This window comes from Pseudomonas sp. 86_A (assembly GCF_017491705.1).
Classification (GTDB): Bacteria; Pseudomonadota; Gammaproteobacteria; order Pseudomonadales; family Pseudomonadaceae; genus Aquipseudomonas; species Aquipseudomonas koreensis.
Genome location: NZ_JAFGYS010000001.1, coordinates 474,321 through 673,098, shown reverse-complemented (window position 1 = coordinate 673,098; position 198,778 = coordinate 474,321). Strand labels below are relative to the sequence as shown.

195 protein-coding genes, 9 tRNA genes, 1 rRNA gene and 2 pseudogenes (1 of these 207 running past the window's edge) are annotated in these 198,778 nt (G+C 59.5%); 140 read left to right on the top strand and 67 right to left on the bottom strand.

The features are described from left to right. Nucleotides 1–143 precede the first annotated feature (143 nt). Nucleotides 144–259, top strand: a 5S ribosomal RNA gene (gene rrf, locus J5M57_RS03360). Nucleotides 260–505: 246 nt separating this feature from the next. Further along, nucleotides 506–2,398 (top strand): penicillin-binding protein 2, encoded by a 1,893-nt coding sequence (mrdA, locus tag J5M57_RS03355; RefSeq protein WP_064588455.1) that lies wholly within the window; start codon nt 506–508, stop codon nt 2,396–2,398. A 56-nt stretch (nt 2,399–2,454) separates the two neighbouring features. Here mrdA and J5M57_RS03350 read toward each other — a convergent pair whose 3' ends face one another. The 3 genes from J5M57_RS03350 to J5M57_RS03340 all read right to left on the bottom strand — a co-directional run bounded on the left by J5M57_RS03350 (nt 2,455) and on the right by J5M57_RS03340 (nt 4,029). Further along, nucleotides 2,455–3,126 (bottom strand): hypothetical protein, encoded by a 672-nt coding sequence (locus tag J5M57_RS03350; RefSeq protein ID WP_207848722.1) that lies wholly within the window; start codon nt 3,124–3,126, stop codon nt 2,455–2,457. 81 nt (nt 3,127–3,207) lie between these two features. After that, nucleotides 3,208–3,414, bottom strand: a complete 207-nt coding sequence (locus J5M57_RS03345) for a helix-turn-helix transcriptional regulator (protein WP_003226632.1) — start codon at nt 3,412–3,414, stop codon at nt 3,208–3,210. 9 nt (nt 3,415–3,423) lie between these two features. Then, entirely contained in the window at nt 3,424–4,029 is a 606-nt protein-coding gene (locus J5M57_RS03340) for a DUF2975 domain-containing protein (protein WP_064588453.1), read from the bottom strand. 124 nt (nt 4,030–4,153) lie between these two features. On the opposite strand from J5M57_RS03340, the pseudogene J5M57_RS03335 reads away from it, so the two are divergent. Beyond that, nucleotides 4,154–4,336 (top strand): annotated as a pseudogene (locus tag J5M57_RS03335) (hypothetical protein); the annotation flags it as partial. 37 nt (nt 4,337–4,373) lie between these two features. On the opposite strand, the gene J5M57_RS03330 reads toward J5M57_RS03335, so the two are convergent. Both J5M57_RS03330 and J5M57_RS03325 read right to left on the bottom strand, forming a co-directional pair. Then, nucleotides 4,374–4,778, bottom strand: a complete 405-nt coding sequence (locus J5M57_RS03330; protein WP_207848724.1) for a lysozyme inhibitor LprI family protein — start codon at nt 4,776–4,778, stop codon at nt 4,374–4,376. A gap of 56 nt (nt 4,779–4,834) precedes the next feature. Further along, entirely contained in the window at nt 4,835–5,755 is a 921-nt protein-coding gene (locus tag J5M57_RS03325) for an ADP-ribosylglycohydrolase family protein (RefSeq protein WP_207848725.1), read from the bottom strand. A gap of 185 nt (nt 5,756–5,940) precedes the next feature. Here J5M57_RS03325 and J5M57_RS03320 point away from each other — a divergent pair, with 185 nt between their 5' ends. Then, nucleotides 5,941–6,429, top strand: a complete 489-nt coding sequence (locus J5M57_RS03320) for an SRPBCC family protein (protein WP_064588449.1) — start codon at nt 5,941–5,943, stop codon at nt 6,427–6,429. Continuing rightward, nucleotides 6,422–6,649 (top strand): annotated as a pseudogene (locus tag J5M57_RS03315) (aminoglycoside phosphotransferase family protein); the annotation flags it as partial. The gene J5M57_RS03320 and the pseudogene J5M57_RS03315, both read left to right, overlap by 8 nt. 324 nt (nt 6,650–6,973) lie before the next feature. Here the strand turns inward: J5M57_RS03315 and acnA are convergent. After that, nucleotides 6,974–9,715, bottom strand: a complete 2,742-nt coding sequence (acnA, locus tag J5M57_RS03310; RefSeq protein ID WP_207848726.1) for an aconitate hydratase AcnA — start codon at nt 9,713–9,715, stop codon at nt 6,974–6,976. Between the two features lie 222 nt (nt 9,716–9,937). On the opposite strand from acnA, the gene rlmM reads away from it, so the two are divergent. After that, the gene (gene rlmM / locus J5M57_RS03305; RefSeq protein ID WP_169843528.1) at nt 9,938–11,011 is read left to right on the top strand and encodes a 23S rRNA (cytidine(2498)-2'-O)-methyltransferase RlmM; all 1,074 of its coding nucleotides are present in this window, start codon (nt 9,938–9,940) and stop codon (nt 11,009–11,011) included. 195 nt (nt 11,012–11,206) lie between these two features. Then, entirely contained in the window at nt 11,207–11,458 is a 252-nt protein-coding gene (gene tusA / locus J5M57_RS03300) for a sulfurtransferase TusA (protein WP_169843529.1), read from the top strand. A gap of 58 nt (nt 11,459–11,516) precedes the next feature. Here tusA and J5M57_RS03295 read toward each other — a convergent pair whose 3' ends face one another. Next, nucleotides 11,517–12,917 carry an MATE family efflux transporter gene (locus J5M57_RS03295; RefSeq protein ID WP_207848727.1) on the bottom strand — a complete coding sequence of 467 codons (1,401 nt, stop codon included), beginning with the start codon at nt 12,915–12,917 and terminating at the stop codon, nt 11,517–11,519. Nucleotides 12,918–13,226: 309 nt separating this feature from the next. Between J5M57_RS03295 and pdxB the strand changes: the two genes are divergently transcribed. Continuing rightward, complete coding sequence (pdxB, locus tag J5M57_RS03290) at nt 13,227–14,369, top strand: 4-phosphoerythronate dehydrogenase PdxB (protein ID WP_207848728.1); 1,143 nt, start codon at nt 13,227–13,229, stop codon at nt 14,367–14,369. 173 nt (nt 14,370–14,542) lie between these two features. On the opposite strand, the gene J5M57_RS03285 is transcribed toward pdxB, so the two are convergent. After that, nucleotides 14,543–14,722, bottom strand: a complete 180-nt coding sequence (locus tag J5M57_RS03285; protein WP_064588443.1) for a PA1571 family protein — start codon at nt 14,720–14,722, stop codon at nt 14,543–14,545. Nucleotides 14,723–14,978: 256 nt separating this feature from the next. Here J5M57_RS03285 and J5M57_RS03280 point away from each other — a divergent pair, with 256 nt between their 5' ends. Then, a complete protein-coding gene (locus J5M57_RS03280; protein WP_207848729.1) occupies nt 14,979–16,757 on the top strand; it encodes an ABC transporter transmembrane domain-containing protein in 1,779 nt (592 codons plus the stop codon). A gap of 113 nt (nt 16,758–16,870) precedes the next feature. Here the strand turns inward: J5M57_RS03280 and J5M57_RS03275 are convergent, their stop codons facing one another. Next, nucleotides 16,871–18,799 carry a transglycosylase SLT domain-containing protein gene (locus tag J5M57_RS03275; protein ID WP_207848730.1) on the bottom strand — a complete coding sequence of 643 codons (1,929 nt, stop codon included), beginning with the start codon at nt 18,797–18,799 and terminating at the stop codon, nt 16,871–16,873. Nucleotides 18,800–19,013: 214 nt separating this feature from the next. Here J5M57_RS03275 and J5M57_RS03270 point away from each other — a divergent pair, with 214 nt between their 5' ends. Then, entirely contained in the window at nt 19,014–20,936 is a 1,923-nt protein-coding gene (locus J5M57_RS03270) for an ATP-binding cassette domain-containing protein (protein ID WP_083368380.1), read from the top strand. Nucleotides 20,937–21,006: 70 nt separating this feature from the next. On the opposite strand, the gene J5M57_RS03265 is transcribed toward J5M57_RS03270, so the two are convergent. Then, nucleotides 21,007–21,444: a universal stress protein gene (locus J5M57_RS03265; RefSeq protein ID WP_207848731.1), complete on the bottom strand. Its 438-nt coding sequence runs from the start codon at nt 21,442–21,444 to the stop codon at nt 21,007–21,009. Nucleotides 21,445–21,547: 103 nt separating this feature from the next. On the opposite strand from J5M57_RS03265, the gene J5M57_RS03260 reads away from it, so the two are divergent. From J5M57_RS03260 to J5M57_RS03230, 7 genes are all read left to right on the top strand, one after another. Next, the gene (locus tag J5M57_RS03260) at nt 21,548–21,985 is read left to right on the top strand and encodes a hypothetical protein (protein ID WP_025111052.1); all 438 of its coding nucleotides are present in this window, start codon (nt 21,548–21,550) and stop codon (nt 21,983–21,985) included. A gap of 527 nt (nt 21,986–22,512) precedes the next feature. Continuing rightward, complete coding sequence (gene fadB / locus J5M57_RS03255; RefSeq protein WP_064588438.1) at nt 22,513–24,660, top strand: fatty acid oxidation complex subunit alpha FadB; 2,148 nt, start codon at nt 22,513–22,515, stop codon at nt 24,658–24,660. Between the two features lie 29 nt (nt 24,661–24,689). Beyond that, entirely contained in the window at nt 24,690–25,865 is a 1,176-nt protein-coding gene (fadA, locus tag J5M57_RS03250) for an acetyl-CoA C-acyltransferase FadA (protein WP_064588437.1), read from the top strand. Nucleotides 25,866–25,964: 99 nt separating this feature from the next. Further along, on the top strand, nt 25,965–26,201 hold the full coding sequence (locus J5M57_RS03245; protein ID WP_007961814.1) for a DUF1653 domain-containing protein: 237 nt from the start codon (nt 25,965–25,967) through the stop codon (nt 26,199–26,201). A gap of 114 nt (nt 26,202–26,315) precedes the next feature. Continuing rightward, nucleotides 26,316–28,946 (top strand): type I DNA topoisomerase, encoded by a 2,631-nt coding sequence (gene topA, locus J5M57_RS03240; protein ID WP_207848732.1) that lies wholly within the window; start codon nt 26,316–26,318, stop codon nt 28,944–28,946. Between the two features lie 144 nt (nt 28,947–29,090). Then, complete coding sequence (locus J5M57_RS03235) at nt 29,091–29,615, top strand: DUF6586 family protein (RefSeq protein WP_169843537.1); 525 nt, start codon at nt 29,091–29,093, stop codon at nt 29,613–29,615. Nucleotides 29,616–29,721: 106 nt separating this feature from the next. Beyond that, complete coding sequence (locus J5M57_RS03230; protein ID WP_003226592.1) at nt 29,722–29,955, top strand: hypothetical protein; 234 nt, start codon at nt 29,722–29,724, stop codon at nt 29,953–29,955. A gap of 96 nt (nt 29,956–30,051) precedes the next feature. Here the strand turns inward: J5M57_RS03230 and sulA are convergent, their stop codons facing one another. Both sulA and lexA read right to left on the bottom strand, forming a co-directional pair. Further along, complete coding sequence (sulA, locus tag J5M57_RS03225) at nt 30,052–30,525, bottom strand: SOS-induced cell division inhibitor SulA (protein ID WP_169843538.1); 474 nt, start codon at nt 30,523–30,525, stop codon at nt 30,052–30,054. A gap of 10 nt (nt 30,526–30,535) precedes the next feature. Next, on the bottom strand, nt 30,536–31,144 hold the full coding sequence (gene lexA, locus J5M57_RS03220; RefSeq protein WP_064588433.1) for a transcriptional repressor LexA: 609 nt from the start codon (nt 31,142–31,144) through the stop codon (nt 30,536–30,538). A 229-nt stretch (nt 31,145–31,373) separates the two neighbouring features. On the opposite strand from lexA, the gene J5M57_RS03215 reads away from it, so the two are divergent. From J5M57_RS03215 to J5M57_RS03205, 3 genes are all read left to right on the top strand, one after another. After that, complete coding sequence (locus J5M57_RS03215; protein WP_064588432.1) at nt 31,374–32,081, top strand: TetR/AcrR family transcriptional regulator; 708 nt, start codon at nt 31,374–31,376, stop codon at nt 32,079–32,081. A 158-nt stretch (nt 32,082–32,239) separates the two neighbouring features. Then, entirely contained in the window at nt 32,240–33,250 is a 1,011-nt protein-coding gene (gene nagZ / locus J5M57_RS03210) for a beta-N-acetylhexosaminidase (RefSeq protein ID WP_207848733.1), read from the top strand. 13 nt (nt 33,251–33,263) lie between these two features. After that, complete coding sequence (locus J5M57_RS03205; RefSeq protein WP_047600129.1) at nt 33,264–34,001, top strand: S-methyl-5'-thioinosine phosphorylase; 738 nt, start codon at nt 33,264–33,266, stop codon at nt 33,999–34,001. Between the two features lie 140 nt (nt 34,002–34,141). Here J5M57_RS03205 and J5M57_RS03200 read toward each other — a convergent pair whose 3' ends face one another. The 3 genes from J5M57_RS03200 to mfd are packed head-to-tail and all read right to left on the bottom strand — an operon-like array spanning nt 34,142 to nt 40,870. Then, nucleotides 34,142–36,832 (bottom strand): DEAD/DEAH box helicase, encoded by a 2,691-nt coding sequence (locus J5M57_RS03200; RefSeq protein ID WP_207848734.1) that lies wholly within the window; start codon nt 36,830–36,832, stop codon nt 34,142–34,144. A gap of 11 nt (nt 36,833–36,843) precedes the next feature. Then, complete coding sequence (locus J5M57_RS03195; protein ID WP_064588429.1) at nt 36,844–37,410, bottom strand: CsiV family protein; 567 nt, start codon at nt 37,408–37,410, stop codon at nt 36,844–36,846. A 10-nt stretch (nt 37,411–37,420) separates the two neighbouring features. Further along, on the bottom strand, nt 37,421–40,870 hold the full coding sequence (mfd, locus tag J5M57_RS03190) for a transcription-repair coupling factor (protein ID WP_207848735.1): 3,450 nt from the start codon (nt 40,868–40,870) through the stop codon (nt 37,421–37,423). A gap of 354 nt (nt 40,871–41,224) precedes the next feature. Between mfd and J5M57_RS03185 the strand changes: the two genes are divergently transcribed. Further along, nucleotides 41,225–42,688 (top strand): glyceraldehyde-3-phosphate dehydrogenase, encoded by a 1,464-nt coding sequence (locus tag J5M57_RS03185; RefSeq protein ID WP_064588427.1) that lies wholly within the window; start codon nt 41,225–41,227, stop codon nt 42,686–42,688. A gap of 169 nt (nt 42,689–42,857) precedes the next feature. On the opposite strand, the gene J5M57_RS03180 is transcribed toward J5M57_RS03185, so the two are convergent. Both J5M57_RS03180 and J5M57_RS03175 read right to left on the bottom strand, forming a co-directional pair. Then, a complete protein-coding gene (locus J5M57_RS03180) occupies nt 42,858–44,159 on the bottom strand; it encodes an MFS transporter (protein ID WP_064588426.1) in 1,302 nt (433 codons plus the stop codon). A 73-nt stretch (nt 44,160–44,232) separates the two neighbouring features. Then, a complete protein-coding gene (locus J5M57_RS03175) occupies nt 44,233–44,472 on the bottom strand; it encodes a hypothetical protein (RefSeq protein WP_207848736.1) in 240 nt (79 codons plus the stop codon). 61 nt (nt 44,473–44,533) lie between these two features. Between J5M57_RS03175 and J5M57_RS03170 the strand changes: the two genes are divergently transcribed. After that, the gene (locus tag J5M57_RS03170; protein WP_207848737.1) at nt 44,534–45,520 is read left to right on the top strand and encodes an FAD:protein FMN transferase; all 987 of its coding nucleotides are present in this window, start codon (nt 44,534–44,536) and stop codon (nt 45,518–45,520) included. Between the two features lie 197 nt (nt 45,521–45,717). After that, nucleotides 45,718–47,112, top strand: coding sequence for a Si-specific NAD(P)(+) transhydrogenase (gene sthA / locus J5M57_RS03165; RefSeq protein WP_064117858.1), 1,395 nt, complete (start codon nt 45,718–45,720; stop codon nt 47,110–47,112). 42 nt (nt 47,113–47,154) lie between these two features. On the opposite strand, the gene J5M57_RS03160 is transcribed toward sthA, so the two are convergent. Continuing rightward, nucleotides 47,155–47,877, bottom strand: coding sequence for a glycerophosphodiester phosphodiesterase family protein (locus J5M57_RS03160; protein ID WP_064588424.1), 723 nt, complete (start codon nt 47,875–47,877; stop codon nt 47,155–47,157). A 14-nt stretch (nt 47,878–47,891) separates the two neighbouring features. After that, nucleotides 47,892–48,473 (bottom strand): PilZ domain-containing protein, encoded by a 582-nt coding sequence (locus J5M57_RS03155; RefSeq protein WP_064588423.1) that lies wholly within the window; start codon nt 48,471–48,473, stop codon nt 47,892–47,894. A gap of 94 nt (nt 48,474–48,567) precedes the next feature. On the opposite strand from J5M57_RS03155, the gene J5M57_RS03150 reads away from it, so the two are divergent. From J5M57_RS03150 to J5M57_RS03140, 3 genes are all read left to right on the top strand, one after another. Next, the gene (locus tag J5M57_RS03150; protein ID WP_207848738.1) at nt 48,568–49,818 is read left to right on the top strand and encodes a lipoprotein-releasing ABC transporter permease subunit; all 1,251 of its coding nucleotides are present in this window, start codon (nt 48,568–48,570) and stop codon (nt 49,816–49,818) included. Between the two features lie 7 nt (nt 49,819–49,825). After that, on the top strand, nt 49,826–50,509 hold the full coding sequence (gene lolD / locus J5M57_RS03145) for a lipoprotein-releasing ABC transporter ATP-binding protein LolD (RefSeq protein ID WP_169844077.1): 684 nt from the start codon (nt 49,826–49,828) through the stop codon (nt 50,507–50,509). Between the two features lie 63 nt (nt 50,510–50,572). After that, nucleotides 50,573–51,817, top strand: a complete 1,245-nt coding sequence (locus J5M57_RS03140; RefSeq protein ID WP_207848739.1) for a lipoprotein-releasing ABC transporter permease subunit — start codon at nt 50,573–50,575, stop codon at nt 51,815–51,817. A gap of 122 nt (nt 51,818–51,939) precedes the next feature. Here J5M57_RS03140 and J5M57_RS03135 read toward each other — a convergent pair whose 3' ends face one another. Continuing rightward, a complete protein-coding gene (locus J5M57_RS03135) occupies nt 51,940–53,289 on the bottom strand; it encodes a heavy metal sensor histidine kinase (protein ID WP_207848740.1) in 1,350 nt (449 codons plus the stop codon). Beyond that, nucleotides 53,289–53,969: a heavy metal response regulator transcription factor gene (locus tag J5M57_RS03130; protein ID WP_064588418.1), complete on the bottom strand. Its 681-nt coding sequence runs from the start codon at nt 53,967–53,969 to the stop codon at nt 53,289–53,291. Before J5M57_RS03130 ends, J5M57_RS03135 begins: the two co-directional genes overlap by 1 nt. A 164-nt stretch (nt 53,970–54,133) precedes the next feature. Here J5M57_RS03130 and J5M57_RS03125 point away from each other — a divergent pair, with 164 nt between their 5' ends. Together J5M57_RS03125 and queF are read left to right on the top strand one after the other, a co-directional pair. Then, on the top strand, nt 54,134–54,667 hold the full coding sequence (locus J5M57_RS03125) for a cupredoxin family protein (protein ID WP_207848741.1): 534 nt from the start codon (nt 54,134–54,136) through the stop codon (nt 54,665–54,667). A 61-nt stretch (nt 54,668–54,728) separates the two neighbouring features. Next, the gene (queF, locus tag J5M57_RS03120; RefSeq protein ID WP_207848742.1) at nt 54,729–55,559 is read left to right on the top strand and encodes an NADPH-dependent 7-cyano-7-deazaguanine reductase QueF; all 831 of its coding nucleotides are present in this window, start codon (nt 54,729–54,731) and stop codon (nt 55,557–55,559) included. Nucleotides 55,560–55,737: 178 nt separating this feature from the next. On the opposite strand, the gene J5M57_RS03115 is transcribed toward queF, so the two are convergent. Together J5M57_RS03115 and J5M57_RS03110 are read right to left on the bottom strand one after the other, a co-directional pair. Beyond that, nucleotides 55,738–56,001: a DUF4404 family protein gene (locus tag J5M57_RS03115; RefSeq protein WP_064588415.1), complete on the bottom strand. Its 264-nt coding sequence runs from the start codon at nt 55,999–56,001 to the stop codon at nt 55,738–55,740. Nucleotides 56,002–56,110: 109 nt separating this feature from the next. Continuing rightward, on the bottom strand, nt 56,111–56,731 hold the full coding sequence (locus J5M57_RS03110) for an HAD family phosphatase (RefSeq protein ID WP_207848743.1): 621 nt from the start codon (nt 56,729–56,731) through the stop codon (nt 56,111–56,113). Nucleotides 56,732–56,930: 199 nt separating this feature from the next. On the opposite strand from J5M57_RS03110, the gene J5M57_RS03105 reads away from it, so the two are divergent. Continuing rightward, nucleotides 56,931–57,620, top strand: a complete 690-nt coding sequence (locus J5M57_RS03105) for a VacJ family lipoprotein (RefSeq protein ID WP_064588413.1) — start codon at nt 56,931–56,933, stop codon at nt 57,618–57,620. 53 nt (nt 57,621–57,673) lie between these two features. Here J5M57_RS03105 and J5M57_RS03100 read toward each other — a convergent pair whose 3' ends face one another. Beyond that, nucleotides 57,674–57,973 (bottom strand): PilZ domain-containing protein, encoded by a 300-nt coding sequence (locus J5M57_RS03100; RefSeq protein ID WP_064588412.1) that lies wholly within the window; start codon nt 57,971–57,973, stop codon nt 57,674–57,676. A 274-nt stretch (nt 57,974–58,247) separates the two neighbouring features. Here J5M57_RS03100 and rssB point away from each other — a divergent pair, with 274 nt between their 5' ends. Together rssB and rssC are read left to right on the top strand one after the other, a co-directional pair. Beyond that, on the top strand, nt 58,248–59,432 hold the full coding sequence (gene rssB, locus J5M57_RS03095) for a two-component system response regulator RssB (RefSeq protein ID WP_083368392.1): 1,185 nt from the start codon (nt 58,248–58,250) through the stop codon (nt 59,430–59,432). Then, nucleotides 59,429–59,911 carry an anti-sigma factor antagonist RssC gene (gene rssC / locus J5M57_RS03090; protein WP_003226553.1) on the top strand — a complete coding sequence of 161 codons (483 nt, stop codon included), beginning with the start codon at nt 59,429–59,431 and terminating at the stop codon, nt 59,909–59,911. Before rssB ends, rssC begins: the two co-directional genes overlap by 4 nt. Before the next feature lie 248 nt (nt 59,912–60,159). Here the strand turns inward: rssC and tal are convergent, their stop codons facing one another. Next, nucleotides 60,160–61,086, bottom strand: a complete 927-nt coding sequence (gene tal, locus J5M57_RS03085) for a transaldolase (RefSeq protein WP_169843550.1) — start codon at nt 61,084–61,086, stop codon at nt 60,160–60,162. Between the two features lie 206 nt (nt 61,087–61,292). Then, on the bottom strand, nt 61,293–62,243 hold the full coding sequence (locus J5M57_RS03080) for a glycosyl hydrolase family 5 (protein ID WP_207848744.1): 951 nt from the start codon (nt 62,241–62,243) through the stop codon (nt 61,293–61,295). Between the two features lie 291 nt (nt 62,244–62,534). Here J5M57_RS03080 and J5M57_RS03075 point away from each other — a divergent pair, with 291 nt between their 5' ends. The 8 genes from J5M57_RS03075 to J5M57_RS03040 all read left to right on the top strand — a co-directional run bounded on the left by J5M57_RS03075 (nt 62,535) and on the right by J5M57_RS03040 (nt 72,223). Further along, on the top strand, nt 62,535–62,975 hold the full coding sequence (locus J5M57_RS03075; RefSeq protein ID WP_169843552.1) for a low molecular weight protein-tyrosine-phosphatase: 441 nt from the start codon (nt 62,535–62,537) through the stop codon (nt 62,973–62,975). Nucleotides 62,976–63,014: 39 nt separating this feature from the next. After that, a complete protein-coding gene (locus tag J5M57_RS03070; protein WP_169843553.1) occupies nt 63,015–65,243 on the top strand; it encodes a polysaccharide biosynthesis tyrosine autokinase in 2,229 nt (742 codons plus the stop codon). A gap of 40 nt (nt 65,244–65,283) precedes the next feature. Next, nucleotides 65,284–66,366 carry a glycosyltransferase gene (locus J5M57_RS03065; protein WP_169843554.1) on the top strand — a complete coding sequence of 361 codons (1,083 nt, stop codon included), beginning with the start codon at nt 65,284–65,286 and terminating at the stop codon, nt 66,364–66,366. Between the two features lie 14 nt (nt 66,367–66,380). Next, entirely contained in the window at nt 66,381–67,493 is a 1,113-nt protein-coding gene (locus tag J5M57_RS03060) for a polysaccharide pyruvyl transferase family protein (protein WP_064588403.1), read from the top strand. After that, nucleotides 67,490–68,719: a phosphoribosylaminoimidazole carboxylase gene (locus J5M57_RS03055; protein ID WP_207848745.1), complete on the top strand. Its 1,230-nt coding sequence runs from the start codon at nt 67,490–67,492 to the stop codon at nt 68,717–68,719. The genes J5M57_RS03060 and J5M57_RS03055 overlap by 4 nt, the downstream gene beginning before the upstream one ends. Further along, nucleotides 68,710–69,813 (top strand): hypothetical protein, encoded by a 1,104-nt coding sequence (locus J5M57_RS03050; protein WP_064588401.1) that lies wholly within the window; start codon nt 68,710–68,712, stop codon nt 69,811–69,813. The genes J5M57_RS03055 and J5M57_RS03050 overlap by 10 nt, the downstream gene beginning before the upstream one ends. A 12-nt stretch (nt 69,814–69,825) precedes the next feature. Then, nucleotides 69,826–70,869: an acyltransferase gene (locus J5M57_RS03045; RefSeq protein WP_207848746.1), complete on the top strand. Its 1,044-nt coding sequence runs from the start codon at nt 69,826–69,828 to the stop codon at nt 70,867–70,869. A gap of 214 nt (nt 70,870–71,083) precedes the next feature. Continuing rightward, on the top strand, nt 71,084–72,223 hold the full coding sequence (locus J5M57_RS03040; RefSeq protein WP_207848747.1) for a GDSL-type esterase/lipase family protein: 1,140 nt from the start codon (nt 71,084–71,086) through the stop codon (nt 72,221–72,223). Between the two features lie 86 nt (nt 72,224–72,309). On the opposite strand, the gene J5M57_RS03035 is transcribed toward J5M57_RS03040, so the two are convergent. Together J5M57_RS03035 and galU are read right to left on the bottom strand one after the other, a co-directional pair. Then, nucleotides 72,310–72,714 carry a mannose-1-phosphate guanylyltransferase gene (locus tag J5M57_RS03035; RefSeq protein WP_169843559.1) on the bottom strand — a complete coding sequence of 135 codons (405 nt, stop codon included), beginning with the start codon at nt 72,712–72,714 and terminating at the stop codon, nt 72,310–72,312. Between the two features lie 38 nt (nt 72,715–72,752). Further along, the gene (gene galU / locus J5M57_RS03030) at nt 72,753–73,586 is read right to left on the bottom strand and encodes a UTP--glucose-1-phosphate uridylyltransferase GalU (RefSeq protein ID WP_064588397.1); all 834 of its coding nucleotides are present in this window, start codon (nt 73,584–73,586) and stop codon (nt 72,753–72,755) included. Nucleotides 73,587–73,975: 389 nt separating this feature from the next. On the opposite strand from galU, the gene galE reads away from it, so the two are divergent. The 6 genes from galE to J5M57_RS03000 all read left to right on the top strand — a co-directional run bounded on the left by galE (nt 73,976) and on the right by J5M57_RS03000 (nt 80,172). Further along, nucleotides 73,976–74,992 carry a UDP-glucose 4-epimerase GalE gene (galE, locus tag J5M57_RS03025; RefSeq protein WP_169843560.1) on the top strand — a complete coding sequence of 339 codons (1,017 nt, stop codon included), beginning with the start codon at nt 73,976–73,978 and terminating at the stop codon, nt 74,990–74,992. Nucleotides 74,993–75,223: 231 nt separating this feature from the next. After that, nucleotides 75,224–75,460, top strand: a complete 237-nt coding sequence (locus J5M57_RS03020; RefSeq protein ID WP_003226528.1) for a hypothetical protein — start codon at nt 75,224–75,226, stop codon at nt 75,458–75,460. 89 nt (nt 75,461–75,549) lie between these two features. After that, complete coding sequence (locus tag J5M57_RS03015; protein WP_173667101.1) at nt 75,550–76,665, top strand: polysaccharide biosynthesis/export family protein; 1,116 nt, start codon at nt 75,550–75,552, stop codon at nt 76,663–76,665. Nucleotides 76,666–76,673: 8 nt separating this feature from the next. Then, nucleotides 76,674–77,339, top strand: a complete 666-nt coding sequence (locus J5M57_RS03010) for a YjbF family lipoprotein (protein WP_207848748.1) — start codon at nt 76,674–76,676, stop codon at nt 77,337–77,339. Further along, complete coding sequence (locus tag J5M57_RS03005) at nt 77,336–78,097, top strand: capsule biosynthesis GfcC family protein (RefSeq protein ID WP_207848749.1); 762 nt, start codon at nt 77,336–77,338, stop codon at nt 78,095–78,097. The genes J5M57_RS03010 and J5M57_RS03005 overlap by 4 nt, the downstream gene beginning before the upstream one ends. Continuing rightward, the gene (locus tag J5M57_RS03000; protein ID WP_207848750.1) at nt 78,094–80,172 is read left to right on the top strand and encodes a YjbH domain-containing protein; all 2,079 of its coding nucleotides are present in this window, start codon (nt 78,094–78,096) and stop codon (nt 80,170–80,172) included. The genes J5M57_RS03005 and J5M57_RS03000 overlap by 4 nt, the downstream gene beginning before the upstream one ends. 462 nt (nt 80,173–80,634) lie before the next feature. Here J5M57_RS03000 and J5M57_RS02995 read toward each other — a convergent pair whose 3' ends face one another. The 3 genes from J5M57_RS02995 to J5M57_RS02985 form a co-directional block, all read right to left on the bottom strand. Beyond that, complete coding sequence (locus J5M57_RS02995) at nt 80,635–82,029, bottom strand: undecaprenyl-phosphate glucose phosphotransferase (RefSeq protein ID WP_083368406.1); 1,395 nt, start codon at nt 82,027–82,029, stop codon at nt 80,635–80,637. A gap of 390 nt (nt 82,030–82,419) precedes the next feature. Further along, nucleotides 82,420–83,079, bottom strand: coding sequence for a helix-turn-helix domain-containing protein (locus tag J5M57_RS02990; protein ID WP_207848751.1), 660 nt, complete (start codon nt 83,077–83,079; stop codon nt 82,420–82,422). A gap of 279 nt (nt 83,080–83,358) precedes the next feature. Continuing rightward, nucleotides 83,359–84,102: a winged helix-turn-helix domain-containing protein gene (locus J5M57_RS02985; RefSeq protein WP_207848752.1), complete on the bottom strand. Its 744-nt coding sequence runs from the start codon at nt 84,100–84,102 to the stop codon at nt 83,359–83,361. A 507-nt stretch (nt 84,103–84,609) separates the two neighbouring features. On the opposite strand from J5M57_RS02985, the gene J5M57_RS02980 reads away from it, so the two are divergent. Further along, on the top strand, nt 84,610–85,443 hold the full coding sequence (locus J5M57_RS02980) for an undecaprenyl-diphosphate phosphatase (protein WP_207848753.1): 834 nt from the start codon (nt 84,610–84,612) through the stop codon (nt 85,441–85,443). A gap of 52 nt (nt 85,444–85,495) precedes the next feature. On the opposite strand, the gene dusA is transcribed toward J5M57_RS02980, so the two are convergent. Continuing rightward, a complete protein-coding gene (gene dusA / locus J5M57_RS02975) occupies nt 85,496–86,506 on the bottom strand; it encodes a tRNA dihydrouridine(20/20a) synthase DusA (protein ID WP_207848754.1) in 1,011 nt (336 codons plus the stop codon). Nucleotides 86,507–86,608: 102 nt separating this feature from the next. On the opposite strand from dusA, the gene J5M57_RS02970 reads away from it, so the two are divergent. Next, nucleotides 86,609–87,733 (top strand): tyrosine-type recombinase/integrase, encoded by a 1,125-nt coding sequence (locus J5M57_RS02970; protein WP_207848942.1) that lies wholly within the window; start codon nt 86,609–86,611, stop codon nt 87,731–87,733. A gap of 1 nt (nt 87,734) precedes the next feature. On the opposite strand, the gene J5M57_RS02965 is transcribed toward J5M57_RS02970, so the two are convergent. The 8 genes from J5M57_RS02965 to J5M57_RS02930 form a co-directional block, all read right to left on the bottom strand. Next, complete coding sequence (locus J5M57_RS02965) at nt 87,735–88,010, bottom strand: pyocin activator PrtN family protein (RefSeq protein WP_025111104.1); 276 nt, start codon at nt 88,008–88,010, stop codon at nt 87,735–87,737. Further along, nucleotides 88,007–88,300, bottom strand: coding sequence for a hypothetical protein (locus J5M57_RS02960; protein ID WP_207848755.1), 294 nt, complete (start codon nt 88,298–88,300; stop codon nt 88,007–88,009). The genes J5M57_RS02965 and J5M57_RS02960 overlap by 4 nt, the downstream gene beginning before the upstream one ends. Before the next feature lie 64 nt (nt 88,301–88,364). After that, nucleotides 88,365–88,658 (bottom strand): hypothetical protein, encoded by a 294-nt coding sequence (locus J5M57_RS02955; RefSeq protein ID WP_207848756.1) that lies wholly within the window; start codon nt 88,656–88,658, stop codon nt 88,365–88,367. 16 nt (nt 88,659–88,674) lie between these two features. Continuing rightward, nucleotides 88,675–91,470, bottom strand: coding sequence for a toprim domain-containing protein (locus J5M57_RS02950; RefSeq protein ID WP_207848757.1), 2,796 nt, complete (start codon nt 91,468–91,470; stop codon nt 88,675–88,677). A 2-nt stretch (nt 91,471–91,472) separates the two neighbouring features. Continuing rightward, a complete protein-coding gene (locus J5M57_RS02945) occupies nt 91,473–91,706 on the bottom strand; it encodes a hypothetical protein (protein WP_207848758.1) in 234 nt (77 codons plus the stop codon). A gap of 74 nt (nt 91,707–91,780) precedes the next feature. Beyond that, nucleotides 91,781–92,146 (bottom strand): hypothetical protein, encoded by a 366-nt coding sequence (locus tag J5M57_RS02940; protein WP_207848759.1) that lies wholly within the window; start codon nt 92,144–92,146, stop codon nt 91,781–91,783. After that, nucleotides 92,143–92,616, bottom strand: coding sequence for a YmfL family putative regulatory protein (locus J5M57_RS02935; protein WP_207848760.1), 474 nt, complete (start codon nt 92,614–92,616; stop codon nt 92,143–92,145). Before J5M57_RS02935 ends, J5M57_RS02940 begins: the two co-directional genes overlap by 4 nt. A gap of 29 nt (nt 92,617–92,645) precedes the next feature. After that, the gene (locus J5M57_RS02930) at nt 92,646–92,846 is read right to left on the bottom strand and encodes a DNA-binding protein (protein WP_041074619.1); all 201 of its coding nucleotides are present in this window, start codon (nt 92,844–92,846) and stop codon (nt 92,646–92,648) included. A 92-nt stretch (nt 92,847–92,938) separates the two neighbouring features. On the opposite strand from J5M57_RS02930, the gene J5M57_RS02925 reads away from it, so the two are divergent. Next, the gene (locus J5M57_RS02925; RefSeq protein ID WP_041074636.1) at nt 92,939–93,286 is read left to right on the top strand and encodes a helix-turn-helix domain-containing protein; all 348 of its coding nucleotides are present in this window, start codon (nt 92,939–92,941) and stop codon (nt 93,284–93,286) included. A 100-nt stretch (nt 93,287–93,386) separates the two neighbouring features. Next, on the top strand, nt 93,387–93,572 hold the full coding sequence (locus J5M57_RS02920; protein WP_041074617.1) for a hypothetical protein: 186 nt from the start codon (nt 93,387–93,389) through the stop codon (nt 93,570–93,572). 55 nt (nt 93,573–93,627) lie between these two features. On the opposite strand, the gene J5M57_RS02915 is transcribed toward J5M57_RS02920, so the two are convergent. From J5M57_RS02915 to J5M57_RS02905, 3 genes are all read right to left on the bottom strand, one after another. Continuing rightward, nucleotides 93,628–93,885 (bottom strand): ogr/Delta-like zinc finger family protein, encoded by a 258-nt coding sequence (locus J5M57_RS02915; protein ID WP_207848761.1) that lies wholly within the window; start codon nt 93,883–93,885, stop codon nt 93,628–93,630. Nucleotides 93,886–93,960: 75 nt separating this feature from the next. After that, on the bottom strand, nt 93,961–94,803 hold the full coding sequence (locus tag J5M57_RS02910) for a phage portal protein (protein ID WP_243435178.1): 843 nt from the start codon (nt 94,801–94,803) through the stop codon (nt 93,961–93,963). Next, complete coding sequence (locus J5M57_RS02905; RefSeq protein ID WP_207848762.1) at nt 94,742–96,784, bottom strand: terminase family protein; 2,043 nt, start codon at nt 96,782–96,784, stop codon at nt 94,742–94,744. The genes J5M57_RS02910 and J5M57_RS02905 overlap by 62 nt, the downstream gene beginning before the upstream one ends. Before the next feature lie 161 nt (nt 96,785–96,945). On the opposite strand from J5M57_RS02905, the gene J5M57_RS02900 reads away from it, so the two are divergent. The 23 genes from J5M57_RS02900 to J5M57_RS02790 all read left to right on the top strand — a co-directional run bounded on the left by J5M57_RS02900 (nt 96,946) and on the right by J5M57_RS02790 (nt 114,392). After that, nucleotides 96,946–97,869: a GPO family capsid scaffolding protein gene (locus J5M57_RS02900; protein WP_207848763.1), complete on the top strand. Its 924-nt coding sequence runs from the start codon at nt 96,946–96,948 to the stop codon at nt 97,867–97,869. 2 nt (nt 97,870–97,871) lie between these two features. Next, complete coding sequence (locus J5M57_RS02895) at nt 97,872–98,891, top strand: phage major capsid protein, P2 family (protein ID WP_207848764.1); 1,020 nt, start codon at nt 97,872–97,874, stop codon at nt 98,889–98,891. Further along, nucleotides 98,888–99,610 (top strand): phage terminase small subunit, encoded by a 723-nt coding sequence (gene gpM, locus J5M57_RS02890; RefSeq protein WP_207848765.1) that lies wholly within the window; start codon nt 98,888–98,890, stop codon nt 99,608–99,610. Before J5M57_RS02895 ends, gpM begins: the two co-directional genes overlap by 4 nt. A 98-nt stretch (nt 99,611–99,708) precedes the next feature. Further along, nucleotides 99,709–100,170 carry a head completion/stabilization protein gene (locus J5M57_RS02885; protein WP_207848766.1) on the top strand — a complete coding sequence of 154 codons (462 nt, stop codon included), beginning with the start codon at nt 99,709–99,711 and terminating at the stop codon, nt 100,168–100,170. Beyond that, nucleotides 100,167–100,619, top strand: a complete 453-nt coding sequence (locus tag J5M57_RS02880) for a phage tail protein (protein WP_207848767.1) — start codon at nt 100,167–100,169, stop codon at nt 100,617–100,619. The genes J5M57_RS02885 and J5M57_RS02880 overlap by 4 nt, the downstream gene beginning before the upstream one ends. After that, the gene (locus J5M57_RS02875; RefSeq protein ID WP_207848768.1) at nt 100,606–101,289 is read left to right on the top strand and encodes a phage virion morphogenesis protein; all 684 of its coding nucleotides are present in this window, start codon (nt 100,606–100,608) and stop codon (nt 101,287–101,289) included. The genes J5M57_RS02880 and J5M57_RS02875 overlap by 14 nt, the downstream gene beginning before the upstream one ends. A gap of 11 nt (nt 101,290–101,300) precedes the next feature. Beyond that, a complete protein-coding gene (locus J5M57_RS02870; RefSeq protein WP_207848769.1) occupies nt 101,301–102,416 on the top strand; it encodes a DUF2586 domain-containing protein in 1,116 nt (371 codons plus the stop codon). Between the two features lie 6 nt (nt 102,417–102,422). Beyond that, nucleotides 102,423–102,875 (top strand): phage protein, encoded by a 453-nt coding sequence (locus tag J5M57_RS02865; protein WP_207848770.1) that lies wholly within the window; start codon nt 102,423–102,425, stop codon nt 102,873–102,875. Continuing rightward, nucleotides 102,875–103,084: a TraR/DksA C4-type zinc finger protein gene (locus J5M57_RS02860; protein ID WP_207848771.1), complete on the top strand. Its 210-nt coding sequence runs from the start codon at nt 102,875–102,877 to the stop codon at nt 103,082–103,084. Before J5M57_RS02865 ends, J5M57_RS02860 begins: the two co-directional genes overlap by 1 nt. Next, on the top strand, nt 103,084–103,380 hold the full coding sequence (locus J5M57_RS02855) for a hypothetical protein (RefSeq protein ID WP_083368429.1): 297 nt from the start codon (nt 103,084–103,086) through the stop codon (nt 103,378–103,380). Before J5M57_RS02860 ends, J5M57_RS02855 begins: the two co-directional genes overlap by 1 nt. Then, the gene (locus J5M57_RS02850; protein ID WP_207848772.1) at nt 103,377–103,904 is read left to right on the top strand and encodes a lysozyme; all 528 of its coding nucleotides are present in this window, start codon (nt 103,377–103,379) and stop codon (nt 103,902–103,904) included. The genes J5M57_RS02855 and J5M57_RS02850 overlap by 4 nt, the downstream gene beginning before the upstream one ends. Next, complete coding sequence (locus J5M57_RS02845; RefSeq protein WP_207848944.1) at nt 103,901–104,431, top strand: lysis protein; 531 nt, start codon at nt 103,901–103,903, stop codon at nt 104,429–104,431. Before J5M57_RS02850 ends, J5M57_RS02845 begins: the two co-directional genes overlap by 4 nt. Beyond that, the gene (locus J5M57_RS02840; protein WP_207848773.1) at nt 104,428–104,718 is read left to right on the top strand and encodes a putative phage tail assembly chaperone; all 291 of its coding nucleotides are present in this window, start codon (nt 104,428–104,430) and stop codon (nt 104,716–104,718) included. Before J5M57_RS02845 ends, J5M57_RS02840 begins: the two co-directional genes overlap by 4 nt. Nucleotides 104,719–104,887: 169 nt before the next feature. Then, nucleotides 104,888–106,873: a phage tail tape measure protein gene (locus J5M57_RS02835; protein WP_207848774.1), complete on the top strand. Its 1,986-nt coding sequence runs from the start codon at nt 104,888–104,890 to the stop codon at nt 106,871–106,873. Continuing rightward, the gene (locus J5M57_RS02830; protein WP_086794776.1) at nt 106,870–107,187 is read left to right on the top strand and encodes a DUF2590 family protein; all 318 of its coding nucleotides are present in this window, start codon (nt 106,870–106,872) and stop codon (nt 107,185–107,187) included. Before J5M57_RS02835 ends, J5M57_RS02830 begins: the two co-directional genes overlap by 4 nt. Then, the gene (locus J5M57_RS02825) at nt 107,184–108,359 is read left to right on the top strand and encodes a baseplate J/gp47 family protein (RefSeq protein WP_207848775.1); all 1,176 of its coding nucleotides are present in this window, start codon (nt 107,184–107,186) and stop codon (nt 108,357–108,359) included. Before J5M57_RS02830 ends, J5M57_RS02825 begins: the two co-directional genes overlap by 4 nt. Further along, nucleotides 108,356–108,880, top strand: a complete 525-nt coding sequence (locus J5M57_RS02820) for a phage tail protein (RefSeq protein ID WP_207848776.1) — start codon at nt 108,356–108,358, stop codon at nt 108,878–108,880. Before J5M57_RS02825 ends, J5M57_RS02820 begins: the two co-directional genes overlap by 4 nt. Nucleotides 108,881–108,889: 9 nt before the next feature. Next, nucleotides 108,890–110,566 (top strand): phage tail protein, encoded by a 1,677-nt coding sequence (locus J5M57_RS02815; RefSeq protein WP_207848777.1) that lies wholly within the window; start codon nt 108,890–108,892, stop codon nt 110,564–110,566. An 8-nt stretch (nt 110,567–110,574) separates the two neighbouring features. Then, nucleotides 110,575–111,282 carry a hypothetical protein gene (locus J5M57_RS02810; RefSeq protein WP_207848778.1) on the top strand — a complete coding sequence of 236 codons (708 nt, stop codon included), beginning with the start codon at nt 110,575–110,577 and terminating at the stop codon, nt 111,280–111,282. Further along, on the top strand, nt 111,279–112,202 hold the full coding sequence (locus tag J5M57_RS02805) for a hypothetical protein (protein WP_207848779.1): 924 nt from the start codon (nt 111,279–111,281) through the stop codon (nt 112,200–112,202). Before J5M57_RS02810 ends, J5M57_RS02805 begins: the two co-directional genes overlap by 4 nt. After that, the gene (locus J5M57_RS02800; RefSeq protein WP_207848780.1) at nt 112,199–112,741 is read left to right on the top strand and encodes a DNA-binding protein; all 543 of its coding nucleotides are present in this window, start codon (nt 112,199–112,201) and stop codon (nt 112,739–112,741) included. The genes J5M57_RS02805 and J5M57_RS02800 overlap by 4 nt, the downstream gene beginning before the upstream one ends. After that, the gene (locus tag J5M57_RS02795) at nt 112,738–113,442 is read left to right on the top strand and encodes a hypothetical protein (protein WP_207848781.1); all 705 of its coding nucleotides are present in this window, start codon (nt 112,738–112,740) and stop codon (nt 113,440–113,442) included. The genes J5M57_RS02800 and J5M57_RS02795 overlap by 4 nt, the downstream gene beginning before the upstream one ends. Beyond that, nucleotides 113,415–114,392 (top strand): hypothetical protein, encoded by a 978-nt coding sequence (locus J5M57_RS02790; RefSeq protein WP_207848782.1) that lies wholly within the window; start codon nt 113,415–113,417, stop codon nt 114,390–114,392. The genes J5M57_RS02795 and J5M57_RS02790 overlap by 28 nt, the downstream gene beginning before the upstream one ends. On the opposite strand, the gene J5M57_RS02785 is transcribed toward J5M57_RS02790, so the two are convergent. The 6 genes from J5M57_RS02785 to J5M57_RS02760 form a co-directional block, all read right to left on the bottom strand. Further along, the gene (locus J5M57_RS02785; RefSeq protein WP_207848783.1) at nt 114,381–115,037 is read right to left on the bottom strand and encodes a hypothetical protein; all 657 of its coding nucleotides are present in this window, start codon (nt 115,035–115,037) and stop codon (nt 114,381–114,383) included. The two genes, J5M57_RS02790 and J5M57_RS02785, sit on opposite strands and share 12 nt — an antisense overlap. A gap of 93 nt (nt 115,038–115,130) precedes the next feature. Then, nucleotides 115,131–115,427 (bottom strand): hypothetical protein, encoded by a 297-nt coding sequence (locus tag J5M57_RS02780; RefSeq protein WP_207848784.1) that lies wholly within the window; start codon nt 115,425–115,427, stop codon nt 115,131–115,133. Between the two features lie 8 nt (nt 115,428–115,435). Further along, nucleotides 115,436–115,687, bottom strand: a complete 252-nt coding sequence (locus tag J5M57_RS02775) for a hypothetical protein (protein WP_243435180.1) — start codon at nt 115,685–115,687, stop codon at nt 115,436–115,438. Between the two features lie 549 nt (nt 115,688–116,236). Next, on the bottom strand, nt 116,237–117,037 hold the full coding sequence (locus tag J5M57_RS02770; protein WP_207848785.1) for a hypothetical protein: 801 nt from the start codon (nt 117,035–117,037) through the stop codon (nt 116,237–116,239). A gap of 334 nt (nt 117,038–117,371) precedes the next feature. Then, nucleotides 117,372–117,638, bottom strand: coding sequence for a hypothetical protein (locus tag J5M57_RS02765; protein ID WP_207848786.1), 267 nt, complete (start codon nt 117,636–117,638; stop codon nt 117,372–117,374). Nucleotides 117,639–117,708: 70 nt separating this feature from the next. Further along, nucleotides 117,709–118,770, bottom strand: a complete 1,062-nt coding sequence (locus J5M57_RS02760) for a hypothetical protein (RefSeq protein WP_207848787.1) — start codon at nt 118,768–118,770, stop codon at nt 117,709–117,711. Nucleotides 118,771–119,620: 850 nt separating this feature from the next. Between J5M57_RS02760 and J5M57_RS02755 the strand changes: the two genes are divergently transcribed. The 4 genes from J5M57_RS02755 (at nt 119,621) to J5M57_RS02740 (ending at nt 123,614) form a co-directional block, all read left to right on the top strand. Then, nucleotides 119,621–119,983: a DUF6124 family protein gene (locus J5M57_RS02755; protein WP_083368448.1), complete on the top strand. Its 363-nt coding sequence runs from the start codon at nt 119,621–119,623 to the stop codon at nt 119,981–119,983. A gap of 449 nt (nt 119,984–120,432) precedes the next feature. Continuing rightward, on the top strand, nt 120,433–122,367 hold the full coding sequence (locus J5M57_RS02750) for a methyl-accepting chemotaxis protein (protein WP_207848788.1): 1,935 nt from the start codon (nt 120,433–120,435) through the stop codon (nt 122,365–122,367). A 206-nt stretch (nt 122,368–122,573) separates the two neighbouring features. Next, nucleotides 122,574–123,281 carry an EAL domain-containing protein gene (locus tag J5M57_RS02745; RefSeq protein ID WP_243435181.1) on the top strand — a complete coding sequence of 236 codons (708 nt, stop codon included), beginning with the start codon at nt 122,574–122,576 and terminating at the stop codon, nt 123,279–123,281. A gap of 117 nt (nt 123,282–123,398) precedes the next feature. Further along, nucleotides 123,399–123,614: a hypothetical protein gene (locus J5M57_RS02740; protein ID WP_064588382.1), complete on the top strand. Its 216-nt coding sequence runs from the start codon at nt 123,399–123,401 to the stop codon at nt 123,612–123,614. A gap of 190 nt (nt 123,615–123,804) precedes the next feature. Here the strand turns inward: J5M57_RS02740 and J5M57_RS02735 are convergent, their stop codons facing one another. Then, the gene (locus J5M57_RS02735; protein WP_207848790.1) at nt 123,805–124,590 is read right to left on the bottom strand and encodes a transporter substrate-binding domain-containing protein; all 786 of its coding nucleotides are present in this window, start codon (nt 124,588–124,590) and stop codon (nt 123,805–123,807) included. A 76-nt stretch (nt 124,591–124,666) separates the two neighbouring features. Continuing rightward, nucleotides 124,667–125,137, bottom strand: coding sequence for a hypothetical protein (locus tag J5M57_RS02730; RefSeq protein WP_207848791.1), 471 nt, complete (start codon nt 125,135–125,137; stop codon nt 124,667–124,669). A gap of 165 nt (nt 125,138–125,302) precedes the next feature. Here J5M57_RS02730 and J5M57_RS02725 point away from each other — a divergent pair, with 165 nt between their 5' ends. The 5 genes from J5M57_RS02725 (at nt 125,303) to J5M57_RS02705 (ending at nt 129,651) form a co-directional block, all read left to right on the top strand. Beyond that, nucleotides 125,303–125,968: a ribonuclease T2 gene (locus tag J5M57_RS02725; protein WP_064588379.1), complete on the top strand. Its 666-nt coding sequence runs from the start codon at nt 125,303–125,305 to the stop codon at nt 125,966–125,968. Nucleotides 125,969–126,104: 136 nt separating this feature from the next. After that, nucleotides 126,105–126,602: a PAAR domain-containing protein gene (locus J5M57_RS02720; RefSeq protein WP_207848792.1), complete on the top strand. Its 498-nt coding sequence runs from the start codon at nt 126,105–126,107 to the stop codon at nt 126,600–126,602. 3 nt (nt 126,603–126,605) lie between these two features. Further along, nucleotides 126,606–127,334, top strand: coding sequence for an alpha/beta hydrolase (locus tag J5M57_RS02715; protein WP_207848793.1), 729 nt, complete (start codon nt 126,606–126,608; stop codon nt 127,332–127,334). Further along, on the top strand, nt 127,331–127,855 hold the full coding sequence (locus tag J5M57_RS02710; RefSeq protein WP_207848794.1) for a hypothetical protein: 525 nt from the start codon (nt 127,331–127,333) through the stop codon (nt 127,853–127,855). Before J5M57_RS02715 ends, J5M57_RS02710 begins: the two co-directional genes overlap by 4 nt. A 227-nt stretch (nt 127,856–128,082) precedes the next feature. Continuing rightward, nucleotides 128,083–129,651, top strand: coding sequence for a sensor domain-containing diguanylate cyclase (locus tag J5M57_RS02705; protein WP_207848795.1), 1,569 nt, complete (start codon nt 128,083–128,085; stop codon nt 129,649–129,651). Nucleotides 129,652–129,720: 69 nt separating this feature from the next. Here J5M57_RS02705 and J5M57_RS02700 read toward each other — a convergent pair whose 3' ends face one another. Then, nucleotides 129,721–130,026, bottom strand: a complete 306-nt coding sequence (locus tag J5M57_RS02700) for a hypothetical protein (protein ID WP_169843640.1) — start codon at nt 130,024–130,026, stop codon at nt 129,721–129,723. Nucleotides 130,027–130,186: 160 nt separating this feature from the next. Between J5M57_RS02700 and xth the strand changes: the two genes are divergently transcribed. From xth to J5M57_RS02685, 3 genes are all read left to right on the top strand, one after another. Continuing rightward, on the top strand, nt 130,187–130,981 hold the full coding sequence (gene xth, locus J5M57_RS02695) for an exodeoxyribonuclease III (protein ID WP_064588373.1): 795 nt from the start codon (nt 130,187–130,189) through the stop codon (nt 130,979–130,981). A gap of 100 nt (nt 130,982–131,081) precedes the next feature. Further along, nucleotides 131,082–131,909, top strand: a complete 828-nt coding sequence (locus J5M57_RS02690; RefSeq protein ID WP_207848796.1) for an arylamine N-acetyltransferase — start codon at nt 131,082–131,084, stop codon at nt 131,907–131,909. Between the two features lie 249 nt (nt 131,910–132,158). Next, nucleotides 132,159–133,682 carry a nucleobase:cation symporter-2 family protein gene (locus J5M57_RS02685; protein WP_207848797.1) on the top strand — a complete coding sequence of 508 codons (1,524 nt, stop codon included), beginning with the start codon at nt 132,159–132,161 and terminating at the stop codon, nt 133,680–133,682. A gap of 225 nt (nt 133,683–133,907) precedes the next feature. Here J5M57_RS02685 and J5M57_RS02680 read toward each other — a convergent pair. Then, nucleotides 133,908–133,983, bottom strand: a tRNA-Asn gene (locus tag J5M57_RS02680). Between the two features lie 228 nt (nt 133,984–134,211). Here J5M57_RS02680 and J5M57_RS02675 point away from each other — a divergent pair. Next, on the top strand, nt 134,212–134,442 hold the full coding sequence (locus J5M57_RS02675; RefSeq protein ID WP_007943502.1) for a hypothetical protein: 231 nt from the start codon (nt 134,212–134,214) through the stop codon (nt 134,440–134,442). Here J5M57_RS02675 and J5M57_RS02670 read toward each other — a convergent pair. Both J5M57_RS02670 and J5M57_RS02665 read right to left on the bottom strand, forming a co-directional pair. Further along, on the bottom strand, nt 134,439–134,639 hold the full coding sequence (locus tag J5M57_RS02670; protein ID WP_064588370.1) for a hypothetical protein: 201 nt from the start codon (nt 134,637–134,639) through the stop codon (nt 134,439–134,441). The genes J5M57_RS02675 and J5M57_RS02670 overlap by 4 nt on opposite strands. A gap of 226 nt (nt 134,640–134,865) precedes the next feature. Next, nucleotides 134,866–136,062 (bottom strand): amino acid aminotransferase, encoded by a 1,197-nt coding sequence (locus tag J5M57_RS02665; protein WP_169843649.1) that lies wholly within the window; start codon nt 136,060–136,062, stop codon nt 134,866–134,868. 336 nt (nt 136,063–136,398) lie between these two features. On the opposite strand from J5M57_RS02665, the gene uvrB reads away from it, so the two are divergent. Then, entirely contained in the window at nt 136,399–138,414 is a 2,016-nt protein-coding gene (uvrB, locus tag J5M57_RS02660; RefSeq protein ID WP_007969222.1) for an excinuclease ABC subunit UvrB, read from the top strand. Nucleotides 138,415–138,523: 109 nt separating this feature from the next. On the opposite strand, the gene J5M57_RS02655 is transcribed toward uvrB, so the two are convergent. Then, nucleotides 138,524–140,074: an MDR family MFS transporter gene (locus tag J5M57_RS02655; protein ID WP_207848798.1), complete on the bottom strand. Its 1,551-nt coding sequence runs from the start codon at nt 140,072–140,074 to the stop codon at nt 138,524–138,526. Beyond that, nucleotides 140,064–141,113, bottom strand: coding sequence for an HlyD family secretion protein (locus J5M57_RS02650; RefSeq protein WP_207848799.1), 1,050 nt, complete (start codon nt 141,111–141,113; stop codon nt 140,064–140,066). The genes J5M57_RS02655 and J5M57_RS02650 overlap by 11 nt, the downstream gene beginning before the upstream one ends. 229 nt (nt 141,114–141,342) lie before the next feature. On the opposite strand from J5M57_RS02650, the gene gltX reads away from it, so the two are divergent. The 10 genes from gltX to J5M57_RS02600 all read left to right on the top strand — a co-directional run bounded on the left by gltX (nt 141,343) and on the right by J5M57_RS02600 (nt 147,379). Next, complete coding sequence (gene gltX / locus J5M57_RS02645; protein ID WP_064588366.1) at nt 141,343–142,824, top strand: glutamate--tRNA ligase; 1,482 nt, start codon at nt 141,343–141,345, stop codon at nt 142,822–142,824. 258 nt (nt 142,825–143,082) lie between these two features. Continuing rightward, nucleotides 143,083–143,158, top strand: a tRNA-Ala gene (locus J5M57_RS02640). An 80-nt stretch (nt 143,159–143,238) separates the two neighbouring features. Then, a tRNA-Glu gene (locus tag J5M57_RS02635) sits at nt 143,239–143,314 on the top strand. Nucleotides 143,315–143,367: 53 nt separating this feature from the next. Next, nucleotides 143,368–143,443, top strand: a tRNA-Ala gene (locus J5M57_RS02630). An 81-nt stretch (nt 143,444–143,524) separates the two neighbouring features. Then, a tRNA-Glu gene (locus J5M57_RS02625) sits at nt 143,525–143,600 on the top strand. A gap of 181 nt (nt 143,601–143,781) precedes the next feature. Further along, the gene (locus J5M57_RS02620; protein ID WP_064588365.1) at nt 143,782–144,321 is read left to right on the top strand and encodes a TetR/AcrR family transcriptional regulator; all 540 of its coding nucleotides are present in this window, start codon (nt 143,782–143,784) and stop codon (nt 144,319–144,321) included. A gap of 30 nt (nt 144,322–144,351) precedes the next feature. Then, entirely contained in the window at nt 144,352–145,185 is an 834-nt protein-coding gene (locus J5M57_RS02615; RefSeq protein WP_207848800.1) for an alpha/beta fold hydrolase, read from the top strand. A 48-nt stretch (nt 145,186–145,233) separates the two neighbouring features. After that, nucleotides 145,234–145,671 (top strand): thioesterase family protein, encoded by a 438-nt coding sequence (locus tag J5M57_RS02610; protein ID WP_207848801.1) that lies wholly within the window; start codon nt 145,234–145,236, stop codon nt 145,669–145,671. 181 nt (nt 145,672–145,852) lie between these two features. Beyond that, nucleotides 145,853–146,812: a tRNA-dihydrouridine synthase gene (locus J5M57_RS02605; RefSeq protein ID WP_207848802.1), complete on the top strand. Its 960-nt coding sequence runs from the start codon at nt 145,853–145,855 to the stop codon at nt 146,810–146,812. A 120-nt stretch (nt 146,813–146,932) separates the two neighbouring features. Continuing rightward, a complete protein-coding gene (locus J5M57_RS02600) occupies nt 146,933–147,379 on the top strand; it encodes an Hsp20 family protein (RefSeq protein WP_083368464.1) in 447 nt (148 codons plus the stop codon). Between the two features lie 49 nt (nt 147,380–147,428). Here the strand turns inward: J5M57_RS02600 and J5M57_RS02595 are convergent, their stop codons facing one another. After that, nucleotides 147,429–150,707, bottom strand: a complete 3,279-nt coding sequence (locus J5M57_RS02595) for a PAS domain S-box protein (RefSeq protein ID WP_207848803.1) — start codon at nt 150,705–150,707, stop codon at nt 147,429–147,431. 68 nt (nt 150,708–150,775) lie between these two features. Continuing rightward, the gene (locus J5M57_RS02590) at nt 150,776–151,666 is read right to left on the bottom strand and encodes a LysR family transcriptional regulator (RefSeq protein ID WP_169843657.1); all 891 of its coding nucleotides are present in this window, start codon (nt 151,664–151,666) and stop codon (nt 150,776–150,778) included. A 141-nt stretch (nt 151,667–151,807) separates the two neighbouring features. On the opposite strand from J5M57_RS02590, the gene leuC reads away from it, so the two are divergent. From leuC to J5M57_RS02475, 23 genes are all read left to right on the top strand, one after another. Further along, entirely contained in the window at nt 151,808–153,226 is a 1,419-nt protein-coding gene (gene leuC / locus J5M57_RS02585; protein WP_207848804.1) for a 3-isopropylmalate dehydratase large subunit, read from the top strand. Between the two features lie 13 nt (nt 153,227–153,239). After that, complete coding sequence (leuD, locus tag J5M57_RS02580) at nt 153,240–153,884, top strand: 3-isopropylmalate dehydratase small subunit (protein WP_083368468.1); 645 nt, start codon at nt 153,240–153,242, stop codon at nt 153,882–153,884. Between the two features lie 136 nt (nt 153,885–154,020). Further along, nucleotides 154,021–154,788: a class I SAM-dependent methyltransferase gene (locus J5M57_RS02575; RefSeq protein ID WP_207848805.1), complete on the top strand. Its 768-nt coding sequence runs from the start codon at nt 154,021–154,023 to the stop codon at nt 154,786–154,788. A gap of 54 nt (nt 154,789–154,842) precedes the next feature. Beyond that, nucleotides 154,843–155,925, top strand: a complete 1,083-nt coding sequence (gene leuB, locus J5M57_RS02570) for a 3-isopropylmalate dehydrogenase (protein ID WP_064588354.1) — start codon at nt 154,843–154,845, stop codon at nt 155,923–155,925. A gap of 66 nt (nt 155,926–155,991) precedes the next feature. Next, complete coding sequence (gene asd / locus J5M57_RS02565) at nt 155,992–157,104, top strand: aspartate-semialdehyde dehydrogenase (RefSeq protein WP_003226428.1); 1,113 nt, start codon at nt 155,992–155,994, stop codon at nt 157,102–157,104. Nucleotides 157,105–157,374: 270 nt separating this feature from the next. After that, entirely contained in the window at nt 157,375–158,385 is a 1,011-nt protein-coding gene (locus tag J5M57_RS02560) for an aspartate-semialdehyde dehydrogenase (RefSeq protein ID WP_207848806.1), read from the top strand. Between the two features lie 209 nt (nt 158,386–158,594). Beyond that, nucleotides 158,595–161,234 (top strand): FimV/HubP family polar landmark protein, encoded by a 2,640-nt coding sequence (locus J5M57_RS02555; protein ID WP_207848807.1) that lies wholly within the window; start codon nt 158,595–158,597, stop codon nt 161,232–161,234. Between the two features lie 249 nt (nt 161,235–161,483). Then, nucleotides 161,484–162,308 carry a tRNA pseudouridine(38-40) synthase TruA gene (truA, locus tag J5M57_RS02550; RefSeq protein ID WP_064588347.1) on the top strand — a complete coding sequence of 275 codons (825 nt, stop codon included), beginning with the start codon at nt 161,484–161,486 and terminating at the stop codon, nt 162,306–162,308. Nucleotides 162,309–162,373: 65 nt separating this feature from the next. Further along, a complete protein-coding gene (locus tag J5M57_RS02545) occupies nt 162,374–163,018 on the top strand; it encodes a phosphoribosylanthranilate isomerase (RefSeq protein ID WP_064588345.1) in 645 nt (214 codons plus the stop codon). Between the two features lie 200 nt (nt 163,019–163,218). Beyond that, a complete protein-coding gene (accD, locus tag J5M57_RS02540) occupies nt 163,219–164,139 on the top strand; it encodes an acetyl-CoA carboxylase, carboxyltransferase subunit beta (protein ID WP_027611535.1) in 921 nt (306 codons plus the stop codon). Further along, nucleotides 164,136–165,443, top strand: a complete 1,308-nt coding sequence (gene folC / locus J5M57_RS02535; protein WP_207848808.1) for a bifunctional tetrahydrofolate synthase/dihydrofolate synthase — start codon at nt 164,136–164,138, stop codon at nt 165,441–165,443. The genes accD and folC overlap by 4 nt, the downstream gene beginning before the upstream one ends. Next, nucleotides 165,427–166,086, top strand: a complete 660-nt coding sequence (locus tag J5M57_RS02530; protein WP_064588341.1) for an SPOR domain-containing protein — start codon at nt 165,427–165,429, stop codon at nt 166,084–166,086. Before folC ends, J5M57_RS02530 begins: the two co-directional genes overlap by 17 nt. Nucleotides 166,087–166,184: 98 nt before the next feature. Further along, the gene (locus J5M57_RS02525) at nt 166,185–166,745 is read left to right on the top strand and encodes a CvpA family protein (protein WP_045122548.1); all 561 of its coding nucleotides are present in this window, start codon (nt 166,185–166,187) and stop codon (nt 166,743–166,745) included. A gap of 41 nt (nt 166,746–166,786) precedes the next feature. After that, the gene (gene purF, locus J5M57_RS02520) at nt 166,787–168,292 is read left to right on the top strand and encodes an amidophosphoribosyltransferase (RefSeq protein ID WP_207848809.1); all 1,506 of its coding nucleotides are present in this window, start codon (nt 166,787–166,789) and stop codon (nt 168,290–168,292) included. Between the two features lie 80 nt (nt 168,293–168,372). Then, a complete protein-coding gene (locus tag J5M57_RS02515; protein WP_207848810.1) occupies nt 168,373–169,584 on the top strand; it encodes an O-succinylhomoserine sulfhydrylase in 1,212 nt (403 codons plus the stop codon). After that, entirely contained in the window at nt 169,581–170,357 is a 777-nt protein-coding gene (locus J5M57_RS02510; RefSeq protein WP_169843665.1) for an SDR family oxidoreductase, read from the top strand. The genes J5M57_RS02515 and J5M57_RS02510 overlap by 4 nt, the downstream gene beginning before the upstream one ends. A gap of 168 nt (nt 170,358–170,525) precedes the next feature. Further along, nucleotides 170,526–170,601, top strand: a tRNA-Val gene (locus J5M57_RS02505). Between the two features lie 55 nt (nt 170,602–170,656). Beyond that, nucleotides 170,657–170,733 (top strand) — tRNA-Asp (locus J5M57_RS02500). A 94-nt stretch (nt 170,734–170,827) separates the two neighbouring features. Continuing rightward, nucleotides 170,828–170,904: transfer RNA gene (locus tag J5M57_RS02495), tRNA-Asp, on the top strand. 484 nt (nt 170,905–171,388) lie between these two features. Further along, on the top strand, nt 171,389–174,220 hold the full coding sequence (locus J5M57_RS02490) for a xanthine dehydrogenase family protein molybdopterin-binding subunit (protein WP_207848811.1): 2,832 nt from the start codon (nt 171,389–171,391) through the stop codon (nt 174,218–174,220). Next, the gene (locus J5M57_RS02485; RefSeq protein ID WP_207848812.1) at nt 174,213–174,752 is read left to right on the top strand and encodes a (2Fe-2S)-binding protein; all 540 of its coding nucleotides are present in this window, start codon (nt 174,213–174,215) and stop codon (nt 174,750–174,752) included. Before J5M57_RS02490 ends, J5M57_RS02485 begins: the two co-directional genes overlap by 8 nt. Before the next feature lie 2 nt (nt 174,753–174,754). Then, nucleotides 174,755–175,990, top strand: coding sequence for a cytochrome c (locus J5M57_RS02480; protein WP_207848813.1), 1,236 nt, complete (start codon nt 174,755–174,757; stop codon nt 175,988–175,990). A gap of 1 nt (nt 175,991) precedes the next feature. Beyond that, nucleotides 175,992–176,963 (top strand): XdhC family protein, encoded by a 972-nt coding sequence (locus J5M57_RS02475; RefSeq protein WP_207848814.1) that lies wholly within the window; start codon nt 175,992–175,994, stop codon nt 176,961–176,963. Nucleotides 176,964–177,010: 47 nt separating this feature from the next. On the opposite strand, the gene J5M57_RS02470 is transcribed toward J5M57_RS02475, so the two are convergent. Beyond that, entirely contained in the window at nt 177,011–178,294 is a 1,284-nt protein-coding gene (locus tag J5M57_RS02470; RefSeq protein ID WP_207848815.1) for an FAD-binding oxidoreductase, read from the bottom strand. A gap of 184 nt (nt 178,295–178,478) precedes the next feature. Here J5M57_RS02470 and J5M57_RS02465 point away from each other — a divergent pair. The 3 genes from J5M57_RS02465 to J5M57_RS02455 all read left to right on the top strand — a co-directional run bounded on the left by J5M57_RS02465 (nt 178,479) and on the right by J5M57_RS02455 (nt 179,515). After that, nucleotides 178,479–178,555 (top strand) — tRNA-Val (locus J5M57_RS02465). A gap of 230 nt (nt 178,556–178,785) precedes the next feature. Beyond that, nucleotides 178,786–179,022: a hypothetical protein gene (locus J5M57_RS02460; RefSeq protein WP_169843670.1), complete on the top strand. Its 237-nt coding sequence runs from the start codon at nt 178,786–178,788 to the stop codon at nt 179,020–179,022. Between the two features lie 37 nt (nt 179,023–179,059). Continuing rightward, complete coding sequence (locus tag J5M57_RS02455; RefSeq protein WP_207848816.1) at nt 179,060–179,515, top strand: DUF2214 family protein; 456 nt, start codon at nt 179,060–179,062, stop codon at nt 179,513–179,515. A 222-nt stretch (nt 179,516–179,737) separates the two neighbouring features. Here J5M57_RS02455 and csrA read toward each other — a convergent pair whose 3' ends face one another. Next, entirely contained in the window at nt 179,738–179,932 is a 195-nt protein-coding gene (gene csrA / locus J5M57_RS02450) for a carbon storage regulator CsrA (RefSeq protein ID WP_003179932.1), read from the bottom strand. Nucleotides 179,933–180,182: 250 nt separating this feature from the next. Between csrA and J5M57_RS02445 the strand changes: the two genes are divergently transcribed. Next, a complete protein-coding gene (locus J5M57_RS02445; RefSeq protein ID WP_083368485.1) occupies nt 180,183–180,551 on the top strand; it encodes a penicillin-binding protein activator LpoB in 369 nt (122 codons plus the stop codon). 85 nt (nt 180,552–180,636) lie between these two features. Further along, entirely contained in the window at nt 180,637–181,548 is a 912-nt protein-coding gene (locus J5M57_RS02440) for a siderophore-interacting protein (RefSeq protein WP_207848817.1), read from the top strand. A 57-nt stretch (nt 181,549–181,605) separates the two neighbouring features. On the opposite strand, the gene J5M57_RS02435 is transcribed toward J5M57_RS02440, so the two are convergent. The 3 genes from J5M57_RS02435 to J5M57_RS02425 all read right to left on the bottom strand — a co-directional run bounded on the left by J5M57_RS02435 (nt 181,606) and on the right by J5M57_RS02425 (nt 183,856). Continuing rightward, a complete protein-coding gene (locus J5M57_RS02435) occupies nt 181,606–182,295 on the bottom strand; it encodes an endonuclease I family protein (protein WP_083368487.1) in 690 nt (229 codons plus the stop codon). A 4-nt stretch (nt 182,296–182,299) separates the two neighbouring features. Then, entirely contained in the window at nt 182,300–182,590 is a 291-nt protein-coding gene (locus J5M57_RS02430) for a DUF1654 domain-containing protein (protein ID WP_083368488.1), read from the bottom strand. Nucleotides 182,591–182,767: 177 nt separating this feature from the next. Further along, nucleotides 182,768–183,856: an asparaginase gene (locus J5M57_RS02425; protein WP_207848818.1), complete on the bottom strand. Its 1,089-nt coding sequence runs from the start codon at nt 183,854–183,856 to the stop codon at nt 182,768–182,770. 351 nt (nt 183,857–184,207) lie between these two features. Between J5M57_RS02425 and J5M57_RS02420 the strand changes: the two genes are divergently transcribed. The 8 genes from J5M57_RS02420 (at nt 184,208) to J5M57_RS02385 (ending at nt 191,843) form a co-directional block, all read left to right on the top strand. Continuing rightward, nucleotides 184,208–184,663: a hypothetical protein gene (locus J5M57_RS02420; RefSeq protein WP_207848819.1), complete on the top strand. Its 456-nt coding sequence runs from the start codon at nt 184,208–184,210 to the stop codon at nt 184,661–184,663. Between the two features lie 199 nt (nt 184,664–184,862). Then, nucleotides 184,863–185,819, top strand: a complete 957-nt coding sequence (locus J5M57_RS02415) for a sugar ABC transporter substrate-binding protein (protein WP_207848820.1) — start codon at nt 184,863–184,865, stop codon at nt 185,817–185,819. Nucleotides 185,820–185,876: 57 nt separating this feature from the next. Further along, nucleotides 185,877–187,430, top strand: a complete 1,554-nt coding sequence (locus J5M57_RS02410; protein ID WP_064588310.1) for a sugar ABC transporter ATP-binding protein — start codon at nt 185,877–185,879, stop codon at nt 187,428–187,430. After that, nucleotides 187,427–188,404: an ABC transporter permease gene (locus tag J5M57_RS02405; protein ID WP_064588308.1), complete on the top strand. Its 978-nt coding sequence runs from the start codon at nt 187,427–187,429 to the stop codon at nt 188,402–188,404. Before J5M57_RS02410 ends, J5M57_RS02405 begins: the two co-directional genes overlap by 4 nt. Nucleotides 188,405–188,407: 3 nt before the next feature. After that, a complete protein-coding gene (locus J5M57_RS02400) occupies nt 188,408–189,427 on the top strand; it encodes a LacI family DNA-binding transcriptional regulator (protein ID WP_064588307.1) in 1,020 nt (339 codons plus the stop codon). Between the two features lie 24 nt (nt 189,428–189,451). After that, nucleotides 189,452–190,369 carry a ribokinase gene (gene rbsK, locus J5M57_RS02395; RefSeq protein WP_207848821.1) on the top strand — a complete coding sequence of 306 codons (918 nt, stop codon included), beginning with the start codon at nt 189,452–189,454 and terminating at the stop codon, nt 190,367–190,369. Then, entirely contained in the window at nt 190,366–190,770 is a 405-nt protein-coding gene (rbsD, locus tag J5M57_RS02390) for a D-ribose pyranase (protein WP_064588303.1), read from the top strand. Before rbsK ends, rbsD begins: the two co-directional genes overlap by 4 nt. 44 nt (nt 190,771–190,814) lie before the next feature. Then, nucleotides 190,815–191,843, top strand: a complete 1,029-nt coding sequence (locus J5M57_RS02385; protein ID WP_064588300.1) for a nucleoside hydrolase — start codon at nt 190,815–190,817, stop codon at nt 191,841–191,843. 33 nt (nt 191,844–191,876) lie between these two features. On the opposite strand, the gene J5M57_RS02380 is transcribed toward J5M57_RS02385, so the two are convergent. Then, on the bottom strand, nt 191,877–192,089 hold the full coding sequence (locus J5M57_RS02380; protein WP_169843678.1) for a hypothetical protein: 213 nt from the start codon (nt 192,087–192,089) through the stop codon (nt 191,877–191,879). Between the two features lie 132 nt (nt 192,090–192,221). On the opposite strand from J5M57_RS02380, the gene J5M57_RS02375 reads away from it, so the two are divergent. Together J5M57_RS02375 and J5M57_RS02370 are read left to right on the top strand one after the other, a co-directional pair. Next, nucleotides 192,222–192,527, top strand: coding sequence for a hypothetical protein (locus J5M57_RS02375; RefSeq protein WP_064588298.1), 306 nt, complete (start codon nt 192,222–192,224; stop codon nt 192,525–192,527). Between the two features lie 168 nt (nt 192,528–192,695). Beyond that, a complete protein-coding gene (locus J5M57_RS02370; protein WP_064588296.1) occupies nt 192,696–193,013 on the top strand; it encodes an I78 family peptidase inhibitor in 318 nt (105 codons plus the stop codon). Nucleotides 193,014–193,085: 72 nt separating this feature from the next. Here the strand turns inward: J5M57_RS02370 and J5M57_RS02365 are convergent, their stop codons facing one another. Together J5M57_RS02365 and J5M57_RS02360 are read right to left on the bottom strand one after the other, a co-directional pair. Beyond that, complete coding sequence (locus J5M57_RS02365; RefSeq protein WP_003179963.1) at nt 193,086–193,298, bottom strand: cold-shock protein; 213 nt, start codon at nt 193,296–193,298, stop codon at nt 193,086–193,088. A 292-nt stretch (nt 193,299–193,590) separates the two neighbouring features. Beyond that, nucleotides 193,591–193,890 (bottom strand): hypothetical protein, encoded by a 300-nt coding sequence (locus tag J5M57_RS02360; protein WP_135296196.1) that lies wholly within the window; start codon nt 193,888–193,890, stop codon nt 193,591–193,593. Between the two features lie 381 nt (nt 193,891–194,271). Between J5M57_RS02360 and thrS the strand changes: the two genes are divergently transcribed. The 6 genes from thrS to pheT all read left to right on the top strand — a co-directional run. Continuing rightward, complete coding sequence (thrS, locus tag J5M57_RS02355) at nt 194,272–196,194, top strand: threonine--tRNA ligase (protein WP_169843680.1); 1,923 nt, start codon at nt 194,272–194,274, stop codon at nt 196,192–196,194. Next, complete coding sequence (gene infC, locus J5M57_RS02350; RefSeq protein ID WP_169843736.1) at nt 196,194–196,745, top strand: translation initiation factor IF-3; 552 nt, start codon at nt 196,194–196,196, stop codon at nt 196,743–196,745. The genes thrS and infC overlap by 1 nt, the downstream gene beginning before the upstream one ends. A 60-nt stretch (nt 196,746–196,805) precedes the next feature. Next, the gene (gene rpmI, locus J5M57_RS02345) at nt 196,806–197,000 is read left to right on the top strand and encodes a 50S ribosomal protein L35 (RefSeq protein ID WP_002553160.1); all 195 of its coding nucleotides are present in this window, start codon (nt 196,806–196,808) and stop codon (nt 196,998–197,000) included. Nucleotides 197,001–197,028: 28 nt separating this feature from the next. Continuing rightward, nucleotides 197,029–197,385, top strand: a complete 357-nt coding sequence (gene rplT, locus J5M57_RS02340) for a 50S ribosomal protein L20 (protein ID WP_007913489.1) — start codon at nt 197,029–197,031, stop codon at nt 197,383–197,385. Between the two features lie 109 nt (nt 197,386–197,494). Continuing rightward, nucleotides 197,495–198,511, top strand: coding sequence for a phenylalanine--tRNA ligase subunit alpha (gene pheS, locus J5M57_RS02335; protein ID WP_003226365.1), 1,017 nt, complete (start codon nt 197,495–197,497; stop codon nt 198,509–198,511). Between the two features lie 26 nt (nt 198,512–198,537). Continuing rightward, a protein-coding gene (pheT, locus tag J5M57_RS02330; protein ID WP_207848822.1) for a phenylalanine--tRNA ligase subunit beta crosses the window boundary here: on the top strand, nt 198,538–198,778 show its beginning. The gene runs 2,138 nt beyond the window's last position; the window shows 241 of its 2,379 coding nt (coding positions 1–241); the start codon lies at nt 198,538–198,540; the stop codon falls past the right edge of the window.

The window sequence follows — 198,778 nt, the reverse complement described above, 5'->3', positions numbered from 1 at the left end:
AAGCAATTTGACTACTCGAAAGAGCATCAGATTGCGGTGTGTGAAGACGAAACGAACCGAAAGTTCGAGATTCACAAACACCTGTATCACATACCCAATTTGCTGAAGCGAGGCCAGTGTGCCGCGACTCAGTACCCGAATTTCTTGACGACCATAGAGCGTTGGAACCACCTGATCCCATCCCGAACTCAGAAGTGAAACGACGCATCGCCGATGGTAGTGTGGGGTTTCCCCATGTGAGAGTAGGTCATCGTCAAGATTAAATTCCGAAACCCCAATTGCGAAAGCAGTTGGGGTTTTGTTTTGCCTGCAGGAAAGTGGGTTGCTAGCCAAACAAGGCGATTCGGGCGAGGTACGGGGGTTCCAACCATCGCCAGGACTGCCGTTGGGGAAAAACCTTCTGAAGTGACCACTCGGTTTTTGGTATGGTGCAGCTCGTTTTTTAACGGACTGATGTCATGCCCACGGATCGGCACTCAATTTTTGTCAAAGAGTTGCTGTAGAAATGCCTGAACCTATCCCGATCAAGGATCACGAAAAAGAGACACGGCTGGTCAATAAACGATTGATCGCCTGTGCCTTGTTCGTTTTCGCCATCAGCTGCGCGTTGGTGGTTCGCCTTTATATCCTGCAAGTGGTGGAATACGACTACCACTCGACCATCTCTGAAAACAACCGCGTCCACGTTTTGCCGATCCCGCCGACTCGCGGCCTGATCTATGATCGCAACGGTGTGCTGCTCGCCGATAACCGCCCCAGTTACAACCTGGTCATCACCCGCGAACGTGCCACTGACGTCAATCAGGAGCTGGACGAGGTCATCAATCTCCTGCACCTGCCTGCCGAAGACCGCACGGTTTTCGATAAGGCCATGAAGCAGTCCCGGCATCCATTTACCCCGGTGACGCTGTTCTACGAACTGACGGAAGAGCAGATTGCCGTGTTGGCAGTCAATGAATTCCGCTTGCCGGGCCTGGATGTCGAACCGCAGTTCGTTCGGCATTACCCATTAGGGCCGCACTTCGCGCATTCGATCGGCTACGTTGGCCGGATCAACGAGAAAGAGTCCAAGACGCTGGACTCGGTTGAATACCGCGGCACGCAATCTATTGGCAAAACCGGCATCGAGCGCTTTTACGAGGCGCAGCTGCACGGCCATGTTGGCTATGAAGAAGTAGAAACCAACGCCCAGGGCCGCGTGCTGCGGGTGCTCAAGCACACCGATCCGGTGCCAGGCAAAAACATCGTACTGAGCCTCGACGTCAAACTACAGGAGGCTGCCGAAGCTGCATTGGGGGATCGTCGTGGTTCGGTGGTGGCACTGGATCCGTCCACGGGCGAAGTGCTGGCCATGGTCAGTAATCCGAGTTTCGACCCGAACCTGTTCGTCACCGGTATCAGCTCCAAGGAATATTCGGCGCTGCGCGACTCCATTGACCGACCGCTGTTCAACCGTGTGTTGCGCGGCTTGTACGCGCCAGGTTCGACCATCAAGCCAGAGGTGGCGATTGCCGGTCTGGATGCCGGCGTTGTTACCCCGCAGACCCGGGTCTTCGATCCGGGCTACTACCAACTCCCGGATTTCGACCACAAGTACCGCAACTGGAACCACAGCGGCGACGGCTGGGTGGACATGGACGCAGCGATCATGCGTTCCAACGACACCTACTTCTATGACCTGGCGCACAAGCTCGGCATTGATCGCCTGCATGACTACATGGCGATGTTCGGCCTCGGCGAGAAAGTCTCGCTGGACATGTTCGAAGAGTCGCCCGGTTTGATGCCATCGCAGGCCTGGAAGCGCGCCACGCGCCGTCAGGCGTGGTTCCCTGGGGAAACAGTCATCCTCGGCATCGGTCAGGGTTACATGCAGGTCACGCCGCTGCAGTTGGCTCAGGCCACTGCGTTGATTGCCAACAAGGGTGTATGGAACCGTCCGCACCTGGCCAAGACGGTCGATGGTGTGGCACCGGTCGACGAACATCCAATGCCGAATATTCTGCTGAAGAACCCGCGTGACTGGGATCAGGTCAACCACGGCATGCAGATGGTGATGCACGATGCGCGAGGGATTGCTCGCGCCGCTGCAGCCGGTGCGCAGTACCGCATTGCCGGCAAGAGTGGTACCGCACAGGTGGTGGCGATCAAGCAGGGCGAGCGCTACAACCGCGAGAAAACCCTCGAACGCCACCGCGACAACGCGCTGTTTGTCGGCTTTGCCCCGGCGGAGCACCCGAAGATTGCCATTTCGGTAATGATTGAAAACGGTGAGGCCGGTGGTCGTGTAGCCGGCCCTGTGGTGCGGCAGATCATGGACGCCTGGCTTCTGGACCAGGACGGTCACCTCAAGCCGCAATACGCCGCGCCTGCCAAGCCGCCGGGTGATCCGCACGTTTAACCGGGATCCGCTTCACAGCACAGGCTCAAGCGGGCGGAGCCTGTGCTGCAAGTAAACTATTTGCAGCTGTAGCCCTCGGGCATCGTGACGCTGTAGTTGCGTTGCACACGGTCCTCGAAGTTCAGCTGCTGCAGGCCTTGCTCCACCAGAAAGGCTTCGACCTTGGCAGCCTGACAGTCCTCGTTATAGGACGATGCCCGCAGCAGATACACCGTGCGCTTGCTGACTTCGTCCCGGGCAGTGGCAACGAAGGTGCTGAGGGTGGTATAGCCGATTCGCTCGGAAGTGCCCACCGGGCCATAGGTCGTATTAGGCTTGCTGGTGCAGGTCAGTCGGTCATCTTTCTTTTTGCTGTTCTTGCACACGGTCGTAGTGCTGGTGGGCACTTGCCCATAGTCGGTGGCGGTATAGCGGTAAGACACTTGGCGGCTGCCGATATCGAGACTGATGGTCATTTTGATCGGCGCGTGATTTCTGGGCAGGCTGGCGTCGGTGTAAACCTCCTGGAATCCCCTGTCTTTCAGTGCATTGACCATGTCGCGAAGATAGTAGCGGGCATTCAGTGCGTTTTCATCGGCACTCTTGGCCGAGGTCACCAACACAGTTGCCTTTCGGTCGAACGGATAGTCGGGATCTGGTATTGCGTTGAGTGCTACGTCTATTTGCGTGGCGCAGCCGCCAAGCAACGCGGTCAGCATTAACAGGACGCAGGACAAATAACGGGACATGACAAAGTCGCCTTACAACTAAGGATTGAATAAAAGTTATACGGATGAGGCGCGCGATAAATAACTCGCCGTCAGAAGAGATCAGTCTTTCTGGTATTCCAGAAGATCGCCAGGCTGGCAATCGAGCGCCGCACAGAGTTTATCGAGGGTGGCCATCTTCACGCCCTTGACCTTGCCATTCTTCAGCAATGACAGGTTGGCCTCGGTGATACCCAGTAGGGCGGCCAGTTCTTTCGAGCGAATTTTTTGCGTGGCCATGACAACGTCAAGGCGGACGATAATGGTCATTATGTTGTTCTATATGTATTGACTTTGCTCATCGCTGAGTACTTTTGCGTCACGCATGATAATTGAAAATATGCACAGCAATACGCCTTTGATTATCTCGTAGGCGGAAGCGGAAGACAGGCCGATCGAGAACTGAAAAATCCGATCTCCCGGCGGCAGATCTATCGACAACGCCAGACCCTGCAAGGTTTCTACCAGCGGGTAGGTTGCCGGAGAAACGATGCACAGTACGCCCACGCGCCACAGGACCCTGATATTGCGATCAGTCCAGGTTTCGCCGCGCGACAAGCGCAGGAAAAACAGCCCGGTCAGCCATAACGCGTAGGCCGACAGGACCACGGGCAGAAAATCCAGAAAAACGATCAGCGCTGTGACCACTGGCGACAGCCAGGTATCAGGATCGAGCAGCGCGCCTTCGACAAACGGATCAAGCAATTGCGGTGAGCCTTCGGCAAAGGCATAGAGCAGGCCCGCCAGCATTTCATCCTTTTTGAAGAACCAGATCGTCGCATTGCCGCCGACCTCCGTCACACCCAGAACCCAGACAAGAATCGCGGCCAGCAGCCCGATCCAATGCATGCGCTGCAGCGCCAATCCGTTGATGTGAGTACTCATGAAAATTCCTGGTTGTTTCAATTGGGTAGCGAATTCTCGATGAAAAATTATCGAATAACAATAATTAATTTTGAAATTGTTGCGTTGCGATATCGACTTCACCGAACAGTGGCGTGCAGCGATGCAGCGAGTCGTTCTGCAAGCTGCCCACCCTGGAACATTCCTGCTACTGCATTTCGTGCGACAAGGATGGCGGCAGATCTATCTGGCCGGGACGTTCAATGACTTGGCGTTTTTTGATGTCGAGAAGATGAAGCAGGCAGGCAGAATCATGTTTGCCTTGGGGATATGGTGGCGTCTGTTCTGACGCCTTCGCGAGCAAGCCCCTCTAAACCGCTACAAAATCAGGCCCCCGGCACCGGACAACTCAAATCACCTTCCTCACACTTCAGATACTGCTTCAACGCCTCCACCCGTACCTTGGTCACCCCGGTCAGGCAGTTGCTGTAAACCAACGGATATACACTCCCGCCATCCACCCCGGACGCCGAAAACTTGCACTCGGCGTCACGAAAGCCGATCCACGCCCGCTGCGCACTCACCAGCAGCTTTTTGGCGTCAGCGTTGTCCTTCAAACGACCGGTGATCTGCTGATACACCGCGTTCAACTCCTTGTCCGCCGCCTTGAATTCCTGTCCGGCACATTGGTTCATGGTGGCCTGATCGCTGGCATTGGCGCAGTCGACGGCAGCGTGGGCGAGCGGCGTGAACAGGAAGGGTGTCAGGGCCAGGAGCAGGCGTGGGGACATGTGGAATCTCACTGTGTCGGATGAAGGTGCAGAGCAGTTTAGCGGCTCTGGTGCTTCTATTCAGGAACGCGTAGCCGGGAGGCGTCGAGCAGGCGATCTGCGGTGGCTGTAATCTCCTCGCCTTCATGGAGCATTTCCAGCCAGGAGGCGGGAATCGCCCGTATGCCGTAATAGGCCCCGGCCAATTGGCCGACGATTGCGGCAGTGGTGTCGGCATCATCGCCCAGGTTGGCGGCTTGCAGAATCGCTGCGGCGAAACTGTCAGTGTGATGAAAACACCACAGCGCTGCTTCCAATGACTCGACACTGTAGCCGCTGCCACGAATGTCGCTGACTGACTTGGCCAGGTAGTCCCCGCGAGCAAGCGCGGTGACTTTAGATTGAGTGAAGGTTGAAAGTGGCAGTCTGTGCAATTCGGTTTTTGAGGCGCCAAGCAGCGCCTTGGTGATCAGTTCGGCAAACAATTGACAGCATTCGATGGCCTCTGGGGCTGCGTGGGTCGTTCGCGAACTGGCGATGGCGAACTGGCGGATCTGCTGGACGTCAGGAAAGTAAAACAGCACCACCGGCACCAGGCGCATCAGCGAACCGTTGCCAGCGGTAAACGGGTCGGTAGATCCCGCAAAGGGCTGACCGGTTTGCTGGTACTGCGACAGCGCCTGGCTGACCGTCATGCCGATATCGAAACACTCACCGGTCGAGCTGAGATAGCCCCATTTCCACCAGTTGAGATAGCGCCCCATCTGGTCTGCCGCATCGAATGTATTTTTGCTCAGCAGACTTTCTGCCAGACACAGCGCCATCGAGGTGTCGTCTGTCCATTGCCCTGGCTTCAAGTCAAAGGGGCCGCCACCGACCATGTCCGTCAGCGGCTGGAATGAACCCCGTGACTTGAACTCCACCGTGGTGCCTACGGCATCGCCACAGGCAAGGCCGAGCAGGGCGCCGCGATAACGTTCGGAGAGAGATGGCTGCATGCTTCGTCCTTGTCTGTTTGCATTTCGCAGGAAAAGGTAACAGGTTCATCGGATGGGGGGCTCGATTCAACGAACGGAAATGCCGCCGAATGTTTCCCTTGTGCTGCACAGGTGCATGGCTTTGATACAACTTCAGGTTGGACATGTGGTCATACAAGCCTAGTGTTCAGAACAGGAGGTGACTTATGAAACCCGTACCCAATAGTTTCGAACGCAAAATCACGCTCAAGGCGCCGCGTTCTTATGTCTGGCGCGCGTTGGTCGATGCCGAGGCGTTTGGTCAGTGGTTTGGTGTGGCGTTGGAGGGCAGGCGGTTCATTGCCGGCGAATGGACGCAAGGGCAGGTCACGTATCCAGGTTATGAACACGTGTTGTGGAATGTGCTGGTCGAGCGGGTCGAGCCGCAGCAGCTGTTCTCGTTTCGCTGGCATCCCTACGCCGTCAACCCGAAAATCGATTACTCCCAGGAGCCAACGACACTGGTGAAGTTCGAGCTGCAGGATTACGAAGACGGCACTTTACTCAAGGTGTCCGAATCCGGTTTTGCGCATATTCCCGATGTGCGGCAGAAAGAAGCGTATTACATGGACAGCCGTGGCTGGGAAGAACAACTGAGTCGACTGGAACAGTTTCTCGCCGAAAGTGCCAAGACCCGCGTGCGTGAGAGTGACTGACACCGCAACGTTTGGACCGTGGCTGCAACGCTGGGCACTGGTGCCGGACGGAGAGCCGGTCATTACCCCCGGCAGCCGCCTGTTACCGGTGCGTTTTGGTGGTGCGCCGGCCATGCTCAAGATCGCGCTGGATGCCGACGAACAGTGCGGCAATCGGCTGATGGCCTGGTGGGACGGTGACGGCGCCGCGCAGGTGCTGGCCCATCATGACGACGGCTTGCATGCTGGGTGCCTGAGTGGCGTAAGGGTTTTCGGAAGGACTTCTATAGCGAATGTCTTACACGCGCTGGTAGCTTTTTCGACTATTGCCGATTGGATCCACCGCGTAATCTACACCCATCAACTGAGACACAGGGAGTGTTTCAGGATCACGGATGATCGACCATAGCAAGGATCGCTGCCGACAGGGAGTCGATAATGGTCTTGGGAAAAACCCGCTTCGGCGGGTTTTTTTTCGCCTCCAGAAAAGTACAGGGATTATTGTGGCGGGTGAACGTGTGGCGAGGGCGCTTGCTCCCTCACCACAGTGGGTTGAAGTCCCGGCTTATGAAGCAATCAACTGCCGCAACACGTAATGCAGAATCCCGCCCGACTTGAAGTACTCCACTTCATTTAACGTATCGATGCGGCACAACACATCGATTTTCTCTTGGCGGCCGTCTTCACGGGTAATCACCAGGTTCAGGTTCATTCGCGGCGTCAGCTCCACGCCGGTCAGGCCCTGAATCTCCAGGGTTTCCTTGCCGGTAAGGTTGAGGCTCTTGCGGTTCTGATCGAGCTTGAATTGCAGCGGCAATACGCCCATGCCCACCAGGTTGGAACGGTGGATGCGCTCGAAGCTTTCAGCGATCACCGCTTTGACTCCCAGCAGGTTGGTGCCTTTGGCCGCCCAGTCACGGCTGGAGCCGGTGCCGTATTCCTGACCGGCGATCACCACCAGCGGCGTGCCGTCGGCCTGATAACGCATGGCGGCGTCATAGATTGCCATTTTCTCGCCGCTCGGGATGTAGATCGTGTTGCCACCTTCTTCGCCACCGAGCATTTCGTTGCGGATACGGATGTTGGCGAACGTGCCACGCATCATCACTTCATGATTGCCCCGGCGTGAGCCATAGGAGTTGAAGTCTCGCGGTTCCACGCCTTTTTCTCGAAGATAGCGCCCGGCCGGACTGTCGGCCTTGATGTTGCCGGCAGGGGAGATGTGGTCGGTGGTCACCGAATCGCCGAGCAGCGCCAGCACACGTGCGCCTTTGACGTCGGTGATCACCGGCAATGGTCCGGAAATGTCGTCGAAGAACGGTGGGTGCTGGATGTAGGTCGAGTCATCCTGCCACACATAGGTGGCGGCTTGCGGCACCTGGATCGCTTGCCATTGCTCATCGCCGGCAAACACCTCGGCATATTCCTTGTGGAACATCGCGGTATTGACCTGGCTGACCGCGTCGGCGATCTCCTTGCTGCTCGGCCAGATATCGCGCAGGTATACCGGATTGCCTTGCTGGTCGTTGCCCAGGGGTTCCGTACTGATGTCGGTACGCACGCTGCCGGCCAGGGCATAAGCAACCACCAGCGGCGGCGAGGCCAGCCAGTTGGTTTTCACCAATGGATGCACCCGACCTTCGAAGTTGCGGTTGCCGGACAGCACCGACGCCACGGTGAGGTCGGCTTTCTGAATGGCTTTCTCGATCGGCTCCGGCAATGGCCCGGAGTTGCCGATACAAGTCGTGCAGCCGTAACCCACCAGTGAAAAGCCGAGTTGATCGAGGTACTGCGTCAGCCCCGCAGCCTTGTAGTAGTCGGTGACCACTTTCGAGCCGGGTGCCAGCGAACTCTTGACCCACGGCTTGCGCGTCAGGCCTTTTTCCACGGCTTTTTTCGCCAGCAGACCGGCGGCCATCATCACGCTCGGGTTCGAGGTGTTGGTGCAGGAAGTGATCGCGGCGATCACCACCGCGCCGTTTTTCAGGCGATAGGTGTGGCCTTCGTATTCGTACTCGGTTTCGCCGATCAGGTCGGCGTTGCCCACCGCCACGCCGCCACCGCCTTCGCTTTCCAGGCGACCTTCTTCCTTGCTGGTGGGTTTGAATTGCAGGTCCATGAAATCACTGAAGGCCTGCGCGACATTCGGCAGCGAGACGCGGTCTTGAGGGCGTTTCGGCCCGGCCAGGCTGGCTTCGACGCTGCCCATGTCCAGCGCCAGGCTGTCGGTGAACACCGGTTCCTGACCCGGCAGGCGCCACAGGCCTTGAGCCTTGGTATAGGCCTCGACCAGTTTCACCACTTCCGGCGGGCGTCCGGACAAGCGCAGGTATTCCAGGGTCACGTCATCGACCGGGAAGAAACCGCAAGTCGCGCCATATTCCGGGGCCATGTTGGCGATGGTCGCGCGGTCGGCCAGCGGCAGGTCGGCGAGGCCGTCACCGTAGAACTCGACAAATTTGCCGACCACGCCTTTCTTGCGCAGCATCTGTGTGACAGTCAGCACCAGGTCGGTGGCGGTGATGCCTTCCTTGAGCTTGCCGGTGAGTTTGAAGCCGATCACTTCCGGAATCAGCATCGACACCGGTTGCCCGAGCATCGCCGCTTCCGCCTCAATCCCGCCGACGCCCCAGCCGAGTACGCCGAGGCCGTTGATCATGGTGGTGTGGGAGTCGGTGCCGACCAGAGTGTCGGGGAACGCGTAGGTGCGGCCGTCCTCATCCTTGGTCCACACCGTGCGCCCGAGGTATTCGAGGTTGACCTGGTGGCAGATCCCGGTGCCCGGTGGCACCACGCTGAAGTTGTCGAAGGCACTCTGGCCCCAGCGCAGAAACGCATAACGTTCGCCGTTGCGCTGCATCTCGATGTCGACGTTCTGTTCGAAAGCGCTCGGGGTGGCAAATTTGTCGACCATCACCGAGTGGTCGATCACCAGATCCACCGGCGACAACGGGTTGATTCGCTGCGGATCACCGCCGGCCTTGGCCATCGCCGCGCGCATGGCGGCGAGGTCGACCACGGCGGGTACGCCGGTAAAGTCTTGCATCAATACGCGGGCCGGGCGGTACTGGATTTCCCGGTCGGAGCGACGCTCCTTGAGCCAGGCGGCGATCGCCCTGAGGTCGGCACCGGTGACTGTTTTTTCATCTTCCCAGCGCAACAGGTTTTCCAGCAGGACTTTCAGCGACATCGGCAACTGGTCGATATTGCCAAGGCTCCTGGCGGCATCGGGCAGACTGAAATAGTGGTAGGTCTTGGCGTCGATTTGTAAGGTTTTCAGCGTCTTCAGACTATCGAGGGACGGCATTACGATCACTCCTTTGAGTCCGCACGGCTACGGACTGAGGGGACGGGCAGAGCTATCAACGTAGCCCTGTTTTCAGTAGCTGGCTAATAACTGGACTCTATGAAGAGAACCAAGGTTCCGACATCGGCTATCATGCGCCCGTTTTCGTGACAGGCTTTGCTTCACCGCAAGGCTTGAGCAGCGTGCAGGGGCCGAATGTCCGCCCTCTGCCCAGGAGTAAGAATGAACACCCTATTCATGCATTGCCGGCCAGGCTTCGAAGGCGAAGTCTGTTCGGAGATTTCCGACCTCGCGGCCCAGTTGAACGTCGCCGGTTACGCCAAGGCCAAAGCGGCCACGGCGTACGCCGAGTTTGTCTGCACCGAAGCCGATGGCGCCGAGCGCCTGATGCGCGGCCAGCGCTTCGCCGAACTGATTTTTCCGCGGCAATGGGCGCGTGGGATCTTCATCGATCTGCCGGAAAACGACCGCATCAGCGTGATCCTCGCGCACATGGTCGATTTCCCGGTGTTCGGCAGCCTGTGGCTGGAAGTGGTCGACACCAACGATGGCAAGGAACTGTCGAACTTCTGCAAGAAATTCGAAGGCCCGCTGCGCAAGGCGCTGACCGCTGCCGGAAAACTGGTGGAGGACGCCAGCAAGCCGCGTCTGCTGCTGACGTTCAAAAGCGGTCGCGAAGTGTTCCTCGGCATGGCTGATGCCGGTAACTCGGCGATGTGGCCGATGGGCATTCCGCGCCTGAAGTTTCCGCGCGAGGCGCCCAGCCGTTCGACCTTGAAACTGGAAGAGGCCTGGCACCACTTCATCCCGCGTGATCAATGGGACGAGCGCCTGCACAGTGACATGACGGGGGTCGACCTCGGCGCGGCACCGGGCGGCTGGACCTGGCAACTGGTCAACCGCGGCATGCTGGTGACCGCCATCGACAACGGTCCTATGGCTGAAAGCCTGATGGACACCGGCCTGGTGCAGCACTTGATGGCCGACGGCTTCACCTTCAAGCCCAAGCAGCCGGTGGACTGGATGGTCTGCGACATCGTCGAGAAGCCGGCGCGCAACGCGGCAATGCTCGAAGAGTGGATCGGCGAGGGCCATTGCCGCGAAGCGGTGGTCAACCTCAAGTTGCCGATGAAGCAGCGCTATGCCGAAGTGAAGCGCTTGCTCGAACGCATCGCCGATGGCTTCAAGGCTCGCGGGATCAAGGTCGATATTGGCTGCAAGCAGCTGTATCACGACCGTGAGGAAGTGACGTGCCACCTGCGTCGGCATGACGTCAAGAAAGCCAAATCCCGCTGAATTATGTCATTGGCAGTTGTGGCGAGGGAGCTTGCTCCCGCTGGGCAGCGAAGCGGCCCCGAGATATGCGATCTCGTACTTTCAGGCGTATTGGGTCCAGCGGTTTTACGACAGCTGCGCCGCCGAGCGGGAGCAAGCTCCCTCGCCACAAACCCGGCAATGCGCGACAATGCCGGCCAGTTTCAGGAGTGAATCATGAGTGAAATGATCGATACCCCGGTTGACGGCACCCTCGACGCCACCGGCCTCAATTGCCCGGAGCCAGTGATGATGCTGCACCAGCACATCCGTGATCTGGTCCCCGGCGGCCTGCTCAAGGTGATCGCTACCGATCCGTCGACCCGTCGCGACATTCCCAAGTTCTGCGTGTTTCTCGACCACGAACTGGTGGGACAGCACGAAGAGGCCGGTACTTATCTGTACTGGATCCGCAAGAAGGCCAATTGAAACCGGGCAAAAAAAAGACCTGCATGTGCAGGTCTTTTTTTATGGCTGATCAACCCACCTAACGGCTGATCCGAATGCGCTTGCGCGCACTGCGGGTCAGTCGGATCGACAGCATCAGCGCCGCACAGCTCAGGCCGACGATCAGACCCTGCCACAAGCCGCTCGGGCCACGGGGCTCACCGAGCCAGTCGGTCAGGCCGAGGGCGTAGCCCACCGGCAGGCCGATGCCCCAGTAAGCGAACAGAGTCAGGATCATCGTCACCCGAGTGTCCTGATAACCGCGCAAAGCGCCTGCGGCAGTGACCTGGATCGCGTCGGAAAACTGGAACAGCGCCGAGTACACAATCAGCATCGCCGCGATGTGGATCACCGTCGGGTCGGCGGTGTAGATCGAGGCAATCGGCTCACGCAGCAACAGCATCATGCTCGCCGACAGGCAGGCGTAGGCCAGCGCGGTGCCCATGCCGACACCCGCGGCGAAACGCGCTTCACGCGGCTCTTCACGGCCCAGGGCCTGGCCGACACGCACGGTCACCGCCATGCCCAGCGAATATGGAATCATGAACACCAGCGAACTGACGTTCAGCGCGATCTGATGCCCGGCCACCACGGTGGCGCCGAGGCTGCCGATCAGCAGGGCGATCACGGCGAAGATGCTCGACTCGGCAAACACCGCGATGCCAATCGGCAGACCAATCGCCAGCAGACGCTTGATCACCGCCCATTGCGGCCAGTCAAAGCGGCTGAAGATTTCACTCGAACGATAGGCCGGCGCCCAGCGTTCATAACCGGCCAGCCCCAATGCCATCACCCACATCACGATGGCGGTGGCCCAGCCACAACCGACGCCGCCCATGGCCGGCACGCCGAAGTGGCCATAAATGAAGATGTAGTTCAGCGGAATGTTCAGCGCCAGACCGCACAGGCCCAGTACCATCGCCGGACGGGTGCGGCCGATGCCGTCACTGGTGCAGCGCAGCACGTGATAGAACGCCACTGCCGGCAGGCCACTGGCAATGCCGTGCAGGTATTGCATGCACGGGCCGATCAGCTCCGGATCGACTTTCATCAGGTGCAGCACCGGCTCGGCGGCCACCAGCATCGCCGTCGCGATCAGTCCGACCACCAGCGCCAGCCACAACGCCTGCCGCACGAGCGGGCCGATCTCGCTGTGTGTGCCGGCGCCAAACCGCTGGGCGACTTTCGGCGTGGTGGCCAGCAGGGTGCCGGTCATCAGCAGGAACACCGGGACCCAGATCGAGTTGCCCAGAGCCACCGCCGCCAGATCCTTGGGTCCGACGCGGCCGGCCATCACCGCATCGACGAAGCCCATGGCCGTGGTCGCCAGTTGCGCGATGATGATCGGCAACGCCAGGGCGAGCAGGTTCTTGAACTCCAGGCGAATCCGCGCGGGGCGGGTGAGGGTGACGGCGACAGTTTGTTCAGTTACAGAATTCACAGGCAAAGCGTCCACAGGTGTTGATGCGCAAGGCGCCGCATTCTACGCCGCTGACGTGACAGTCAGGAAAAATCCTCTGTTGCGGATTTGTAATCATCAATGCCATCCACTGTGGTGAGGGTGCTTGCTTGCGCTGGGGTGCGAAGCGGCCCCAAAACCATCCGGCGTGGTGGATGAGGAAAATCCCGAATGCAGACTTTGCGCCTGCTGTGCAATCGAGCGGGAGCAAACTCGCTCGCCACAGTGCAGTCTGCGCTGGCTCAACGGTGGATCTGCACCTAAACTGCCGATCCCTTCAAGGAGCCCGCCATGCTGATTGTTGCCGACGAAAATATCCCGCTGCTCGATGCCTTTTTTGCCGGTTTCGGCGAGATCCGCCGGGTGCCAGGCCGTTCCATCGACCGCGCGACGGTCGAACAGGCCGATGTGTTGCTGGTGCGCTCGGTGACCAACGTCAACCGGGCGTTGCTGGAAGGCAGCCAGGTGCGTTTCGTGGGCACGTGCACCATCGGCACCGATCACCTGGATCTGGATTATTTCGCCGAAGCAGGGATCACCTGGTCCAGCGCGCCCGGTTGCAATGCGCGGGGCGTGGTCGATTACGTGCTCGGCAGCCTGATGACCCTCGCCGAAATCGAAGGCGTCGATCTGACGCAACGTACCTATGGCGTGGTCGGTGCCGGTGAAGTCGGTGGTCGGCTGATCAAGGTGCTCAAGGGGCTGGGCTGGAACGTCAAAGTCTGCGACCCGCCGCGTCAGGCGGCCGAAGGCAGCGACTATGTCAGCCTCGAGCAGATCATCGAGCAGTGCGACGTGATCAGCCTGCACACACCGCTGACCCGCAGCGGTGAAGACGCAACCTGGCATCTGTTCGATCAACCGCGTTTGCAGCAGCTCAAGCACGGCACGTGGCTGATCAACGCCGCGCGTGGCCCGGTGGTGGATAACGCCGCGCTGCGCAAAGTGCTGCTGCAGCGTGAAGACCTGCAAGCGGTGCTCGACGTCTGGGAGGCAGAGCCCGAGGTCGACGTGGCACTGGCCGAACTCTGCGTCCTGGCGACCCCGCACATTGCCGGCTACAGCCTCGATGGCAAACAACGCGGAACCGCGCAGATCTATCAGGCGTACTGCGAGTTCATTGGCCAACCGGCGAGCATCCAGCTCAGTCAGCTGTTGCCGGCACCGTGGCTGTCCCAAGTGACCCTGCACGCTGACAGCGATCCGGCCTGGGCGCTGGCAATGTTGTGCCGTGGTGTGTACGACCCACGCCGCGACGATGCGGATTTTCGCCGCAGTCTTGTAGGCACTGTCGCCGAGCAACGTGCGGCATTTGATGTGTTGCGCAAGCAGTATCCGGTGCGGCGCGAGATCGAAGGGTTGAAGGTGCGGATCGAAGGGGATTCGCCGGTGTTGCAGCAGATTGTGGCGGCGCTGGGGGCGGTGGCTGTCTAGGAACCGAGTCGGCTTTATCGCTGGCAAGCCAGCTCCCACAGGTTCTCACCATTTGAATTCGCCACAGCCCCTGTGGCAGCGGGCTTGCCCGCGATGGCCGCATCACGATTGCCAATTTTCGGGCAGAAAAAACCCGGCCAAAAAGGGGCCGGGTCAGGAAGACGGTGGCTATATCACTTTTGTTCGGCAGGCTTGACCAATCGCTTCTCCAGTTCGCGGCATGCGTCCTGGATCATGTCTTCAGTGATCGGTACTTCACGCCCGTCCTTGTCAATAATCGAGCAACCCAGAGGTTGGCCGGGCTTGGTGCGGATCACTTCAATCTTGTCTTCGCTGCTGTGTTGCAAGGACATGGCCTGTCTCCTCATCAGGTTGTGCACGTAGATTAAAACCGCCACGTGACCAGGCTGTGACATCTCCCTGGGGACTGTCAAAAGCGGCATCTCCACTCCAACAGAAATGACCGCTCGTCTCAACCGGGACATTAGACCAATAGCAACTATGGCCTAGTCTTTGGGGGCATATTTAACCTGACTCATTGTGATTTGCAGAGTTCCGCCCCATAGAAGGTTTAGGCTAGCCCTTTCATCAACACGGATGTGTACCTGAATGACCCCGAAGCTTACTTCACGACACCGTCGCGCTTTGCGTCTGACCCGTCGATTTCTGGCCCCTTACCGCTGGCAAGTCATCGGTGCGCTGCTGGCGTTGATCGTCACCGCCGCCGTCACGTTGTCGATGGGGCAGGGGATCAAGTTGCTGGTTGATCGGGGCTTCATGACCCAGTCGCCGCACCAGCTGAACCAGAGCATCGGCATCTTCATGCTGATGGTGCTCGGCCTGGCGGTCGGCACGTTTGCGCGGTTTTACTGGGTATCCTGGATCGGTGAGCGCTGCGTGGCGGATATCCGGCGCGAGGTGTTCAATCATCTGGTCTATCTGCACCCCGGGTTCTACGAGAACAACCGCAGTTCCGAGATTCAGTCACGGCTGACCGCTGACACGACATTGCTGCAATCGGTGATCGGTTCGTCGCTGTCGATGTTTCTGCGCAACCTGTTGATGGTCATCGGTGGCGTTGTGCTGCTGTTCGTGACCAATGCAAAACTCACCAGTATCGTGGTGATTGCCCTGCCGTTCGTGGTCGCTCCGATCCTGATATTTGGTCGGCGCGTACGCAATCTGTCGCGGTTGAGTCAGGACCGGGTGGCCGATATCGGCAGCTACGTGTCCGAAACCCTCGGCCAGATCAAGACCGTGCAGGCCTACAACCATCAGGTGCAGGATGAGCGGCGTTTCGCGACAACGGTCGAAGACGCCTTCGACACCGCACGCAAGCGCATCTTCCAGCGTTCCTGGATGATCACCATGGTGATCGTGCTGGTGCTGGGCGCGGTGGCGGTGATGTTGTGGGTGGGCGGCATGGACGTGATTGCCGGGCGCATCACCGGTGGCGAACTGGCGGCGTTCGTGTTCTACAGCCTGATCGTCGGCAGTGCTATCGGCACGTTGAGCGAGGTGATCGGTGAACTGCAGCGGGCGGCGGGCGCCGCCGAGCGGATCGCCGAACTCCTGAGTTCGCAGAACATCATCCAGCCCCCGACCACCGGGCTGGTGACCTTGCCGGAGCGGATCAGGGGCGAACTGCAATTGCAGGATGTGCGCTTTTCCTACCCGTCGCGTCCTGAAAGCTACGCCGTCAATGGCTTGAGTCTGACCATTCGCAGTGGCGAGACTCTGGCGCTGGTCGGGCCATCCGGTGCCGGCAAGTCCACGGTGTACGATTTGCTGTTGCGCTTCTACGATCCGCTCGAAGGGCAGATCCTGATCGACGGAGTGCCGCTGACCCGCCTCGATCCGCTGGACCTGCGCCGCAACTTCGCCCTGGTCTCGCAATCGCCCGCGCTGTTTTTTGGCAGCGTCGAAGAAAATATTCGTTACGGTAATGCCGGCGCGACGCTGGAGCAGGTCAAGGAGGCGGCGCGAATCGCCCACGCCCATGACTTCATCGAGAAAATGCCCAACGGTTACCAGACGCATCTGGGCGATGGCGGCCTCGGTCTTTCTGGTGGTCAGCGTCAGCGTCTGGCGATTGCCCGCGCGTTGCTGGTGGACGCACCGATCCTGCTACTGGACGAAGCCACCAGTGCCCTCGATGCGCAGAGCGAGCACTTGATCCAGGAAGCCTTGCCCAGCCTGATGCAAAACCGCACCACGCTGGTGATCGCGCATCGCCTGGCCACGGTGAAAAACGCCGACCGGATTGCGGTCATGGATCAGGGCAAACTGGTGGCGATCGGCACCCATCAAGAGCTTATCGTGAGCAACCCGCTGTATGCGCGGCTGGCGTCGTTGCAGTTCAATGATGGTCACGCAGTCGCCGTGTAGGCACTGCCGCAGGCTGTGATCTTTTGAGGTAAAAAAATGCCCGCCTTTCGATGCGGGCATTTTTTTCAAGCGAGATCAAAAGATCACATCGCCTGTGTAACCGGCGTTACCGGTTACTGATCATCAAAATACCGCTCATGCCAATCCACCAGCGGTTGTGGCGAGTTGAGCTTCTGGCCGTAAATCACCGAGTACGACAGCACGTTCTGCACGTACTGGCGAGTTTCGTCGAACGGGATGCTTTCCACCCACACGTCGAAGCTCAGGTGATCGGCACCGCGCAGCCACTGGCGCACGCGGCCGGGGCCGGCGTTGTAGGCGGCGGAGGCAAGGACGCGGTTGCCGTTGAACTGACTGTGCACCTGGCTCAGGTAAGCGGCGCCGAGCTGGATGTTCTTGTCCGGATCGAGCACTTGCTGTGGCGAGGCCAGCGGGATGCTGAACTTGCGCGCGGTTTCCTTGGCGGTGCCCGGCATCAGCTGCATCAGACCGCTGGCGCCGACGCCGGAGCGGGCGTCGTCCATGAACGCACTTTCCTGGCGGGTGATGGCGAACACCCAGCTCGAATGCAGGCCACGGGTCTTGGCTTCACGCACGAGCGTGTCGCGGTGGGCCATCGGGAAGCGGATGTCCAGGTCGTCCCAGTATTGCGCCTGACTGATGGTGCGGATCGCCGGGAAATACCACTTCAGGTCGTAGGCCAGTTTGGCCTGGGCGACCATTTCGTCGCGGTTGAAATGACGGCTGACGTGATACCACTCGCGGCGACCGTCGACGATCTGCCCGCGGGCATGGAATTCCAGAGCACGGCGTATGCCCGGTGTATTGCGCACCTTGTTGATGGTGGCCTGGCTGAGCACAAGCGGCTTGTTCACCAGCGAATACGGCGATTGCGAACGGTCGGCGGCGAGGAAACCGTAGAAGTCGCGTTCCTTCGCCAGATTCTTGTACAGCGTCTGCGCTTCCGGGTTCTGTGGCTGCGCCAGTTCCAGGCTGCGGGCCTGCCAGTAACGCCAGCGGTTGGTGGTCGCCAGATCCTGCGGCAGACGGCGGGTCAACTGGTAGGCATCGTCCCAGCGGGCCAGACGCAACAGCAGGCGCAAGCGCCATTCGGACACAGTGTTATCACGCAGTTCCGGGTCGTATTTAGTCATCACGTCCAGCGCGCGGCTGTCGAAACGCCGGGCCAGAGTCAGGCCGATTTCCCGGGCAATCGCGACTTTCTCGTCCCGGGAGAAATGCATGCTGCTGGCGTAACCGTCGAGCAGGGCCATGGCCTTGTCCGGATCCTGACGGGCGAGGCGGCGCAGGCCGAGGCTGACCACGTCGGACATCGGTTCGTCGGCCGGAGTGAAGCGCGATGGCTGGTTGAGCAGCTCGGGTTTCTGCGCCACATCCACCAGCAGGCGACCGCGCGGGGCGAGGGTGGTCAGGCCGTTGACCAGGCTGTTGGCCAGTGGGTAGTTACGCGCCTGGGCAGCGAGTTTGGTCCGCTCCCAGCGTTTCTGTTCAGTCAATTGACCGTCGGCGGCCCAGATGCCGAACAGCCCGTCACAGGCCGCCGGTTGCGATTTGCCGGTCAGCCACAGTTTGTCGGCGTTGGCGTAACCCTCGGCCTTGTGACCGCTGCTGATCTGATACTGCGCATTCAGGCAGTCCAGTTCGGTGAAGTTGAGTTTCGGGTCGTAATACTGGGTGAAGGTGGCCCAGTCGCCACGGTCGGCGAGCCAGCGCAACCAGCGCAGCTTCATCCAGTTGGCCTGGGGCAGGTCACCGTGCTCGGCGAGAAACTTCTCGATCTCGGCGTTGCTCGCGGTCTTCAGACGCGCGGTCAGTTCGTCGTAGGCCAGGTACGGTTCCAGCGGATAATCGGCCAGGGCCTGGCTGTAACGGAAGTACGGGCCGCTATCGCCCTTGGCCAGGGCGCGCTTGGCTTCATCGTAATACTGGCGTTGGGTGGACAGGTCCACCGCCTGGGCGGATTGAGCGGCAGCGGCGGTAAGTAGCAAACAGGACAAGACACTGAAAAGGCGACTGCGCATGAGACATCCGGGCAGAGAAATCATGACAAGCACCGGCCGCGGCCAGCACTGAATTGTCTGTAGCTTAGCCTTTTGCCAGCAACGGGCGAAAGCTTTGCCGGTCTTGCAGCACAAGTTCGCAACAAATGTTGTGCAGAGTGCTTCGGCGGACAAATTGCCGGCCTTTTGAGGGCCTAACTCAGGTAGAATGCGCGCCCGGTTTTTGGAGAAGCTCATGACCCTGCTCAAATTCAGCGATGTGTCCCTTGCGTTCGGCGCTATGCCGTTGTTGGACAAGGTGTCCTGGCAGATCGCCCGTGGTGAGCGGGTGTGCATCATCGGCCGCAACGGCACTGGCAAGTCCAGCATGATGAAACTGGTCAAGGGCGACCAGAAGCCCGATGACGGCTCGGTGTGGCGTGCCCCCGGTCTGAAAATCGGCGAATTGCCGCAAGAATTGCCGGTGGCCGACGGGCGGACCGTGTTCGACGTGGTTGCCGAAGGCCTGGACGGTGTGGGCGCGTTGCTCGCCGAATACCATCACCTGAGCCAGAACATCGTCACCGACGCTGATCTGGACAAACTGATGCACGTCCAGCACGACCTCGAAGCCCGTGATGGCTGGCGCTTGCAGACCCTGGTCGACAGCACCCTGAGCCGCCTGCAACTGCCGGCCGACAAGACCCTCGCCGAGTTGTCCGGCGGCTGGCGTCGTCGCGTGCTGCTGGCGCAGGCGCTGGTGTCCGAACCGGATCTGCTGCTGCTCGACGAACCGACCAACCACCTCGACATCGGTGCAATTGCCTGGCTCGAAGAAGCGCTGAAAGATTTCCAGGGCGCCGTGTTGTTCATCACGCACGACCGTTCTTTCCTGCAAAACCTCGCCACGCGCATCCTCGAGCTGGATCGCGGCGGCCTGATCGACTGGAACGGCGACTACGCCAGCTTCCTGGTGCATAAAGAGGCAGCGTTGGCCGCTGAAGAAACCGCCAACGCGCTGTTCGACAAGCGTCTGGCCCAGGAAGAAGTGTGGATCCGTCAGGGCATCAAGGCCCGTCGTACCCGTAACGAAGGCCGTGTGCGCGCCCTTAAAGCCCTGCGTGTTGAACGCAGCGAGCGTCGCGAACGCACCGGCAAGGCCAACATCCAGCTGGAAACCGCCGACAAGTCCGGCAAGCAAGTGATGGTGCTGGAAAATGTCAGCTTCCATCACCCAGACGGTCCGTTCCTGATCAAGGACTTCTCGATGGTCCTGCAGCGCGGCGACCGTATCGGTCTGCTGGGCGCCAACGGTACCGGCAAGACCACCTTGCTCAAGCTGATGCTCAACGGTCTGCAACCGACCAGCGGCAAAGTGGAGGAGGGCACCCGGATCGACGTGGCTTACTTCGACCAGTTGCGCCATCAACTGGATCTGGAAAAGACCGTGATCGACAACGTCGCCGAAGGTCGCGACTTCATCGACATCGACGGCCAGAGCCGCCACGTGCTGAGCTATCTCGGCGACTTCCTGTTCAGCCCGCAGCGTGCACGCACGCCGGTCAAGGCGCTGTCCGGGGGCGAGCGTGCGCGCTTGCTGTTGGCGAAACTGTTCAGCAAGCCGGCGAACCTGCTGGTACTCGACGAACCAACCAACGACCTCGACGTGGAAACCCTCGAACTCCTCGAAGAAGTGTTGCTGACCTTCAACGGTACCGTGCTGATGGTCAGCCACGACCGGGCATTCCTCGACAACGTGGTCACCAGCACCCTGGTCTTCGAAGGTGAAGGCAAGGTGCGTGAATACGTCGGTGGCTATCAGGACTGGATCCGTCAGGGCGGCTCGCCGCGCCTGCTGGGCGTGACCGAGAGCAAATCGGGCAAGGCTGACCTGAATTCGGCGGTAGTCACCGCCGAGCCTGCTGTGGTTGCTCCCCCTGCAGCTGCTGCGCCAGCTGCCAAGAAGAAGCTGAGCTACAAGCTGCAGCGCGAGCTGGAAGCATTGCCGGGCGACATCGACGCCAAGGAACAGCAGATTGCGGCCGTCGAGGCTGAAATGGCCGAAGCCGGTTTCTATCAGCGTCCAGCGGCCGAGACAGCCAAGGTGATCGCTTCGCTGGAGCAGTTGCAGGCTGAGCTGGATGCACTGGTGGAGCGTTGGGCCGAGCTGGATGCCTGATTGATCCGGTAACAAAAAAGCCCGGCCTCATTTGCGTGAGGCCGGGCTTTTTGTAGCAGCTCCCGAAGGATTAATGCTTGATCAGGTGCACCGCCAGCACATCGCAAGGTGCGCCGTGCAGGACGTCATTGGCGGTCGAGCCGAGCAACAGCGCCAGGCCATGGCGGCCATGGCTGCCGACCACGATCAGATCGCAATGGTTTTCCTTGGCGAAATGATGGATCTCCTGACGTGGCTGGCCATAGGTCAGATGGCAGTTGGCGCCTTCGAGCTCGGCGTGTTTGGCTTTAAGGCGCTCAAGGCGCTCCTTGGACTGATCGAACTGCTGTTGTTGCAGTTGTGACAGATCCATCGGTACATCGCCGCCGAATGCCATCGCCATCGGCTCGACGATATGCACCAGCGACAGCTTGGCGCCATTGCTCGCCGACAGCTCTCGGGCGCGGTGAATCACAGGGTCGCACTCTTCGGTCAGATCTACGGCGACCAGGATATGGTTGTAGGGCATGAGGTGCTCCTCGTGGCGGTTCAATATTGTTAAGTATGGCTGGTTTCAAGCGCATTGGTTCCAAAGTGGCACAATGCGCTTACCTTAAGTCGGGAGTAGAGATATGACGGTCTGGTTGGTGGTGTCAATCCTGCTGGTGGTCCTGAGTCCACTGGCATGGTTGCGCCCATCGCGCGTGCAGAGCGGCCGAATGGCCCTGCGCATGGAAGCACGGCGTATCGGGCTGGCCATGCAGCTGGCGCCTCAGGAGTGGCCGCACTGGCTGTCTCAGGAGCCTCCCAGCCCCTGTGCGCAATACCATCGCCCGCGTCGTGGCAGTCAGCCCGCGTGCTGGACCTACTGGCAGAAGTCGCCGGGGGTATGGGTCAATCAATGGCAGGAGGTCTGCGAAGATCGGGCCCTGCTCAATCATTTCGAAAAATTGCCAGGCAACGTATTCAAGGTCGAGGCCGACAAGCAGATGATCGCCTTGTACTGGGGCGAGAAGGGCGAAGCCACGGTGTTGCAGGATATCGACGCCACACTGAAAGCGCTGGCGTGACTCGCGGATTTTTCCCACTGCAATGGTGGGGAGGGTCCGGCAGACGAGCAATAAAAAGCCCGACATGATTCATCGGGCGGGGTGGCCAGGCAGGCCGGTAACTGTTTTTATCGCTGACTCAACATCATGCAACCAGCGAATCTCCCTGTAGTCCAGCCAGCGTAGCCTGTTAAACAAGGCTCGCAGTGAATTAGGGCGACTTTTCTAACTATTGATTCTATGAATGGCTTTGCATGCTTCGCCGTGTTGCGGCTCTGCGTGCGATGTAAGTGACCGCAAGGTCGCATTTCAACCCGTATTTTGGGCGATTGACAATTGTTGGAAATTCCGTGAAGGTGACGTACCCAAATCAAACGGGCGTATGAATTGAGCGTTTGTCTTACAGACTGCTCCTACAGAATCCCGACTATCGCGTTGGCGGGTGTGCCGGGTGGATTGGCGTCAGCATCGACGAAAAAGCGTCCTGCCGAGCCATTTACCTGCGTCCGACGTGTACTGTTCAGCTTCCATATCGTGGAGATCAGTTGATGATTTACGAAGGTAAAGCCATCACGGTTAAAGCTCTTGAAAGTGGCATCGTCGAATTGAAATTCGACCTCAAGGGTGAGTCCGTCAACAAGTTCAACCGTCTTACCCTGAACGAACTGCGTCAGGCCGTGGACACCATCAAGGCAGATGCTTCGATCAAGGGCGTGATCGTCAGCAGTGGCAAGGACGTATTCATCGTCGGCGCCGACATCACCGAATTTGTCGACAACTTCAAGCTGCCGGATGCCGAGCTGGTTGCTGGCAATCTCGAAGCCAACAAGATCTTCAGCGATTTCGAAGACCTCAACGTTCCGACCGTGGTCGCGATCAATGGCATCGCCCTGGGCGGCGGCCTGGAAATGTGCCTGGCAGCGGACTACCGCGTCATGTCGACCAAGGCCAAGATCGGCCTGCCGGAAGTCAAACTGGGCATCTACCCAGGCTTCGGCGGTACCGTGCGTCTGCCGCGCCTGATCGGCGTCGATAACGCCATCGAGTGGATTGCCTCCGGCAAGGAAAACCGTCCTGAAGACGCACTGAAAGTCAGCGCCGTCGACGCCGTGGTTGCTCCGGAGAAGCTGCAGGAAGCCGCGCTTGAACTGATCAAACGCGCCATCTCCGGCGAGTTCGACTACAAGGCCAAGCGTCAGCCGAAGCTGGAAAAACTCAAGCTCAACGCCATTGAACAAATGATGGCTTTCGAAACCGCCAAAGGTTTCGTGGCCGGTCAGGCTGGCCCGAACTACCCGGCGCCGGTTGAAGCGATCAAGACCATCCAGAAAGCCGCGAACTTCGGTCGTGACAAGGCGCTGGAAGTCGAAGCCGCCGGTTTCGTCAAACTGGCCAAGACTTCTGCTGCGCAGAGCTTGATCGGTCTGTTCCTGAACGATCAGGAATTGAAGAAAAAGGCCAAGGCCTACGACGAAATCGCCAAAGACGTGAAGCAGGCTGCCGTACTGGGCGCCGGCATCATGGGTGGCGGTATCGCCTATCAGTCGGCCTCCAAAGGTACGCCGATCCTGATGAAGGACATCAACGAGCACGGTATCGAGCAGGGCCTGGCCGAAGCCGCCAAGCTGCTGGTTGGCCGCGTTGACAAAGGCCGCATGACTGCCGCGAAAATGGCTGAAGTGCTCAACGGCATTCGTCCGACCCTGTCCTACGGCGACTTCGGTCACGTCGATCTGGTCGTTGAAGCCGTGGTCGAGAACCCGAAGGTCAAGCAAGCGGTGCTGGCTGAAGTCGAAGACAAGGTCAAAGAGGACACCATCCTCGCGTCCAACACGTCGACCATTTCCATCAGCCTGCTGGCCAAGGCCCTCAAGCGTCCGGAAAACTTCGTCGGCATGCACTTCTTCAACCCGGTGCACATGATGCCGCTGGTGGAAGTGATCCGTGGCGAGAAGTCCAGCGAGCTGGCGATTGCCACCACCGTTGCCTACGCCAAGAAAATGGGCAAGAACCCGATCGTCGTCAACGACTGCCCGGGCTTCCTGGTCAACCGCGTTCTGTTCCCGTACTTCGGCGGTTTCGCCAAACTGGTCAGCGCCGGTGTGGACTTCGTCCGTATCGACAAGGTCATGGAAAAATTCGGCTGGCCGATGGGCCCGGCATACCTGATGGACGTGGTCGGCATCGACACCGGTCACCACGGTCGTGACGTGATGGCTGAAGGTTTCCCGGATCGCATGAAAGATGACCGTCGCTCGGCCATCGACGTGCTGTACGAAGCCAAGCGTCTGGGGCAGAAGAACGGCAAGGGCTTCTACGCCTACGAAGCCGACAAGAAAGGCAAGCAGAAGAAGGTTGCCGATCCGTCGGTGCTGGAAGTGCTCAAGCCGATCGTTTACGAGCAGCGCGAAGTCACTGACGAAGACATCATCAACTGGATGATGATCCCGCTGTGCCTGGAAACCGTGCGTTGCCTGGAAGACGGCATCGTTGAAACCGCCGCCGAAGCCGACATGGGTCTGGTCTACGGTATCGGTTTCCCTCCATTCCGTGGCGGTGCACTGCGCTACATCGATTCGATCGGTGTTGCCGAGTTCGTTGCCCTGGCTGACCAGTACGCTGATTTGGGCGCGCTGTACCACCCGACCGCGAAGCTGCGCGAAATGGCCAAGAACGGCCAGAGCTTCTTCGGTTAAGCGCCCCCAACTAGAGTGAGAGTGAACTTATGAGCTTGAATCCTAGAGACGTCGTGATTGTCGACTTCGGTCGTACTCCGATGGGCCGCTCCAAGGGCGGCATGCACCGCAACACCCGCGCCGAAGACATGTCGGCGTACCTGATCAGCAAATTGCTGGAACGCAACGCCAAGGTCGATCCTGCTGAAGTCGAGGACGTGATCTGGGGCTGTGTGAACCAGACCCTGGAGCAGGGCTGGAACATCGCGCGCATGGCGTCGCTGATGACCCAGATCCCGCACACCTCGGCCGGCCAGACCGTCAGCCGTCTGTGTGGCTCGTCGATGAGCGCGCTGCACACTGCTGCGCAAGCGATCATGACCGGTAACGGTGACGTGTTCGTGGTTGGCGGCGTCGAGCATATGGGTCACGTGAGCATGATGCACGGTGTCGATCCGAACCCGCACATGTCGCTGTACGCGGCGAAAGCCTCGGGCATGATGGGCCTGACCGCGGAAATGCTGGGCAAGATGCACGGCATCACTCGCGAGCAGCAGGACGCTTTCGGCGTTCGCTCCCACCAGTTGGCCCACAAGGCAACCGTGGAAGGCAAGTTCAAAGACGAAATCATCCCGATGCAGGGCTACGACGAAAACGGCTTCCTGAAGCTGTTCGACTACGACGAAACCATTCGTCCGGAAACCACCCTGGAAAGTCTGGCGGCCCTCAAGCCTGCCTTCAATCCAAAGGGCGGCACCGTGACTGCCGGTACTTCGTCGCAGATCACCGATGGTGCTTCGTGCATGATCGTGATGTCGGCGCAGCGTGCGCAGGACCTGGGGATCCAGCCGATGGCCGTGATCCGTTCGATGGCAGTGGCGGGTGTGGATCCGGCGATCATGGGCTATGGTCCAGTGCCGGCGACACAAAAAGCTCTGAAGCGTGCGGGCCTTGGCATCAACGATATCGACTTCTTCGAGCTCAACGAAGCTTTCGCTGCACAGGCCCTGCCAGTGCTGAAAGATTTGAAAGTACTCGACAAGATGAACGAGAAGGTTAACCTGCACGGCGGCGCGATCGCCCTGGGTCACCCGTTCGGTTGCTCCGGTGCCCGTATCTCCGGCACTTTGCTGAACGTGATGAAGCAGAATAGCGGCACCTTCGGGGTGGCCACTATGTGCATTGGTCTCGGCCAAGGCATCTCCACCGTCTTCGAACGCGTTTAAGCGTCTCGTCGATGGAAGCCGGGGCCAAGTGCCCCGGTTTTTGTTTTTGTGGATTTATTTTTGTATTTATTTTGAAAAAATTTGAGTGAGGGCCGAAGCATGCCGATACAACCTGGGCTCTACCAACATTACAAAGGTCCGCAGTACCGCGTATTCAGTGTTGCGCGGCATTCCGAGACCGAAGAAGAAGTGGTCTTTTACCAAGCCCTGTATGGCGATTACGGCTTCTGGGTACGCCCTTTGAGCATGTTCGTCGAGTCGGTCGAGGTTGACGGCGAGCAGGTGCCACGCTTTGCTTTGGTGCAAGCCGAACCGAGCCTTTTTTCCAAGGCATGAGGCGAGTGCGCACAGAACCCTGTGCTTGACCTCACCTTGTATCAACTATATATAGCGGTGCCGCGTCAGGCGCCAACCGCCTTTCACTTCTAGAATTCAGGAATTTTCTGATCCATGGGCAAATCGCTGGTCATTGTGGAATCCCCGGCTAAGGCCAAGACCATCAACAAGTATCTGGGCAACCAATACGTGGTGAAGTCGAGTATCGGCCATATCCGAGACCTGCCCACCAGCGGTTCGGCTAGCGCCAGCAAAGAGCCGGCCGCCAAGCGCGGCAAGGCTGCCGCGGGCGAAGGGCCGGTGCTCACGCCGAAAGAGAAAGCGCGCAAGCAGCTGGTCTCGCGTATGGGTGTCGATCCCGATCATGGCTGGAAAGCCCAGTACGAGATCCTCCCGGGCAAAGAGAAGGTCATCGAAGAGCTGCGCCGGCTCGCCAAGGATGCTGACACCATCTATCTCGCAACCGACTTGGATCGCGAGGGGGAAGCCATTGCCTGGCACCTGCGCGAAGCCATCGGTGGTGACGACAGCCGCTACAAGCGCGTGGTGTTCAACGAAATCACCAAGAAGGCGATTCAGGAAGCCTTCTCCGAGCCGGGCGAGCTGGACATTGATCGTGTGAATGCCCAGCAGGCGCGTCGTTTCCTCGACCGCGTCGTGGGCTACATGGTCTCGCCGCTGCTGTGGGCCAAGATCGCCCGTGGGCTGTCGGCCGGCCGGGTGCAATCGGTTGCCGTGAAACTGGTGGTCGAGCGTGAGCGCGAGATTCGTGCGTTCAACCCGGAAGAATACTGGGAAGTGCACGCCGACCTCGGCACCGCCAAAGGCTCGACCGTGCGTTTCGAAGTGGCACGCGAGAAGGGCGAAGTCTTCAAGCCGCTGAACGAAGCCCAGGCAACGGCAGCGCTGGAGAAGCTCAAGTCTTCCAGCTACAGCATCGTCAAGCGCGAAGACAAGCCGACCAGCAGTAAGCCGTCGGCACCGTTCATCACGTCCACCCTGCAACAGGCCGCGAGCAACCGCCTGGGCTTCGGCGTGAAGAAAACCATGATGATGGCCCAGCGTCTGTACGAAGCCGGCTACATCACTTATATGCGTACCGACTCGACCAACCTCTCGGCTGACGCCGTGACGATGGCGCGCACTTACATCGAAGACGAGTTCGGCAAGAAGTACCTGCCGGAAACGCCAAACGTCTACAGCAGCAAAGAAGGCGCACAAGAGGCTCACGAAGCGATTCGTCCGTCCGACGCCAACACTACGCCGAGCAAGCTGGCTGGCATGGAGCGTGACGCTGAGCGCCTCTACGAGCTGATCTGGCGCCAGTTCCTCGCTTGCCAGATGCTGCCGGCGCAATACCTGTCGACCACCGTCAGTGTCGCCGCTGGTGACTTCGAGCTGCGTGCCAAGGGCCGTATCCTCAAGTTCGACGGCTACACCCGTGTTATGCCGCAGATCGCCAAGCCTGGTGATGACGATGTTCTGCCGGACATGGCACAGGGCGACGTGATGAAGCTGATCAAGCTTGATCCGTCCCAGCACTTCACCAAGCCGCCGGCGCGTTACTCCGAAGCCAGCCTGGTCAAGGAAATGGAAAAACGCGGCATCGGTCGTCCTTCGACCTACGCCGCGATCATTTCGACCATCCAGGATCGCGGCTACGTGACCCTGCACAACCGTCGTTTCTACTCGGAAAAGATGGGCGACATTGTCACCGAGCGTCTGTCGGAGAGTTTCTCGAACCTCATGGACTACGGCTTCACCGCCGGCATGGAAGAGAACCTCGATGACGTAGCCCAAGGCGAGCGCGACTGGAAAAACGTGCTGGACGAGTTCTACGGCGACTTCAAGAAGAAACTCGAAGTGGCGGAGAATCCGGACAACGGCATGCGTGCCAACCAGCCGGTCATGACCGACATTCCGTGCACCACGTGCGGCCGTCCGATGCAGATTCGTACTGCGTCGACCGGCGTATTCCTTGGCTGCTCGGGCTACAGCCTGCCACCGAAAGAACGCTGCAAGGCCACCGTCAACCTGGTGCCGGGCGACGAGATCGCTGCGGACGACGAGGGTGAGTCGGAATCGCTGGTCCTGCGCGGCAAGCATCGCTGCCCGATTTGCAGCACGGCGATGGATGCCTACCTGCTCGACGAGAAGCGCAAGCTGCACATCTGCGGTAACAACCCGGATTGCGCCGGCTACGAAATCGAAGAGGGCAACTATCGCATCAAGGGCTACGAAGGCCCGAGCCTGGAGTGCGACAAGTGCGGCAGCGAAATGCAGCTCAAGACTGGCCGTTTCGGCAAATTCTTCGGTTGCACCAATCCGACCTGCAAGAACACCCGCAAGCTGCTGAAGAGCGGTGATGCGGCGCCGCCGAAGATGGACCCGGTGAAGATGCCTGAGCTCAAGTGCGAGAAGGTCAACGACACCTACATCCTGCGCGACGGTGCTTCCGGTCTGTTCCTGGCGGCCAGCCAATTCCCGAAAAACCGCGAGACCCGCGCGCCGCTGGTGATCGAGATTCTGCCGCACAAGGACGAGATCGATCCGAAGTACCACTTCCTGTGCGAAGCGCCGCAGAAGGATCCTGATGGTCTGCCAGCAGTGATCCGCTACAGCCGCAAGACCAAGGAGCAATACGTGCAGACCGAGGTCGACGGTAAGCCTACCGGCTGGAAAGCGTTCTACGACGGTGGCAAGTGGACCGTTGAAGACAAACGCACAAAGGCCAAGGCTGAGTAAGCGTTAGTCCGATACACAAAAGGCCGCATGAAGACCCTCGGGTTTTCATGCGGCCTTTTGGTTTTTTGCTTGCGGTGGGATCGGCTGTTCCATGACACTGTCCGGCCTGTGTGACGCAATTATTTCGCTGTGGAGACTGCCGGCATGGCGCACGAACTCTATACCCGCACCAATCAGAAGATCTATTTCGCCGGCCTGTCGCTGGAAGCTCTGGCTCGAGCCGAAGAAGGGCGGGCGATGAACGCGTTGGCGTTGATTCAGGCTGGACGTGAATCGGCGTTATTCCACCTCTACGGCGCGCTTCTGGGGCTGTGCCATGAGATCGCCGGTTTCTACCGTCTGCCTCAGGCCAATGCGTCGCGGGCAGAAGCGCTGCTGACTCGCGAAGCTCTGGAATCGATTGCGATCCCCGAGTTGGCCGAGATGATCGAACTGGCCGGCAATCCTGAAACCTGGCTGGCCAAACTGCTGGCGGCGCATTCGGCGATGTTCCAGCCGCCACGGGTGCCACACAAGCCTAAGGGCGATGTGACGCAGCCGTTGATTCAGGCCGTTAATCTGGATGAAGAGCAGGCGCCGCAGGAGCTGACTCGCGAAGAGCTGGAGAGCTGGCGGCAGAACCTCAAAGGTCTGGCTATCCGTTTTCGCGAAGGCTTGAATGAATGCTGAGGACAATTGATACGGTGGCAATCTGAAACATGCTGCTGGTCAAGATCCCGAGCGAAGCCCGAATGATGTCTATATAATCCCTGCCTTTCGTGGAGAACAGACCTATATGCCAACGTCCTTTCTAGAAATTGTCGAGTTACCAGACGGCCGAATCGAACTGCGCAGGGCTGAGGACGAGGGTTCTCTGGTGACGCTGGATTTCTCCGAGGATGCCAAAGCGTTCCTGCAAGGCCAGCACGTGGAAATCGCCAAGGCGATGTTGAGCGTCGGCGTGCAGATGGCCGGTCGTATGGTTGAAGGCGAATTTGATAAGGAAGAGGGGCCGCGGGTTCTTCACTGATTCCCGCTGCTTTCTGCGTTTGCCGATACCGCCTCAAGTCGGCTTCTCTGTCCCTGGAGAAGCCCTGCACTTCACACAGCGCGCGTTACAAGTGAATCAACCCAATCGAATGTTCAGGCTCTGAGCGTCGCCCGTGCGGGCAGCGCTGATCAGCTGTTGCCGTGAGCCGCTGGTCAGCGGGTTGAGCCAGGTCACGACGGTGTGGCTGCGACCCAGGCGCAGTGCTTCGCAGGCCAGTTGTTGAGCGCTTTGCGTGCCCCGTGGCTGCAGCAGCAGGATGCGCTCACGGTTCAGGCCGGCCTCGCGCAGCCAGGTCTGGGTCAGGCTGGCAGGAGGGGCAATCAGTGTGAGCCAGCGCGCGTCCTGATCCTCGCTCAGTTCGCGAAGGATCGGAGCAAGCAGGTTCAGGCAGTTCCCCGCCGCACCGCGCAGAGACAGCTCACTGAATACTTCCGGTTCGGCATTCCAGGGGCGCTCGACCACTTCCTTCAGGATCGGCGCCATCGGTTGTGCCAGAAACGCTTCGAATAAAGGCAGTTGTGTTTGCTGAGGTGCGTGTGGGAACTGCATAAAGCCTCCTTTAGCGGCGGATTACGCCGACACTCAAGCCTTCGATCACCAGTTCCTGATCTTTCAGGTCGACTTCGATAGGGGCGAACTCAGGGTTTTCGGCAATCAGCCAGACCTTGCTGCCTTCGCGCTTGAAGCGCTTGACGGTCACTTCGTCGCCAATACGTGCAACCACGACCTGGCCATTGCGGGCCTCGCGGGTGGTATGCACCGCCAGCAGGTCGCCGTCGAAAATGCCGATATCCTTCATGCTCATGCCGTGTACGCGCAGCAGGTAATCGGCGCGCGGATGGAAGAAGGTCGGGTTGATGTTGCAGGATTCTTCGATGTGCTGCTGGGCGAGGATTGGCGCGCCGGCAGCAACCCGGCCAATGATCGGCAGGGTAGAGTCGTCGGGCTTGGCTTCGAAGCCGGGGATGCGGATGCCGCGAGAGGCGCCCGGGGTCATCTCGATGGCGCCTTTGCGGGCGAGGGCCTTGAGGTGTTCTTCAGCCGCGTTGGGCGACTTGAAACCCAGCTCCTGAGCGATTTCCGCGCGGGTTGGCGGGTAGCCGTTGTCTTCGAGGCAGCGTTTGATAAAGGCCAGAATCTCGGCTTGGCGTGGCGTCAGCTTTAGCATATTGATCGCTCTGTCTTTTTATACAGTGACTGGGATTATATACAGTGAAGCGGTCTTGGCAATGCCCGTTTTTTTGCAGGCCGCCGGACGGTCGGCAGCGGTGCTTATTAATGCGTCGGGCGAGTGTGGTTAAATAGCTGACCGACCATTCCCAAAACGAACTGGCAGGCTTGACAAGGCAAAGGCTGAAACGTATGTTTCAAACAAGTGTTTGTCAGGCGGAGTAGCCATGGCCCAGTCGGAAACCGTTGAACGCATTCTTGATGCTGCCGAGCAGTTGTTCGCGGAGAAAGGTTTCGCCGAAACCTCGTTGCGTTTGATCACCAGCAAGGCCGGCGTCAACCTGGCGGCGGTGAACTATCATTTCGGCTCCAAGAAAGCTTTGATCCAGGCGGTTTTCTCGCGCTTCCTCGGGCCGTTCTGCATCAGCCTCGACAAAGAGCTGGAGCGGCGTCAGGCCAAGCCGGAAAACAAGCCGACGCTCGAAGAGCTGCTGGAAATCCTCGTTGAGCAGGCGCTGGTGGTCCAGCCGCGCAGCGGCAACGACCTGTCAATCTTCATGCGCTTGCTCGGCCTGGCGTTCAGCCAGAGTCAGGGTCACCTGCGTCGCTATCTGGAAGACATGTACGGCAAGGTGTTCCGCCGCTACATGCTGCTGGTCAATGAGGCGGCACCGCGGATTCCACCGATCGAGCTGTTCTGGCGCGTGCATTTCATGCTCGGCGCTGCGGCGTTCAGCATGTCGGGCATCAAGGCCTTGCGCGCAATTGCCGAGACCGATTTCGGCGTCAACACCTCGATCGAGCAGGTGATGCGCCTGATGGTGCCTTTCCTTGCAGCCGGCATGCGTGCCGAAACCGGTGTTACCGATTCAGCCATGGCGACTGCGCAACTGCGTCCGCGCAGCAAGTCGACCCCGGTGGCCGCCAAGGTTTAACCGCACACGGGTGGGCGCGGCAGTTTACATCCGCTAAGCTAGCCGCCCATGCCGACTCTCGTTCTGAACCCGTTCCCCATGACCATCGCCAACCTGCCGGGCATCGCCCTCGGTGGTGATGCCGTGCGGAGCGGGTTTTTCGTTTTCAAGGAATTTCTATGACTGCTGGCCTGCAAGGCTCGTTGATGGTGGACGTCGCCGGTACCTGGCTGACGGCCGAGGATCGCCAATTGTTGCGCCAGCCCGAAGTGGGTGGCCTGATCATTTTTGCCCGCAACATCGAGCATCCGCGCCAGGTGCGGGAACTGAGCGCCGCGATCCGCGTGATTCGCCCAGATCTGTTGCTCGCGGTGGATCAGGAGGGCGGTCGTGTGCAGCGCTTGCGCCAGGGCTTCGTGCGCCTGCCGGCAATGCGTGCCATCGCTGACAATCCGAATGCCGAATACCTCGCCGAGCAGTGCGGCTGGATCATGGCCACCGAAGTGCTGGCGGTCGGCCTCGACCTGAGTTTCGCCCCGGTGCTGGACCTGGATTACCAGCGCAGCGCCGTGGTTGGCACCCGTTCGTTCGAGGGGGACCCCGAGCGCGCCGCATTGCTCGCCGGGGCGTTCATTCGCGGCATGAACAGCGCCGGCATGGCTGCCACCGGCAAGCATTTTCCCGGTCACGGTTGGGCCGAAGCCGACTCTCACGTCGCGATCCCGAACGATGAGCGCAGCCTGGACGAGATCCGCGCCAACGACCTCGTGCCCTTCGCCAGACTCAGCAAACAGCTCGCTGCGGTCATGCCGGCGCACGTTATCTACCCGCAAGTCGATTCGCAGCCGGCCGGGTTCTCCCGTCGCTGGTTGCAGGACATCCTGCGCGGCGAGTTGCAGTTTGACGGCGTGATCTTCAGCGACGACCTGTCGATGGCCGGCGCCCACGTGGTCGGCGATGCCGCCAGCCGTATCGAGGCCGCGCTCAGTGCCGGTTGCGACATGGGCCTGGTGTGCAACGACCGTGCGGCGGCGGAACTGGCCCTGAGCGCGGCGCAGCGGATGAAGGTCAAGCCGTCCGCGCGTATTGCGCGGATGCGCGGACAGGCCTTCGCCAGCACCGACTACCGTCAGGATCCGCGTTGGCTCACCGCCATCGGCGCGCTCAAAGACGCTCAATTGATCGATTAAGGACTCATTCGTTATGACGGTTTACGCAATCATCGGTGGCACCGGCCTGACCCAGCTCGAAGGCTTGAGCATTCGCCAGTCCCTGGCGGTGGATACGCCTTATGGTGCGCCGTCGGCCGAAGTGCAGATTGGCGAGTACGCCGGCAAGGAAGTGCTGTTCCTCGCCCGTCACGGCCATCCGCACCGCTTCCCGCCGCACAAGGTCAACTACCGCGCCAACCTGTGGGCGCTGAAGCAGGCCGGCGCCGAGGCGATCATCGCGGTCAACGCGGTGGGTGGGATTCACCCGGCCATGGGCACGGGACATTTCTGTGTGCCGCATCAGATCGTCGACTACACCAGCGGTCGCGAACACACGTTTTTCGCCGATGATCTGGAGCATGTCACCCACATCGACTTCAGCTTCCCCTACAGCGAGCCGCTGCGTCAGCAGTTGATCGCCGCGCTGGCTGCCGAAGGCTGCGAATACAGCGATCAAGGCGTGTATGCCTGCACCCAGGGCCCGCGTCTGGAAACCGTGGCGGAGATTGTGCGTCTGGAACGTGACGGCTGCGACATCGTTGGCATGACCGGCATGCCGGAAGCAGCACTGGCTCGCGAGCTGGATCTGGATTATGCGTGTCTGTCGCTGGTGGTGAACCCGGCAGCGGGCAAGACCACGGCGGTGATCACCATGGCCGAGATCGAGCAGGCGCTGCATGACGGGATGGGCAAGGTGAAGTCGACCTTGGCGCGGGTGCTCAAGGGCTGAGCTTGGCTTAAGGCCGCGTCGACTGCATCGCTGGCGAGCTCGCTCCCACAGGTTTTGTACTGTTCACCAAACAGTGCTCAGCCTGAATCTCTGTGGGAGCCGGCTTGCCAGCGATGGCGACTTATCTGGAAAAACAGATCTCAACGCTTCTCGAGCTTGTCCGGCAACGGCGCAAACAGCGCTTCAATGTCATCGTTCTGCAGTTTCCAGTCGCCGGCCTTGCGCCCATCCAGCACGCCCGCTGCCAAGTCGGACTTTTCCTTCTGCAGGTGCTGAATCTTCTCTTCCACCGTGCCCCGGGCAATCATCTTGTAGACGAACACCGGTTTCTCCTGGCCGATCCGATACGCGCGGTCGGTTGCCTGATTCTCGGTCGCCGGGTTCCACCACGGGTCGTAATGAATCACCGTGTCTGCTTCGGTCAGGTTCAAGCCGACACCGCCGGCCTTCAGGCTGATGAGAAAGATCTGACGCTTGCCGCTCTGGAATTCCTTCACTGGCGTGCGTCGATCGCGGGTCTGGCCGGTCAGCAGTGCGTAGGCCACGTTGCGTTTTTTCAGTTCATCTTCGATCAGCGACAGCATCGAGGTGAACTGCGAGAACAGCAGAATCCGCCGACCTTCCTCGAACAGCTCCTCGAGCATTTCCATCAGGCTGTCGAGCTTGCCCGAGGTGCTGCCGCGAGCGGGCAGGGTGGCGTCGTTGACCAGACGCAGGTCGCAGCAGACCTGCCGCAACTTGAGCAAGGCTTCAAGAATGATGATCTGACTGCGCGCCACACCCTTGCGGGTAATCTCGTCGCGAACTTTCTTGTCCATCGCCAGACGCATGGTTTCGTACACGTCGCGCTGAGCTTCATTGAGCTCGACCCAGTGAATGATCTCGGTCTTCGGTGGCAGTTCGGTTGCCACCTGTTCCTTGGTGCGGCGCAACAGAAACGGTTTTATCCGGCCATTGAGGTGCTGCAGTCTGACTTCGCTGGCGCGTTTTTCGATGGGCACGCGGTAGTCGGCATTGAAGCTTTTGACATCGCCGAGCCAACCGGGCAGCAGGAAGTGGAACAGCGACCACAGCTCACCGAGGTGGTTTTCCAGCGGCGTACCGCTCAGGCACAGGCGTTGGCGCGCGTTGAGTTCACGGGCGGCCTGCGCTGCTTTGCTATTGGGGTTCTTGATGTACTGGGCTTCGTCCAGCACCAGTACATGCATGGGCTGCTGTGCCAGACGTTCGACGTCCTTGGGCAGCAGCGCGTAGGTGGTCAGGATCAGGTCGAAGTCGGCCAGATGGTCGAAATGCTTTTTACGGCCGGCCCCGTACAGTGCGACCACTTTCAGTTGCGGGGTGAAATGCGCGGCTTCGTCGAGCCAGTTCGGGATCAGGCTGGTGGGCATCACCACCATGCACGGTCGATCCAGACGACCGGCGTCTTTCTCGCTGAGAATATGCGCCAGGGTCTGTAGGGTTTTACCCAGGCCCATGTCGTCCGCGAGAATCCCGCCGACCTCAAGCTGACGCAAGGACTGCATCCAGCTCAGACCCTCGAGCTGATAAGGACGCAGCGTCGCGTTCAAGCCTTTCGGTGCCTTGGCCGTGAAATCACGGATGTCGCGCAGGCGTTGGGCGAAGCTGCGGATCTGTTCGCCGCCCTCCCACAGCAGTGGAATGCCTTCCAGCGAGTTGAGCCGTGTGGCGTCAGCCTTGCTCAGGCGCAGGGTGGTTTCGCCCGGCTCCTGCAAGTAGAACTCGCCCAGCGTCGCGAGGACCGGTTTCAATCGGCCCAGGGGCAGGGCCACTTGCAGCGGGCCGTGCTCGCTGTTGCGTTGCGGGATGTTGACCAGAATCAGCTCGTCATCGCGTCGGCGCGCCAGGCGTTCCGGGTTGAGGATTTCCGTGTGCGAACGCATCAGGTTGAGCAGGATCGGCAGCAGGCTGAGGCGTTCGCCGTGGACGATGATCCCCAGTTCCAGATCGAACCAGTCGCGCTCCGGCGCCTGTTCGACGGTGGCGTACCAGTCGTCGACGGCGGTCAGATCGAAGCCGAACTCCTCGTCGATCTGCAATTCCCAGCCTTGGGTGCGCAGCTTCGGCAGTTCGTTGAGGGTGAACGTCAGCCAGGCGCTGTCGTTGACCATCTCATACAGCTCGCCGGCGCTTTCCGGCAGGGCTTTGCTCTGACGGGTGGCGATGCGGAAGCCGAGGATGCGTAACTGTTCGCGGTAGGACTGTTCCACATCGGGGTGGCGTTTTATCCGCAGGGTCTGGGTATCCTGGCGGATCAGGATGTCGCTGTTTTTCTGCCCGCTGACGTATTCATCCAGGTAGCTGAACGACAGCGCCGCCCGATGCTGGATGTAGCGCTGCATTTTGCCGTTGCGCGGTTCGAACGCACTGAACTCGACGCTCGCCAGCCACAGGCGCGGCAGCGGTTGCACGTTGTCCACCAGCACTTGCGGCGGGGCCTTGGGACTGCGGTTCTCGAGGACGGCCTGGAGCTTTTCCAGCAGTTCGGCGTCTTTGGCGGCGGCAGGGTATTCGAGGGTTTCCTGCACTTGCAGCAGCACCGCTGCGCAGTGTTTGCAGTTGTTGCGCACCGGGCAGGTGCAAGCCGCGTCCACCAGCAGCAGGGTGCCTTTGGCTGACTCGCGCAGATGAATGGTCTGACGGTAGACGTTACCGCCAGAGCCTTCGCAACTGGCGGTGATGGTGGCGTCGCCGACTTGGGCAATGCGTACTCGATTTTCCAGGGCGTAGCGGCGGCCACGCTCCAGGCTCTGTTCCTTGAATCGGCTGACCCAGGAGGGTGCCAACGGTTTACTCAGGGGCGGGGACATAAGGACTTCGATCAGTCCGGAATCGCTTCAGGGGCTTGCCGTGGGGCGGGCGCCGTCAAGGAGGTAATCTTGATCAGCAGCGCCAGGTGGCCGTTGTCGAGATAGTTGAGTTGGCCGTTCTTGGTGTGGCTGTCCTGCTTCAGGCGCTCGCTGGCGGTAACCATGCCGTTGCTGTCGATCTGATTGACCCAGAAGTCGGCGTTCACATCGGTGAAGCGTCCCAGTTTCATTTCCAGGGTGCCCTCGATCGGGAACTGGCCGAACTGTTCCTGGCCGTCGCTGACGGCGACCTTGGTCGGCGCTTCGCCGAGGGTCTGCTGCCAGGCCTTGTGCAGCAGCACGCTGTACTCGCCGCTGGCGGTAAGTTTGTTGGCGACGTCGTTCAGCGCCGGGGTACGCTGGCTGTCATCAGCCAGGTGCTGGGCGCCGGCGGCCCAGTCCTCCGGCGCAGCGCGGCTGACAATGGCCGGAACGGCGTTCTGGCGGACCAGAATCATTTCGACCTGATACAGGTCATCGGCAAACGCCATCGGTGCTACCAAGGTCAGTAGCAAAGTCAGTGAGCGAAACAGGCGCATGCGGCGTCCTTCAAACAGTTTTCGGGAGGAGGCGCTCGAACAACGCCTCTACAGTATTAAAGCGCTCTTCCGGGCGCTCCATCGGCACCTGGAACTTGAACATCGTGGCGCCTTCGAATTTGTAGCGTTTTGGCTGAGTCTGGATCAGTTTGATCAGCGTCATCGGGTCAACCGGCGTCTGCGCGGCGAACTCGATGCGGCCACCTTGCGGGCCGCCGTCGACCTTCTTGATGCCCAACTGCTCGGCCTGCAACTTGAGCGCGGTGATGCGCACCAGGTTCTTGGTCGGCTCCGGCAACAGGCCGAAACGGTCGATCATCTCCACTTGCAGATCCTTCAGGCCTTCCTCGTCGGTGGCCGACGCGATGCGCTTGTACAGGATCAGTCGCGCGTGCACATCCGGCAGGTAGTCTTCCGGAATCAGCGCCGGCACCCGCAGGTTGACCTCCGGGCCACCGCCGAGCGGTTGGTCGAGATTCGGCTGCTCGCCCTTGCGGATCGATTTCACCGCGCGCTCGAGCATTTCCATATACAGCGTGAAACCCACGGCCTGGATCTGACCGCTCTGACCGTCGCCGAGCAGTTCGCCGGCACCACGGATTTCCAGATCGTTGGTCGCCAGGACGAAACCGGCACCGAGGTCCTGGGTGTTGGCGATCGCTTCCAGACGCTTTTCCGCATCCGAAGTGATTTGCTGGCGCGGCGGCGTCAGCAGGTAGGCGTAGGCCTGGTGGTGGCTGCGGCCGACCCGCCCGCGCAACTGGTGGAGTTGCGCCAGGCCGAACTTGTCGGCGCGCTCGATGATGATGGTGTTGGCGCTCGGCACGTCGATGCCGGTCTCGATGATGGTCGAGGCGATCAGCACGTTGAAGCGCTTGTGATAAAAGTCGCTCATCACCTGTTCGAGTTCGCGTTCGCGCATCTGCCCGTGGCCGATGCCGATCCGCGCTTCCGGCACCAGTTCGGCGAGATCTGCCGCGCATTTCTCGATGGTCTTCACGTCGTTGTGCAGGTAGTAAACCTGACCACCGCGCAGCAGCTCACGCAGCAAGGCCTCTTTGACCGTGCTCTTGTTCTGCTCCATGACGAAAGTGCGCACCGACAGACGTCGCGCCGGCGGCGTGGCGATGATCGACAGGTCACGCATGCCCGACACCGCCATGTTCAGCGTGCGCGGAATCGGCGTGGCGGTCAGCGTGAGAATGTCGACTTCGCTGCGCAGAGCCTTGAGCTGTTCTTTCTGACGGACACCGAAGCGGTGTTCTTCGTCGATGATCACCAGCCCGAGGTTTTTGATCTTCACATCGTCGGACAGCAGTTTGTGCGTGCCGATGACGATGTCGATCTTGCCTTCCGCCAGGTCGGCGATCGCGGCGTTGACTTCCTTGGCCGACTTGAAGCGGCTCATCACTTCCACGGTCACCGGCCAATCGGCGAAGCGGTCGCGGAAGCTGTTGTAGTGCTGCTGGGCGAGCAGGGTGGTCGGCACCAGAATCGCCACCTGACGACCGCCGTGCACGGCGATGAAGGCGGCGCGCATGGCCACTTCGGTCTTGCCGAAACCGACGTCACCGCAGACCAGGCGGTCCATCGGTTTCGGTGCGAGCATGTCTTCGCGCACCGCTTCGATGGTCGATTGCTGGTCCGGGGTTTCTTCGAACGGGAAGCCGGCACTGAACGTGGCGTAATCGGCCTTCGGATCGGCGAACGCGTAGCCTTCGCGAGCGGCGCGACGGGCATAGATGTCGAGCAATTCGGCGGCGACATCGCGCACTTGTTCGGCGGCTTTGCGCTTGGCTTTCTGCCAGGTCTCGGAGCCGAGGCGGTGCAGTGGCGCCAGTGAGTCATCGCTGCCGGTGTAACGCGCGATCAGGTGCAGGTTGGCCACCGGCACATAGAGCTTGGCGTTCTCGGCATATTCCAGGGTGAGGAATTCGGCTGCCTGATTGTCGATTTCCAGAATCGTCAGGCCCAGATAGCGCCCGACCCCGTGGTCGATGTGCACCACCGGCGCGCCTTCGCGCAGCTCGGTAAGGTTCTTGATCACTGCATCGTTGTTGGCGTCGGCGCGTTTTTCCCGGCGGCGACGCTGCATGACCCGTTGGCCGAACAGCGGGCTCTCGGCCACCAGCGCCAGCGCCGGGTCGTCGAGCATCAAGCCTTCGTCGAGCGGGGCAATGGTGATCGCCAGGCGATCCTTGCTGCTGACGAAGTCCGGCCAACTGTCGACGGTTTTCGGCCGCAGCTTCAGGCGTTCCAGCAGCTCCAGCAGGACTTCGCGACGGCCCGCCGATTCGGCGGTGAACAGCACGCGCCCGGGGAATTCGTCGAGGAATGCCGAAAGTGCTGCCAGCGGTTGTGTGGCCTTGGCTTCGATCGCCAGATTCGGCAGCGTCTGCGCCGGGAAGCGCTCACGGCCGGCGCCGCTTTCCACGTCCTGCTGGCTGGCGACGACGCGCGGCCAGCTCTTGAGGCGGGCAAAACAGTCTTCTACCGGCAGGAACAATTCAGCGGGTGGCAATAAAGGACGCGATGGATCGACGCGGCGTTCTTCGTAGCGATTGCGCACGTCGTTCCAGAAGTTTTCCGCTGCTTGCTCGATGCCCGGCAACGAGAACACCTGAGTGTCCTGTGGCAGGTAATCGAACAGGGTCGAGGTTTCGTCGAAGAACAGCGGCAGGTAGTACTCGATACCGGCCGGGGTAATCCCGCTGCTCAGGTCCTGGAAGATCGGGCAGCGCCGGAAGTCGACATCGAAACGTTCGCGGAAACGCGCCTTGAAGCGGGTGACCGCATCTTTCTGCAGCGGGAACTCACGGGCCGGCAGCAGCTTGACCGAATCGACCTTGTCGATGGAGCGCTGGTTTTCCGGGTCGAAGGTGCGCAGGGTTTCGATTTCGTCGTCGAACAGGTCAATCCGATACGGCAGCTTGCTGCCCATCGGGAACAGGTCGATCAGTGCGCCGCGCACGGTGAACTCGCCATGTTCGTAGACCGTATCGACGTAGCGATAGCCGCTGGCCTCAAGCCGCGAGCGCATCTGCTCGACGTCGAGCTTCTGCCCGACATCCAGTACCAGACTGCTGCCGAGGAGGAATTTGGTCGGCGCCAGGCGGTGCAGGGCGGTGGTGATCGGCACCACCAGCACACCGTGCGCAAGTTCCGGCAGCCTGTATAAGCTGGCAATGCGCTGGGAAATGATGTCCTGGTGCGGCGAGAACAGATCGTAGGGCAGGGTTTCCCAGTCGGGAAAATGCAGAACGGGCAAATCCGGGGCGAAGAAACTCAGCTCCTGTTCCAGCCGTTCGGCACTCTGGCTGTCGGCGGTCAGTAGCAGGGTGAAGCGCTTGGCAGCGCTGGCAGCCTCGGCAATCGCGAGACTCAGGGCAGCACCGGGCAGGTTGCCCCAATGCTGTTTACCTGCCGCAGCAGGGAGAAGCGGTAGACGCAGAACGGGCACGGAAGGTTGAGCTCCAGGCTTTGCGACAAAGTCGGTAATTGTAGCGGCGTCCGGTGCCGCCTGTCAGTTGCAGACTGCGTCTATCTTCGCGGTTTGCGCGAAATGTAGTGGTAACCATAAAAACGAGCACTTTTTTTACGGTTATGTAGTGCCGAAATCGACTGGTGTTACGGAGGGTTACAGACATCGTCTAACAGTCGTCGAAAAATTGACTGCGCTGGAAGCCCCGGTTTTACTGGGCTGGCGCGAGGCGTAATTTTTTTGAACGGAATTTTGTTACCGATTGCGCGACAAGCGCGCATTGCTACAAGAGGTTCTCGGCGGCATAATGTAGCCCCTTTTTTCTGCCCCTACATGTGGAAGGTTCCCGTGACTCAGAAGCCCGACCAGTGTCTTGGTGAATGGATCGACCGTGAAGCACTCGCAGAAGCGATGATTCCGCTTATCGGTCAGCTCTACCGCAACAATAACGTGGTGAGCTCGATCTATGGCCGCAGCCTGATCAACCAGTCTGTCATCGCGATTCTCAAAGCGCACCGCTTTGCTCGCCATCGTTCCTCCGACGACAGCGAACTCTCCGTCCACGAAACATTCCCTCTGCTGAAAGCCATGAGCGAGCTCAAGCTCGGCGCGGCTTCGGTAGACCTGGGCAAGTTGGCGTTCAAATTCCGCAATGAAGGCAACGGCCGCAGCGCCGAGCAGTTCGTGCGTGAAGAAATGGCTGACGTGGTTGGCCAGCAAAACGCATCGGCCCGCAAAGGCACTGACGTTGTGCTGTACGGCTTCGGTCGTATCGGCCGTCTGCTGGCGCGCATCCTGATCGAGAAAACCGGTGGTGGCGACGGTCTGCGTCTGCGTGCCATCGTCGTGCGCAAAGGCGCCGAAAACGACCTGACCAAACGCGCCAGCCTGCTGCGTCGCGATTCGGTACACGGTTCGTTCAACGGCACCATTACCATCGACGAAGAAAACAACACCATCACCGCCAACGGTAACCTGATCCAGGTGATCTACGCGAAGAACCCGACCGAGGTGGATTACACCCAGTACGGCATCAAAGACGCGCTGCTGGTGGACAACACCGGTGTATGGCGTGACGCCGATGGCCTGGGTCAGCACCTGCAATGCCCGGGTGTCGCCCGCGTTGTTCTGACCGCGCCTGGCAAAGGCAAGCTGAAGAACATCGTTCACGGTATCAACCACAACGAAATCACCGCTGACGACAAGATCGTGTCCGCCGCTTCCTGCACCACCAACGCCATCGTGCCGGTGCTGAAGGCTGTGAATGACAAGTTCGGCATCATCAACGGTCACGTCGAAACCGTTCACTCGTACACCAACGACCAGAACCTGATCGACAACTTCCACAAGGGCGATCGCCGTGGCCGTTCGGCCGCGCTGAACATGGTCATTACCGAGACCGGTGCTGCCACCGCTGCTGCCAAGGCCCTGCCTGAGCTGGCCGGCAAGCTGACCGGTAACGCGATCCGCGTTCCGACGCCAAACGTGTCGATGGCCATTCTCAACCTGAACCTTGAGAAAGCCGCCACCCGTGAAGAGATGAACGAGTACCTGCGCTACATGGCGCTGCACTCCGATCTGCACAAGCAAATCGACTTCGTCAACTCGCAGGAAGTGGTGTCCACTGACTTCGTGGGTTCGCGTCACGCCGGTGTGGTCGACGCTGAAGCGACCATCGTTCAGGACAACCGCGTTGTTCTGTACGTCTGGTACGACAACGAGTTCGGCTACAGCTGCCAGGTTGTTCGCGTGATGGAAGACATGGCCGGTGTAAACCCGCCAGCATTCCCGCGCTAAGCACTCGCTGCAAATGAAAACGCCCCGACTTTGGTCGGGGCGTTTTTGTTTGTGTGGCTGGTCAATCTCTATTGCCTGTACCGGCTTCATCGCGAGCAGGCTCACTCGTACCGAAGGCGCGTGAACGCCACAAGTCCCCTGTAGGAGTGAGCCTGCTCGCGATAGCTATTCAGCGGGCGCCGCCAACTATCGAAGCCTGCGCAGTACGCAGCTCATGCTTGTTGCCACGGAACAGCACCAGCGTCGCAATCAACCCCAGCACCGCCGCACCGCTGAGCCAGATCCCCGGCGCAGCCTTGTTGTCCAGCACGTGGATCAAATACGTGCACGCCGCCGGCGTAAACCCGCCGAAGGTCGCGGTTGCCAGGCTGTAGGCCAGCGAGAACCCGGTGGTGCGCACTTCCACCGGCATGATTTCGGTCAGGGCCACGACCATCGCCCCGTTGTACGAACCGTACAGGAACGACAGCCACAGCTCGACGATCAGCAGATGACTGAAGCTCGGATTCGCCACCAGCCACGACAGTGCCGGGTAAGCGGTGAGGATTGCCAGAATGGTCGCTGCCAGCAGTAGGGGTTTACGCCCGATCTTGTCGGATACAGCGCCCATCACCGGCAGCCAGAAGAAGTTCGACAGGCCTATGCACACGGTCACCAGCAGCGCGTCGAAATCCGACAGATGCAGTTCAGCCTTGCCGAAGGTCGGGGTGTAGGCGGTGATCAGGTAGAACGAAACCGTGGTCATCACCACCAGCGCCATGCCGGCGATGACGATGCCAAAGTTCTGACCGATCGAACGGACGATTTCCCGCAGGGTAGGGCGATGTTTGCGCGCCTGGAATTCCGGAGTTTCCTCCAGCGAACGCCGAATGATGAAGATCACCGGAACGATCATGCAGCCGATCAGGAACGGCACGCGCCAGCCCCAGTCACCCATTTGTTCCGGGCTCAGCCAGTGATTGAGGCCGACGCCGAGCAGGCCGGCAAACACCACCGCCGCTTGCTGACTGGCAGACTGCCAACTGACGAAAAAGCCCTTGCGGCCCGGCGTGGCGATTTCCGCCAGATACACCGAAACCCCGCCCAGCTCGACGCCGGCCGAGAAGCCTTGGAGCAAGCGGCCGAACAGCACGATCAGCGGTGCAGCGACACCCAGCGTGGCGTAGCCCGGCACACAGGCGATGAGGATCGTGCCGGCCGCCATCAGCGCCAGGGTAATGATCAGACCTTTACGGCGACCATGCCGGTCAATGTAGGCGCCGAGGAAGATTGCCCCCAGCGGACGCATCAGGAAACCGGCACCGAACGTCGCCAGGGAAAGCATCAGGGAAGCGAAGGCGCTGTCGGCCGGGAAGAAGGTTTTGGCGATGGCCGTGGCGTAGAAGCCATAGACCATAAAGTCGAACATCTCGAGAAAATTGCCGCTGACAACGCGAAAAATCGCTTTGCCTTTGCCCGTGGTGGAGGACATTGGTCGTACTCTCTGTTGGCTGTCTTATTGGAAATCCCTGATCTAGACACGTCCTCGCCGTCACGCGGCAAACTCAGGCAGTACCCGTGAACAGTTTTGTAACCATATGTGTATAAAGATCGTTAGGCAACAACTGGTTAGGGCACTGCTTAAACGATATAGCCATTACGAAGGCCAGCACGTGGCTACGAAACGAATGAAAAACCTGAGCTGCGGCACGTGCGAACTCTTGATCCTGATCTTGATTTAAAAGATCAGGATCAAAAGATCGCAGCCTCGTTTCACTCGGCAGCTCCAACAGGTTCTGGCGCATAATCTTCAACTTTGTGTGGGGAGTAGGTGATTTGTCTGAAAGGAGGCTGATTGGCCTTTTGATGCTGATGGGTGTCTTGTCCGGCTGCGGCAACGGCGACGCCATGGAAAGCTTCGGCGGCCCGACCATGGGCAGCACCTATTCGATCAAGTACGTGCGCCATGCCGGTCTTCCCGAGGCTGCGCAGGTCCAGCTGGAAGTGGAAAAAATCCTCACCGATGTCGACCGGCAGCTGTCGACCTATCGCAGTAATTCCGACATCGAACGCTTCAATGCCTTGCCGGCGAATAGCTGTCAGACGATGCCTGCTGCCGTGCTCGAACTGGTTCGGGTTGGCGAACAACTTTCAGAGCAAAGCGAAGGCTCCTACGACCTGACCGTCGAGCCGCTGATGAACCTGTGGGGCTTCGGCCCGCAAGGCCGCGAAGAAAAAGTCCCCAGCCCCGCGGCACTGGCTGAAACCCTGCAACGGGTTGGCTACCGCCATTTGCATGTCGACGGTGATCGCTTGTGCAAGGACGCCGCTGTCGAAGTCGACTTCAACAGCATCGCCGCCGGTTACGCCGTCGACACCATTGCCGCCCGACTCGAAGCCATGGGCATCCATGACTACCTCGCCGAAGCCACGGGCGAGCTCAAGGCCAAGGGCAAAAAACTCGACGGCTCGGCATGGCGCATCGCGCTGGAGGAGCCGCGTGACGATCAACAGGTGGCCGAGCGTGTCATCAGTGTCGACGACTACGGTGTTTCCACCTCCGGTGATTACCGCAACTATTTCCTGCAGGACGGTCGGCGCTATTCCCACACCTTCGATGCACACAGCGGGGCGCCGGTCCTACACAACCTGGCGTCGGTCACGGTGATTCATCCTTCAGCGTTGATGGCCGATGGACTATCGACGCTGTTGCTGATTCTCGGGCCTGAAAGGGCCTGGGACTATGCGGAAAAACATGAGATTGGTGCATTCTTCGTGATTCGTGCCGATACGGGTTTCGTTGTCCGCACCAGTGCGGCTTTCGAGCGCCTCAGTGGCGCAAAAGTTGACTGAGAACAGTACGAAAGCTGGCGTTGTAGTGCAGGCAAAAGTAGCCTACGACGCGACCAAGGGTTAATGTGCGCGGCGTTGACGCTTCTATAGACTGTGTCCGGGTTCTTTACTGGCCCCCAATTGTTCCTTCGCGCCGCGATTCGGCGTGATTTAGCCGCCGGTGCTGCTGGCACCGCGGCCTGTTCTGAGGAGTACGCATGGCTGTCTACAACTACGACGTGGTGGTGTTGGGTTCCGGCCCGGCGGGAGAAGGCGCGGCAATGAACGCCGCCAAAGCAGGGCGCAAGGTCGCCATGGTCGACAGCCGTCGCCAGGTCGGCGGTAACTGCACCCACCTGGGCACCATCCCGTCCAAGGCCCTGCGTCACTCGGTCCGGCAGATCATGCAGTTCAACACCAACCCGATGTTCCGGGCGATCGGCGAGCCGCGCTGGTTCTCCTTCCCGGACGTGTTGAAAAGCGCCGAGAAAGTCATTTCCAAACAAGTCGCTTCGCGTACCGGCTACTACGCCCGTAACCGCGTCGACGTGTTCTTCGGCACCGGCAGCTTCGCTGACGAGCAAACCATCGAAGTGGTCTGCGCCAACGGTGTGGTCGAGAAGCTGGTGGCCAAGCACATCATCATCGCCACCGGTTCGCGCCCGTATCGCCCGGCGGACATCGATTTCCACCACCCGCGTATCTACGATAGCGACACCATCCTCAGCCTCGGCCACACCCCGCGCAAACTGATCGTTTACGGCGCCGGCGTGATCGGCTGCGAATACGCCTCGATCTTCAGCGGTCTGGGTGTGCTGGTCGAGCTGGTGGACAACCGCGGTCAGTTGCTGAGCTTCCTCGACTCGGAAATCTCCCAGGCGTTGAGCTACCACTTCAGCAACAACAACATCACTGTGCGCCACAACGAAGATTACGATCGTGTCGAAGGCGTGGACAACGGCGTGATCCTGCACCTCAAATCCGGCAAGAAGATCAAGGCCGACGCCTTGCTCTGGTGCAACGGCCGTACCGGCAACACCGACCAGCTCGGTCTGGAAAACATCGGGGTCAAGGTCAACAGCCGTGGTCAGATCGAAGTCGACGAGGCTTACCGTACCTGCGTGCCGAACATCTACGGTGCCGGCGACGTGATCGGCTGGCCGAGCCTGGCCAGTGCCGCCCACGACCAGGGTCGTTCGGCCGCCGGCAGCATTGTCGATAACGGTAGCTGGCGCTTTGTGAATGACGTGCCGACTGGCATCTACACCATTCCGGAGATCAGCTCGATCGGCAAGAACGAGCAGGAACTGACCCAGGCCAAAGTGCCGTACGAAGTGGGCAAGGCGTTCTTTAAGAGCATGGCGCGTGCACAGATCGCCGGCGAGCCGCAAGGCATGCTGAAGATCCTGTTCCACCGTGAAACCCTGGAAGTGCTGGGCGTTCACTGCTTCGGCTATCAGGCGTCGGAGATCGTGCACATCGGTCAGGCGATCATGAGCCAGCCGGGTGAGCTGAACACCCTGAAGTATTTCGTCAACACCACGTTCAACTACCCGACCATGGCCGAAGCCTATCGGGTAGCGGCGTACGACGGCCTCAACCGGCTTTTTTGACGGGCTCCGGCCGGTGGCCTGAGCCGGCCGGGGAGACCGATTTCAGCAATTCTCGAGCGTGGCAGTGGCCAAACCGGGAAAGTCTGTAATCAGGCTGTCAACGCCGAAGTCGGCGAGTCTGCGCATCAGCGCAGGCTCGTTGACGGTCCACACTGACACATGCAGCCCCTGACGCTGCGCCTTCTGCAGGCGTTCCGGCGTACACAGCGTCCAGTTCAACGCCAGAATCTCACAGCCATAGCTGGCCGCGACCTTCAACGGGTCGAGCCAGGCGTATTCGGCCACCAGTCCCCGCGACACGTCCGGCACCAGGTCCAGCGCCGCTTTCAGCACTTCCCGTGAACTCGAGGTGATGGTGATCTTGTCCAGCAGGCCATGACGCTGGGCCATTTCGCGAATTGCCAGCACGGTGGTTGCCGCGCGGGTGCGCGAGGCACTTTTGACTTCCAGCTGCCAGTGCTCGAAATCACACTTCTCGAACAATTCTTCCAGCGTTGGAATCGGGCACGGCTTGATCCAGCCCGGGCCGCCCTTGCGCGCATCGTAGGTCACCAGTTCGGCGGCGGTGTGCTCGACCACTTTGCCACGCCGGTCGGTGGTGCGCTTGAGGGTCGGGTCGTGGATCACCATCAGCTCGCCGTCCTTGGACAGGTGCAGATCCAGTTCACAACGGCGTACGCCGTGTTTGAGACATTCCTGAAAGCTGGTCAGGGTGTTTTCCGGTGCTTCGCCCTTGGCGCCGCGGTGGCCGTAGATGAGGGTCACGGTGCTTCCTTAATTTAAATGCCGGATTCGTTCTGTTCGCGGGCCAGGCGTCGTTCCTGGGCCTGCTTTTGCAAGATATAACGGGCGAGCAACTGGCGCTGGGCGTCGGTCAAGTGTTCGAACTCGGTGCCGACGTCGTAGCCGTCGCCCTTGCGGTCGCAATGGGTCACGCGGGCGCGCAGCAGCAGGCCCAGTGCCTGGGGCATCAGCACCAGTTTGACCGACAGGTGCGCGCCGGGGGCGAGCGCGGTCGGGTGCTGAAAATCTATTCCGCCTTCGGAGATGATCACCGGTTGCGGCTCGCCGATGTGGCCGAGCACGGTCAGGGCGACCACCTGGCTGAGCAGGTCGATGCGCTTGTTCTGGGATTTGAGGAACGCGGCGATGGCCCGGTCGCGCTCACTGATCTGGCGCAGCAGGTGCTGCGATTCGAATTCGCTCAGGTGCAGTTCGCTGAGCAGGTTGAACAGCGGGGAAGCATCCTGCAACACTTCCTGGCCTGCGGCTTCGGGAGCGGACAGGGGCCGAATTTCCAGTGCGATCGTGTCCTCGATACGGTAGTATTCGCGGCGATCTTCTTCATCTAATGTCGACATGGCGAACCCATGGTAGCGGCGGTGGTCTGAGTGTAAAGCTGGTTATCGACCCCCGCCACAAGGACGTTCCTTTTCCCTCCGAACAAGCCCCGACATGTTCAGACCTCTCTTCGTATTTATCGGCACGCGTTATACCCGTGCAAAACGTCGCAATCATTTTGTGTCATTCATTTCCCTGACTTCGATGATCGGGCTCGCCCTCGGCGTGATCGTGATGATCGTGGTGCTATCGGTGATGAACGGCTTCGATCATGAGATGCGCACCCGCGTGCTGGGCATGGTGCCCCACGCGACCCTTGAATCCGGCGAACCGATCAACGATTGGCAAAGCCTGGCCGCCAAGGTCAAACGCAACCCGGAGGTGACGGCCGTTGCGCCGTTCACCCAGATGCAGGGTTTGCTGACCAATAATGGCCAGGTGTCCAAGGTGTTGCTTAACGCCATCGACCCTGCGCTCGAACGCAACGTGTCGATCATCGACAACTTCATGAAGCAGGGCAAACTTGACGACCTGACGCCGGGCAGTTTCGGCATCGTCATCGGCGACAAGGCCGCGACCAAGCTTGGCGTCGGCCTCGGTGACAAGGTCACCTTCGTCGCGCCGGAAGTCAGCGTGACCCCGGCCGGGATGTTCCCGCGCATGAAGCGCTTTACCGTGGTCGGCATCTTCCATGTCGGCGCCGGTGAGCTGGACGGCTATCTGGGCGTCACCAACCTGCAGGATCTGGCGAAGATGCACCGCTGGAAGCCTGATCAGGTGCAGGGCATCCGGTTGAAGTTCGATGATCTGTTCCAGGCGCCGCGCGTGGCCTGGACCATCGCCCAGCAGCTTGGCGAAGACCACTACTACGCCCGCGACTGGACCCGCACCCACGGCAACCTGTATCAGGCGATCCGCATGGAAAAAGCCATGATCGGTCTGCTGTTGCTGCTGATCGTCGCGGTGGCTGCGTTCAACATCATTTCCACGCTGGTGATGGTGGTGAACGACAAGAAGAGCGACATCGCCATTCTGCGCACCCTCGGCGCCACGCCGGGAACGATCATGCGCACGTTCATGGTCCAGGGCACGGTGATCGGCGTGGTCGGTACGGCCATTGGCGCCGTGGTCGGGATATTCGCTGCGCTTAACGTCAGCGCCGCGATTTCGGCACTGGAAGGCCTGATCGGCCACAAATTCCTTAATGCTGACGTGTATTTCATTGATTATCTTCCGTCGCAGGTGCAGAGCAAGGATGTGATCATGGTCTGCGCCGCTGCGTTGGTCCTGAGTTTTCTCGCCACCCTGTATCCAGCCTGGCGTGCCGCGCGCACCCAGCCGGCGGAGGCGCTACGTTATGAGTGAGTCGGGCATGAGTGAAAAAGCAATCTTGAGCTGCCGCAACCTGGGCAAATCCTACGAGGAAGGCCCGGAATCGGTAGAAGTACTGGCCGGCCTGCAGCTGGAACTGCATCCAGGCGAGCGTGTGGCGATTGTCGGCACCTCGGGTTCGGGCAAAAGTACTTTGCTCAACCTGTTGGGCGGCCTTGATACGCCGACCAAGGGCAGCGTCTGGCTCGACGGCGAAGAACTCTCCGCCCTCAGCGAGAAGAAGCGCGGCCTGCTGCGTAACCGCTCACTGGGCTTCGTTTACCAGTTCCACCACTTGCTGCCGGAATTCACTGCGCTGGAGAACGTCTGCATGCCGCTGTTGATCGGCAAGACGCCGATCCCGGAAGCGCGTCAGCGCGCCACCGCGTTGCTGGAGCGAGTCGGCCTGGGCCATCGTCTGGAACACAAACCGGCCGAACTGTCCGGTGGTGAGCGTCAGCGTGTGGCCATCGCCCGTGCACTGGTCAACAAGCCTGGCCTGGTGATGCTCGACGAGCCGACCGGCAACCTCGACTCCCACACCGCCCAAGGCATTCAGGACTTGATGCTGGAACTCAGCACTTCGATGCGCACGGCGTTCCTGGTGGTGACTCACGACATGAACCTGGCTCGCCAGATGGACCGCGTCCTGCACCTGCAGGAAGGTTGCCTGACGCCTATCTGACGGCTTGAAACCCGATGCCTGAAAAAGCATCGGGTCTTTTATTTTTATACGGTGCCCCAGCGAATGTTCAGACCGTTATCGATCTTTATCGGCACGCGCTATACCCGTGCCAAGCGCCGCAATCGCTTTGTTTCGTTCATCTCGATGACCTCGATGATCGGGCTCGCCCTCGGCGTGCTGGCGATGATCGTGGTGCTGTCGGTAATGAACGGCTTCCAGCGCGAGATGAGCTCGCGCATTCTCGGCATGGTGCCGCACGCGACCATCGTTGGCGTAAAGCCGATTGATGACTGGCAGCCAGTGGCCGCCGCCGCGCTGAAAAATCCTGAAGTGACCGCCGCCGTGCCGTTCACCGAGATGGAAGGCATGCTCTCCTACAAGGGCTTGATGCAGCCTATCCAGATCAGTGGGGTCGACCCGGCTCAGGAAGGCAAGGTGTCGATCGTCGCCCAGCACATTGTGCAGGGCCGTCTCGATGACCTGAAACCGGGTGAGTTCGGCGTGGTGATCGGTGAAATCACCGCGCGCCGCTTCCGCCTCAACGTCGGCGACAAGATCACCCTGATCGTGCCGGAAGTCAGCACCGCACCGGGCGGCATCACTCCGCGCATGCAGCGTCTGAACGTGGTCGGTGTGTTCAAGGTCGGTGCCGAACTGGACGGTTCCATGGGCCTGATCCACGTGGCCGACGCGGCAACCATGCAGCACTGGCAGCCGAATCAGGTGCAGAGCGTGCGCCTGGCGGTCAAGGACCTGTACGCCGCACCGAAAGTCTCCTCGGACATCGCCGGAGGCCTGGGCGCCGAGTTCAAGGCTGACGACTGGACCCACACCCAGGGCAGCCTGTTCAGCGCAATGAAAATGGAAAAAACCATGATCGGCCTGCTGTTGCTGATGATCGTCGCGGTGGCGGCGTTCAACATCATCGCCACGTTGATCATGGTGGTGAACGACAAGGGCGCGGACATCGCGATCCTGCGCACCATCGGCGCGACGCCACGGCAGATCATGGCGATCTTCATGGTGCAGGGCACGGTGATCGGGATTGTCGGCACCATTGTCGGCGGCGTGCTCGGCGTGATCGCCGCGCTGAACGTCAGTGAAATGGTCGGCTGGGTCGAGCGCGTTACCGGGCAGCACATCTTCAGTTCCGACGTGTATTTCGTCAGCAACCTGCCCTCGGAGTTGCAGGGCGGGGACGTGCTGTTGATCTGCTCGGCGGGCTTTATCCTGAGCTTCCTGGCGACGGTGTACCCGGCATTGCGGGCGGCGAAGATCGAGCCGGCTCACGCGCTCAGATATTCGTAAACGCTGAAACGCCATCGCGGGCAAGCCCGCTCCCACAGGTATTGAGTTGAATCACAATTATGTGAACGACGCAAAGTACTGTGGGAGCGGGCTTGCCCGCGATGGGGCCGGACCTGCCGGCCTCATTTTCCTTTGGGCAACTCGATCACAAACCGCGTCCAGCCCCGATCCGATTCGCAACGAATCTCCCCACCATGGGCCCGGACGATCGACTGAGTAATCGCCAAGCCCAGTCCCGCATGCTCACTGCTGCCTTCCTGGCGTGCCGGATCCGCCCGATAAAACCGGTCGAACAACCTTGGCAACAGCTCCGCTGAAATTCCATCCCCAGTGTTCTCGATCGTCACCTGCACGGCCTGCGGTCGATCGACGATGGACAGCCGCACGCTGCCCGCCGCCGGGGTAAAGCGCAGCGCGTTATCCAGCAGATTCGACAAGGCCCGACGCAACATGCTGCGGTCACCCTCGATGCGCGCATGGCCTTCGCGACTCAGTGTCACCCCGGCGTCCTCGGCCAGCGGCGCGAAAAACTCCAGCAGCACATCGCTTTCATCCGCCAGTTCCAGCGCTTCACGCCTGGGCATCAGCAAACCATGATCCGCCTTGGCCAGGTACAGCATGTCGTTGACCAGTTGCGCCATCCATTGCAGTTCCTCGAGGTTGCTGTGCAGGGCCTCGCGATAGTCCTCGATCGGGCGCGGGCGGGTGAGGGTGACCTGGGTGTGGGTCAGCAGGTTCGACAGCGGTGTGCGCAGTTCATGGGCAATGTCGGCGGAGAACGCGGATAGCCGCTGAAACGAGTCGTCGAGGCGTCCGAGCATGGCGTTGAAGCTGTGGGCCATTTCCGCAAGCTCTGGCGGCATTTGCGCTTCCGGCAGTCGGGCATTTAGCGAATGCGCAGAAATCCCACGGGCGACCGCACTCATACGTCGCAGCGGACGCAAACCGCTGCGCGCGGCCCAGGCACCGAGCAGCGCAGTGGCCAGCGCCGACAGCCCTACAGTCAGCCAGATCAGATGCTGCATACGCTGCAGGAAGTGCTGGTGGTGAGTGATGTCCAGCAACAGCGTCAGTTGCGGCGAATCGGGTTTGTCCGGGTAGAGCGGGGCGTTGAGCACGCGATATTCAGTGCCTTCGTGGCTCACGGTCGTCAGGCCGGATTGTGGCGGCAAAACCTCGGGGATCTGCGTCGAACTGTCGTATTCGCGTTGGCCGTCACTGCCCGTGATGCGCAGTGCCAGATCGGCCTGGCGGCTCAGCTCATCGGCCAGTCGCGCCTCACGTTGACCGGGTTGAACATCTTGCAGGGCGCGACGCAGACCGATCAGTTGGCCGTCCAGTTGTTGCTGGTCGAGTTCGATGAAGTGCGCCTCGCTGGCGCGATTGAACAACACCCCGGCAAACAGCGAGACCACGGCGGTGCAAGCGGCAAACAGCAAGGCCAGACGAGAACTCAGGGACAGACGACGCATCAGGCCGGACGCTCTTCAAGCACGTAACCCATGCCGCGCACGGTGTGGATCAGTTTGTTGGGGAAGTCATCGTCGATTTTCAGGCGCAAACGGCGGATCGCCACTTCGATCACGTTGGTGTCGCTGTCGAAGTTCATGTCCCAGACCTGCGAGGCAATCAGCGATTTCGGCAACACTTCGCCCTGACGGCGCAGAAGCATCTCCAGCAGGGCGAATTCCTTGGCGGTCAGGTCGATGCGCTGGCCGCTGCGTTCGACCCGGCGGCGAATCAGGTCCAGACGCAGGTCGGCCAGTTGCAGGCTGGTTTCCTGTGGCATCGCGCTGCCCCGGCGCAGCAGGCTGCGCACCCGGGCCAGCAGTTCGGAGAAGGCGAACGGTTTGACCAGATAGTCGTCGGCGCCGAGTTCGAGGCCGTGCACCCGGTCTTCCACGGCATCCTTGGCGGTCAGAAACAGCACGGGCGTGTCGAGGCCGGCGCTGCGCACCGCGTGCAGGATCTGCCAGCCACTGCGCCCGGGCAACATCACATCGAGGATCAGCAGCGCATAATCACCGCTCAGGGCCAGTTGCTGACCGCTGTTACCGTCGGCCACCAGTTCGGTGTTGAAACCGGCCTCGGTCAGGCCCTGGCGCAGGTAGTGGCCGGTTTTCGGTTGGTCTTCGACGATCAGCAGTTTCATGGGCGGCTCGGGTTGATCCAGGTTGGGGAAACGAAAGCGTTATACCGTGAGCGCTGGCGACAGGCGCCAACCTGACAAAGTTGTAATCTGCCTGTCAGGTCGCTGCCAGCGCGGGCGGGCTAGAGTTTCCCACAGGCTGAACCCTGTCTTGTTGGAGTATGACTATGTTTTTGCGCAACCCTCTGGCCGTCGCCGCCTGTTTACTGGCACTGAGTTCATCTGCCTGGGCCGCGCCCGCGCACACGTATGATTTCGGCCAGCCGGCGCCGGCGGCCAAGGCCACCCGCAGCATTGAGGTGGTGCTGAACGACATGTCGTTCGACCCCAAGGCGATTCAGGTCAAGGCCGGTGAGACCGTGCGCTTTGTGCTGGTGAATAAAGGTCAGTTGCTGCACGAATTCAACCTCGGTGACGCGGCGATGCATGCCAGGCACCAGCAGGAAATGTTGCAGATGCAGCAAAGCGGCATGCTTACACCTACCGGCATGAAAGAAATGTCCCACGACATGGCGAGCATGGATCACGCGGCCATGGGCCACGGCATGAAGCACGACGACCCGAACAGCGTGCTGGTCGAGCCGGGCAAAACCGCAGAACTGACCTGGACCTTCAGCAAGGCCACCAGCCTCGAATTTGCCTGCAATATTCCCGGGCATTACCAGGCGGGCATGGTCGGCAAATTGACTGTCAGTCAGTAAGCACTCAAAGGCGCGAGCAAAGGCTGATAGAATCCGCTGATTCTTCAGTCAGGTTTCCGCCATGCATCCCGCAGCCGAACATTCGCCGCTGGGCAAATCCAGCGAATACATCGCCACGTACACGCCGTCCCTGTTGTTCCCGATCCCGCGCACCGCGAAGTGGGCTGAACTGGGACTGACCGCTGATACCCTGCCGTATAAAGGTGTGGATTTCTGGAACTGCTTCGAGTTGTCGTGGCTGCTGCCGTCGGGCAAGCCGGTGGTGGCGATTGGTGAATTCAGTATTCCGGCTGATTCGCCGAACATCATCGAATCCAAGTCGTTCAAGCTGTACCTGAACTCGCTGAACCAGACGCCGTTTGCCGACGTCCCCAGCCTGGAAGCAACGCTGGTCAAGGATTTGTCTGCCGCTGCCGGCAAACCGGTCGGCGTGCGGGTGCGCAGCCTGAAGGACGTCGAAGCCGAAGGCATCGTGGCATTGCCGGGCGTGTGCATTGACGACCTGGACATCAGCGTCAGCAACTATGAGCATCCGCGTCCGGAACTGCTGCGTTGCGATGACTCGAAGATTGTCGAAGAAAGCGTGCACAGTCATCTGCTCAAATCCAACTGCCCGGTGACCAGTCAGCCGGACTGGGGCAGCGTGGTGGTGGAATATCGCGGCGCGGCACTGGATCACGCCAGCCTGCTGGAATACATCGTCAGCTTCCGCCAGCATTCGGACTTCCATGAGCAGTGTGTGGAGCGGATTTTCCTTGATCTGCAGCGTCTGCTGAAGCCAGAAAAGCTCACCGTGTTTGCGCGGTATGTGCGTCGCGGTGGATTGGATATCAACCCGTACCGCAGCACTGAATCTGTGCAGTTGCCGAACCACCGACTGGTCCGTCAATAAGTCCCCCCTTGTAGGAGTGAGCCTGCTCGCGATAGCGCAATGACATGCACATTGATGTTGGCTGATACGCCGCTATCGCGAGCAGGTTCACTCCTACAAAGGGACTGCGTTTCAAATCGCGCCCATGAAAAAGCCCTGCCAGTGATGGCAGGGCTTTTTGCATTTCAGCGCAGGGCGGTCAGATGCCCATGCTGCCCAGCGCATTGACGATATTGCGCAAGGTGCCGGCAATGGCCGGGTGTTCGAGTTCGAAGCGGTCAACCGCCAGGTTCACGCCATCGGCGATGCTGGCGTCCTGCGTGGCGCTCTCCAGTTTGATTTCCGATTCGATCTGCGCCATCAGCGCATGCAGATCTTCACGCTCGGCTTCGGACAGTGGCGGATTCTGCTCCAGTTGCACGCGCAGGGTGTCGAGTTGTTTTTGCAGTTCTTGGGCGGGCATGGTGTGGTTCCTTTTATCAAGAGGCACTGGCATTGACCGCAGCCGCGCGCCAAAGGTCTATGGCTGACCTTTAGATTAATCCACTCTGCTGCAACCTGCATGATCCCGGTCAGGGCTTTTCGCCTTTGAGACGGCGCAGGCTGATGTCGGCCAGGCAGGTGTCGAGTTCGCCCAAATGATCGATCACCGAATGCACGCCCAGCCCGAACAACTGCATGGTGGCCTTGCCGCGTCGTTGTTCGCGTTCCTTCTGGCTCAGGGCTTGCCACTCGCTCGGCGACAGCCCGCACAGCGAGCCGCAGGACGCCAGACCAATGGTCCACAGCCCGGCATTGAGGCCCGATTGCAGCAGGCGCGGTTCACCGCTGACCAGCACGCAGCCGTCCAGACGGCTGACGTTCAAGGCCATCAGTGCTTGCCAGCAGGCATTGGGTGCGGGCCATGGATTGATTGTTGCTGAATATTGCGTCGGTTTGATCCACGCCGGCAGCACGGCCGCCAGCGGTTGCGCAAGGGCAGGGGGCAGCTCGTCGATCCAGGCACACGGAATCTGCTGGCGCTGCAGCCTGTGCAAGCTGTCGAGGGCGCCGGGGGTGGCTTCGGTGTGCTCGGGCAGCACGTTGGCGTGTTGAGGGGCGCGGGCGCCGAAATCCACCAGACAACCACTGAGTCCGAACAGCACGGCGGTCAGCCCGGGTGCGGTGACAGGCAAGGCTTCAGCGTGAGTCATGACAACGTCCCTGAAATAGTCATGAGGCTAGGGGACGCCGGTGACAGTTGGATGACAGGCGTGTGAAAAGGGGCGCCGGGAAACGTCCTGCACGACTCTTCACGGGTAGACTGCTCAAAATGGCTTTTGCGCTTATACTAGCGCTCTTAACGCCTGGGCCAACGGTGCCCGCGCCAGTAAAAATCCAAGGAGCTTTTCTATGCGCTGGAGCAATCCTCTCGCTCAGCTATGTGTATGTGCCGGCGTTTTGCTGGTTTCGTTCGCCGCTAACGCCGCGACGGAAGAAGACCCTTGGGAAAGCGTCAACCGCCCGATCTTCCAGTTCAACGACTTCGTCGACACCTACGCGCTCAAGCCGCTGGCACAGGGCTATGAATACGTGACGCCGCAGTTCCTCGAAGACGGCATCCACAATATGTTCCGCAACGTTGGTGACGTTACCAACCTGGCGAACAACATTCTGCAGGCCAAACCTGCGGCAGCCGGTGTCGACACCGCGCGGATCATCTTTAATACCACCTTCGGTCTGCTGGGTTTCTTCGACGTCGGCACCAAAATGGGCCTCAATCGCAGCGACGAAGACTTCGGTCAGACCCTCGGCTACTGGGGCGTCGGCAGCGGCCCTTACGTGATGCTGCCGTTGCTCGGCCCAAGCACCCTGCGTGATGCGCCGTCGAAGTATGTCGACAGCTACACGGGCCCGTACCGCTACATCAACGACATCCCGGTGCGTAACTCGACATTCGGTCTGAATATCGTCGACACCCGCGCCAGCCTGTTGTCGAGCGAGAAGCTGATCAGCGGCGACAAGTACACCTTCATCCGCAACGCCTACCTGCAGAACCGCGAGTTCAAGGTCAAGGACGGTAAGGTCGTAGACGATTTTTAATGTCGACCCGCAATGAAGAAGGCGGCCCTTGAGGCCGCCTTTTTTGTGTGCGCTTATTTCATCTTCAGAATGGTCAGGCCGAGTTTCTGGCTTTCGTTGTCCTGGGCCTTGACCCATACCACTTCGGTCTCGGCTTCCAGTCCGCTCAGCGCTGCATGCTCGGAATCGATGCGCACGCTCAACCGGTCACCCACCGCGAACTGACGTGGCGCTTCGACCTGCATGCCACTGCTGGAGAGGTCGATGCACACGCCCGACACCTCGTCCCCTTCATGAATCAACACGACATCGGCATCGACTCGCATACGGATGAAATCGCGCTTTTCGCTGTAGTCCCGACCGGTTTGACTCATGGCTTCGACCTTCCATTGGGTTACGGTTTGAGCTGTTCTTATAACTCTCGGTGATTTGACAAGTAAAGTCGTCAAGCGACCATCGGCGCATGCTTGAAACGCCCCGCGGATGGGAGTACCGTCTGCGCCTTAGAAGGGCACCTCTGGTGCAGTCGCGTTCCGGGCCAATGCTCGAAAGCGGTGCAGCAGAGAGGCTAGAAAGCGAATCCAGTAGTCTGAGCCGGGCCGATGCCCCGCCTGCTACGCCAACCTAATTCTGGCGCCGTTTGCCCACATGCCAAAAACCAGTGCCACGCTGCTGATAATCGATGATGACGAAGTAGTGCGCGCGAGCCTCGCGGCCTATTTGGAAGACAGTGGTTTCAGCGTCCTGCAGGCCAGCAACGGCCAACAGGGTCTTCAGGTATTCGAGCAAGACAAGCCCGACTTGGTCATCTGCGATCTGCGCATGCCGCAGATGGGCGGTCTCGAACTCATCCGCCAGGTCACCGAACGCTCACCGCAAACGCCGATGATCGTCGTTTCGGGTGCCGGCGTGATGAACGACGCGGTCGAGGCGCTGCGCCTGGGTGCGGCGGACTACCTGATCAAGCCTCTCGAAGACCTGGCCGTGCTCGAGCACTCCGTGCGCCGTGCGCTGGATCGTGCGCGTCTGCTGCTGGAGAACCAGCGCTACCGCGAGAAGCTGGAGAAGGCCAACCGCGAGCTCGAAGCCAGCCTGAATCTGCTCCAGGAAGACCAGAACGCCGGTCGCCAGGTGCAGATGAACATGCTGCCGGAAAGCCCGTGGCGCGTGGACGAGTTCCAGTTTGCGCACCAGATCATCCCGTCGCTGTACCTGTCGGGTGATTTTGTCGATTATTTCCGGGTCGACGAGCGCCGTGTGGCGTTTTACCTGGCCGACGTATCGGGCCATGGCGCGTCTTCCGCGTTCGTCACCGTGCTGCTGAAGTTCATGACCACGCGCTTGCTGTTCGAGTCCAAGCGCAATGGTACCTTGCCGGAATTCAAGCCTTCGGAAGTTCTTGGTCATATCAACCGGGGGCTGATCAGTTGTAAGCTGGGCAAACACGTCACAATGGTCGGTGGAGTCATCGACGAGGAGACCGGTTTGTTGACCTATAGCATCGGCGGCCATCTGCCGTTGCCTGTGTTGTACACGCCTGACAGTGTTCGTTACCTCGAAGGTCGCGGTTTGCCGGTGGGCCTTTTCAATGAGGCCACCTACGAAGATCACGTGCTTGAGCTGCCTCCGACATTCAGCCTGACGCTGATGTCCGACGGCATTCTGGATCTGTTGCCAGAACCTACGCTCAAGGAAAAAGAAGCCGCTTTGCCTCAACGGGTGAAGTCGGCGGGCGGCAGCCTGGATGGTCTGCGGCAAGTGTTTGGATTGGCCACGCTAGGGGAGATGCCGGATGATATCGCCCTGTTGGTGTTGAGCAGGAACCTTCAATGAGTACCGGTAGAATCCAGTTCGCCGAGCAGGACGGCACGTTCGTCCTGAAGTTCGTCGGTGAAGTTCGCCTGACCCTGTGTTCGGCGTTGGATGCGACTATTGAGAAAATCTTCACCGCGTTGAATTTCAACGCGATCGTGATCGATTTGACCGAAACCCGTAGCATCGACAGCACCACGTTGGGCCTGCTGGCCAAGCTGTCGATCCTGTCCCGGCAAAAGGTCGGCCTGCTGCCGACCGTCGTCACCACCCACGAAGACATCACGCGTCTGCTGCAGTCGATGGGCTTCGAGCAGGTGTTCAACATCGTCAACCACCCGGTGCCGTGCCCGGAGTGCCTGGACGACCTGCCGGATCAGGACCAGTCCGAAGAAGTGGTGCGGATCAAGGTGCTGGAAGCGCACAAGATCCTCATGGGACTGAATGACTCGAATCGTGAAGCCTTCCACGACCTGGTGAATGCCCTCGAAAGGCATTGATGGCCCTGTGGCGAGGGAGCTTGCTCCCGCCGGGCAGCGAAGCGGACCCAAGACTGGCTACAAGGTTTTTTCAGACAGATTGCATAGGCAGGGTTTATGACTGCTGCGCAGCCAAGCGGGAGCAAGCTCCCTCGCCACAGATCATCATCTGACTCAATTCATCACCTGCCACACCTGGCTGTTACCGAGCAGCACAAAAAAGGGCGAACCCAACCGGGTTCGCCCTTTTTGCATTCCTGCGACTCAGATCACAGCTTGGCCTGCAGCAGCGCCTCGAGCTTTTCCTGGTCGCGGGCAAACTGACGGATGCCCTCGGCCAGTTTCTCGGTGGCCATCGCGTCTTCGTTGGACAACCAGCGGAACTGCGCTTCGTTCAGGCTCAGGCGCGCTTCGCCAGCGTGGCCCGGGGCGAGTTTGCGCTCCAGTTTGCCGGTGTCTGCTGCCAGCTTGTCGATCAGGTCCGGGCTGATGGTCAGGCGGTCGCAGCCGGCCAGTTGCTCGATCTGGCTCAGGTTGCGGAAGCTGGCGCCCATGACCACGGTCTTGTAGTCATTGGCTTTGTAGTAGTTGTAGATGCGGGTGACCGACTGTACGCCCGGATCATCGGCGCCGATGTAGTCGTTGCCGTTGGCCTTTTTGTACCAGTCGTAGATGCGGCCCACGAACGGCGAGATCAGGAACACCCCGGCGTCAGCGCAAGCGGCGGCCTGAGCGAAGGAGAACAGCAGGGTCAGGTTGGTCTGGATGCCTTCTTTCTCGAGAATCTCGGCAGCGCGGATGCCTTCCCAGGTCGAAGCGATCTTGATCAGTACGCGGTCACGGCCGACGCCGGCCTTGTCGTACAGTTCGATCAGGCGGTGCGCACGCTTGAGCACGGCGTCCTGGTCGAACGACAGGCGCGCATCCACTTCGGTGGAGATACGGCCCGGGATCACTTTGAGAATTTCCTGGCCGACCGCGACGCCGAAACGGTCGCTGGCCAGGCCCACATCGCCCTTGCAGTCGCTGACGCAGGCGTTCAGCAGTTCGGCGTAGGCTGGAATGGCTGCGGCTTTAAGCAGCAGGGAAGGGTTGGTGGTGGCGTCGACCGGCTTGACCCGGGCGATCGCTTCGAAGTCGCCGGTGTCGGCAACCACGGTGGTCATCTGTTTGAGTTGTTCCAGTTTGGAAGTCATGAATGTGCTCTGTCCTGTGGGTTTGACGACATTACCCGAGCGCTGACAGTCACTCAAGGGTATCCGGGCGTATCGGAGGCCCCGCTGGCAACAACCTGAGAATGGTTGCTTGATGGGCGGGGCGCGGTATCGATGAATACGATGCCAAAATCGGCCGCAGGTTCAAAGCAACTGACGGCCAACGCCCCTTAAGCTGATTATTGGGGTTATTGCTGGCTCAACTGAGTCCTCACCGCCGTTTGCGCCGGTTTCGGCTGGCCGTCGGAGGTCAGCAGGCCGAAATTCTTTTCGCGATCATTGCTGCCCGTTTCGCTGTTTTTCCATTCGTAGATCGAGGTCAGCGCAATGTTGCGGGTTTTGATATCGGCGACGAACGCGCTGATTTTACTGGCCTGGCCCTCAGTCCCGCCGTTGGAGGCGAGTGCCGAGATGCCCCATTCGCTGATCACCCCCGGCAGATGGAAATTCTGCTGGATGAACGCCTGGGCGTTGCTGATCTGCGTGCCGGTCATGCCATAGGGATGGTAGGAGATCGCGCTGAGGCATTTGGGGTATTCGCTGACGATTCGGTTGAGCGCCACCGTGGACGCCGAGCCGGCGGTGGGTGGCCGGGCGAAGCCAAAGCCGATCACCGGGATGGTTTGGGGCTTGTCCTGCAACGTCTTGCAAGCGGCGCTCATGAACGGCACGAACGTCGTGTCGAAATTCCCGGTCGGCCAGTAGGTGCCCAGGTCCGGCTCATTCCACAACTCGATCGCCACCAGTTGCGAGCCGTAGGTCGCTGCCAGACTGGTCAGCGCATTGGCATACGCGACGCCCGCGTTCGGCAGGTCATTGGCCGGTAGCGGCTTGGTCGCGCGCAGGGTCATCAGCACCGGCAGGCCGGCGGCACGGGCCACGGCGAAGGCGTCGCTGATCTGCTTCTGGTAGGCGGCGCTGGCCAGGCTGTCCGTCCACACGCCAAAGCGCACGAAACTGAAGCCGGTGGCTTTGACATGCTCGGCGTCGGCAGCGGAAAAGGTCTGGACCTTGACCTGAACACCGATGGTTTTATTGGCCGGCAATGTCGGAAACAATTCATTGGCCTGACTCTGGCTGGTTGCTGCCAGCAGGAACAGGGTCAGGGCGCTCAGGCGTTTGAGATGGGCTGATTTCATGTCGGTTCTCCGGGTGAGAAGTGACAACGGCGAAAAAGTATCTCGAGATAACTGATTCGAAACTAACAATGGCACTAAGTGCGTCAATGTTATTTTTTGTCAGGAAAACAAAGCCTGAAAATCACAGTTATTTTTGGTCCGGTAATTCTGTTTGGGCGACTTTTAGTGCTGTGGTACTTAATACGCTGGTGTTAACAGGGCGAATCTATTTCTGAGTGCAGGATGATCTAGTGGGTTCATTAAGATCCGCTCTAGATGTTGGCAGTTTGATATTACACAGGAAAGTAAACCTTGTTCAGAAAGATCCTTGTCGTGTGCGTTGGCAATATCTGCCGAAGTCCGACAGCAGAACTTCTGCTGCGTAACGCGCTGACCCCCTCAACCATCTCGGTGACCTCCGCAGGCCTCGCGGCGCGGGTGGGCGAAGGCATGGAAGCGTCGGCGCGCCAGGTGCTTGAAGATCGCGGCCACAGCGCCGAGGGTTTCACCGCGCGGCAATTGACCGCCGATCTCGTCAATGAGTCGGACCTGATTCTGGTCATGGAAAAACAACACGTGAATCAGGTGCTGAAGATTGCCGCGCACGCCAGAGGCAAAGTGTTTCTTCTGGGCAAGTGGCAGAGCGAACGCGAAATACAGGATCCGTATCGTCAAGGTAAGGCCGCTTTTATTCATGCCCATGCATTGATTGAAGATGCTGTTAGCTCGTGGGCGCAGCGCCTCGGACATTGATGAATATTCTTCAGATCAGTGAATGGTAAGAACAGACTTATGCAGTTACCGTCAGTAATCGCCAAGCGCGATAACGATCAAGACAGTATTGATCTTCTCGGCATATTTGGCAGTTTGATCGACCAGAAGTGGCTGATCGGTGCATTCACCGGTGCCTTCATGGCCGCCGGCGTGGCCTATGCGGTATTGGCGACGCCGGTGTACCTGGCGAACGCGCTGGTGCAGGTCGAACCGAAAAAGAACGACATGCTCGGCTTTTCCGACCTCAGCAGCATGCTCGGCGGCCAATCGCCGTCGGTGACCGAGATCGGCATCATCAAGTCCCGCGCGGTGATCGGCAAAACCGTTGACGACCTGCGCCTGGATATCGACGTCACCCCCAATACGTTCCCGGTGATTGGCGGTTTTCTCGCCCGGCGTTATCGCGGCGAAAGCGAATTCAGCGTGGCGCCGCCGCGTTTTGGTTTCAACAGCTACGCCTGGGGTGGCGAGCGTCTGGAGTTCACCCGGCTCAATCTGCCCAAAGAATTGTTGGGCAAGAAACTCACCCTGGTGGTGGGCGAGCAACAGCGCTTCCAGTTGCTCGATGACAACGACAATCTGCTGGTCGAGGGCGTCGCCGGCGAAGCCTTTTCGCAGGACGGCGTCGAAGGTTTGATCGAGCGCCTGCAAGCCAACCCGGGCACCCGATTTGAAGTGGTGCGCAATCCGCGGATCGTGACCATCCAGGGTTACCAAGATGCGCTGGATATTTCCGAGCAAGGCAAGGAATCGGGGATTATCCGTCTGGCGCTGGCCAGCGCCGACGCCGCCGAAGCGGTGAAGATCCTCAACAAGATCGCTGCGTTGTATGTGGATCAGAACGTACGCCGCACCTCGGCGGAAGCGGCGCAAAGCCTGGCGTTCCTGCAGAGCCAGTTGCCTCAGGTCAAGCGTGATCTGGCCAAGGCCAGCGATGCGCTCAACGCCTACCAGACCCACGGCAAGACCGTGAATATCTCCCTGGAAACCCAGTCGGTGCTCGGCCAGTCCGTCGCCCTCGAAACACGGATTTCCGAGCTGAAAATGCAGCAGGCGGAACTCGATCGCAAGTTCACCAAGCAGCATCCGGCGTATCGCGCCTTGATGTCGCAGATTGGCGAATTGACCCAGCAACAGAAGGCGCTGGAAGGCAAGGTCGGCGATCTGCCGGCCACCCAACAAGAGCTGCTCAACCTGACCCGCGATGTGGAAGTAGCTTCGCAGATCTACACGCAGTTGCTGAACAAGTCCCAGGAGCTGGACATTGTCCGCGCCGGTGCGGTGGGCAACGTGCGCTTGATCGACCCGGCGGACGTCGACCTGACCAGCCCGGTCAAACCGAAAAAAGCCCTGATCGTGCTGATCGCCACCTTCCTCGGCGCCTTTCTCGGCGTGGCGCTGGTGCTGCTGCGCAAGTCCCTGAGCCGAGGCCTGGAAGGGCCGGAAGCCATTGAACAGCTGGGCCTGCCGGTGTACGCCTCGATTCCCTACAGCGCCTTGCAGCGCGAAGAGGACACCAAAAAGGGGCGGGCCAAAATCAGCGCAGAGACGCCGGCCTATCTGCTGGCCCTGCGCAACCCGACCGACCTGTCCATCGAATCGATCCGCAGCCTGCGCACCTGCCTGCATTTCGCCGCGCTGGACTCGACCAACAACCGGATCATGATCTCCGGCCCCAGCCCGCAGGTCGGCAAGACGTTCGTTTCCTCCAACCTCGCGGCGGTCATGGCGCAAAGCGGCCAGCGCGTGTTGCTGATCGATGCCGACATGCGCAAGGGCCACCTGCACAAGACGCTCAACGTGCCGATCGCCAATGGCCTGTCGGACTTGCTGGTCAAGCGCTGCAGCATCGAGCAGGCGGTCAACACGGTGGAAATCGACAACCTGCACTTCATCAGCCGAGGGCAGGTGCCGCCCAACCCTTCCGAGCTGTTGATGCACGCCAACTTCCGCGATTTGCTCGCCGAACTCAGTCAGCGCTACGACGTGGTGATCATCGATACGCCGCCGCTGCTGGCGGTGACCGATGCGGCGATTGTCGGGCGTGAAGCCGGCATCAGCCTGATCGTCACCCGTTTTGCGGTGAACCCGGCCAAAGAGATTGAAATGACCATTCGCCGCTTCGCCCAGAACGGCATCGAGCTCAAGGGCGCGGTGTTCAACGGCGTCGAGAAGCGCGCCGCCAGCTATTACGGTAATGGCAGCTACGGCTATTACAACTACGAATACGCGTCGGACAAATCCTGAGGTTCAGGGGCGTTCCAACAGGCATGAAAGTGGGTGGGTTGTGAAAAAAATACTGCACGTGGCTGAAACGATAAAAGGTGGGGTCGCCACCGTAATCCGCACCATCTCGGCTTCCCCCGACGACCACGACTCGAATTACGAGCTGGTCTATCTGGTGCCGCTCGACCAGAAAAAAGAGCTGCACGGTATCGATGAGCGACAGATTCGCACGTTCGAACGCAGCGGCCGCGATGTGCGCTCACTGCTGCGGTTTGCCTGGCAGTTGACCCGGGTAATGCTCAAGGAAAAACCCGATGTGGTGCATTTGCACAGCACTTTTTCCGGGGTCATCGGCCGGGTGGTCTGCGTGCTGCTGCGGCCGTGGCGCAAGCCGAAAATCGTCTACTGCCCGCATGCGTTTTCGTTCCTGATGGAAAGCTCGCCGACCAAGCAAAAGCTCTACGCGTGGATCGAGCGAGTCCTGCAGCGGGTCACCGACGTGATCATCTGCGTCAGCCGTTACGAGATGGACAAGGCCGCGCGGTTCGGCATTCAGCGCAAGCGCATGAAGCTGATCTACAACGGCATCCATCAGCGTGACGAAGCGCCGAAGGCCAAGGGGCCCGAGCCGATTCATCTGCTGTTCGTCGGCCGTCTCGACTACCAGAAAGGCTTCGACGTGTTGCTAAAGGCCTTCGCCAAGGTGCAGCGCAGCGATCTGAAGCTGACGGTGGTCGGCAGCGCGGTCAATGAGGACACGGTCGAGTGCCCGGAGATGGACGCCGTCGAGTACCTGCCGTGGGTCACGCCGGCCGAAGTGCACGCGCTGTATCAACAGGCCGACGCCTTGATCGTCCCCAGCCGCTGGGAGGGCTTCGCCATGGTGCCGCTCGAAGGCATGGCCATGGGCTTGCCGGTGATTGCCAGCAATTGCACGTCGCTGCCCGAACTGGTCACCCATGAAGTATCCGGCTACGTGTTCCCCACCGGTGACCACCAGGCGCTGGCCGATGTGCTGGCGCGAATCCAGAAGCCGCGGTTGCTCGACCTCGGCAGTGAAGGCCGGAACATCGTGCGCGAACGCTTCAGCGCCGCACGGATGATTCGCCAGACCTACGACGTGTATTGCGCCCCCACTTATTAAGTAGAACTCAGCTTATGAACGTAACGATTTTGCATGGCTACAGTGCGTCCAACTCCGGTGACGGTCTGCTCGTCGATCTGGCCATTGCGCTGGTGCAGCGCAACTTTGGCGAAGACACCTCGATCAACGTCGTGGCGTCCGACCCGCAGTCTTTCGCCTACTTGCCGCACCCGCGTTTCGACGCGCCGGTGATGGCAGCCAAGGGCCTGGGGCGGGTCAAGCAGGCGGTGTTCCTCAACCAGTCGTATGCCGGGCTGGCCGATCTGTTGAAAAAAACCGATCTGATCGTCGGCGTCGGTGGCGGCTACATGCGCTCGAAAAGCGCCTTCGAACACATCAAGCTGAAACTCGGCCACGCCAAGCAGCTGGAGACGGCGATTCTTAGCAAGGTGCCGTCGGTGTATCTGCCGCAAAGCATCGGGCCGTTTCATGGCGAGAGCCGTAAGATCGTCGAGCACTACGCCAGTGCCGACGCGGTGTTCGTGCGCGATAACCGCTCCTCGGCGATGTTCGATGCCTGCGCAAACGTCTACCGCGCGCCGGACCTTGCGGTGCAGTCGCTGGCCAGCAAGATCCTTCAACAACCCAAGTTCACCCGCTGCGCGGCATCGCCGGCCACCGTGTGCGTGGTGCTGCGCAAGCCGCCGGAGTGGAGCAAGGACAAGAAAGTCGCCTACGTCGCCAACCTGAAGCTGCTGCTGCAGCGCCTGAAGAACAAAAGCAAAGTGGTGTGCGCGGTGCAGAGTGCCGTGCGTGGCAACGATGACGGGGCGTTCTATCGCGAACTGGGCATCACCGAAGAGCTACTGTCGTTGAAGGCGACGATTGCCCATTATCAGCCGGACCTGGTGATCTCGGTGCGCCTGCACGGCGCCATCGAATCGCTGCTGTCCGGTGTCCCGGCGTACCACATCAGCTATGAGCGCAAGGGCTTTGGCGCCTATCAGGACATGGGCGTGGAAGACTGGGTGATCAACGGCGGCGACATCAATGTCGACACCATCATCGATACTGTTTACGCGCCGAACGCACTGTCGAATTTCGGCAAGCGCCTGACCGACACCTGCCGCGAAATCGAGGCAAAAACCGTGGCGATGGACGAGATCATCAAAGGGATCGTTCGATGATATTTCGCCTGCTGCTGCGCGGCGGAGCGTTAGGCGCGAAGTTTCTCCTGGTATTGGCCATCACCCATTACCTGGGCTACGAAGCCTTGGGGTTTTACGGGGTGGTGGTCGCGGCTTCGTTGATCGCTTCGAAGTTCTACAGCGTCGGTTTCAGTTCCGAGATCAACCGGCTGATCAGCGTCGGCGGCAGCTCGCGGCGGGTGGTCGACAAAGTCCTGCTGCTGTACCTGGCGGTGGGGCTGCTGCTGTCGCTGGTGACGGTGGGGATTTACTCGCTGTTCCAGCAGGTCGAGGCGGGCACTGCGCTGATCCTCTGCGTGACGCTGGTGCTGCTCACTGAACACCTGTCGTTCGAGATCAATTCGTTCGTGTTTTCCGCGCAGAAAGCCACGGCGGGCGCGTTGCTGTTTTTCATCAAGACCGGTTTGTGGGCGCTGCTGGCAGTGGGCGGGATGATGCTCGACTGGGTGTCCGGCATCGCCAGCGTGCTGTGGCTGTGGGTGGCCGCCAACGTGCTGGTGATCATCGCCGGTTACCTGATCGTGGTGAACGTGCACAAGGGCCGGGTCAGCGAAGCACTGACCACCGCGACCGTGTGGAAAGCCGGGTTGCCGTTCTATTTCGGCACCGGGTTGATCGCGCTGAGTCAGTACGCCGAGCGCTTCCTGATTGCCGACCTCGAACCCTACGCCAGCCTCGGTAAATACGTGTACGCGTGGTCAGCGGCGAACACTCTGCAGGCGCTGTCCTACGCAGTGGTGGCGGTGGTCGGCATTCCGGTGCTGGCCAAGCGGTTTCAGGCGGATCAGCAGGCGTTCACCGTCCGGCACTTGTTCGTCAACAAATGGGTGCTGCGTTCGCTGCTGGTGTCGGCGGCGGTGGCGGTGCTGATTTTCCTGTTCTTCAACGTGGTGCTCGATTACGTCGCCAGCAGCGTGCCGCGCCCGGATAACGCGATCCTCGGCGTGCTGATTTTCTCCTTTGCCCTGCGGGCCATCGGCGACATCGTCTGGGGCGGTCTGATTGCCTCGAAAAACAGTCGAGTGTCATTCGCCAGCGCGGCGATCTGCCTGGCGGTATCGGTGCCGGTCAGCTATGTGCTGATCAAGCACTATTCGATTTATGGCGCGGCGTGGGGCAATGTCTTTGCGATCGTCGTGCAGCTCGCTGTGATTGCGCTGTTGACCCGGGCGACCCGTGTCAAAGGGGCGCTGGCATGGGGTTGAAGTTGCCGTGCATCGAGTTTCGCGGGCGCAAACTCGACTCCTCGCTGTCGTTCCTCATTCTGTTCACCGGGCTGTTTCTGTCGGTGGCGATGCCGCTGTTGATCCCGCGCGCGCCAGGCCCGGATGCGATGACGTTGTGGTCGTCCTATGCGCGCGCCGACAACTGCAATTTCTGGAACCCGTTCTCGCCGGACCGTTCCTCCTACGAGTGTTCGGCGTTCCTGCTGCGGCCCACCGGGATCAACCTGACCAACGCCTGGGCCTACGGAATGTTCTGCAATTTCTTCCTCACGGCGATTCCGGTGGTGGTGTTCCGGCGCATGCCGCTGGCGATCTTCGGCACCCTGTGCCTGTGGGGTGTGGTGCGTTCGTTCTTTCTGGAAAACCTGACCAAGGAAATCATCGTGTCGGTGGCGGTGTTGAGCATTTTGCTCAGCTCGCTGACACGCAAATACCGTGGCGGGTTTTTCCTCTCGGCGGTGATCTATGGCGTGCTGATCCGGCCTTACTGGATTCTGTTTTCGCTGTCCTGGGTCGGCGTCTGCATGATGAAAAAGTACGTCTCGCGCTTCACCTTCTTCCTGATGCTGTTCCTGTTTTACCTGGCAGTGGCCATGGCGATCCAGGTGGCGCTGGGCTTTCCGGTGTCGTCGATTCGCGCGAGCAACAACGAGTTGCGCACGGCGGGCGAGGAGGGCTCCAAGTCGCTGATCGTCTCGTGGCTCAGTGGCAGTGACTTTGTCTCGCAGGCGCTGGACTCGATGATCATCTTCTTCCGGCTGTCGTTCCCGGTGGAGCTGATTCTGTTGTCGGGGCCGGGGCAGGTGATCTTCGTTGCGCTGATGATCATGACCGCGCTGCTGCTGTTCAAAGTCATCACCTCCACCGATTACAAAGGCGCGCCGATCGAAACCAAACCCAAGGAGCTGATCGCGATTCCGCTGGCGTTTCTGCTGGTTCAGGGCTTGTTCGAACCGGACTTCGGCTCCTTCGCCCGGCACTTTTCCATGGTGGTGCCGGTGCTGTTTGTCGGCCTGGGCCTGATGTTGCGCGCGAACAAACCGGTGCGGGTTGAATCAAGAGTCCTGAATTGAGGCGGGTGCTGTATGTCGAGCAAGAAAAAGTCCCTGGAGATCGAAACCCTGCGCGGCCTGGCGTGCCTGCTGCTGGTGCTCTATCACGTTATCGGCCCGCTGGGCGGGGGGCTGAAAATCGATCTCGGCTCGCCGTTCCGGGTCATCGCCGACTCCATGGTGTACGTGCGCATGCCGCTGTTCACCTTCATTTCCGGCTACATCTATTCGATCTACAAAATCCGTGGCAATGACTTTCCCGCGTTCTTCAGCGGCAAGGTGCGGCGGCTGATTGTGCCGCTGTTTTGCGTCGGCGTGCCGTTCTCGGTGTTGCAGGCGGTGGGGCCGGGGGTGAACAAGGACGTCGGCGTGATCGATGCGCTGTTGGCGTTCTGGGTGCCGGTCAATCACTTCTGGTTCTTGCAGGCGGTGTTCATCATTTTCATGTTCGTCGGCCTGCTGGAATGGCGCGGGATGCTGCGCTCGATGACGCGCTTGTACTTGCTGTTCGCGTTCGCGGCGGCGGTGTTTCTGCTGCCACCGTTCAAGCTCGATGCATTCGGCATCAATGGCGCGATTTACCTGCTGCCGTTTTTCGTGGCGGGGATGATCGGCCAGGAAAATGTCGAGGTGTTGAAGCAACGCTTCAAGGTGATCGGGCCGCTGCTGTTTGTGCTGATTTCGCTGACGCTGCTGTACGTGGCAGCGATTGATCGCGAGTTGATTGTCGATCGCCGCAGCCTGATCGGGTTGACCGTGGGGTGTGTGTCCTGCATCGCGTTGCTGTCGAGTGACATGCGCTCGAAGTGGCTGACCTGGCTGGGTGGCTACTCTTACGCGATCTTTCTGTTCCATGTGCTGTTCGCCGCGACGTCGCGCTTTGTCATGGGACGACTGGGGGTAAAAGACGAAAGCATTCTGGTGCTCAGCGGAGTGATGTTCGGCCTGTTGGGACCGGTGGTGCTGTCGATGATTTTCAGTCGCTTCAATGTCACTTCGGTGCTGTTTTTGGGCGAGCGTGCGGCGAAGAAGAAACCGGCGGCGAATATGGTTCCGGTGGTACCGGCCAATAGCTGAAAAGCTTCGCGAGCAGGCTCGCTCCCACAGGGTTCGGTGCTGAACACAGATTCAGCAGATGACCGCAATTTCTGTAGGAGTGAGCCTGCTCGCGATAGCGGTATGTCAGTCAAAGTTGCACCGTCTGAACCAACGACATCGCGAGCAGGCTCACTCCTACAATGGATTTGGTTCGTACTCCAGTCCCCTCAATCCAGAATGAAGGAAATAACGCATGTTGGCAGTGGATGACGCGCAACCCGTCGCAGCGTCGGTGGTTGAGGTGGGCGATGCCCGCGAGCGTTTTGCGCAGTGGCGTGAAGGCAAGGCCGGGAAGGTGCTGTCGGTCTCGGTGATTGGCGACAGTTACAGCGCCGGGCAGGATTTCTACCTGAACAAACTGGTGCAGCTTGTTGCCGGGGAGGTGGGTTTTGCCGGTCCCGGTTATGTCGGCTTCAACCATGGCGCAGCGCTGGGCGGTACGCATTTCAAATACACCCGCAGCAGCGACCAATATTTCGGCGGCGGCTGGCAGGTATCCGGCCTCGGTCAGGCCAGCCCCGACAGCCGCACGGTAACCGGCAAACCCGGCGCGTGGCTGCAGATCGACGCCCATCCGACGCCGGCGATCAACACCGCCGTGAGCCAGGCGAAATTGCTCTATCTGGGTAACGGCGAAGCCAGTGAACTGCGCTACCGCTGGACGCCCTCGCAAGACTGGAAACCGTTGAAACTCGAAGGTTCGGGCGTTCAGGAAGTGCCGCTGGCAGGTCTCTCTTCAGCAGCAGACTGGTCGTTGAAACTGGAAGTGCTGAAGGGCGCGCCGACGCTGTTTGGCCTGTGGATGAGCAACGATCAGAACGGCGTGCGCGTATCGAAACTGGCGGCATCGGGCGCGGCATCGGCGGACTTCTATCACCAGGATCGGCCATGGCAGGTGCAGTGGAAAACGGCGGTGTCGAAGATCCCCGCCGACGTTTATCTGATCATGCTCGGCGGCAATGACCAGGGCTTCGGCGTCAACCCCGAACAGTATCTGCACAACGTTCAGGGCCTGGTGGCGATGATCCGCGAGATTCAACCGGCGGCGAGTATCAACCTGATCATGCGTCAGGACACTACGCGCTCCAGTGCCTATCCGATGTCGGCGTATGCGCAGGTGCTGCAGCCGTGGGCGCATGAGCAGCATCTGGGTTACGCCAACCTGCAATGCGCTTTTGGCCCGGACGTCAAACGCTATGCTGCCGCGATGATCGGCCCGGACCAGATTCATCCAAAGCCGGCCACGGGCGGCAAGGTGATTGCTGATTACTTTTATCGCTGGATCGTCAGTGGCATCAACGCGGACAGTTGCGACACCACCAACCCCCTGTAGGAGCTGCCGAAGGCTGCGATCTTTTGATCTTGCTCTTAAAATCAAAAGATCGCAGCGTGCCGCAGCTCCTACAGGGTGCAGCTTTTCTATTCGAATTGTTCGATCTGGCTCAGTAGCTCTTTGAGCTTTTGTGGCATCAGTTGCGTCGCACACCGCGTCTCCACGTTGATGATGATCGCCGGCTCGTTGCAGCACAGGCGCACACGGAAGCGCCAGTCGCTGAAGATCACTTTCAGGCCATCACGGTCGTCCATTTCCAGCGCCTGCTCGGCATAGCGTTGTTTCAAGTGGGCGAGCAGGGGATAGGGATCCGCCAGCGTCCGGCGAATATCGCCGGACGAAGGAAACATGCCGATGCGCTCCACCAGCAGAATGCTGCCCAGCCACGCCTCGTTGGCGCTGGGCAACGGCTGATGGCGTGACAGCCAACTCACCGTTCCGAGGTTGCCCACCTCCCGTTCAATGTCCGCTGAATGTTGTGCCATGTTCATGCTGGTCTCCTGAATAGAGAAGTGGGCGAGGGACCGTCTCAGCGGCCCTTGAGGTACACGTTGTCGTAGCAGAAATTGGTCGCCTGCAAGTAACCCTCGGCGTCGCCGCAGTCGAAGCGCAGGCCCTTGAACTTGTAGGCCAGCACGCAGCCGTTCTGCGCCTGTTTCATCAGCGCGTCGGTGATCTGGATCTCGCCGCCCTTGCCCGGCTGGGTGTCGGCGATCAGGTCGAAAATGTCCGGGGTGAGGATGTAGCGGCCGATGATCGCCAGGTTCGATGGCGCGTCCTGCGGCGCCGGTTTTTCCACCATGTGATTAACCCGGTAGATGCCGTCGGAGATCAACTCGCCGGCGATCACCCCGTACTTGTGGGTCTGGTCGGCCGGGACTTCCTGGATGGCAACGATCGAGCAGCGGAATTTCTTGTACAGCTGGATCATCTGCGAGAGCACGCCGTCACCTTCCAGGTTCAGGCACAGGTCATCGGCCAGCACCACGGCGAAGGGTTCGTCGCCGATCAGCGGACGGCCGCTGAGAATCGCGTGGCCCAGGCCTTTCATTTCCACCTGGCGGGTGTAGGAGAAGGTGCAGGTGTCGATCAGTTCGCGGGTGCCGGCGAGGAATTTCTCTTTCTCGGTGCCGCGGATCTGGTGTTCGAGTTCGTAGCTGATGTCGAAGTGGTCTTCCAGCGCACGCTTGCCCCGACCGGTGACGATGGCCATGTGTTGCAGGCCGGCGTCCCGTGCTTCTTCGACGGCGTATTCGATCAACGGCTTGTTGACGATCGGCAGCATTTCTTTCGGCATGGCTTTGGTGGCCGGCAAGAAACGCGTGCCGTAACCGGCGGCGGGGAACAAACATTTACGAATCATAAAAGTATCCTGAACAGTCATGGAACACAGCCAACGGGTGCGCGCACTCACGCAGGTGTGCAAGTTTCAATGAATATTGAAGGACTGCTTTAATACCTGAGTCGAGTAGTTAATGGCAATTAGCAAGCGCGGTAAAACATGACAATGTTATGAGATGTCGGTAACAGCGTTATTAGTTATTTTTAGTCGGTATCTGTTGATAGTGATGTGTGTACTTGGAGTGCTAATAAGTACCAGGCAATACAGTTTGACCTGCAAAAGTATTTATTGCCAGAGGTTGAACTAATTTTGTTTGAGGCTGTTGTCGTCCTTGTTTGTGTGGTGCGCCACAGAATCAATAAAAGGGACTTGACACGCTACTGGTTACTTATCCAATGACGGACCGCGCTATGAAGATTCTGGTAACGGGTGGCGCCGGCTATATCGGCTCGCACACCACACTTGCGCTGCTTGAAGCAGGTTATGAAGTTGTTGTACTGGATAATCTTTGCAACAGCAGCGATGCGGCCCTGCACGCGATAGAAGGTATTTGCGGCAAAAGCGCGCTGATGATTCGCGGCGATGTCTGCGACCGCGCCTTGCTGGACCGGATTTTCCGCGAGCACGCCATCGACGCCGTGCTGCATTTTGCCGGGCTCAAAGCCGTCGGCGAGAGCGTGCGCAAACCGCTGGATTATTACGAGAACAACGTCGGCGGCAGCATCACGCTGTGCCAGGCGATGGCCGCGGCCGGGGTGTTCCGCCTGGTGTTCAGCTCGTCGGCCACGGTGTATGGCGAGCCTGAGCAGATGCCGATCCGCGAGGATTTCCCCACGGGCATTCCAACCAATCCTTATGGCCAATCCAAGCTGATCGTCGAGAACGTGCTGCGCGACCTGAGCCAGGCCGAGCCGCGCTGGAGCATCGCCTTGCTGCGCTACTTCAACCCGATCGGCGCGCATCACAGCGGGCACATGGGCGAAGACCCCAACGGCATTCCCAACAACCTGTTGCCCTATATCAGCCAGGTGGCGGTCGGCAGCTTGCAGGAACTGTCGATCTTCGGTGATGACTACCCGACGATCGACGGCACCGGCGTGCGCGATTACATCCACGTCGTCGACCTCGCGGACGGACACCTCAAGGCGTTGCAGGCGATTGCCGGGCGCCCGGGCATCCACACCTGGAACCTCGGCACCGGCGACGGCTACAGCGTGATGCAAGTGCTGCAAGCCTTCGAACAGGCCTGCGGGCGCCCGGTGCCGTACCGGGTCATGCCGCGTCGCAGCGGCGACATTGCCGAGAGCTGGGCCGACGCCTCGAAAGCGGCGAAAGAACTGGGTTGGAAAGCCACGCGCAATTTGCAGGACATGGTCACTGATACTTGGCGCTGGCAATCTAACCATCCGCGCGGTTATCTCGAATGATGTCGTTCTAATACTGAATGTTAGTTTCGGTCAGCTGTTAGATATCGTCGGGAAAATACGCTGGAAATGCCTTTTGCAAGTCCGTAGATATAAACCTGCCGTTCGACTTTTATCAGTTGGGTAAGACTGTGAAAGAACGACGGATCTTGTTCGCGGTTTTTGCGGACTTGAACGCTACCACCGCTAACACAGGCCGGTTTTTAACAGGCCGAATGTTAGAAAGGAGTTGATATGAAAAAAGTGATGGCGATTGCCCTGTTGACGATGTTGAGCAACTGGGCGTCCGCCGCTGAAGCGCCGCTTACTGCGGTGACCAATGTATCTGGCAGTGTCGCGGCTTCTACAGCGCCTGCTGCCAGTACGGCAATGGTTGCCAGTGCAGTTGCGGCGTCCAACAGCGGCGGAAGTGCCAACGGCGGTACCACGGGCACCACCGGTACTACCGGCACCACCGGCACGCACAACTAACAGGAACATTTGTTAGTGCAGTACAGGGTCGCCCGACGCAAGTCGGGTGACTTTATTTTTAGATTTGCCTTGAATAGCGTAGTGCCATTATGACTCGTAGTTTTTCTCTTTTGCTGTTGGCAAGTATCGCTTTGCAAGGTTGCATGTTTTCCCCCGGCCAGTACCTGAGCACCGGTGACATCACGCGCCAGGGCGCCAGTGAAAGCAGTCGGGTCGAGCTGATCCCGATCACGCCCAAGCTGATCTCGATGACGCGCGCCACGCAAAAGCGTGAAACGGTGCCGGCGGAATTGTTGGCCACGCCTGCCGAATATCGCATCGGCAGCAACGATGTCTTGTACATCACGGTCTGGGATCACCCGGAGCTGACCGCGCCATCGGGGGCACAACAGCAGATCGACGCCAACGGTCGTCTGGTGCGCTCCGATGGCACGCTGTACTACCCGTTCATCAAGGAAGTGCAGGCGGCCGGCAAAACCATCCAGCAACTGCGCTCGGACATCGAAACACGACTGTCGGCGTTCATCGCCGAGCCGCAGGTGGACGTCGCGGTGCTGCGTTTCGCCAGTCAGAAAGTGGTGGTCTCGGGGGCCGTGGCCAAGGCCGGTCCGCAGCCGATTTCCACCAATCCGCTGAGCGTGGTCGAAGCCCTCGGTTCGGCCGGCATCGACACCAACAATGCCGACTTGTCCGGCCTGCTGCTGACCCGCAATGGTCGGGTGTATCCGCTCAATCTCGATTCGCTCAACCAGCAGGATTCCGAGCTGCAGCATGTCTACCTCAAGGGTGGCGACCAGCTGTATCTGCCGTACAACGACAACAAGCGCATCTACGTCATGGGTGAGGTCAATCAGCCCCGTGCGCTGAGTTTCAAGACCGCGACCATGAACCTGTCGGATGTGCTCGGTTCGGTCGGCGGCTTGAGCCAGACCACCTCCAACGGCAACGCGGTGTACGTGATTCGCGGGGTGGAAAACCTCGATGTCGAGCCGGCGAAGATCTACCAGCTGGAAGCCCAGTCGCCGACCGCCATGGCACTCGCTTCGCACTTTCAGGTACGCCCGCAGGATGTGGTGTATGTCGGCCCGGCCAACGTGACGCGCTGGAACCGCTTCATCAGCCAACTGGTGCCGTCGGCATCGATTGTCGGGACCGGGGCTTCCGCTGCGAAGAACTGGAGCGAATTCAGTAACAACAGCAAATAAGGCCGCCTGTGAAAACCTTGAAAGTTGGCGTCTGCCTGATGGCGGCCTTGATGTTGTGTGGCTGTAACCCGCTGATGACCGCGTCGGTGCGCAACCTCAAGTCGGCGGTGCTCGGCCCGGACGAACTGGATGTGAGCGCGGCCCAAGTGGCCGAGGTCAAGTACCCGCAAATCAAACTGACCACACCGTCCGGCTCCGGGGTGCTGGCGCTGGTGCGCGAGCGGCAAGACCTGCAGTTCTGGGTCGCCTCCGGCAAGCAAGTGTTGCTGCTGCGTGACGGCCTCGCCGTGCGCACCATTGGCCTGGGCGTGGAAGGCGATCTGGACGGCACGCGGCTGGCCGATAACGCGCCGTTCAAACACGGCCTGCATCAAGTCGCCGATGGCTTCACCACTCAGCGCTGGATCGACCTCTACAAGGGCCAGCAAGTCGGCTTGATGGTCAACAGTCGTTTCTTGCGCCGATCCACGCAAACCCTGGACATTCTCGACAAGGAATACACCGTGCTGCGTGTCGATGAACAGATCGATGTCCCGGCCATCGGCCTGCGGGCGACCAATCATTATTGGGTCGACCCGGTGGACGGGTTCATTGTGCAGAGTGAGCAGCAACTGACCGCGCAACTGCGCGTGCGCATCGTGCAACTGACCCCTGATCGCAGGCATCTGCCATGAAGCGCTGGTGGATGTTCTCGGCGGGCTTGCTGTTGATCAGCGGCGCGAGTCAGGCAGCGGTCAACGTGAGCGGCGATGTCGCCAACCCGGGGCCGGTCGAATTGCCGCCGGGCGGGCGCTTGCTCGACGTGATCAGCGTGGCGGTGCCGAACGCCGAAGGCTACTGGCTGGCCGGTGAGTTGTTGCGCCAGTCGTTGCTGGAAGAGCAGGCGCGGCTGAAGGCCGGGGTGTTGTTCGATCTGGATGTGTTGCAGCGCATGGCCGCGTTGTTCGATCGCCCGAGCCGCGCCGCGCTGGCGTTGCGGCTGGCCGAGCAGGTGCGGCAGATGCCGGTCACCGGGCGCCAGGTCGCGGATCTGGACCCGGTCGCGGTGGAAGTCGGTTTTGCGCGCAACATTCGTCTCGACGATGGCGATCGCCTGATCTACCCGAAACGGGTCGACGAGGTGCAAGTGCTGGGCGCGGTCGCCGACACCTGCCACGTGCCTTATCAGCCGCTGCTGGAGGCGCGCGAATACCTGGAAATCTGCACGCCGCTGGACGACGCCGAGGCCGATTACCTGTGGCTGATCCAGCCCAACGGTGCGGTCCGGCGCGTGGGCATTGCGCACTGGAATCGCGAGAGCGGGCACTTCCCCGTGGCCGGCAGCAAGATTCTGGTGCCGGTGAAAAACGATGATCTGGATCCGCCTGTTCCTGAGCTGAATCAGCAGTTGGCCGAATTGATTGCCACGCAGCTGGCTGAGGTGGTTCGTTGAAGTTACGTGTTGCAGCTGTGTTGTTATTGCCGTGCGGCCTGGTGCATGCCGAGCCGCGCATTACTCAAAATGATTTCGGTGGCACCGGCCTGTTGCAGACGCCGACGGCGCGCATGGCCCCGGCCGGTGAACTGAGCGTCAACGCCAACCGCACCGAGCCTTACAGCCGCTACAGCGTGTCGTTGCAGCCGCTGGACTGGCTCGAAGGGTCGTTCCGCTACACCGCCATCACCAACCGGCCCTACGGCTCCGAGGCGCTGAGCGGCAGCCAGAGCTATAAGGACAAGGCGGTCGACGCCAAAGTCCGGCTGTGGCAGGAAACCCATTGGGCGCCGGAAGTGGCGCTGGGCTTCCGAGACATCGGCGGTACGGGCTTGTTCTCCAGTGAGTTTTTTGTCGCCAACAAGCGCTATGACAATTTCGATTTCAGTGCCGGCATTGCTTGGGGTTATCTGGGCAATCGCGGCGACATGGACAACCCGCTGGGCTACGTCAGTGATCGCTTTGACACCCGGCCGGCCCTCGAGGGGACCGGTGACGTCAACTCCGGCTCGTACTTTCGCGGCAAGCCGTCGTTCTTCGGTGGCGTGAGTTATCAGACACCGTGGGATCGGCTCAGCCTGAAACTCGAATACGAAGGCAACGACTACAAGCACGAACCGAAGGACAACGTGATCAAGCAAGACACGCCGATCAACGTCGGCGCAGTGTTCAAGGTGGCTGATTCGGTGGACGTCAGCGCGGCGTGGGAGCGTGGCAACACGGCAATGTTCGGCATCACGTTCCACACCAATTTCGTCAGCCGCAAGGCACCGGCCAAGACCTACGATCCAACGCCTGAACCGTTGCCGGCGAAGATGCCGACCACGTCGATGGAGCAGGTCGACTGGGCCAACGTTTCGCAGCGTTTGCAGCAGAATGCCGGCTACAAGGTCGAGCGCATCAGTCAGCGTGATTCCGAGTTGATCGTGTACGGCGAGCAGCAGCGTTACTTCCATTCGTCGAAGGCCGTTGGCCGCGCGAGCCGGATTCTCGACAACAGTGTGAACGACGACATCAACTGGTTCACCGTGGTCAACAAGCGCTACGACCTGCCGCTGGAGGAGACCAGCGTGCCACGCCAGACCTTCCGCGAAGTGATCAACAACGAGGAGCCGCTGGAGTCGTTGCACCGCACCACCGAGATCAACCCGGCGATGCCGCACAACGAGAAAACCCTCTACACCGAGGCGCCGCAGCATTTCAGCTACGGCGTGGGTTTGGGCTTCAAGCAAAACGTCGGCGGCCCGGATGGCTTGCTCTATCAATTCAGTGCCGACGCGGACGCTGAATACCGCTTCAACCGCAACACCTGGTGGAGCGGCTTGCTCAGTGCCAACCTGGTGAACAACTTCGACAAGTTCTCTTACGACGCACCCAGCGGCCTGCCGCGGGTGCGCACCGATTTGCGTCAATACCTGACCACCTCGGAAGTGACCATGCCGTTGTTCCAGGTCAGCCATGCCGAGCAGTTGGACAAGGACCTGTATGGCATGGTCTATGGCGGGTATCTGGAGTCGATGTTTGCCGGTGTCGGTGGCGAGGTGCTGTTCCGGCCGACCGGCGAGCGCTGGTCGGTGGGGGCGGATCTGAACTACGTGCGCCAGCGGGAATTCGACCAGGGTTTCGGCCTGCGCGACTACTCGGTCTGGACCGGCCACATCACCGGTTATACCGACTTGCCGTATGACACGTTGGCGGCGGTCAGTGTCGGTCGCTATTTGGCCGGCGACTGGGGCGGCACGCTCGACATCTCCCGCGAGTTCTTCAACGGTGTGCGCTTCGGCGCCTGGGCGACAATCACCACCGCTGGCAGTGCGGAATACGGCGAGGGTAGTTTCGACAAGGGCCTCTACCTGTCGATCCCGTTCGACGAAATGATGAGCATGTCGACCATGCGCCGCGCCAACCTCGTCTGGGCCCCACTGACCCGTGACGGCGGCGCCAGGCTCAATCGCAGCTTCCAGCTGCACTCGATGACCGATAGCCGCGAAGGCGATATGTTTTATCGCAACTTCTCGAAGATAACCGAGTAAACCCGGAAGGCTGGAAAACCTGTGGGGGCGGTGAACCCGGTATCTCAATCACACCCCCCCTGTAGGAGTGAGCCTGCTCGCGAAGGCGTCGACACATTCAACATCTCTGTCGTCTGACACACCGCTTTCGCTTGCAGGCAAGCTCCCACAATGGCCCTGTGGCAACTCACAAATCCCGATCCATACCGAGACCCCCTGTGGGAGCGAGCCTGCTCGCGAAGGGGGCGGCACATTCAACATCTCTATCGCTTGACACACCGCCATCGCGGGCAAACCACGCTCCCACAGTGGTGCGCGGTGAAGCCAGTATCTTGGTCACACCCCAATCCCCTGTGGGAGCGGGCTTGCCCGCGATGGCGTCGGCACTGCAACCACCGCCAAAGGCTGACCCCCCAAAAATCCCGCCCACAAAAAAGGGGACTTTCGTCCCCTTTTGGTATTGCCTGGTCGATTACCAGTCCATCAATAAATATCCTTCGACAACAGCGTAAACGGCGTCTTCACCAGGATCTTCAGATCCAGCCACAACGACCAGTTGTTGATGTAATGCAGGTCCATCTCCACGCGACGCTGCATCTTGTCGATGGTGTCGGTCTCGCCACGGCAGCCGCTGATTTGCGCCAGCCCGGTGATGCCCGGTTTGATTCGGTGGCGGGCCATGTACGCGAGGATTTTCCCCGAGTAGTAGTGGTTGTGCGCCACCGCGTGCGGGCGAGGGCCGACCAGGGCCATTTGCCCCTGCAGCACGTTGAACAACTGCGGCAGCTCATCCAGCGACGTGCGGCGGATGAAGCGTCCGACGGCGGTAATGCGCGAGTCATTGCGGCTGGCCTGAACCACCTCGCGGTCATCGTGCACGCGCATCGAGCGGAATTTCCAGACTTGAATCACCTTGCCGTTCCAGCCATGGCGATCCTGCTTGAAGAACACCGGACCCGGCGAGTTGATCTTCACCGCCAGCGCGATGAACAGCAGCACCGGGCTCAACAGAATGATCGCCAGCAGCGCGACGCCTTTTTCCACCAGGCTTTTGCTCAACGCAGCGGTCGGGCGGCTGGTCAGCGGGCTCTCGTTGAGGCAGATCGCTGGCAGACCGTCCACCACCTTCACCGAGTGATTGAGCAGGGTCAGACTGTTCAAGTCCGGCACCCAGACCACATCGACGTTGGCACCGAGCAAATCGACATACATCGCTTCGATTTTCGCCGCTTCCGCCAGCGGCAAGGTGATGTAAAGACGACGGATGTCATGGTCTTTGATCAGTTGCAGCAGATCTTCCTGATCGCCGACCACACGCGGTGCATCCGCATCCAGCTCCGCCGTCGCGCCATTGCTGACCAAACCTACCAGCGGCAGGTTTTCCACCAGACTGATCTTCTTCGCCAGGCCCAGCGCCAACTCACCCGTACCGACGATCAACGTCTTCTGCGCGCTGGTGCGGGAACGCTGGTAGTACTTGGAAAAGGCATGCAGCGGCGCATACAACAGCGCCTGACCGAGGAACCCGTACACCGCCCAGCTCAACGTCACTTCACGGGAAAACACCTCGTCGGCCTTGCACACGAACGCGATGCAGACCAGTGCGACCATGGTCATCGACCAACCCATGAACAGACGTCCGAGCCCGGTCAGGTAATTGTCCTGCTTGCGATACACGCCGCTGAACGTATACGCCGGCACCGAGGCCAATACCGCGAGTGTCGCGCACATGCGGTAATAGAACTCGACGGTGCCCGTATGCCGTTCGGCGAGTATGAACAACAGCGCAACAATGAATGCCTGCGCCAACGCCCATTGGCCCCAGAAGGTAAGTCCCTTGAGGCCGTTATTTCGATTGATCCGTAGAGAAAGTTCCATGAGATATCCCCAGAAATACGTCCATTCAGGTTTCGACAGTTAAAGTCCGAGTTGCTAGATAGGCTTGTTGTTGTTATTGGACGAGTGTCCTGAGGTAACAACGTCGATAGGCCGAACTGTCGTCAATCAATAGACTAAGTTATTGCTGAAGAGGGTGTCTGACGAGTTCTAACAAGATGGCACAGTGCCAACTTTTTAATAAGCACATACACTGCTGTTAAAAAAGGTCGTGGAGCAGGGGGTGAATTAATGATGTTGTGTTTGTTACTGTAGGAGGGGTGGAGGCAGGGAGCTTTATTTTACCAGGGAGGTGAAGTCAAACAGAGTGCTCTTGTTGTTTTTGTAATCGCACTGTTTTCTGTTTGTTTTGTCCGCGGATATCGGCGGTGTTTACGCCACGATGTCCTGGATGAGGCAATAACCGCGGTTTCTTACGGCACGAAACAGGCGCTCACCATTACTCGCGCTTTTGAACTTGTCCTGCAGGCGACTCAGGCACATCTCGAGACCACGATACTGCTCCGGCTCGCGGCCGATGCTGAGGATCAGGTCATCGCGACTGACCACGCGTTCTTCGTGATTGAGCATCTTTCTGACCAGTGCGGTTTCAAGCCCGGTCAGGCTGATCTCGACGCCTTCCTTGACCAGTGCGCCTTGATCGTTGTCCAGATGCCAGGTCTCGCTGCACGGAGCACCGTGTTCATTGGCTGACGTCGGGCGGGCGGTGTCCGCGTTCATTGTCGGGGATTGGTGAAACGGGTTGGCCGATTGTGCGGCGAGCCATTCCGATTCGAGGGTGGCCAGTATGCGCTGGGTGTCGTGTTCAATCGTACGGGCGACGTTTTTCCGAGTGCCGCTTGGGTAAGAAAACTCCATCAGCATCGGGGCGGAAGAGGGCGAAGTAGCACCTTCAATAAACATTTGTGCCTGAGACGTGCCAAACGAATTGAAGCGCTCGCTGGACAGAATGCTCTCAAGTTCACGCTGCGACGTTGTACTGTGAGTCACGACGACAAAATATTTTCTTGGGAGGGTTGTACTAGTTTCCATGTCTCTCTCCTAAAATGTGCACCAAAATGGGCGAAAAGATAAATCGGCAGGCGAGCAATGACTTCCTTGGAAGTAATCGACAGGCAGGGTCTGGGCCCAAAATGGCCCTCGATAAGTTCCACTCGTTCTGCTGCTATGTTGTGAAGTTTATTGTTATGGTTCGGTGTAGCCGCGCTCATTCAATTGCTTGATTATTAGTAGATTTGAAGTACAACTTGAGCTGTATGGTTGCATATGACGATCCTTCGTGATTATGCAAAGAGAATGGCTGCCCGAGACTCAGGCAGTCGATATCAGACCCCGCATCAGGCGATAGCCGTAGCCGCGGATGCTCTGAATCGCGTTAGTACCATACATGTCCTTGATTTTTCCACGCAAGCGGCTGATCGATTTTTCCAGCGCTCTCGGATCGTAGAAATGGGTATTGAGCCCCATGATGCTGGCGATTTCATCATGGCTGAGAATGTGGTTGCTGGTTTGCGCAAAGGCCTCCAGGATCTTCATCTCGGCAAACGAGATATCGAGTTTCTGGCTGCTGCCGCCGAGCAGGCAGATACGCGTCGGGTCCAGCGTCAGATTGATATCCCGCTGCCATTCTTCGCTGTTGAAGAACTCACCGAGCAACTCCGCGCCTTCGTCGGAAAGGGTATTGAGTTTGATACAGAAGTCGGCACCGGCCAGAAAATACTTGATCTTGTTGAAGGCGCCGCGCCCGGTGATGACCGCGCAAATGATCGGTTTCAAGTTGTCGGTGCGCAGGTTCTCGATCAGCGCAAGATTGTCTTCCAGCGCTTGCGGACTGTCGATAACGATGAAGATGGCGCGGTACGAACCAGAAAGTTCATTGTGCTTGGATGAACTAGTGTAGGAGCTGACATCAAGTGCCATATCAGTGCGTACGTGCTTTGCGATCAGCGCTCTAAAATGTTCGGCCACGCCACGGGTACGGCCCAGAGTGAGTACACCGGGATCGTCGTTTGTCGGGCGCGGACTTCTAGTCGCCAAGTTCCCTGAGAGCATCATGCATTGACTCGAATTAGGTGCTGACATCGGGATGTTAAAGCACCGGTTCTCATCTGTGACTGACAATTGGTAACATTCACGCGATTTTTAGACGTGGCTCCCGAGTTTTCTAACAATAATTAAGCATTTCAAGCTTTTAGTTGATTTTCTCGGGGCTGTGAACTAGTCGTTACATGGTGGCAATATGGAATTGTGCCACTATTTTGAATCTATGGCCACGGCTTTATTCATGTCCAATTGCCACTGTCTGCTGGCGAGAGATAATGTGAGCTGGATCACACTTTATTGATGGATCAAACTTTTTGCTACTAAAGGCCTAAATATTTTTCGAGTAGTTCGTAGGCGGACGTTTATTAACATGGCTTGAGTGTGTCTTTTGATAAGACATATTCTCCGTCGCCTGATCAGGCAATGGGTGTCGCGTTATACCGATTGTTTAACTTCAGATACTCAATTCCTGAATGCAGTTGACCGGTCGCTCATCAAGAGCGCTCTGACGGAGGATTAATGGATTTCTGGACCTTTATCCAGGTGTTGATTTTAGGCGCAGTGGAAGGCCTGACCGAGTTCTTGCCGATCTCCAGTACCGGCCACCAGATCATCGTCGCCGACCTGCTGGACTTCGGCGGCGAACGCGCCATGGCGTTCAACATCATTATCCAGCTGGGGGCGATTCTGGCCGTGGTCTGGGAGTTTCGCCCGAAGATCTTCGACATCATCAAAGGCCTGCCCAGCCAACGCAATGCACAACGTTTCACCCTCAATCTGTTGATTGCCTTTCTGCCAGCGGTGGTCCTCGGAGTGCTGTTCGCTGACAAAATCCATCAATACCTGTTTAACCCGATCACCGTGGCCATGGCCTTGGTGGTGGGCGGCATCGTCATGTTGTGGGCCGAACAGCGCAGCCATGTGGTGAGCGTCGATCACGTCGACGACATGCGCTGGTCAGACGCGTTGAAAATCGGCTTCGTGCAATGCCTGGCGATGATCCCCGGCACGTCGCGTTCCGGCTCGACCATCATCGGCGGTTTATTGTTCGGCTTGTCCCGGAAAGCCGCCACAGAGTTCTCGTTCTTCCTCGCCATGCCGACCATGGTCGGCGCCGCGGTGTACTCCGGCTATAAATACCGCGACCTGTTCCAGGCCAGTGACCTGCCCGTGTTCGCCCTCGGTTTCGTCATCGCCTTCATCTTCGCCATGATCGCCGTGCGCGGCCTGCTCAAATTCATCGCCAACCACAGCTATGCGGCGTTCGCCTGGTATCGGATCGCGTTTGGCTTGTTGATTCTGGCGACGTGGGTGTTTGGCTGGGTGAACTGGACGGAAGCGGCGGCGGGGTGATGCGCACGCCAGGCGGATCAACCCGCCTGGCGCGTTTTACGGAGGGGGGGGCTCAACGCCCTTGCAGTAACTCGCCAGCCTGATCCAGCAACGCCAGCGGATCCTTGGCCTTGTGAATATCCACCGACAACAACTGACGGAATTTACGTGCCCCCGGAAACCCGGTACCTAACCCCAGCACATGCCGCGTGATGTGATGCATCGCGCCGCCGGCCTGCAAATGCTCGGCAATATAAGGCCGCAACTGCGCCAGCGCCTTGGCACGGCTGATCACCGGCGCGGTGCTGCCGAACAACTGCTGATCCACCTCCGCCAGCAAATACGGATTGTGATAAGCCTCACGCCCGAGCATCACACCGTCAAAGGTCTGCAAATGCTCATGGCAGGCCTCCATCGTCTTGATCCCGCCGTTCAGCACAATTTCCAGCTCCGGGAAATCCGCCTTCAACTGCGCCGCCACGTCATACCGCAACGGCGGAATGTCGCGATTCTCCTTCGGCGACAACCCCTCCAGAATCGCAATCCGCGCATGCACGGTAAAACTGGTACACCCGGCATCCCGCACCATACCGACGAAATCACACAACTCGGCGTAACTGTCCCGCCCATTGATCCCGATCCGATGCTTCACCGTCACCGGAATCGACACCGCATCACGCATCGCCTTCACACAATCCGCCACCAACTGCGGATGCCCCATCAGGCATGCACCGATCATATTGTTCTGCACCCGATCACTCGGGCAGCCAACATTCAGATTCACCTCGTCGTAACCATGCGCCTGCGCCATGCGCGCGCAAGCGGCCAGATCCAGCGGAACACTGCCGCCCAACTGCAGCGCCAGTGGGTGCTCGGCTTCGTTGTGACGGAGGAAACGTTCGTGATCGCCGTTAAGGAGGGCGCCGGTGGTGACCATTTCGGTGTAGAGCAGGGCGTTCTTCGACAGGAGGCGTAGGAAGAAACGGCAATGACGGTCGGTCCAATCCATCATGGGCGCAACGGAGAACCTTCTAGATAGCGTAGAGCCGGTGTTTGTTGGGTATGTAGCTGATTTATGTACCATTTTGCTCTACGTGTTCTAGGCCGATTTCAGGGGGTAAATAGGCGTTTTCTGAGGTCGGTTGGTACAATGTACCAATCACTTTTCCAATTGTACCAGTTGACTATGGCCACGATCAGAGCACGGAAACGCACCGACGGCAGCACCAGTTACACGGCACAGATACGCCTGTTTCGCGATGGGGCGCAAGTTTACCAAGAGAGTCAGACCTTCGCCCGAAAACAGGCCGCACAGGCTTGGGTGCGTAAAAGAGAAACCGAGCTGGACGAACCAGGTGCGATCGAGCGGGCGAACCGACCTGGTGCGACGATCAAGGAGATGATCGATCGCTACTTGGCTGAGATGACCAAGGCGCGCCCTCTCGGGAAAACGAAACTCGGTACGTTGAAGGCGATCAGCGAGTGCTACCTGGGAAAGTTGAACGACAGAGATATAAGCAGCCAGCATCTGGTCGAGTATGCGTTATGGCGCATGGGGAAGGAGGGTGGTGGCGTTCAGCCTCAGACCGCTGGTAACGATCTCGCACACCTGGGCGCGGTACTCTCGATCGCTCGACCCGCTTGGGGTTATGAGCTGGATCCGCATGCAATGGTGGACGCGCGCCGAGTATTAAAAAAGCTCGGTTACAACATGAAAAGCCGCGAACGCGATCGCCGGCCCACCCTAGACGAACTCGACAACCTGCTTACACACTTCCTGGATATCCAAACCCGTCGTCCAACTTCTATCAACATGCTTAAGCTAACGGGTTTCGCGTTGTTTTCCACGCGTAGGCAAGAAGAGATCACTCGGATCCTGTGGGATGACTTGGACGAAGTTGGCCAGCGGGTACTGGTTCGTGACATGAAGAATCCAGGCCAGAAGATTGGTAACGACGTCTGGTGTCATTTGCCGCCAGAAGCATGGGCGATACTTCAGACCATGCCAAAAGTGTTGCCTGAGATTTTTCCTTACAGCGCTGAATCCGTGTCCACGTCCTGGACAAGGGCCTGCAAAATCCTGGGCATCGCAGATCTGCACTTTCACGATCTGCGCCACGAAGGAGTCAGCCGGCTTTTCGAAATGGACTGGGATATTCCGCGAGTGGCGAGTGTGTCGGGACATCGAGATTGGAACTCGATGCGCCGTTATACCCACCTGCGCGGGCGTGGGGATGTTTATGCAACTTGGGAGTGGTTCGAGCGCATCCTGCAGGCGCCCGTAAAGCTGGGCGCCAAAACGTTGAAGTGAGTTAGCTGCTGCGCGGCGCGCTATTCAGTTGGTTACTTTCTTTGACTGCTGCAGCGCGCTGTTCATCCAGGTAAGCCGACAGGTCTGCAATGTGAACACCTTTCGCACTTTTCTGGCTCGGCTCCATGCGAGTAATCGGCAGCTTTATCTGCCCGGCACCCACTTTGCGTTGAAACATATCCGTTGTCAGGTGCGTGAAGTAATCCTGGCAAACTCGATCCAGCGGAATTACCACTTGGCCATTGTATTGGGCCATCAGTACAAACAGCGTTTTCATAGTGCGATTCCTTCGAGTGAGTAAGTTCGATCAATTGGGGGAGTGGCTGTTGATTTGCCTGCCAGTAGTTGAGCAACAACTGCGAACTCTGCCGCATCGATGTCGCCCAGCTCCTTAGCGAAAGTGGTAAGGCATTCAAGCCGGATCCGCGCTGCTTCAGTTTTCCGTACTCGATAATCGAACAGTGCTGCACCTACGATTCTGATAGCCATCAGATGCCGAGCGTGGGGGTCACTGTTGTTGAGTGTGTTAGCCTTCGAATCACTGCCGCTTTGGTGCTGTACTTCCATGGTGTTGCCCTCGGTGGTGGTTGATGTCGGGGAGCTGCAACTCCTCGACATCGCTTCTATTCCGTCAGTCCCGACGGGCCAGGTGAATAACCAGGTCAGCGTAATTCGGGTCTTCCTCTGTACAGGATTGCCATTCCAGTACGCTCAAAATCTGCTGTGGGCTGCATGAGTCCACCAGGATTTCGCGCTGGCCACCTGCAGCACGAACTTCAAGAATCTGCAGCAGCCCGTCCTCGCCGTAAGCCCCGGCTTGAATCACCAGCTGTCTTTTCTCCAACTTATTCAGGCGTTCAATGACCTCCTGCAGCTTGTTCGTGTTGCCGTCGCCGGCGTTGCCCATAAAGACTTGAATTTGCATCGGTGTTGCCTCCTTTTCACGCTTTGAAAATCCAGCACTTGACTGTTGTGGGCCGGCCCGGCGCCAGTGGTGTTCTGCTGTTCATCGCTGCGCGGACTGCGCTGTGTACCGCTTTGTTTGCCTCCAAAAACTTGTGCGAGCGAGACTCTTTCAACAGGTCGCGCAGGGTGGCGACGTCGGCCAGCTTCTGTTTGTGTTCGGCAGCTCGTTCGCTGAACTCATTGAGGTTGATCGCAATCAAGTTCGGGTCGCTGCTGTGATCGACCAAGGGGTCATCGTTGAGCGATTCGAGGTAGTCGTAGACTTCCCAGAATTCGGCAACGGCCGGGTGGTCGGAGCTGATTGAGGCTTGTCGCTCGATCGCCATACGGACGATCTGCCGCTGGGTTGCGGCTACCTGAGGCTCGTCCAGTTTCAGAACCAGGCGCAGGGCATCGAGCAGCGAAAGCAGCTGCGCGTGGTTCTTGCTGATCCGCTCCACACGGATATATCCGCGCAGGTCGGATCCGCAGCTGCGGCAGTTACCTTGTTCGCTTGGGAACTCGGTTCCGCAGTCGAAGCAGTGGGTGTGCAGCCGGCGCAGCTTGGCCTCGTGTTCGGGCATGCGCTGGGCGAAAAGCTCGAGGACGGCCGACTCTTTACCAACGGCCCGAATCAGGAAGTGGCTGAGAGTGTCGCCGTCCAGGGCGTTCAGTTTGTCCGCTGCGGCGCGGCTTTGCGGCGTCACTGTCGGCCGGATGAAGTGCAGCTTCACGATCCGGGTCATGATCGCCTCATGGGCGACCACGGCCGCGTTCTGGCTGATGGCGATCGTGCCGCGAAACGGTGGTTCGTAGGTTTCGTTGCCAGCAGTCTTCACACCTTTGGTGGCCAAGGTGCCGCCGCCGTAGTAATCCTTTAGCTCGTCCCATTCGAAGGTTTTGGCGTGAGAGCGATCCTCGCTGTGCCGATCGGCTTCGAGGAATACGACTGGCATACCTGCGACTTGCCCCATCAACCGCGAACGACCAGCTTTCGTCGATTTCATCGGGTCGAAGCCTTCGTACCCCTCGCGGCCGAGCAGCTTCCACAGCAGGTTAAGCAAGGTGGTTTTCCCGGCGCCGGCCTCGCCGGTGGCTTCCAGAAAAGGGAAAGACTGATAGCGCGCCCGGATCTGCTCGCAGAATAGCGAACCGAAGAAGAACACCAGTGCGACCAGGCCCTGGGCGCCGAAGCATGTCCACAGCAACTGCAGCCACTGTTCGTTAAAGTCGTTCCCATCACGCTGCAGCTTGATCGGGACGCCTTTCTGCAGCGATTTCAGTCGCAGTTTTCCGAACTCGAAATAGTCCTCGCTGTTGATTTTGTAGATCGTGCCATCCTTGATTGCGAGATCCCCAAAAACGTAACAGCCGTATTCCTTGCTGTAGCCCACGTAGTCAATCGTGGATACGGTTTTGATGCCGAACAGTTGATCCTTCATCAACTTGTCGAGCTGCTGGCCGCTACCGGTGTACATGGCACCGGCAGCCATGCCGAGCAGGCGTTTTTTGAATTCGCTGGCGGCTGATAGCTGACCGCTGGTGAAGGTGTTCTTCACGCTTTCTGAGTCGTGAGGGAAGTCCACACGCACGTAGTACCAGGATTCATCGGTAACTTCGTTGCGTTGAAAGTACAGCGCCTGTGGGTAGCAGTTGGCGATCTCGACGACGCTGCCGGACTGCTGCAAAGCTTTCTCGCGCTGTTGGGATTGGTTGAGTAGTTGGTCGTCGTGGTTTTCGCTGTCCTCGATGTCCTGCATCGCCCGGTTGAATTTTTCCATGTCCAACTTGAACCAGTAGAGGCGGCTACCGAAGCCGAGGTGGAATTCCCCGCGCTTGTTCCAGTCGTACATCAGCAACGCTTTCTCGGCGGCGCTCTCGGCAAGCAACAGCGCGCCATGATGACGTGCCTGTTTCAGATCTGCGGCAATCTGGTCAGCTCGTTCGCTTTCGTCGTCAATGAAGCCCCAGCGTTGGTGCAGGTCGTTCCAGTCAGCCTTACGACCGTCACGCTGAGGGATCTGCGCAGCCTCACAGACGAACCCCAGCCCTCGCGCCTGCTTTGCCCAACGTTTGGTATAGGTATGTGCACCTGGTTCATTGTCCAGCGCCCAGACCAGCTTCGGCAGCTTCCCCTCACGGTCACAAGCAAGCGCGCGCAGGGATTCCTCCGGGAACGCATTCGAAGACATGGCGGATACGGCAGCTATTTCGTTATGCACCAGGGCAATCGCGTCGAAAATGCCTTCCACAATCCAGATTTCTTTGGCTTCCAGCAGATCCACGCAAGGTGGGCACCACCAGACGCCGCGGTAGCTGTCCTTCGATTTGAAGCGCGCTTTCATCTTTCCAAAGCGGTGTGGGCGGTCGATCAACCTTTCCCACCAGCCGCCTTTCTCCAGTGCAAAGCGGACGGTAGAGCTGCCGGCGTTGTGTTCGGCCGAGTAATAGCTTTCCTGGGTGAACCATCCCTGGATCAGCTCTAAGCGAAAACCTCGGGCAAACTCCAGATAGGCGCGGGCGGTGGCGTTGGGGTGTTGATCAGTAGCTGGCGCACGTTTGCTCCAGTCTTCAAACAGGTCGTCGTATAGCTCCTTAACGTGCATCGTGTGAGCGCATTTTTCAGGTCTGCCGCAGATCACTAACCACGGAGCATCAAAACGGGTGTACAGCGTCTTCTGCCGGCACTTCGGGCAAGTACCCCCTCGCATGTAGTCGGTGTTTGTCCTGTGCTTGAGGCCGTAATCGAATTTCAAGCGTTCGATCACGTCGCTACGCAGTTGCTCTTTCATGGTTACTTCACTTTCTTAAGGCAGAGGGAGAGGGCGCCGATCAGGTGTTTCTGGGCGGCCATCACAGGACAGTTAGCTAGGATCGATCCGTGACGCAGGCCTTCGGGGATAAAGCGATATTGATCTGCATACCAAAGGTCATTGAGGCTGAGACGGTACTGTTCACGCAGGTTTGCCAAGAGCGCTTCGGCCTGCGCTGGCGGCAGTTTTGCGTTGATGTTCAGGGTGTTTTCCATCGTCAAACCTCAATTTCGGGCGTAGCTCACCCAAACCCACGGATATGGGGGATTGGGAATTCGTGGGTTGGGGGTTAAGGAGTGGTGACGCGGAAACGCCCGTTGTCCGGCGCGTTCAGAATGCGTTCATAGATCAGGCTGACGGGGACGGCCCAAACCTTACCGGTGCGTGTGTCAGTGATAACGGTATGTGTCTTCGTGCTGGTCAGTACGTCCAGGCGCTGCCGATCGCTTGCGGCAGATAAATCGCTGTAGGCCAGGTGAACTATTTTTTCGGCTGTCGGAGTCAGTACGTCGAAGTCGGACACCAAATGTTGAACGGCGCGTTTGACCAATTGCTGGTCGTCGCTCAAGTGTTCGCACCGGTGCCGTTCGAGGAACAGCGACGCCGCGGCTTTGAGCATGTCTTGATATTCCTGTGCTGCAGATAGATTGTTCATTGGGCTTTTCCCGCACGGTATAGAGCGATGGCTGCAAGCACTTCGGAGTGTCGTGCAGCAACATGGAGGTTGTGGGCGTCTAGGATCAGCTCGGCTTCTTCTTCGCTGATCGAACCGTCTTCAAGCGCCTTGGCGATCGCCTGGTCAACACAACCGCGCTTTGCTGCTACCTGCACCGACCGAGCGTAAAGCTCGACGTTGTCCAAGGTCTCAGGATCAGCAACCGGCACAAACAGCCCGCCATACATCGACGCGACGTAGTTGGGGAAATGGTGGGTGCCGCAATCTTGCTCCAGCATGAAAACTTGCGCGTCACTAAGGGGGCTACAGCCGGCGTTTTCGTAGGCATGGTTGTCGAACTTTTTAAGCTTCAGTCCCAAGCGTGCGGCAGCGGCCTCACGTCCTCCGGTATAGCTGCGGATGATCTCGCTCATGACTTCTTTGCGAGTGTCTAGGATCGGGCTTTTCATCTTCTACTTTTCCCTGTTGAGCGCCGCTATTACTGTTCGATCACGCCGTCTTTAATCCCTAGCAGCACAGCGGCGCGATGTGCCTCCCCCCGGCGACCTTTGATCCGACCGTTCAATAGGTCGCTGACTAAATTTTTGTTCAGTCCGTGTTTGCGACTGAACTCCGCAATGCTGACTCCTTTTCGATCAAGCGCCGCCCGGGCTTGCTCGTGCGTAACGGTGGCGGGCATAGTGCTCCCCTTGTTTGTTTCTGTTTGTTTGCGTTTGTCTGTGGTGATTCTTGGTCAAAAAAATGATCAAGTCAATGGTGGTGAATAAAAAAATGCTCATAGCGGATCGAGTGGGTGAACGCCTCAGGGAAGAGCGCGAGCGCTTGGGGTTAAATCAAACTGATTTTGGTGTGCTGCTTGGCGTCAGCCGGGGCACACAAAAGAACTACGAATTGGGAGCGAATTCTCTCGATCTCCGATACGTCACGGCTCTTGAAGAACGTGGCGTTGATGCTGCTTATGTGCTGACCGGCCGGCGATCCACTCCTCTGGGTCAACTTTTTAGCGCAGCAGAAGAAGAGTTGATAAACCAGTTCAGAACCATCTCGGATGAGGATCAAAAAGCGATTCGTCGTTTCCTTGAGGCTATGGCTGACGACGCCGCCAGGCGTCGGTCTTAATTCACGAAAAGCCATACATCATTGGGAAAGCTCCCATTCCAATGACTTTTGCCACGCCCCATAAAGTCCGCTCAGCAATGCACTTTATGGAGTAGTTAGCATGTTGGATCGCAAGAAGAACGATCAAATCAACCTCGAGCACGTCGGGTCGGAAACAACCGTACTCACGGACATCGAGCGTCGACTGATCGATCTGTATCGTCGGCTGAGTCGCGTTGAACAGCAGCAGGTTCGTCGCGTGGCTGAGATACTGGCAATCAACCCAAAGGAGAAAGTAGGGGGCTGAACGTCATTCTTTGAATGATCCCGATCGCCGACGCTGTAGCGTTGGCGGTTTGTACCTATGCCACCGCCTGCGACCCCAACTGCTCGAACAGCTCCCGCTGCTTCGCCGTGGGCAACTCGCGAAATCGATCGATCAACATGCGTTCGAAGGTCTGCGAAGACGGGCTGAGCGTGTGTGAGAACGTCAGGTTCGACACCCATGTGTGCCCGCACTTTGCGTCCAGGCACTGGCAGTACAGTTTTACAAAGGCTCTGGTTACCTCTTCCCGCGAGGCAATCCGGCCCTTGTGTCCGCAATTGCATACAACTCTCATTGTGTCCCTCCCCAGGGGCAGCTGATCGCCACCATATTGCCATATTTTGTAGTTGTATTTGCTCCATTGACTGTTTCATGTAGAGACTTCCACTGCCTGTTGTGCAGGTTTCCAGCTAAAGCGCCTGTCTTCGCGTAGCCGGTCATTCAACTGATCAAACAGCTGGCAGATCGGGCGGATTTCGTTGCTCGTGTATACGCGATCGATCTTTTCGATGTCGCCGAATCCACCGGTATTTTCCGGGATGATGCCTGCCAGCGCCGGGTTCATCCGCCAGGCCGCGATGACATCGTTTCGAGTGATGTTCTTCACTTTCTCCAGCTCGTCTTTCGCCTGGAAGTCGCCCACCGGGATGATCTGGATGGCGTTTTCCTTACCGTTGGGGATGTTGACGAACATCGATCGGAAGTTGCCCACGCCCTTGCTCGCGCTGATTTGGGCGCGCAGCTCGTCTTCGTCCTCTTCGGTCAGGTCGGGGTCGTTGGTGTAGAAGATGTAGCCAGCGTGCGCACCGTTGCTGTAGTAGCGCCGGCGGAAGAGGGTAGCGGCCTCATTCAGCAGCAACGCCTGCAGACCTCCCAAGTAATCCGGAATCCCGTAAATGTTCTGTTCTACGTCGTAGTCCAGGACGTGGGAGATTTCGTGCGCCTCGAACTCCATTTCCTTGTTGTCGGGCAGCAGCATCACGAAACCGCCGTCGACCTTCACGCGCATGTTGATCGCCGGCAGGTGTTGCAGCTCCAGCACCTGGCCGAATGCGTTGGTGTCGTTGTAGAAGTACGCTTCGCCAAACACCATGTAGTCCAGTCCGGCACGCCCCATCGTCTCCGTGCTGCAGCCAGCCGAAGCGATGAACTCACGCAATAGCAGGTTGCGCTTGAACTTCGGAATGGCACCGTGGTGAGCGTTGGCGCGCAACAGCTTCGCCAGGCCGGCCCGCGATACTGGCGGCTTGTAGATCTTGCCGTCGTCGCTCGGAAACACGCCCACGTACTCGCCGATGTTGCCGGACAGCACCTGCTCCGGTTCCCCGAATGTAAACGAGCGCATTGGCTGCTGCTGTGGTTGGGCTACGTGGTGCTTTCTGCGTTTGCGGTTGGCCATGGCTGCTCTGGTTACTCGTGACGTAGCGGCTACGACGCCGCTTGTTGGTGTTCAAAGGTTCGTTGGACAGGGCGTGCATCACCGCCCAGGCAATGTCGGCGTGACCGGTGGCCTCGGTACGGGATGCGCTGTAGGTGATCTGGCCGCTGTTGGTGGCGCCGCGCTTGATGGTCAAGAACGCCTGGGCGATGTCCGTCCAGCCCGCGTCCCACTCGATGCGACTGCCTTGAATCGTGTCCTGGGCTTTCAGTACCAGGGCGTTTTTCGCTTCCAGGCTGTAGTGAATCGGTGTCGCCTTGGCGTAGAAGTCGCGCACCAGGTCGAACACGCCGTACCCCACGCCGGTGACATCGATGCCGATGTGCTGCACGTTGAAGCGCTCGGTTAGCTTCTTGACCTGCGCGGCCTGGTAAGTAAACGAATGGCCGCGCCAGCTGTGCTTCTCCAGAATCCGGAACTTCGCCCCGGGTTCGAGGGGGGGCGCGATGACCACACAGGTGGCGTCGTCGCGCGTGCGACTCGGGTCGTATCCCAGCCAGACTGGGCTGTTGCCGAACGGACGATCCAGATCCGGGTTGTAGTCCTCCCACAACGACAGATCCGAGTAGCAGCGCTCCAGATCCTTGAGACTGAACGCGCTTTGGGTGCTGTCGATGAACTTGCAGTAGAACAGCTGCTGAAACTTGTCCTCGTCGTACTCCAGCTGCAGCTGCTCCAGGTCGAACAAATCGCAGCCGCCGGCGATCGCATCGTCCAGGGTGATCGTCTTACGCCACTGGCCATCCGGACACAGTGCGCCCTGTGTGTAGGCCGCTTCACTCGGCCACACACCGCCGGCCTTCTTGCCGCGCTTGCTGTTACGGAACTCTTCGCCCGACCAGAACGGATACGCTTGGTGCGACACCGCGCTGGGCGTCGAGAAATAGGTTTTGCGCCACTTCTTGTGGGTGCCCATGGCGCTGGCCACGGTGCTGAGTTTTTCGAAGTCGCGAATCCAGAAATATTCGTCCACGTAGACGTGGCCGTGGTAGCCCTGGGCGGTGCTGCTGTTGGTGCTGAGAAAGCGCAGCTCGGCGCCGTTGCTCAGGGTAATCGGGTTACCGGTCAGCTCAATGCCGAACCACTGCTGGGCGAACTGGATGATGTAGCTGCGGAAGATCTCGGACTGCGATCGGCTGGCCGACAGAAACACCTGGTTGTCACCGCTCAGCACGGCGTCCATGAACGCTTCGCCGGCGAAGTAGTAGGTCAGGCCGACCTGTCGGCTTTTGAGGACGTTCCGGACGCGGCGTGTCAGCGGGTTTTGTTTCGCCTCAAACAGCTCTTTCTGGTAGCCGTACATTTTTGAGATGAACTTATCCAGGAAGTCCACTTCGGTCAGGCCGCTGATGTCGTTCTTTGTCTTCTTTTCGCGCTTCTTGCCGCCGCCCTCGCCACGCTCGCGGCGTTGACCAGGCTGACGTTCGCGAGGCTCGTCCTGACGATCTGTTGCCGCCGCCTGCGCAGGTTTGGCCGCAAGCTTTTTCAGTCGCTCAAGCAGGCTTGTCAGCCGCTCCAGTTCGTCCAGTTCGGCTTTCGTTAGCGGCTCGATCTTCTCCAGAATCAGGGTGATTCGTCGGTTGACGGCGCTCAACGGTTCTTCATCCGTAAGCATCTCGTCCCAGCCGCCTTGGCGGATCCAGTAGTAAACGATACGGATATTTGGCAGCTTCAAATGCGCCTGGATTTCCTTCACCGAGCAGCGGCGCAGGTAGAGGCGTTTTGCGGCTTCTTTGACTTCGGTCGGGTAGTTCATGGGCCGCAGTCTATGCGGCGAAAACGCCGGAAACGCGGGGTTAAATCCCATCATTCGCCTATATCCGGAAAATAGGAGAACGCCGAAAACCAACCGTTTGTTTGGGGCAAAACGGCTCCCTATCGTGGCGGCTCATTCAACGATTGAGCGCAGTCATTCACATGCCCCGTTCCCTTGTCTCCTACTGGAAACGTGTTGCCACCAGCGGCCCGACCGTTGATGGCCGCGAGATCGTGCCCCAGGAACTGCGCGACATCGCCGAGACCTACACACCTGCCAAGTACACGGCGGTGATCTGGTGCGACCACGAACGCTGGCCAGGCTCGCACGGCACCGTATTCGCCGTGCGTTTGGTTGAAGAGGGCGAGGATCTGGAGCCTGGCCAAATCGCGCTGGAAGCTCAGCTGAAACCGAATGATCGCCTTCTGTACCTCAACGACCAGGGCCAGAAGCTGTTCAGCAGCATTGAAATCACCCCGAATTTCGCCGGCAGCGGAAAGGCCTATCTGACTGGCTTGGCGGTGACTGATGCGCCGGCGAGTCTTGGCACGCAAGAGCTGTATTTCTCCAATCGCACCAGCCGCGCCGCGTACTACGCCGCCTCGCAAGAACTCGGCCCCCTGCGCGAAAGCGAGCCGCAGGGCGAGATCGGGCGTCTTGCCGCCATGTTCACCCGCCTGTTCAAGCGTTTCGGCATTGAAGACACGCCCACCGAAACCACCCCGCAAACCCTAACCGAGAGCAACCCCCCAATGGATGAAGCTACCGCAACGGCCTTGAAAGCCCTGCTGGCCCAGCTGCTGGTCGTCGCTGCCGGCATTCAGGCCGTGATCGAGCCTGCAGCCGAAGACGCACCGGAACCCGATCAAGCCCCGATCGATGACGTCAGCGCGGCTGTGGACGAGATTGTCACGACTGCCGAAGAAGAGCGCGAATTCAAACGCAACGGCGGCGGCAACAAGGCTGTGCTGGCTGCGTTGGCCGGCCTGCAGAAGCAATTCACTGCGCTGCAGAACACACCGACCGGACGTCAGTTGCCGCGTAATTCCGGCCCGACTGACAAAACCAAAGCGCGGGTGCTCTGACCATGGCCCGTTCCCTGAGCGCCTACGGCGCCAAGATGTACGCCGAAATGCAGCTGGCGATCGCCGAGACCTACGGTGTCGAGCTGGCCAGCAAGATGTTCTCCGTTGAACCGTCGATCGCCCAGGAGCTGAACGACGCCATTACCGCCAAAGCGGACTTCCTGCAACGCATCAACGTCATTCCGGTGACCGAGATCAAGGGCGAGAAAGTGTTTATTGGCGTGTCCGGCCCGGTGACTGGCCGCACCAACACCAAGACCACCGATCGCGTGGCGAAAGACGCCTCGGCGCTGGAGAACAGCACCTATGAGCTTTCGTCGACCGAATCGGACGTGGGTCTGCCCTACGCGAAGATTGATGCCTGGGCCAAGTTCCCGGACTTCCATCAACGCTACTCCGCCGCCGTGCAGAAACAGATCGCCCTGGACCGCATCATGGTCGGTTTCCACGGTGTGAAAGCGGCTGCGCAGACCGACATCGAAGCCTACCCGATGCTGCAGGACGTGAACAAAGGCTGGCTGCAGCAGCTGCGCGAGCAGGCGCCGCAGCAGGTACTCAAGGAAGGCAAGGCAACTGGCAAGGTCACCATGGGGCCGGGCGGTGATTACGAGAACCTGGACGGCCTGGTGCATGACACCAAGCAAATGGTGGACGAGCGTCTGCGCGACGGCGGCGACCTGGTGGCGATCATCGGCACCGACCTGCTGGCTGCTGACAAGGCGAAGCTGTACGCCAAACAGGGCGACACACCGACTGAAAAAGAGCGCATTGAGGACGCTCAGGTCATCGCCACCTACGGCGGTCTGCCGAGCTTCAGCGTTCCGTTCTTTCCGGTCAACGGCGTGCTGGTCACCAGTTGGGACAACCTGTCGATCTATTTCCAGGACTCCAGCTGGCGCAAGCAAACCGTGGATAACCCGAAGCGCTCCCGCGTCGAGGATTACAACAGCCGCAACGAAGGTTACGTGATCGAGCAGTTGGAAAAGATCGCGCTGACCGAAAACGTGGAGCTGGTGAAGTGAGCCTGGCTCTCGCACACAAGCGCCGCACGTTGGCCCTGGGAAGCGCTGCAGTGATCGCTGCCGCAGCGGCACCGCTGGCGTATTCGCCGGCGGAAGCCCTGAGCAGTCCGGCCAATGCCAAAAAACACCTGCTCCTGCAGGAAGCGGCAATGGCTCAAGACCTGGAGCGCCTGAGCGCGATCAAGGGGCTCGCCGGGCGTCAGGCACTCAAACGTGAGGAACTGCTGCCCAAGTACCAGGACTTCATTCAGCGCTACATGGATTCGGGCCTGGTGATGCCGAACCCCGTCCTTGTGCAGGTGATGGTCTGGCTGTTCGACACCGAGCAGTTCGAAGACGGCTTGGTGCTGGCGGACTTTGCGATTGAGCAGGGTCAGGAAATGCCGGAGCGCTTCAAGCGGCGCGACGTGCAGACCTTCGTCGCGGATGCAGTGATCGATTGGGCATACGCCGAATACAACGCCCAGCGTAGCCCGGAACCGTATCTGTCCAACCTGCTGCCGCGTGTCGACGGTGATTGGGATCTGATCGAGCAGATCCCGAGCAAGTACCACAAGTTGATCGGTATGCGCGCGATGGAGGCCGAGCAGTGGGAAACCGCGCTTACGCACCTGGAGCGCTCCACTGAGCTGTACGCCAAAGCCGGAAACGAAACGCGCATTGCGAAATGCCGCAAGGCGATCGCCAAACAAACACCCGCCAACAACGGCGCCCAATAACCGACTACCCCCCCAGCGGGGAACTGTGGACGTGTGTCTGCCATTTATGGACAGCCCCACGAAAAACAGTCTCCCCGCCCTAATTCGAGCGGTCAGCAATGAGCTTTTCCGGGAAACCCACCACCTTTGTGGAACAGATCATCGAGAACGACGGCTTTTGGCCGGATATCTCCGTGTCCGAATTCCAAAAGGGTTACCGCCTGCCGGCGGAATTCCTGGGCGACCTGCTGACCGACGCGCTGAGCATCGCCATGGCCGAGGTCAACGATGACTTGGCCAAGCTCAAAGCCAGCTGGCTGGCGGCGGGCATTGCAACCGTGGAAAAAGCCGATCCGATGCTGCTGCCTGAACGTGCGTTCAAGGCCAAGCTCTACAAGCGCGCTGTTTACTGCCGCGCCAAGGCCAGCGCCCTGCAGCAGTTCGCCACCGTGACCCGGCGCGAGAGTGCCGAGAACACCGGCAAGGAAGCGCCGGAGCGTGAAGACACGTTTCTGGCATTCAGTCAGCAGGCTGTGCGCGCCCTGCAGGGCCGTGGCCGCATCACGGCGAAGTTGCTATGACCAAGCTGCAGGCATTGACCGCCTACCTGATGCAGCGCCGCCTGGTCGCGCCTGAGCAGCTCGACAGCTTCACCGAGCAGGTAAAGCTTTCGCTGATCTGGAAACCCGACGTCGGCGGCATGCACTTCGCCGATATGCACTATCGCGCCGCGCTTGTGCTCGAGCGCTTCGCCGACCATCCGGCGCGCCTGATGGCCCTGGTCGGCAGCTGGCTGGAAAACCACGACGTAGATCGCGACCGCCATGAACTGCCTGCGCCGGAATTCGCCGTGGAGCCGTTGGACAACGATCTGTTCGACGTGGAAGTCACGCTGGAATTCGTCGAGCCGCAGTACCTGTCCGAAGACCTTGCAGGCGAGATCGAGGCCTTCGGCAAGACTTGGGCGTTTGTTCCCTTTGATCTGTGGATAGCCGAGCGCGGCGAGGTGGCCACCGATGGCCGGCCGTAGCACTTTCGAACTCGACGTGCGCGGTCGCCTTGGCGTGCGCGAGCAACTGGCCTTGTTGAGCCTGCCGCCGCTACTGCGCCGCCGGTTGTTGAACCAGGTTACCAAGCGCGTGCGGACGATGAGCCGCAAGCGTGTGCGTGAACAGCGAAACCTGGACGGCTCGCCGTTCGCCCCGCGCAAGAGCGACGGCAAGGGCAAAAAGAAAATGGAAGCCGGCCTGGCCAAGTTGATGGTGGTCACCCGCGTGACCCCTGACGAAGCGGAACTGGGCTGGAAAAACGCCCTGACCCGATGGGTTGCTGCCCAGCAACACAACGGTGCCAGCGAGCGCCGCACGGCCGCGCAGATGCGCCGCTGGAACAAGACCCCTCCGGGCCTGGCTGCGACCGACAAACAGGCAAAGCGTCTGCGCCGGTTGGGCTTCCGTGTGCGCCAGGCGGGGAAAAAGACGCTGACCCGGCCGTCTGTGGCGTGGATTCAAGAACACGTGAACTACGCCCAGGCGGGGCTGTTGATCCGCATTCTGGATGACCAGCGCGGGGAAACTTCCGGCGCGCAGAGCTGGGAAATCACCTTGCCGAAACGCCAGTTCATCGGCGCCGAAACTGAGCGTGAAACCAATCACCTGATTAACCAGGTGATGCAACAAATCCTAACTTCACCCCGCTAACGAGGCACTGCATGGCACTCGGTCAAGTCACCGTCGACAATCTCAATCTGGGCCAAGGTCCGGTGACTGAGATTGAGCGTTACTTTCTTTTCATCGGCCCGGCCGGCAAGAACGTCGGCCAGTTCGTCCCCCTGAACACTGACAGCGATCTGGACGCCACCCTGGGCGTGCCGGCCAGCGACCTGAAAACCCAAATCACCGCCGCCCGCCTCAACGGCGGTCAGCGCTGGGCGTGCGTGGTGGCTCCGATCGCCGCCGAGGGCGACTGGTCCAGCGCACTGGAGAAGGCCCAGCAACAGGGATTTTCCGTCGAGGCTGTGGTTATCACCAAACCTGTCACCGCACCGGCCGAAGTGTCGGCGATGCATGACGCCGCAATCTCGCTGAGTAACACCTATGGCCGTCGCGTCTTTGTGATGGCATGCGCTGCCGGCATCACGGCCGACCAGACCTGGGCGCAGTACGTGAGTGAGCGTAAAGCGCTGCTGGCCAACCTGGCGGCGCCGCGTGTCCTGGTCGTTCCGCAACTACACGGCAATGACCTGGGCGTTCTCGCTGGTCGCTTGGCAAACGCTTCCGTCAGCATCGCCGACAGTCCCATGCGTGTGGCCACCGGTGCTGTGCAAGGCCTTGGCCCGGTGCCGGTGGACGGCGACAAGATCCCGCTGCCCTCGGCCGTGCGTTCCGAACTGGATCGAGCGCGCTATTCGGTTTCGCAGACCTATCCCGATTATCAGGGCGTGTACTGGGGTGACGGCAACATGCTGGACACCCCCGGCAGTGACTTTCAGGTCGTGGAATATCTGCGCATCACCGACAAGGCCGCTCGCCAGATCCGGGCGCTGTTGATCCGCCGCGTGGCCGATCGCCGCTTGAACAACACGCCCAACAGCATGGCGGTGAACACCAACCAATTGATGGCGCCGCTGCGCGCCATGGCCAAGTCCGTCACGTTCGCTGGCCAGGTATTCCCCGGCGACATCGAGCCGCCGAAGGACGGCGACCTGGTGCTGACCTGGTTGAGCAAAACCAAGGTGGTCGCCTACTTCAAGCTCAAACCCCTCAACTGCCCGAAAGACCTGACGGCGAACATCGCCCTGGATCTTTCCACCGACAAAACGGAGTAACGCCCCATGGCAAAAATTGGCGGCAAGAACTTTGACGTGAGCCTGGGCGACATCGCACTGCACGTCGAGAACTGCACCCTGGACATCACCGACAACTCGGCCGTAGCCCAAACCCGGGGCGTGCCGGACGGCTATGTGGAAGGCGACGTCGCCGCCGCCGGCGAACTGGAGCTGGATAGCGCCAACTTTCAACTGCTGATCGACGCGGCGCGCTCGGCCGGTAGCTTTCGCGAACTCAAGCCGTTTGACGCGGTGTTCTTCGCCAAAGCAGGCGGTGATGAGGAACTGCGCGTGGAGGCTTTCGGCTGCAAGGTGAAGGTCTCCAGCCTACTGGCAATCGATCCGAAGGGCGGCGAAAAGACCAAGCACAAGGTGCCGTTCGACGTCACCAGTCCGGATTTCATCCACATCAACGGTGTGCCGTACCTCGCTGCCGCTGAGATTGAAGGTATTCGCTGATGGTGGACTGGTTCGACCGCGCCCAGGAGCTGGAGCAGCGCCAACGTGACCACGCGATCAAGGCCCAGCTGCTCAAGCCTTTGCCGGTCGGGCCAAGCCTGACCCATTGCCTGGAATGCGACAAAGAGATCCCGCCGGCGCGCCAGGCGCTGGGCGGCAAGACGCGGTGCGTCCCGTGCCAGACGGACTTTGAGAAGAGTAAACGCTGATGACCACTGACGCCGTGCGCCTTGGAGTGCTGGAGCAAAAGTTCGCTGTCTTCGAACACCGGCTGGGCGAGCTGGAAGACCGCCACGAAACCGTCCCGACCCGCGTCACCAAGCTGGAGCAGGGTTTCGAACACATGGCGGGCCAGCTGTCGGAACTCAACGCCGGGCAGCAAACCCTGACGGTCGCGGTGAACGACATCGGCGCCAAAGTCGGCCGCTTGCTGACCATCCTGACGCTGGTTGGCGCCGTGCTGCAGATGGTGGTGCCGGCGCTGCTGCGAGTGTGGTTTCCATGAGCCTGCGTGGTCGGATTCAGGCCGGCTTGATCGCGCTGGCCAGCGCTCCGCTGGTGGTCTTTTTGGGCACCTGGGAAGGCAACGGCCAGAACACCGTTTACGCGGACAAGCTCGCCGGTGGCCTGCCTACGGTTTGCAAAGGCATCACCTGGTTTACCAGCCCGTACCCGGTCGTGGTCGGCGACTACTGGCCGCCCGCCAAGTGCGCCGAGGTGGAGCAGTTGGTGATCCGCAAAACGCAGCTGGAGCTGGCCGATTGCATCACCAACCTGAACGTGGGCCAGAACCCCTTCGACGCACTGACCAGTCACGCCCACAACTTCGGCGTGACCAGCACCTGTGCCAGTCGAGCAGTCGCGCTTATCAACGCCGGTCACATTGCCGAGGGCTGTAAGGCCTTGGCCTGGGCGCCAGACGGCAAGACCCCCGTGTGGGCCTTTGTGACTGACGCCAATGGCCAGAAACGCTTTGTTCCAGGGCTGCACAACCGCCGCTTGGCCGAGATGGGAGTTTGTCTGAAGTGACCATTTCACCTTTCAAGGCCGCGCTGATCGCGATTCTGATTACCGCACTGGTGCCCATGTATTGGTTTATCCGCGTGGTGGATCAACGCGACGAAGCGCTGGAAGACGTGCGAGGCCTGAACGCTGAGGTGGTCGGCCTGCGCCAAGCGGCCCGCATCAGCGGCGAGATGCTTGCCGAGCGGAACGCGATCGACCAACGAAACACCGAGGAATTGACCGATGCACGCACTGAAAACGAACGCCTGCGCCTCGCTGTTGGCGATGGCACTGCCCGGTTGCACGTCCGCGCCACCTGTCCCGCCTCCGGATCTGTGTCCGCCACCGCCGGCACCGCCCGCGTGGCTGATGCAGGCACCGCCGAACTCGCAGCAGACGCTCGACCGGATTATTTCACCCTCCGAGATGAACTTGCCCTGACCCAGCAAATGGTTCTCGGACTCCAGCAATACGCCCTCGGCGTGTGCCGACGATCGCCGGCGCACCAGGGCACCACTTTTCCCAACCTCAACGAGAGAAAAAACCCATGAGCCAACAAAACACCGAAATCACCCTGGAAGTCGGCGAAGCGGAATTCACCTTCAACCTGACCCCGGCTGACGTCACCAAGTATTTCAACGCCCTGACCCAAACCAACAAGGTCGCCCCGGGCAACAACCTGCTGATGACCACCGTGCTACAGGAACAGAAAGCCGTCCTGAAACCGCTGCTGGCCAACCCGGTGATGGTGATGCAGATCGCCGGCGCGCTGCTGGAGGAATACGCGCCGAATGTTGAGGTGATCGTAAAAAAGCGCTCGAGCACGCTGAGCGCCTAAGCGAAAACGGCTTGGGCCAGTTGATGGCCCTGACAAACCGCTGGGTACCTGGTGCCGAACCCACGCCCGAGGCGATGGGGACGGCCAGGTGGCTGGAGGACGAATACTGGAGACGCATGGAGTTTGCCGTGGCTAACGGCATCGCCCTTGCGCTGAACGGGTAACGACATTGGCAGACCGTAGCGCCAGCCTGGCTTTCATTCTCAGCTTGCAGGACAAGGTCACCGCGCCCCTGGGCAAGGTGAAAATGGGTTTTGCAGAGCTTTCCGATCAAAGCGAAAAGCACATCAAGACGATCGGCTTGGGCTTGGGCGGTCTGACGGCGGGCGTGGTCGCCATTCGCGAATCCATGGAACCGGCGCTGGAGGTCAATCGTGCCCTGGGCGACGTGCGCTCGTTGGGCGTGGCTGAGGGCGCGCTGTCGGCGCTCAATGCCAAGTCGCTGGAATTCGCCGTGAACTACGGGGAGAACGCCAAGGACTTTGTGGCGTCCGCGTACCTGATCGAGGGCGCCATCAAGGGGCTTGCCGGCAACCAACTGGCCACGTTCACCAACACCAGCAACCTGTTGGCCAAGGCCACCAAAACCGACGCCGAAACGATGGGCGAGTATGTCGGCACGCTCTACAACCTGCAGAAGTCCCAAGCCGATGCGATGGGGAAGGGCGCGTGGGTGGAAAAGCTCGGCGGTCAGACGGCGCTGGCGGTACAGCTGTTCCGCACCAGCGGCGCTGCCATGAAAGACGCCTTCAAGGAAGCCGGAGCGATCGCCACGACGTCCGGCGTCGACCTGGCTGAACAGATGGCGGTGATCGGCACGCTCAGCAGCACCATGGAAGGCGGCGACGCCGGCGGACGCTACAAGGCGTTTTTCGAGAACATCGGTGCCGCCTCGGAAAAGCTCGGCATGAAGTTCACCGACCAGCAGGGCAAGGTGCTGCCGATGATGTCCATCCTGGACAAGCTCCAGGGCAAGTTCGGGGATCTGACCAGTGCTTCGGCGGGTGCCTGGCTGATGGAGGCTTTCGGCGGCGAAGGCGCCCAGGTGATCGGCGCGCTGGCCAAGGACACCGACCGGCTGCGCAACGGCATCGAGCAGTTGGGCAAGGTGCGCGGTCTGGAGAACGCTGAGCAGATGGCGCGGGCGATGGTTGACCCGTGGCAACAGTGGGCGTCCTTGGTCGAAGTCATGCGCGTGGTGTTCGGTCAGGTGCTGATTCCGGTGCTGTCGCCGTTCATGGCCAAGATGGTTGACATTGGCAAAACGCTGGTGCGCTGGTCACAGCTGTTCCCGAACATCACCCGCGTGATCGGCATCACTGCGCTGTCGATCATGGGCATCGTCGCCGCCATGTCCGCCTTGACCATGGTGGTGGGCATCGCGCGGATGACCTGGCTGGGCATGCTGACCGTCTGGAAACTCTTCCAATTGATGGGCCTGCGCACTGTCGCGATGTTCATCCTGCAGAAACTGGCAATCCTGGCTTACGTCGTGGTGATTCACACGCTGAGCGCCGTTCTGGCGGTCATTCGTGGCGCCATGTTGCTGTGGCAGGGTGCGATCTGGCTGGTCAACGCGGCGCTCTTGGCCAACCCGATTGTGTGGATCGTAGTCGGGATCGTCGCCCTGGTGGCGGTCATTGTCGCGGCCGTCTACTACTGGGACGAATGGACGGCGGCACTGATGAACACCGCCGCGTTCCAGTTCGTCGCCGACAAGCTGCAGAAACTGTCCGACTGGTTCAACTCCATGGGGGGCTGGTCGGGCATGGCCAAGGCCACTTGGGACAGCATCGTCGGCATTTTCACCAAGGCCGTTAACGGTGTGATCGAGCTGCTGAACAGCATCCCGGGCGTGAACATCGAGGCGCGTTTCGGCGGTATGCCCGAAGTGCCCGGCGTCGATGCTGCGACCAACGCCGCCGACACCGCCAACGCCGCGCAGAAAGCCCAGCAGACCATCAACGCGGCCATCCCCAGCCTTTCGCCGGCGCGCCCTTCAGCGGTACCGCCCGGTGGCTTGCTGACCAGCATCCAGAACAACAACAGCAGCCAGAACAAGGGCACGCACGTGGAAAACGTGAACATCCATACCGGTAAAACGATGACACCGCTGGAGATGGAAAACATGGTCGCCATGGCGGTGGGCGGGTGAGCGAGTACGTGGATCTGTGGATCGTCGACAACGACCTGGTGCTGGATCCGTCGCACCAGCCGCTGCTGATCGATGACCGCGCCTGCATCGCCCAGGACATCGCCCACATGATCCGCGACAGCGGGCTGCTGGTCGTGCTGGTGGCCGAGCGCGACCGCCTGCGGCAACGAGACTGCATCCAGCAGCTGGAACTGTTGGTGGAGAACGACGAACGCCTGGTACCGGGGACAGCGCGCATCACTCAACAGGAACCAGGCGTTTACCTGGTGACTGCCAAAACCATCAAATTCGGATCGATTGAGGTAAGTCTGTGAGTCAGGTCGATTTTAAAAAGGTGATCGCTGACGCCGGCATTCCGACCACCGAAGCGGGGCTGAAAGCCGCGTGGGAAAAGGAAGTGGAAGCCCAGGGCGCCAAGGTGGCCAACACCAGCAGCTATTCGCCGTTCTGGCGGGTGATGACCGCGCTGGTGACCAAACCGGTGTTGTGGCTGTTGGACTTTTTGTGTCTGACCGTGCTGCCGAACTTCTTTGTGAAAACGGCGGTAGACGCCTGGCTGGACATGCTCGCGTGGGCGGTCAACGTCGAGCGCAAGGGCGCCACCAAAGCCCGCGGTAAGTTGCTGTTCACCCGGGCGGTACCGGACGGTGTGCTGGAGCTGGAAAAGGGCATTGTGGTGCAGTCGGCCGCAATCAACGGCAATGTCTATCAACTGGTCACCACGGCGCCGGCGACGTTTCAACAGGGCCAACTCCAGCGAGACGTTCCGGTGGAAGCGATCGACGCCGGCAGCGGCTTCAACCTCGCCCCGGGTTACTACGCGATCCTGCCGGTGCCGATTCCCGGCATTGTCCAGGTGGTGAACAAAGACAGCTGGCTGGAATCACCAGGTGCGGACCCTGAGCCAAACGAGCAACTGCGTTTGCGCGTGCGCAACCAGTTCTCGGCGGTCAACCAGTGGCACACCGACGCCGTGTATCGCGCCATGATTTCCGCTTTCCCCGGCGTGCGTCCGGACGGCGTTTACTTTGAGCATGGCGCACCACGTGGGCCGGGCAGTGCCAACGCCTATGTGCTGTTTGACGCGGGCGTGCCGGCGGCGACTTACCTGGAGCAAATCAATTCGCACATCCGCGACCAGGGCAACCACGGCCACGGCGATGACCTGCTGGCCATGGTCATGCCGGAGGTGCCGGTGAGTGTGGTTATGTCCCTTTGGCCCCAACCGAACCTGAGTACGGAACAGATCAACACGCTGAAAATTGAGGTCGAGTTGTTCATCCGGGCAGCGTTTCGGGAAAGCACCCCGCGTGATTATCAGCCCACGCTGACTTATCCCCAGTCGCGTTTCAGCTTCAGCCGGCTGGCGGAGGAACTTCACCAGCAGTTTGCCGACATCGCATCGCTTCGGTTTGCCCCCGGGGTGGACATCATCAGCGGTCTGGACATCCCGCGCCTTTCCTCGGTGAAGGTGAATCTGCAATGACCAAACTCAAACTGCCGTTCTGGCTCGGCGGTACCGAGCTTTCGAAGCTGGTCGCCGCTGCACAGGCGTGGTGGGAAACCGTCAGCGGCTGGTTGCGCTGGCCTTACTCGCAGATCGATCCCGACACCTGCCACATGAGCATTCTTGAGTTGTGGGCCTGGCAACGTGACGTCACGCGCTTTCAGGGCGAACCGGAGTCCCTGTTTCGGCTGCGGGTGAAATACGCCTTTATCAACTCCGTAGATGCCGGCAGCACCGCCGGCCTGAAGCGCATTTTCGAGCGTCTCGGCGTGGGTTACGTCGAGATCGAGGAGCGTCAGCCCGATCGGGAGTGGGACGTGGTGTTGCTCAAATTCAGCAACGCCCAGCTATCGCTGAATCCCGAGCTGCTGCGCGTGCTGATCCAGCAATACGGCCGGACCTGTCGGCGCTATGACTTCGTGACCATCACCCCCGTGGGGCTTCAAATCGCCCTGATCGACTTCAACGACGACCAGCAAACGCTGGTTGCCAGCCTGTAGGAGCGCACCGTGAGCGCTAGTATTATCTTGGCCGGCGAAAGCCAAATCGCCCTGAAACAGAGCCAGAAAAAACCGCTGATCATCACTCGGTTCATTTTCGCCAACGTGCCCGACCTGAACCCGGAAACGCCAGTAGACCGCGCCGCCGGCAAACCACCTGCAGGCCAGATCGTTCAGGTCTATGACATCCCGGAGCAAAACGCCGGCTTCGTGAACCCCAACCAGGTGGTGTACAGCTGCCAACTGGGGTCGGATATCGGCGACTGGGACTTTAACTGGGTCGGTCTTGAGGACGCTGAAGGCGTGCTGTTCGCCGTGTCCTATGTTCCGCTGCAACAGAAGCGCAAGAACATCCCACCTCAGCAGATCGGCAACAACGTCACCCGCAACTTTCTGGTGGCCTTCGACGGTGCCATGCAACTGACCGGCGTGAAGATCGATGCCAGCACCTGGCAGCATGACTTCACGGTGCGCCTTACCGGCATCGATGAGCGCGAGCGTCTGAGCAATCGCGAGATGTACGGCCGCGCCTGTTTTTTTGGCAACGCGCTGGCATTCGCAAAGAGTGAAAACGGGTTCCAACTGAATGCCGGTACGGCCTACATCGAAGGCATTCGAGTGTTCATGTCAAAGCCGTGGGCATTCACCGGTGCGATTCCCGAAGGAGTAATCACGCTTGACGTCTGCCTGGAACGACAGTTGAACGATCGGGTGGCGACTTGGAAAGTCGTTTATGGAGAAAAGTCCGATTACACCGACGCAGCCGGCGTTCGCCATTACTGTGTGCCGATCGCCTTTTACACGTCCCCAACGGCCTTTTCGGACGCACGTAAACCTGAGTCAATCGCCGGGCCACTGATCGAGCACTTTGCAGCGCGTGATGGCGATTACGCGGGCTTACGCGCTCGGGGCACTACCAAAGAGGACGTGAAGCTGGGCAATCTGCCCAACGCCAAGAGCGATGACCCGAAAACCAACAGCAGCGACATTCTTGCCACCACGGCCGCGCTGAACAAACTGCAACAGTTGGTCGACAACTCGATGACCGGGATGGTCGCCGCGTTCGATATGACCAGCGCGCCACCGGGCTGGCTGAAGTGCAACGGCGCCGCCATTTCCCGAACCACCTACGCCAAGCTGTTCGCGGTGATTGGCACCCGCTACGGCGCCGGCGATGGCGTGAACACCTTCAACGTGCGCGACATGCGTGGCAAGTTCATCCGCGCCTGGAGCGACGGCGGCACCGTGGATGCCGGCCGTGCGCTGGGCAGTGACCAGGCCAACCAAAACCGCGCGCACGCCCACGCCGCGTCAACCGCCGGAGCAGGCGCCCACGGTCACGGCGGACATATCGACGCGGCCGGTTGGCACAATCACTCGGCCTGGGCAGAGGCAGGCGGTGGAGGAAACGCCCAAATTCTGATGGGCAACCAAGGCATCAACGTCGGCGGCAACCTCGCCGGGTCGGTGATGGGTTCCAGCTCCGGCGGAGCCTTCTGGCGAGAGTTCGGAAGCGCCCACGCTGCACACACCCACGCCGTCGGCATCAATGGTGACGGTGTACACACCCACGGCCTGAACATCTACGCCGACGGCCACCACGTTCACGGTGTCACGGTTGCTGCAGACGGGGGCAATGAGTCCCGTCCGGACAACGTGGCATTTCTTGTCTGCATCAAATATTGAGCGCCTGTATGAACCGAAAAGTCGTCTATCAAACCAATTCCTTCGGCCGCTACGTCGGCACGACCGAGGCAGAGGCCTGCCAGCTGGAACCCGACGTTTTTCTGATTCCAGCAGGCTGCGTGGAAATCCCGCCTCCGGAAGAACCTGAACACAAGGCCGCATGCTGGATTGATGGAAAGTGGCAACTGCTGGACTTTTTCCAGGGCGTGACCGCGTACAACATCAAGACCGGGGAACCGCTGACGCTCGACGGCTTCGCCCCAGTGCCCAGCGGTTACACCCTCAAGCAGCCACAGCCGCACCAGGTCTGGAAAGAAGACCACTGGACCGACGACACGGCCGCGATATTGGCAGCGCTGCACGAGCAGAAAAAACGGGAAATCAACCAGGCGTGCGCCCAGTACACCGAATCCGGGTTCATCTCCCACGCGCTTGGCTGGCCGTTTCGTTATGACAGTGAGCTGGTCGATCAAATCAATTTGACCGGTTCCATCCTCTCGGGACTGTCCGCCGATATCGCCTGCACGGACATGGAGCAGCACAAGGCTTTCAGGACCCATACCCCCGACCAGCTCCGCGACGTCGGCCAAGACTTGTTCCATTTCAAACAAGCAGCCCAACTGCGCGCTGAAACTCTGCGCCAGGCGCTGGCTAAGGCCTTCAACGAACAAGATAGCAAGGCGATGGACGCGATCAACTGGACGCCGCCAGCATGACCTGGGCACCGGTGACGATGCGCTGGCCGGAGCAGGCCACGCAGTGGATGGGCGCACTGTCAGCCGCCAAGGATCTGGCCGGCGGCGAGCTGGCCAGCACCAACCAGCGTCTGGCTGGCTTGAATGGGCTGGTCAGCACCAACCCGGGACCAGTCGGTGATGCGGCAAAGGGCGCGATTGCAGCGGGTCGGGAGGCCATCGCCGAACAATTGGGCCAAGCCCCGGCGTGCCTGGTGGTGACGCCATTTCAGAGCGGCATTGGCCAGGGAAAGGGGTATCAGCGCTTTCTGTCCGCACCCAACGCGCTCGAGCACCTGGCCAACAAGCTGGAGGACGCCACCGACGCGGGACGCCCCGCCGGCCCGCAATACGCCCTATCGATTCTGTTCCTGGGCACGCGCCTAGAACAGCTGGCCAGCGCACTGTCGCGGTTCAACGCGCTACTGCCGATTCCCGACCTGGTCCGCACCGAACGCCGGGCACAGCACTTGATGAAACTGGACAGCGAAAAGTGGGAGATCCCCGCCGCCGGGCCACTGCCGCGCTGGCAAGGCCTGCCGCTGGAACGCTGCACAGTGGTCAAGGCTGCCAAGCAGTCCATGGCCGGCCAACTGGCCGTGTTGGAGGGCTACGTCGCCGACAGTTCGCCGCTGGGCGATCTGGCCGCGCTGGCCGCTCGCAAGGGCGCTCAACAGAAAGGCCGCGACCAACAGCTGGACGCCCTGAAAGCGTTGCTGGCGGGGGGAAGCCCTGACGTCAGCATGCGGGCGCGGCTGATCGGTCCAGGTAACGCCGGCGAATTGCGCCGCGAGCTGCTGGCCGGCGATGCCCCCGGCCACGAATGGGTTCAGTGCGCCGGCCTGCTGCTGGTCGGCAGCAAAGAAGGGCTGAGCTTTGTCCAGGAACTGGTGGGCCTATGACGCTGTTGCTTGATGGGCAAAAAGTTCAGGGGAAGAACCTCAAGGTGACCGCCAACCTGCGAATCGAAAGCGGCGATATGTCCGGCCAGACCAGCAATACCGACAAGGCACACAAGGGATTCAAGCCCAAGACGCTGACCGTGTCGCTGATGATTCCCTTTGTGGACAAAACCCAGCTGACGGACCTGCTGCGCATGGCCGAAACCACGGCCAGCGGTGGGCAGCTGCACTTGTACCGGATCGTCAACGACACGGCCGAGGCCTTCGGTGTCCGTCAGGTGGAGTTTTCCGAGGGTGTCAGCGCCCGGGAAGCGGACACCCTGAAAGCCTGGCTTGTGCAATTCACGCTAAGCGAGCGTGAATCGAACCCGGAAAAAGTCGAAGAGCGGCGCGCCGGCAACAAGGTCAACGCACAAGGCGCTCCGGGTGGCGCGGTGGGAGAGGGGAGCGACGGGGCAGGGGACAAGCCCGAGTTGAGCGGCTTCGAAAAAGTGCTGGGACGTGTGGATAAGTGGCTGGGTGGGAGTGAGCAGAAGTGAAGCTGCACAAGAAGCTGACCATCAATGGCGCGCCGATCGCCCTTATTAAGGCAGACGTTCGCCTGGACGCCACCAGCCCCGGCCGAGCGAACTTCACCGTGCAATCCACGGAGCCGCTGAAAGGGCTGGTAACGCTCGACATCGGCTACAACGAACGCACGTTGCAACGACACTTCATCGGCTACGTCGAGCGCTGCACCGCCGCCAACGCGGTGGAGCAGGTGCTGTTCTGCCGCGAGTTGGCCGCTGTACTGGCCAACCCGCTGCCGTTGAACCTGCGTCACGTTGATCTGCGCGCCGTACTGGTCGAGGTCAGCGAGCGAACCGGTTTACGCTTTCGCGTTCCCAAGCGCCCTTATGCCGGCATAAAAGCGCCGTACTTCTACAGCCTTGCTGCCGGTTACCAGGCAATGGACAGCCTCGCCCGAGTATTCAGCATCCCCGACTTTACTTGGCACCAACTGGGCAACGGTGAAGTGTTCGCCGGCAGTTGGGCCGACAGTTTTTATGGCGCCCTGGCGCCACTGCAGATCCCAACGGAGCTGTTCGACGGCTACCAGGGCAACCAAAGCGCGATGGTCGCGGCCCTTCCCGGGTTACGACCAGGTGCAACGATCAACAACGGCGAGCGCGTCATCACCGTGACACTCACCAACGACCAGATGGCCATCCGATGGAAGACGCAATCCGCCGCGCTGTAGAGCGCCAATTTCCCGAACTCACCGGCGGTTACCACTTGCCGCGCTTCGCACTGGTCACCGCCGTGGCCGATGCGCCGGCGGATGCTGGGATCTGCGACGACTTCCGCCCGCGCTACGCCGTGGACATTGTGGTACTCGGCGCCGATGACGAGCCAGATGCAGCCATTCCGCCGCTGACCGGCGTTCCGCTGCCGCTGCCCACCGGTGGCGATGAGATGGGAATCTACGCCTTTCCAGAAGAAGGCACGCGGGTGGTGGTGTGTTTCGCCTACGGCCTACCGAATAAGCCCTACATTCAATCGATCTTGCCGCACGGCCTGAGCATGCCCAAGGTGCCGAAAGGTGACCAGGTGTGGCAGCACAGCGGCGCCGCTCAGCAGCGCGTCGATGCCGACGGCAATTGGCTGCGGCAGACCGACGGCAAGATCCGGGATCAGGCCATCGAACGCGAGGTTGAAGCTTTGGACAACCGCGAGCAGTTCCAGAGCCACACGCAGACGATTGATGACCACTCGACCGAGACTGTGGGTGGTGTGAAAAAGATCGAGGCGCTGGGCGCGCTCAAGCTGATGTCGGGTGGATCCGCGAGCCTGGCGTCGGTGGACGATCTGCACCAGGCGACTGGCCGGGATCTGAACTTGGTTGTGGGTCAGAAGCATAACGCCACAGTGGGTGGCGATATGCATGAGCGGATTGAAGGCTTGCGGCGAAGTGTGGCCAGCAAAGGGCAGCGCCTACAGGCACCTGAAAGCTGGATCGGCTCAGAAGGCGTGAACCTGTTTCAAGTAGTGTGCGATCTGCTCGACTTGGTAGAGCAGATGAACCTACATCTGGCCGCACATACGCACGGCCCAACACCGCCACCATCGAATTCGTCGGCATTTTTATTAAACGCCGAAACTTCAAAACAAAAAGGTGACATAGTAAAAGCAATCACATTAAAGCTCTAAAGTGGCATTGTGAACTGCGGCATTCTCAAAAGCACGACTGTACGCATCAAGATACTCTTCTGAGACATCCATCACGCGTAACCAACTTACAACACCCTCGTCTTCTAAAATCTTGTCTTGCATTATCATCTTGCAAAACCTAGAACAATTTACTGCCAAACCTATGAGGTTCAACAAGTTAATGGAGCGCGTATACATTGGTCCTTTGAAATCCTTTATCACTACCAGAGCGCCACTTATTTCCTCTAGTCGTGAAATTAACAATTGAATCCAGTATCTTTGCTGGCGGCTATATTTGTGAGCCACATCAATAAAGTAAGACTCCAAGCATAAAGCACTTATGCTCAATGGAAGATAATTCCCCCTGGCAGGAGTTTTTTGGACGATAAGGCTAATCATCCGTAAAGCCTCTTTATTCAATTCATCCAGCGAGTGCTCAATCGCCATGACATCTTCTTCGATACACATGAGCTTGTTTTTTGCTGCGTTATTTTCTTTGCCACGTCCCGCAAAATAATTTAAAGCAAAACCAAAAACGGTACCTACTAGTGTGCCGAGTATAGGAAGCGCTTTGTCTAAAATCCCTTTCCCTTGCATTGACACCTGCAAATATCCCAAACACTGGTTGAAGCTTTCAATATCCATATTCCTCCCTTGCCGAGTATTCACGGTGGTCATTTAAGCTAAAAAACTTGCTGGGCTATTAAATTACAGGTTTCAGTATTTAAATCACATACTTTACTCTTCACGGCACCACCATGATTGCGCGTAGGCACAACCATCAATGTACTCGATTCCGCTCAGAACAAATCCTGTTACTGCCATACCCGCTAATGTGGCGTCAAGCAAGGGTGGTAAAGGATCAGGATCGAGCGGCATTCCCACCTCAACACGAGCAACGTTGGCTGCCCGGCCTAACTCATGGCACATCGTGGAATTGACCATGACGTTGCCTCTAACCGCCGGATAGCGGCGCCGCTCTTTCGCATCCAGCGCGACACCACGTAACCGCATAGGCGTGACCAATACGCGCATGGTTCCCCCTATTCGTCAGCTTTGAGGTCGAGCAAAGACTCGACGGCGTAGGCAAGCGCCGCGTCCGCTAACTCCAACAAATCACTGAGGTGATCACTATCAATTACATGATCCTGGTGCAGAACATGGGCTTGCCTGAGTAGTGCTTTGTGATGGGCGCCAGGCATCGCCAGCAGCGCCACTTCATCCCGCAGCATTACTTGCCACTGCGCTATCGCGGATGACTCTTGGTTTTCGGTTCCCGCACATTGTTTGTTCATAAGCCATTCTTACAAGAATACTGTATATGCAAACAGTATAGCGGCAGGTGAGCTCTTCGACACCAGTCGGGCGACTGACGGCGATCGGCGGACGCTTGGTTGCTCGGAGAAATTCAGCTGCAAGAAAAAAACAGCTGAAAAAGCACTTATCCCCCTCCCGCCGACGGGCTTTGCGCTCGTTTTTTTGCAAAGATGGGTGTTGGTGCAAACGAAGGTCGCGCCCAAGCCCGCTGCGGTGGCTGCGAGAGGTTTGGTAATTTCACGAGGTGAAAGGTTTTGACAATAAATGCAGCGGTTTCGCGCGACGTTCAAAACGCTCCAGGTGGGAGGCCGATCGCCAACCCCCCCGTTGTGTAAGGGGGACGACTGAAAACTGTCATCTCAATGAGTTTTTCATTTTTTAAAAGGCTCACGCTACGTCCGTCTTGAACGCCCTTTTTGAGGTGGCTCGACGCGCCTGAGACCTGCGATTCATATGGCTTCCAGGGCGATAGGAGCATTTCAAAAATGATCAGTAGCGAGCAGTAGAGACCTGGCTGGAATATGCTGTCAGTGTGTGCGTGTTTGTTCAGCTATTGCCTCTTCTACGGCTCTTTCGAGAGCTTCGGCGAAGGAGGAGAAAGGACAGGCCGCTAGAATTCGGCTATCGGAATACCAACCACTCTGGATCCCGATGACCTTGTACTTCCAAACGCTGTCAACCTCCCGCAGCGATATTATTGGCCCACCGCTCATACCCGAGATGTTGTTAACAACCTCTTCTGATCCGTCCATAAGTTTTGCATAAAATTGATTTTCAGCTTTCTGTCCTACGTCCCGTGGAGGATTCGCCGGTGAAAGTGGAATTATCACAACTTGGGCTGTGATCTTACTGGCATTCTCAGAAATCGACTCCGATGGAACGCCTACGATGGTCCAGTAGTCGTGATCAGCAATGTAGTCCCCCCATGCCTCCTTTGTGAAAGGTACGACGCCACCGACTTCCAGTTGTTGGCGATATAGCCCGCCCAGAGGCACCGCTGCATAGTCAAGACCGACGGATGCATCTTCGACGACGCACCAGTGTTCAAACTGGAAATCGAATGGTATGGCAGCCTCTTCGAACTGTTTTCCTGCTGCTTGATCGTTCAGTCGCCACGTGTCGAAGGTATAGCCATCCTCAATCATGCTTCCTATTCCTTTTGGTACGTGGCCTGCCGTTACGTAGAACCATTCGCCTAACACATCCACGACAAAGCCAGAAAAGATCAAGACTTCTGCCTTCTCGGATGAAGAAGAGCTTTTTAGACAAGACAGCATCACAAAGTGACGCCCGATGCTCGCCGCAACTCTCTCGCTAAAATCGTTCATGTGTGCTCCGGTAGATCTAACAGAATTGGTAGATGACGAGGGTAAGGATTCTCTCAGTCCGAGATTTGGAAGCATAGCAAGAGAAAGAGAGGACCGATTTCGGGTCGAGGGTGGGGAAAGGGTAATTTTGGTAAGCGTGGATGAGAAATGGCTTGGAACCGTTACAGGACGCGGCTTTCACTTATTACCTTGCAAGGTAATATTCAGTAAGGCTGGAGGTAATATTTTACCAAGTGCCTGATTTTATTGGGTTTTGTTTGGAGTTGGAATTACTGAGCGAGTAGGTAATTTTCTAACCTACCTATTACTCAATTATTACCTTTGAAGAAAGGCTTTAACTACTTGATTTCATTGAGCTTTCAGGACGATCAAAAATGACATTACCAAAATTACCTTTTTCCCATGGGTCAACTGAAAACGGGGGCATTGCTAGGGGAGGGATGCTGACCGGCGCTACCACGCAAATCGTGTGACTGTCACCATAACTGTCACCAGTCTCGCCTGATGCTACCTCGATACCGCTGGAAGCCTTGAAAATAGTAGAGCGGGTGAAGGTAATCGAACCCTCGTTATCTGCTTGGGAGGCTATCTTCATGGACATATTAGCTCACTACGTAAAAAACCGCCCAAAAGGCGGTTTAACGAATAGTAATTTTTATGGAACTAAGGAGCTATTTAAATTGTTGGTGTTTTTTGATTATTTCCAACCATGATGTTCCCCAGGGAATCGATTTTTGACCCGCTTCGCTAGTTATTGCAAGCGCAATTGCAATTTGTATATTGGATTGGGGGTTTCCGTGTACGTCTCTTGTAAGTAATTCTCCAAAGTCTTCTAGTACTTTGATTCTTTGAGTTTCAGTTCGTTTAAGTAGTTTGTCAACATCATCAAGTTTTTTGTAGTTTAGCGACTTGAGTGCGTCTAGAACTACGTTGACGCCATGCTTCCCTGGATCCTGGTCTGGAAATGTCCACTTCAAATACTCTATAAGGCTGTCCATATTTATTTCGGTGTCAAGAAGTCCATTTGGCTCGTTTAGGATCTCGCGGACGGAAGATAGGTAAGTGTCGCGCTGGTTTCTTATTAATTCAAATTGATCATCTACTGTTTCAAATAGCGCGGCTAGGCTATTAAGTTTTCGATGAAGCTTAGGTGGTATCTGAGATTCTTTTTTGTACGCCATGTGATGTTGGATGATTGCCCATGCATCTTGGACTACAGTCCGGATTTGAATTTCACAAACGAAATTTTTAAGGTCGTCGTACCTTGCGCCGGACGATGTTTTTCCCAGCTTGACAATAAAATGTGTAGCTCTATAGCCAAATTGGTTGGGGTCAAATTCGGCTAACTTGTTTATTTCTTCAATAATGGTGAATTCAGTACGTATTATTTTTTCAATTTCTAATAAGTCCGCGCTGTAGAGACAGACGACTCGCACCCCTGCCAAGTCAGTAACGTCAGTAAGTGGGTTATCGTAGTTTTTGCGTTGTTGTTTCTCTACGAAACTATTCAGTGTCTTTGCTCTTGAGCCTATGAAAGAAGTTTGTATTTCGCTCTGAGAGATTCTTTTTCTGAGGATATACTCTACCTCTGCGCACAGTTGCTCAAACTCATGCCTTACATCTAGGAAGTTTCGAATTGTCTGCGGGTCGCTTTTCCAAAGATCGTCAGTCGTGATGGCTGATTTTGAAACAAGTCGTGAAGTTGTGGCTGATTTAGGTTTTTCTATTTTCATGTCTAAGCCCTTTATTTGTTGTTGATAGTTGGAATGTTAGAATGATCGAGGATTTGAGTCAGGATGTAAATAAAATAGCCTGCAACCAACTGCTTAAAGTCGGTAGTTGTCATTAGAGAGGGCTTTCGATACTTTCGCAGGCTTAGGAAAAGAGGAGATCGACTAGAGCTAAGTCGAGAGTAAGCGAATTTTGATAGGTTTAGGGGTAAACAGAAGGTGGAATGGCAATTGGGCAAGACGTCGACTCCCTTCGAAATTTTCCGAAGGATAGCAGGGCGGTTATCCCCAACGCACCTTGTATCAATGCTGGTTGGTACATAACTGGTACGGGTAAACCTGGAGGCAGCTGCAGGCCTTGATTTTAGAGTTGTTTAGATTTAGTCGCTCCAATCCATCATCGGAACGACGGACGGCGCTTGAATTAGCGCCACATTGCTCTTTGCGCTGACCGTATCTCGTCAATTAACTTGCTCTTAGAACCTTCGCGAGCAGAAAAACGCGCTGTTTAAATGAGGCATGTTTTTGCAGTCCCGCTCCTACACAACCTTGCACCATCCCCTACACCTAAGACAGAATCCGCCGGCTTGTGCGTCTAGCTCGCGGGTTCTATCGTCCCTGTGTCACTGCAAACCAGTGATCGGGTTTGGTAGCCCGCTTCGTTTCTAGACTCATGGCGTCACCGTGTGCAGTCCTTTCTCGGGGCTCCGCTTTCATGGTGGTCATGCGTGGGGCTCATTCGTGGGCGCCGGGTTCTAGTGCGACCGGTCTACCAACCCGCGTATGGCCGCCACCTATCGTTTGGTAGCGAGGGTGATGGCTCCTTTTAGTATTCGCGCTAGAGGTTCCATCTATGTTCAAAGTAACGCCCAACCCCCCAGAAACCGACCCCGCATCCCCCTACGAATCCCTCGATTCCCGAAAACTCCACGAAGCCGCCGAGCGCGCTCTCGATCACTACCTCACGCCAGCCAGCCAGATCATGGCCTGCGGTGATCAATCCAAACCGATGTTCCTCGCCAACCCGGCCTACGACACTGAATCCCTGCTCGCCAACGCCAGTGAGTCCCTGGGTTCCGCCACCACCATGCTCAACGATTTCGCCGCGTTGCTGGATGTCCCGCACCGCAAGACGCTGCTGGGCATTGCGCAGGTGGTGATGTTGGGGGAGTTGGCGGTGAATCAGGCGTTGGATAACGTCGAGCTCAAGGCGTAGACCGTTGCCCTCCGTGGCGAGCGGCCAGGTCGTGGTTGCGGAGGGCGCTGTATCGATTCTCGAAGCAACCGCTCAATACGGCGGTTTTTCAAGGCTTTCGCCACGAGTAGCGATGTGCCACAAAAAATGATGGCAATGCGTCATCACGCGCGCGAAAAAGTTCACCGCTTGTACAAAAATATAAAGTTGTACAACTTTTCACAAAGTTTATAGCATCTGCTCCAACACCTTTGCTGAAACGATAAATCCAGCATGAAACCTGGATTTTTCCGCTGATGCCTGCGCCGTCGATACGGTTTTTCGCATCAGCCTGTTGCAGCCGGGACAGTTGGAGCTGTCCGCCACTTGTTCAGGACGACGCCCCCCGAATATGCGCGGCAACCTCGGTTGCCTTAGATGAATTTTTTTGTGCCTGGCGTTGAACGGCGTCAGGGCGTTAGAGGCTGAACATGGCAGAAGCATCGAGTTTCCTGGGCAACATCAAGGTGTCCCGAAAGTTGGGGGCCGGTTTTGGCGTTCTGATTGTGGCGATGGTGGCGGTGGCCTTCATTGGCTATAGCAGCAGCAATGTGCTGGTGGATCGCCTGGACACCACGCGCTTGATCGGCACGCTCAACGACGCGTCGCAGGACATGCGGCTGTCGGAGAAGCAGTACGAAGCGGCAGCGGATGCGGCGTTTGCCGAGTCTTATCAGTCGCAGTTGAATGTGTTGCAGGGGCTGATTACCAAAGCGTTGCAGACTCTGACGCGGGCGGAAAACCAGCAGGCGTTGAAGCAGTTGCAGGACACCACGCTGGCCTACGACAAGCAGGTCAAACGCTTGATCGAGGCCGACAAGGCGACCACCGATGCGCTGAAACCGCTGGGGGCGATGTCGGACAAGTACGCCGAGACGTTCACCCGCATGTTCGAGAGCACCACCGCCAGTGCGCTGGCGTCGGCCGATGCCGCGCGTGTAGCGGACTTGCGCACGGTGGCGGATTTGCGCAACGGCATGACCATGTTTCGTCTGATGTTGCGGCGGTATATCGCGGTGCCAAGCGAGGCCAACAAAAAGGTGCTGCTGGACACCACCGATGCGTTCCTCAGCGACATGAGCAAGGCGCAACGCGGTTTGCCAGCGGCCCTGTCGAGTCAGCTGGATGAGGCGCAGGCCGGTATCCGTCGTTATCGAGAGGTGTTGGTGCAGGTGGCGGCTCTGTTCGAGCAGAAGCAGAGTCTGCGCCAGCAGGTGGATCAACAGAGCCAGGCGATGGACAGCATCATGACCGGCCTGATGGACACTCAGCAGCGTCTGGCGCGGGATGATCAACATCGGGCGTTTATTCAGATTGCGCTGTTGACGCTGTTGGCACTGGTAGTGGGGCTGGTGGCGTCGGTGTTGATCTCGCGGCAGATCACCGGGCCGCTGGCGCTGACGGTGGAACTGGCGCGACGGATTGCCAAGGGCGATCTGACGGTACACGCCAAATCCAGCCGCAAGGATGAGTTGGGCGATCTGCAGAACGCGATGCAGGACATGGCGCAAAGCTTGAACACCCTGGTGCAGGGGATCGGTAATGGCGTGACGCATATTTCGACGTCGGCCGAGAAGCTCTCGGCGATGAGCGAGCAGACCAGCGCCGGCGTGCGCCAGCAGAAAGTCGAGGTGGATCAGGTCGCCACGGCGATGCACGAAATGGCCTCGACGGTGCAGGAGGTGGCGCGCAACACCACGGACGCGTCCGCCGCCGCGACACTGGCCGACCAGCAGGCACGGCATGGCAGTGCGGTGGTCAAGCAGGCCACCGTGCAGATCAGCGAACTGTCGGTGGCGATCGAGGAATTGGGTGCGGCGATGAACGTGCTGTCCCAGGACAGTGAGCAGATCGGCAAGGTCATCGATGTGATCAAGGCAGTGGCTGAGCAGACCAACCTGCTGGCGCTGAACGCGGCGATCGAAGCGGCGCGGGCGGGGGAGCAGGGGCGTGGTTTTGCGGTGGTGGCCGATGAAGTGCGCTCGCTGGCCCAGCGCACGCAGGACTCGACCAAGGAAATCGAAGCGCTGATCGTCACCTTGCAACAGGGCACGCAAGCGGCCTCGACATTGATGACATCCAGCCGCGAGCGCACGCTGGACACCGTGGTGCTGGCGCAGAAAGCCGAGCAGGCGATTACCGAGATCAACCATTCGATCGGCACCATTCAGCAAATGAGCCTGCAGATTTCCGCCGCCGCTGAGCAGCAAAGTGCGGTCGCCGATGAGATCAATCGCAGCATCGTCAGTGTGCGCGATGTGGCGGATCAGTCGGCCGTCGCCAGTGAAGAAAGTGCTGCCGCGACCATTGAGCTGGCGTCGCTGGGGCAGGACCTGCGGCGCATGACGGCGCATTTCCGCACCTGATGGCATTTCGCAATGAACTTGGGCAGACTTGATCGGTCAGCCTGTATATGCGGGGGCCGCCGAGCGGCAGCCATCCGGTCCGTGCAGTTATATTCTGGGCCATGGAAGGCAGCAACCCGCGCTCAGGGGGCGTCATGACCAAAATTCCAGTTTCCCCTCAGCCCAGCGGGGGGTGCCACGGGTGCCCGCAGCAAGGCGACGCCGACATGGCGTTTTCCTTCGCGTTCCAGCCGATTGTGGATGTGCGTGATCAATCGACATTTGCCCATGAGGCGCTGGTCCGGGGCGTGCAGGGCGAGGGTGCGTTGTCGGTGTTGCAGCAGGTCGACGACCAGAACCGCTATCGCTTCGATCAACTGTGCCGCGTGCGGGCGATTGCCACGGCGGCGCAGGTGGGGATCACCGATTTTCTCTCGATCAACTTCTTGCCCAATGCGGTATATCGCCCGGAGATGTGCATTCGCAGTACGCTCGAGGCGGCGCGAACGCATGCGTTCCCGCTTGATAGGCTGATTTTCGAAGCGGTGGAAGGCGAGCACGTCGAAAGCAACAAGCACCTGATGAACATCCTCCGCGAGTACCGAGAGTTTGGTTTCAAGACTGCCATCGATGATTTTGGTGCGGGATATTCCGGGTTGAATCTGCTGGCGGACTTTCAGCCGGACCTGATCAAACTGGACATGGCGCTGATTCGCGATATCCACCGCGACCGGGTGCGTCAGGCGATTGTGCGTGGTGTGGTGGGCATGTGCACCGAGTTGGGTGTCGAGGTGATTGCCGAGGGCATCGAGCACCCGGATGAGCGCGATTTTCTCGCGGACTGCGGGATTTATCTGATGCAGGGCTTTTGGTTCGCCAAACCGGCGTTTGAGTCGATCGCGCAGATTCCTGGGGAGGCGTGGCGGGCGGTTTGATGGGGGCAGCGTTTCGCCGGAGCTGAACCGCTGCTGTCGGTCAGGCAGGTTTCATCTTGCCTGGTGCGGCGAAGGCCTAGGATGCTTGCACAAGATCATCCCAAGGGGAGCCGTACCATGCGCACCAATGTCGTCAAAGTGCTGTTGATCGCTGCAGCTGTCTCGGTGTTGAGTGCCTGTTCGGGCGCCGGTGGCTTGACCACTACCAGTTGCTTTTCTGCTGATTGCCAGTCGCCGGAGGGGCGCAGTAATGCGACGACCCTCAAGTTCGGCGGCAACAGTATTGGCAGCAGCTTGAATCAGTACAGTTCCGGGATGTTGCACGACGACTGATAGAGATCAAGGCTGACATTGAACCTGTGGCGAGGGAGCTTGCTCCCGCTGGGTCGCGAAGCGGCCCCATAAAAGAAGGCCTGCTGCGCAGTCCAGCGGGAGCAAGCTCCCTCGCCACAGGTTTTCCGCGGGTTCAGTGTCAGGTACTAAACAGGCGCCCATGTCGGGCGCCTTTTTTGTGCCTGGAGGGTTACTGCGGTACAGCCAGCCACTCACCAATAACCTTCTGATAAGTGCCGGTGACTTTGCTCAGATGCAGCCACTGATCGACGTACAGCTTCCAGCTGATGTCATCGCGCGGCAGCAGGTAAGCCTTTTCGCCGTACTGCATGTATTGATGCGGATTCACCGCGCACAGCCCCGGTTTGAGCTTCTGCTGATACAACGCTTCCGAGGCGTCGGTGATCATCACGTCGGCCTTGTTGTCGAGCAGTTGCTGGAAGATCGTCACGTTGTCGTGCAGGGCCAGTTGCGCCTTGGGCAGGAAGGCGTGGACGAAGGCTTCGTTGGTGCCACCCGCAGGTTCAACCAGGCGCACGTTGGGCTGGTTGATCTGCTCGACGGTCTGGTACTTGGCTTGATCGGCGCAGCGCACCAGCGGGATCTTGCCGTCGCTGTCGAGGGTATGGCTGAAGTAGGCTTTTTTCTGCCGTTCGAGCGTCACCGAAATGCCGCCCATGCCGATGTCGCACTTGCCGGCCTGCATGTCCGGCATCAGGGTTTTCCAGGTGGTCTGCACCCACTCGACCTTGACCCCGAGGCTGTCGGCCAGCGAACGCGCCATAGCGATGTCGATGCCTTCGAAATCGCCGTCGGGGCGCTTGAAGGTGTAGGGCTTGTAGTCGCCGGTGGTGCAGACGCGCAGTCGGCCTTGTTGCTGGACGGTGTCGAGGTGCGAGGGTTGTTCTGCGGCCTGAGCATTCAGGGTCAGCGCCAGCAATGAACCGAGCAGGAACGGAGTTTTATTCATGGGCATGTCTGTCGGGCTTCAAAGGGATCGGAGCGAGAAGTTAACCACGTTCTCGGCGCTGATCCCTATGGGTAGCTCGCTGTTACAGGCCGAGGCCTTCCTGCACCACCTGCAACAGATTGTTCTCGGTCAGCGCAATCGCATCCAGTTCCTGCCCGGTTTCCACCGTTTGCAGCCACCAATGGCTTTCGTGGTGTTCATCGACGGTGCGCAGCAGATAGGTGTTGCGCTCCGGCAGGGTGATCCGCACGCGGCCGGCGCCGTCCTCGGTAAACCGGGCGATGGGATCAAATATAAGTTTTTTGTCGTTTGCTTCGATCAGCAGTTGATCGATCGCGTAATCGTGGCTCTCGCCATCGGGTGAGCGTTCGCAAACGTGGGTCGGATTGCGGCGGATTTTCAGGCCGACCTCAGTGACTGGCTGCAGCCAGCCCTCGATGCGGTGGTACAGATCGTAGACCTGCGCCGGCCAGCAATCGATCTCCAGCGCGGCATCCGCATGGGTGTGCCGGGTTTGCTTGAGTTTGGCGGCGAGTTCGTCTGCTTTACTCATTTCGGATCCCTTGGTTTGATGTCTGCCTGTTAATCGTAGACCTTTCAACGGCGTGCGGCCTTGCCTTGCGTCATGCGCTTGCAACACAAGCATGGCGAAATCAGCGCTGGCCAAGTCTGGCCATGATCGAAAACCACGGACGCAGGCGTCCCAAGGAGCGGGTACATGAAAAAGCTGTTTACAATTTTGGCAGTGATTGCGCTGACGGCCGGTAGCATCGGCCTGAGTTCGGCGCGTCAGTCGAACGCCAGCAAAGTGCAAACGGAAGCGGTGGCGGGGCAGTTCGACTACTACCTGCTGACGCTGTCCTGGTCGCCGACCTTCTGCCTCACCCACAAAGATGACGTGCAATGTTCCGGCAAGGGCTACGGCTTCGTGCTGCACGGTTTGTGGCCGCAATACGCCAATGGTGGCTGGCCGGAATCCTGCCCACCGCTGACCACGTTGTCGGCGGCGGAAACGACCAAGGGCCTGACGCTGTTTCCGACCAAGAAACTGCTTGATCACGAATGGTCCAAGCACGGCACCTGCAGTGGCCTGGGCGCGATGGGCTATCTGGACGAAGCGGACAAAGCCGTCGGCGCGGTGAAAATCCCCCAGGAGTTGCAGCCGCTCAGCAGTTCGTACTACTTCGAGGCCCAGGAAATTTCCGATCTGTTCCGCAAGGCCAACCCGGGGATCCCGGCCAATGGCATCGCGGTGATCTGCAGCGGCCCGGAACTCTCGGAAGTGCGGGTGTGCATGGGCAAGGATCTGCAATTCGGCGCGTGCGGTAAGGGTGTGAAGACCCAGTGCCGGGCGGGGGATATTCGAGTGCCGCCGTCGCGTTGATGTGAGCGGTTTCACGATCAGGAAAGGGCGCCCGAGCGGGCGCTCTTTTTTTGCCTGAAGGTTTGAAGCACCCGGAAAATTCACGCATGCTTGCGCCCCCAAAAAGGATGACCCGCAACACTGCAAGGAGCTGTTCATGAGCGGAAAACCCGCCGCCCGCGTCACCGACCCAACCGCCTGCCCACTCCCGGGACATGGCACCAATCCGATTGCCAGTGGCTCGCCGAATGTAAATTTCGACGGATTGGCAGCTGCGCGACTGACTGATAAATCAGCGTGCGGTAGCCCGATTACTGGCGGCGTTTCCTCAACGGTGTTTATCAATGGCTTAAACGCCGCGACCCTGGACAGCACCGGGGGGCACGGCAATGTGGTCATTGGTGGGTCAGGCACGGTCATCATCGGTGACACAGTAACAGCGGCGCCTTTCAGTGGTTTGCTGCCGATGCCGGTGCATTTCACTGACAAGTTGAAACTGGTCAATGACGTGACCGGTGAGCCGATGATCAATCATCCCTACGTGATCCAGCGCGAAGACGGGCGTCTGGAGCATGGGGTGTCTGACGCTAACGGATTCACCCACCAAGTCAGCTCGCACCTTCCTGAAACCATCAAGCTGTTTTTGGAGGAGTGAGGCATGGCGGCTGAAACAGTAACGTGCGCGAAAGGCAATAATTACAAACTGCACAAGGAACATGCGCTGACGGACAAAAAGGATGTCAGTGACAAGCAGGTGCCGGTGGAGAGTACCAAGGCGATTGTTGTTTTCGTCGGCGGTGCCGGGGATAAGGAAAGTTATTATTTTTCGGGGCCTTATGGAAACATCCAAGAGGCACGGAAGGACTTTGATGAGCGCACGACAAGCTTGGCAAAGGAGGGTAAATATAAGTCTGAGTGGCTGGGCTATAACGAAGTCAGAGGAAAACAGGATATTCAGCGACATGTCTTGAGTCTGATCCCCTACAAGAGCTGTCCTGTCTATATCGTGGGTCATAGCCTCGGTGGGTGGAACGGTGCGCATCTGACAAAGATCATGTCGGAATGGGGTTACAGGATTCAGATGCTGATTACCCTTGATCCCGTGGGTGAAGGGGCTCTGGTTTGGTTGGGGTCGGATATTTATCGCGAACGCCCCGATCCAATTGCTGCCGACTGGATCAATATCAAAGCGATGCCAACTAAAAGAGATTCGTCAGATGGGGTCGCTGATTTTGGTGAAAAGTGGCTTATCTCCTGTGGCCCTTCATTGAACGTCAATGTAGACACTAATCATGCAAATGCATTGGGGTTGTTTACTGCCCGTATCGCGGGGAGCAAATCGGCAGCCGATATGCTTTTCGACTCAATCATGAAGGATTTTCCATGATGTACAGGGTGCTCATTTGTTGCTTGCTCGTTATTTGCTCAGGTTGTGCGAAAGACCACACAAAGCCTCCCGCAAACCTGAGCTTCGAATCTGTGGAAAGAGAAAAGTCGCTGCTATACGTCATCCGGTATCAGTCGGACGTTGATGTGTTGGATCTTTTTGATCGCGGAGAGCGAGTCGGGATGATTTCGGGCATGCTTCATTGCGCCTTGGCGGATGATCAAGATTTCTCAGTCGGCAAAGCCATACAGTTTTCCGCATCCGGTTTGATACGGTCGGAAAAAAATGAAAACAACAAGGCAAGGTATTCCTACCTCACCCGCGCATTCCTGAGTGAAACTTCCAGCAACCGAAGTTCTGAAAGAAATCTGTCAGTGACAGAGCTGAACCACCTCCTCGCCAATAAACAACAAATCCCCTGCAAAGTCGTCGTCACCGCGTACGGCTACAAACCCTACTACTCAAACACCATGAACCTCCCGGTCGCGGACCTGCTGCGGGAAATCAACAAACCCCGATAGCCGCAGAGCACGATGCGTCGCCTGGCCTATCGGCGCTGATTGCGCGCAGAACGTGGTGTGAAAATAAATCGACGCGCAGCGTTCATCCAAATCTCGCGCGCGCCGATACAGCGGGGCGGGTGTGTGTTGGCGTTGCGGGTTTGCCGTGCGTACCCCGGTGGGCTACGCTCACGAAAAGTAAGGGTTTCGGGCTGCGGCCCCTTGTCGTACCTGCCCAGGACACGTTTTTGCCAATCCCCATTCACGACCCGCATCAGACCCCCGGCACGCTCAAACGCCTGCCGCTGCGCAAAGCGGCAGCGTTGTTCATCGTTGCGGTGTGCCTCTGCCTGTCTGGCCTGCTCTATTTGCAACTGGAGCAGACGCGACGTCAGGACCTGGCGAACGCGCAGATCGCTTCCACCAACCTGACCCGGGCCATGGCGCAGCAGGCCGAAGACACGTTTCTGGCCGCCGACCTGGTGCTCACCAGCCTCGCCGACTGGGTCGAGGACGACGGATACGGCGCCGCGCAACGGCCGCGCCTGCAACAAACCTTCGCGCGCCGGGTGCAGCAACTGGAGCAGTTGCACGGCATGTTCCTGTTCGACCGCGAAGGGCAGTGGGTGATTACTTCGTTCCCGGACCTGCCCCATGGCAACGGAGTGGCCGACCGCGAGTACTTCCAGTTTCACCAGCAGAATGTTTCCAGCGTGGCGCACATCGGCCGGGCGATTCGCAGCCGCGAAAATGGCGAATGGATCATTCCGATCTCGAAACGCATCAACGACCGCGCCGGCAATTTTCAGGGCGTGTTGATGGCCGGGATCAAGATGGCGTACTTCGACCGCTTCTTCAAAAGCTTCAGCCTTGATGACAACGGCATCATGTTTCTCGGGCTCAAGGACGGCACCGTGCTGGCGCGGCGGCCGTTCGACGAAAGCCTGATCGGTTCGTCGCTGGCGCGGGGCAAGATTTATCAGAAGCTGCTGCCCGAAGCGCCGGCCGGTACCGCGATGATCAAGTCGGTGGTCGACGGCGTGGTGCGCTTGTACGGCTACCGGCAGTTGGGGACGTATCCGCTGGTGGTCGCGGCGGGGTCATCGCGCGACGCGATTCTCAAGGGTTGGTATGAGCGCGCCTTTCAGTCCAGCGTGATCGTTGCACTGGTGATTCTTGGCGTCGGTTTGTTCGGCTGGGTGTTCATTCATCAAGTGCGCGACGGCGAGCGCATCGAGAAGAACCTGCGCAAGGCGCAACGGGCGCTGGAGCAGACCGCCACCCACGACAGCCTGACGGGGCTGGCGAACCGGCGACTGTTCGAGCGTTCGCTGGAGATCGAATTTGCCCGGGGCGCACGGCAGTCGAGTCCGGTCGGGCTGATCATGCTCGATATCGATTTCTTCAAACGCTACAACGATGCCTACGGCCACGTGGCGGGAGACCATTGCCTGACGCAGGTGGCCCAGGTGTTGAAAAACTGCTGCCAGCGCAAGGCTGACCTGGCGGTGCGTTACGGCGGCGAGGAGTTCGCGGTGCTGCTGCCGGACACTGACATCAACGGCACGCTGGCGATTGCCGGGCAGATCCGGCGCAGTGTGATGGACAAGCGCATCACTCACAGCGGGTCGCCGACCGGGTATCTGACGGTGAGTCTGGGCTGCTATTCCTTTGTGCCCAGCGGCAACGACAGCCTGGAGGAATTTATCCAGCGTGCGGACGCGGCGCTGTATCAGGCGAAAAATGCCGGGCGCAATCGCGCGGCGGTGTTGTCGCTGGAGACGGAAGTTGCCGAGTTGATGCGTTACGATCGCTGAGCTTGCGCAACCAAGTGCGACGAGGGAGCAAGCCCTCGCCACTGATTACCAGCCATAACGGCGGTTTGTTCAGCTGCCCGAGCCACCGCCCGCGCCGCCAGTCCCGCCGCCCGCCGCGCCGGTGCCGCCACCGGCGCCCGAGCCCGAACCCATGGCGCCGCCGTTGGTGCCGGTGCCGTTGCCCGAACCGGGACTGCCCGCGCTGTTACTGCCAGCGGGCGCGCCAGGGGTGTTGTCTGGCGGCTTCGGCGTGCTCTTGTTGACGTCGGGATTGGTACCGGAGGTGCCGGAGGTGTCATTCGCCGCGAAGCTGGCAGCCGAGGCGGTGGCGAGCAGACCGGCGAGCAACAGAGAGGTGAGTGTGCGAGTAGTCATGGTACGTCTCCTGAAAGGTTCGGTTACCTGACTTTGGTCTGACGCCGGTCGCGGTTGGTGCCGATTGGCTGACGAGCGGTTGCCGCCGACCGATCCGATGCAACCACCGCCGCCGGCCCAGGGTCACAATTTTCACACCCTGTTCGCCGGAGCCTGGACGATGAAAAACCTGCGGATCGCCACCTTCAACGTCAACGGCCTGCGTGCGCGGCTGCCGAACCTGTTGGAATGGCTCAAGCGCGAGCAGCCGGACATCGCCTGCCTGCAGGAACTCAAGTCGGTGGACAGCGCGTTCCCTGCCGCCGAGCTGGAAGCGGCGGGGTACGGCGCGATCTGGCACGGACAGGCATCCTGGAATGGCGTGGCGATCCTCGCCCGCGATGCGCAGCCGCTGGAGAGTCGTCGCGGCCTGCCGGGCGACCCCGAGGACAAGCACAGCCGTTATCTGGAGGCGGCGGTGCACGGTGTGCTGGTGGGCTGCCTGTACCTGCCCAACGGCAATCCGCAACCGGGGCCGAAGTTCGACTACAAACTGGCCTGGTTCGAGCGCCTGATACGCTACGCCAAAGATCTGCAAAGCAGCGATCATCCAGTGGTGCTGGCCGGTGACTACAACGTGGTGCCCACCGACATGGACATCTACAACACCCGCTCGTGGCTCAAGGATGCGTTGCTGCAACCGCAAAGCCGCGAGTGTTATCAGCGGCTGCTGGATCAGGGCTGGACCGACTCGCTGCGACACCTGTATCCCGACGATCGCCTCTACACGTTCTGGGATTACTTCCGCCAGCATTGGCAAACCAACTCCGGCCTGCGCATCGATCATCTGCTGCTCAATCCGGCGCTCAGTCCGTATCTGCACGAGGCCGGGGTCGATGCCTGGGTGCGCAACGAGCCCCACGCCAGCGACCATGCGCCGACGTGGATTCGCATCGGTTCACGCAAGCGTCGGTAGCGTTGATTGGTGAAATCAATTGTCGGACCCGGGGGGCAATCCCGTATACATGTCGGCCATCGGCGCAGCGATCCGCGGCCACATGCAAAAGGACTGAGCAATGAGCGAGCCACGTCTGGCGAATCCGACGTTGTACCTGCAACGCCTGGGGTTCGACACCCCGCCGGCACCGACCCTGGACACCCTGCGGCAATTGCAGTGGCGTCATACCGGGGTCTTTCCCTTCGAGAATCTGTCGACAATCACTGGCGCGCCGGTACTGATCGATCTGGCATCGGTCGAGCAAAAAGTCCTGCACGGTGGCCGTGGCGGCTACTGCTACGAACTGAACAATCTGTTTCTGGCACTGTTGCAGGAATTGGGCTTTGAGGCGCGCGGCATCTCGGGGCGCGTGGTGCTGGCGCAGCCCGAGGGCACATGGACGGCGCGCACCCATCGCCTGAGCCTGGTGATCATCGATGGCGAGCGCTACATCACCGATGTCGGCTTCGGCGGCATGGTACCGACCGCGCCGCTGCTGCTCGATACCGAGGCGGAACAGGCGACGCCGCACGAACCTTATCGCATCGAAAAACAGGCCGATGGCTACATGCTGCGCGCCCAGGTCGCCGGCGAGTGGCGCGCGATGTATCTGTTTGACCTGCAACGCCAGGAGGACATCGATTACACCCTCGGCAACTGGTACGTCTCGACCCATCCCGAGTCACCGTTCGCCAAGCGCCTGATGGTCGCGCGTACCGGCGAGGGCTGGCGCCGCACCCTGAACAACGGCAGCTTCGCGATCCACCACATGGGCGCCGACAGCGAGCGGCGCGAGGTGGCGGATGTCGATGAACTGATTGAGGTGCTGGAGCAGGAATTTGGCCTGCGTCTGCCTGAGCGGCCGGGTGTGCGCGAGTCGCTGGGGCGGATGATTCTGCCGGTCTGAGGAGTCGACGCTTGCCCTTTTGCGCAGCGCTGTACCGCTGGTCGCTATCAACACTCCAGCCGAGTGCGATAAAAACCAAGGAGCGGAGGGGCCGTGTTGCCGGATTTGTGGGGCGATGGCGGTGGCGGGATAGAAGGTCGGGTGGCTACCTATCCATTATGTGACTGACAAGTTGTATACAACTCTATGGACATTTGTCCCGAGTATTGAATACAGTGTGCGCATAACAAAAACCAGGGAACCCCCCACATGAAAACGCCCCATGTTTCACACCAACGGCCCGAGGACGAAAATCTCGGGGTCGGCGCGAATATGGCTTACGGCCTGCAACATGTTCTGACCATGTATGGCGGTATCGTTGCGGTGCCACTGATCATCGGCCAGGCGGCCGGCCTGTCGCCGGCGGACATTGGTTTGTTGATTGCTGCTTCATTGTTTGCGGGGGGCCTGGCGACACTGCTGCAAACCCTGGGTCTGCCGTTTTTTGGCTGTCAGTTGCCGCTGGTGCAGGGCGTGTCGTTCTCCGGTGTGGCAACCATGGTCGCGATCGTCAGCAGTGGCGGGGAGGGCGGCTTCCAATCGGTGCTGGGCGCGGTGATTGCCGCGTCCCTGATCGGCCTGCTGATCACGCCGGTGTTCTCGCGCATCACCAAGTTTTTCCCGCCGCTGGTGACCGGCATCGTGATCACCACCATCGGCCTGACGCTGATGCCGGTGGCCGCACGCTGGGCCATGGGTGGCAACAGCCATGCGCCCGACTTCGGCAGCATGCAGAACATCGGTCTGGCGGCGGTGACGCTGGTGCTGGTGTTGCTGCTGAGCAAGGTCGGCAGTTCGACCATCTCGCGTCTGTCGATCCTGTTGGCCATGGTGATCGGCACGGTGCTGGCGGTGTTCCTCGGGATGGCGGATTTCTCCAGCGTCACCATCGGTCCGATGTTCGGCTTCCCGACACCGTTCCACTTCGGCATGCCGACCTTCCACTTCGCCGCGATCCTGTCGATGTGCATCGTGGTCATGGTGACGCTGGTGGAAACCTCGGCGGACATTCTGGCGGTCGGTGAAATCATCGGCACCAAGGTCGATTCCAAGCGCCTGGGCAATGGCCTGCGGGCGGACATGCTGTCGAGCATGTTTGCGCCGATCTTCGGTTCGTTCACCCAGAGCGCCTTTGCGCAGAACGTCGGGCTGGTGGCGGTCACCGGGATCAAGAGCCGTTATGTGGTGGCCACTGGCGGTGTGTTCCTGGTGATTCTCGGCCTGCTGCCGTTCATGGGCCGGGTGATTGCTGCGGTGCCGACGTCGGTGCTGGGTGGCGCCGGTATCGTGCTGTTCGGTACCGTGGCGGCGAGCGGTATCCGCACGCTGTCGAAGGTCGATTACCGCAACAACGTCAACCTGATCATCGTCGCGACTTCGATCGGCTTCGGCATGATCCCGATCGCCGCGCCGAACTTCTACGATCATTTCCCGAGCTGGTTTGCGACCATTTTCCACTCGGGCATCAGTTCGTCGGCGATCATGGCGATTGTGCTGAACCTGACCTTCAACCACTTCACCGCCGGCAACTCGGATCAGCAGTCGGTGTTTGCCGCGGCGGAAGAGCGGACCCTGCGCTATCGCGATTTGGCGGCGCTGCGTGAAGGCGATTACTTCAGCGACGGCAAGCTGCATGACTGCGATGGCAAGGAAGTACCGGTGATCGAGCCTGATGATCACGATCATGGGCACGGTGCGCCGAAAGCGCAGGTGAAAAGCAGCGAGCATGTCTGACGGCTGCGACTGAATAGAAAAAGGGCCGATCTGTTTTGTACAGATCGGCCCTTTTTCATTTCAAGATCAAAAGATCGCAGCCTTCGGCAGCTCCTACAGATTCAGCGTTCATCCTCAGAATCAGCGGAGTATGAGATCTGTGTAGGCCGAAGGCTGCGATCTTCTGATCTTTTCAAGCGCCCACAAAAAAGCCCCTGAATCTTTCGATTCAGGGGCTTTGCTATTTGGCTCCACAACCTGGACTCGAACCAGGGACCCAATGATTAACAGTCATTTGCTCTACCAACTGAGCTATTGCGGAATTGGTGCGTATGTTACTGATTCAAAAAGAGAAGTCAAGCACAGGATATGAAATTTCCTGTTTTGTCAGGACGGACGGTGATTTGTCAGTGATTAGCGATGACCAGGACCGCCTCACAGGTCTACCATGGTCGCCCGGAAGTGGTCACACGCGCTGCCGGCCATTCGCCGCAAAGGTACGCGTCATGAATCAAACCGTTCTCGTTTCCCGTCCAGGCGAGGTGCTTGCATGAGCATCGCGCAAATCAGCCTGCCCAAAGGCGTCGGCCCGCACGCCGAAAAACTCTTCGACGCGATCACCCAGGCCAGCACCGCTGAAGAATTGAACCGCGCTGGCGGCAAGGCCGAAGGTTTTGTGCTGGGGCTGGAAAGCACCAAGGCGATCAAAAGCCAGATCGCCGAATCGCTGTACGTCGCTTATGACGATGCCGCCAGTCAGCGGGCGACCGAGTTGGCCTAACCGCCGAAGGTAATCGTGCCGAGCATCAGCTTGGCGTAAGCCGCGGTGGCCGCCAGTTGCACCAGCCACAGGGCCAGGCCACCGAGGAACACGCCCGCTGCGACTTGCAGCACCAGGCTCTTGTCGCGTTTGGCCGGGGCGCGGGGGATGAAATCATCCAGATCGTCACGGTCGGCGCGCAGGTTGTCGTTTTTCATGTTGTCTCTCATCAGAAATCTCGGGTGTACACAAAATCTGTAGGAGTGAGCCTGCTCGCGATAGCGGTGCGTCAGGCAGTGCAGTGTCAACTGATCAGACGCTATCGCGAGCAGGCTCACTCCTACAGTTTCGATTTATGTGCAGTCTAGAGGTTATGGGCACGGTTAATCAGGCAAATAAAAACGGGAAGCCCGAAGGCTTCCCGTTTTTCATCACGCGGCGCAATCAGATGACCTGAACGATCGCATCCGTTACCGCTTTGATGTTGCTCTGGTTCAGCGCGGCCACGCAGATGCGGCCGGTGTCCAGGGCGTAGATGCCGAACTCGTTGCGCAGACGGTGCACCTGTTCAGTGGTCAGGCCGGAGTAGGAGAACATGCCGCGCTGACGGCCAACGAAGCTGAAGTCACGCTGCGGGGCTTTTTCGGCCAGCAGGGCAACCATTTGCTCACGCATGCCGCGAATGCGCAGACGCATTTCTGCCAGTTCGGCTTCCCACTGGGCGCGCAGTTCCGGGCTGTTCAACACCGCGGCGACGATGCTTGCACCGTGGGTCGGCGGGTTGGAGTAGTTGGTGCGGATCACTCGCTTGACCTGCGACAGCACGCGCGCGCTTTCTTCTTTCGACTCGCTGACGATCGACAGGGCGCCAACGCGCTCGCCGTACAGCGAGAACGACTTGGAGAACGAACTCGAGACGAAGAACGTCAGGCCCGACTCAGCGAACAAACGCACAGCCGCAGCGTCTTCGTCGATGCCGTCGCCGAAACCCTGGTAAGCCATGTCGAGGAACGGCACGTGACCTTTGGCCTTGACCACGTCCAGCACGTTGTTCCAGTCGGCCGGGGTCAGGTCGACGCCGGTCGGGTTGTGGCAGCAGGCGTGCAGCACAACGATCGAGCCATTCGGCAGGGCGTTGAGGTCTTCGAGCATGCCGGCACGGTTAACGTCGTGGGTGGCAGCGTCGTAGTAACGGTAGTTCTGTACCGGGAAGCCAGCGGTTTCGAACAGCGCGCGGTGGTTTTCCCAGCTCGGGTCGCTGATTGCCACGACGGCGTTCGGCAACAGTTGCTTGAGGAAATCGGCACCGATTTTCAGTGCGCCGGTCCCGCCGACAGCCTGAGTGGTGACGATGCGACCGGCAGCGATCAGCGGCGAGTCGTTACCGAACAGCAGCTTTTGCACCGCCTGGTCGTAGGCCGCGATGCCGTCGATCGGCAGGTAGCCACGGGAAGCGTGCTGAGCAGCGCGAATGGTTTCGGCTTCGATCACGGCGCGCAGCAGGGGAATTCGCCCCTCTTCGTTGCAGTAAACACCTACACCCAGGTTGACCTTGGTGGTCCGGGTATCGGCGTTGAATGCTTCGTTGAGGCCCAGGATTGGATCGCGGGGTGCCATTTCGACAGCGGAGAACAGGCTCATTATTACGGCGGCTCTGAATGGAGAGTGGAGGGACGTGTCGCGCTCCAGCCGAATGCACTAGAGCGGTGCACAAACGGGGAGCTAGTATAGAGGCCATCACTGAGCAATGGCGACAGGCGAATCGGCTTTTCGAGTAAGTTTTTCCGATTATTTCTTGACCGTTAGTCGATTGACTCTGTCAGAGACTTTACCGGATGTAGGACGTTTACCTTGAAAGCCGAGGCAATCGACTCCACATTGAGCACAATCCAGGTTTTTTCTTGCGCGACATCGGTCGTTTGCGGTCGTCCCCGTGGTGCTCCGTTTTGCTCGGAGCGCCGCGATCCAGAGGTGTATATGTCCGAATTCCAGCTCGTCACCCGCTTCGAACCCGCCGGCGATCAACCAGAAGCCATTCGCCAACTGGTAGAAGGCATCGAAGCCGGGCTGGCGCACCAGACGCTGCTTGGTGTGACCGGCTCGGGCAAGACCTTCAGCATCGCCAATGTCATCTCGCAGGTCCAGCGCCCGACGCTGGTGCTGGCGCCGAACAAGACCCTGGCCGCGCAGCTGTACGGCGAGTTCAAGGCGTTCTTCCCGAATAACGCGGTCGAATATTTCGTTTCCTACTACGACTACTACCAGCCGGAAGCCTATGTGCCGTCGTCCGACACCTTCATCGAGAAGGACGCGTCGATCAACGACCACATCGAGCAGATGCGCCTGTCCGCGACCAAAGCGTTGCTGGAGCGCAAGGACGCGATCATCGTCACCACGGTGTCGTGCATCTACGGTCTCGGTAGCCCGGAGACGTACCTGAAAATGGTGCTGCACGTCGATCGCGGCGACAAGCTCGATCAGCGCGCCTTGCTGCGGCGTCTGGCCGACCTGCAATACACCCGCAACGACATGGATTTTGCCCGTGCGACCTTCCGCGTGCGCGGTGACGTGATCGACATTTACCCGGCGGAATCCGATCTGGAAGCGATCCGCATCGAGCTGTTCGATGACGAGGTCGAGAGTATTTCCGCGTTCGATCCGCTGACCGGCGAAGTCATCCGCAAGATGCCGCGTTTCACCTTCTACCCAAAGAGTCACTACGTGACGCCGCGCGAGACCCTGCTCGACGCCATCGAACACATCAAAGTCGAATTGCAGGAACGCCTCGAATACCTGCGCAGCAACAACAAGCTGGTCGAGGCCCAGCGCCTCGAACAACGCACCCGCTTCGACCTGGAGATGATCCTCGAACTGGGTTACTGCAACGGCATCGAAAACTACTCGCGCTACCTGTCGGGACGCCCGGCCGGTGCTGCGCCGCCGACGCTTTATGACTACCTGCCGGCCGACGCCTTGCTGGTGATCGACGAATCCCACGTCAGCGTGCCGCAGGTTGGCGCGATGTATAAGGGCGACCGCTCGCGTAAAGAGACCCTGGTCGAATACGGCTTCCGCCTGCCGTCGGCGCTGGACAACCGGCCAATGCGTTTTGACGAGTGGGAAGGGGTCAGTCCCCAGACCATTTTCGTCTCGGCGACGCCGGGCAACTACGAGGCCGAGCATGCTGGCCGGGTGGTCGAGCAAGTGGTGCGTCCGACCGGCCTGGTGGACCCGCAAGTCGAAGTGCGTCCGGCGCTGACTCAGGTCGATGATCTGCTCTCGGAAATCACCAAGCGCGTGGCCGTCGAAGAGCGGGTGCTGGTCACCACGCTGACCAAGCGCATGGCTGAAGACTTGACCGATTACCTCGCCGACCACGGCGTGCGCGTGCGTTATCTGCATTCGGACATCGACACCGTCGAGCGCGTCGAGATCATCCGCGACCTGCGTCTCGGCACCTTCGATGTGCTGGTGGGGATCAACCTGCTGCGCGAAGGTCTGGACATGCCGGAAGTGTCGCTGGTGGCGATTCTCGACGCCGACAAGGAAGGCTTCCTGCGTTCCGAGCGCTCGCTGATCCAGACCATCGGCCGCGCCGCGCGTAACCTCAACGGCCGGGCGATTCTCTACGCCGATCGCATCACCGGCTCCATGGAGCGGGCGATTGGCGAGACCGAGCGTCGTCGTGACAAGCAGATCGCGTTCAACCTGGAAAACGGCATCACCCCCAAAGGTGTGTTCAAGGACGTTGCCGACATCATGGAAGGCGCCACCGTGCCCGGCTCGCGCAGCAAGAAGCGCAAGGGCATGGCCAAAGCCGCCGAAGAAAACGCCAAGTACGAAGCCGAACTGCGCTCGCCGAGCGAGATCACCAAGCGTATTCGGGCGCTGGAAGAGAAGATGTATCAGCTGGCGCGGGATCTGGAGTTTGAAGCGGCGGCGCAGATGCGCGATGAGATTGCCAAGCTGCGTGAGCGGCTTTTGGCGGTTTGATTTGCAGTGTTTGGTCGGGCCTCATCGCGAGCAGGCTCACTCCTACAAGGTTCTGTGGCGTTCACAAATCCTGTAGGAGTGAGCCTGCTCGCGATTGAGACGACGCGGTCTAATGGGCTTCCCCAGCCTTCAGCCCCTGCGGCAGTTTTTTGGTCAACAAAATCGCCAACATGCTGATCCCCAGCGCAATCCCGACAAAGTGAAATGCATCGTTGTAAGCCATGATCAGCGCCTGCTGATGGACAATCTCGCTCATTTTGCCCAGTGCCGCCGTGTCGCTGCCAAACCGGTCGGTCATTGACGCCATGCGTTCGGCCACCTGCGGATTGGTCGGCACCACCGCCTCGCGCAAATAATCGAAGTAGGTCTTGGTTCGCGCATCCAGCAGCGTCGCGAGCAGGGCGATGCCGATCGCGCCGCCGAGGTTGCGCAGGATGTTGAACAGACTCGACGCCGAGCCCGCGTCCTGCGGCAGGATGTACGCCGTGGCGATCAGCGAAATGGTCACCATGATCAGCGGCTGGCCCAGCGCACGGATGATCTGGATCTGGTTGAACTGCGGCCCGGCGAAATCCGGGTTGAGGACCCCTGAAGAAAAACTCGCCAACCCGAACAATCCGAAGCCCAGCGTGCACAGCCATTTCGGCGACACGAACTTCATCAGCTTCGGCACCAGCGGAATCAGGAACAGCTGCGGCACGCCCATCCACATGATCACTTCGCCGATCTGCAAGGCGTTGTAGTTCTGGATCTGCGCCAGGTACAGCGGTAGCAGATAGATCGACCCATATAGCCCGACGCCCATGCCCAGGCTGGAAATGCTCGACAAGCCGAAGTTGCGATTGCGCAGGATGCCGAGGTTGATCAGCGGATTGGGCTTGGAAATCTGCACGATCACGAAGGTAATCAGGCTCAGCAGGGCGATGCTGCCCAGGGTCACGATCAGATTCGATTCGAGCCAGTCCTTGCGGTGGCCTTCTTCGAGAAACACCTGCAAGCAACCGAGGCCAACGCCGAGGGTGAGAATGCCGGTGTAGTCGGTGCTTTTCAGCAGTTCCCAGTGCGCTTCTTTCTTCTCCAGCCCGTACATCAACCCGGCGATCATGATCAGCCCCGGCGGGATGTTGATGTAGAAGATGTATTCCCAGCCCCAGTTTTCCGTGAGCCAGCCGCCCAGCGTCGGGCCGATGGACGGGGCGAAGGTCGCGGTCATGGCGAACATCGCCATGCCTTTGGCGCGGTGGTGTTCGGGGAGTTTGATCAGGGTCAGGGTGAATGCCAGGGGGATCAGCGCGCCGCCGGTAAAGCCCTGCATGGCGCGAAACACGATCATGCTTTCGAGGCTCCAGGCCATCGAACACAGCAGCGAGGAAACCAGAAACCCCAGCGACACCCACACCGCCAGGCGCCGCGCCGAGAGCAACTGCACCAGCCACGCGGTCAGCGGGATCATGATGATTTCCGCCACCAGATAGGAGGTGGAAATCCACGAGCCTTCCTCCAGCGTCGCCGACAGCGCACCCTGAATATCTTTCAGCGAGGAGTTGGTGATCTGGATGTCGAGCACCGCCATAAAGGCGCCGAGCATCACGCTCATGACGGCGATCCAGTCCCGCCGGGTCGGTTCGCCGGCGGGGCGGATCAGTTGATCACCGGCCATTGTCTGGGGCGTCTTTGATGTTCACGGTGGCGGTGACGGACATGCCCGGGCGGATCTTGCCGTGCAGCGGGTTGTCGGCCTTGAACGTCAGTTTCACCGGGATCCGCTGCACGACTTTGGTGAAGTTGCCGGTGGCGTTGTCCGGTGGCAGCAGGCTGAACTGCGCGCCAGAGGCGGCGAACAGGCTGTCGACCCGCGCTTCGATCGGTGTGTCGCTGTAGGCGTCGAAGGTCAGCTCGGCTTTTTGTCCGGGGACCATGTGGCCGATTTGGGTTTCCTTGAAGTTGGCCTGCACCCAGATGTCTTCGTCCGGGACGATCGACAGCAGATACGCGCCAGCCTGCACCACCTGACCATTGCGCGCGGCGCGCTGGCCGACCAGACCGCTGATCGGTGCGCGGACTTCGCTGCGGCTCAGGTTGAGTTCGGCCTGGGCGAGGTCGGCGCGGGCGTTGGCGATCTGTGCGTCGAGGCGTTTGATCTCGGCGGTGAGCGCGTTGACCTGCTGGCGCTGGCTCTGCGCATCGGCCTGGGCCTTGGCCACTTGCGAGCGGGCGATGTGCGCGTCGGCGGAGAGGGTGGTCACGCGTTCTTCGGAGACGTAACCGGGTTTGCGCAGGGTTTCGGCGCGCGACAAATCCATCTGCGAGCGGCCTAGCGTCGCTTGGGTGGCCGCCACTTGCGCGTCGCTGGCAGCGATCAGGCTCGATTGCTGGGTCAATTTGCTCTGCGCCTGCAGGCGCTCGGCCTCGCGGGTGGCGAGGGTGGCGTTGGCGCGATCGACGGCCAGGCGGAAATCATTGTGCTCCAGGCGTACCAGCAACTGGCCTTTTTCCACGTGCTGATTGTCCTGTACCAACACTTCGTCGATGCGTGCGCTCAACTGGCTGGAGACGCGGGTGATCTCGCCCTGGACATAAGCGTTGTCGGTGCTTTCATAAAAGCGGCCCTTGAAAAACCAATGGGCGAAGAAACCCCCGGCAATCAACAGAACCAGGAGCAGGAAAATAAACAGGCGACGCTTGAGTTGGGCAGGCATGAGGCAAACTGTAGTCGAGGAATTGTAAGGAAAGTTATCTGCGGCTGAATCTGGCATACAGCCGATAAACGGTAAATGCCAATGGCTGATTTTCGGCCTTTCACCGCGGTCTATGGGCGTTACAGACGCAAACTTGGCTTAAATGCCCTGCCCGCTGGAGCGGGGCGGGTGTCGCCTGTTACCATTCGCCGCTTGATTGTTTTGCTTTTCATTCTTTTCGAGACATGCCATGACCACCGTCCGCACTCGCATCGCGCCATCGCCTACCGGGGACCCCCACGTAGGTACCGCTTACATCGCATTGTTCAACTACTGCTTTGCCAAGCAGCATGGCGGTGAGTTCATCCTGCGCATCGAAGACACCGACCAGTTGCGTTCGACCCGCGAGTCCGAACAGCAGATCTTCGATGCCCTGCGCTGGCTGGGTATCGACTGGAGCGAAGGCCCGGACGTTGGCGGCCCGCACGGTCCGTACCGGCAGAGTGAGCGTGGCGATATCTATCAGAAGTATTGCCAGCAACTGGTCGACATGGGCCACGCGTTCCCGTGCTTCTGCACCGCAGAAGAGCTCGACCAGATGCGCGCCGAGCAAATGGCGCGCGGCGAAACCCCGCGTTACGACGGCCGCGCGCTGCTGCTGTCCAAGGAAGAAGTCGCTGCCCGTCTGGCCGCTGGCGAGCCGCACGTGATCCGCATGAAAGTGCCGACCGAAGGCGTCTGCGTGGTGCCGGACATGCTGCGTGGCGATGTCGAGATCCCGTGGGATCGCATGGACATGCAAGTGCTGATGAAGACCGACGGCCTGCCGACCTACTTCCTCGCCAACGTGGTCGACGACCACCTGATGGGCATCACCCACGTACTGCGTGGCGAAGAATGGCTGCCATCGGCGCCGAAACTGATTCTGCTGTACGAGTACTTCGGCTGGGAACAACCGGAGTTGTGCTACATGCCGCTGCTGCGTAACCCGGACAAGAGCAAGCTGTCCAAGCGCAAGAACCCGACCTCGGTGACCTTCTACGAGCGCATGGGCTTCATGCCGGAAGCGATGCTCAACTACCTGGGCCGCATGGGCTGGTCGATGCCGGACGAGCGCGAGAAGTTCTCCCTGCAGGAAATGGTCGACAACTTCGACCTCAAGCGCGTGTCCCTCGGCGGGCCGATCTTCGACATCGAGAAGCTGTCGTGGCTCAACGGCCAGTGGCTGCGTGATCTGCCGGTGGAAGAATTCGCCGCGCGCGTGCAGAAGTGGGCATTCAACTCCGAATACATGATGAAGATCGCGCCGCTGGTGCAGGGTCGCGTTGAAACCTTCAGCCAGGTTGCGCCGCTGGGCGGCTTCTTCTTCGCGGGCGGCGTCAGCCCGGATGCCAAGCTGTTCGAATCGAAAAAGCTTTCGGGCGATCAGGTTCGCCAGTTGATGCAGTTGATCCTGTGGAAACTCGAAAGCCTGCGTCAGTGGGAGAAGGACAACATCACCGCGACGATTCAGGCGGTGGTCGAATCTCTCGAGCTGAAACTGCGTGATGCGATGCCGCTGATGTTTGCCGCGATCACCGGGCAGGCAAGTTCGGTGTCGGTGCTCGATGCGATGGAAATCCTCGGCCCGGACCTGACCCGTTTCCGTCTGCGCCAGGCGATTGACCTGCTGGGCGGCGTGTCGAAGAAAGAAAACAAAGAGTGGGAAAAGCTGCTGGGCACTATCGCCTAAACGCTTGGCCCCTCTGTAGGAGCTGCCGCAGGCTGCGATCTTTTGATCTTGATCTTTAAAACAACAACGTCAAAAGATTGCAGCCTGCGGCAGCTCCTACAGGTCTTTGTGCTATCCCGAGTGCCGGATTTTCGGGGGGAGGGCGGTAAGTGATTGTTATGCCGACAAAAAACTTTGAAATTTTTCAAAAATAAGTTTGACAGGCTTTCGATACGCCCTTAAGATTCGCCCCGTCCTCAGCGATGACATCAACGATGAGGGGCTATAGCTCAGCTGGGAGAGCGCTTGCATGGCATGCAAGAGGTCGACGGTTCGATCCCGTCTAGCTCCACCAATTTACACTTCGAAGCCTGGCCACACCGGCTCCGAAGCGATCAACACTCAGCGTTGATCAGTTGTATAGAAGGGTTTTGCGTCCCCTTCGTCTAGTGGCCTAGGACACCGCCCTTTCACGGCGGTAACAGGGGTTCGAGTCCCCTAGGGGACGCCAGTTTTACAGAAGCGATGTTGCAAGATGTCGCTCCGCCGCGAGGCGAAAAATCCGGGGCTATAGCTCAGCTGGGAGAGCGCCTGCATGGCATGCAGGAGGTCAGCGGTTCGATCCCGCTTAGCTCCACCAATTTTACAGTTCAAGGTCTGGCCACACCGGCCTTGAATCAGATCAGATCTCAGCGCTGATCAGCTGTATAGAAGGGTTTGTGTCCCCTTCGTCTAGTGGCCTAGGACACCGCCCTTTCACGGCGGTAACAGGGGTTCGAGTCCCCTAGGGGACGCCACGATTACCCGCTCTGCGGGATTTATAAGGGTCATTCAATTATTGAATGGCCCTTTTGTTTGTCTGGCGTTTGGCCAACTCTCCTTTTTCCTTACACTGTGCTTCAGACCAGCGGTCATATCCTCGACTTGCAGAATATTATTATGCGAATAATATTCTAGTCGTAATATTCGGAGGCAACGATGAACGATAAAAAAGCTCAAACCCGCGAACGCATCCTCAAGGCTGCCAGCGCCGCGCTGATCCAGCGTGGCCCGGCAGACCCGAGCGTGGGCGAAGTGATGGGCGCCGCCGGCCTGACTGTCGGTGGCTTCTATGCGCACTTCGAAAGCAAGGACGCGATGATGCTTGAGGCGTTCAAGCAACTGCTTGGCCGTCGACGCGACCTGATTGCCGACATGGACTCCGAGCTGACCGGCGAAGAGCGTCGCGCCCTGGTCGCTGCGTTCTACCTGTCGCGCAAGCACCGCGACTCCAGCGATGCAGCCTGTCCGATTCCGGCCTCCATCGGCGAGCTGGGTCGCTTGCCGGAGTCGTTCCGCACAGCGCTGAACGAACACCTGGAGCTGATGATTGCGCAGTTGGCGTCCAGCCCCGAGGACACCGATAAAGCGTTGGCCGATGTGGCCTTGATGGTGGGGGGGCTGGCGCTGGCAAGAGCGCTCGGCCCGGGCGATTTATCCGATCGATTGCTGCGCGCTGCCAAGTCGGCGGTGCGTTGACCTGAAGGCAACACGCCTGAGGAGAGAGCGATGAACACGTTGAAGTGGGTTCGTGGCGTTAATGGCACCTTGGGCTGGATTGCACCGAAGCGGGTAGCGAGCAAAATGCGTCAGGCGTTCATGACGCCGCGCACGCGGCCGCTGCGGGATTGGGAGTTGCCGCTGCTGGCGAGCTCCGAACGGATCACCTTGCGCTTCGGCCTGTCGGCATTGCGCTGGGGGCAGGGGCCGGCGGTGCTGTTGATGCACGGCTGGGAAGGGCGGCCCACTCAGTTTGCTTCGCTGATCACGGCGCTGGTCGAGGCCGGTTACACGGTCGTTGCGCTGGATGGTCCGGCCCACGGTCGTTCACCGGGACGGGAAGCCAACGTGGTGCTGTTCGCCCGCGCCATGCTCGAAGCCGCTGCCGAGCTGCCACCCCTTCAAGCCGTCATCGGCCATTCCATGGGCGGCGCCAGTGCCATGCTCGCGGTGCAACTGGGTCTGCGCACCGAAACCCTGGTCAGCATCGCGGCTCCCGCACGGATCCTCGGCGTGCCGCGCGGTTTTGCCCGCTACGTCGGCATGCCGCCAAGGGCGCGTTCCGCTTTCATTCGGCAGGTCGAGCAGGACGTCGGCATGCGTGCTGCGACACTCGATGTCGCGCACTATCAACTGGATATGCCGGGCCTGATCGTGCATGCCGAGGACGACACCTTCGTCTCGGTCAAGGAATCACAACTGATTCACGAATCCTGGTTCGACAGCCGTCTGCTGCGCCTGGAGAGCGGCGGCCACCAGCGCGTGCTGGCCGACCCTCGAGTGGTTGATGGCGTGTTATCACTGCTGGCGGGGCGCAGCCTTCAGGCGCGGCAATCGGCCTGAGCATCCGTTACACTGCCCCGGTTGAAATCATCTGACCGGGAGTGGGGCATGGGCTGGGATCGGGCAACGCCGTTCACCATTGATCTGCAAGTGAGCGCCGAGGACATCGACGGGCTGGGTCACGCGAACAACGCGGTGTACGTGACCTGGCTCGAACGCTGCGCCTGGCGCCACTCACAGCGGCTGGGGCTGGATCTGGTCGAGTACCGGCGCCTGGATCGGGCGATGGCTGTGGTGCGTCACGAAATCGATTATCTGGCAGCCGCTTACGAGGGCGATGAGCTGCAATTGGCGACCTGGATCGTCGATTGGGATCAGCGCCTGAAAATGACCCGGCACTTCCAGCTGATCCGCCCCAGCGACAACGCCACGCTGCTGCGCGCCCAGACCACTTTCGTCTGCATCGAACTGTCCACGGGCAAGCCCAAGCGCATGCCGGCCGAATTCATCGAGGGTTACGGCCCGGCGATCCAGGCCTCAGCCTGACCCGATCCCTGTAGGAGCTGCCGCAGGCTCGGGCCGCGTTCGGACGATCTGTTGATCTTGCTCTTGAAAATCAGAATCAAAAGATCGCAGCCTGCGGCAGCTCCTACAGGTGGTCGTGGGTTTAACCTGCGTAATCCAGTAAACTGCCGCACGTTTTTTCTTCTTGAGTAGTGTTTTCCCCATGCAAATTGCCCTGGCGCCCATGGAGGGGTTGGTCGACGACATCCTGCGCGACGTGCTGACCCGCGTTGGCGGCATCGACTGGTGCGTGACCGAGTTCATTCGGGTCAACGACCAGTTGCTCACTCCGGCCTACTTCCACAAGTTCGGTCCGGAGCTGCTCAACGGTGCCCGCACCCGCTCCGGCGTGCCGCTGCGCGTGCAATTGTTGGGTTCCGATCCGGTGTGCCTGGCGGAAAACGCGGCGCTGGCCTGCGAACTTGGCTCTGAAGTGATCGACCTGAACTTCGGCTGCCCGGCCAAGACCGTCAACAAATCTCGTGGCGGCGCGGTCCTGCTCAAAGAGCCGGAACTGCTCAACCAGATCGTCGAGCACGTGCGTCGCGCTGTACCCGCGCACATTCCCGTCACCGCAAAAATGCGCCTGGGCTTCGACAGCCCGGACGGTTCGCTGGTCTGCGCCACAGCGTTGGCCGAAGGTGGCGCCGAGCACATCGTGGTTCACGCCCGAACCAAAATGGACGGCTACAAACCGCCGGCGCATTGGGAATGGATTCCTCGCGTGCAAGACGTGGTCAAAGTCCCGGTGTTCGCCAACGGCGATATCTGGAGCGTCGAAGACTGGCGGCGTTGCCGCGAAATCAGTGGCGTGGAAGACATCATGCTCGGTCGCGGTCTGGTCTCGCGCCCGGATCTGGCAAAGCAAATTGCCGCTGCCCGCGCTGGCGAAGAAGTGGTCGAGATGACCTGGGCCGAGCTGATGCCACTGATCCAGGACTTCTGGCTGCAAGCCAAGGCGCAGATGACCGCACGCCAATCGCCGGGTCGCTTGAAGCAATGGCTGGCGATGCTGACGCGCAATTATCCCGAGGCGACCGAGCTGTTTACCGTGCTGCGTCGCGAAACCGAGCCGGATCAAGTCTCGCGTTTACTGGGCTTGCCGGTCGCCGCAGCGGCCTGAAAAAAATCTGCAAATAGTCTCTTGAAATCATTTTGGCGGTCCCTATCTAAGGGTTACGCGATGCCGAATTCGGGTCGCGGAGAAAAAAACTTGCTGATTTGTTTTCAGGAGATTTGAACCATGAGTACTGCATTTTCCCTGGCACCACTGTTCCGTTCTTCGGTGGGTTTCGACCGTTTCAACGACTTGTTCGAAACCGCCCTGCGCAACAATGAACCAGGCAGCACCTACCCACCCTACAACGTGGAAAAACACGGTGACGATCAATATCGCATCGTCGTGGCGGCAGCCGGTTTCCAGGAAGAAGACCTGGAACTGCAAGTCGAGAAGGGTGTGCTGACCATCAGTGGCGGCAAACGTGATGCCAACGAAGGCGTGACCTTCCTGCATCAGGGCATTGCCCAGCGTGCTTTCAAGCTGTCCTTCCGCCTGGCCGATCACATCGAGATCAAGGCCGCCGATCTGAGCAACGGTCTGCTGAGCATCGACCTGTTGCGGGTGATCCCGGAAGAGGCGAAAGCCAAACGCATTCCGATCAACGGGGTGCAGAAGCCGGCGCTGCAATAAGGCCGAGCAACAAAAAAGGGCGCCACTGGCGCCCTTTTTTTCGTGCCCGTCATTCGAGCATCGCTTTCAACTCCTCCAGCGCTACCGGCCGGCTGTGCAGATAACCCTGATACAAATGGCAGCCCAGCCCTTGCAGGAACGCCAGTTGTTCCGGTGTTTCCACGCCTTCGGCAATCACCTCCAGCTCCAAACTGCGGGCCATGGCGACGATGGCGCGGATGATCTCGGCGTCGTTGGGGTCGGTGGTGGCGTCGCGGATGAACGACTGGTCGATTTTCAGGGTATCCACCGGCAGGCGCTTGAGGTAGGTCAGCGATGAATAACCGGTGCCGAAGTCGTCCATGGCGAAGCTCACGCCCAGTTTTTTCAGGCGGCGCATTTTGCTGATGGTGTCTTCCAGGTTCTGGATGACGATGCCTTCGGTGATCTCCAGTTTCAGCAGCGAGCAGGGCAGGCCGTGGCTGCTCATGCTGTGTTCGATGCGTTCGACGAAGTCGTTCTGGCGAAACTGCCGTGGGCTGATGTTCACGCACAGGCTGAAGTTGAGCGGGTCGACCAGTTTCACTGCGATCAATTGTTTGAACGCCTCGCAGGCCTCGTCGAGAATCCAGGTGCCGACTTCCAGGATCAGGCCGCTGTCTTCCAGGACTTTGATGAATTCGGTGGGCGATTGCGCGCCGAGTTCCGGGTGATTCCAGCGCACCAGCGCTTCGGCGCCGATGATCCGGTTGTCCCGTGCGTCGACCTGCGGCTGGTAGTGCACGTTGAATTCGCCACGGGACAGTGCCAGGCGCAGATCAGTCTCCATGCGCAGCCGTTCGCTGGCCGCCTTCTGCATGGCGTTGTGGTACATCTGCGTGGTGTTGCGCCCGGAATCCTTGGCCCGGTACAACGCAATGTCGGCGCGCTTGAGCAGGTCGGTCGGGGTCGAGCCGTGGTCGGGAATCAGCGCCACGCCGATGCTCGGCGTCACTTGCAGGCGCTGGCCGTCGAGGAACATCGGTTCCGACAGCAATTCACGAATGGTGTCAGCCAGTTCCCGCACCTGGGCGCTGACCTCGTTGCGTGTGCCTTCGAGGCCGCTGAGCAGCACCACGAATTCATCGCCACCCAGGCGCGCGACGGTGTCTTCCATGCGCACGCTGGCTTCCAGCCGCGCGGTGATGATTTTCAGCACCGTGTCGCCGACCGGGTGACCGAGCGAGTCGTTGATGTGCTTGAAGTGGTCGAGGTCGAGGAACAGCAGTGCGCCGCGCAGGTTGTGGCGTTTGAGCAGGGCGATCTGCTGGCTCAGGCGATCCATCAGCAAGGCGCGGTTGGGCAGGTTGGTCAGCGGGTCGTGATAGGCCAGGTGGCGAATCTGCGCTTCCGCGTTTTTCAGCAGGCTGACGTCCCGGGCCGTCAACAGCAGGCACGCGGTTTCGTTGAGGGTGATCGGTTCGATCGACACTTCCAGGGTCAGCAACTCGCCGCGCTTGTTGCGCCCGAGCATTTCCTGATGGTGTACGCGGCCCTTGATCTGCAGTTCGGCGAGCAGCGCCGAGCGTTGTTTTTCTTCGGCCCAGATGCCGATCTGGTACACGGTTTTGCCCACCACTTCGTCGGCGCGATAGCCGGTAAGGCGGCAGAAACCGTCGTTGACCTCCAGATAGCGCCCGGTGTCGCGCTCGGTGATGGTGATCGCGTCGGGGCTTGAGTGAAACGCCTTGGCGAATTTTTCTTCACTGGCCTTGAGAGCGGCCTCGGAGCGCTGCTGTTGGGTGATGTCGCGCAGTGTGGTGACGATGCACGGCTGGTTGCCGACGCTGATCTGCCGGCTGGAAATCACACAGGTCAGCGACTGGCCGTCCTTGTGCTGGACGATGATCGCGACATTGCTCAGGCCCTGTTCGCGGATCACCCGCTCGATGCGTTGCAGGCTTTTTGCCGAAGCGTCCCACAAGCCGATGTCCTCGGCAGTGCGGCCGATCACGTCGGCGGCGCTCCAGCCGAATGTCTGGGTGAAGCTGTTGTTGATTTCGATGAATTCGCCGCTGTCCTGACGGGTCACGCAGATCGGGTCCGGGCTGACCTGGAACAGCGTGGCGAATTTCTCTTCCGAGGCGACCAGACGTTGCTCGCGCTCGACCTGATCGGTGATGTCCAGCAACGTCCCGGCCATGCGCAGCGGCGCGCCGTTTTCGTCGCGATAGAGGCGGGCGCGGCTTTCCAGATAACGCGAGCTGCCGTCCGGCAATTGCACGCGGTAAGTCAGCTGATAATTGCCCGCTGGGCCTTCACGCAGGCTGCGATAGGCGTCGCGCATGCTGTCGCGCTCTTCGCCGGGTACGCCTTCGAAAAACTCTTCAAACGACTCGTGAAACGGGATCGGTTCCAGCCCGTGCAATTGCGCGGCCCGCGCCGAGCCGTACAGCATGCCGCTGGGGATGTGCCAGTCCCAGGTGCCGAGTTGCGCCGAGTCCAGTGCCAGATCGAGGCGTTCCTGGCTGTCTTTCAAGGCGTGTTCGGCGGCTTTGCGTTCAGTGGTGTCGAGAAAGGTGCTGAGCAGGTACGGCTGGCCTTCGAGTTCGACCTTCTGTGCGCTGAGGATGCCGTCATGAATCTGCCCGTTGCTGGCGCGGAACTGCACTTCCATGCTGATCAGTTCGCCTTTGGCCTTGGTCTTTTTCACCAGTTCGGCCCGTTGTTCCGGGTACACCCATAGGCCCAGTTCCAGCGTGGTACGACCGATGGCGTCCTGGACCGGCCAGCCGAACAGGCTTTCGAAATACTGGTTGGCTTCGGTGATCAGGCCGTCTTCCTGGCGCGTCAGCAGCACCATGTTCGGGCACAGGTGAAAGAGTGTGGCGAAACGTTTCTCCGAGCTGCTCAGAGCCTGTTCGCGCTGGCGCTGGTGGGTGATTTCGCGAATCACCCCGATCATTCGGGGACGGCCGTCTTTATCCGGCAGCAGGCTGCCGCTGATCTCCAGCCAGTGCAGGCTGCCGTCGGGCCAGCGGATGCGGTGGTGCATCGCCTGTTCCAGCGGCGCGCCGGCGATCACGGCATGAAAGGCTCGCACGGTTTTTGCCCGGTCTTCGGGCGGCAGCAGGTCAAGGTATTCCAGATCCTGCGGCAGCGGTTGCCGTGGATCGAAGCCGAACAGCGCCTGGGTGCCCCGTGACCAACTGATCTGCCCGCGCTCGATGTCCCAATACCAAGCGCCGAGCCGGGCGCCGTTGAGCGCGGCGAGCAATTGCGGCGCACTCTCCCAGCTCTGCTCGGAACGTCGCGGATCAATGGCCTGAATACGCGGCATCGGCGGAATTCGGTCAACAGATTTCGGCATTGTTAACGGGCCTTGAGCTGATGGTGGCGTTAGGCGCAGGGACAGCGGCTCTATAGGAGTAGCACAAGTTAGCCTGGAGTCCCTGGCAGATCGATTTGTGCATCCAGCAAGGCCATGAAAGCCCTTGCCGCATTCGACAGCGTCCGTTCGGTGTGCACGATATAGCCTAGCTCGCGACTGAGCTGTATGCCCGGCAAAGGTATGCGCGCGACCTGTTCATCGAGCATAGTGCGCGGCAGAACACTCCAGGCCAGACCGATAGAGACCATCATCTTGATGGTTTCCAGGTAGTTGGTACTCATGGCGATGTTCGGCGTCAGCCCCTGGGCTTCGAACAGGCGTTGGACAATATGGTGGGTGAAGGTGTTGCCGCCGGGGAAAACCGCCGGATGACCGGCAATGTCCGCCAGGCTCACCGCGCCATTGCTGATCAATGAATGCTCCGGCGCCACCACAAAGTCCAGCGGGTCGTCCCACACCGGCGTGGCTTTGACCAGGGAATGCGGCTCCGGCGCCAGGGTGATCACCGCCAGTTCGGCGCGGCCATGAAGTATTTCCTCGTAGGCCACTTCCGAATCAAGGAACTGAATGTCCAGCGCCACCTGTGGGTAGCGGCGGGTGAACTCTCTTAATAACGGTGGCAAGCGGTGCAGGCCAATGTGGTGACTGGTCGCCAGGGTCAGGCGGCCACTGACCTCGCCGGTAAGGTTGGTCAGGGCGCGGCGGGTGTCGTCCAGCACGTTGAGGATCTGATACGCCCGGGGCAGCAGGGCGCGCCCGGCCTCGGTCAGGCCGACTTCACGGCCGAGTCTGTCGAACAGCCGCACCTTCAACTGTTGCTCCAGCCCGGCGATGCGTTTGCTGATCGCCGGCTGCGTCAAATGCAGGCGTTCTCCGGCGCCGGAGAAGCTGCCGGTCTCGGCAATGGCGATAAAAGCATTGAGGTTGGCCAGGTCCATGAGTCGTATTCCAGTTGGTTATCCAAAGCATAAAAAATATGAATTTGAGTTATTTAATCTAACCCCATAGGATCGGCCTCACAAGCCAAAGGGTTATTGATAAGCCCAGGGCATAGAAACAAGCTGATGAGGAACCGTCTGATGGCCGGCAAAACGCTCTACGACAAGCTCTGGGATTCGCATTTGGTCAAGCAGCGCGACGATGGCTCGGCGCTGATCTATATCGATCGTCACATCATCCACGAAGTGACCTCGCCGCAAGCCTTCGAAGGCCTGCGTCTGGCCGGGCGCAAGCCTTGGCGCATCGATGCCAACATCGCGACCCCGGACCACAACGTACCGACGACCCCGGAGCGCAAGGGTGGCATCGCCGCCATTGCCGACCAGGTCTCGCGTTTGCAGGTGCAGACCCTCGATGACAACTGTGATGAATACGGTATCGTCGAGTTCAAGATGAATGACATCCGCCAGGGCATCGTCCACGTGATCAGTCCGGAGCAGGGCGCGACCTTGCCGGGCATGACCGTGGTCTGCGGCGACTCGCACACTTCGACCCACGGCGCTTTCGGTGCCTTGGCGCACGGGATCGGCACCTCCGAGGTCGAGCATGTGCTCGCCACCCAGTGCCTGGTCGCCAAGAAAATGAAGAACATGCTGGTGCGCGTCGAAGGCCAGTTGCCGTTCGGCGTCACCGCCAAGGACATCGTCCTCGCGGTGATTGGCAAGATCGGCACCGCCGGCGGTAACGGCCATGCCATCGAATTCGCCGGCAGCGCGATCCGCGATCTGTCCGTCGAAGGCCGCATGACCATCTGCAACATGTCCATCGAAGCCGGCGCCCGCGTGGGTCTGGTAGCAGCGGATGAAAAGACCGTCGAGTACGTCAAGGGTCGTCCGTTCGCGCCGAAAGGCGCGCAGTGGGATCAGGCGGTTGAAGCCTGGAAAGACCTGGTATCTGACGCCGATGCCAAGTTCGACACCGTGGTTGAACTGGACGCCGCGCAGATCAAGCCACAAGTCAGCTGGGGCACTTCGCCCGAGATGGTGTTGGCGGTTGACCAGAACGTGCCGGACCCGGCCAAGGAAATGGACTTGGTCAAGCGTGACTCGATCGTCCGCGCCCTGAAATACATGGGGTTGACCGCCAATCAGGCGATCACCGACATCCAGCTCGACCGCGTGTTCATCGGCTCCTGCACCAACTCGCGCATCGAAGACTTGCGCGCCGCCGCCGTAATCGCCAAGGGCCGCAAAGTGGCCTCGAACATCAAGCAGGCGATCGTGGTGCCGGGCTCGGGTCTGGTGAAAGCTCAGGCCGAGGCTGAAGGTCTGGACAAGATTTTCCTCGAAGCCGGTTTTGAATGGCGCGAGCCGGGTTGCTCGATGTGCCTGGCGATGAACCCGGACCGTTTGGAGTCCGGCGAGCATTGCGCCTCGACCTCCAACCGCAACTTTGAAGGCCGTCAGGGCGCCGGTGGTCGTACCCACCTCGTGAGCCCGGCCATGGCCGCTGCGGCGGCGGTGAACGGTCGTTTCATCGACGTTCGTGAATTGATCTGAAGGAGAGCGCAGCATGAAAGCTTTTACCCAGCACACTGGTCTTGTCGCGCCTCTGGATCGTGCCAACGTCGACACTGACCAGATCATCCCGAAGCAGTTCTTGAAGTCGATTAAACGCACCGGTTTCGGTCCGAACCTGTTTGACGAGTGGCGTTACCTGGATGTCGGCCAGCCTTATCAGGACAACTCCAAGCGTCCGCTGAACAAGGATTTCGTGCTCAACGCCGAGCGTTATCAAGGCGCCAGCGTGTTGCTGGCCCGGGAGAACTTCGGTTGCGGCTCCAGCCGTGAACACGCGCCATGGGCGCTGGAAGAATACGGTTTCCGCAGCATCATCGCGCCGAGCTACGCCGACATCTTCTTCAACAACAGCTTCAAGAACGGCTTGTTGCCGATCATCTTGAGCGACGCGGAAGTCGATGAACTGTTCAAGCAGGTCGAGGCCGAGCCGGGCTATCAATTGCAGATCGATCTGCAGACGCAGACCGTGACCCGTCCGGATGGCAAGGTTTACAACTTCGAGATCGACGCGTTTCGCAAGCATTGCTTGTTGAACGGTCTGGACGATATCGGTTTGACCTTGCAGGACGGTGATGCGATTGCCGCGTTCGAGGCCAAACACCGCGTTAGCCAGCCGTGGTTGTTCCGCGACGCGTGATTGATTCGAGATTGATGTAGTCAGGGCCGGCCCCTTCGCGAGCAGGCTCGCTCCCACACTTGAAATGCATTCCCCTGTGGGAGCGAGCCTGCTCGCGAAGACGGCCGCTCAAACAACACAAATGCAGGATGTGACCATGACCAGCACCGCCCAACACACCCAGGTCGTACAGAAGCAATTCGGTGAACAGGCCGCCGCCTACCTGAGCAGCGCCGTTCACGCGCAAGGCACCGAATTTGCGCTGCTACAGGCTGAACTGGCCGGGCAGGGCGAGGCGCGGGTGCTGGACTTGGGTTGCGGCGCCGGTCATGTGAGTTTTCATGTGGCGCCACTGGTAAAAGAAGTGGTGGCCTACGACCTGTCGCAGCAGATGCTTGACGTGGTTGCCGCTGCGGCCGTGGATCGCGGGTTTGCCAACATTGCCACGGTCAACGGTGCCGCCGAGCGTCTGCCGTTTGTCGATGGCGAGTTCGACTTCGTGTTCAGCCGCTATTCGGCGCACCATTGGAGCGACCTTGGCGTAGCCCTGCGCGAGGTGCGCCGGGTGCTGAAACCGGGTGGCGTGGCGGCGTTCGTCGATGTGTTGTCACCGGGCAGCCCGTTGTTCGACACTTACCTGCAAAGCGTCGAAGTGCTGCGCGACACCAGCCACGTGCGCGATTATTCCGCCGGCGAGTGGTTGCGTCAGGTCAGCGAGGCCGGTTTGCACACGCGCAGCACCACGCGTCAGCGCCTGCGTCTGGAGTACAGCAGTTGGGTCGAGCGCATGCGCACACCCGAAGTGATGCGCGCGGCGATCCGCCAGTTGCAGCAGTCGATGGGCAACGAAGTGCGCGAATATTTTGAGATTGATGCCGACGGCTCGTTCAGTACAGATGTGATCGTACTGATGGCCGAACGCTAAGCATTTTTCCCGGCGCGCCACCCGTGGCGCACCGACTGAAGACACGAGGAAAGCATGAGCAAGCAGATTCTGATTCTCCCAGGTGATGGTATTGGTCCGGAAATCATGGCCGAAGCGGTCAAGGTTCTTACCCTTGCCAACGACAAGTACAGCCTGGGCTTCGAGCTGAGCCATGACGTGATCGGTGGCGCCGCCATCGACAAGCATGGCGTGCCGCTGGCCGACGAAACCCTCGACCGTGCCCGTGCTGCCGACGCCGTGCTGCTGGGCGCGGTGGGCGGCCCGAAATGGGACACCATCGAGCGTGACATCCGCCCTGAGCGCGGTCTGCTGAAAATCCGTGCGCAACTGGGCCTGTTCGGTAACCTGCGTCCGGCGATCCTCTACCCGCAACTGGCTGACGCTTCGAGCCTGAAGCCGGAAATCGTTGCCGGTCTGGATATCCTGATCGTCCGTGAGCTGACCGGCGGCATCTACTTCGGCGCGCCACGCGGCACCCGCACCCTGGAAAACGGCGAGCGTCAGGCCTACGACACCCTGCCGTACAGCGAAAGCGAAATCCGCCGCATTGCCCGCGTCGGTTTCGACATGGCCATGGTTCGCGGCAAGAAGCTGTGCTCGGTGGACAAGGCCAACGTGCTGGCCTCCAGCCAATTGTGGCGTGAAGTGGTCGAGCAGGTCGCCAAGGATTACCCTGAAGTCGAACTGAGCCACATGTACGTCGACAACGCCGCCATGCAACTGGTGCGTGCACCGAAGCAATTCGACGTGATCGTCACCGATAACCTGTTCGGCGACATCCTGTCCGACGAGGCGTCGATGCTCACCGGTTCCATCGGCATGCTGCCGTCGGCCTCGCTGGATTCGAACAACAAGGGCATGTACGAGCCTTGCCACGGTTCGGCGCCGGACATCGCGGGCAAAGGCATTGCCAACCCGCTGGCGACCATTCTGTCGGTGTCGATGATGCTGCGTTACAGCTTCAATCTGCACGACGCGGCCGATGCCATCGAGAAGGCGGTCAGCGTGGTGCTGGATCAAGGCCTGCGCACCGGTGACATCTATTCGGCCGGTTGCACTAAAGTCGGTACGCAGGAAATGGGTGACGCAGTAGTCGCCGCGCTGCGGAATCTGTAATCTCTCGGGCCCGCTGCGAAATTCAATACAAAGCAGCGGCCCACTTTTCAAGAAGGTGTAGTTGCGATGAAACGTGTAGGTCTGATCGGTTGGCGCGGCATGGTCGGTTCCGTGCTCATGCAGCGGATGCTGGAAGAGCAGGATTTCGATCTTATCGAGCCGGTGTTTTTCACCACTTCCAATGTCGGTGGCCAAGGCCCGTCCGTGGGCAAGGACATTGCTCCGCTCAAGGACGCTTACAGCATTGAAGAGCTGAAAACCCTCGACGTGATCCTGACCTGCCAGGGCGGCGACTACACCAGCGAAGTGTTCCCGAAGCTGCGCGAAGCCGGCTGGCAGGGTTACTGGATCGACGCGGCCTCGAGCCTGCGGATGAACGATGACGCGGTGATCATTCTCGATCCGGTCAACCGCAAGGTTATCGACCAGCAACTGGACGCGGGCACCAAGAACTACATCGGCGGCAACTGCACCGTCAGCCTGATGCTGATGGGCCTGGGCGGTCTGTTCGAGGCGGGTCTGGTCGAGTGGATGAGCGCCATGACCTATCAGGCGGCCTCCGGTGCCGGCGCGCAGAACATGCGTGAACTGATCAAGCAGATGGGCGCCACCCACGCTGCGGTGGCCGATCAACTGGCCGATCCGGCCAGTGCGATCCTCGACATCGACCGTCGTGTCGCCGAAGCCATGCGCAGCGACGCGTACCCGACCGAAAACTTCGGCGTACCGCTGGCTGGCAGCCTGATCCCGTGGATCGACAAGGAACTGCCGAACGGCCAGAGCCGCGAAGAGTGGAAGGCCCAGGCCGAGACCAACAAGATCCTCGGCCGCTTCAAGAGCCCGATCCCGGTCGACGGCATCTGCGTGCGCATCGGCGCCATGCGTTGCCACAGCCAGGCGCTGACCATCAAGCTGAACAAAGACGTGCCGATCGCTGATATCGAAGGGTTGATCAGCCAGCACAACCCTTGGGTCAAACTGGTGCCGAACAACCGCGACATCAGCATGCAGGAGCTGAGCCCGACCAAGGTCACCGGCACCCTGAATGTCCCGGTGGGTCGTCTGCGCAAGCTGAACATGGGTTCGCAATTCGTCGGTGCCTTCACCGTCGGCGACCAACTGCTGTGGGGCGCGGCCGAACCGCTGCGTCGCATGCTGCGGATCCTGCTGGAGCGTTGATCGCTTGAGCTGTGAAAGAACCCGTGCCTTGTGAGAGGTGCGGGTTTTTTTATGTCTGAAATTTTTGCTTGTCTGGTCCGGCCTCATCGCGAGCAGGCTCACTCCTACAATGATCGGTATGAGGCAAATTTTTGTGTGCAACCCCACCCCTGTAGGAGTGAGCCTGCTCGCGATCAGCCGGTACAGGCACCGCAAATCCCCGGCAGAAATTGCCTGTGCGGCAGTCACCCGGTAAAGTGCCGCTCCCCCCGTTTCGCCAGAGGTAGAACCATGACCCAGACCCTTGATATTGCCGTCGTCGGCGCCACCGGTACTGTCGGCGAAACCCTCGTACAGATTCTCGAAGAGCGCGACTTTCCGGTCGGCAACCTGCACCTGCTGGCCAGCAGCGAATCCGCGGGCAGTTCGGTGCTGTTCCGTAACAAGAATGTGCGCGTGCGCGAAGTCGACGAGTTCGATTTCAGCAAGGTCAAACTGGTGTTCTTCGCCGCCGGCCCGGCCATCTCCCTGAGCTATGCGGCACGCGCCCACGCGGCCGGTTGCTCGTTGATCGACCTGTCCGGCGCATTGCCGGCCGAGCAGGCGCCGCAAGTGGTGCCGGAAGCCAACGCCGAGGTCATTGCCGGTCTGAAAGCGCCGTTCCAGGTCAGCAGCCCAAGCCCGTCGGCGACGACGCTGGCGGTGGTGCTGGCGCCGTTGCTCGACTTGCTCGAGCTGCAATACGTCAACGTCACCGCCAATCTGGCCGTCTCCGCGCAAGGTCGCGAAGCCGTGACCGAGCTGGCGCGGCAGACTGCCGAGCTGTTGAACATGCGTCCGCTGGAGCCGACCTTCTTCGATCGGCAGATGGCCTTCAACCTGCTGGCTCAGGTCGGCACCCCGGACGCCCACGGCCACACGCTGCTGGAAAAACGCCTGGTGCGCGAGTTGCGTCAGGTGCTGGCGCAGCCTTTATTAAAGATTTCCGCAACTTGCGTTCAAGCCCCGGTGTTTTTTGGCGATAGCTATAGCGTGACCTTGCAGTCAGCGAGCGCGGTCGACCTGGAAAAGGTCAACGCTGCACTGGAAGACGCACCCGGTATCGAGTTGGTCGAAGTGGGTGATTACCCGACGGCGGTGGGTGATGCGGTAGGGCAGGACGTGGTCTATGTCGGTCGCGTGCGCAGCGGCATCGACGACCCGTCGGAACTTAATCTGTGGCTGACGTCAGATAACGTACGCAAAGGGGCAGCGCTCAATGCTGTGCAGGTCGCTGAATTGTTGATAAAAGACCTGCTGTAAAAGATACTTGGCAACAATTTGTCGACTGATTCTAGGTGAGCGCTATGCTTGCCCGGAGCACTTGATAACGTGTCACCCTCCGGGACTTTCCGGGGCATCAAAGAAATGATCGCGCGCGGCAGTCTGTCGTCGTCGCGCGCAATGCCTTACGGCAGCGGCAATCAACATCTTCTCGCTGGCCGAGGAACGTTCAAACAAAGGATGAGGCTATGGTTCAAGTTCGCAAACTGGTGTTAGCAATAGCGGCCGCCTCGGCGCTGTCCTCCGGTATGGCGCATGCCCTCGGGCTCGGGGAGCTGACCCTGAAGTCGACCCTGAACCAGCCGCTGGTGGCCGAAATCGAGCTGCTCGACGTCAAGGATCTCACCGCTGCCGAAGTGGTGCCGAGCCTGGCCTCGCCGGAAGATTTCGCCAAGGCCGGCGTCGATCGCCAGGCCTTCCTCAACGATCTGACCTTCACCCCGGTGCTCAACGCCAGCGGCAAAAGCGTGCTGCGCGTGACTTCGAGCAAGCCGCTGTCGGAACCGATGGTGAAATTCCTTGTGCAGGTGATGTGGCCCAACGGCCGTCTGCTGCGCGACTACAGCGTGCTGCTGGATCCGTCAAAGTTCTCGCCGCAGACCGCTGACGCCGCCGCGCAACCGGCGCCGTCGCAGACCATCACTGCGCCGACCACCGGTGCCACCCACCCGAATCAATACACCACCACGCCGCGCGATACCCTGTGGGAAATCGCCGCGAAGGCGCGGACTGGCGGCTCCGTGCAGCAGACCATGCTGGCGATTCAGGCGCTGAACCCGGATGCGTTCATCGACGGCAACATCAATCGGCTGAAAACCGGTCAGGTGCTGCGTCTGCCGGACTCGGTGGAAAGCACCGCGCTGCCACAGTCCAAGGCGATTGCCGAAGTGGCCGCGCAGAACGAAGCGTGGCGTCAGGGCCGTCGTTATGTGGCCAAGCCCGGCACCGGTCAGCAGCAGCTCGACGCCACCAAGCGTGGTCGCAGCAATGTTGGTAGCGGCCAGAACGCCAAAGACAATCTGAGCCTGGTCTCCGCCGAAAGCGCCAAGGCGCGGGGCAAAGGTCCGGCCGGCGATGCCAAGGCCTTGAGCAACAAGCTGGCGGTGACTCAGGAAAGCCTCGACACGACCCGTCGTGACAACGAGGAACTGAAAAGCCGCATGGCCGATCTGCAAAGTCAGCTGGACAAGCTGCAACGCCTGATCGAGCTGAAGAACAACCAACTGGCGAAAATGCAGGCTGACGGTAGCGCCGCTGCGCCAGCTGCCAACGCTGCAGTGCCGGCGATCACCGCCGAACTGGCTGCAACTCCGCCAGCGACCCCGGCAGAAGCGGCGCCAACCCCGGAATCGGCAATTGCGCCACCGGTCGACACGCCTGCCGAGACCCCGGTCGTCGCGCCCAAACCGGTTGTCGACGAAGACAAGACCTTCAACGAACTGCTGACCAATCCGATCCTGTTGGGTCTGATCGGTGGCGGTGCGGTGGTGCTGCTGCTCCTGCTATTGCTGCTGGCCCGTCGCCGCAAGGCCCAGCAGGAAGCCGAGAAGCACCTGCGCATGGCTCGGGCCCTGGCTGAAGAGCAAGAGTTCTCCGCTGAGCAGGATCTGCCGGAAAGCAGCTTCGAAGGCCTGGAAGTGCCGGCGGCCAGCGTCAAACTGAATACCCCGGCGCCAGCGCCTGCTCCGGCTGCGGTAGTCGCGCCGGTGGTGATGGCCGAGCCGATTGCCGCGCCACTGGTTGCGCCGGCCGCCGAGCGTTCTGATGACGTGCTGGACAAAGCTCAGTCGCACATTAACGCCGGTCGCCTGAATCAGGCCGCCGCGCTGCTGGAAGAAGGCGTCAGCCTTGAGCCACAACGCAGCGATCTGCGCCTGAAGCTGATGGAAGTCTACGGCCAGCAGGGCGACCGCGATGCGTTCGTCGCTCAGGAGCGTCAACTGGTGGCCAACGGCGACAACTTCGCCAAGGTCGAAGAACTGAAGAAGCGCTTCCCGGCCATGGCCGTCGTCGCGGTAGCGGGTCTGGCCGCAGCGGCAGTCGCTGCCGAGCTGGATGCACAATACGTCAAGGACCTGCTGCTCGACGAACCAGAGGCGCCAGCACCCGAGCCGGCTCCGGTGGCAGACGATCTGGACAGCGCGTTCGACCTGAGCCTGGACGACCTCGACAACATCACCCCGGTTGAACCTGCCCCTGTGGTTGAGCCTGAGGCGCCCGTGGAGCTGGACGAATTCCCGGCAGACGACGATCTGAGCTTTGAGTCGGTGCTGCAGCAGCAGACCGAGATCAAAGATAACCTCGACGACCTGTCGGACTTCGACCTGGATCTGGACCTGGGTGCCGAACCGGCGCCAGCCCCTGCGACAGACCTGGCGGACGATGACTTCCTGCTGGATCTGGACGAAGGCGTGAAAGACCTGTCGCCAGTCGAGCCTGCGGTCGTCAACGAAGTGCCGCAGGACGATCTGGAGCTGCCGGCGGATTTCGATCTGTCGCTGGCTGACGAGATGGACACCAACCCGGCCGAACCGGATGCGTTCGCCGCCGAGCTGAATGACGTCAACGCCGAGCTGGATCGCTTGTCGCAGAGCATTGCCGAGCCGACCTTCACCGAGGCCGATGCGGCCATGGGCGATGATCTGGGCGAAGACGATTTCGACTTCCTCGCCGGCACTGATGAAGCGGCGACCAAGCTCGATCTGGCCCAGGCCTACATCGACATGGGCGACAACGATGGCGCGCGCGACATCCTCAACGAAGTGTTGACCGAGGGTGACGAAAAGCAGCGTGGCGAGGCCAAGGAAATGCTTTCGCACCTGGCTTGATTCAGCGCTAAATCAAAAACGGCAGCCCAGTGAGGCTGCCGTTTTTGTTTGTTTTTTAAAATCAAAAGATCGCAGCCTTCGGCAGCTCCTACAAAGGAACGCGATCTCATGTAGGAGCTGCCGCAGGCTGCGATCTTTTGATCTTTTGATCTCGAAACTGGCATCCCCGACTCACGGCCTTATAATGCCCGCCTTTGTAGATCAGCAGGCTGTCCCACCTTGGCAAACATAGATAACCCGGTCGCCGAAATGGCCCCCGAAGGCTTTTACCGCGTGGCACTGGGCGTCGAGTACAAAGGCTCGCGCTACAGTGGCTGGCAGCGTCAGTTGACGGGTGTCGCAACGGTGCAGGAAGAGCTTGAAAAAGCCTTGTCGAAAGTCGCCAACTCGCCGATTTCGCTGCAGTGTGCCGGCCGCACCGACGCCGGGGTGCATGCCTGTGGGCAAGTGGTGCATTTCGACACGCCGGTCGATCGCTCGCTGAAAGCCTGGGTAATGGGCGCCAACATCAATCTGCCCCACGACATCAGTGTCAGCTGGGCGCGGGTCATGCCGGCGCATTTTCATGCGCGCTTCAAGGCCATTGCTCGCCGCTATCGTTACGTGATCTATAACGATCAGATTCGACCGGCGCATCTCAACGAAGAAATCACCTGGAACCATCGTCCGCTGGACGTCGAGCGCATGGCCGAGGCCGCGCAGTACCTGATCGGCACCCACGATTTCAGTGCGTTCCGTGCCGGCCAGTGCCAGGCCAAGTCACCGATCAAGAAAATGCACCACCTGCGCGTGACCCGTCACGGCAAGATGATCGTGCTCGATATCCGTGCCAATGCGTTCCTGCACCACATGGTGCGCAACATTGCCGGTGTGTTGATGACCATCGGTGCCGGCGAGCGCCCGGTGGAATGGATGAAAGAGGTGCTGGAGAGCCGCGAGCGGCGCTCCGGCGGGGTGACGGCGCATCCGTACGGTCTGTATCTGGTGCAGGTCGAGTACCACGACGAGTTCCCGTTGCCCGAGCGTTTCATCGGGCCACATTTCCTTACGGGTTTCTCGGGCCTTGACGGCTGACGCCCCCGGACGCTTTTGTTACCATCCGGGACTTTCCCGGTTTTTGCCTTGAGGTTTTTATCGACATGTCAGCCGTTCGCAGCAAGATTTGCGGGATTACCCGCATAGAAGATGCGTTGGCAGCGGTCGAAGCCGGGGCCGATGCGATCGGTTTTGTGTTTTACGCCAAGAGTCCACGGGCGGTGAGTGCGCAGCAGGCGAGGGCGATCATCCGCGCCTTGCCGCCGTTTGTGACCACCGTGGGCCTGTTCGTCAATGCCAGCCGCTGCGAGTTGGGGGAAATCCTCGATGCCGTGCCGCTGGACCTGCTGCAGTTCCATGGCGATGAAAGCGCAGACGAATGCGAAGGCTGGCACCGTCCGTACATCAAGGCGTTGCGGGTCAAGGCCGGTGACGACATCGCAGCCGCCGTCGATGCCTATCCGAGCGCCAGTGGCGTGCTGCTCGACACCTATGTCGAAGGCGTGCCTGGCGGAACCGGCGAGGCGTTCGACTGGTCATTGATTCCGCAGCAATTGAGCAAGCCGCTGATCCTGGCCGGCGGGCTCACCCCGGAAAACGTCGCCGATGCCGTGGCCCGGGTCAAACCGTACGCGGTCGACGTCAGCGGTGGGGTAGAGGCGAGCAAGGGCATCAAGGATCATGCGAAGATCCGTGCGTTCATCGATGCCGTACGTAGAAGCTCACTGGGAGCGCCTACTTCGATGTGACGGCTGGCAGTCTGCCGCCGTCCATCAATGCACTTGCACAAAGCAGGCGCGGCTGAGGGTTTCTGGAGTTGCACGCAGGTCATGTTTCGCGCTGACCGCGGAGTTCCACCAACCATCGCCACACACATGAATTTAGCTGAAGGGCATACGCGGGGCTGCGAACCAGAGCGTTCGGGCCGCCGGTACTGGAGAAAGAAAGCATGAGCAACTGGTTAGTAGACAAACTGATCCCTTCGATCATGCGTTCGGAGGTCAAGAAGAGCTCGGTGCCTGAAGGTCTGTGGCACAAATGCCCGTCCTGCGAGGCTGTGCTGTATCGCCCTGAGCTGGAAAAGACCCTGGACGTTTGCCCCAAGTGCAATCACCACATGCGCATCGGCGCACGGGCGCGCATCGACATCTTCCTGGATGCCGAAGGCCGCAACGAACTGGGCGCCGATCTGGAGCCGGTTGACCGTCTGAAATTCCGCGACGGCAAGAAGTACAAGGATCGTCTGGTCGCTGCACAGAAGCAGACTGGCGAAAAAGACGCGTTGATCTCCGTCAGCGGCACCCTGCTGGGTATGCCGGTGGTGGTGTCGGCATTCGAATTCAGCTTCATGGGCGGTTCCATGGGCGCCATCGTCGGTGAGCGCTTCGTGCGCGCCGCCAACTACGCTCTGGAAAACCGTTGCCCGATGATCTGCTTCGCCGCTTCCGGCGGTGCGCGGATGCAGGAAGCGCTGATCTCGCTGATGCAGATGGCCAAGACTTCGGCAGTGCTGGCGCGTCTGCGTGAAGAAGGCATTCCGTTCATCTCGGTATTGACCGACCCGGTCTACGGCGGTGTTTCCGCCAGTCTGGCGATGCTCGGCGACGTGATCGTCGGTGAGCCGAAAGCCCTGATCGGCTTCGCCGGCCCGCGCGTGATCGAGCAGACCGTGCGTGAAAAACTGCCGGAAGGCTTCCAGCGCAGCGAATTCCTTCTGGAGCACGGCGCCATCGACCTGATCATTGATCGTCGTGAACTGCGTCCGCGCCTGGGCAATCTGCTGGCGCAACTGACCGGCCAGCCGACACCGACCTACGTCGCGGCTCCAGTCGAGCCAATCGTCGTACCACCGGTGCCTGCCAACGTATGACCGAGCGTACCCTTGGCGAGTGGCTCGCCTACCTAGAGCAGTTGCATCCATCGGCCATCGACATGGGGCTGGAGCGTTCGCAACAGGTAGCGTCCCGCATGGGGCTGGGCCAGCCGGCGCCTCGGGTGATTACGGTCACCGGCACCAACGGCAAGGGTTCGACCTGCGCATTCGTGGCTTCGTTGCTGCGGGCGCAGGGCCTGAGCGTTGGTGTCTACAATTCTCCGCACCTGCTGCGTTACAACGAGCGGGTGCAGCTCAATGGCGTCGAAGCGACTGACGCGCAGCTGTGCGAAGCTTTCGCCGCGGTCGAGGCCGGGCGTGGCGAGACTTCGCTGACTTACTTCGAAATGGGCACCCTGGCGGCGTTCTGGCTGTTTCAACAGGCCGGTCTGGATGCGGTGGTGTTGGAAGTGGGTCTGGGCGGTCGTCTGGACACGGTCAACGTGGTGGACGCCGATATCGCGCTGGTCACCAGCATTGGCGTCGATCATGCCGAATACCTGGGCAATACCCGCGAATCCGTAGCCTTCGAAAAGGCCGGGATTTTCCGTCAGGGCAAACCTGCCTTGTGCGGCGATCTGAACCCACCTCAACCTCTGCTCGACAAGGCCCGCGAACTGGCGTGCCCGTTTTTCCTGCGCGGGCGTGATTTCGACCTCGGTATCACCGATCAGCACTGGCAGTGGCGCGGCACTGATGCACAAGGCCAGCCCGTCGAACTGCACGACTTGCCGCTGCTGGATCTGCCGATGGAAAACGCCGCGCTGGCATTGCAGGCGTATCTGCTGCTCGGATTGCCGTGGAATGCAGCGCAGATCGTGGCGGCCTTGCAGGCGACTCGCGTGGTCGGGCGTCTGGATCGCCGATCCTTTGAGTTCAACGGCAAGCGTCTGAATCTGCTGCTGGATGTCGGACACAACCCGCACGCGGCGGAGTATCTGGCGCGGCGCCTGGCCAGTCGTCCGCCGGTGGGCAAGCGCCTGGCGGTGTTCGGCTTGCTGGCCGACAAGGATCTGCATGGTGTTGTCGGCGAATTGAATGCTAGTGTCCAGCATTGGGCTGTGGCGCCGCTGGATTCGCCGCGTTCGCGCCCGGTCAGTGAATTGCACGCCGGGTTGCAGAACCTTGGCGCTTCAGTCACGTCCTATGACAGTGTCGCGGCGGCGCTGGAAGGGCAGTGCGCAGTGGCTACCAGCGACGACGAAATTCTGTTGTTCGGATCATTTTATTGTGTCGCCGAGGCCCTTGAATGGCTGGCCCGGCGCTCCACGGAGGAAGCGGCAAATGGCTTTGCTGGATAAAGCGTACAAGCAGCGCATGGTTGGCGCCCTGGTGTTGGTGGCACTGGCGGTGATTTTCCTGCCGATGCTGTTTTCCCGTCAGGACGAGCAGCGTCAAGTGACCGTCGAGGCGCCCGCCGCGCCGCAAGCGCCTGCCGTACCGCAAGTGCAACTTGAGCCGGTGGCCGTGCCAGAGCCGCAAACGCTGCCGCAAGAACCGGTGCCGAGCGATGACGAAGTGGCCGAGCAATCGACGCCGTCGATGCCAATTGCGCCCGCGCCAGCGCCAACACCTGCGCCAGTCGCCAAGCCGGTTGCCCCGGCACCTGCGCCAGTGACCAAGCCGACAGTGGCACCGGCCCAGCCGATCGCGGCGGCCCCGGCCAAGCCTGATACCACGCAAAGCCGCGTCGACGCTAACGGTCTGTCGGTCAGCTGGTCGGTGCAACTGGCCAGCCTGTCGAGCCGTGAAAGTGCGCAATCCCTGCAGAAAACCCTGCGCAGCCAAGGCTATAACGCCTATATCCGCTCGGCCGATGGCAAGAACCGGGTGTTTGTCGGCCCGTTGATAGAGCGCGCCGAGGCTGATCGTCTGCGTGATGTCTTGAGCCGTCAGCAGAACCTCAAGGGTTTTGTCGTGCGCTTCCAGCCTGAGCGTGGCTAAAAACTATCGCCCGGATTGAAAAGCACTGACAATCGCAGCTTACCGACAGCGGTGCGCTCTGCTAAAATGCGCCGCCTTATCCGTCTGTAGGCTGCACTGTGCCATTTACCATGGTTGACTGGGCGATCGTTGCAATCATCGCCATCTCCGCTTTGATCAGTTTGAGCCGCGGCTTCGTCAAGGAAGCATTATCGCTGGTGACCTGGATCATCGCAGGAGCCGTTGCCTGGATGTTTGGTGGCTCACTGTCCGAGTACCTCGCCGGATACATCGAAACCCCATCGGCTCGCGTGATCGCGGGCTGTGCCATCATGTTTGTCGCCACACTGATCGTGGGCGCAATGATCAATTATCTTATCGGCGAGTTGGTTCGCGTGACCGGATTGTCCGGCACCGATCGATTCCTGGGCATGGCCTTCGGCGCGGCGCGTGGCGTGTTGCTGGTGGTCGTGGCAGTCGGGCTGTTGAGCCTGGGGCCGGTACAGCAGGACGGGTGGTGGAAAGAATCACAGCTCGTGCCAAAGTTTCTATTGGTCGCCGACTGGTCCAAAAACCTGATTCTCGGGTGGAGCAGTCAGTGGCTTGCCAGCGGAATCAGCGTACCCGCTGATATTCCGTTCAAGGAGCAACTCTTGCCGTCGGCCAAAACGCCACAGTGAGTGTTGTTCAGTTCAGATCCATTAAGTAGGGGTTGCGTCGCATGTGTGGCATCGTCGGTATCGTCGGTAAGTCGAACGTCAATCAGGCGCTGTATGACGCGCTAACCGTGCTCCAGCACCGCGGCCAGGACGCTGCCGGTATCGTGACCAGCCATGATGGCCGGTTGTTCTTGCGCAAGGACAATGGCCTGGTGCGTGACGTGTTCCAGCAGCGTCACATGCAGCGTCTGGTCGGCCACATGGGTATCGGCCACGTGCGTTACCCGACCGCTGGCAGCTCGACTTCGGCCGAAGCGCAGCCGTTTTACGTCAACTCGCCGTACGGCATCACCCTGGCGCACAACGGCAACCTGACCAACGTTGAACAGTTGGCCAAGGAAATCTACGAATCCGACCTGCGTCACGTCAACACCAGTTCCGACTCGGAAGTGCTGCTGAACGTGTTCGCCCACGAGCTGGCCCAGCGCGGCAAGCTGCAGCCGACTGAAGAAGACGTGTTTGCCGCCGTGACCGACGTGCACAACCGTTGCGTCGGCGGTTATGCGGTGGTGGCGATGGTGACCGGTTACGGCATCGTCGGTTTCCGTGACCCGCACGGCATCCGCCCGATCGTGTTCGGCCAGCGTCACACCGACGAGGGCGTCGAGTACATGATCGCGTCCGAAAGTGTTTCGCTGGACGTGCTCGGTTTCACCCTGATTCGCGACCTGGCCCCGGGCGAAGCGGTCTACATCACTGAAGACGGCAAGCTGCACACCCGTCAGTGCGCGACCAACCCGTCCCTGACCCCGTGCATCTTCGAACACGTCTATCTGGCGCGTCCGGACTCGATCATCGACGGTGTGTCGGTGTACAAGGCCCGTCTGCGCATGGGTGAGAAACTCGCCGAGAAGATCCTGCGCGAGCGTCCAGAGCACGACATCGACGTGGTTATCCCGATTCCGGACACCAGCCGCACCGCGGCGCTGGAGCTGGCGAACCACTTGGGCGTGAAATTCCGCGAAGGTTTCGTCAAGAACCGTTACATCGGTCGTACCTTCATCATGCCGGGCCAGGCGGCACGCAAGAAGTCGGTCCGTCAGAAGCTCAACGCCATCGAGCTGGAATTCCGCGGCAAGAACGTGATGCTGGTCGACGACTCGATCGTGCGCGGCACCACCTGCAAGCAGATCATCCAGATGGCCCGCGAAGCTGGCGCGAAAAACGTCTACTTCTGCTCGGCGGCTCCGGCTGTGCGCTTCCCGAACGTCTACGGCATCGACATGCCGAGCGCTCACGAACTGATCGCGCACAATCGTTCGACGCAGGACGTGGCGGATCTGATCGGTGCGGACTGGCTGATCTATCAGGACCTGCCTGACTTGATCGAAGCGGTCGGTGGCGGCAAGATCAAGATCGAGCACTTCGATTGCGCGGTGTTTGACGGCAAGTACGTGACCGGCGACGTCGACGAGGTTTACCTGAACAAGATCGAGCAGGCACGCAACGATGCCTCCAAGGTCAAGACCCAGGCGGTCAGTGCGATCATCGATCTGTACAACAACTGAGTTTCTACCGGCCCTGAGGGGCCGGTTTTGTATCTGGCAAAAGACTTTTACTTATTCAGAACAGGGCAAGGAGTGACAGCATGAGTCAGGAATGGGATGCCGGTCGGCTGGACAGCGACCTCGAAGGCGTAGCGTTCGATACCCTGGCCGTACGTGCCGGTCAGCACCGGACGCCGGAAGGCGAACACGGTGATCCGATGTTCTTCACTTCCAGCTACGTGTTCCGCACCGCCGCCGACGCGGCTGCGCGGTTTGCCGGGGAAGTGCCGGGCAACGTTTACTCGCGTTACACCAACCCGACCGTGCGCGCGTTCGAAGAGCGCATCGCTGCGCTGGAAGGCGCCGAACAAGCCGTCGCCACCGCCACTGGCATGGCCGCGATCATGGCGGTGGTGATGAGCCTGTGCAGCGCTGGCGATCACGTGCTGGTGTCGCGCAGCGTGTTCGGTTCGACCATCAGCCTGTTCGAGAAATACTTCAAGCGCTTCGGTGTGGAAGTCGACTACGTTCCGCTGGCCGATCTGTCGGCGTGGGATGCGGCGATCAAGCCGAACACCAAGCTGCTGTTCGTCGAGTCGCCATCCAATCCGCTGGCCGAATTGGTGGATATCACCGCGCTGGCGGAAATCGCGCACGCCAAAGGCGCGATGCTGGTGGTCGACAACTGCTTCTGCACACCCGCACTGCAGCAGCCGCTGAAAATGGGTGCGGACATTGTCGTGCACTCGGCAACCAAGTTCATCGATGGCCAGGGCCGTTGCATGGGCGGGGTGGTGGCTGGTCGCAGCGAGCAGATGAAGGAAGTCGTCGGTTTCCTGCGCACCGCCGGGCCGACCCTGAGCCCGTTCAACGCGTGGATCTTCCTCAAGGGGCTGGAAACCTTGAACCTGCGCATGAAAGCGCACTGCGCCAACGCCCAGCAACTGGCCGAATGGCTGGAGCAGCAGGGCGGCATCGAAAAGGTTCATTACGCCGGTCTCAAGAGTCATCCGCAGCATGAGCTGGCCCAGCGTCAGCAGAAGGGCTTCGGTGCGGTAGTGAGTTTTGAGGTCAAGGGCGGCAAAGAGGGCGCCTGGCGCTTTATCGATGCAACCCGGTTGATTTCGATCACCGCCAACCTCGGTGACAGCAAAACCACCATCACTCATCCGAGCACCACCTCCCACGGCCGTCTGGCCCCGCAGGAGCGTGAAGCGGCGGGGATTCGTGACAGCCTGATCCGCATTGCGGTCGGTCTGGAAGATGTGGCGGACCTGCAGGCCGACCTGTCGCGCGGTCTGGCGGCGTTGTGATCGAGTTGTCTACTCCGACAGTAGGCACCCATGGCCGCGTTGCGCTGGTCACCGGTGCCGCACGCGGCATCGGTCTGGGCATTGCTGCCTGGCTGATCAGCGAGGGCTGGCAAGTGGTGCTGACCGACCTGGATCGTGTGCGCGGTTCAAAAGTGGCGAAGGTGCTGGGCGAAAGTGCCTGGTTCATCGCCATGGACGTGGCGGATGAGAACCAGGTCGCGCTTGGCGTCGCCGAAGTGCTTGGGCAGTTTGGTCGCCTGGATGCGCTGGTGTGCAACGCGGCAGTGGCCGATCCGCACAACATCACCCTGGAAAGCCTCGATCTGGCGTACTGGAATCGGGTGCTGGCGGTGAATCTCAGCGGGCCGATGCTGCTGGCCAAGCATTGCGCGCCGTATCTGCGGGCGCACAATGGCTCGATCGTCAATCTGGCGTCGACCCGCGCGGCACAGTCCGAGCCGGATACCGAGGCGTATGCGGCGAGCAAGGGCGGCTTGTTGGCGCTCACGCATGCACTGGCAATCAGCCTTGGGCCGGAGATCCGCGTCAATGCGGTCAGTCCGGGCTGGATCGATGCGCGGGATCCGTCGGCACGACGTGCCGAGCCTCTGGCCGATGCCGATCATGCCCAGCATCCGGCGGGCAGGGTAGGGACGGTCGAGGATGTGGCGGCGATGGTGGCGTGGCTGTTGTCGCGCAATGCCGGGTTTGTCACCGGGCAGGAGTTCGTCGTGGATGGTGGTATGACCAAGAAGATGATTTACACCGAGTAACGAGCGAAGCCGCGATCTCTGTGGGAGGGAGCCAGCTCGCGATAGCGGTCTGAGGGTTGATGGGGTGTTCGGGATTGACTCAATTTTGTCTTTTTCAGAAAAACTTCAATCCTGCTATTGACTTAGGTTCGCTACCTGCGTAAATTTCGCGGCCTCGGAGATGCAAACGGGTGATTAGCTCAGCTGGGAGAGCGTCTGCCTTACAAGCAGAATGTCGGCGGTTCGATCCCGTCATCACCCACCACTCCCCGAGAAACTTGCGAAAGCAAGAGGTAGGCTGAAAGTGCCTCCACCGACGCGCAGCGGTAGTTCAGTCGGTTAGAATACCGGCCTGTCACGCCGGGGGTCGCGGGTTCGAGTCCCGTCCGCTGCGCCATATTTTACGAGTCAGTCAATGTCTGGTTCGCGATTGTCAAGCACCGAAGCTTGCAGTCAAAACGAGTTACTTGAGCGCAAGCTCAAAGCGATACGCAGCGGTAGTTCAGTCGGTTAGAATACCGGCCTGTCACGCCGGGGGTCGCGGGTTCGAGTCCCGTCCGCTGCGCCATATCTGTTTCAAGGACCACTGAACGCCTTGAAACACCGAAAGCAACCGCTGGTTGTTTCGGAATCGATAGCAAAGACCCTGGTCGAAAGACCGGGGTTTTTTGTGTCTGAAATTTGGCGTTTCCTCTTTTCCTTCCTGCCCCAATCCCTAGACCAACACAAATCCCTGTGGGAGTGAGCCTGCTCGCGATAGGGTCAGTTCAGCCCTGCACTTGGTGACTGACACTCCGCTATCGCGAGCAGGCTCACTCCTACAAGTGTCTACCCACCTGCTGCGGTGCCACGCCGCATTGATTTTTTGATTCTTTAGTCAAATTTTTGTAACTGGTTGTTTGCTGCGAGCCCAGAAACCTTTAAAGTTAACCTTTCGGTCAGCTTTGCACTGTCAACACGCCCTTTGTTTAGCCAAGAAGGGCTTCTGCAAGACTCGAGATTCCCAGTAGATAACCAGAAGGGCGGACACATAACCGCCCAGAGGATGATCCATGTCCAACCGTGATATATCCCGGCGCTCGTTCCTCCAGGGCGGGCTGGTGGCGGGTGTGAGCGTGACGCTCGCGCCGCTCAGCAGTCAGGCGCTGGCTGCCTTGATGGAAAACAGCGTGACCGTGCCGTCCGAGAAGTGGCTCGGCAACAACGGCAAGGCGCGTCAACGTAACGACGCATTGTCCAAGGTCTGCGGCAGCAAGGTCTTTGCCCGCGACATTCGCTCCAAGGACATGCCGGGCTGGCCTGAGCAACAGGGCCACGCGATGCTGCTCAAAACCATCAAGGCCGACCGTATCTACGACGGCTATGACCTGTCGTGGCTCGGCGCAGACTTGCAGCCTGACCGCATTGTCACGGCGGCCGACCTGGACAAGGACGGTATCGTGTTTCCTGAAGAGCACGCGCCCGATCCATTGCTGCCCGAAGGCAAAGTGCCGATGTTCATCGGTCACCCGGTAGCGATCCTGATCTGGAACGATTTCGAGCGTTTCCGTCAGGCCAAGAGCAAACTCAAATTCAATGACAAGGCGATTCGTTACGGTGCGCAAGTTCCGTACTACGAAGGCGACCCGTATGGCAGCTTCCGCTACGTGCGCGTGGGTGGCCCGACCTCGGCTGACGAAGACGAATTCGCCAGCCTCAAGGATTCGATTCTGTTCCCGATGCTGAAGAACCGTCGCCCGGTGTGGAATTCCCAGCCGAACCTGCACGGTAACCTGACCGAGCGCGGCCTGTTCTACGCCGACCGCATGAAGCAGCAGATCGACACGCCGCCGGACAACTGGCTGGTGTTCGACGAGCGTTACAAGACCCCGTCGATCGAGCCGGCCGCGATGGAGCCGGACAACGGCAATGGCTGGTACGACCCGAGCACCAAGACCCTGCACTTCGTGGTTGCCACCCAGTGCCCGCTGGAAGCGGCGACCGAGACCGCGAAAATGATCGCGCCGTCGCGTTTCGGCCTGGCCAACCTGAACATGCACCCGGGTTACACCGTGGGTTACGGTTCCAAAGACCACAACATCTTCGTCTACTACGCTGCCCTTGCGGCGCTGTATGGCGCGGGTGTGCCGATCCGTCTGGCCAACGACCGCTACGAGCAGTTCCAGAGCGGTATCAAGCGCCACCCGTTCGACATCCGCTACCAGTTGGCGGTGGACAAGAACGACTACAGCTTCAAGATTTTCCGCGCAGAAATGAGCGTCGATGGCGGTGGCCGGATCAACTACAGCCCGTCGGTGGCGGCGGTGGGCGCTACGGCGGCACAGTCGATCTATTACATGCCGCAGAACGATCTGCAGGTCACCGCTTACCACTCGCGTGCTGTTGAAGCGGGCTCGATGCGCGGCTACGGCACCCTGCAAAGCATGGCCTCGACCGAAATGATGGTCGACGAAATCGCCAATCGCCTGGGTGTCGACGCGATCGACCTGCGTCGCAAGAACGCCCTGCGCTCCGGTATGAAAAATACCCAGGGTGCGATTCCGGCCGGTGCCTTGCGCCTGCACGAAATTCTCGACAAGGCCTCGGTGCACGAAGTCTGGAAAAACCGCGACGCGATCAAGCAACAGCGCGAGGCCGCCGACCCGGACAACTGGTATGGCGTCGGTTTTGCCATCTGCCAGAAAGACTTCGGCACCGGCTCCGAAGCTCCGATGGCCAGCATCGAATTCACTGCTGAAGGTCGCATTTCCCTGCGCCACATCGGTATCGAAATCGGCACCGGCATGTCCACTTCGCAAGCGCTGGTCGTGGCCGATTTCCTCGGCAGCCCGGCGCATGACGTCAAGACCGGCGAAACCGAGTGGAAGGAAATGCAGCTGATCACCAGCGGCAACCCATACATCATGAGCCAGGCCGAGCAGGACAACCTGCTGCGTAACCCGCGTTGGGTTGGCAAGCTGGCCTCGGCATCGTCGGCGACCAACTCGGCTTACTACTTCAGTCACGCCACCCGTGAAGCAGCACGCGTGCTGTTCAACAACGGTTTGTGGCCGGCGGCCATGGAAATCTGGCGTCAGGGCCCTTATGGCGGTCAAGCCAACCCTTACGTCGTGCGTCGCGAAGATGCGCATTGGGTCGACGGCAAACTCACCGCCAACGGCATGCAGCCGTTGAGCTTCGAAGAGCTCGCCAAGCACGCTCACGAGCGTGGTCTGGTGACCGGCGCCACCGTTCACGCGTTCAACCGCTGGAGCTGGGCCGAGGCTGAATACAGCATCGACGGCGTGCGCGAGCGTCTGCCACTCGACGGTCTGGCGGTGAAGTATGGCGATGGCGCACCGAAGGCGAAAAAAGCACTGATGAGCACCGCAGGTTTCCATCTGCTGGATCGCCAGAACATCAATTACCCGGTGGTTCAGTTGAACAACGCCGCGGTGACTTACTACAGCCCGGTGGCGACGCTGGTGGAGCTGAAGGTCAACAAGGGCTCGGCCGAAGTCGAAGTGCTCAACCACCATTCGTGGGTCGAGTGCGGTCGGGTGCTGGTCGAAGAACTGGTCAAGGGCCAGCTCGAAGGCGGTATCGCCATGGGCATCGGCCACGCCTTGATGGAAGAGATGCCGCTGTACGAAGGTGGGCCGGGGGAAGGGGACTGGAACTTCAACCGTTATCGCCTGCCGATGGCCCGCCACGTGGCGGTGTGGAAGCAGACTGCGGAGATTCTGCCGCCGCTGTCACCTAGCGATCCGTCCAAAGGCATCGCCGAAGTGGTGATGATCCCGGTGGTCGGTGCCATCGGTAACGCCGTGGCGCACGCCATCGGTAAACGTGTTCGCGATCTGCCAATCACTGCTGCGCGCATCAAGGAGGCCCTCAATGGCTAACCGTCCGCTTCAACTGACCCTCAATGGTCAATCCGTCGGCCCGGTGGACATCCCTGATGACCTGCCGATGATCGACTACCTGCACGAATACAAGAACCTCACCGGTTCGCGCCTGGGCTGCGGCCAGGGCATTTGCCACGCCTGCGTGGTGATCGTCGACAACCCGGACGGTACCAGCGAAGAAGTGCGCACCTGCATCACCGGCGCCCATTACTTCGAAGGCAAGACAGTGCGCACCATCGAAGCTCAGGCCAAGCGCGACGAGCAAGGTCAGGTCACTGAGCTGAACCCGATCCAGCAACGCTTCGTCGACGAATTCGCCTTCCAGTGCAGCTACTGCGCACCGGGCTTCGTCAACGCCGCGACGGTGCTGGTGGAGAAGCTGCAGCGCCAGCCGATCGCCAAGAGCAAGCTGGAACAGGTCATCGAGGACAGCCTCGGCCATCACGTCTGCCGTTGCACCGGGTACGTGCGTTACTACAACGCCACCCGCAACGTGCTGACCGATCTCGGCCTGGTCAAGGAGGGTTGAGCATGAAGCATCTACTGACCCGCCTGACCCTGGCGGTCGGGCTGGCTGCGCCGGTGTTGTTTGCCCATGCGGACGATCAGGTCAAGCGCGGCGAATACCTCGCCCGCGCGGCCGACTGCATGGCGTGCCACACCGCGCCGGGCGGCGCGCCGTTTGCCGGCGGGCTGCCGATCGTCTCGCCGTTTGGCACGATCTACGGCACCAACATCACGCCGAGCAAAGAGCACGGTATCGGCCTGTACAGCGATGACGAATTCTTCGCGGCGCTGACCGAAGGCAAGCGCCGCGACGGGGCGAATCTGTACCCGGCGATGCCGTACACCTCGTATCACTTGGTGCCGCGGGCAGATTCGGACGCGATCCACGCGTACCTGAAAACCATCGAACCGATCGAGCGCGCCGCGCCGGTCACCAGCCTGAGCTTTCCGTTCAACGTGCGTCTGGGCCTGATGGGCTGGAACATGCTGTACGGCAAGGCCTTGAAGCTCGAGCCTGGAGAAGGTCAGAGCGAGGCCTGGAAGCGCGGCCAGTACATGGTCGAGGTGCTCGGTCACTGCGGCGAATGCCATACGCCACGCGGCCTGCCGGGCGCGATGCAGTTGGACAAGCGCCTGACTGGCGGCGTCCTCAACGGTTATCTGGCGCCGAGCCTGCTCGCCACCGATCTCGCGGCGCGCGGCTGGAATCAGCAGGACCTGAGCACATTCCTCAAACACGGCATGAGTGCCCAGGGCACGATGTTCAACGAGATGTTCCCGGTGTTCCACAACAGCACCCAGGGGCTGAGCGATCAGGATCTGGCAGCGATGGCGACGTTCCTGCTCGGCGACAAGCCGCCTGCAGCCAAAGCGCTCGTTGAAGTGCCCGTGGACAAGCTCAGCCCGAGCGCGCAACGCGGCCGTCAGGAATATTTGAACGTCTGCGCCGGCTGCCATGCTGCCGGTGGTGAAGGCAAGCCGCACATCGCCGTGGCCATGCGTGGCAATACCACGCTGCGCCTGGAAGATCCGCGCAACCTGGTGCGGGTGATCGAGGACGGTATCGGCGAGCAGAAATTCGCCGGGTTCGAGCACATGCAGCCGATGCCGGGTTTCGCCGACAAACTCAGTGCCGAGCAACTGACTGATCTGCTGAACTACCTGCGTCAAGGCTGGGGCGGTCAATCGGCAGAGCTGGCGGTCAGCGACGTGCAGAGGCTGCAAGCGGAAGTTCCGGCTGTCGAGCACAAGGCGCACTGACATGCAGCATCTCGATCTGCAAGTGGTGCGGCGGGCGCTGGAGTGGTCGGTGGCGGGGCAGCGCATCTGGCTCTGCACGGTGCTGACCACCTACGGCTCGGCGCCGCGTGCGCCGGGTTCACTGCTGGCAGTGAACGCTGGCGGACAGTGGATCGGGTCACTGTCCGGTGGCTGCGTCGAGGAAGACTTCCTCGAGCGCGTGGCGGAAGGTGCGTTTCTCGATGCGGTCAACGTGGTGCGTTACGGCGAAGGTGATGATCCGCGCTCGCGGGTCAGCCTGCCCTGTGGCGGCATTCTCGATGTACTGGTAGAGAAATTTGACGCCGACTGCGAGGTGCAGGCGCATCTGCGTGAGCTTGAGTCGGCGCTGCTCGGTCAGCGCCGCTTGATTCGCGAAGTCGATCTGACCAATGGCGCGCGCAGTCTGTTCGCTGATCGCGAGCAGGGCGCGCGCATCGAGCGCGAGATTGATCGGGTGCGGATTCGCGTAGGTGCCGCTCAGCGTTTGCTACTGGCGGGGTATTCCAGCGTGGCGCAGGCGTGTGCCGAGTTCGCGGTGGGTCTCGGCTTCGAAGTGATTCTCTGCGATCCGCGCGATGAAGTGCTCGAAGGTGTGGTGCTCAATGGCGTGGAGATTCGTCGGCAACTGCCGTCGGTGTTCATTGCCGATGGCGGCTGTCACCGCGATACCGCGGTGGTGGCGCTGACCCACGATCCACGTATCGATGACTTGGCGATGATGGAAGCGGTGCACACCGAGGCGTTCTACATTGGCGTGATGGGCTCGCAGCAGACCTCGCAGAAACGCTTCGAGCGCTTGCGTCGCATTGGTGGGCTGGATGAGGCTGAGCTGGCGCGGATTCATGCGCCGATCGGTCTTAACCTCGGCAGCAAGACGCCAGCGGAAATCGCGCTGGCGGTGCTGGCGGATATCCTGCGCATCCGTAGCGGGATTGCTCGGGATCAGCTCTGAAACCGTTCAGTGTTGAATAAAAAGGGCCGCTGTTCAGCGGCCCTTTTTTACATCCCGAATTTGTCGCGCAAGCCGTAATACCAGGCGCCCAACGCAGCAAATGGCGTACGCAGCAACTGCCCGCCGGGGAACGGATAGTGCGGCAGGTCGGCAAACGCATCAAAGCGCTCAGCCTGGCCGCGCAACGCCTCCGCCAGCACCTTGCCTGCCAAATGCGTGTAGGTCACGCCGTGGCCGCTGCAGCCCTGCGAATAATAAATGTTGTCGCCCAGACGCCCGACCTGCGGCAGGCGCGACAGGGTCAGCAGGAAGTTGCCGGTCCAGGCGTAGTCGATCTTCACGTTTTTCAGTTGCGGGAAGGCCTTGAGCATTTTCGGGCGGATGATCGCTTCGATGTTCGCCGGATCCCGTGCGCCATACACCACGCCGCCGCCGAAGATCAGGCGCTTGTCGCCCGTGAGGCGGTAGTAGTCGAGCAGGTAGTTGCAGTCTTCGACGCAGTAATCCTGTGGCAGCAGGGATTTCGCCAGTTCATCGCCCAGCGGTTCGGTGGTGATCACCTGGGTGCCGCAGGGCATGGATTTGGCCGCCAGTTCCGGTACCAGATTACCGAGGTAAGCGTTGCCGGCAACGATGATGAATTTGGCCCTGACCTTGCCTTGCGGCGTGTGCACCACCGGGTTGGCACCGCGCTCGATGCGTACGGCGGGAGATTGCTCATAGATCGTACCGCCGAGGGATTCGACGGCGGCGGCCTCACCCAGCGCCAGGTTCAGCGGATGGATGTGCCCGCCGCTCATGTCGAGCATGCCGCCGACGTACTGATCGCAGGCAACCACCTCGCGGATGCGGCGTTCGTCGAGCAGTTCCAGTTGCGTATGGCCGAAGCGTTCCCACAGACGCTTCTGCGATTCCAGGTGGCCCATCTGCTTGGCGGTCAGCGCGGCGAACACGCCGCCGTCCTTCAGGTCGCACTGGATGTTGTACTTGGCAACGCGCTCACGAATGATCCGGCCCCCTTCGAAGGCCATCTGCCCGAGCAGTTGCGCCTGCTTGGGGCCAACGCTGCGCTCGATGACGTCAATGTCCCGGCTATAGCTGTTGACGATCTGCCCGCCGTTGCGCCCCGACGCGCCGAAACCGACCTTGGCCGCTTCCAGCACGGTCACGCGAAAGCCGTTCTCCAGCAGGAACAGCGCCGAGGACAGCCCGGTGTACCCGGCGCCGATCACACAGACATCCGTCTCCACGTCATCCTGCAAGGTCGGACGTGGCGGTACGGCATTGGCCGACGCAGCGTAATAAGACTCTGGGTAAGGGGTGTTCGCCATCCTGCAGCCTCTGTTTAATATATTTTACGAGTGAGCCGATCCTACCCGAGTTGAAAAACCTCCGCCAGCCACCGGAAAAATCTTCTTCAACGGCCCGAAATTAAATATTTTGCATATTCATAGGGTTAGGTGAAAAAAAGGTGTTGACACCCCTTCGGAATTCCGTAGAATGCCGCCTCACAGCAGGCACGTAGCTCAGTTGGTTAGAGCACCACCTTGACATGGTGGGGGTCGTTGGTTCGAGTCCAATCGCGCCTACCAAACAAAATCCGCTCTGCTGGGCGGTCTAGAAGGGCTCACCGAAAGGTGGGCCCTTTTTTGTTGTCTGCGATTTGCCAAAGCCTGCCCCAGGCACTCCCCTCGATACCTCCACATCTTTAGTTACCTTGAGCGCTTAGCGTGTTTCGAAATAACACGATCCGTTCATATGAAGTTCTGTTTATTTTTGGATCCGTTGAAAAAGTGTGGATATTTAAGGGGTTACCGGTATTTTGAACCGACCGGTTATCAAAAAAATCTTGTTGCTGGTCGTGAACTTCAGTAACATCCGCCCTGCGTTCACCACCACGGTTTATGCATTTTTAAATCCCAAGCTTCCATCAGCTGCTTGGGATTTTTTTTGCCTGCGATTTGGCGAAACCCGCTTTTTCTCTCTTTTCTTCCTGCTCGAAGCTTTCCAGTCCCACGATGGTGTGCGGGCGCAATCGGGTTTTTTCGACTACTACTGATTGGCGTTTTTCAGGGCTTTGTCAAAGGAGTTCGTCGATGCTGGTTCACTGGTTTCTTGCCGCTATCCATCTATTGGCTTTTGCCTTGGGGTTCTGGGCTGTGCTGACCCGTGGCACGGCGTTCAGTCGTCTGGCTACTGGATCCGGTGATGTCAGGCGGGTTTTGCTTGCCGATAATCTGTGGGGGATTGCAGCGCTGATTCTGCTGGTGACCGGCGGCATGCGCGCCTTCGGCGGGTTTGAAAAGGGCACTGACTACTATCTGCACCAACCCCTGTTCCATTTGAAGATGACGTTGTTCGTGCTGATTCTGCTCTTGGAGCTGGCGCCGATGATCACCCTGATCAAATGGCGGATCGCGTCTGCACGGGGTAAGGCGATCGATACTGGACATGCAAAGCTGTTTGCGCGGATCAGCCATGTCGAAGCGCTGCTGTTGATGCTGATGGTGATTGCGGCCAGCGGCATGGCCCGAGGCGTGACGTTCGGTTAACAGGGAGCAATTCCCTGTGTCCTCTCGGAAATGTCTGACAGCCAGGCTTGGCAGTCGCAGGTAGTATCGCGTTGCAAGAGAGGGGAGGGAGAGAATGAAGCGGAGGGGGATTGTGTCAGGCGCCGTGCCCAGTGGACTGGGGAGCGGATGGCAGTACGGCGCGTGAATCTTTAGCCAGTCATTACGCAGGGCAAACGAACTGGCTACTGAGTGCGAGGTGACTCAGGGTGTTTGTGGCTTGTCCGGGGCGGTCAGGCCAGCCTGGATGCGCTGATAGATTTCTTCACGGTGTACGGCAACGTTTTTCGGGGCGTTGATGCCGATGCGAACTTGCTGACCGCTTACGCCGAGGATGGTGATCGTAATGTCATCACCAATATTTATGCTTTCACCGACTTTGCGGGTGAGTATCAGCATGGTCTTCTCCTTGATTGCTTTGTAGGGCACCTGATTCAGACAGTGCAGAGGTCGGTGGTACGTATAGATTAGTGCGAAGTCTCACGGTTTGGGTGCCTCTTTCTGACGCGCAGATGCGGCATTAATTCCCAGGGCGTAACTATACAGAGGCTGCAATCATCAATCTCGTTGTTTTGTGCCCATTTTGCGGGCCTCGCGAAGTATTTATGAATGATAAGATCGCCGCTTTGAGATTTTCGAGGAAAGCGTTGTGCGCAAATTGGTCTGGATGGTCGCGGCACTGGCATTGGCAGGATGTGGTGAAGGCAAGAGTGTAGACGTACCGAAGCCGAAAACGGCAGTCGCGGCAGCACCTGCGGCAGCTTCCGCCCCGCAATGGGACCTCGAAGTACGCGGCGAAACGCCCCAGGCTGTGAGTGATCTGAGTGGCTGGTTGATCGAGCATGCTTTCGTGCCGACCGTGATCAAGGACAGCAGCGGCAAGACGCGGATTCTGATTGGTCCGTTCAACTCCCAGGCCGAGGCTGAAGCGCGCAAGGTGCAAGTGGATGCGGCGCTGGTGAAGGCCAAGAAACAGAATGTCGAATCGGTGCTCGTGGAGCATCCGCTCGCGCCATAAACAACGTATTCGGCGGAGCGGCTTAAAGGACATCGCAGATAACTCGTCTTATACGAGTCAATCACGATTTCTGCAGGCGCTCCGCATGGCTTCCACTGCTCCCTACAAACTCTTCAATGCGGTTCTGCACCGCAAGACCCTGGTAAGCCCGCACATGATGCGGATCACGCTCGCCGACCCTTCGATCAGTGACATGACAACTTGGGCGCCGGACCAGCGCGTCAAACTGTTTTTCCCTGCTGAAGATGGATCTCCCGCAAGGCTCGCGCAGGAGGAGGGGTGGTACGCGCGTTTTCGCTCGATGCTTGCAAGTCGTCGACCGGCCATGCGTACTTACACCATTCGTCATCTGCGCGCCGAGCAAGGCGAGGTCGATATTGATTTTGTCCTGCACGGCGAGACCGGTCCCGCCTCGCGCTGGGCGCTGCACGCGCAGCCGGGTGCCTCGATGCAAATACTTGCTCCCGACTGCGGTTTTTCCGCGCAGGACGCCGGCGGCTTCGAATGGAAACCGCCGCAGGTGCTCAAGCAGGTGTTGCTGGTGGCCGATGCCACGGCTTTGCCGGCGGCCATAGGCATTCTCGAAGCGTTGGCCGCCACGGCCGAACCACCCCAGACTCAGGCGTATTTTGAAGTCGACAGCGCGGCAGACACGCTTTCGGTGCCAGACTGGCCCGGGTTGTCGGTGCAGTGGCTGGTTCGTGATCAGGCGCCTGCAACAGTGGCTGGAACGCTGATGGTGCAGGCGGTGCAGCAGGCCTTCTCGCCGGCCGATGAGCCATCAGTCGCTCAGGCTGCGGAACTGGCTGAGGTCGATATCGACAAAGACATTCTTTGGGAGATCGCCAATACCGCCCCTGAAGGATTCTATGGCTGGATAGCCGGAGAAAGCGCCGCGGTCATGCGACTGCGCAAGCACCTGATCAAGGCGTGCGGTATCCCGCACGAGTCGCTCAGCCTGATGGGGTACTGGCGCTACAACAAGGCGGGCAGCTAGGCGCAAAAAAAAGGCCTCGAACTTTACGTTCGAGGCCTTTTCTTTTGGGCTGCAGGATCAGCCGCAGGCTTTCAGGTTCACCGGGCCGACAAATTCGTTGCCGCGTCCCATCACGCACGCCACGCTCTGGTTGCGCTGGCGCTCCCAGTCTTGCACCGGGTACGTCTTGTCCCACGCCTCATACAGCTGGCGATCCTGTTTCGACAGGCGCAAGCCGTATTGCTTGCTCATGTAGAAATAGGTGCGCGCGATCATGCCGCGAATCGACGGCCGGGGCATGACCTTCTTGGCCTTGAAATCGACCTGGGTCAGGCAGGATCCGTACTGGCCGGATTGCACCGGCAGCCAGCCATAACTGAAGTTGCTGCGATCACCATTGACCTCGCCAATGCTCGGCACGAGGTTGTGCAGATCGGCTTCGGCTTTCTGATAGCTCGGGTCATAGCGAGTGCAGTTCTTGCGCCCGCCCGACTGCCAGCATTGACGCTGATGGCCGAACTCCCACGCCGGCACGATGTGCTCCCACTCGATGCGCGAAGCGCGCTTGGCGTTTTTACGCGGCACATAACCGCAGGCCTTCAGGTCCACCTTGTTGCCGGTGTACTTGCACCCGCAATAAAACTCGGTGGACTGTGGCGCGTACAGTTTCCAGGCGACCTTCTTGGCTTCGGAAAACGTGCGGGGCGCGCCGGCTTGGGCACCAAAAGCAATGAACAGCAACAACAGAGCAAAACAGCGGACACTCATTGAATCAATCTTCCTTCGGCACAACCCAAAAAATCTGCACGCCACCATCGTCGCGATAGGCGAGTGTGACGTTGTCGTTCTCGTCGATTTCCTCGAGCAGTTGCTCCCAGGCATCCATCGGCTCGTCCGGCAAACGGAAGATCAATGCGGCTTTGGCTTTTTGTGCGGTGGGAGAATTGATGATTTTCTGAACGCGCATACCCATGCGTTCGTAAGCGTCAGGAGCATCAGGAGAGGTGGCCACGAGGTTATCCTTATTAAGCTGTACGTGCATACAGTATTTAACTGTAGGCATTTTCGCAACTGCTTAAAATTCAAGAAAATCCTCTGACAGCGCTTTTCCGGTTTTGGTGTAAGTCGGGTCGATTATTTTGTGCGAAATTGTCGCGTAGAACGTAGGTGCTGACACCACTCGCCATGCGGCGAGTGGTGAGCAAGTTGCCCGACCCGGAAAGGGTCAGGCGAGGGGCAGTCAGTATTCCCAGAACATCCGTTGCAGCTCTTTGCTGTCGTTGGTTTTGGTCAGGGCGACCATGGCCAGGATGCGGGCTTTTTGCGGGTTCAGGTCGTGAGCGACAACCCAGTCGTACTTGTCGTCAGGCTGTTCAGCGTTACGCAGGACGAAACCGCCGGCGTTGACGTGGGACGAGCGGATGATCTGCACGCCGTCTTTACGCAGGGCCTGCAGGGATGGCACAACGCGCGAAGACACCGAGCCATTGCCGGTACCGGCGTGGATGATGGCTTTGGCGCCGGCTTGGGCCAGTGCCTTGTAAGCGGTGTCGTCGACGTTGCCGTAGGAGTAGGCGATTTCTACGTCAGGCAGGCTCTTGATGTTCTTGATGTCGAATTCCGAATCCATGGTGTGACGCTTGGCGGGCAGGCGGAACCAGTAGGATTTGCCTTCAACCACCATGCCCAGCGGACCCCAAGGGCTTTTGAACGCCTCGGTCTTGATGTTGATCATCTTGCTGACGTCGCGGCCGGACTGGATTTCATCGTTCATGGTCACCAGTACGCCTTTGCCGCGCGCATCCTTGCTGCTAGCGACGGCAACGGCGTTGTACAGGTTGAGCATGCCGTCAGCTGACATGGCGGTGCCGGGGCGCATGGAGCCGACGACGATGATCGGCTTGTCGGTCTTCTCGACCAGGTTCAGGAAGTAGGCGGTTTCTTCCAGGGTGTCGGTGCCGTGGGTGATGACGATGCCATCGACGTCTTTGCTGTCGGCCAGTTCGGATACGCGACGGCCCATTTGCAGCAGGTTGTCGTTGGTGATGCTTTCCGAGGCGATCTGCATGACCTGTTCGCCACGCACGTTCGCCAGTTTGTTCAGCTCGGGGATACCGGCGATCAGTTGTTCAATGCCGACCTTGGCCGCTTGATAAGTGGCGCTGTTGGCTGCGCTGGCGCCGGCACCGGCAATGGTACCGCCCGTGGCGAGTACCACGACGTTGGCGAGTTTGGTCTGGGTTTCGACTTCTTTTGCTTGAAGGGCGGTTGGCAGGAGCAGGAGGAGGGCCAAAGCGCCCGGAACCAAGGTGTTGAAAGCAGATTTCATTATTTTTCTCTCTAGTAGTGAGACGGTGCTGATGCAGGTTCATCTAGATGCGCCCCGTGCCGATCTGAATGCTCGGGGTGCAGGCTAGGGAGCAGGATCTGTACCAGCCGTACTTTGCGAGAGATAAATGTTTAACCTGTTGATTTAAATCAATATTTTTTGATTGGGAAAATTCAGGTGTGAGTCGTTTATCCGGGTTTCCGAACAAAGGAGGCTTTCGTGTTCGGCTCTCCGAAAAGGACTACGAGCGCTGTCGAGCAAATGGGGTTGTCGATTACAGGCTATCTGCTAAAGAAACCGATCTACGGGCCGATGGGTGTTCAAGGAAACTGAAAAATCTAGGGAGTTCACATGTCACTGACGATCGGCATTGCCAATCCCGGTACCGTCACCATCGGCGGCAAAACCGCAGCGACGATCAATGCAATGAACAAGGCGGAAGCGGATGCCTCCGACGAGGCGCTGGGCGTCGAAAAAGAGCAAAGCAACCAGGTCAGAACCGGTGGTCCTGCGCAAGAAGCCAACAATGCTGATAGCGCCGACAGCGGCGATAGTCTAAGCATCACCGTGAAAATGTTGCTCAAGCGCATGCAGGAGTTGCAGAAGCAACTGCAGGAGCAGCAACAGCAACTGGCTGCGGCTCAGGCTGCGAGTTATCCGACGCCCGAGGCCAAGTCGCAGGCGGTCATGTCCGTTCAGGGGCAAATCGCGCAAACCAGCGGCGCATTGATGGAAGTCGCGGCAGCGTTGGTCAAGGAAATGTCCAAGGACTCCACCAGCGGCAACCTGGTCAGCACCACGGCATAAGCAGTGGGGGCGAATCAGATGATTCGCCCTGCAGTAAGTGACGATTTCTGATTGTTGACAAATGTCGGCGGGATTCGCATAGTTCGATCTACGCAAACGTTTGCGCGGCTTTCCCGAGGTATCAATGCCCGGAAGAAAGCGATCAAGCTTACGCCAGCGCAAGCGTTGCTCACAATAATCATAAGATCGGAGTGAACCCATGAAGCTGCCATTTGCTGGACGTCTTCTTGCTGTCGCTATGCTGGCTGCCACAGCCGCTGCACTACCTGTCTCTTCGGCGTTCGCCGAGTCCCCTGAAAAACCTAAAGTCGCGCTGGTCATGAAGTCTCTGGCCAACGAATTCTTCCTGACCATGGAAGACGGCGCCAAGGCCTACCAGAAAGAACACTCCGCCGATTTCGACCTGATCTCCAACGGCATCAAGGACGAGACCGATACCGCAGGCCAGACCCGCATCGTCGAGCAGATGATTCTGGCGAAGGTCAATGCGCTGGTCATCGCGCCTTCCGACTCCAAGGCCATGGTGCCGGTGATCAAGAAAGCCGTCGACGCCGGTATCACCGTGATCAACATCGACAACCAGCTCGATCCGGCAGTCGTCAAAAGCAAAGGTATCAGCGTGCCATTCGTTGGCCCGGACAACCGCAAGGGCGCACGCCTGGTCGGCGAATACCTGGCCAAGCAACTGAAGGCCGGTGACGAAGTCGGCATCATCGAAGGCGTATCCACCACCACCAACGCCCAGCAGCGCACCGCCGGCTTCAAGGATGCGATGGACGCGGCGCAGATCAAGGTCGTCTCGCTGCAATCCGGTGATTGGGAGATTGACAAGGGCAACAAGGTTGCCGCGTCGATTCTCAGCGAATACCCGGATGTAAAAGCATTGCTGGCCGGTAACGACAGCATGGCCGTCGGCGCCGTTTCTGCCGTGCGTGCTGCCGGCAAGGCGGGGCAGGTCAAAGTGGTTGGCTACGACAACATCAACGCCATCAAGCCGATGTTGAAGGACGGCCGCGTCCTGGCGACTGCCGACCAATATGCCGCCAAACAAGCGGTGTTCGGCATCGAGACCGCGCTGAAGATCATCAAGGGCGAGAAAGTCGACAGTGGTGCCAATGGCGTGATCGAAACGCCGGTCGAGCTGGTCACCAAGTAAGTCTTCTGGCGACACAACGGCGCTCGTCCGTCCGGGCGAGCGCATGGAGAGTTTTTTATGTCAGTTTCCGCCCCGAACGCTGTCCTCTCGGTCAGCGGTATCGGCAAGACCTATGCGCAGCCGGTGCTCACAGGCATCGACTTGACGCTGATGCGCGGTGAAGTGCTGGCGCTGACCGGCGAGAATGGTGCCGGTAAAAGCACGCTGTCCAAGATCATCGGTGGTCTGGTCACGCCAACCACAGGCCAGATGCAGTTCCAGGGCAAGGACTATCGCCCGGGCAGCCGCACCCAGGCCGAAGAACTCGGCGTGCGCATGGTCATGCAAGAGCTCAATCTGTTGCCGACCCTGTCGGTGGCGGAAAACCTGTTTCTCGACAACCTGCCGAGCAACGGTGGCTGGATCAGCCGCAAGCAATTGCGCAAAGCCGCCATCGAAGCCATGGCGCAGGTCGGCCTCGATGCCATCGACCCGGACACCCTGGTCGGCGAGTTGGGTATCGGGCATCAGCAGATGGTCGAGATCGCGCGCAACCTGATCGGCGATTGCCATGTGCTGATCCTCGATGAGCCGACGGCGATGCTCACTGCCCGTGAAGTGGAAATGCTCTTCGAGCAGATCACTCGCTTGCAGGCGCGTGGCGTGTCGATCATCTATATCTCCCACCGCCTCGAAGAGCTGGCCCGAGTCGCGCAACGCATTGCCGTGCTGCGTGACGGCAATCTGGTCTGCGTCGAACCGATGGCCAACTACAACAGTGAGCAACTGGTCACCTTGATGGTCGGTCGCGAACTGGGCGAACACATCGACATGGGCCCCCGCAAAATCGGCGCGCCAGCGTTGACGGTCAAAGGCCTGACCCGTTCCGACAAGGTGCGGGATGTTTCCTTCGAAGTGCGTGCCGGCGAGATTTTCGGGATTTCCGGGCTGATCGGAGCCGGGCGCACTGAGTTGCTGCGGCTGATTTTCGGCGCCGACCTGGCCGACAGCGGCACGATCGCTCTGGGTTCGCCGGCGCAGGTCGTCAACGTGCGTTCCCCGGTTGATGCGGTCAATCATGGCATTGCCCTGATTACCGAAGACCGCAAGGGCGAAGGCCTGCTGCTCAGTCAGTCGATCAGCGCCAACATCGCCTTGGGCAACATGCCGGAAATTTCCAGGGCCGGGTTCGTCAATAACAGCGACGAAATCTCCCTGGCTCAGCGTCAGATCGACGCCATGCGTATTCGCAGTTCGAGCCCGACACAATTGGTGTCGGAACTGTCCGGCGGCAATCAGCAGAAAGTGGTGATCGGGCGTTGGCTGGAGCGCGATTGCTCGGTGCTGTTGTTCGATGAGCCGACTCGCGGCATCGACGTCGGTGCCAAGTTCGATATCTATGCCTTGCTGGGCGAGTTGACGCGTCAGGGCAAGGCGCTGGTGGTGGTGTCCAGTGACCTGCGTGAGCTGATGCTGATCTGCGACCGGATCGGTGTGCTTTCAGCGGGGCGTTTGATCGATACCTTCGAGCGCGACAGCTGGACCCAGGATGATTTGCTTGCCGCCGCGTTCGCCGGCTACCAAAAACGTGATGCGTTGCTCAATGAAGCGGCGCCTAGGGAACTCCCATGAAAACTGCATCTTCTGCCGGCAAACGTAGTGGCAATTTCTACGGTCTGGGCACCTATCTGGGCCTGGCCGGTGCCTTGTTGGCGATGGTGGCGCTGTTCTCGGTCATGAGCAGCCACTTTCTGTCCTATAACACCTTCAGTACCCTGGCCAACCAGATCCCCGATCTGATGGTGCTGGCGGTAGGCATGACCTTCGTGCTGATCATCGGCGGCATCGACCTGTCGGTTGGTTCGGTGCTGGCGCTGGCCGCTTCGACGGTCAGCGTGGCGATTCTCGGCTGGGGCTGGAGCGTATTGCCGTCCGCATTGCTCGGCATGGCAGTGGCGGCGCTGGCCGGCACGGTCACCGGGTCGATCACCGTGGCCTGGCGAATTCCATCGTTCATCGTGTCGCTGGGTGTGCTGGAAATGGCACGCGGTCTGGCGTACCAGATGACCGGTTCGCGCACCGCCTACATCGGTGATTCGTTTGCCTGGCTGTCGAACCCGATCGCCTTCGGCATCTCGCCGTCGTTCATCATTGCCTTGCTGGTGATCATCATTGCGCAGGCGGTGCTGACGCGTACGGTGTTCGGTCGTTACCTGATCGGTATCGGTACCAACGAAGAAGCCGTGCGGCTGGCCGGTATCAACCCCAAGCCGTACAAGATTCTGGTGTTCAGCCTGATGGGCCTGCTGGCCGGGATCGCCGCGCTGTTCCAGATTTCGCGCCTGGAAGCGGCAGATCCGAATGCCGGCTCCGGTCTCGAGCTGCAAGTGATCGCGGCCGTGGTCATCGGCGGTACCAGCCTGATGGGCGGGCGCGGTTCGGTGATCAGCACCTTCTTCGGTGTGTTGATCATCTCGGTGCTGGCTGCCGGCCTGGCGCAGATCGGTGCAACGGAACCGACCAAACGCATCATCACCGGCGCGGTGATTGTCATCGCTGTCGTGCTCGATACTTATCGCAGTCAGCGCGCCAGTCGACGGGGCTAAGTCATGGCAACAATCAAGGATGTGGCGGCGCTCGCGGGGATTTCCTACACGACCGTCTCTCATGTGGTGAACAAGACCCGCCCGGTCAGCCAGGAAGTGCGGCTGAAGGTCGAGGCGGCCATCAAAAGCCTCGACTACGTGCCCAGTGCCGTAGCGCGCTCGCTGAAAGCCAAGACCACTGCGACCATTGGCTTATTGGTGCCCAACAGCCTTAACCCGTATTTTGCCGAGTTGGCCCGGGGCATCGAGGATTACTGCGAGCGTAACGGCTACTGTGTGATCCTCTGCAACTCTGACGACAACCCGGAAAAACAGCGCAGCTATTTACGTGTGCTGCTGGAAAAACGCATCGACGGACTTATCGTTGCTTCCGCCGGTGGTGACACCGGACTCGCCCAAGGGCTGGCTGGTGTAAAAACGCCGATGGTCATTGTCGACCGGGGGCTGGAAGGCGTGGATGCGGATCTCGTGCGCATCGATCATGAATATGGCGCCTACCTGGCGACCCGGCATCTGCTGGAGCTGGGGCATCGCGATATCGCCACCATCGGTGGCCCGTCGGGCACCAGCGTGGCGCAAATGCGTCAGGCCGGTTTTTGCCGGGCGTTGAAGGAGGCGGGCATCAAGGTGCGTCCGGAGCGCATGCTGGAAAGCGACTTCACCAGCACCGGTGGCTACAACGCCGCAGCGATCCTGCTCGAAAGCCAGCCGCCGAGTGCGATTTTCGCTGGTAACGACATGATCGGGATCGGTGTGCTCCGTGCGGCGGCCGAGCGCAATGTGCGGGTGCCCAGCGAGCTGTCCGTGATCGGCTTCGACGATATCCAGATGAGCCGTTATGTGTACCCGGCGCTGACCACGGTCGGCCAGTCGATCCTGCAGTTGGGCGAGATGGCTGCCGAAGTGTTGCTGCGCAGAATTGCCACCCCGGGCTTGGTCACCGATCAACGGATCGTGACCCCGAGTATTGTCTTGCGCGAATCGACTGCGCCGCTGTCCGGCGTGTTTACCGAGTACCGCTGAAACCGAATTGACGAGTAGCGATGTATGCCAGCAAATGTAGTGGTAATAGGCAGCCTGAATATGGATCTGGTGACCCGGGCGCCGCGGCTGCCCAAGGGCGGTGAAACGCTGATCGGTCATTCCTTCGCCACCGTCTCTGGCGGCAAGGGCGCCAATCAGGCAGTGGCTGCTGCGCGCCTGGGTGCGCAGGTCGCGATGGTTGGCTGTGTGGGCAACGATGATTACGGCGTGCAATTGCGCGATGCGTTGCTGGCCGAGCAGATCGATTGTCAGGCAGTGAGCACCGTGGAGGATACCAGTGGCGTGGCGCTGATCGTCGTGGACGACAACAGCCAGAACGCCATCGTGATTGTCGCCGGTGCCAACGGTGCAATGACACCGGCGGTGATCGATCGCTTTGACGCCGTGCTGCAGGCCGCCGACGTCGTGATTTGTCAGCTCGAGATCCCCGATGCAACGGTGGGACATGCGCTGAAGCGTGCACGTGAGCTGGGCAAGACCGTGATCCTCAACCCGGCGCCGGCCAGCCGTCCGCTGCCGGCAGACTGGTTTGCCGCCATCGACTACCTGATTCCCAATGAAAGCGAAGCCGCTGCATTGAGCGGGTTGCCCGTGGATTCGCTGGACACCGCACAAAGCGCGGCCAGCCACCTGATCGCCATGGGCGCAGGCAAAGTCATCATTACCCTCGGTGCGCAAGGCTCGCTGTTCGCCAATGGCCAGGGCTTCGAGCATTTCCCAGCACCGAAAGTCAAAGCGGTCGATACCACGGCGGCGGGGGATACCTTCGTTGGCGGGTTTGCGGCAGCGCTGGCCAGTGGCAAATCCGAAGCCGAAGCCATCCGTTACGGGCAGATTGCTGCCGCGTTGTCTGTGACCCGGGCCGGCGCGCAACCTTCCATTCCAACCATGTCCGACGTACAGGCGTTCAAACCCGCATGAAAAAGACACCTCTACTCAATGTCGCCTTGTCGCGGCTGATCGCCTCCCTGGGGCATGGCGACATGGTGGTCATCGGTGACGCCGGGCTGCCGGTGCCACCGGGTGTTGAATTGATCGATCTGGCGCTGACCCACGGTGTTCCGGATTTCGTCAGCACCCTGAAAGTCGTGCTCAGCGAGATGCAGGTGGAAAGCCATGTGCTGGCCAATGAGATCCTCGACAAGCAGCCAACGGCGTTGAGCGCGCTGGATGAGTTGCAAGAAGAGGGTGCCCTAGGTCGGCGCGATCTGCTGACGCATGAGCAATTCAAGGTCCTCAGCCGACAGGCACGGGCGATTGTTCGTACCGGCGAATGTCAGCCGTACTGCAACATCGTGCTGGTGGCCGGCGTTACGTTCTAACCGGGTTTCGACCCTTACATTTTCATCAGCACAAGGAATGCGCCATGCACCGCTATGCTCAAAAACTGCACCAATTGCTTCGGAGTCTGCTGCTTTTGTCTTTTATCTCCGCCACCGGCGCTCAGGCCGCTGAAAAGATCGACCTGATCATCGACACCGATCCCGGTGCTGACGACGTGGTCGCCTTGCTGTTCGCCCTGGCCTCGCCGGACGAACTGAACATCCGTGCATTGACCACCGTGGCCGGCAACGTGCGCCTCGACAAGACTTCGCGCAACGCACGTCTGGCCCGTGAGTGGGCAGGGCGCGAGGACGTGCCGGTCTATGCCGGTGCGCCGAAGCCGCTGATGCGCACGCCGATCTATGCCGAGAACATCCATGGCAAGGAAGGCCTGTCGGGTGTCACTGTGCATGAACCGAAAAAAGGCCTGGCCGAAGGCAATGCGGTCAACTACCTGATCGACACCCTGAAAAATGCCAAGCCGCACAGCATCACCATCGCCATGCTCGGCCCACAGACCAACCTCGCGCTGGCGCTGATCCAGGAGCCGGAGATCGTCAACGGCATCAAGGAAGTGGTGATCATGGGCGGTGCGCACTTCAATGGCGGCAACATCACCCCGGTAGCTGAATTCAACCTGTTTGCGGACCCGCAAGCGGCGGAAGTGGTGCTCAAGAGCGGCGTGAAACTGACCTACCTGCCGCTGGACGTGACCCACAAGATTCTCACCAGCGACGCCCGCCTGAAGCAGATTGCCGCGCTCAACAACAATGCGAGCAAGATTGTTGGCGACATCCTCAACGAGTACATCAAAGGCGACATGGAGCACTACGGCATCCCGGGTGGCCCGGTGCATGACGCTACCGTGATCGCTTACCTGCTCAAGCCTGAGCTGTTCACCGGTCGCTCGGTGAACGTGGCCATCGACAGCCGTGAGGGCATCACTTTCGGCCAGACCGTGGTCGACTGGTACGACGGCCTGAAGCAACCGAAAAATGCATTCTGGGTAGAGAACGGCGACGCTCAGGGCTTCTTCGATCTGCTGACCGAACGTCTCAAGCGCTTGAAGTAAGGCTGCGACCCGCAGGTGCCAGCCTGCGGGTTTTTACTCTTTCTCGGCGGCCTGCGTGGCCTTGTGCTCATGCTGATAGCGCTCCAGCACCTGGGCGATAAACGTCTGTGCGCCTTGGGTTCCCATCGTCTTGACCAGCAGCTCGATGCTGATCAGCGCCAGCTCTTCTGGACTGCCCGGGCTATACGAACTGTGCCCCTTCGGCCATAGAACCTTGATGTCGGCGGTAATGCTTACGGTGCTCATGAGTGCGCTCGAAAAGTCGGGAATGTCTGAGAGCGAGTTAACCACTTTGTCGGGCGTTTGGCACTGCGACTTAGGCATGAGCGCGACGCTATGCGACACTTGGTCTTTTCCGGCTGAACCAAGGAATGTGCTGTGCAAATCGATTTGAACACCCCCGACGGCCTGACACTTGAGGCTGTGCGCCAGTTACTGGCCTCGGCCAGTGATGATGCGCACACGCAGCTGCGTGTGACCAAGGGTGGGATTGCTTATATTTCTTCTGGTGTGACGGGCGGTCAGGACATTGATGGCTTGCTGTTTCGGCTGGAGACATGGGCCAAGGGCTCGGGTTATGTCGGCAACGTCGCGGCCAGTGATGAAGTCTGGGTCATGCAGATTTTCAATGCGCTGAAGGATAACTGGCCGAATCCGCCGTTCGATTACATCGACGTCTACTGAGCTTCGTTAATATTCGGTGACGATTGTCTGAGGATGCGCTGCCCGCGCTTCAGGCAGACTCAGCGTTTTTCCGGATCGTGGGGCAGGGTGATGGCATGCGCTGTGAAACCAAACGCCGGATTGGCGGTCGCACGATCTCAGCTTAACCATTTGAAAGAAGGAGGCTTCATGCCTTTGAAGTTCGCGTCTCTGGGTGCACTTATGGCCGTCGCCATGTTGGCCGGTTGCAGCACAACCTCCAGCGAGTCGGCAAAGGATCCTGTGGCGACCGATGCCGGTCATAGCCGCTGTGAAGCAAAGGCAGCGGAATTTGCCATCGGTAAAAAAGCTTCGCCGGAACTGCTCGATCAGGCTCGCGTCAAGGCTGGCGCGCAAAACGCCCGCTTCCTCAAGCCGACCGACATGATCACTCTGGAGTATCGTTCCGATCGCTTGAACCTGAATACAGACGCCAATCTGGTGGTCACCCGCGTCAACTGCGGCTGATCGCAGAAAGCTTTTGCTGCAGGCATAAAAAACCCCGTCACATGGACGGGGTTTTTTTAGTGCGCCGGGAAATTACTCTGGGCGAACTTGTGCAGCTTGCATACCCTTTTGGCCTTTCTCAGCCACGAAAGAGACGGTCTGGCCTTCTTTCAGGCTTTTGAAACCGTCGGATTCGATAGCTTTGAAGTGTACGAACAGGTCGTCACCGCCACCTTGAGGAGTGATGAAGCCGAAGCCTTTTTCATCGTTGAACCATTTAACGGTGCCGGTTTGGCGATTAGACATGGTGTATCTCCAAGAAACATATATTTTCAGTAGTACTGTGCTGCTCAGGCCAACTGGGCACACCCGGGTATCATAGTCGAAATGTTCGCTTTGGTAGCCCCCCGGACGTGCTGTTTGCTTTCATATTGCATCGATTTCAACCTCTGAAATGTCTGCAAGCCCCGGTTTCAGTGGCTTTCAGCCGAAAGAAGAGGGTGTAAAAAAAGCTATAAAACCTGCGTAAATTATCGATTTCGGGGTCTTTTTGGCGGTTTTTGGCCTGCTGGACGCCCGAAAAAACATTCGTCAGCGCTTATTTCTGCACTCGGCAAACCGAGATTTCTTTCAGTGCGCGCTGACCCAGTTCGGCAGTTGGCGGCGTTTTTGGATCCATCAATTGCGAAATTTCTTGAGTGGTGAATTTCTTCTCCAAAACATCTGCGCCGCATGCGCAGTGCTTGTTCGCTTCGGCTGGATTGACGCTTTTGCTGGCTGCGCTGGTGCAGTCGCTCATGTATTTGGCTTTGACGCCGGCAGGCCACGCAGCGTTGGCGCTCAGCGGCAGCAGCAGGGCCAGCGGGGCCGCGAAAGCAAAAAGTCGGATAAGGCGCATGTCTGAAACTCCTGGTTTGATATCGGCGACGATTCTCAGCTTATTTGAGGCAAAGCGTATATCCCAAGTTCACTTTGCACCGCAAAAATGCGCGAATCACCGGCACATCAATTCGATGACGTCGATGGCCGCTCATCTGTGCTAGCATGCCCGGCTCAAGCGCTCTCAGGCTCCGGACGGCCTTCAGCCCCGGCAGCGGTCAGCGTGCGAAAAAACCTGATTTGAATCCCAGTCACTCTGGTTCGGTTTTCCGGTTGGCCGCAAGGCTCCTGCCGCTGTAAGGCAGGCGTTCGTCATTGAATGGCCTGGATCGGATCTTGTACTGGCTCATCCCAACCCACGTGACCTTTGGTAGGGGTCACCACTAGGAGAGGAGGCGCCATGCCAACTATTACTCTTCCCGACGGCAGTCAACGTTCATTCGATCACCCGGTTTCCGTAGCTGAGGTCGCCGCATCCATTGGTGCAGGTCTGGCCAAGGCCACCGTGGCCGGCAAGGTCAACGGCAAGCTGGTCGACGCCTGTGACATCATCGACTGCGACGCGACGCTGCAAATCATCACGCCAAAGGATGAAGAGGGGCTGGAGATCATTCGCCACTCTTGCGCGCACCTGGTTGGCCATGCAGTCAAGCAGCTGTACCCGACGGCCAAAATGGTCATCGGTCCGGTCATCGATGAAGGCTTCTATTACGACATCGCTTTCGAGCGTCCTTTTACTCCGGACGACATGGCCGCCATCGAACAGCGCATGCATCAGCTGATCGATAAAGATTACGACGTCATCAAGAAAGTCACTCCGCGCGCCGAAGTGATCGAAGTGTTCAAGGCTCGCGGCGAAGACTACAAGCTGCGCCTGGTCGAGGACATGCCGAACGAACAGGCCATGGGTCTGTACTACCACGAAGAATACGTCGACATGTGCCGCGGTCCGCACGTGCCGAACACCCGTTTCCTGAAATCCTTCAAGCTGACCAAGTTGTCCGGTGCCTACTGGCGCGGTGATGCCAAGAACGAGCAGCTGCAGCGTGTCTACGGCACCGCCTGGGCTGACAAGAAGCAGCTGGCGGCTTACATCCAGCGCATCGAAGAAGCGGAAAAACGCGATCACCGCAAGATCGGCAAGCGCCTGGGCCTGTTTCACACCCAGGAAGAAGCGCCGGGCATGGTGTTCTGGCACCCGAATGGCTGGACCCTGTACCAGGTGCTCGAGCAGTACATGCGCAAGGTGCAGCGTGACAACGGCTACCTCGAGATCAAGACCCCGCAAGTGGTCGATCGCAGCCTGTGGGAGAAATCCGGGCACTGGGCCAACTACGCCGACAACATGTTCACCACCGAGTCGGAAAGCCGCGACTACGCCATCAAGCCGATGAACTGCCCGTGCCACGTGCAGGTGTTCAACCAAGGCCTGAAGAGCTACCGCGAGCTGCCGATGCGTCTGGCCGAATTTGGTGCCTGCCACCGTAATGAGCCATCGGGCGCGCTGCACGGCATCATGCGTGTGCGTGCGTTCACCCAGGATGACGCCCACATCTTCTGCACTGAAGAGCAGATGCAGGCCGAATCCGCAGCGTTCATCAAGCTGACCATGGATGTTTACCGCGACTTCGGCTTCACCGATGTCGAGATGAAACTGTCCACTCGTCCGGAAAAACGCGTGGGTTCCGACGAATTGTGGGATCGCGCCGAAGCGGCACTGGCTGCAGCCCTTGATTCCGCTGGTCTGCCGTACGATCTGCAGCCAGGTGAGGGTGCGTTCTACGGTCCGAAGATCGAGTTTTCGCTGAAAGATTGCCTCGGTCGTGTGTGGCAGTGTGGTACCTTGCAGCTCGATTTCAACCTGCCTGTCCGTCTTGGCGCCGAATACGTCTCCGAAGACAACAGCCGCAAACACCCTGTGATGTTGCACCGTGCGATCCTCGGTTCGTTCGAGCGTTTCGTCGGGATTCTGATCGAGCACTACGAAGGTGCGTTCCCTGCGTGGCTGGCGCCAACCCAGGCTGTGATCATGAATATCACTGATAAACAGGCAGATTTCGTCGCTCAGGTTGAAAAAACTCTCAACGAAAGCGGATTTCGTGCCAAGTCCGACTTGAGAAATGAAAAGATCGGCTTTAAAATCCGCGAGCATACTTTGCTCAAGGTTCCCTATCTTTTGGTTATCGGAGATAAGGAAGTCGAGATGCAGACTGTCGCTGTGCGTACTCGTGAAGGTGCTGACCTGGGCTCGATGCCCGTCGCCCAGTTCGCTGAGTTTCTCGCGCAAGCGGTTTCCCGGCGTGGTCGCCCAGATTCGGAGTAATTATTATTAAGCGTGAAATGAGACAAGATAAACGAGCTGCACCGAAAGCCCCGATCAACGAGAATATCTCGGCACGCGAGGTTCGGTTAATTGGCGCTGATGGCGAGCAGATTGGCATCGTCTCGATTGATGAAGCGCTTCGTATTGCTGAAGAAGCAAAGCTTGATCTGGTAGAAATCTCTGCTGACGCAGTCCCACCGGTTTGCCGGGTGATGGACTACGGCAAATCGATCTTCGAAAAGAAGAAGCAGATTGCAGCAGCGAAGAAAAACCAGAAGCAGATTCAGGTAAAAGAAATCAAGTTTCGTCCAGGGACGGAGGAAGGGGATTACCAGGTAAAACTGCGCAACCTGGTACGTTTCCTGAGTGACGGGGACAGGGCCAAGGTATCCTTGCGATTCCGCGGCCGTGAGATGGCCCACCAGGAGCTGGGGATGGAACTCCTCAAGCGGGTTGAAGGTGACCTGCTCGAGTACGGTTCGGTCGAACAGCATCCTAAGATGGAAGGACGCCAGCTGATAATGGTCATCGCCCCGAAAAAGAAGAAGTAATCAACAGGGCACGGCAGGCCTTCTGATTATGTTTATCAACTGAATGCGGAGTATCCGAACATGCCAAAAATGAAAACCAAAAGTGGTGCTGCTAAGCGGTTTCTGAAAACTGCTAACGGTATCAAGCACAAGCACGCTTTCAAGAGCCACATCCTGACCAAAATGTCGACCAAGCGTAAGCGTCAACTGCGCGGTAGCAGCTTGCTGCATCCGTCTGACGTGGCAAAAGTCGAGCGCATGCTGCGCCTTCGTTAATTTTAGTCAAGAATAGAGGAAGTAACTCATGGCTCGTGTAAAGCGTGGCGTCATTGCCCGTAAGCGTCACAAAAAAATTCTGAAACTTGCTAAAGGCTACTACGGCGCACGCTCCCGCGTATTCCGTGTTGCCAAGCAAGCGGTAATCAAGGCAGGCCAATACGCCTACCGTGACCGTCGTCAGAAAAAACGTCAGTTCCGCGCTCTGTGGATCGCTCGTATCAACGCTGGTGCTCGTGTTAACGGTCTGTCCTACAGCCGTTTCATCGCTGGCCTGAAAAAAGCGTCCATCGAGATCGACCGTAAGGTTCTGGCTGATCTGGCAGTGAACGAAAAAGCGGTGTTTGCTGCGATTGTCGAGAAAGCTAAAGCCACCTTGGCTTAAGTACCCCCGACAATCACCCGGCCTCACTTCCGTGGGGTCAGGTGGTAAACGTCTTAAATAGGGGAAGAGCCTTCAAGCTCTTCCCCTATTTTGTATCTGGAGTCTGTACATGGAAAACCTGGATGCGCTGGTCTCTCAAGCACTAGAGGCTGTGCAAAGCGCTGAAGATATCAATGCCCTGGAGCAAATCCGGGTTCAATACCTTGGCAAGAAGGGTGAATTGACTCAGGTGATGAAGACCCTGGGGAATTTGCCGGCAGAAGAGCGTCCGCAAGTCGGCGCGCTGATCAACGTTGCCAAGGAACGTGTCACAGGCGTTCTCAATGCGCGCATGGCTCTGTTTGAAGAAGCCGAACTGGCTGCCAAACTGTCTGCCGAATCCATTGACGTGACGTTGCCGGGCCGTGGCCAGACCTCCGGTGGTCTGCATCCGGTAACCCGGACTCTGGAACGTGTCGAACAGTTCTTCACCCGCATTGGCTACGGCATCGCCGAAGGCCCTGAGGTCGAAGACGATTATCACAACTTCGAAGCGCTCAACATCCCAGGCCATCACCCGGCCCGGTCGATGCATGACACCTTCTATTTCAATGCGAACATGCTGCTGCGCACCCATACCTCGCCGGTACAGGTCCGCACCATGGAGTCCAAGCAGCCACCGATCCGCATCGTCTGCCCAGGCCGTGTGTATCGCAGCGACTCCGATATCACCCACTCGCCGATGTTCCACCAGGTCGAAGGCCTGCTGGTCGATCGCGACATCAATTTCGCCGATCTCAAAGGCACCATCGAAGAATTCCTGCGGGTGTTCTTCGAAAAAGAGCTGGCCGTACGTTTCCGTCCTTCGTACTTCCCGTTCACCGAGCCATCCGCTGAAGTCGACATGGAATGCGTGATGTGCAGCGGTAAAGGCTGCCGCGTCTGCAAGCAGACCGGCTGGCTGGAAGTCATGGGCTGCGGCATGGTGCACCCGAACGTGCTGCGCATGTCCGGCATCGACCCGGAAGAGTTTTCCGGCTTTGCCTTCGGCATGGGCGTCGAGCGTCTGGCGATGCTCCGTTACGGCGTGAACGACTTGCGTCTGTTCTTCGACAACGACTTGCGGTTCCTCGCGCAATTTCGCTAGTCGTAACGAATTCTTAGGAGAGCAGGATGAAATTCAGTGAACAATGGCTGCGTGGCTGGGTTAGCCCGCAGGTGAGTCGCGACGAGCTGGTTGCTCGTCTGTCGATGGCGGGTCTGGAGGTCGATAGCGTGACCCCGGCCGCCGGTGTATTCAGCGGCGTTGTAGTGGGCGAGGTGCTGAGCACCGAGCAGCACCCTGACGCCGACAAACTGCGTGTGTGCCAAGTCAGCAATGGCGCGGAAACCTTCCAGGTCGTGTGCGGTGCGC

Bases quoted from the DNA above. Each gene is read 5' to 3' on its own strand.
- J5M57_RS03350 (WP_207848722.1), bottom strand. From the start codon at position 3,126: ATGTCCCGTTATTTGTCCTGCGTCCTGTTAATGCTGACCGCGTTGCTT.
- rssB (WP_083368392.1), top strand. From the start codon at position 58,248: ATGCCAAAAACCAGTGCCACGCTGCTGATAATCGATGATGACGAAGTA.
- J5M57_RS02750 (WP_207848788.1), top strand. From the start codon at position 120,433: ATGGCAGAAGCATCGAGTTTCCTGGGCAACATCAAGGTGTCCCGAAAG.
- J5M57_RS02690 (WP_207848796.1), top strand. From the start codon at position 131,082: ATGAGCGAGCCACGTCTGGCGAATCCGACGTTGTACCTGCAACGCCTG.
- nagZ (WP_207848733.1), top strand. From the start codon at position 32,240: ATGACTGCTGGCCTGCAAGGCTCGTTGATGGTGGACGTCGCCGGTACC.
- J5M57_RS02965 (WP_025111104.1), bottom strand. From the start codon at position 88,010: ATGAAAACGCTGTTTGTACTGATGGCCCAATACAATGGCCAAGTGGTA.
- J5M57_RS03125 (WP_207848741.1), top strand. From the start codon at position 54,134: ATGTTTTTGCGCAACCCTCTGGCCGTCGCCGCCTGTTTACTGGCACTG.
- J5M57_RS02370 (WP_064588296.1), top strand. From the start codon at position 192,696: ATGCCTTTGAAGTTCGCGTCTCTGGGTGCACTTATGGCCGTCGCCATG.
- J5M57_RS02970 (WP_207848942.1), top strand. From the start codon at position 86,609: ATGGCCACGATCAGAGCACGGAAACGCACCGACGGCAGCACCAGTTAC.
- J5M57_RS03340 (WP_064588453.1), bottom strand. From the start codon at position 4,029: ATGAGTACTCACATCAACGGATTGGCGCTGCAGCGCATGCATTGGATC.
- J5M57_RS02900 (WP_207848763.1), top strand. From the start codon at position 96,946: ATGCCCCGTTCCCTTGTCTCCTACTGGAAACGTGTTGCCACCAGCGGC.
- J5M57_RS02780 (WP_207848784.1), bottom strand. From the start codon at position 115,427: ATGCGCGTATTGGTCACGCCTATGCGGTTACGTGGTGTCGCGCTGGAT.
- J5M57_RS02865 (WP_207848770.1), top strand. From the start codon at position 102,423: ATGGCAAAAATTGGCGGCAAGAACTTTGACGTGAGCCTGGGCGACATC.
- J5M57_RS03325 (WP_207848725.1), bottom strand. From the start codon at position 5,755: ATGCAGCCATCTCTCTCCGAACGTTATCGCGGCGCCCTGCTCGGCCTT.
- topA (WP_207848732.1), top strand. From the start codon at position 26,316: ATGGGCAAATCGCTGGTCATTGTGGAATCCCCGGCTAAGGCCAAGACC.
- J5M57_RS02860 (WP_207848771.1), top strand. From the start codon at position 102,875: ATGGTGGACTGGTTCGACCGCGCCCAGGAGCTGGAGCAGCGCCAACGT.
- J5M57_RS02600 (WP_083368464.1), top strand. From the start codon at position 146,933: ATGAGTACTGCATTTTCCCTGGCACCACTGTTCCGTTCTTCGGTGGGT.
- J5M57_RS02555 (WP_207848807.1), top strand. From the start codon at position 158,595: ATGGTTCAAGTTCGCAAACTGGTGTTAGCAATAGCGGCCGCCTCGGCG.
- rlmM (WP_169843528.1), top strand. From the start codon at position 9,938: ATGAACACCCTATTCATGCATTGCCGGCCAGGCTTCGAAGGCGAAGTC.
- J5M57_RS03150 (WP_207848738.1), top strand. From the start codon at position 48,568: ATGTTCAGACCTCTCTTCGTATTTATCGGCACGCGTTATACCCGTGCA.
- J5M57_RS03105 (WP_064588413.1), top strand. From the start codon at position 56,931: ATGCGCTGGAGCAATCCTCTCGCTCAGCTATGTGTATGTGCCGGCGTT.
- J5M57_RS02745 (WP_243435181.1), top strand. From the start codon at position 122,574: ATGGCGTTTTCCTTCGCGTTCCAGCCGATTGTGGATGTGCGTGATCAA.
- J5M57_RS03265 (WP_207848731.1), bottom strand. From the start codon at position 21,444: ATGCCCTACAACCATATCCTGGTCGCCGTAGATCTGACCGAAGAGTGC.
- J5M57_RS02560 (WP_207848806.1), top strand. From the start codon at position 157,375: ATGACCCAGACCCTTGATATTGCCGTCGTCGGCGCCACCGGTACTGTC.
- J5M57_RS03005 (WP_207848749.1), top strand. From the start codon at position 77,336: ATGAAGCGCTGGTGGATGTTCTCGGCGGGCTTGCTGTTGATCAGCGGC.
- galE (WP_169843560.1), top strand. From the start codon at position 73,976: ATGAAGATTCTGGTAACGGGTGGCGCCGGCTATATCGGCTCGCACACC.
- J5M57_RS02515 (WP_207848810.1), top strand. From the start codon at position 168,373: ATGAGTCAGGAATGGGATGCCGGTCGGCTGGACAGCGACCTCGAAGGC.
- J5M57_RS03245 (WP_007961814.1), top strand. From the start codon at position 25,965: ATGCCGATACAACCTGGGCTCTACCAACATTACAAAGGTCCGCAGTAC.
- J5M57_RS02840 (WP_207848773.1), top strand. From the start codon at position 104,428: ATGAGCCAACAAAACACCGAAATCACCCTGGAAGTCGGCGAAGCGGAA.
- J5M57_RS02675 (WP_007943502.1), top strand. From the start codon at position 134,212: ATGAGCATCGCGCAAATCAGCCTGCCCAAAGGCGTCGGCCCGCACGCC.
- J5M57_RS02820 (WP_207848776.1), top strand. From the start codon at position 108,356: ATGACCAAACTCAAACTGCCGTTCTGGCTCGGCGGTACCGAGCTTTCG.
- J5M57_RS03270 (WP_083368380.1), top strand. From the start codon at position 19,014: ATGACCCTGCTCAAATTCAGCGATGTGTCCCTTGCGTTCGGCGCTATG.
- J5M57_RS03215 (WP_064588432.1), top strand. From the start codon at position 31,374: ATGGCCCAGTCGGAAACCGTTGAACGCATTCTTGATGCTGCCGAGCAG.
- J5M57_RS03175 (WP_207848736.1), bottom strand. From the start codon at position 44,472: ATGCGCCAGAACCTGTTGGAGCTGCCGAGTGAAACGAGGCTGCGATCT.
- galU (WP_064588397.1), bottom strand. From the start codon at position 73,586: ATGATTCGTAAATGTTTGTTCCCCGCCGCCGGTTACGGCACGCGTTTC.
- J5M57_RS02905 (WP_207848762.1), bottom strand. From the start codon at position 96,784: ATGAACTACCCGACCGAAGTCAAAGAAGCCGCAAAACGCCTCTACCTG.
- J5M57_RS02875 (WP_207848768.1), top strand. From the start codon at position 100,606: ATGGCCGGCCGTAGCACTTTCGAACTCGACGTGCGCGGTCGCCTTGGC.
- J5M57_RS02590 (WP_169843657.1), bottom strand. From the start codon at position 151,666: ATGGACCTGGCCAACCTCAATGCTTTTATCGCCATTGCCGAGACCGGC.
- J5M57_RS02800 (WP_207848780.1), top strand. From the start codon at position 112,199: ATGACGCTGTTGCTTGATGGGCAAAAAGTTCAGGGGAAGAACCTCAAG.
- J5M57_RS02950 (WP_207848757.1), bottom strand. From the start codon at position 91,470: ATGAAAGAGCAACTGCGTAGCGACGTGATCGAACGCTTGAAATTCGAT.
- fadB (WP_064588438.1), top strand. From the start codon at position 22,513: ATGATTTACGAAGGTAAAGCCATCACGGTTAAAGCTCTTGAAAGTGGC.
- J5M57_RS02425 (WP_207848818.1), bottom strand. From the start codon at position 183,856: ATGAAATCTGCTTTCAACACCTTGGTTCCGGGCGCTTTGGCCCTCCTC.
- J5M57_RS02850 (WP_207848772.1), top strand. From the start codon at position 103,377: ATGAGCCTGCGTGGTCGGATTCAGGCCGGCTTGATCGCGCTGGCCAGC.
- J5M57_RS02810 (WP_207848778.1), top strand. From the start codon at position 110,575: ATGAACCGAAAAGTCGTCTATCAAACCAATTCCTTCGGCCGCTACGTC.
- J5M57_RS02725 (WP_064588379.1), top strand. From the start codon at position 125,303: ATGAAAAAGCTGTTTACAATTTTGGCAGTGATTGCGCTGACGGCCGGT.
- J5M57_RS03055 (WP_207848745.1), top strand. From the start codon at position 67,490: ATGATATTTCGCCTGCTGCTGCGCGGCGGAGCGTTAGGCGCGAAGTTT.
- J5M57_RS02925 (WP_041074636.1), top strand. From the start codon at position 92,939: ATGCTCATAGCGGATCGAGTGGGTGAACGCCTCAGGGAAGAGCGCGAG.
- truA (WP_064588347.1), top strand. From the start codon at position 161,484: ATGGCCCCCGAAGGCTTTTACCGCGTGGCACTGGGCGTCGAGTACAAA.
- J5M57_RS02765 (WP_207848786.1), bottom strand. From the start codon at position 117,638: ATGTCCATGAAGATAGCCTCCCAAGCAGATAACGAGGGTTCGATTACC.
- J5M57_RS03050 (WP_064588401.1), top strand. From the start codon at position 68,710: ATGGGGTTGAAGTTGCCGTGCATCGAGTTTCGCGGGCGCAAACTCGAC.
- csrA (WP_003179932.1), bottom strand. From the start codon at position 179,932: ATGCTGATACTCACCCGCAAAGTCGGTGAAAGCATAAATATTGGTGAT.
- J5M57_RS02995 (WP_083368406.1), bottom strand. From the start codon at position 82,029: ATGGAACTTTCTCTACGGATCAATCGAAATAACGGCCTCAAGGGACTT.
- J5M57_RS02685 (WP_207848797.1), top strand. From the start codon at position 132,159: ATGAAAACGCCCCATGTTTCACACCAACGGCCCGAGGACGAAAATCTC.
- J5M57_RS03070 (WP_169843553.1), top strand. From the start codon at position 63,015: ATGCAGTTACCGTCAGTAATCGCCAAGCGCGATAACGATCAAGACAGT.
- J5M57_RS02380 (WP_169843678.1), bottom strand. From the start codon at position 192,089: ATGAGCACCGTAAGCATTACCGCCGACATCAAGGTTCTATGGCCGAAG.
- J5M57_RS03195 (WP_064588429.1), bottom strand. From the start codon at position 37,410: ATGCGCCTGTTTCGCTCACTGACTTTGCTACTGACCTTGGTAGCACCG.
- tusA (WP_169843529.1), top strand. From the start codon at position 11,207: ATGAGTGAAATGATCGATACCCCGGTTGACGGCACCCTCGACGCCACC.
- sthA (WP_064117858.1), top strand. From the start codon at position 45,718: ATGGCTGTCTACAACTACGACGTGGTGGTGTTGGGTTCCGGCCCGGCG.
- J5M57_RS03080 (WP_207848744.1), bottom strand. From the start codon at position 62,243: ATGAAATCAGCCCATCTCAAACGCCTGAGCGCCCTGACCCTGTTCCTG.
- J5M57_RS02990 (WP_207848751.1), bottom strand. From the start codon at position 83,079: ATGGAAACTAGTACAACCCTCCCAAGAAAATATTTTGTCGTCGTGACT.
- rpmI (WP_002553160.1), top strand. From the start codon at position 196,806: ATGCCAAAAATGAAAACCAAAAGTGGTGCTGCTAAGCGGTTTCTGAAA.
- asd (WP_003226428.1), top strand. From the start codon at position 155,992: ATGAAACGTGTAGGTCTGATCGGTTGGCGCGGCATGGTCGGTTCCGTG.
- J5M57_RS02770 (WP_207848785.1), bottom strand. From the start codon at position 117,037: ATGAACGATTTTAGCGAGAGAGTTGCGGCGAGCATCGGGCGTCACTTT.
- J5M57_RS03170 (WP_207848737.1), top strand. From the start codon at position 44,534: ATGCTGATGGGTGTCTTGTCCGGCTGCGGCAACGGCGACGCCATGGAA.
- J5M57_RS02985 (WP_207848752.1), bottom strand. From the start codon at position 84,102: ATGATGCTCTCAGGGAACTTGGCGACTAGAAGTCCGCGCCCGACAAAC.
- J5M57_RS02410 (WP_064588310.1), top strand. From the start codon at position 185,877: ATGTCAGTTTCCGCCCCGAACGCTGTCCTCTCGGTCAGCGGTATCGGC.
- J5M57_RS03205 (WP_047600129.1), top strand. From the start codon at position 33,264: ATGACGGTTTACGCAATCATCGGTGGCACCGGCCTGACCCAGCTCGAA.
- J5M57_RS03185 (WP_064588427.1), top strand. From the start codon at position 41,225: ATGTGGAAGGTTCCCGTGACTCAGAAGCCCGACCAGTGTCTTGGTGAA.
- J5M57_RS03230 (WP_003226592.1), top strand. From the start codon at position 29,722: ATGCCAACGTCCTTTCTAGAAATTGTCGAGTTACCAGACGGCCGAATC.
- J5M57_RS02415 (WP_207848820.1), top strand. From the start codon at position 184,863: ATGAAGCTGCCATTTGCTGGACGTCTTCTTGCTGTCGCTATGCTGGCT.
- J5M57_RS02620 (WP_064588365.1), top strand. From the start codon at position 143,782: ATGAACGATAAAAAAGCTCAAACCCGCGAACGCATCCTCAAGGCTGCC.
- J5M57_RS02490 (WP_207848811.1), top strand. From the start codon at position 171,389: ATGTCCAACCGTGATATATCCCGGCGCTCGTTCCTCCAGGGCGGGCTG.
- leuD (WP_083368468.1), top strand. From the start codon at position 153,240: ATGAAAGCTTTTACCCAGCACACTGGTCTTGTCGCGCCTCTGGATCGT.
- J5M57_RS02760 (WP_207848787.1), bottom strand. From the start codon at position 118,770: ATGAAAATAGAAAAACCTAAATCAGCCACAACTTCACGACTTGTTTCA.
- J5M57_RS02530 (WP_064588341.1), top strand. From the start codon at position 165,427: ATGGCTTTGCTGGATAAAGCGTACAAGCAGCGCATGGTTGGCGCCCTG.
- lexA (WP_064588433.1), bottom strand. From the start codon at position 31,144: ATGCTAAAGCTGACGCCACGCCAAGCCGAGATTCTGGCCTTTATCAAA.
- J5M57_RS02665 (WP_169843649.1), bottom strand. From the start codon at position 136,062: ATGAGCCTGTTCTCCGCTGTCGAAATGGCACCCCGCGATCCAATCCTG.
- J5M57_RS02730 (WP_207848791.1), bottom strand. From the start codon at position 125,137: ATGAGTAAAGCAGACGAACTCGCCGCCAAACTCAAGCAAACCCGGCAC.
- J5M57_RS02735 (WP_207848790.1), bottom strand. From the start codon at position 124,590: ATGCCCATGAATAAAACTCCGTTCCTGCTCGGTTCATTGCTGGCGCTG.
- J5M57_RS02945 (WP_207848758.1), bottom strand. From the start codon at position 91,706: ATGGAAAACACCCTGAACATCAACGCAAAACTGCCGCCAGCGCAGGCC.
- J5M57_RS02470 (WP_207848815.1), bottom strand. From the start codon at position 178,294: ATGGCGAACACCCCTTACCCAGAGTCTTATTACGCTGCGTCGGCCAAT.
- J5M57_RS02960 (WP_207848755.1), bottom strand. From the start codon at position 88,300: ATGGAAGTACAGCACCAAAGCGGCAGTGATTCGAAGGCTAACACACTC.
- folC (WP_207848808.1), top strand. From the start codon at position 164,136: ATGACCGAGCGTACCCTTGGCGAGTGGCTCGCCTACCTAGAGCAGTTG.
- J5M57_RS02915 (WP_207848761.1), bottom strand. From the start codon at position 93,885: ATGAGAGTTGTATGCAATTGCGGACACAAGGGCCGGATTGCCTCGCGG.
- J5M57_RS02775 (WP_243435180.1), bottom strand. From the start codon at position 115,687: ATGAACAAACAATGTGCGGGAACCGAAAACCAAGAGTCATCCGCGATA.
- J5M57_RS02405 (WP_064588308.1), top strand. From the start codon at position 187,427: ATGAAAACTGCATCTTCTGCCGGCAAACGTAGTGGCAATTTCTACGGT.
- J5M57_RS02400 (WP_064588307.1), top strand. From the start codon at position 188,408: ATGGCAACAATCAAGGATGTGGCGGCGCTCGCGGGGATTTCCTACACG.
- leuC (WP_207848804.1), top strand. From the start codon at position 151,808: ATGGCCGGCAAAACGCTCTACGACAAGCTCTGGGATTCGCATTTGGTC.
- J5M57_RS02920 (WP_041074617.1), top strand. From the start codon at position 93,387: ATGTTGGATCGCAAGAAGAACGATCAAATCAACCTCGAGCACGTCGGG.
- J5M57_RS03110 (WP_207848743.1), bottom strand. From the start codon at position 56,731: ATGACTCACGCTGAAGCCTTGCCTGTCACCGCACCCGGGCTGACCGCC.
- J5M57_RS03060 (WP_064588403.1), top strand. From the start codon at position 66,381: ATGAACGTAACGATTTTGCATGGCTACAGTGCGTCCAACTCCGGTGAC.
- J5M57_RS02955 (WP_207848756.1), bottom strand. From the start codon at position 88,658: ATGCAAATTCAAGTCTTTATGGGCAACGCCGGCGACGGCAACACGAAC.
- J5M57_RS03130 (WP_064588418.1), bottom strand. From the start codon at position 53,969: ATGAAACTGCTGATCGTCGAAGACCAACCGAAAACCGGCCACTACCTG.
- J5M57_RS02805 (WP_207848779.1), top strand. From the start codon at position 111,279: ATGACCTGGGCACCGGTGACGATGCGCTGGCCGGAGCAGGCCACGCAG.
- J5M57_RS03330 (WP_207848724.1), bottom strand. From the start codon at position 4,778: ATGTCCCCACGCCTGCTCCTGGCCCTGACACCCTTCCTGTTCACGCCG.
- J5M57_RS03235 (WP_169843537.1), top strand. From the start codon at position 29,091: ATGGCGCACGAACTCTATACCCGCACCAATCAGAAGATCTATTTCGCC.
- J5M57_RS02615 (WP_207848800.1), top strand. From the start codon at position 144,352: ATGAACACGTTGAAGTGGGTTCGTGGCGTTAATGGCACCTTGGGCTGG.
- J5M57_RS02455 (WP_207848816.1), top strand. From the start codon at position 179,060: ATGCTGGTTCACTGGTTTCTTGCCGCTATCCATCTATTGGCTTTTGCC.
- J5M57_RS02895 (WP_207848764.1), top strand. From the start codon at position 97,872: ATGGCCCGTTCCCTGAGCGCCTACGGCGCCAAGATGTACGCCGAAATG.
- J5M57_RS02360 (WP_135296196.1), bottom strand. From the start codon at position 193,890: ATGCGCCTTATCCGACTTTTTGCTTTCGCGGCCCCGCTGGCCCTGCTG.
- J5M57_RS02710 (WP_207848794.1), top strand. From the start codon at position 127,331: ATGATGTACAGGGTGCTCATTTGTTGCTTGCTCGTTATTTGCTCAGGT.
- sulA (WP_169843538.1), bottom strand. From the start codon at position 30,525: ATGCAGTTCCCACACGCACCTCAGCAAACACAACTGCCTTTATTCGAA.
- J5M57_RS02885 (WP_207848766.1), top strand. From the start codon at position 99,709: ATGAGCTTTTCCGGGAAACCCACCACCTTTGTGGAACAGATCATCGAG.
- J5M57_RS03320 (WP_064588449.1), top strand. From the start codon at position 5,941: ATGAAACCCGTACCCAATAGTTTCGAACGCAAAATCACGCTCAAGGCG.
- leuB (WP_064588354.1), top strand. From the start codon at position 154,843: ATGAGCAAGCAGATTCTGATTCTCCCAGGTGATGGTATTGGTCCGGAA.
- queF (WP_207848742.1), top strand. From the start codon at position 54,729: ATGCATCCCGCAGCCGAACATTCGCCGCTGGGCAAATCCAGCGAATAC.
- J5M57_RS03020 (WP_003226528.1), top strand. From the start codon at position 75,224: ATGAAAAAAGTGATGGCGATTGCCCTGTTGACGATGTTGAGCAACTGG.
- J5M57_RS02670 (WP_064588370.1), bottom strand. From the start codon at position 134,639: ATGAAAAACGACAACCTGCGCGCCGACCGTGACGATCTGGATGATTTC.
- accD (WP_027611535.1), top strand. From the start codon at position 163,219: ATGAGCAACTGGTTAGTAGACAAACTGATCCCTTCGATCATGCGTTCG.
- J5M57_RS02605 (WP_207848802.1), top strand. From the start codon at position 145,853: ATGCAAATTGCCCTGGCGCCCATGGAGGGGTTGGTCGACGACATCCTG.
- J5M57_RS02715 (WP_207848793.1), top strand. From the start codon at position 126,606: ATGGCGGCTGAAACAGTAACGTGCGCGAAAGGCAATAATTACAAACTG.
- J5M57_RS03275 (WP_207848730.1), bottom strand. From the start codon at position 18,799: ATGCGCAGTCGCCTTTTCAGTGTCTTGTCCTGTTTGCTACTTACCGCC.
- gltX (WP_064588366.1), top strand. From the start codon at position 141,343: ATGACCACCGTCCGCACTCGCATCGCGCCATCGCCTACCGGGGACCCC.
- J5M57_RS02420 (WP_207848819.1), top strand. From the start codon at position 184,208: ATGTCACTGACGATCGGCATTGCCAATCCCGGTACCGTCACCATCGGC.
- lolD (WP_169844077.1), top strand. From the start codon at position 49,826: ATGAGTGAAAAAGCAATCTTGAGCTGCCGCAACCTGGGCAAATCCTAC.
- uvrB (WP_007969222.1), top strand. From the start codon at position 136,399: ATGTCCGAATTCCAGCTCGTCACCCGCTTCGAACCCGCCGGCGATCAA.
- J5M57_RS02435 (WP_083368487.1), bottom strand. From the start codon at position 182,295: ATGAGTGTCCGCTGTTTTGCTCTGTTGTTGCTGTTCATTGCTTTTGGT.
- J5M57_RS03035 (WP_169843559.1), bottom strand. From the start codon at position 72,714: ATGAACATGGCACAACATTCAGCGGACATTGAACGGGAGGTGGGCAAC.
- J5M57_RS02385 (WP_064588300.1), top strand. From the start codon at position 190,815: ATGCACCGCTATGCTCAAAAACTGCACCAATTGCTTCGGAGTCTGCTG.
- J5M57_RS03200 (WP_207848734.1), bottom strand. From the start codon at position 36,832: ATGTCCCCGCCCCTGAGTAAACCGTTGGCACCCTCCTGGGTCAGCCGA.
- J5M57_RS02575 (WP_207848805.1), top strand. From the start codon at position 154,021: ATGACCAGCACCGCCCAACACACCCAGGTCGTACAGAAGCAATTCGGT.
- J5M57_RS02700 (WP_169843640.1), bottom strand. From the start codon at position 130,026: ATGACTACTCGCACACTCACCTCTCTGTTGCTCGCCGGTCTGCTCGCC.
- J5M57_RS03040 (WP_207848747.1), top strand. From the start codon at position 71,084: ATGTTGGCAGTGGATGACGCGCAACCCGTCGCAGCGTCGGTGGTTGAG.
- rplT (WP_007913489.1), top strand. From the start codon at position 197,029: ATGGCTCGTGTAAAGCGTGGCGTCATTGCCCGTAAGCGTCACAAAAAA.
- J5M57_RS03045 (WP_207848746.1), top strand. From the start codon at position 69,826: ATGTCGAGCAAGAAAAAGTCCCTGGAGATCGAAACCCTGCGCGGCCTG.
- pheS (WP_003226365.1), top strand. From the start codon at position 197,495: ATGGAAAACCTGGATGCGCTGGTCTCTCAAGCACTAGAGGCTGTGCAA.
- J5M57_RS02650 (WP_207848799.1), bottom strand. From the start codon at position 141,113: ATGCCTGCCCAACTCAAGCGTCGCCTGTTTATTTTCCTGCTCCTGGTT.
- J5M57_RS02870 (WP_207848769.1), top strand. From the start codon at position 101,301: ATGGCACTCGGTCAAGTCACCGTCGACAATCTCAATCTGGGCCAAGGT.
- J5M57_RS02880 (WP_207848767.1), top strand. From the start codon at position 100,167: ATGACCAAGCTGCAGGCATTGACCGCCTACCTGATGCAGCGCCGCCTG.
- J5M57_RS02790 (WP_207848782.1), top strand. From the start codon at position 113,415: ATGGAAGACGCAATCCGCCGCGCTGTAGAGCGCCAATTTCCCGAACTC.
- J5M57_RS02430 (WP_083368488.1), bottom strand. From the start codon at position 182,590: ATGCCTACAGTTAAATACTGTATGCACGTACAGCTTAATAAGGATAAC.
- J5M57_RS02480 (WP_207848813.1), top strand. From the start codon at position 174,755: ATGAAGCATCTACTGACCCGCCTGACCCTGGCGGTCGGGCTGGCTGCG.
- J5M57_RS03180 (WP_064588426.1), bottom strand. From the start codon at position 44,159: ATGTCCTCCACCACGGGCAAAGGCAAAGCGATTTTTCGCGTTGTCAGC.
- acnA (WP_207848726.1), bottom strand. From the start codon at position 9,715: ATGCCGTCCCTCGATAGTCTGAAGACGCTGAAAACCTTACAAATCGAC.
- J5M57_RS02940 (WP_207848759.1), bottom strand. From the start codon at position 92,146: ATGAACAATCTATCTGCAGCACAGGAATATCAAGACATGCTCAAAGCC.
- J5M57_RS02440 (WP_207848817.1), top strand. From the start codon at position 180,637: ATGGCTTCCACTGCTCCCTACAAACTCTTCAATGCGGTTCTGCACCGC.
- J5M57_RS03135 (WP_207848740.1), bottom strand. From the start codon at position 53,289: ATGCGTCGTCTGTCCCTGAGTTCTCGTCTGGCCTTGCTGTTTGCCGCT.
- J5M57_RS02855 (WP_083368429.1), top strand. From the start codon at position 103,084: ATGACCACTGACGCCGTGCGCCTTGGAGTGCTGGAGCAAAAGTTCGCT.
- rbsK (WP_207848821.1), top strand. From the start codon at position 189,452: ATGCCAGCAAATGTAGTGGTAATAGGCAGCCTGAATATGGATCTGGTG.
- J5M57_RS03115 (WP_064588415.1), bottom strand. From the start codon at position 56,001: ATGCCCGCCCAAGAACTGCAAAAACAACTCGACACCCTGCGCGTGCAA.
- tal (WP_169843550.1), bottom strand. From the start codon at position 61,086: ATGACTTCCAAACTGGAACAACTCAAACAGATGACCACCGTGGTTGCC.
- J5M57_RS03100 (WP_064588412.1), bottom strand. From the start codon at position 57,973: ATGAGTCAAACCGGTCGGGACTACAGCGAAAAGCGCGATTTCATCCGT.
- dusA (WP_207848754.1), bottom strand. From the start codon at position 86,506: ATGGTACATAAATCAGCTACATACCCAACAAACACCGGCTCTACGCTA.
- purF (WP_207848809.1), top strand. From the start codon at position 166,787: ATGTGTGGCATCGTCGGTATCGTCGGTAAGTCGAACGTCAATCAGGCG.
- J5M57_RS02740 (WP_064588382.1), top strand. From the start codon at position 123,399: ATGCGCACCAATGTCGTCAAAGTGCTGTTGATCGCTGCAGCTGTCTCG.
- J5M57_RS02610 (WP_207848801.1), top strand. From the start codon at position 145,234: ATGGGCTGGGATCGGGCAACGCCGTTCACCATTGATCTGCAAGTGAGC.
- rssC (WP_003226553.1), top strand. From the start codon at position 59,429: ATGAGTACCGGTAGAATCCAGTTCGCCGAGCAGGACGGCACGTTCGTC.
- J5M57_RS03015 (WP_173667101.1), top strand. From the start codon at position 75,550: ATGACTCGTAGTTTTTCTCTTTTGCTGTTGGCAAGTATCGCTTTGCAA.
- J5M57_RS03260 (WP_025111052.1), top strand. From the start codon at position 21,548: ATGACGGTCTGGTTGGTGGTGTCAATCCTGCTGGTGGTCCTGAGTCCA.
- J5M57_RS02935 (WP_207848760.1), bottom strand. From the start codon at position 92,616: ATGAAAAGCCCGATCCTAGACACTCGCAAAGAAGTCATGAGCGAGATC.
- xth (WP_064588373.1), top strand. From the start codon at position 130,187: ATGAAAAACCTGCGGATCGCCACCTTCAACGTCAACGGCCTGCGTGCG.
- J5M57_RS03345 (WP_003226632.1), bottom strand. From the start codon at position 3,414: ATGACCATTATCGTCCGCCTTGACGTTGTCATGGCCACGCAAAAAATT.
- J5M57_RS02545 (WP_064588345.1), top strand. From the start codon at position 162,374: ATGTCAGCCGTTCGCAGCAAGATTTGCGGGATTACCCGCATAGAAGAT.
- J5M57_RS03285 (WP_064588443.1), bottom strand. From the start codon at position 14,722: ATGTCCTTGCAACACAGCAGCGAAGACAAGATTGAAGTGATCCGCACC.
- fadA (WP_064588437.1), top strand. From the start codon at position 24,690: ATGAGCTTGAATCCTAGAGACGTCGTGATTGTCGACTTCGGTCGTACT.
- mrdA (WP_064588455.1), top strand. From the start codon at position 506: ATGCCTGAACCTATCCCGATCAAGGATCACGAAAAAGAGACACGGCTG.
- J5M57_RS02785 (WP_207848783.1), bottom strand. From the start codon at position 115,037: ATGGATATTGAAAGCTTCAACCAGTGTTTGGGATATTTGCAGGTGTCA.
- J5M57_RS02365 (WP_003179963.1), bottom strand. From the start codon at position 193,298: ATGTCTAATCGCCAAACCGGCACCGTTAAATGGTTCAACGATGAAAAA.
- J5M57_RS02930 (WP_041074619.1), bottom strand. From the start codon at position 92,846: ATGCCCGCCACCGTTACGCACGAGCAAGCCCGGGCGGCGCTTGATCGA.
- pdxB (WP_207848728.1), top strand. From the start codon at position 13,227: ATGCTGATTGTTGCCGACGAAAATATCCCGCTGCTCGATGCCTTTTTT.
- J5M57_RS02485 (WP_207848812.1), top strand. From the start codon at position 174,213: ATGGCTAACCGTCCGCTTCAACTGACCCTCAATGGTCAATCCGTCGGC.
- J5M57_RS03140 (WP_207848739.1), top strand. From the start codon at position 50,573: ATGTTCAGACCGTTATCGATCTTTATCGGCACGCGCTATACCCGTGCC.
- J5M57_RS02980 (WP_207848753.1), top strand. From the start codon at position 84,610: ATGGATTTCTGGACCTTTATCCAGGTGTTGATTTTAGGCGCAGTGGAA.
- J5M57_RS02720 (WP_207848792.1), top strand. From the start codon at position 126,105: ATGAGCGGAAAACCCGCCGCCCGCGTCACCGACCCAACCGCCTGCCCA.
- J5M57_RS02595 (WP_207848803.1), bottom strand. From the start codon at position 150,707: ATGCCGAAATCTGTTGACCGAATTCCGCCGATGCCGCGTATTCAGGCC.
- J5M57_RS03280 (WP_207848729.1), top strand. From the start codon at position 14,979: ATGACCCCGAAGCTTACTTCACGACACCGTCGCGCTTTGCGTCTGACC.
- J5M57_RS02475 (WP_207848814.1), top strand. From the start codon at position 175,992: ATGCAGCATCTCGATCTGCAAGTGGTGCGGCGGGCGCTGGAGTGGTCG.
- J5M57_RS02655 (WP_207848798.1), bottom strand. From the start codon at position 140,074: ATGGCCGGTGATCAACTGATCCGCCCCGCCGGCGAACCGACCCGGCGG.
- J5M57_RS02755 (WP_083368448.1), top strand. From the start codon at position 119,621: ATGTTCAAAGTAACGCCCAACCCCCCAGAAACCGACCCCGCATCCCCC.
- thrS (WP_169843680.1), top strand. From the start codon at position 194,272: ATGCCAACTATTACTCTTCCCGACGGCAGTCAACGTTCATTCGATCAC.
- rbsD (WP_064588303.1), top strand. From the start codon at position 190,366: ATGAAAAAGACACCTCTACTCAATGTCGCCTTGTCGCGGCTGATCGCC.
- J5M57_RS03155 (WP_064588423.1), bottom strand. From the start codon at position 48,473: ATGTCGACATTAGATGAAGAAGATCGCCGCGAATACTACCGTATCGAG.